The organism is Bradyrhizobium sp. NBAIM08 (assembly GCF_020193935.1).
Taxonomy (GTDB): Bacteria; Pseudomonadota; Alphaproteobacteria; order Rhizobiales; family Xanthobacteraceae; genus Bradyrhizobium; species Bradyrhizobium yuanmingense.
The window spans coordinates 1-212,467 of the sequence record NZ_JADYVR010000013.1; the positions used below are offsets into that span (position 1 = coordinate 1).

Annotated in this window: 202 protein-coding genes, 1 pseudogene and 3 riboswitches; of the genes and pseudogenes, 131 read left to right on the plus strand and 72 right to left on the minus strand. The window is 65.1% G+C overall.

Going from position 1 to position 212,467, the window contains the following annotated elements; genetic code table 11:
* The first annotated feature begins 776 nt into the window (after positions 1–776).
* From I6F37_RS31660 to I6F37_RS31670, 3 genes are all read left to right on the plus strand, one after another.
* Positions 777–1,253: a hypothetical protein gene (locus I6F37_RS31660; protein ID WP_225153694.1), complete on the plus strand. Its 477-nt coding sequence runs from the start codon at positions 777–779 to the stop codon at positions 1,251–1,253.
* Positions 1,254–1,409: 156 nt separating this feature from the next.
* Complete coding sequence (locus I6F37_RS31665; protein ID WP_225153696.1) at positions 1,410–2,372, plus strand: ABC transporter substrate-binding protein; 963 nt, start codon at positions 1,410–1,412, stop codon at positions 2,370–2,372.
* Positions 2,373–2,576: 204 nt separating this feature from the next.
* A complete protein-coding gene (locus tag I6F37_RS31670; RefSeq protein WP_036023379.1) occupies positions 2,577–3,140 on the plus strand; it encodes a group 1 truncated hemoglobin in 564 nt (187 codons plus the stop codon).
* A 432-nt stretch (positions 3,141–3,572) separates the two neighbouring features.
* On the opposite strand, the gene frc is transcribed toward I6F37_RS31670, so the two are convergent.
* The 3 genes from frc to I6F37_RS31685 form a co-directional block, all read right to left on the minus strand.
* Positions 3,573–4,850, minus strand: a complete 1,278-nt coding sequence (frc, locus tag I6F37_RS31675) for a formyl-CoA transferase (protein ID WP_036005670.1) — start codon at positions 4,848–4,850, stop codon at positions 3,573–3,575.
* Between the two features lie 62 nt (positions 4,851–4,912).
* Positions 4,913–6,646 (minus strand): oxalyl-CoA decarboxylase, encoded by a 1,734-nt coding sequence (gene oxc / locus I6F37_RS31680; RefSeq protein ID WP_225111776.1) that lies wholly within the window; start codon positions 6,644–6,646, stop codon positions 4,913–4,915.
* A 76-nt stretch (positions 6,647–6,722) separates the two neighbouring features.
* Positions 6,723–7,418 carry a GntR family transcriptional regulator gene (locus I6F37_RS31685; protein ID WP_157282741.1) on the minus strand — a complete coding sequence of 232 codons (696 nt, stop codon included), beginning with the start codon at positions 7,416–7,418 and terminating at the stop codon, positions 6,723–6,725.
* 351 nt (positions 7,419–7,769) lie between these two features.
* Between I6F37_RS31685 and I6F37_RS31690 the strand changes: the two genes are divergently transcribed.
* The 10 genes from I6F37_RS31690 to I6F37_RS31735 all read left to right on the plus strand — a co-directional run bounded on the left by I6F37_RS31690 (position 7,770) and on the right by I6F37_RS31735 (position 20,099).
* A complete protein-coding gene (locus tag I6F37_RS31690; RefSeq protein WP_036005664.1) occupies positions 7,770–9,899 on the plus strand; it encodes an acetate--CoA ligase family protein in 2,130 nt (709 codons plus the stop codon).
* 161 nt (positions 9,900–10,060) lie between these two features.
* Positions 10,061–10,903: an IclR family transcriptional regulator gene (locus I6F37_RS31695; protein ID WP_036005661.1), complete on the plus strand. Its 843-nt coding sequence runs from the start codon at positions 10,061–10,063 to the stop codon at positions 10,901–10,903.
* 103 nt (positions 10,904–11,006) lie between these two features.
* Positions 11,007–11,975 carry a tripartite tricarboxylate transporter substrate binding protein gene (locus I6F37_RS31700; RefSeq protein WP_057030060.1) on the plus strand — a complete coding sequence of 323 codons (969 nt, stop codon included), beginning with the start codon at positions 11,007–11,009 and terminating at the stop codon, positions 11,973–11,975.
* Positions 11,972–12,457 carry a tripartite tricarboxylate transporter TctB family protein gene (locus I6F37_RS31705; protein WP_225153698.1) on the plus strand — a complete coding sequence of 162 codons (486 nt, stop codon included), beginning with the start codon at positions 11,972–11,974 and terminating at the stop codon, positions 12,455–12,457. Before I6F37_RS31700 ends, I6F37_RS31705 begins: the two co-directional genes overlap by 4 nt.
* Positions 12,457–13,956, plus strand: a complete 1,500-nt coding sequence (locus I6F37_RS31710; protein ID WP_036023341.1) for a tripartite tricarboxylate transporter permease — start codon at positions 12,457–12,459, stop codon at positions 13,954–13,956. Before I6F37_RS31705 ends, I6F37_RS31710 begins: the two co-directional genes overlap by 1 nt.
* 120 nt (positions 13,957–14,076) lie before the next feature.
* The gene (locus I6F37_RS31715; RefSeq protein WP_225128837.1) at positions 14,077–15,879 is read left to right on the plus strand and encodes an adenine deaminase C-terminal domain-containing protein; all 1,803 of its coding nucleotides are present in this window, start codon (positions 14,077–14,079) and stop codon (positions 15,877–15,879) included.
* A 152-nt stretch (positions 15,880–16,031) separates the two neighbouring features.
* Entirely contained in the window at positions 16,032–17,816 is a 1,785-nt protein-coding gene (gcl, locus tag I6F37_RS31720; RefSeq protein WP_036005633.1) for a glyoxylate carboligase, read from the plus strand.
* Between the two features lie 13 nt (positions 17,817–17,829).
* On the plus strand, positions 17,830–18,615 hold the full coding sequence (gene hyi, locus I6F37_RS31725; RefSeq protein WP_036005630.1) for a hydroxypyruvate isomerase: 786 nt from the start codon (positions 17,830–17,832) through the stop codon (positions 18,613–18,615).
* A gap of 100 nt (positions 18,616–18,715) precedes the next feature.
* Positions 18,716–19,603, plus strand: a complete 888-nt coding sequence (locus tag I6F37_RS31730; protein WP_036005625.1) for a 2-hydroxy-3-oxopropionate reductase — start codon at positions 18,716–18,718, stop codon at positions 19,601–19,603.
* A gap of 112 nt (positions 19,604–19,715) precedes the next feature.
* The gene (locus I6F37_RS31735) at positions 19,716–20,099 is read left to right on the plus strand and encodes a DUF1236 domain-containing protein (protein WP_036005622.1); all 384 of its coding nucleotides are present in this window, start codon (positions 19,716–19,718) and stop codon (positions 20,097–20,099) included.
* A 40-nt stretch (positions 20,100–20,139) separates the two neighbouring features.
* Here I6F37_RS31735 and I6F37_RS31740 read toward each other — a convergent pair whose 3' ends face one another.
* The 3 genes from I6F37_RS31740 to I6F37_RS31750 form a co-directional block, all read right to left on the minus strand.
* Positions 20,140–20,511: an antibiotic resistance protein VanZ gene (locus I6F37_RS31740; RefSeq protein ID WP_036005619.1), complete on the minus strand. Its 372-nt coding sequence runs from the start codon at positions 20,509–20,511 to the stop codon at positions 20,140–20,142.
* A 77-nt stretch (positions 20,512–20,588) separates the two neighbouring features.
* Positions 20,589–21,185, minus strand: a complete 597-nt coding sequence (locus I6F37_RS31745) for a thiamine pyrophosphate-dependent enzyme (protein ID WP_225111779.1) — start codon at positions 21,183–21,185, stop codon at positions 20,589–20,591.
* An 8-nt stretch (positions 21,186–21,193) separates the two neighbouring features.
* Entirely contained in the window at positions 21,194–21,745 is a 552-nt protein-coding gene (locus I6F37_RS31750; RefSeq protein ID WP_036005614.1) for a thiamine pyrophosphate-binding protein, read from the minus strand.
* A gap of 242 nt (positions 21,746–21,987) precedes the next feature.
* On the opposite strand from I6F37_RS31750, the gene I6F37_RS31755 reads away from it, so the two are divergent.
* Both I6F37_RS31755 and I6F37_RS31760 read left to right on the plus strand, forming a co-directional pair.
* Positions 21,988–23,037 (plus strand): hydroxyacid dehydrogenase, encoded by a 1,050-nt coding sequence (locus I6F37_RS31755; RefSeq protein WP_036035094.1) that lies wholly within the window; start codon positions 21,988–21,990, stop codon positions 23,035–23,037.
* Positions 23,038–23,153: 116 nt separating this feature from the next.
* The gene (locus I6F37_RS31760) at positions 23,154–23,594 is read left to right on the plus strand and encodes a flagellar basal body rod protein FlgC (RefSeq protein WP_109144333.1); all 441 of its coding nucleotides are present in this window, start codon (positions 23,154–23,156) and stop codon (positions 23,592–23,594) included.
* A gap of 36 nt (positions 23,595–23,630) precedes the next feature.
* Here the strand turns inward: I6F37_RS31760 and I6F37_RS31765 are convergent, their stop codons facing one another.
* Positions 23,631–24,572, minus strand: coding sequence for an ornithine cyclodeaminase family protein (locus I6F37_RS31765; RefSeq protein WP_057030105.1), 942 nt, complete (start codon positions 24,570–24,572; stop codon positions 23,631–23,633).
* Between the two features lie 164 nt (positions 24,573–24,736).
* Here I6F37_RS31765 and I6F37_RS31770 point away from each other — a divergent pair, with 164 nt between their 5' ends.
* Positions 24,737–24,949, plus strand: coding sequence for a hypothetical protein (locus I6F37_RS31770; RefSeq protein ID WP_036005605.1), 213 nt, complete (start codon positions 24,737–24,739; stop codon positions 24,947–24,949).
* A gap of 3 nt (positions 24,950–24,952) precedes the next feature.
* Here I6F37_RS31770 and I6F37_RS31775 read toward each other — a convergent pair whose 3' ends face one another.
* From I6F37_RS31775 to I6F37_RS31800, 6 genes are all read right to left on the minus strand, one after another.
* A complete protein-coding gene (locus tag I6F37_RS31775; protein WP_225143995.1) occupies positions 24,953–25,528 on the minus strand; it encodes a GNAT family N-acetyltransferase in 576 nt (191 codons plus the stop codon).
* Positions 25,529–25,534: 6 nt separating this feature from the next.
* Positions 25,535–27,892, minus strand: a complete 2,358-nt coding sequence (locus I6F37_RS31780; protein WP_036023350.1) for an Orn/Lys/Arg decarboxylase N-terminal domain-containing protein — start codon at positions 27,890–27,892, stop codon at positions 25,535–25,537.
* Between the two features lie 96 nt (positions 27,893–27,988).
* Positions 27,989–30,193 (minus strand): xanthine dehydrogenase family protein molybdopterin-binding subunit, encoded by a 2,205-nt coding sequence (locus I6F37_RS31785; RefSeq protein WP_225153700.1) that lies wholly within the window; start codon positions 30,191–30,193, stop codon positions 27,989–27,991.
* A gap of 7 nt (positions 30,194–30,200) precedes the next feature.
* Positions 30,201–31,217: a xanthine dehydrogenase family protein subunit M gene (locus I6F37_RS31790; RefSeq protein WP_225153702.1), complete on the minus strand. Its 1,017-nt coding sequence runs from the start codon at positions 31,215–31,217 to the stop codon at positions 30,201–30,203.
* A complete protein-coding gene (locus tag I6F37_RS31795; protein ID WP_109144328.1) occupies positions 31,214–31,699 on the minus strand; it encodes a (2Fe-2S)-binding protein in 486 nt (161 codons plus the stop codon). Before I6F37_RS31795 ends, I6F37_RS31790 begins: the two co-directional genes overlap by 4 nt.
* Positions 31,700–31,839: 140 nt before the next feature.
* The gene (locus tag I6F37_RS31800; protein WP_025035213.1) at positions 31,840–32,319 is read right to left on the minus strand and encodes an Lrp/AsnC family transcriptional regulator; all 480 of its coding nucleotides are present in this window, start codon (positions 32,317–32,319) and stop codon (positions 31,840–31,842) included.
* A gap of 143 nt (positions 32,320–32,462) precedes the next feature.
* Between I6F37_RS31800 and ald the strand changes: the two genes are divergently transcribed.
* The 3 genes from ald (at position 32,463) to I6F37_RS31815 (ending at position 35,234) form a co-directional block, all read left to right on the plus strand.
* Positions 32,463–33,578 carry an alanine dehydrogenase gene (gene ald / locus I6F37_RS31805; protein ID WP_225153703.1) on the plus strand — a complete coding sequence of 372 codons (1,116 nt, stop codon included), beginning with the start codon at positions 32,463–32,465 and terminating at the stop codon, positions 33,576–33,578.
* Positions 33,579–33,845: 267 nt separating this feature from the next.
* Positions 33,846–34,064, plus strand: coding sequence for a hypothetical protein (locus I6F37_RS31810; protein ID WP_027546306.1), 219 nt, complete (start codon positions 33,846–33,848; stop codon positions 34,062–34,064).
* Between the two features lie 111 nt (positions 34,065–34,175).
* Positions 34,176–35,234: a YeiH family protein gene (locus I6F37_RS31815; RefSeq protein WP_036005585.1), complete on the plus strand. Its 1,059-nt coding sequence runs from the start codon at positions 34,176–34,178 to the stop codon at positions 35,232–35,234.
* A 131-nt stretch (positions 35,235–35,365) separates the two neighbouring features.
* Here I6F37_RS31815 and I6F37_RS31820 read toward each other — a convergent pair whose 3' ends face one another.
* From I6F37_RS31820 to I6F37_RS31840, 5 genes are all read right to left on the minus strand, one after another.
* A complete protein-coding gene (locus I6F37_RS31820) occupies positions 35,366–36,238 on the minus strand; it encodes an ABC transporter ATP-binding protein (RefSeq protein ID WP_036005639.1) in 873 nt (290 codons plus the stop codon).
* Positions 36,235–37,107, minus strand: a complete 873-nt coding sequence (locus tag I6F37_RS31825; RefSeq protein WP_050995895.1) for an ABC transporter permease — start codon at positions 37,105–37,107, stop codon at positions 36,235–36,237. The genes I6F37_RS31820 and I6F37_RS31825 overlap by 4 nt, the downstream gene beginning before the upstream one ends.
* 35 nt (positions 37,108–37,142) lie before the next feature.
* Positions 37,143–38,564: an ABC transporter substrate-binding protein gene (locus I6F37_RS31830; RefSeq protein WP_225145955.1), complete on the minus strand. Its 1,422-nt coding sequence runs from the start codon at positions 38,562–38,564 to the stop codon at positions 37,143–37,145.
* A gap of 182 nt (positions 38,565–38,746) precedes the next feature.
* Entirely contained in the window at positions 38,747–39,520 is a 774-nt protein-coding gene (locus I6F37_RS31835) for a Crp/Fnr family transcriptional regulator (RefSeq protein ID WP_036005576.1), read from the minus strand.
* Between the two features lie 100 nt (positions 39,521–39,620).
* Positions 39,621–39,917, minus strand: coding sequence for a gamma-butyrobetaine hydroxylase-like domain-containing protein (locus I6F37_RS31840; RefSeq protein WP_036005572.1), 297 nt, complete (start codon positions 39,915–39,917; stop codon positions 39,621–39,623).
* A 205-nt stretch (positions 39,918–40,122) separates the two neighbouring features.
* Here I6F37_RS31840 and I6F37_RS31845 point away from each other — a divergent pair, with 205 nt between their 5' ends.
* The 15 genes and pseudogenes from I6F37_RS31845 to mmsB all read left to right on the plus strand — a co-directional run bounded on the left by I6F37_RS31845 (position 40,123) and on the right by mmsB (position 53,818).
* A complete protein-coding gene (locus I6F37_RS31845; RefSeq protein ID WP_036005636.1) occupies positions 40,123–40,896 on the plus strand; it encodes a ferredoxin--NADP reductase in 774 nt (257 codons plus the stop codon).
* A gap of 101 nt (positions 40,897–40,997) precedes the next feature.
* Positions 40,998–42,740 (plus strand): fumarate reductase/succinate dehydrogenase flavoprotein subunit, encoded by a 1,743-nt coding sequence (locus tag I6F37_RS31850; protein ID WP_036005569.1) that lies wholly within the window; start codon positions 40,998–41,000, stop codon positions 42,738–42,740.
* Between the two features lie 32 nt (positions 42,741–42,772).
* On the plus strand, positions 42,773–43,006 hold the full coding sequence (locus I6F37_RS31855; RefSeq protein ID WP_007593252.1) for a ferredoxin family protein: 234 nt from the start codon (positions 42,773–42,775) through the stop codon (positions 43,004–43,006).
* 2 nt (positions 43,007–43,008) lie between these two features.
* Entirely contained in the window at positions 43,009–43,986 is a 978-nt protein-coding gene (locus tag I6F37_RS31860) for a HEAT repeat domain-containing protein (RefSeq protein ID WP_036005565.1), read from the plus strand.
* 112 nt (positions 43,987–44,098) lie between these two features.
* Entirely contained in the window at positions 44,099–45,271 is a 1,173-nt protein-coding gene (locus I6F37_RS31865; protein ID WP_109144324.1) for a fumarylacetoacetate hydrolase family protein, read from the plus strand.
* A 300-nt stretch (positions 45,272–45,571) separates the two neighbouring features.
* Positions 45,572–45,706: pseudogene (locus I6F37_RS31870) on the plus strand (sugar ABC transporter substrate-binding protein); the annotation flags it as partial.
* Between the two features lie 5 nt (positions 45,707–45,711).
* Positions 45,712–45,858, plus strand: coding sequence for a hypothetical protein (locus tag I6F37_RS31875; protein ID WP_157784002.1), 147 nt, complete (start codon positions 45,712–45,714; stop codon positions 45,856–45,858).
* Positions 45,855–46,631, plus strand: coding sequence for a FadR/GntR family transcriptional regulator (locus tag I6F37_RS31880; protein ID WP_036005559.1), 777 nt, complete (start codon positions 45,855–45,857; stop codon positions 46,629–46,631). Before I6F37_RS31875 ends, I6F37_RS31880 begins: the two co-directional genes overlap by 4 nt.
* Positions 46,628–47,554 (plus strand): Gfo/Idh/MocA family protein, encoded by a 927-nt coding sequence (locus I6F37_RS31885; protein WP_225111788.1) that lies wholly within the window; start codon positions 46,628–46,630, stop codon positions 47,552–47,554. Before I6F37_RS31880 ends, I6F37_RS31885 begins: the two co-directional genes overlap by 4 nt.
* Before the next feature lie 2 nt (positions 47,555–47,556).
* The gene (locus I6F37_RS31890; protein ID WP_225111789.1) at positions 47,557–48,633 is read left to right on the plus strand and encodes an aldose epimerase family protein; all 1,077 of its coding nucleotides are present in this window, start codon (positions 47,557–47,559) and stop codon (positions 48,631–48,633) included.
* Positions 48,633–49,511 (plus strand): SMP-30/gluconolactonase/LRE family protein, encoded by an 879-nt coding sequence (locus I6F37_RS31895; RefSeq protein WP_225111884.1) that lies wholly within the window; start codon positions 48,633–48,635, stop codon positions 49,509–49,511. The genes I6F37_RS31890 and I6F37_RS31895 overlap by 1 nt, the downstream gene beginning before the upstream one ends.
* A gap of 71 nt (positions 49,512–49,582) precedes the next feature.
* Positions 49,583–50,653 (plus strand): multiple monosaccharide ABC transporter substrate-binding protein, encoded by a 1,071-nt coding sequence (gene chvE / locus I6F37_RS31900; protein ID WP_036005529.1) that lies wholly within the window; start codon positions 49,583–49,585, stop codon positions 50,651–50,653.
* 245 nt (positions 50,654–50,898) lie between these two features.
* The gene (locus I6F37_RS31905) at positions 50,899–51,057 is read left to right on the plus strand and encodes an ATP-binding cassette domain-containing protein (RefSeq protein ID WP_225111790.1); all 159 of its coding nucleotides are present in this window, start codon (positions 50,899–50,901) and stop codon (positions 51,055–51,057) included.
* On the plus strand, positions 51,054–52,631 hold the full coding sequence (mmsA, locus tag I6F37_RS31910; RefSeq protein WP_225111791.1) for a multiple monosaccharide ABC transporter ATP-binding protein: 1,578 nt from the start codon (positions 51,054–51,056) through the stop codon (positions 52,629–52,631). Before I6F37_RS31905 ends, mmsA begins: the two co-directional genes overlap by 4 nt.
* Complete coding sequence (mmsB, locus tag I6F37_RS31915) at positions 52,628–53,818, plus strand: multiple monosaccharide ABC transporter permease (RefSeq protein WP_036005525.1); 1,191 nt, start codon at positions 52,628–52,630, stop codon at positions 53,816–53,818. Before mmsA ends, mmsB begins: the two co-directional genes overlap by 4 nt.
* A gap of 100 nt (positions 53,819–53,918) precedes the next feature.
* Here the strand turns inward: mmsB and I6F37_RS31920 are convergent, their stop codons facing one another.
* Positions 53,919–54,086, minus strand: a complete 168-nt coding sequence (locus I6F37_RS31920) for a hypothetical protein (RefSeq protein WP_085974376.1) — start codon at positions 54,084–54,086, stop codon at positions 53,919–53,921.
* Between the two features lie 170 nt (positions 54,087–54,256).
* Here I6F37_RS31920 and I6F37_RS31925 point away from each other — a divergent pair, with 170 nt between their 5' ends.
* The 15 genes from I6F37_RS31925 to I6F37_RS31995 all read left to right on the plus strand — a co-directional run bounded on the left by I6F37_RS31925 (position 54,257) and on the right by I6F37_RS31995 (position 69,286).
* On the plus strand, positions 54,257–54,832 hold the full coding sequence (locus I6F37_RS31925) for a cytochrome c oxidase subunit 3 family protein (RefSeq protein ID WP_225111792.1): 576 nt from the start codon (positions 54,257–54,259) through the stop codon (positions 54,830–54,832).
* A gap of 2 nt (positions 54,833–54,834) precedes the next feature.
* Positions 54,835–55,095: a cytochrome C oxidase subunit IV family protein gene (locus tag I6F37_RS31930; RefSeq protein ID WP_109145859.1), complete on the plus strand. Its 261-nt coding sequence runs from the start codon at positions 54,835–54,837 to the stop codon at positions 55,093–55,095.
* A 95-nt stretch (positions 55,096–55,190) separates the two neighbouring features.
* Positions 55,191–55,643: a cytochrome c gene (locus tag I6F37_RS31935; protein WP_036005521.1), complete on the plus strand. Its 453-nt coding sequence runs from the start codon at positions 55,191–55,193 to the stop codon at positions 55,641–55,643.
* 41 nt (positions 55,644–55,684) lie between these two features.
* Positions 55,685–57,031: a cbb3-type cytochrome c oxidase subunit I gene (locus tag I6F37_RS31940; protein WP_036023400.1), complete on the plus strand. Its 1,347-nt coding sequence runs from the start codon at positions 55,685–55,687 to the stop codon at positions 57,029–57,031.
* Between the two features lie 63 nt (positions 57,032–57,094).
* Positions 57,095–57,907 (plus strand): CbbQ/NirQ/NorQ/GpvN family protein, encoded by an 813-nt coding sequence (locus tag I6F37_RS31945; RefSeq protein WP_225111793.1) that lies wholly within the window; start codon positions 57,095–57,097, stop codon positions 57,905–57,907.
* 10 nt (positions 57,908–57,917) lie between these two features.
* Positions 57,918–59,834 carry a nitric oxide reductase activation protein NorD gene (locus I6F37_RS31950; RefSeq protein ID WP_225111794.1) on the plus strand — a complete coding sequence of 639 codons (1,917 nt, stop codon included), beginning with the start codon at positions 57,918–57,920 and terminating at the stop codon, positions 59,832–59,834.
* A 64-nt stretch (positions 59,835–59,898) separates the two neighbouring features.
* On the plus strand, positions 59,899–60,561 hold the full coding sequence (locus I6F37_RS31955; RefSeq protein WP_225111795.1) for an HAD family hydrolase: 663 nt from the start codon (positions 59,899–59,901) through the stop codon (positions 60,559–60,561).
* Positions 60,562–60,567: 6 nt separating this feature from the next.
* Positions 60,568–61,518 (plus strand): sugar-binding transcriptional regulator, encoded by a 951-nt coding sequence (locus I6F37_RS31960; RefSeq protein WP_225153705.1) that lies wholly within the window; start codon positions 60,568–60,570, stop codon positions 61,516–61,518.
* A gap of 216 nt (positions 61,519–61,734) precedes the next feature.
* Positions 61,735–63,048, plus strand: coding sequence for a sugar ABC transporter substrate-binding protein (locus I6F37_RS31965; RefSeq protein ID WP_225153707.1), 1,314 nt, complete (start codon positions 61,735–61,737; stop codon positions 63,046–63,048).
* Positions 63,049–63,132: 84 nt separating this feature from the next.
* Positions 63,133–64,005: a carbohydrate ABC transporter permease gene (locus I6F37_RS31970; RefSeq protein WP_225153709.1), complete on the plus strand. Its 873-nt coding sequence runs from the start codon at positions 63,133–63,135 to the stop codon at positions 64,003–64,005.
* Between the two features lies 1 nt (position 64,006).
* Positions 64,007–64,837 (plus strand): carbohydrate ABC transporter permease, encoded by an 831-nt coding sequence (locus tag I6F37_RS31975; protein WP_036005504.1) that lies wholly within the window; start codon positions 64,007–64,009, stop codon positions 64,835–64,837.
* A gap of 14 nt (positions 64,838–64,851) precedes the next feature.
* On the plus strand, positions 64,852–65,859 hold the full coding sequence (locus I6F37_RS31980) for an ABC transporter ATP-binding protein (protein ID WP_036005503.1): 1,008 nt from the start codon (positions 64,852–64,854) through the stop codon (positions 65,857–65,859).
* A 31-nt stretch (positions 65,860–65,890) separates the two neighbouring features.
* Positions 65,891–66,664: an SDR family NAD(P)-dependent oxidoreductase gene (locus I6F37_RS31985; protein ID WP_036005501.1), complete on the plus strand. Its 774-nt coding sequence runs from the start codon at positions 65,891–65,893 to the stop codon at positions 66,662–66,664.
* A 34-nt stretch (positions 66,665–66,698) separates the two neighbouring features.
* Positions 66,699–68,345: an FGGY-family carbohydrate kinase gene (locus I6F37_RS31990; RefSeq protein WP_036005499.1), complete on the plus strand. Its 1,647-nt coding sequence runs from the start codon at positions 66,699–66,701 to the stop codon at positions 68,343–68,345.
* A gap of 5 nt (positions 68,346–68,350) precedes the next feature.
* The gene (locus I6F37_RS31995) at positions 68,351–69,286 is read left to right on the plus strand and encodes a carbohydrate kinase (protein ID WP_036005496.1); all 936 of its coding nucleotides are present in this window, start codon (positions 68,351–68,353) and stop codon (positions 69,284–69,286) included.
* A 6-nt stretch (positions 69,287–69,292) separates the two neighbouring features.
* Here I6F37_RS31995 and I6F37_RS32000 read toward each other — a convergent pair whose 3' ends face one another.
* Positions 69,293–70,180, minus strand: a complete 888-nt coding sequence (locus tag I6F37_RS32000) for a LysR family transcriptional regulator (RefSeq protein ID WP_036005494.1) — start codon at positions 70,178–70,180, stop codon at positions 69,293–69,295.
* Positions 70,181–70,304: 124 nt separating this feature from the next.
* Between I6F37_RS32000 and I6F37_RS32005 the strand changes: the two genes are divergently transcribed.
* The 7 genes from I6F37_RS32005 (at position 70,305) to I6F37_RS32035 (ending at position 79,082) form a co-directional block, all read left to right on the plus strand.
* On the plus strand, positions 70,305–71,726 hold the full coding sequence (locus tag I6F37_RS32005; protein ID WP_036005491.1) for an amidase: 1,422 nt from the start codon (positions 70,305–70,307) through the stop codon (positions 71,724–71,726).
* An 84-nt stretch (positions 71,727–71,810) separates the two neighbouring features.
* Positions 71,811–72,761, plus strand: a complete 951-nt coding sequence (locus I6F37_RS32010) for an ABC transporter permease (RefSeq protein ID WP_036005490.1) — start codon at positions 71,811–71,813, stop codon at positions 72,759–72,761.
* On the plus strand, positions 72,758–73,645 hold the full coding sequence (locus tag I6F37_RS32015; RefSeq protein WP_036005488.1) for an ABC transporter permease: 888 nt from the start codon (positions 72,758–72,760) through the stop codon (positions 73,643–73,645). The genes I6F37_RS32010 and I6F37_RS32015 overlap by 4 nt, the downstream gene beginning before the upstream one ends.
* Positions 73,646–73,647: 2 nt before the next feature.
* Complete coding sequence (locus I6F37_RS32020; RefSeq protein WP_036005531.1) at positions 73,648–74,661, plus strand: ABC transporter ATP-binding protein; 1,014 nt, start codon at positions 73,648–73,650, stop codon at positions 74,659–74,661.
* A complete protein-coding gene (locus I6F37_RS32025) occupies positions 74,658–75,662 on the plus strand; it encodes an ABC transporter ATP-binding protein (RefSeq protein ID WP_036005486.1) in 1,005 nt (334 codons plus the stop codon). Before I6F37_RS32020 ends, I6F37_RS32025 begins: the two co-directional genes overlap by 4 nt.
* Before the next feature lie 56 nt (positions 75,663–75,718).
* Positions 75,719–77,215 carry an ABC transporter substrate-binding protein gene (locus I6F37_RS32030; protein ID WP_036005484.1) on the plus strand — a complete coding sequence of 499 codons (1,497 nt, stop codon included), beginning with the start codon at positions 75,719–75,721 and terminating at the stop codon, positions 77,213–77,215.
* 226 nt (positions 77,216–77,441) lie between these two features.
* Entirely contained in the window at positions 77,442–79,082 is a 1,641-nt protein-coding gene (locus I6F37_RS32035) for an amidase family protein (RefSeq protein WP_225153711.1), read from the plus strand.
* Positions 79,083–79,196: 114 nt separating this feature from the next.
* On the opposite strand, the gene I6F37_RS32040 is transcribed toward I6F37_RS32035, so the two are convergent.
* Positions 79,197–79,367 carry an RNA polymerase sigma factor region1.1 domain-containing protein gene (locus tag I6F37_RS32040; RefSeq protein ID WP_081494519.1) on the minus strand — a complete coding sequence of 57 codons (171 nt, stop codon included), beginning with the start codon at positions 79,365–79,367 and terminating at the stop codon, positions 79,197–79,199.
* A gap of 228 nt (positions 79,368–79,595) precedes the next feature.
* Here I6F37_RS32040 and I6F37_RS32045 point away from each other — a divergent pair, with 228 nt between their 5' ends.
* Together I6F37_RS32045 and I6F37_RS32050 are read left to right on the plus strand one after the other, a co-directional pair.
* Positions 79,596–80,516 (plus strand): ABC transporter substrate-binding protein, encoded by a 921-nt coding sequence (locus I6F37_RS32045; protein ID WP_157784001.1) that lies wholly within the window; start codon positions 79,596–79,598, stop codon positions 80,514–80,516.
* 427 nt (positions 80,517–80,943) lie between these two features.
* Positions 80,944–81,330 (plus strand): nuclear transport factor 2 family protein, encoded by a 387-nt coding sequence (locus tag I6F37_RS32050; RefSeq protein ID WP_036035076.1) that lies wholly within the window; start codon positions 80,944–80,946, stop codon positions 81,328–81,330.
* A gap of 137 nt (positions 81,331–81,467) precedes the next feature.
* Here the strand turns inward: I6F37_RS32050 and I6F37_RS32055 are convergent, their stop codons facing one another.
* Complete coding sequence (locus tag I6F37_RS32055; protein WP_225128883.1) at positions 81,468–81,710, minus strand: hypothetical protein; 243 nt, start codon at positions 81,708–81,710, stop codon at positions 81,468–81,470.
* 402 nt (positions 81,711–82,112) lie between these two features.
* On the minus strand, positions 82,113–83,069 hold the full coding sequence (locus tag I6F37_RS32060) for a LysR family transcriptional regulator (protein ID WP_225153712.1): 957 nt from the start codon (positions 83,067–83,069) through the stop codon (positions 82,113–82,115).
* 92 nt (positions 83,070–83,161) lie between these two features.
* On the opposite strand from I6F37_RS32060, the gene styA reads away from it, so the two are divergent.
* The 3 genes from styA (at position 83,162) to I6F37_RS32075 (ending at position 85,312) form a co-directional block, all read left to right on the plus strand.
* Entirely contained in the window at positions 83,162–84,412 is a 1,251-nt protein-coding gene (gene styA, locus I6F37_RS32065; protein WP_225153714.1) for a styrene monooxygenase subunit StyA, read from the plus strand.
* Positions 84,413–84,482: 70 nt separating this feature from the next.
* Complete coding sequence (locus I6F37_RS32070; RefSeq protein WP_057030019.1) at positions 84,483–84,785, plus strand: EthD family reductase; 303 nt, start codon at positions 84,483–84,485, stop codon at positions 84,783–84,785.
* A complete protein-coding gene (locus I6F37_RS32075; RefSeq protein WP_225149798.1) occupies positions 84,785–85,312 on the plus strand; it encodes a flavin reductase family protein in 528 nt (175 codons plus the stop codon). Before I6F37_RS32070 ends, I6F37_RS32075 begins: the two co-directional genes overlap by 1 nt.
* Positions 85,313–85,343: 31 nt before the next feature.
* Here the strand turns inward: I6F37_RS32075 and I6F37_RS32080 are convergent, their stop codons facing one another.
* Entirely contained in the window at positions 85,344–85,514 is a 171-nt protein-coding gene (locus tag I6F37_RS32080) for an RNA polymerase sigma factor region1.1 domain-containing protein (RefSeq protein WP_036005446.1), read from the minus strand.
* A gap of 232 nt (positions 85,515–85,746) precedes the next feature.
* Entirely contained in the window at positions 85,747–86,766 is a 1,020-nt protein-coding gene (locus I6F37_RS32085) for an arginase family protein (protein ID WP_225153716.1), read from the minus strand.
* An 84-nt stretch (positions 86,767–86,850) separates the two neighbouring features.
* On the opposite strand from I6F37_RS32085, the gene I6F37_RS32090 reads away from it, so the two are divergent.
* Positions 86,851–87,825: a magnesium transporter CorA family protein gene (locus I6F37_RS32090; RefSeq protein ID WP_036005440.1), complete on the plus strand. Its 975-nt coding sequence runs from the start codon at positions 86,851–86,853 to the stop codon at positions 87,823–87,825.
* Positions 87,826–87,865: 40 nt separating this feature from the next.
* On the opposite strand, the gene I6F37_RS32095 is transcribed toward I6F37_RS32090, so the two are convergent.
* Together I6F37_RS32095 and I6F37_RS32100 are read right to left on the minus strand one after the other, a co-directional pair.
* Entirely contained in the window at positions 87,866–88,492 is a 627-nt protein-coding gene (locus tag I6F37_RS32095; protein WP_036005438.1) for an alpha/beta hydrolase, read from the minus strand.
* On the minus strand, positions 88,489–89,427 hold the full coding sequence (locus I6F37_RS32100; RefSeq protein ID WP_036005435.1) for a ring-cleaving dioxygenase: 939 nt from the start codon (positions 89,425–89,427) through the stop codon (positions 88,489–88,491). Before I6F37_RS32100 ends, I6F37_RS32095 begins: the two co-directional genes overlap by 4 nt.
* Positions 89,428–89,555: 128 nt before the next feature.
* Here I6F37_RS32100 and I6F37_RS32105 point away from each other — a divergent pair, with 128 nt between their 5' ends.
* On the plus strand, positions 89,556–90,485 hold the full coding sequence (locus I6F37_RS32105) for a LysR family transcriptional regulator (protein ID WP_225111814.1): 930 nt from the start codon (positions 89,556–89,558) through the stop codon (positions 90,483–90,485).
* A 358-nt stretch (positions 90,486–90,843) separates the two neighbouring features.
* A complete protein-coding gene (locus I6F37_RS32110; protein WP_225153718.1) occupies positions 90,844–91,371 on the plus strand; it encodes a DUF3224 domain-containing protein in 528 nt (175 codons plus the stop codon).
* Positions 91,372–91,559: 188 nt separating this feature from the next.
* On the opposite strand, the gene I6F37_RS32115 is transcribed toward I6F37_RS32110, so the two are convergent.
* From I6F37_RS32115 to cobU, 5 genes are all read right to left on the minus strand, one after another.
* Positions 91,560–94,253, minus strand: a complete 2,694-nt coding sequence (locus tag I6F37_RS32115) for a hybrid sensor histidine kinase/response regulator (protein ID WP_225111816.1) — start codon at positions 94,251–94,253, stop codon at positions 91,560–91,562.
* On the minus strand, positions 94,250–95,284 hold the full coding sequence (locus tag I6F37_RS32120) for an ABC transporter substrate-binding protein (protein WP_036023477.1): 1,035 nt from the start codon (positions 95,282–95,284) through the stop codon (positions 94,250–94,252). Before I6F37_RS32120 ends, I6F37_RS32115 begins: the two co-directional genes overlap by 4 nt.
* Positions 95,285–95,412: 128 nt before the next feature.
* The gene (bluB, locus tag I6F37_RS32125; protein WP_036034966.1) at positions 95,413–96,045 is read right to left on the minus strand and encodes a 5,6-dimethylbenzimidazole synthase; all 633 of its coding nucleotides are present in this window, start codon (positions 96,043–96,045) and stop codon (positions 95,413–95,415) included.
* A gap of 4 nt (positions 96,046–96,049) precedes the next feature.
* Positions 96,050–96,832: an adenosylcobinamide-GDP ribazoletransferase gene (gene cobS, locus I6F37_RS32130; RefSeq protein WP_036023483.1), complete on the minus strand. Its 783-nt coding sequence runs from the start codon at positions 96,830–96,832 to the stop codon at positions 96,050–96,052.
* On the minus strand, positions 96,829–97,332 hold the full coding sequence (gene cobU / locus I6F37_RS32135) for a bifunctional adenosylcobinamide kinase/adenosylcobinamide-phosphate guanylyltransferase (RefSeq protein WP_036023498.1): 504 nt from the start codon (positions 97,330–97,332) through the stop codon (positions 96,829–96,831). The genes cobS and cobU overlap by 4 nt, the downstream gene beginning before the upstream one ends.
* Positions 97,333–97,452: 120 nt before the next feature.
* On the opposite strand from cobU, the gene cbiB reads away from it, so the two are divergent.
* Together cbiB and cobD are read left to right on the plus strand one after the other, a co-directional pair.
* Positions 97,453–98,394, plus strand: coding sequence for an adenosylcobinamide-phosphate synthase CbiB (gene cbiB / locus I6F37_RS32140; RefSeq protein ID WP_036023485.1), 942 nt, complete (start codon positions 97,453–97,455; stop codon positions 98,392–98,394).
* Positions 98,395–98,405: 11 nt separating this feature from the next.
* On the plus strand, positions 98,406–99,371 hold the full coding sequence (gene cobD / locus I6F37_RS32145; RefSeq protein ID WP_074448202.1) for a threonine-phosphate decarboxylase CobD: 966 nt from the start codon (positions 98,406–98,408) through the stop codon (positions 99,369–99,371).
* Here the strand turns inward: cobD and I6F37_RS32150 are convergent.
* Together I6F37_RS32150 and cobO are read right to left on the minus strand one after the other, a co-directional pair.
* Positions 99,360–100,808, minus strand: coding sequence for a cobyric acid synthase (locus I6F37_RS32150; RefSeq protein ID WP_225111817.1), 1,449 nt, complete (start codon positions 100,806–100,808; stop codon positions 99,360–99,362). The two genes, cobD and I6F37_RS32150, sit on opposite strands and share 12 nt — an antisense overlap.
* Positions 100,809–100,815: 7 nt before the next feature.
* Positions 100,816–101,451 carry a cob(I)yrinic acid a,c-diamide adenosyltransferase gene (gene cobO / locus I6F37_RS32155; protein WP_036005397.1) on the minus strand — a complete coding sequence of 212 codons (636 nt, stop codon included), beginning with the start codon at positions 101,449–101,451 and terminating at the stop codon, positions 100,816–100,818.
* A 40-nt stretch (positions 101,452–101,491) separates the two neighbouring features.
* Positions 101,492–101,714, plus strand: a riboswitch (cobalamin riboswitch).
* A 93-nt stretch (positions 101,715–101,807) separates the two neighbouring features.
* Between cobO and I6F37_RS32160 the strand changes: the two genes are divergently transcribed.
* The 7 genes from I6F37_RS32160 to cobJ are packed head-to-tail and all read left to right on the plus strand — an operon-like array spanning position 101,808 to position 109,730.
* The gene (locus I6F37_RS32160; RefSeq protein WP_036005458.1) at positions 101,808–102,182 is read left to right on the plus strand and encodes a DUF1636 domain-containing protein; all 375 of its coding nucleotides are present in this window, start codon (positions 101,808–101,810) and stop codon (positions 102,180–102,182) included.
* The gene (cobW, locus tag I6F37_RS32165) at positions 102,179–103,228 is read left to right on the plus strand and encodes a cobalamin biosynthesis protein CobW (RefSeq protein WP_225153720.1); all 1,050 of its coding nucleotides are present in this window, start codon (positions 102,179–102,181) and stop codon (positions 103,226–103,228) included. Before I6F37_RS32160 ends, cobW begins: the two co-directional genes overlap by 4 nt.
* Complete coding sequence (cobN, locus tag I6F37_RS32170; protein ID WP_225153722.1) at positions 103,228–106,476, plus strand: cobaltochelatase subunit CobN; 3,249 nt, start codon at positions 103,228–103,230, stop codon at positions 106,474–106,476. Before cobW ends, cobN begins: the two co-directional genes overlap by 1 nt.
* Entirely contained in the window at positions 106,473–107,636 is a 1,164-nt protein-coding gene (cobG, locus tag I6F37_RS32175) for a precorrin-3B synthase (RefSeq protein WP_225153725.1), read from the plus strand. The genes cobN and cobG overlap by 4 nt, the downstream gene beginning before the upstream one ends.
* Positions 107,636–108,265: a precorrin-8X methylmutase gene (locus tag I6F37_RS32180; RefSeq protein WP_036005374.1), complete on the plus strand. Its 630-nt coding sequence runs from the start codon at positions 107,636–107,638 to the stop codon at positions 108,263–108,265. Before cobG ends, I6F37_RS32180 begins: the two co-directional genes overlap by 1 nt.
* A 2-nt stretch (positions 108,266–108,267) precedes the next feature.
* Complete coding sequence (locus I6F37_RS32185; protein WP_036005372.1) at positions 108,268–108,999, plus strand: precorrin-2 C(20)-methyltransferase; 732 nt, start codon at positions 108,268–108,270, stop codon at positions 108,997–108,999.
* Positions 108,996–109,730 (plus strand): precorrin-3B C(17)-methyltransferase, encoded by a 735-nt coding sequence (gene cobJ, locus I6F37_RS32190; RefSeq protein ID WP_036005370.1) that lies wholly within the window; start codon positions 108,996–108,998, stop codon positions 109,728–109,730. The genes I6F37_RS32185 and cobJ overlap by 4 nt, the downstream gene beginning before the upstream one ends.
* On the opposite strand, the gene I6F37_RS32195 is transcribed toward cobJ, so the two are convergent.
* Complete coding sequence (locus I6F37_RS32195; RefSeq protein WP_036005357.1) at positions 109,706–110,452, minus strand: cobalt-precorrin-6A reductase; 747 nt, start codon at positions 110,450–110,452, stop codon at positions 109,706–109,708. The two genes, cobJ and I6F37_RS32195, sit on opposite strands and share 25 nt — an antisense overlap.
* Here I6F37_RS32195 and I6F37_RS32200 point away from each other — a divergent pair.
* The 8 genes from I6F37_RS32200 (at position 110,451) to cobT (ending at position 117,646) form a co-directional block, all read left to right on the plus strand.
* Entirely contained in the window at positions 110,451–111,632 is a 1,182-nt protein-coding gene (locus I6F37_RS32200; RefSeq protein ID WP_036005354.1) for a bifunctional cobalt-precorrin-7 (C(5))-methyltransferase/cobalt-precorrin-6B (C(15))-methyltransferase, read from the plus strand. The genes I6F37_RS32195 and I6F37_RS32200 overlap by 2 nt on opposite strands.
* A complete protein-coding gene (locus tag I6F37_RS32205) occupies positions 111,629–111,997 on the plus strand; it encodes a cobalamin biosynthesis protein (RefSeq protein ID WP_036005351.1) in 369 nt (122 codons plus the stop codon). The genes I6F37_RS32200 and I6F37_RS32205 overlap by 4 nt, the downstream gene beginning before the upstream one ends.
* Positions 111,994–112,776, plus strand: a complete 783-nt coding sequence (gene cobM / locus I6F37_RS32210; protein ID WP_036005348.1) for a precorrin-4 C(11)-methyltransferase — start codon at positions 111,994–111,996, stop codon at positions 112,774–112,776. Before I6F37_RS32205 ends, cobM begins: the two co-directional genes overlap by 4 nt.
* Positions 112,776–114,086, plus strand: a complete 1,311-nt coding sequence (locus I6F37_RS32215; protein WP_225153726.1) for a cobyrinate a,c-diamide synthase — start codon at positions 112,776–112,778, stop codon at positions 114,084–114,086. Before cobM ends, I6F37_RS32215 begins: the two co-directional genes overlap by 1 nt.
* Positions 114,083–114,814: a uroporphyrinogen-III C-methyltransferase gene (gene cobA, locus I6F37_RS32220; protein ID WP_036005341.1), complete on the plus strand. Its 732-nt coding sequence runs from the start codon at positions 114,083–114,085 to the stop codon at positions 114,812–114,814. Before I6F37_RS32215 ends, cobA begins: the two co-directional genes overlap by 4 nt.
* A gap of 45 nt (positions 114,815–114,859) precedes the next feature.
* Positions 114,860–115,079: riboswitch (cobalamin riboswitch) on the plus strand.
* Between the two features lie 36 nt (positions 115,080–115,115).
* The gene (locus I6F37_RS32225) at positions 115,116–115,793 is read left to right on the plus strand and encodes an energy-coupling factor ABC transporter permease (RefSeq protein ID WP_036005330.1); all 678 of its coding nucleotides are present in this window, start codon (positions 115,116–115,118) and stop codon (positions 115,791–115,793) included.
* 45 nt (positions 115,794–115,838) lie between these two features.
* Positions 115,839–116,588 carry a precorrin-6A synthase (deacetylating) gene (gene cobF / locus I6F37_RS32230; protein ID WP_036005386.1) on the plus strand — a complete coding sequence of 250 codons (750 nt, stop codon included), beginning with the start codon at positions 115,839–115,841 and terminating at the stop codon, positions 116,586–116,588.
* A gap of 5 nt (positions 116,589–116,593) precedes the next feature.
* On the plus strand, positions 116,594–117,646 hold the full coding sequence (gene cobT, locus I6F37_RS32235; protein ID WP_036005328.1) for a nicotinate-nucleotide--dimethylbenzimidazole phosphoribosyltransferase: 1,053 nt from the start codon (positions 116,594–116,596) through the stop codon (positions 117,644–117,646).
* A gap of 6 nt (positions 117,647–117,652) precedes the next feature.
* On the opposite strand, the gene I6F37_RS32240 is transcribed toward cobT, so the two are convergent.
* Positions 117,653–118,225 carry a histidine phosphatase family protein gene (locus I6F37_RS32240; protein WP_036005382.1) on the minus strand — a complete coding sequence of 191 codons (573 nt, stop codon included), beginning with the start codon at positions 118,223–118,225 and terminating at the stop codon, positions 117,653–117,655.
* Between the two features lie 72 nt (positions 118,226–118,297).
* A riboswitch (cobalamin riboswitch) is annotated at positions 118,298–118,501 on the plus strand.
* 112 nt (positions 118,502–118,613) lie between these two features.
* Here I6F37_RS32240 and I6F37_RS32245 point away from each other — a divergent pair.
* The 8 genes from I6F37_RS32245 to I6F37_RS32280 all read left to right on the plus strand — a co-directional run bounded on the left by I6F37_RS32245 (position 118,614) and on the right by I6F37_RS32280 (position 131,153).
* A complete protein-coding gene (locus I6F37_RS32245; RefSeq protein ID WP_036005326.1) occupies positions 118,614–120,971 on the plus strand; it encodes a TonB-dependent siderophore receptor in 2,358 nt (785 codons plus the stop codon).
* Between the two features lie 12 nt (positions 120,972–120,983).
* A complete protein-coding gene (locus I6F37_RS32250) occupies positions 120,984–122,420 on the plus strand; it encodes a PepSY domain-containing protein (RefSeq protein ID WP_036005324.1) in 1,437 nt (478 codons plus the stop codon).
* 463 nt (positions 122,421–122,883) lie between these two features.
* Positions 122,884–124,893, plus strand: coding sequence for a hydantoinase/oxoprolinase family protein (locus I6F37_RS32255; protein ID WP_225111833.1), 2,010 nt, complete (start codon positions 122,884–122,886; stop codon positions 124,891–124,893).
* Entirely contained in the window at positions 124,890–126,470 is a 1,581-nt protein-coding gene (locus I6F37_RS32260; protein ID WP_036005310.1) for a hydantoinase B/oxoprolinase family protein, read from the plus strand. The genes I6F37_RS32255 and I6F37_RS32260 overlap by 4 nt, the downstream gene beginning before the upstream one ends.
* A gap of 10 nt (positions 126,471–126,480) precedes the next feature.
* Positions 126,481–127,776, plus strand: a complete 1,296-nt coding sequence (locus I6F37_RS32265) for an aminotransferase class III-fold pyridoxal phosphate-dependent enzyme (protein WP_225153728.1) — start codon at positions 126,481–126,483, stop codon at positions 127,774–127,776.
* Positions 127,773–129,452 carry a long-chain-fatty-acid--CoA ligase gene (locus tag I6F37_RS32270; RefSeq protein WP_036005307.1) on the plus strand — a complete coding sequence of 560 codons (1,680 nt, stop codon included), beginning with the start codon at positions 127,773–127,775 and terminating at the stop codon, positions 129,450–129,452. Before I6F37_RS32265 ends, I6F37_RS32270 begins: the two co-directional genes overlap by 4 nt.
* 103 nt (positions 129,453–129,555) lie before the next feature.
* On the plus strand, positions 129,556–130,488 hold the full coding sequence (locus tag I6F37_RS32275) for an N-carbamoyl-D-amino-acid hydrolase (RefSeq protein WP_036005305.1): 933 nt from the start codon (positions 129,556–129,558) through the stop codon (positions 130,486–130,488).
* A gap of 5 nt (positions 130,489–130,493) precedes the next feature.
* Positions 130,494–131,153 carry a flavin reductase family protein gene (locus I6F37_RS32280; protein WP_193374959.1) on the plus strand — a complete coding sequence of 220 codons (660 nt, stop codon included), beginning with the start codon at positions 130,494–130,496 and terminating at the stop codon, positions 131,151–131,153.
* On the opposite strand, the gene I6F37_RS32285 is transcribed toward I6F37_RS32280, so the two are convergent.
* A complete protein-coding gene (locus tag I6F37_RS32285; protein WP_036005298.1) occupies positions 131,150–131,812 on the minus strand; it encodes an aspartate/glutamate racemase family protein in 663 nt (220 codons plus the stop codon). The genes I6F37_RS32280 and I6F37_RS32285 overlap by 4 nt on opposite strands.
* Positions 131,813–131,868: 56 nt before the next feature.
* Between I6F37_RS32285 and hydA the strand changes: the two genes are divergently transcribed.
* The 13 genes from hydA (at position 131,869) to I6F37_RS32350 (ending at position 147,462) form a co-directional block, all read left to right on the plus strand.
* Entirely contained in the window at positions 131,869–133,338 is a 1,470-nt protein-coding gene (gene hydA / locus I6F37_RS32290) for a dihydropyrimidinase (protein WP_225111835.1), read from the plus strand.
* Positions 133,339–133,354: 16 nt separating this feature from the next.
* A complete protein-coding gene (locus I6F37_RS32295; RefSeq protein ID WP_036005282.1) occupies positions 133,355–134,329 on the plus strand; it encodes an NAD(P)-dependent oxidoreductase in 975 nt (324 codons plus the stop codon).
* 1 nt (position 134,330) lies between these two features.
* The gene (locus I6F37_RS32300; protein ID WP_036005281.1) at positions 134,331–135,080 is read left to right on the plus strand and encodes an SDR family oxidoreductase; all 750 of its coding nucleotides are present in this window, start codon (positions 134,331–134,333) and stop codon (positions 135,078–135,080) included.
* A complete protein-coding gene (locus tag I6F37_RS32305; RefSeq protein WP_036005277.1) occupies positions 135,077–136,513 on the plus strand; it encodes an NAD(P)-binding domain-containing protein in 1,437 nt (478 codons plus the stop codon). The genes I6F37_RS32300 and I6F37_RS32305 overlap by 4 nt, the downstream gene beginning before the upstream one ends.
* A 119-nt stretch (positions 136,514–136,632) precedes the next feature.
* The gene (locus I6F37_RS32310) at positions 136,633–138,252 is read left to right on the plus strand and encodes an ABC transporter substrate-binding protein (RefSeq protein WP_036005274.1); all 1,620 of its coding nucleotides are present in this window, start codon (positions 136,633–136,635) and stop codon (positions 138,250–138,252) included.
* Positions 138,253–138,280: 28 nt separating this feature from the next.
* Positions 138,281–139,315, plus strand: a complete 1,035-nt coding sequence (locus tag I6F37_RS32315; RefSeq protein WP_036005288.1) for an ABC transporter permease — start codon at positions 138,281–138,283, stop codon at positions 139,313–139,315.
* The gene (locus tag I6F37_RS32320) at positions 139,312–140,160 is read left to right on the plus strand and encodes an ABC transporter permease (RefSeq protein WP_036005271.1); all 849 of its coding nucleotides are present in this window, start codon (positions 139,312–139,314) and stop codon (positions 140,158–140,160) included. Before I6F37_RS32315 ends, I6F37_RS32320 begins: the two co-directional genes overlap by 4 nt.
* Positions 140,157–141,827, plus strand: coding sequence for an ABC transporter ATP-binding protein (nikE, locus tag I6F37_RS32325; RefSeq protein ID WP_036005268.1), 1,671 nt, complete (start codon positions 140,157–140,159; stop codon positions 141,825–141,827). The genes I6F37_RS32320 and nikE overlap by 4 nt, the downstream gene beginning before the upstream one ends.
* Before the next feature lie 141 nt (positions 141,828–141,968).
* A complete protein-coding gene (locus I6F37_RS32330) occupies positions 141,969–143,573 on the plus strand; it encodes an ABC transporter substrate-binding protein (RefSeq protein ID WP_036005265.1) in 1,605 nt (534 codons plus the stop codon).
* A gap of 17 nt (positions 143,574–143,590) precedes the next feature.
* Positions 143,591–144,532, plus strand: a complete 942-nt coding sequence (locus I6F37_RS32335; protein ID WP_036023577.1) for an ABC transporter permease — start codon at positions 143,591–143,593, stop codon at positions 144,530–144,532.
* Entirely contained in the window at positions 144,529–145,452 is a 924-nt protein-coding gene (locus I6F37_RS32340) for an ABC transporter permease (RefSeq protein ID WP_036005259.1), read from the plus strand. The genes I6F37_RS32335 and I6F37_RS32340 overlap by 4 nt, the downstream gene beginning before the upstream one ends.
* Before the next feature lie 31 nt (positions 145,453–145,483).
* Positions 145,484–146,473, plus strand: coding sequence for an ABC transporter ATP-binding protein (locus tag I6F37_RS32345; RefSeq protein ID WP_036023586.1), 990 nt, complete (start codon positions 145,484–145,486; stop codon positions 146,471–146,473).
* Complete coding sequence (locus tag I6F37_RS32350; RefSeq protein WP_225133593.1) at positions 146,470–147,462, plus strand: ABC transporter ATP-binding protein; 993 nt, start codon at positions 146,470–146,472, stop codon at positions 147,460–147,462. The genes I6F37_RS32345 and I6F37_RS32350 overlap by 4 nt, the downstream gene beginning before the upstream one ends.
* Before the next feature lie 249 nt (positions 147,463–147,711).
* Here I6F37_RS32350 and I6F37_RS32355 read toward each other — a convergent pair whose 3' ends face one another.
* The 11 genes from I6F37_RS32355 to I6F37_RS32405 form a co-directional block, all read right to left on the minus strand.
* Positions 147,712–147,999 carry a YciI family protein gene (locus I6F37_RS32355; RefSeq protein WP_100230901.1) on the minus strand — a complete coding sequence of 96 codons (288 nt, stop codon included), beginning with the start codon at positions 147,997–147,999 and terminating at the stop codon, positions 147,712–147,714.
* Between the two features lie 76 nt (positions 148,000–148,075).
* Positions 148,076–149,050 carry a sugar ABC transporter substrate-binding protein gene (locus I6F37_RS32360; RefSeq protein ID WP_036005202.1) on the minus strand — a complete coding sequence of 325 codons (975 nt, stop codon included), beginning with the start codon at positions 149,048–149,050 and terminating at the stop codon, positions 148,076–148,078.
* Positions 149,051–149,091: 41 nt separating this feature from the next.
* Positions 149,092–150,069, minus strand: a complete 978-nt coding sequence (locus I6F37_RS32365; protein ID WP_036005199.1) for an ABC transporter permease — start codon at positions 150,067–150,069, stop codon at positions 149,092–149,094.
* Positions 150,066–151,016: an ABC transporter permease gene (locus I6F37_RS32370; RefSeq protein WP_225145904.1), complete on the minus strand. Its 951-nt coding sequence runs from the start codon at positions 151,014–151,016 to the stop codon at positions 150,066–150,068. Before I6F37_RS32370 ends, I6F37_RS32365 begins: the two co-directional genes overlap by 4 nt.
* Positions 151,009–152,532, minus strand: coding sequence for a sugar ABC transporter ATP-binding protein (locus tag I6F37_RS32375; protein ID WP_225153730.1), 1,524 nt, complete (start codon positions 152,530–152,532; stop codon positions 151,009–151,011). Before I6F37_RS32375 ends, I6F37_RS32370 begins: the two co-directional genes overlap by 8 nt.
* A gap of 10 nt (positions 152,533–152,542) precedes the next feature.
* On the minus strand, positions 152,543–153,937 hold the full coding sequence (locus I6F37_RS32380) for an FAD-linked oxidase C-terminal domain-containing protein (RefSeq protein WP_225153732.1): 1,395 nt from the start codon (positions 153,935–153,937) through the stop codon (positions 152,543–152,545).
* Positions 153,938–153,987: 50 nt separating this feature from the next.
* Positions 153,988–154,872 (minus strand): intradiol ring-cleavage dioxygenase, encoded by an 885-nt coding sequence (locus I6F37_RS32385; protein WP_225153734.1) that lies wholly within the window; start codon positions 154,870–154,872, stop codon positions 153,988–153,990.
* 14 nt (positions 154,873–154,886) lie between these two features.
* A complete protein-coding gene (locus tag I6F37_RS32390; RefSeq protein WP_225153736.1) occupies positions 154,887–155,789 on the minus strand; it encodes an NAD(P)-dependent oxidoreductase in 903 nt (300 codons plus the stop codon).
* Between the two features lie 20 nt (positions 155,790–155,809).
* Complete coding sequence (locus tag I6F37_RS32395; RefSeq protein WP_225153738.1) at positions 155,810–157,174, minus strand: amidohydrolase family protein; 1,365 nt, start codon at positions 157,172–157,174, stop codon at positions 155,810–155,812.
* Positions 157,175–157,178: 4 nt separating this feature from the next.
* Positions 157,179–158,258 carry a maleylacetate reductase gene (locus I6F37_RS32400; RefSeq protein ID WP_036005176.1) on the minus strand — a complete coding sequence of 360 codons (1,080 nt, stop codon included), beginning with the start codon at positions 158,256–158,258 and terminating at the stop codon, positions 157,179–157,181.
* On the minus strand, positions 158,255–158,578 hold the full coding sequence (locus I6F37_RS32405) for a Dabb family protein (protein WP_036005173.1): 324 nt from the start codon (positions 158,576–158,578) through the stop codon (positions 158,255–158,257). The genes I6F37_RS32400 and I6F37_RS32405 overlap by 4 nt, the downstream gene beginning before the upstream one ends.
* Before the next feature lie 107 nt (positions 158,579–158,685).
* Between I6F37_RS32405 and I6F37_RS32410 the strand changes: the two genes are divergently transcribed.
* The 7 genes from I6F37_RS32410 (at position 158,686) to I6F37_RS32440 (ending at position 167,202) form a co-directional block, all read left to right on the plus strand.
* Positions 158,686–159,609 (plus strand): LysR family transcriptional regulator, encoded by a 924-nt coding sequence (locus I6F37_RS32410; RefSeq protein WP_036005170.1) that lies wholly within the window; start codon positions 158,686–158,688, stop codon positions 159,607–159,609.
* Positions 159,610–159,620: 11 nt separating this feature from the next.
* Complete coding sequence (xylB, locus tag I6F37_RS32415; protein WP_036005167.1) at positions 159,621–161,066, plus strand: xylulokinase; 1,446 nt, start codon at positions 159,621–159,623, stop codon at positions 161,064–161,066.
* Between the two features lie 138 nt (positions 161,067–161,204).
* The gene (locus I6F37_RS32420) at positions 161,205–162,728 is read left to right on the plus strand and encodes a sugar ABC transporter ATP-binding protein (RefSeq protein ID WP_036005165.1); all 1,524 of its coding nucleotides are present in this window, start codon (positions 161,205–161,207) and stop codon (positions 162,726–162,728) included.
* On the plus strand, positions 162,721–163,761 hold the full coding sequence (locus tag I6F37_RS32425; RefSeq protein WP_036005162.1) for a ribose ABC transporter permease: 1,041 nt from the start codon (positions 162,721–162,723) through the stop codon (positions 163,759–163,761). The genes I6F37_RS32420 and I6F37_RS32425 overlap by 8 nt, the downstream gene beginning before the upstream one ends.
* 101 nt (positions 163,762–163,862) lie before the next feature.
* Complete coding sequence (locus I6F37_RS32430; RefSeq protein WP_036005159.1) at positions 163,863–164,810, plus strand: ABC transporter substrate-binding protein; 948 nt, start codon at positions 163,863–163,865, stop codon at positions 164,808–164,810.
* Between the two features lie 150 nt (positions 164,811–164,960).
* Positions 164,961–165,428 (plus strand): MarR family winged helix-turn-helix transcriptional regulator, encoded by a 468-nt coding sequence (locus I6F37_RS32435; protein WP_036005156.1) that lies wholly within the window; start codon positions 164,961–164,963, stop codon positions 165,426–165,428.
* 67 nt (positions 165,429–165,495) lie between these two features.
* Positions 165,496–167,202 carry an FAD-dependent oxidoreductase gene (locus I6F37_RS32440; protein WP_225153740.1) on the plus strand — a complete coding sequence of 569 codons (1,707 nt, stop codon included), beginning with the start codon at positions 165,496–165,498 and terminating at the stop codon, positions 167,200–167,202.
* Here I6F37_RS32440 and I6F37_RS32445 read toward each other — a convergent pair.
* The 3 genes from I6F37_RS32445 to I6F37_RS32455 form a co-directional block, all read right to left on the minus strand.
* Entirely contained in the window at positions 167,167–168,702 is a 1,536-nt protein-coding gene (locus I6F37_RS32445; protein ID WP_225153742.1) for a hypothetical protein, read from the minus strand. The genes I6F37_RS32440 and I6F37_RS32445 overlap by 36 nt on opposite strands.
* A 29-nt stretch (positions 168,703–168,731) precedes the next feature.
* Positions 168,732–169,907, minus strand: coding sequence for a glycosyltransferase family 4 protein (locus tag I6F37_RS32450; protein WP_225153744.1), 1,176 nt, complete (start codon positions 169,905–169,907; stop codon positions 168,732–168,734).
* 206 nt (positions 169,908–170,113) lie between these two features.
* Complete coding sequence (locus I6F37_RS32455; protein WP_225141429.1) at positions 170,114–171,460, minus strand: lipopolysaccharide biosynthesis protein; 1,347 nt, start codon at positions 171,458–171,460, stop codon at positions 170,114–170,116.
* Between the two features lie 409 nt (positions 171,461–171,869).
* Here I6F37_RS32455 and I6F37_RS32460 point away from each other — a divergent pair, with 409 nt between their 5' ends.
* A complete protein-coding gene (locus I6F37_RS32460; protein WP_225153746.1) occupies positions 171,870–173,087 on the plus strand; it encodes an NAD(P)/FAD-dependent oxidoreductase in 1,218 nt (405 codons plus the stop codon).
* A 20-nt stretch (positions 173,088–173,107) separates the two neighbouring features.
* Here the strand turns inward: I6F37_RS32460 and I6F37_RS32465 are convergent, their stop codons facing one another.
* Positions 173,108–174,244 carry a GNAT family N-acetyltransferase gene (locus I6F37_RS32465; protein WP_109144256.1) on the minus strand — a complete coding sequence of 379 codons (1,137 nt, stop codon included), beginning with the start codon at positions 174,242–174,244 and terminating at the stop codon, positions 173,108–173,110.
* Between the two features lie 162 nt (positions 174,245–174,406).
* Between I6F37_RS32465 and I6F37_RS32470 the strand changes: the two genes are divergently transcribed.
* Complete coding sequence (locus tag I6F37_RS32470; RefSeq protein WP_157785990.1) at positions 174,407–174,550, plus strand: hypothetical protein; 144 nt, start codon at positions 174,407–174,409, stop codon at positions 174,548–174,550.
* Between the two features lie 6 nt (positions 174,551–174,556).
* On the opposite strand, the gene I6F37_RS45610 is transcribed toward I6F37_RS32470, so the two are convergent.
* Positions 174,557–174,679, minus strand: coding sequence for a hypothetical protein (locus I6F37_RS45610; protein ID WP_260346694.1), 123 nt, complete (start codon positions 174,677–174,679; stop codon positions 174,557–174,559).
* A 236-nt stretch (positions 174,680–174,915) separates the two neighbouring features.
* Here I6F37_RS45610 and I6F37_RS32475 point away from each other — a divergent pair, with 236 nt between their 5' ends.
* Positions 174,916–175,176 (plus strand): hypothetical protein, encoded by a 261-nt coding sequence (locus I6F37_RS32475; protein ID WP_128262436.1) that lies wholly within the window; start codon positions 174,916–174,918, stop codon positions 175,174–175,176.
* 166 nt (positions 175,177–175,342) lie between these two features.
* Complete coding sequence (locus I6F37_RS32480; protein WP_306469163.1) at positions 175,343–176,554, plus strand: c-type cytochrome; 1,212 nt, start codon at positions 175,343–175,345, stop codon at positions 176,552–176,554.
* Positions 176,555–176,584: 30 nt separating this feature from the next.
* On the opposite strand, the gene I6F37_RS32485 is transcribed toward I6F37_RS32480, so the two are convergent.
* Positions 176,585–178,555 (minus strand): 4Fe-4S binding protein, encoded by a 1,971-nt coding sequence (locus tag I6F37_RS32485; RefSeq protein WP_225153750.1) that lies wholly within the window; start codon positions 178,553–178,555, stop codon positions 176,585–176,587.
* Between the two features lie 164 nt (positions 178,556–178,719).
* Between I6F37_RS32485 and I6F37_RS32490 the strand changes: the two genes are divergently transcribed.
* The 10 genes from I6F37_RS32490 to I6F37_RS32535 all read left to right on the plus strand — a co-directional run bounded on the left by I6F37_RS32490 (position 178,720) and on the right by I6F37_RS32535 (position 187,889).
* Positions 178,720–179,460: a biotin/lipoate--protein ligase family protein gene (locus tag I6F37_RS32490; protein ID WP_225153752.1), complete on the plus strand. Its 741-nt coding sequence runs from the start codon at positions 178,720–178,722 to the stop codon at positions 179,458–179,460.
* Positions 179,457–179,996 (plus strand): DUF6505 family protein, encoded by a 540-nt coding sequence (locus tag I6F37_RS32495; protein ID WP_036005125.1) that lies wholly within the window; start codon positions 179,457–179,459, stop codon positions 179,994–179,996. The genes I6F37_RS32490 and I6F37_RS32495 overlap by 4 nt, the downstream gene beginning before the upstream one ends.
* Positions 179,993–181,000: a DUF6352 family protein gene (locus I6F37_RS32500; protein ID WP_036005122.1), complete on the plus strand. Its 1,008-nt coding sequence runs from the start codon at positions 179,993–179,995 to the stop codon at positions 180,998–181,000. Before I6F37_RS32495 ends, I6F37_RS32500 begins: the two co-directional genes overlap by 4 nt.
* A complete protein-coding gene (locus I6F37_RS32505; protein ID WP_036005120.1) occupies positions 180,997–181,512 on the plus strand; it encodes a DUF3305 domain-containing protein in 516 nt (171 codons plus the stop codon). Before I6F37_RS32500 ends, I6F37_RS32505 begins: the two co-directional genes overlap by 4 nt.
* The gene (locus I6F37_RS32510; protein WP_225153754.1) at positions 181,509–182,132 is read left to right on the plus strand and encodes a DUF3306 domain-containing protein; all 624 of its coding nucleotides are present in this window, start codon (positions 181,509–181,511) and stop codon (positions 182,130–182,132) included. Before I6F37_RS32505 ends, I6F37_RS32510 begins: the two co-directional genes overlap by 4 nt.
* Positions 182,133–182,261: 129 nt before the next feature.
* Positions 182,262–183,041 carry a molecular chaperone TorD family protein gene (locus I6F37_RS32515; RefSeq protein WP_036005115.1) on the plus strand — a complete coding sequence of 260 codons (780 nt, stop codon included), beginning with the start codon at positions 182,262–182,264 and terminating at the stop codon, positions 183,039–183,041.
* A 29-nt stretch (positions 183,042–183,070) separates the two neighbouring features.
* Positions 183,071–183,280 carry a twin-arginine translocation signal domain-containing protein gene (locus I6F37_RS32520; protein ID WP_036005112.1) on the plus strand — a complete coding sequence of 70 codons (210 nt, stop codon included), beginning with the start codon at positions 183,071–183,073 and terminating at the stop codon, positions 183,278–183,280.
* 14 nt (positions 183,281–183,294) lie between these two features.
* Entirely contained in the window at positions 183,295–186,237 is a 2,943-nt protein-coding gene (locus tag I6F37_RS32525) for a formate dehydrogenase subunit alpha (protein WP_036005108.1), read from the plus strand.
* A 13-nt stretch (positions 186,238–186,250) separates the two neighbouring features.
* A complete protein-coding gene (gene fdh3B / locus I6F37_RS32530; protein WP_036005105.1) occupies positions 186,251–186,847 on the plus strand; it encodes a formate dehydrogenase FDH3 subunit beta in 597 nt (198 codons plus the stop codon).
* 40 nt (positions 186,848–186,887) lie between these two features.
* Positions 186,888–187,889: a formate dehydrogenase subunit gamma gene (locus I6F37_RS32535; protein ID WP_036005247.1), complete on the plus strand. Its 1,002-nt coding sequence runs from the start codon at positions 186,888–186,890 to the stop codon at positions 187,887–187,889.
* A 15-nt stretch (positions 187,890–187,904) separates the two neighbouring features.
* Here the strand turns inward: I6F37_RS32535 and I6F37_RS32540 are convergent, their stop codons facing one another.
* Positions 187,905–188,105, minus strand: a complete 201-nt coding sequence (locus I6F37_RS32540) for a hypothetical protein (RefSeq protein ID WP_036005102.1) — start codon at positions 188,103–188,105, stop codon at positions 187,905–187,907.
* Between the two features lie 72 nt (positions 188,106–188,177).
* On the minus strand, positions 188,178–188,330 hold the full coding sequence (locus I6F37_RS32545; protein WP_156447252.1) for a hypothetical protein: 153 nt from the start codon (positions 188,328–188,330) through the stop codon (positions 188,178–188,180).
* Positions 188,331–188,453: 123 nt separating this feature from the next.
* Between I6F37_RS32545 and I6F37_RS32550 the strand changes: the two genes are divergently transcribed.
* Both I6F37_RS32550 and I6F37_RS32555 read left to right on the plus strand, forming a co-directional pair.
* Entirely contained in the window at positions 188,454–189,518 is a 1,065-nt protein-coding gene (locus tag I6F37_RS32550) for a HoxN/HupN/NixA family nickel/cobalt transporter (protein WP_036005244.1), read from the plus strand.
* Positions 189,499–191,811, plus strand: coding sequence for a TonB-dependent receptor (locus I6F37_RS32555; RefSeq protein WP_036005099.1), 2,313 nt, complete (start codon positions 189,499–189,501; stop codon positions 191,809–191,811). Before I6F37_RS32550 ends, I6F37_RS32555 begins: the two co-directional genes overlap by 20 nt.
* Positions 191,812–191,857: 46 nt before the next feature.
* Here I6F37_RS32555 and I6F37_RS32560 read toward each other — a convergent pair whose 3' ends face one another.
* From I6F37_RS32560 to I6F37_RS32630, 15 genes are all read right to left on the minus strand, one after another.
* Positions 191,858–192,922, minus strand: a complete 1,065-nt coding sequence (locus I6F37_RS32560; RefSeq protein ID WP_225153756.1) for a UDP-glucuronic acid decarboxylase family protein — start codon at positions 192,920–192,922, stop codon at positions 191,858–191,860.
* A gap of 11 nt (positions 192,923–192,933) precedes the next feature.
* Complete coding sequence (locus tag I6F37_RS32565) at positions 192,934–194,058, minus strand: glycosyltransferase (protein WP_225153758.1); 1,125 nt, start codon at positions 194,056–194,058, stop codon at positions 192,934–192,936.
* The gene (locus tag I6F37_RS32570; RefSeq protein WP_225153760.1) at positions 194,055–195,143 is read right to left on the minus strand and encodes a glycosyltransferase; all 1,089 of its coding nucleotides are present in this window, start codon (positions 195,141–195,143) and stop codon (positions 194,055–194,057) included. Before I6F37_RS32570 ends, I6F37_RS32565 begins: the two co-directional genes overlap by 4 nt.
* Positions 195,140–196,267 (minus strand): glycosyltransferase, encoded by a 1,128-nt coding sequence (locus I6F37_RS32575; protein ID WP_225153762.1) that lies wholly within the window; start codon positions 196,265–196,267, stop codon positions 195,140–195,142. The genes I6F37_RS32570 and I6F37_RS32575 overlap by 4 nt, the downstream gene beginning before the upstream one ends.
* Positions 196,264–197,376: a glycosyltransferase family 4 protein gene (locus I6F37_RS32580; protein WP_225153764.1), complete on the minus strand. Its 1,113-nt coding sequence runs from the start codon at positions 197,374–197,376 to the stop codon at positions 196,264–196,266. Before I6F37_RS32580 ends, I6F37_RS32575 begins: the two co-directional genes overlap by 4 nt.
* Positions 197,373–198,659, minus strand: a complete 1,287-nt coding sequence (locus tag I6F37_RS32585) for a TIGR04295 family B12-binding domain-containing radical SAM protein (protein ID WP_225153766.1) — start codon at positions 198,657–198,659, stop codon at positions 197,373–197,375. The genes I6F37_RS32580 and I6F37_RS32585 overlap by 4 nt, the downstream gene beginning before the upstream one ends.
* Positions 198,656–199,717: an SDR family NAD(P)-dependent oxidoreductase gene (locus tag I6F37_RS32590; protein WP_225111869.1), complete on the minus strand. Its 1,062-nt coding sequence runs from the start codon at positions 199,715–199,717 to the stop codon at positions 198,656–198,658. Before I6F37_RS32590 ends, I6F37_RS32585 begins: the two co-directional genes overlap by 4 nt.
* Entirely contained in the window at positions 199,717–200,829 is a 1,113-nt protein-coding gene (locus tag I6F37_RS32595; RefSeq protein ID WP_036023669.1) for an NAD-dependent epimerase/dehydratase family protein, read from the minus strand. Before I6F37_RS32595 ends, I6F37_RS32590 begins: the two co-directional genes overlap by 1 nt.
* 208 nt (positions 200,830–201,037) lie before the next feature.
* Complete coding sequence (locus I6F37_RS32600; protein ID WP_225153768.1) at positions 201,038–202,243, minus strand: phosphopentomutase; 1,206 nt, start codon at positions 202,241–202,243, stop codon at positions 201,038–201,040.
* Positions 202,231–203,181, minus strand: a complete 951-nt coding sequence (locus I6F37_RS32605; RefSeq protein ID WP_036005069.1) for a beta-xylosidase — start codon at positions 203,179–203,181, stop codon at positions 202,231–202,233. Before I6F37_RS32605 ends, I6F37_RS32600 begins: the two co-directional genes overlap by 13 nt.
* Positions 203,178–203,945, minus strand: coding sequence for a TIGR04290 family methyltransferase (locus I6F37_RS32610; RefSeq protein WP_074448197.1), 768 nt, complete (start codon positions 203,943–203,945; stop codon positions 203,178–203,180). The genes I6F37_RS32605 and I6F37_RS32610 overlap by 4 nt, the downstream gene beginning before the upstream one ends.
* Positions 203,942–204,742, minus strand: coding sequence for a sugar phosphate nucleotidyltransferase (locus I6F37_RS32615; RefSeq protein WP_225153769.1), 801 nt, complete (start codon positions 204,740–204,742; stop codon positions 203,942–203,944). The genes I6F37_RS32610 and I6F37_RS32615 overlap by 4 nt, the downstream gene beginning before the upstream one ends.
* A 2-nt stretch (positions 204,743–204,744) precedes the next feature.
* Positions 204,745–205,848: a glycosyltransferase gene (locus I6F37_RS32620; protein WP_225153771.1), complete on the minus strand. Its 1,104-nt coding sequence runs from the start codon at positions 205,846–205,848 to the stop codon at positions 204,745–204,747.
* On the minus strand, positions 205,845–206,441 hold the full coding sequence (locus tag I6F37_RS32625) for a histidine phosphatase family protein (RefSeq protein WP_225153773.1): 597 nt from the start codon (positions 206,439–206,441) through the stop codon (positions 205,845–205,847). The genes I6F37_RS32620 and I6F37_RS32625 overlap by 4 nt, the downstream gene beginning before the upstream one ends.
* Positions 206,441–207,541 (minus strand): inositol-3-phosphate synthase, encoded by a 1,101-nt coding sequence (locus I6F37_RS32630; RefSeq protein ID WP_225153775.1) that lies wholly within the window; start codon positions 207,539–207,541, stop codon positions 206,441–206,443. Before I6F37_RS32630 ends, I6F37_RS32625 begins: the two co-directional genes overlap by 1 nt.
* Positions 207,542–207,881: 340 nt before the next feature.
* Between I6F37_RS32630 and I6F37_RS32635 the strand changes: the two genes are divergently transcribed.
* The 5 genes from I6F37_RS32635 (at position 207,882) to I6F37_RS32655 (ending at position 211,793) form a co-directional block, all read left to right on the plus strand.
* A complete protein-coding gene (locus tag I6F37_RS32635; RefSeq protein ID WP_057029924.1) occupies positions 207,882–208,169 on the plus strand; it encodes a hypothetical protein in 288 nt (95 codons plus the stop codon).
* A 10-nt stretch (positions 208,170–208,179) separates the two neighbouring features.
* Positions 208,180–209,097 carry a hypothetical protein gene (locus I6F37_RS32640; protein ID WP_225153777.1) on the plus strand — a complete coding sequence of 306 codons (918 nt, stop codon included), beginning with the start codon at positions 208,180–208,182 and terminating at the stop codon, positions 209,095–209,097.
* A gap of 87 nt (positions 209,098–209,184) precedes the next feature.
* Positions 209,185–210,951 (plus strand): SDR family oxidoreductase, encoded by a 1,767-nt coding sequence (locus I6F37_RS32645; RefSeq protein ID WP_109144238.1) that lies wholly within the window; start codon positions 209,185–209,187, stop codon positions 210,949–210,951.
* A 123-nt stretch (positions 210,952–211,074) separates the two neighbouring features.
* Entirely contained in the window at positions 211,075–211,293 is a 219-nt protein-coding gene (locus I6F37_RS32650) for a hypothetical protein (RefSeq protein WP_057029921.1), read from the plus strand.
* 14 nt (positions 211,294–211,307) lie between these two features.
* The gene (locus tag I6F37_RS32655) at positions 211,308–211,793 is read left to right on the plus strand and encodes a metallophosphoesterase family protein (RefSeq protein WP_109144237.1); all 486 of its coding nucleotides are present in this window, start codon (positions 211,308–211,310) and stop codon (positions 211,791–211,793) included.
* On the opposite strand, the gene I6F37_RS32660 is transcribed toward I6F37_RS32655, so the two are convergent.
* A complete protein-coding gene (locus tag I6F37_RS32660; protein WP_036005037.1) occupies positions 211,790–211,978 on the minus strand; it encodes a hypothetical protein in 189 nt (62 codons plus the stop codon). The two genes, I6F37_RS32655 and I6F37_RS32660, sit on opposite strands and share 4 nt — an antisense overlap.
* A gap of 184 nt (positions 211,979–212,162) precedes the next feature.
* On the opposite strand from I6F37_RS32660, the gene I6F37_RS32665 reads away from it, so the two are divergent.
* A complete protein-coding gene (locus I6F37_RS32665) occupies positions 212,163–212,336 on the plus strand; it encodes a hypothetical protein (RefSeq protein ID WP_192893250.1) in 174 nt (57 codons plus the stop codon).
* Positions 212,337–212,467: the final 131 nt, after the last annotated feature.

Consider the following 212,467-nt stretch of genomic DNA (forward strand, 5'->3'; position numbering starts at 1 on the left):
CACATGCCCACAACCTCAACAACAGACGCAGACAGAGGCCCTCGCGGCCTCATATCAGAAAATCGGAGCGGCGAGAGTTCCAACTAAGAAGGCGGCGTCAGTGGTCCTGCTCCCGGGGTCCACTTCATGTGTCGCTTTTTTCCGCTCTCTGAGAGTTCCTGAGGGAGTGGACGGGTTTGAGCCTGAATCGGGCTAGAGGTCTTTTGGCGCAACCCCCGATTCACTTATCTTAATGAGCTGCGCACTTCCTCTTCTCTACTCTTAGACCGTTCAAGTCTTGTGGCGAGGGCGTCGATGCAGAACCACCGCACGATTGTGTTTGTCGAACGGCTGAACGAACTCTCTTCCCAACTTGCAGAACTAGAAGAACTCCGCCTCAAGGTCGAAGAGGCGGAGCGACTCGCCTGCGCTGTGCATACGTCGCGTTCGCCCGGACCTCTGACCACCCGCTGGAAACACAAATGCGCGCCAGACGCCGCGACATAGATTGGCACTTCGCCACTGTTGTCGTGACGCTGCTCTGGCTAGCGTGCTTTCTGCGACGCTGTTCGTGGTCCTTTTGCGTGGGCACCCCTGAGAGGAGTGACAGTCAGTGAAAGTCGCGTATTGGCTTGTCGCTGACGTCCTTGCGCCTCGCGAGCCTGCGATGCCGCCGCCAAAGCTCGCGGCGATCCGGCACTGGCTGCGCAGCATGCAGAGATGATGCGGCATCATCTTTGTCGACCAGGGTGTCGGCGCATTGAGCCGGTCGAGATAGCCAACGAGCACGGACGCCGATGAACCTCATCCTGAGGAGGCGCGTGAGCGCCGTCTCGAAGGACGAGGCGTGCGCGCAGGCCGCCACCAGTCAATGCGAAGGACAGGGCCTTGATCGATCCTGCGAGGGTCGGCTTCGTCGGTTCTCGCTCGGCGGGGCGACCGGCCTCGTGCTGATGGGGATCAAGCCGGATTTCGCCAGGGTCGCCAGCCTCTGCAAGGAGACGACCGGCATGTGCGCACAGCCTCACAACGGCGAGACGCCGCCCGAGCCGATACAGGACGCGCGCATTCGCGCCGCCGTCATCGTTGATCCCGCACCGGCGACCCTGACGCGGGACACCGCGGACGGTGTAATGCTAAGGGACACGACGAGCGACCATGGTGCGAGCTACGATCTGATTGCAATTAAGCCGGACCGCGCCCCAGTTGACCTCGCCTCCGTGCTGCCGCCGGCCCGTTTATTTGTGCGTGCCACCTGGGGAATACCTGATTAGTTCGGCTGTACTTCTTCCGCTTCTGGCCCTTGGCAGACCTATTGCGGCTTCGTGTTCGACAGCAGCTTTTGACCCGAAGCAGTCATTGCACCCGGTCTCACGAAAAAAGTGCTAAGCTGATCTTCCCACAGGCGTGATCCCTAGAGGGAGCGACGCATGCGACGGCGGGAATTCATAGCCTTCAGCGGTGCCGTAGCAATCCTCCCATATACTGCGGGGGCTCAGGCCCAAGTCCGCCGCGTGGGTGCGCTCCTAGCTAGCCCTCTAAGCAGGCCGATTCTCGAAAGAGTATTGAAGGAGAAAGGATGGCTGTTGGGTCAGAACCTGCTCATAGACTATTGCATAAGCGATGGCGATACTGAGGAGAGCCGCAAGTGCGCGCGCGAATTGATCTCGTTGAAGCCTGATGTCTTGTTCGCGGTTACCAACACGTCGATGGCGTCACTGCAAGCTGAGGGGTCTAATATCCCGACCGTATTCGCGATGGTCAGCGATCCGATTGGAATGCGCTATGTCGAGACTTTCGCGCGGCCCGGTCGTAATGTTACCGGGTTCACTGCCTTTGTACCATCTCTCGGGGGTAAGTGGGTCTCCCTGCTGAAGGAAATCGCGCCGCAGATTGAGCGGATCGGCGTTGTCTACAACCCAGAACTAGGGAATAACTCTGCTGCGTTTCTCGCTTCGATAAAGGCCGTCGCACAAACCTCCGGAGTGGTTTCGGTGGAGACGCCCCACGGCGATAGCTCCAGCATCGAACGGCTAATCGTATCTCTCCAAGACACGCGGAACGCTGGTCTTGTTTTTCTACCTGACGCACTGACTGCCGCACGACGGAAGGAAATGACCGCGCTTGTTGCTAAGTGCAGGTTGCCCGCGATCTACTTCCTACGACTATTCTGCGATGTAGGGGGTCTTGTTTCGTATGGAGTAAACCTCAATAAAATATATGCAGGCGCGGCATCCTACGTTGATCGAATTTTGCGCGGCGCCAATCCGGCAGACCTGCCAGTGCAAGCTCCGACCGAATTCGAATTCATCATCAACCGCAACACCGCGAGGGTGCTCGGCTTGGAATTACCTGAAAGCCTCCTAGCCCGCGCCGATGAAGTTATCGAATAGAGAGCCGACTTCCGCTTGTGGCCCATCGCAGACGTCCCGGGCGGCCACACAAGCCAATGTGCGGTGAATCGTTCTTAGCGTGTAACCCCGACGCTTCCATCTTAATCCATCGACCTAAAATTTAATGCCGGAAGAAAGTGACGAATTCTGACCGGCTGCATGCTCCCAACGGATTATCCTGTTGCCTCACCAGAGGAGGTGACCATGGTACAATTTATTCCGACTTCCATCACACGACGAAGCATGGTCGCAGGAATGGCGCTGACCGCCGCCCCGACGACTGCATTGCAGGGAGCGAGTAAGGCATACGCGCAGGCCCAGCAAACCTCGCCTGAGAAAAGTCTGTATGAGCGGCTGGGCGGCGTTTTTGCTATTGCGGCCGTGGTGGATCACTTCAGCGACGCTGTCGTGAAGAATCCCGTCGTGGGCCAGAAGTCCAAGAATCCGCAACTACGAGAATGGCACACCAAGAACCTGACAAGGTTGCCGGGCCTCAAGTTCATGCGGACGCTGTGGGTCTGCGACGTTTCGGGCGGGCCCCTTAAGTTCGCGGCCACCAAGCCTGGCGCGACGCCGCTCGGACTTGAGGAAGCGCACCGCAATCTCAGAATATCTCCGGCAGAGTTCGATGAGGTCGCGGCGGAACTCGGGCGGAGCCTCGACTTTGCCAAGGTCCCTAAGCGCGAGAAAGCCGAGGTGCTGGCTGCGTTTGCCGCGCACAAGGACGAGGTTACCGCCGGGTCTGCGACGGTCGGCAAGCGCGGCTGAAGGGTGATCTTCCCGGTCTTCGCTAGCACCGACTGGCTCCGGCTGGGCGGGCACGTTGGATCGCGCCGCGATCCGTCCAGTTGTGGCCCATGCTGACGTCCCTCGGGCTGACGTCCGATAAGCGCCCTTGGACTCCAGATCTCTGCAGCCCCTTCCGCGAACAGCGTGTGGTCGGGATCCGCTCCGATGTGCAGCAGCCAGCGCCTGATGTGCGCTCCCGGCATGATAGCCACGATGGCATAATACCCCTGTTTTGCCCGACGGGTCAGAATTTTTTCGTCGAATCAGAAATATCGTTGTGTGCCAATGGGATGGCTACTGTGCATGGGGTTGTTTTCCAGTTTTGATTTTGAGCCTGCGATTGCACGCCTTCACAAGCAAAAGGGGCCGCCCCTTCGGACGGCCCCTTTGGTCTCGTGAAATGTGGTCCGCTTACTCCGCGGCCTGCTTCTGCGGCGGGTCGAGCGCGCCGGACTTGTGGATCTCGGCGACCTGGTGATCGCTGAAGCCGAGCACCGAGCGCAGGATCTCGTCGGTGTGCTCGCCGAGCAGCGGCGATCGCGTCACGTCTGCCGGGCTATCCGACAGCTTGATCGGGTTGCCGACCGAGACGTACTTGCCGCGGGTGGGGTGGTCGACCTCGACCACGGTGCCGGTGGCGCGCAGCGACTGGTCTTCCGCGATCTCCTTCATCGACAGGATCGGGCCGCAGGGGATGTCGTCCTTGTTGAGGATCTCCATCGCCTCGAACTTTGTCTTCGTCATCGTCCACTGCTCGATGCGGGCGAAGATCTCGTTGAGGCGCGGCAGGCGCGCCGCCGGCTTGGCGTAGTTCGGATCGGTCTTCCAGGTGGGTTCGCCGATCACATCGCAGATCTTCTCCCAGACCGGGGCCTGGGTGATGAAGTAGATGTAGGCGTTGGGATCGGTCTCCCAGCCCTTGCACTTCAGAATGCGGCCGGGCTGGCCGCCGCCGGAATCGTTGCCGGCGCGCGGCACGGCGTCGCCGAACGGCACGCCTTCGCCGAACTGGCTGTATTCCTTCAGCGGGCCGTGGGCGAGGCGCTGCTGGTCGCGCAGCTTGACGCGGCAGAGGTTGAGCACGCCGTCCTGCATCGCGGCAGTGACGCGCTGGCCCTTGCCGCTGTGGGTGCGCTGGTAGAGCGCGGTGACGATGCCGAGCGCGAGGTGCAGGCCGGTGCCGCTATCGCCGATCTGCGCGCCGGTGACGAGCGGGACGCCGTCGCGGAAGCCGGTGGTGGAGGCGGCGCCGCCGGTGCACTGGGCGACGTTCTCATAGACCTTGCAGTCTTCATACGGTCCGGGGCCAAAACCCTTGATCGAGGCGACGATCATCTTCGGGTTGATCGCCTGGATCTTCTCCCAAGGAAAGCCCATGCGGTCGAGCACGCCGGGGCCGAAATTCTCCACCAGCACGTCGCACTTCTTGATCAACTCGGTGAGGACTTCCTTGCCCTTGGGGTTTTTGGTGTCGAGCGTGATCGAGCGCTTGTTGTGGTTGAGCATGGTGAAATACAGGCTGTCCACGTTCGGGATGTCCTGCAGCTGGCCGCGGGTGATGTCACCCACGCCCGGGCGTTCCACCTTGATCACGTCGGCGCCGAACCAGGCCAGCAGCTGCGTGCAGGTCGGTCCTGACTGGACGTGGGTGAAGTCGAGAATGCGAACGCCCTCGAGCGCTTTGGTCATCGTATTGCTCCGTACTCTGTCTGCCCCTGCACCCGGCAGGGAATAAGGGTTGAGGGGTGGACTTACTTCTTCTTCTGCAGAACGCTCTGTGGATTGAGGTTGCCGATGCGGCCGCTCTCCGAGCCGGCGGCCGGATCGATCACGGCGTTGATGAGCGTCGGCTTACCGGACTTCATGGCGTCGTTGACGGCACGCTTCAGCTCGTCCGGCGAGGTCGCGTTGACGCCGACGCCGCCGAAGGCTTCCATCATCTTGTCGTAGCGCGCGCCCTTGACGAACACGGTCGTTGCCGGATCGGAGTTGGCGCCGTTGACGTCGGTGCCGCGATAGATGCCGTCATTGTTGAAGATGACGACGCAGATCGGCAAATTGTAGCGGCAGATGGTCTCGACCTCCATGCCGGAGAAGCCGAACGCCGAGTCGCCTTCCACCGCTAGCACGGGGTGGCCGGTCTCGAGCGCGGCCGCGATCGCCTGGCCCATGCCGATGCCCATCACGCCCCAGGTGCCGACGTCGAGACGCTTGCGGGGCTTGTACATGTCGATGACGCCGCGGGCGAGGTCGAGTGTGTTGGCGCCTTCGTTGACGAGGATCGCCTCGGGATAGTCCTTGATGACGTTCTTCAGCACACCGAGCGCGCCGTGATAATCCATCGGCGATTTGTTGTTCATGAGCTTCGGCGCCATCTTGGCGACGTTCTCTTCGCGCTTGGACGAGACCGCCTTGGTCCATTCGGCCGGCGGGGCGGTCCAGGATGATCCCATCGCCTGGTTGAAGGCGGAGACGACCGAGCCGATGTCGCCGACGACGGGCGCGACGATCTCGACGTTGGAATCCATCTCCTTCGGCTCGATGTCGACCTGGATGAACTTCTTCGGCGCCTCGCCCCAGCTCTTGCCCTTGCCGTGCGACAGCAGCCAGTTCAGCCGCGCGCCGATCAGCATGACGACGTCGGAGTCCTTCAGCACCGTCGAGCGGGCGGCGCCGGCGCATTGCGGATGGGTGTCGGGGAGCAGGCCCTTGGCCATGCTCATGGGCAGGAACGGAACGCCGCTCTTCTCGACGAAGCTCTTGATCTCCTCATCGGCCTGCGCGTAGGCCGCGCCCTTGCCGAGGATGATGAGGGGGCGCTTGGCGCTCTTGAGCACGTCGAGCGCGCGCTTCACGGACGCGGGCGAGGGGATCTGCGCGGGCGCCGCGTCGATCACCTTGACCAGCGACTTCTGGCCGGCCTCGGCGTTCATGACTTGGCCGAACAGTTTTGCCGGCAGGTCGAGATAGACGCCGCCCGGACGGCCTGAGACCGCAGCGCGGATGGCGCGGGCGAAGCCGATGCCGATGTCCTGGGCGTGCAGCACGCGATAGGCCGCCTTGCACAGCGGCTTTGCGATCGCAAGCTGGTCCATCTCCTCGTAGTCGCCCTGCTGGAGGTCGACGATCTCGCGCTCGGAAGAGCCGGAGACCAGGATCATCGGATAGCAATTGGTGGTGGCGTGGGCGAGGGCGGTGAGACCATTGAGGAAGCCGGGCGCCGACACCGTGAGGCAGACGCCGGGCTTCTTGGTGAGATAGCCGGCGATGCCGGCGGCGTAGCCGGCGTTCTGCTCGTGACGGAACGAGATCACGCGAATACCCGCGGCCTGCGCCATGCGGCCCAAATCCGTGATCGGGATGCCCGGCACATTATAGATGGTGTTGATGCCGTTCAGCTTGAGCGCGTCGATGACGAGATGGAAGCCATCCGTCAGTTCCTGCTCGGTGCCCGGTGCTTCGGACTTGGTCGCGGTATTCAGCATGGGCCTTGTCTCCCTGGTCTCAAGGTCGTTGGGGCGAATTGTTCGCCCTTCTGGTGAACGTTGCTTAAGTGAACAGTTACGTAAACAGTTCTTGGCCGTGCGCTTCGACGTAAGCGGCAAGGCCGAGGGTGTGATCGCGGGCGCGCTTCTCGGCAAGCTCGGTGTCGCGCGCTTCCAGCGCTTCGATGATGCCGAGATGCTCGGGCAGTGACGTCGCGGTGCGGTCCTTGCGTCCGATGGTCAGCTGGCGATAGCCGCGCACGTGCAAGAGGAGGTCGTTGGTGAGATCGACCAGCACGGGGGATTCCGACAGCGAGATCAGCGCCTGGTGGAAGGCGATGTTGGCGCGCGAATATTCCTCGACGTGATCCTCGGGCAGTCGGTCCTTGCCGAAATCCTTGAAATAGTCGCGCAGCGCCGTGATGTCCTTCTTGCGCGCGGTGGTGGTGATGAGACGCGCGGCCATGCTCTCCAGCGCCGCCCAGGCGCGGATCATGTCGACGATCTCGCTCTTGGTCCTGCGCACCACCATGATGCCGCGGCGGGGCACGGTCTTCACGAAACCGTCCTGCTCCAGCATCGCGATGGCCTCGCGGATCGGCGTGCGGCTGACGCCAAGCCTCTCAGACAATGCGCGCTCGTCGAGCATCACCGGCTCGGGCGTCGAGTAGATGTCCATCTTGAGGATGGCTTCCTTCAAGGCGTCATACGCCTTGTTCTTGAAGCTGCTCTCCGGGGCAATACGAACGATTGCGATGTCTGCCTCGGCCATGTTCGGCAATGCCTTGGTTGGTTTCCGTAGTGACACGACGAATCTCCTCCAGTGGGGAGTCGTCTTTTACAGGAATATTAACTGGAAAGTTTTTGGCATACCACATGCCAGAATGTCAAGCTGCCTATTTTTTGCGGCCTTCTAGGCCATGCACCAGCTTGACAAGTTGGCTTCTGGCATACCAAATGCCATCGCCAGCCATTTTTGATCCATGCCGGCGGAGTAGTCCTGAGGCTTATGCCACTCCGTACCGCCGCATGGAACAGAGCGCGGCGAATGGCAAGCATCATGGGCAGCCGCAAACACGCGCGCGCTTTGAAAAGAACGAACTGAGGTCAAGGGAGAAGCCACATGTCCAATTCCAAAGATGCCGTCCGCAAGGTGCTTGACCAGGTCAAGGCGGACAATCGCACCAGCCTGACGGCCCCGGAAGGCAAGCTGGTCTGCGACGCCTACGGCATTCCGGTGCCGAAGGAGGGCGTGGCCAAGTCGGCGGGCGAGGCCGGCAAGATGGCTTCGTCCATGGGCTTCCCCGTCGTGATGAAGATCGTCTCGCCGGACATTCTCCACAAAACCGAAGCCGGCGGCGTCATCGTCGGCCTCAAGACGACCGAGGAGGCCGAGAAGGCCTACGAGACCATCCTCGGCAACGCAAAGAAATATAAGTCCGATGCCAAGATCGAAGGTGTGCAGGTGCAGCAGATGTTGGCCGGCGGGACCGAGGTCATCGTCGGCTCGATCACCGACGGCTCGTTCGGCAAGCTGGTCGCCTTCGGCCTCGGCGGCGTGCTCGTCGAGGTGCTCAAGGACATCACCTTCCGCCTCGCGCCGGCGACCAAGGAAGACGCGCTCTCGATGCTCGACGGCATCCAGGCGCACGAGATCCTGAAAGGCGTGCGCGGCGGCGAGCCGGTGAACCGCAACGCGCTCGCCGACGTCATCGTCAAGGTCTCGCAGCTCGTCACCGATTTCCCTGAGATCGTCGAGCTCGACCTCAACCCGGTGTTCGCGACGCCGAAGGATGCCACGGCCGCAGACGTCCGCATCGTGGTCGACTTCGCCTACAAGCCCAAGCCGAAGCCGCGTCCGACCGATGAGATCGTCGCGGCGATGAACCGCATCATGCAGCCGAAGGCGGTCGCCGTGGTCGGCGCCTCCGCGGAGGACGGCAAGATCGGCAATTCCGTGATGAAGAACCTCATCAACGGCGGCTACAAGGGCGAGATCTATCCGATCCATCCCAAGGCCGCCGAGATCCTCGGCTACAAGGCCTACAAGAGCGTCAAGGACGTGCCTGGTGTGATCGACGTCGCGGTGTTCGCAATCCCCGCGAAATTCGTCGCTGCAGCGCTGACCGAATGCGGCGAGAAGAAGATTCCGGGCGCGGTGCTGATCCCGTCGGGCTTCGCTGAAGCCGGTGCGCCGGAGTTGCAGGCCGAGATCGTCGAGGTCGGCAAGAAGTACGACATCCGTCTGATGGGGCCGAACATCTACGGCTTCTATTATACGCCCGCCAATCTCTGCGCGACCTTCTGCACCGCCTACGACGTCAAGGGCCATGCGGCGCTGTCGTCGCAGTCGGGCGGCATCGGCATGGCCATCATCGGCTTCTCGCGCTCGGCCAAGATGGGCGTGTCCGCGATCGTCGGCCTCGGCAACAAGTCCGATATCGACGAGGACGATCTGCTCGCCTTCTTCGAGCAGGACCCGAACACCAATCTGATCGCCCAGCACTGCGAAGACCTCAAGGACGGCCGCGCCTTCGCGGAAGCCGCAAAGCGCGTGTCCAAGAAGAAGCCGGTGGTGGTGCTCAAGGCCGGCCGGACCTCGGCCGGCGCGAAGGCGGCGTCGTCCCACACCGGCGCGCTCGCCGGAAACGATCGCATCTATGAGGACGTGTTCAAGCAGTCCGGCGTGATCCGTGCCCGCTCACTTCGCCAGTTGCTCGAATTCGCCCGCGGCGTACCGGTGCTGCCGACGCCGAAGGGCGAGAACGTTCTCATCATCACCGGTGCCGGCGGCTCGGGCGTGCTGCTGTCGGACTCCTGCGTCGATAACGGCCTGTCGCTGATGTCGATGCCGCCGGATCTCGATGCGGCCTTCCGCAAGTTCATCCCGCCGTTCGGTGCTGCCGGCAATCCCGTGGATATCACCGGCGGCGAACCGCCGATCACCTATGTCAACACCGTGAAGCTCGGCCTGTCGGATGAGCGCATCCACGCGCTGATCCTCGGCTATTGGCACACCATCGTCACGCCGCCGATGGTGTTCGCCCGCAACATGGTCGAGGTGAAAAAGGAGATGGAGGCCAAGGGCTTCGTGAAGCCGATGGTCGCCTCGCTCGCTGGCGACGTCGAGGTCGAGGAGGCCGCCGAATATCTCTATCAGAACGGCATCCCGGCTTACGCCTATTCGACCGAGCTACCGGTCGAGGTGCTTGGCGCCAAGTACAAGTGGGCACGCGGGGCAGGGCTGCTCTGAGCTGCGACTTCACCTCTCCCCGCTTGCGGGGAGAGGCCGAATTGCGAAGCAATTCGGGTGAGGGGACTCTCCACGAATCCATCTCTCACCGTCTTTGCGGAGACTCCCCTCACCCCGACCCTCTCCCCGCGAGCGGGGCGAGGGAGAACGGTCAGGTCGCGATGAGCAAGAACGTGATCCGGCGCAAATCGCTCGAGCCCAAATCGGCCTCGGAGGCCGATCACGAGAGCCGCGACGGTGGCGTGCAATCGGTCGACCGCGCGCTGTCGATCATCGAGACGCTGGCCGAGGACGACGAAGGCTATCGTCTGAGCGATCTCGCGATCCGCACCGGCCTGTCGGCGTCCACCGTGCACCGGCTGCTCGCAACGCTCGAAAGCCGCCGTTTCGTGCAGTTCGACCGTGGCGAATCCAAATGGCACGTCGGCGTGCGCAGCTTCACGGTCGGCGCCAGCTTTGCGCGGCGACGCAATTTCTCCGCACAGGCAATTCCATATTTGCGTAAGCTGCGCGATCTCACCCGCGAGACGGCCAATCTCGCCGTGGTCGACGATGAATTCATCATCGTGCTGACCCGCATGGAAAGCCGCGAGATCATGCGCTCGCTGACCAAGGTCGGTGGCCGCGTCCCCATGGTGACCTCCGGCGTCGGCAAGGCGGTGCTCGCAACCTATTCAGACGAGGACGTCGGCGCCGTCATCCGCCATCACGGCATGCCCCGCCTGACCGAGAAGTCGATCGTGCGGCCGAGCGATCTGTTCAGGGAGCTCGAGAAAATCCGCAAACAGGGCTTTGCTGTTGACGATGAGGAGGCGCAGATCGGGCTACGCTGCGTCGCCGCGGTGGTATACAACTCACTGGCTGAACCGCTTGCCGCGATCTCCGTATCCGGCATGACCAGCCGCGTTACCGACGAACGGTTGCCGGAGATCGGGCAGATCGTCCGGGAAGTTGCGGCCGAATTGACGGCCGCGCTTGGCGGGGTGATCCCAGCGCCCCGCTAAAAGGACTCTTGGGGATCTCACTGGACAGCATCGGCCGTTTTGGCTGATATGCGACCAAACGACACAATGCGGCAAACGTCCGCATGAGCCTGGAGATGCCCTCATGTTCCGATTTCTCGCGCGCCTTGTTGGCGCAGCCGTCGCGTTGACCCTCGCGGCAGCCAATCCGGGTTTTGCCCAGCAGCTCGAGCTCAAGCTGATGGCGCCGGCGGCTCCGGGCGGAGGCTGGGACCAGACCGCGCGCTCGATGCAGCAGGCGCTGGTGGCTGCGGGCGTCGCCCGCAGCGTGCAGGTCACCAATGTTCCCGGTGCAGGTGGCAGCGTCGGCATCGCGCAGTTCGTCAACGGCGCCAAGGGCGACGGCAACCAGATGATGGTCAACGGCTTCGTCATGGTCGGCGCGCTCGCCATGAACAAGTCGCCGGTGACGCTGGAGCAGGTGACGCCGATCGCGCGCCTGACCGAGGAAATCCAGGTGATCGTGGTTCCCGCGAACTCACCGATCAAGACTGCGCAGGATCTGGCCGCCGCGGTGAAGGCCGATATCGCCAAGGTCACCTTTGCCGGCGGTTCGGCCGGCGGCGTCGACCATGTGATGGCGGCCTTGTTCGCCGGCGCCGTCGGTGCCGACGCCAAGAAGATCAATTACATCCCGTTCTCCGGCGGCGGCGAGTCGCTGGCGGCGATCCTCGGCGGCAAGGTCACCGCGGGCATTTCGGGGCTCAGCGAATATGAAGGGCAGATCAAGTCCGGCAAGCTGCGCGCGATCGGCGTGACCTCGGAGAAGCGCATCGCAGGCAGCGACATCCCCACGTTCAAGGAGCAGGGCATCGACCTCGTGATCGCCAATTGGCGTTCGGTGGTCGCGCCTCCCGGCATCACGCCGGAGCAGCGCAAGACCTTGAGCGATGCGGTCGAGAAGATGGTGAAGTCTGACGCCTGGAAAGAGATCCTCAAGCAGAAGGGCTGGGAGGATGCCTATCTCGGCGGCGATGCTTTTGCCGACTTCCTGAAGAAGGAAACGGCCCGTGTCACCGACGTGCTGAAATCGGTCGGCTTGGTCAAATCATGACCTCGGGCGATCCCGTCCAGCCGCCGCGGCGCGTCGACCGCGCCGGTCTCGTCATCGCGGCATCGCTTGCGGTGCTCGCGGTCGTGCTGGTCTGGGACGCGCGCGGCCTGCAATCCGCCGCGATGTATGGGATGGGGCCGAAGGCGATGCCGGTTGTGGTCGCCTGCGGCCTTGCGCTGCTTGCGATCGGCAATTTCATCGACGCACTGCGCGGCAATCTGCCGGCACGCGAAAGCGCCGATCCCGTGCCTGTGGTTCTGATCCTCGTCGGTCTGGCGCTGCTGATCGCCATCATCGGCTTTGGCGGCGGCTTCATCCTGGCGACCTCGGCCCTGTTCGTGACGACCTCGGCGGCCTTCGGGCGCCGTGCCATCCTCATCGACGCCATCATCGCTCTCGTGATGTCGACCCTCATCTATCTCGCGTTCGACCGGTTGTTGACGCTGAGCCTGCCTGCCGGCCCGCTGGAGCGACTGCTGTGATGGATACCTTTGCCGCGCTGGCTCACGGCATGGCGGTCGCCGTCCAGCCGATGAACCTGCTTTACGCGCTGATCGGCGTGTTCCTCGGCACGGCCGTGGGCGTTCTGCCCGGCATCGGCCCGGCATTGACGGTCGCGCTGCTGCTGCCAGTGACCTACAAGCTCGACCCCGGCGGTTCGCTGATCATGTTCGCCGGCATCTATTATGGCGGCATGTACGGCGGATCGACCACAGCGATCCTCATCAACACGCCGGGTGAAAGCGCCTCGATGGCGACCGCGCTCGAAGGCAACAAGATGGCCAAGGCCGGCCGCGGCGGGCCGGCGCTTGCGACCTCCGCAATCGGTTCCTTCGTCGCCGGCACCATCGCCACCATTGGCTTGGCTTTCCTTGCGCCATGGCTGGTCGATGTCGCCGTGCGCTTCGGTCCGGAGGATTATTTCGCGCTGATGTGCGTTGCCTTCGTCACGGTGTCGGCGACCTTCGGCGATTCCCCAATCCGCGGCCTGACCAGCCTGTTCATCGGTCTGACGCTCGGTCTCGTCGGCATCGACAAGTTGACCGGTCAGGCGCGGCTTGCGTTCGGCGTTCCTGAATTGCTCGACGGCGTTGAAGTCACAACGCTCGCGGTCGGCCTGTTCGCGGTGGGCGAGGCACTCTACGTCGCATCGCGCCGCCACCACACCGAGGAGAAGCTGGAGCCGGTGCGCGGCTCGCTGTGGATGACCAAGGAGGACTGGAAGCGGTCTTGGAAGCCATGGCTGCGCGGGACCATGTTCGGTTTCCCGATCGGTGCGCTCCCGGCCGGCGGCGCGGAGATCCCGACCTTCCTGTCCTATTCGACCGAGAAGCGGCTGACGAAGCATCCCGAAGAATTCGGCAAGGGCGCGATCGAAGGGGTCGCCGGCCCCGAAGCCGCCAACAACGCCTCCGCCGCCGGCACGCTGGTGCCGCTGCTGACGCTAGGCCTGCCGACCTCGGCGACCGCCGCGATGATGCTGGCGGGCTTCCAGCAATACGGCCTCAATCCGGGCCCGCTGCTGTTCGCCGAGCGGCCCGACCTCGTGTGGGGTCTGATCGCAAGTCTTTTCATCGCCAACATGATGCTGCTGGTGCTCAACCTGCCGCTGGTCGGCCTATGGGTGCGGCTGCTCGCGATCCCGCAGCCCTGGCTCTATGCCGGCATCCTCGTGTTCGCGACCATGGGCACGATCGCGGCAAAGCCGTCCGTGGTGGAATTGTCGATGCTGGCCGGCTTCGGTGTGCTCGGCTTCCTGATGCGCCGGTTCGATTTCCCGATCGCGCCGGTCGTGGTCGGCCTGATCCTGGGCCCGATTGCCGAAAGCCAGCTGCGCCGCGCGCTCGCGATCAGCCTCGGCGATCCCATGACGCTGCTGCAGAGCCCGATCTCGGCGACGCTCCTCGGCGTCGCGCTGATCGCGCTGGTCGCGCCCTTCGTCTTGAAGGGGCTCGGGCGGTTCAAGGCGAATGAGGACTAGCGGAACTCATCAACGGCCAGTTTGCCCAATGCGTAAGCAAAGGTGCCGTTTTATTTGAGTTGCCCCTGCCGCCGTCGGGGGCAACCATCGCTGGGCTGTCCAATATCCGTGAGAGCCCCGATGACCAAACTCACCCGCTTCACCGTTGCTCCCCTGCACAGCATGACGCGGCGCTTGGCCGATGTTGCGTCGGCCCGCGTCGCGCCGGATCTCGTCGTCACGGGGGCGCGGGTGCTCTCGACCTATTCGGAGCGCATTCATCAGGGGCGGGAAGTCTGGATCACAGGCGGCCGCATCGCGGCGGTGAAACCGGCAGGCACAGCCAAGAAAGCCTGGAGCGATGTTCCGCTGTATGACGCCGCCGGTGGCATCATCGCGCCCGGCCTCGTCGATCCGCACATCCACATCGAATCCTCGATGGTGACGGCCTGCGCCTATGCCGAGGCTGCGTTGCTGAACGGCACCACCACGATCTTCTGCGACAGCCACGAGATCGGCAACGTCATGGACGTCGCCGGTGTGGAGGCGATGCTGGAAGATGCGCGCGAGGCGCCGCTGTCGATCTTCTTGACCGTGCCGAGCACGGTTCCCGCGACCTCGGCTGAACTGGAGACGGCGGGCGGCGACCTCACGCCGGACAAGATCGCCGGTCTGTTCGATCGCTGGCCCGAAGCGGTGGCGCTTGGCGAGAAGATGGATTTCGTGCCTGTCACGATGGGCGACGAGCGCAGCCATGCCATCCTCTCCGCAGCCTTAAAGCGGGGGCGTCCCGTTTCCGGGCATGTCTACGGCCGCGAATTCGTTGCGGCCTATGCGGCATCCGGCGTCACCGACACCCATGAGGCGATCGACCGCGACATCGCCGATGACCTGCTCGATGCCGGCGTCTGGGTGTTTTTGCGCGGGGGACCGCCGACTACGCCCTGGCACTCGCTGCCGCAAGCGATCCGAACAATCACCGAGCTCGGGGCCTCGCACAAGCGCACCGCCGTGTGCACGGACGATCGTGACGCCGATGATCTCCTGCTGTTCGGTCTCGACTGGGTCGTGCGGGAAGCCGTGAAGGCGGGGATGTCGCCCGAGCAGGCCTGGTCAATGGGCTCTCTGCATGGCGCGACCCGCTTCGGGATGGAAGGCGATATCGGCGGGCTTGGCGGCGGCCGCCGCGCCGATCTCGTGCTGATGGACGATCAGCTCGAGCCACAATGCACCTGGTATGGTGGCGAGCTCGTGGTCGAGCACGGCAAGATCACCCCGCGTCTCGATCAGGCGCTGTCGCATCGCTACCAATATCCCAAGGGAGCCTATGCGACCGTCAAGCTGCCGCAGACCATGAAGCTGACGCCCGAATTGCCGGCCAAGGCCTGCGCCGTCAACGCCATCAAGACCGCGCTGCCTGGCATCACGCTGATCCACGAGAAGGTCGCGATCGAACCCGCAAAAGACTGGCCGTCGCTGTTCGCGCGCTATGGCCTCTGCTTCGTCGCGGTGGTCGAGCGTCATGGCCAATCCGCGGGCAACGTCGCCCATGGCCTCTTGAAGGATTTCGGCCTGAAGCGCGGCGCGGTCGCCTCCAGCGTCGGGCACGACAGCCACAATCTCATCGTCGCCGGCACCAACGAGGGCGACATGCAGGTCGCCATCGCCGCCATCAAGGAGCGGCAGGGCGGCGTCTGCGTCGTCGCCGACGGCGAGGTGAGGGCGCTGGTTCCGCTGCCGATCGCAGGACTCCTGTCCGACAAGCGTGTCACCGAAGTGGCGGAAGAGGTGAAGGTGCTGAAGAAGGAATGGGCCGAGGCCGGCTGCACCATCCCGTACATGGGCTTCAATTTGATTCCGCTATCGGTCATTCCGGAAATTCGCATCACCGATAAGGGACTCGTGCTGGTGCCGCAGATGCAGCTGGTGCCGCTGTTCGAGTGAGCTGCTTTCACGCATCTGTTGATCTAACCGATTGACACGTCCACGATTTTCTCGTGGTTGCCGCATCGTGGAAAATAAAATCGGTCTCGTTGAGATCGGCTTCTGCGTATCTGATGATCTCGCTCGCTGACGCAATTTGAGCGAGGTCCGATATGGCGAAGATGCGAGCTGTCGATGCGGCCGTGCGTATCCTGGAGAAGGAAGGTATATCGACGGCCTTCGGTGTTCCCGGCGCTGCAATCAATCCACTTTACTCGGCGCTGAAGAAGCGCGGCTCGATCCGCCACATCCTGGCGCGCCATGTCGAGGGCGCTTCGCACATGGCCGAAGGCTATACACGCGCCAAGGCCGGCAATATCGGGGTCTGTATCGGCACCTCCGGGCCGGCTGGCACCGACATGATCACCGGTCTTTACTCCGCGATCGCCGATTCCATCCCGATCCTCTGCGTCACCGGGCAGGCGCCGCGCGCGCGGCTCTACAAGGAGGATTTCCAGGCGGTCGACATCGAGTCGATTGCAAAGCCTGTCACGAAGTGGGCACTGACGGTACGTGAGCCGGCGCTGGTGCCGCGTGTGTTCAGCCAAGCCTTTCACGTGATGCGCTCAGGCAGGCCAGGGCCGGTGCTGATCGACATGCCCCTCGACGTGCAGCTGGCCGAGATCGAGTTCGACGACGAGACCTACGAGCCGCTGCCGGTCTACAAGTCCGCCGCGACGCGCAAGCAGGTCGAGAAGGCGCTGGAGATGCTCAACGCCGCCGAACGGCCGCTGATCGTCGCGGGCGGCGGCATCATCAACGCCGACGCCTCGGACCTGCTGGTCGAGTTCGCCGAAATCGCCAACATACCCGTCGTGCCGACGCTGATGGGATGGGGCGCGATCCCCGATGATCACGTGCTGATGGCCGGCATGGTGGGTCTCCAGACCAGCCACCGCTATGGTAATGCCACGCTGCTGGAGTCCGACTTCGTGCTCGGCATCGGCAATCGCTGGGCCAACCGCCACACCGGCTCGGTCGAGACCTACACCAAGGGTCGCAAATTCGTTCACGTGGACATCGAGCCGACGCAGATCGGGCGCGTGTTCAATCCCGATCTCGGCATCGTCTCGGACGCAAAGGCCGCGCTCGAACTGTTCGTCGCCGTCGCCAGGGAGTGGCGCCGGTCAGGCAGGCTCCGCGAGCGCCAGGCGTGGCCTGCGGCCTGCCGCGACCGCAAGAAGACGATGCTGCGCAAGAGCCATTTCGACAACGTCCCGATCAAGCCGCAGCGCGTCTACGAGGAAATGAACAAGGCGTTCGGCCGCGACACCACCTATGTCACCGTGATCGGCCTGTCGCAGATCGCCGGCGCGCAGTTCCTCGGCGTCTACAAGCCCCGCAACTGGATCAATGCCGGGCAGGCGGGGCCGCTCGGCTGGACGCTGCCGGCCGCGCTCGGCGTGCGCGCGGCGTGCCCGGAGCGCGAGATCGTCGCGCTCTCCGGCGACTACGATTTCCAGTTCCTGATCGAGGAGCTCGCGGTCGGCGCGCAGTTCAATCTGCCCTACATCCACGTCGTCGTGAACAATTCCTATCTCGGCCTGATCCGACAGGCCCAGCGCGGCTTCGACATGGACTATCACGTCCAGCTCTCCTTCGAGAACATCAACGCGCCCGAGATCGGCGTCTACGGCGTCGACCATGTCGCGGTCGCCGAAGGCCTCGGCTGCAAGGCCATCCGCGTCACCGACCCGAAGGACACGCAGGCAGCGTTTGCGACCGCCCGCGAATTGATGGCCAAGCACCGCGTGCCTGTGGTGGTCGAGTTCATCCTCGAACGGGTCACCAATATCGCGATGGGCACGGAGATCGACAACATCGTCGAGTTCGAGGAGGTGCTGGACCTTCCGCTCGACGAAGTCGAGACCACGCGCGTGCTGCAGCCGGCGGAATAGGGGAAGAAGCACCATGCCGAAATTTGCCGCCAATCTCACCATGCTCTTCAACGAGATGCCGTTCCTCGACCGCTTTGCGGCGGCGAAGGCGGCGGGCTTTGCCGGGGTCGAATATCTCTTCCCCTATGATTTCGACAAGGCGCAGCTGCGCGAGCAGCTCGAGGCGCATGGCTTGACGCAGGTGCTGCACAATCTCCCCGCCGGCAACTGGGCGGGGGGCGAGCGCGGCATTGCGATCCTGCCCGACCGCATCGCCGAATTCCGCGACGGCGTGTTCCGCGCGATCGATTATGCCAGGGCGCTCGATTGCGAGCAGCTCAACTGCCTCGTCGGCATCGCCCCTGTCGACGCCGATCCGCACGAGCTTCGGGAGACGCTGGTCGGGAATCTGCGTTTTGCAGCTTCGTCGCTGGCGCGAGAGAACATCAAGCTATTGGTCGAGCCCATCAACACGCTCGACATTCCCGGCTTCTTCCTCAACGGCACCGAGCAGGCGGTGCAGCTGATCTCCGAGGTGAGATCGAACAACCTCTTCATCCAGTACGACATCTACCACATGCAGATCATGGAAGGCGATCTCGCCCGCACCATGCAGGAATATCTGCCTCAGATTGCTCACGTCCAACTTGCCGACAATCCCGGCCGTCACGAGCCCGGCACCGGCGAGATCAACTATCCCTTCCTGTTCCGCCACCTCGACGCGATCGGCTATCGCGGCTGGATCGGCTGCGAATACAAGCCGCGCACCACGACGCTGGAGGGCCTGTCGTGGCATGCGGCACAGACGTTTGAGACCTGAGAATATTGCCACGTCGGCGGTGCGCTCCCTCTCCCGCTAGCGGGAGAGGTGCACCGAGTGCGCGGATGAGTTTTGCTACTCCAACTGTGAGAAATCAGACATGACCAACATCGGCTTCATCGGACTTGGCACCATGGGACGGCCGATGGCCGGCCATCTGCTGGCTGCGGGCCATCGGGTGCTTCTGCGTGACGTTGCTCCGATCGCGCCGGAGCTGATGTCCGCGGGCGGCATCGCCTGCACATCGGCCAGGGAGGTCGCGGAGCAGGCGGACGCGGTCATCATCATGGTGCCGGATACGCCGCATGTGGAGGCCGTGCTGTTCGGCAAGGAGGGTGTCGCTAGCGGCATCTCCAAGGGCAAGATCGTCGTCGACATGAGCTCGATCTCGCCGCTGGCGACGAAGGAGTTTGCAAAAAAGATCGAGGCGCTCGGCGCCGATTATCTCGATGCGCCGGTGTCGGGCGGGGAGGTCGGCGCCAAGGCGGCGAGCCTCACCATCATGGTCGGCGGGCCCGAGCGGGCTTTTGGCACCATGAAGCCAATCTTCGACAAGATGGGCAAGAACGTCACGCATGTCGGCGCCAACGGCGACGGGCAGACGACAAAGGTTGCCAACCAGATCATCGTCGCGCTCACCATCGAAGCGGTGAGCGAGGCCCTGTTGTTCGCATCCAAGGCCGGTGCGAATCCCGCGCTGGTGCGCAAGGCGCTGATGGGCGGCTTCGCGTCCTCGCGAATTCTGGAGGTGCATGGCGAGCGCATGGTGAAGCGCAATTTCGATCCTGGCTTCCGCATCGAGCTGCACCAGAAGGATCTCAATCTCGCGCTCGAAGGTGCGCGTGCACTCGGCCTGTCGCTGCCGAGCACGGCGGTGGCGCAGCAATTGTTCTCGTCCTGCACCGCACATGGCGGCAAGGCCTGGGATCACTCCGCCATGGTGCGGGCGCTGGAACTGATGGCGGGGCATGAGATCGCCAGGGCCTGAACTGTTACGCGGTAACACTGTCCAGTGATGCATCTTTCGTCGCAGGGGAACCGGAACAATGCTCCGGCCCCGCGGGTTGAAGGCGCAGGACAATCACTGGAGACAAAACACCATGAAAACCCGTCTTGCGATTACGTTGGCTGCAGCGTCGCTGCTGGCATCGAGCGCAGCCTTTGCTCAGTCGACGACCGAACAGGGCGCCAGGGACGGCGCGCGTGCAGGTGGCGACATCGGCGGCCCGATCGGTGCAATGGTTGGCGGCACCGTGGGCGCAGCCGTCGGCGCCGGTCTCGAAATTCCGAATGCGGTCCTCGGCGGAATTCCTCGCAGCGACTCCGTCGTGGTCCAGGAGCGCGTCGTGGTCGGCGAGCCGCTGCCTCCGACCGTGGTGCTGCGGCCCGTGCCGAACTACACCGAATATCGCTATGCGGTCGTGAACGATCGCCGGGTGATCGTCGAGCCGCGCACACGCCGCGTGGTCAAGATCATCGACTGATCGACGCAATTCTTTGTGCTGAGCAGGGCCCTGCGGAGCATCACTCCGCGGGGCCTTCGCTTGTCATGGCGGAGCTGGTGCGAAAGCGCGAGAGTAGCCGGTCTGCGGCGGCGGCGAGTGCAAAGCCGAGGCACGCGGTGGCAGCATCGACCAAAAAATCCACCAGCCGCGCGTGACGGCCGGGTGCCCAAAATTGCATCAGCTCGAGAACGCCGATCAGGACGACCGCGGCCGCTGCGCTCAGCAGGCGCCGGCGTGGATAGGCGAGGCCGAAGGCCAATCCCACCATGACGAAGGCAAGCGCATGTTCGCCGTCCTGACCGAGGTCGGAATGGGGGCGAAGGCCGGGAGGACCGAGGGTGGCGAACGTAACGGCAGCGGCGAGCAGCCAGGCAAAGGTACGAATGAACATCCGGGTCGCTTAGCACGAATTTGGTCGGGTTGTCGCGAGGCTCGTATCAGATCGCCGTGTAGTTAATGACAAAAATGTTAAAGCGGATCGCGCACGCCGAGGCCATGCATGAAGCGTTCCCGGATCTGCACGGGGTCGCGCCGGGTGGTGCCCACGCCGGGCTTGTCGTCGATCCTGACCGCGATCAGGCTCGGCTCGGAAGCGGCCATGGCGTCGTCGACCAACCGCTCGAAATCTTCCTCGTCCGCGGCCCAGGCGCTGCTCGCAAGACCAGAGCCAATGGCAATGGCGACGATGTCGGCAACGTTCGCTGCCGGCGTCGGCTGCGCCCCGGTGATTTGGTAGATGCCGTTGTCCATCACGATCATCGTGAGGTTCTTCGGCTTCAAGGCTGCAATCGTCGAGAGCGCACCGAGCTGCATCAGGAGCGAGCCGTCGCCTTCGAGCGCGAAGACGCGGCGGTCGGGCTGCGCCAGCGCCACGCCAAGCGCGATCGGAAAGGCGAGTCCCATGCTGCCCAGCATGTAGAAGTTCTGCGGGCGGTGGCCGGCGGCCCACAGATCGAAATTGGTGTTGCCGATGCCGCCGATCACGGCTTCCTCGTGCTTCAGCTTCGCGATCAGCCGCGAGGTGACGTCGAAGCGGTTCATCACCTTGGTGTTGCCAGTGTTCATCGTCGGCCTCACTTGTCGAAGACCTTGCCGCCCGTCAGCAGCGGGTTAAGGATCAACGCCACCGGCGCCTGCGTGGTGACGGCCTGCTTGATCGAGCGGTCGGCGATGAATTCGAGCTCGTCGAGCCGGGTGATGGTGTGATGCTCCAGCGCCAGCGAATCCAGCACCGGTCGCATGGTGCGGCAGACCAGGGACTGGCCGTAGTTGAATTCGCCGAGCGTGCCGCGCTCAGAGACGAGCATGATCAGCGGAATCTGGTAGGGCACTGCGAGCGAGGCCAGCACGTTTGCGAGCGTCGCAAAGCCGGAGGTCTGCATCAGCACCGCGCCGCGCCGACCGCCCATCCAGGCGCCGGCGACGATGCCGACGGCCTCTTCCTCACGGGCGGTCGCGAAAGTGGTGAAGAAGGGATCGGCGTGCAGGTTCTTGATCAGCGGCGTCAGCACGCGGTCCGGCACGTAAGGGATCAGGTTGATCTCGTTCCGCTTCAAGGTTTGCAGGACGATGCCGTGCCAGCTTCCGTCGCTGCTCCCCTGCGGCTGCTGTTCCGCAATCGCCATCGCGCTCTCCCTGGGGCCGCGCATGCTTCTTGGTTCTGGCCGTCGCGGCGGTCTGCCGAACTTGACGCGGGCAGCGGGATTGTCAACATGTCCGCGCCGTCACCGTGATCTGCGCCAGCAGGCCTGCCGTGGCCGGCACCGCCATGGCATAAGCGGCGACAACCAGAACACGGGAGGGGCATAGGAGGGCGCGCATCGCGCTGACCTTGCGAATCTCCCGCGAACGAGCCGGAAGGGTCCTGATGTCCGTCAACAACAAGCGCGTCGTCTACTCCAATTATTTGGCCAATCCGATCTATATCGATATCCTGAAGGCCCGGCCCGACGTCCGGCTCGATCGCATCGAAAATGGAAGCCCCGAGGATGTTTATGGTCCGCTCCTCGGCGCTGCCCACGTCTACCAGGTCGGCGCCGCCCGCGATGAGCTCGCCCCGCATTTCCATGTCGATGCCGCCTTCCTGAAGCGGACGCCGAATTTGCTGCTGGTCTCCAGCAATGGTGCCGGCTTCGATCCCGTCGACGTCGAGGCCTGCACGGAGGCAGGCGTCGTAGTCGTCAACCAGTCCGGCGGCAACGCCCATTCGGTCGCCGAGCACGCGCTGGCGATGATGCTGACGCTGTCCAAGCGCATCATCCAGTCGGATCGCCGGCTGCGCCGCGAGCGCGACGTGAACCGCAACGATCTCGTCGGCAACGAGGTCGAGGGCAAGACCGTCGGCATCATCGGCCTCGGTAATGTCGGCCGGCGCATCGCCGCCTTGTGCAAGGGCCTGCTCGGCATGACGGTGCTTGCCTACGATCCGTATTTGTCGGCCGAGGTGATGGCCGAGCGGGGCGGGGAGAAGGTCGAGCTCGACGAGCTGTTGCGCCGCGCCGATTTCGTCTCGATCTCATGCCCGCTCAACAAGGGCAGCCGCAACTTGATCAGCACACGCGAATTCGCGCTGATGCAGCCGCATGCCTATTTCATCACCACCGCACGCGGCTTCATCCACGACGAGGACGCGCTGCTGCAGGCGCTGCGCGACAAGCGCATCGCCGGTGCCGGCCTCGACGTCTGGTCCAAGGAGCCGCCGCCGCCGGAGCATCCGCTGCTCCAGTTCGACAACGTGCTGGCGAGCCCGCACACGGCAGGCGTCACCATCGAGGCGCGCCAGAACATGGGCCGGATCGCCGCCGAGCAAGTGCTGGATGTGCTCGACGGCAAGCGCCCGCCGCGCATCATCAATCCCGAAGCCTGGCCGCGCTATGCCGAGCGCTTCAAGCAGGCTTTTGGCGTGACGCCGGGGTAGGGCGCGCGAAGCCCAGTCGCGCGCCGATCCTTGGTTATCAGGATGAAAACGGAGAGCGGTGGATTTTACTGATGGCGTGAATGAACGCGTATGACCTCTCCTGTAGATCAGGGAGCATGAGCATACTTTCGATTGCGACATCCGGACTTTCTGCGGCGAGTTTGCGCGTGAACGTGGCGGCGAGCAATATCGCCAACATCAGGACGACCGGCCCACTACCCGCGTCAGGCGGGTCGAGCGCATCGGCCGGTGCGGGCATTGCTCCAACGTTTCCTGCAGCCTACGTGCCCTTGCGGGTCGATCAGGTCTCCCAGTCGAGCGGTTCGACGCCGGGCGGTACGGTTGCGACCGTATCGACGGTATCGCCGAGCTATACCGCGCAATCCGACCCGAGCGCTCCCTTCGCAAACCAGGACGGCCTGGTGGCAGCGCCGAATGTCGATCTTGCTAGCGAATTCGCTCAGCTGGTGACCGCAAAATACAGCTTCGTTGCCAATGCGAAGGTCATTCAGGCCTACGCCGAGACGCAAGACACGCTCCTCGACATCAAGGCGTGAGGGCTGACGTCGGCCGTGTCTCGCCAGCCTGGGCCACTACCCCAGCTTTGCGCCGAGCTGCTGGAACACGGCCTCGCAGGTCATGAGGTCGAGATGGCCGCCGCCCGCGTTCTTGAAGAACGTGATGTCGGACGGTGACGTTCGCCCCTGCACAAGGCCGCCGACGAGGTCGTAGAGGTCGCCGAGGACGTCTGCCTCGCTGATCGCGCCGCTCGCGATCGGCTGCAGGATGTCGCCGACGCCGTGGAAGGCGGATTCCCGCCGGTCCACGAAGACGCGGGAGCGCTTGGCCGCCTCGTCATCAGCCTCCCGGGTTTGCGGTGTGTAGCCGCCGACGAGGTCCAGATGCGTGCCCGGCCGCAGATTGCGGCCCTTGATCAGCGGCTGATGCGCGCGGGTGCAGGTGGTAATGACATCGGCCTCGCGCGTCGCGGCGTCGAGATCCGTGATTGCTTCCGCCTTGATGCCGGCCTTCGCCAAGCGCTGAGCGAGATCCACGCCCCGGTCCGGGCTGCGATTCCAGATCAGCACGCGCTCCAGTGACGGCCGCACGGTGCGATGACCCCGGATCAGCCATTCGGACATCTCGCCGGCCCCGACGCAGAGCAGCGTCTCGGGATTGGGCGGGGCGAGCAGTTTCGTGGCCAACGCGGAGTCGGCTGCGGTGCGCCAATGCGTGATCTCGGTCCCGTCCATCGCCGCCAGCGGCCGGCCGTTGGTGCCGTCGAACAGCACGCACACGGCCTGCACCGCCGGCATCCTGCCTTCGGCCAGATTGGCCGGAAAGCTGGTGAACATCTTGCTGGCCATGTATCGGCCGGAATCGACGGCGCTGCGGATGACGTATTGCCCCCTCTCGTCTCCAAGGAAGGCGTCCAGCACCTCCATCTTCGGCCGGCGATGCGCTTCTTCGAGGGCCGCGATCAGGATCGGAAAGGTCAGAGCCTTCGTGACTTCGGTATCGGAGACAAAGTGCAAGGCAAGTTCCTCATTGGCGACCGGCATTTGCCCATAAACCCGCGCGGCAGGTTCCGCAACGAATCTTCCGCCGGGACTGGACAAGCCTTGATCCGCGTCAAAATCTCCTTTCCCCGTCCGGCCTAAATGGGACTAGAGTGCCGGCGGGCAGGCAGGGAGGTCCCATGTCAACTTATGTCGTCAGGTTCATGAAGGACGTGCTCGGCGAATACGGCCGGCAATGCGAGGTCTGCCAGGGCACGCTCGAGATCGACGCCGCCGACGAGGACGAGGCCAGGGAACGGGCGAAAGCGAGGTTCTGCAAGGACCAGGCGTTGCATCACTGGTCACTGCATGCCGACCGCATCCATGTCAGACCCGCCGACTTCCCGTCGTAGCGACTAGCGCCCGGGTGCCGTGACGGGCGGGGGCGTCGTCGTCCCCGCGCCGAGCGAGCGTTGCACCATGACGGTGTCGGACCAGCGGCCGTGGCGGTAGGCAACGCCGCTGAGCAGGCCGGCGCGCGCGAAGCCGAACCGCTCGTGCAGCTTCAGCGAGGGCGCGTTATCGGCATCGATATAGCCGATCATCTGGCGGAAGCCGGCCGCCGCGCAGGCGTCGATCAATTCCTGCAGCAACAGCCGTCCGACCCCGCGGCCGAGATGGGCGTGGTGGACGTAGATCGAGTGCTTGGCGGTGTAGCGATAGGCCGGCCTTTTGCGGAACAGCACGGCATAGGCATAGCCGACGACCTCGCCGCGCCAGGTCGCAACCAGATGCGGCAGGCGGGTCTGCTTCAGGTTCTTGCGCCGGTCGCGCAGATCGTCCGGCTCCGGCGCACCGGTTCCTTCGACATCGCGCGGCACGCCGCTGCGGACGTGATGGCGGTAGATCGCCAGCATCGCCTCGATGTCGCTTTCGCGTGATGGCCGAACCAGGACGGGTTCATCGCTCGCGCGCGCAGCTGCTTCGTTCATCGGCACCTACTCGGTCACGACATAAGTGTAGAGCCCGATGCGCCCATTCGCATCGACCTCCTTGTAGACGCCCTGGATCTCGACGTCGAAGCCCGGAAATGTGTTGAAGCAGGTCTCGAACATCTTGAGATAATCGATCATGGGCTTGGCTCGTTCCGTCAGCCGCTCGCCGGGCACGATGGTGGCGATGCCGGGCGGGTAGACCACGAACGGCGTGGTCGCGATTCGGCCCGCGATCGCCTCGATCGGGAGGTAGTCGACGTCGTTCTTGAACAGATAGCGCGCGGCATCGCGGGGCGACATCGCGATCTCGGGCATATGCTCGGGCATGAACTGCCGCGCCTGGAGCGCGCTGACATCGGCGGTGCGGAAGAAACGGTGCATCTCGCCGCAGAGGTCACGCAGCCGTGCACCGGCGTAGCGCGCCTGCCGCCTCTGATAGAATTCGGGGATGACGTCGGCGAGCAGCGCATTGTCGTCGTGCAGTCGCTTGAACGCGACGAGGCCGGAGATCAGCGTGCCCGCCTTGCTCGCCTCGACGCCGGGCGTGAGCAGGAAGAGCAGGGAATTGAGGTCGTTCTTCTCGGGGACGATGCGGTTCTCGCGCAGATATTGCGCGACGACCGGCGCGGGAATGCCGTGCTCGGCATAAGCTCCCGTCGCACGATCGAACCCGGGCGTGAGCAGCGTCAGCTTGTTCGGATCGGTCATGGCAAAGCCTTCCGCGAGATCGGGAAAGCCGTGCCAGTTGGTATCCGGGGAGAGCTGCCACAGCGCGGGGTTGGTGGCGAGCTCGTCGGTCGAGAGAGTCTCCCAGGCGACGTTATGCGCCGCGCCGGGACGGCTGACATCGGCAATGGCGACGCGATCGGGAACGAAGGGCTCGAAGAACCAGCGGCGATCCGGGTTCTGCTCCTTCTCCTCGAACTCCTGGCGCATCGCGCGGATCTTCTTGCGCAGCTCGATGCCGAGCCGGATCGTGTCGTCCCACAGCACTTCGCCGGAGCGGCCCTTCATCATCTGTGCGCCGACGTCGAGCGAGGCGAACAGCGGGTAGAACGGCGAGGTCGAGGCGTGCTGCATGAAGCTCTCGTTGAAGCGGCGGTGCTCGACGCGACGCTTCTGGCCGCGGATATGGCGGTCCTTGATGTGGATCTGCGAGGCCTGCGAGAAGCTTGCCAGCTGCTTGTGGGTCGACTGCGTCGCGATGATGCCGGGGGCGTCGGGCGAGAGATTTACCAGCCCCATGGCGAAGCGGCCGGCATAAAGGGGGTGGAATTTCATGAAGCCGGCCCAAGCCTCGTCGAACAGGATGTAGTCGCAGAGATGGCCGATACGCTTGATGATCATCTCGGCGCTGTGGATCGAGCCGTCATATGTGCACTGCTCGACCACGGCGACACGGAACGGCCGCTCCTTGCGCCAAGCGTCGCGATCGTTCACCAGGGGATGGTTGCGGATCGCCTCGCGCAAGCTCTTCTCTTCGAGCCGGTCCCAGCGCATCGGGCCGATCAGTCCCCAGGCGTTGCGAACGGTCGGCACATAGACCGGGATGCCGCCATTGATCATCAGCGCGCCGTGATGGGCGGCCTTGTGGTTGTTGCGGTCGAACAGCACGAGATCGCCGTCGGTGACGAGGGCGCCCAGCGCGACCTTGTTCGAGGTCGAGGTGCCGTTGAGCACGAAATAGGTCTTTTCCGCACCGAAGATCGCCGCCGCTTCCTTCTGCGCCCTCAGCGCCGGGCCCTCATGGGTGAGGAGGTCGCCGAGGTCGAGCACGGAATTGTCAAGGTCGTCGCGGAACACGGATTCGCCGAGATGCTCGACGAACACGCGCCCGATCGGGCTGCGGTTGTAGAACACGCCGCCATTGTGGCCCGGGCAGGTCCAGAGCTGGTTGCCTTCCTCGGCATAGTCGACCAGCGCGCCGAAGAACGGCGTCTTCAGCGTCTCGGCATATTGCTTCAGACGGCTGATCAGGTTCTTGGCGATGAAGGTTGGCGTCTCCTCGGACAGGAAGACATAGCCGTCGATGAAATCGAGCACCTCGACCGGCAAATCCTCGAACCGCTTGCGACGGATCAGCAGGATGATCGGGAAATCGAGGCCTCGGCGGCGCATCAGATTGATCAGCGCCGAGGTCTTGCCTTCCAGGCCCTTCTTGCCCCAGTCAACCACCATGCAGCCGATCGCAGCATCGGTCTGCACCGCCATCTCGGCATCCTCCAGCTTGCGGGCCCGGACCACCTCGAAGCCGGAGCGCTGGATCTCCTCGATGATCTGGTTGAAGCGGACGCCTTCGAGATCGTCGGCATCGAACACAGGGGCGGCGAACAGGAAGTTGAAGCGCTTGAAATAGTCCATGGCAGGTCCCGAATGTGCAGGAAGATACAGCTCTCTGCACATTCGATGACATCTGGATGACATGCCCGAGTGCTGCGGCAAGGTTAGCCTGACGCTTCACTCCAGCAGCTTGTCCAGTGTGATCGGGAAGCGCCGGATGCGCTTGCCGGTGGCATGATAGACGGCGTTCGCAATTGCGGCCGGGACGCCGACGATGCCGATCTCGCCGAGCCCCTTGATTCCCAACCGGTTGATGCGGTCGTCGGGCTCGTCGACGAAAATGACGTCAATGTCGTGGACGTCGGCGTTCACGGGAATGTGGTATTCGGCAATGTTCGCGTTCATGATGCGGCCGAAGCGGTGATCCATCACCGTTTCCTCGTGCAGCGCCATTCCAATACCCCAGACCACCCCGCCCATGATCTGGCTGCGGCCGGTCTTGGTGTTCAGGATGCGCCCGGCCGCGACCCCATTCACGATCCGGGTGACGCGGATAATTCCCAGCTCCTCGTCGATCTTCACCTCCGCGAAGACCGCCGAATGTGTGTTGCGGGCATGCGATTTATCCTCCGCGAATTGGTTGAGCTTCTCCTTTTCGATCCGCTCGAGCTTGCTGTGGCGCATGACATCCGCAATCGAAACAGCGGCCCCGCGACCGTCGCTGCTGGCGATCATGCCGTCAGTCAGGGTGACGTCGGCGGCGTCGAGGTCAGCGAGCGGTGAGCCCGGCATGGCCTCGGCAAGACGTGCGAGTTCCCAGCGAATTTCTTCGGCCGCTCCTAAGACCGCATGCGCGCTTGATGCCGCCATCCAGGAGCCGCCCTCGACGGGGGCTTGCGGCAAGGTCGAATCGGCGAGCCGGACGCTGATATTCTCGATCGGCAGCCCGAGGGCATCGGCCGCGACCTGCGCCACGATGGTGTAGGTGCCGGTGCCGATATCGGACGCGGCGCAGGAGACCTCGGCATGGCCGTTGGCCGTCAGCACGATGCGGACGGCGACCGGCATCTGCAGCGCTTCCCACACCCCGGTCGCCATGCCCCAGCCGACGAGCTCCTTGCCGTCTCGCATGGAACGCGGCGCCGGATTACGCCGGCTCCAGCCGAACGCTTCGACGCCGCGGGCGTAGCATTCGCGCAGCTGCTTGCTGGTGTAAGGCAGGCCTTGGCTCTGGTCGCGATCCGAGTAGCACCTCAGGCGCAGCTCGACCGGATCGAGCTTCAGCGCGACGGCCAATTCGTCCATGGCGCATTCGAGCGCGCAGACGCCCGTTGCCGCACCCGGCGCGCGCATGTCGCAGGGCGTCGAAACGTCGAGTTCGACCAGCTTATGCGAAAAGTTGCTGTGGGGACTCTTGTAAAGCTGCTCGGCCCAGCCCGTATCGTTGCGCGAAAAACCCTCATAACGTGAGGTCACGGCAACGGCTTCGTGGGTGATCGCATCGAGCGTGCCGTCCGGCTTTGCACCGAGCGCAACGCGCTCGATGGTCATGGGACGATAGCCGAGGCCATACATCTGTTGCCGCGTCAGCACGACGCGGACGGACTGCTTCAGTGCGAGCGCGGCAAGGGTTGCCAGCACCACCTGGTGCTGCGGCCGCAGGCCCGAGCCGAAGGCGCCGCCGACATAGGGCGAGATCACGCGGATGTCGTCCGGTTTCTTGCCGAAAACACTGCAGAGAAACTTCTGGACGTTCTGGACGCCCTGCGTCTTGTCGTAGACCGTGAGCCCGCCACTGCCGTTCCAGACGGCTGTCGTCGCGAAGAGCTCCATGGGGTTGTGGTGCTCGGTCGGAATGACGTAATCCGCCTCGTGGCGCACGGCCGCGCGCGTCAGGGCTGCTGCGGCATCACCACGCGGCTTGTGCGGTTGATCCACCTTCTCGGCCTTGCCGCGTTCGGATTCAAGATCGGTCGAAAACGCCTCCTGCTCATATTCGACGCGAACGCGGGTTGCGGCGAACTTGGCGATCTCCCGGTCCTCCGCGACGACCAGTGCGATCGGCTGGCCGTTGAACTTGACCCTCTCATCATAGAGCGGCCGGAACGGCGAGCCCTTTTCCGGCGCCACCTCATCCTTCCAGGCTTCGTCCTTGTCGGCGAGGGGCGGCCGATGTTCATGCGTGAGCACGTCGACCACGCCCTTCACCTTCAGCGCCTCGCTGGTGTCGAGACGAGCGATGCGTCCACGCGCGATGCTGGCCTCGACGACGAAGCCGTGAAGAAGACCGTCTGCCGCGAACTCGCCGGCATATTTGGCGGCCCCGGTGACCTTGGCGCGGCCGTCGACGCGCGACGTTGATGTTCCGACATAGGCGTTCATCGGGCCCTCATGCGATCTTCTTGTGAGCTTGTGATTGCGGCGTGGCGCTTGCGGCCTGCATCAGCGCACGCACGACGGCTCGGCGCGCCAGGTCGATTTTGAACCCGTTGTGGGAGCGTGCCGTCGCTCCCTGCAGCAGCAGGTCGGCGGCGCGCCCGAAATGATCCGGTGTTGCCGCCTGACCGCGCAATGCGGCTTCGGCCTCGAGGCTTCGCCAGGGCTTGTGGGCCACGCCACCGAGCGCAAGGCGCGCTTCGCCGATCGCGTTGCCCTCCAGTTCGAGCGCGGCCGCGACCGAGACCAGAGCAAAGGCGTAGGACAGCCGGTCGCGGATCTTCAGATAGCTGTAAGTCCGGGCAAAGCCGTTCGGCGGCAGCTCGATGGCGATAATGATCTCGCCGCTGCCGAGATTGGTATCGAGATGAGGCTTGTCGTCAGGAAGCCGATGGAAATCCGTCAGCGCGATGGTGCGCTGCCCCAAGGGGCGTGCGATATGTACGAGCGCGCCGAGCGCGGCCAGCGCCACGCTCATGTCGGATGGATTGGTCGCGATGCAGGAGTTGCTGGTGCCGAGGATGGCATGGTTGCGGTTGAGGCCATCGACGGCCGAGCAGCCCGTGCCGGGGCTTCGCTTGTTGCAGGGTGTCGTGGTGTCATAGAAGTAGGGGCAGCGCGTACGTTGCATCAGATTGCCGCCGACCGAGGCCATGTTGCGCAGTTGCGCGGAGGCGCCGGCCAGTATGGCGCTGGCAAGGAGGGGATAGCGCTGCTCGATCAACGGATGGTAGGCGAGGTCCGAATTCGGCACCAAGGCGCCGATGCGCAGACCGCCGTCCGCTGTCTCCTCGACGTCGCGGAGCGGCAGGCGAGAGATGTCGATCAGCCGGGAGGGCCGTTCGACGTTCTCCTTCATCAGATCGATCAGGTTGGTGCCGCCGGCGATCAACTTCGCACCGGGATCGGCGGCGAGCAGGCGGATGGCGTCGGCAACATCGCTTGCGCGGGAATATTGGAAGTTGTTCATGACCGGCTCATTGCCTGCTCGATCGCAGCCACGATGTTGGGGTAGGCACCGCAGCGACAGAGGTTTCCGCTCATCAGCTCCCGGATCTCATCCGCATCGCGCGCACGGCCTTCGGCCAACAGGCCCGCGGCAGAGCAAATCTGCCCCGGCGTGCAATAACCGCACTGAAAGGCATCGTGGTCGATGAAGGCCTGTTGCAGAGGATGCAGCGCGCCGTCCCTGGCCAAGCCTTCGATGGTCGTGATCTCGGCGCCATCCTTCATGACGGCCAGGGTCAGGCAGGAATTGACCCGTCTTCCGTCGATCAGCACGGTACAGGCACCGCATTGGCCGTGATCGCAGCCTTTTTTGGTGCCGGTCAGTTGCAGACGGTCACGTAGCGCATCCAGAAGCGTGGTCCATGGCATGACCTCGAGCGCGCGGCTTTCGCCATTGACGACGAGGTTGATCGGAATGCGTTCGGGGATCGTAAGGTCGGCCATGGTGTATTTCCCTGCGGAAAGGCCGAGCCGGGCAAATTGTGCAAATGACGCGAGACTGCGTTGCCGCCGCTGGCCGATAGCGCCCAACGGATGACGAGTTGCTTGGTTCCCAATCGGTTCTCCCGATCGGATCGACGAGATCAGCGCTTGGTCTCGCCGAACACCACGGTCGGCACCGCGCGGTTGACGATCTCGCGCAGCGCGAAGCTCGATTGCACCCGCGCGACGCGGGGCAGGCGGGACAGCTCGGTGCGATGGATGCGCTCGAAATCCTGGATGTCGCGGGCGAGCACGATCAGGATGTAGTCGTCCGTCCCCGACATCAGGAAGCAGCGCACGACAGAGGGGCATTTCGTCACCTCTGCCTCGAACGCCTTCAGCGCCTCGTCGCTCTGGCTCTCCAGCGCGATGCGGACCAGCACCGTGGTGGTGAGGCCGAACTGGGCCAGGTCGAGCGCGGCCTGGTAGGCCTGGATGTAGCCGTCATCCTCCAGCGCCTTCTGCCGCCGCGCCAGCGCCGTGCTCGACAAGCCGATCTTGTTGGCAAGCTCGGTGTGGCTGGCTCGCGCATTGGTCGTGAGTTCCGCGAGGATGGCGAGGTCTTTCCGGTCGAGGGCCAAGGTTTCGTTTCCAGCGTCAAAGGACCATTTCGCGCCGGAAACCGGCGCGGGCGCTGCCAAGGTAGCGGATATTTGCACGAAACCAAACCGACCCTCTCGCTACGATCAACAATGGAATCAAAGCATTGGCGAGGGAGATCAAGATGCGCGTCGGAGTTCCGAAGGAGATCAAGGTGCAGGAATATCGCGTCGGGCTCACCCCAGGTGCGGTCCGCGAATACGTTGCCGCCGGGCACCAGGTGACGGTCGAGAGCGGCGCGGGCAGCGGCATCGGTGCGTCCGACGAGGTGTACCGGCGGGCAGGGGCGTCCATTGCCGAGACCGCTCGCGAGATCTTTGCAAAGTCCGACATGATCGTGAAGGTGAAGGAGCCGCAGAAGAGCGAATGGGCTCAGCTTCGCGAAGGCCAGATCCTTTTTACTTACCTTCATCTTGCGCCGGATCCCGACCAGGCCAAGGGCCTGCTTGCTTCCGGCTGCACCGCAATCGCCTATGAAACCGTCACGGACGCGAGCGGTCACCTCCCGCTGCTCGCCCCGATGAGCGAAGTCGCCGGCCGCCTCGCCATCGAGGCCGCCGGCGCCGCGCTCAGGCGTTCCAGCGGCGGCCGCGGCCTGCTGCTCGGCGGCGTGCCCGGCGTGCAGCCGGCACGCGTCGTCGTGCTCGGCGGCGGCGTGGTCGGAACGCAGGCGGCACGCATGGCCGCCGGCTTAGGTGCCGAAGTCACCGTGATCGACCGCTCGATCCCGCGCCTGCGCGAACTAGACGATCTGTTTGTTGGACGCGTACGCACCCGTTTCTCCACCATCGAGGCGGTCGAGGACGAGGTGTTCGCCGCCGACGTCGTGATCGGTGCAGTGCTGGTGCCTGGCGCCAGCGCGCCGAAGCTCGTCACCCGTGCGATGCTGAAATCGATGCGGCCGGGAGCCGTGCTGGTCGACGTCGCGATCGACCAGGGCGGCTGCTTCGAGACCTCGCACCCGACCACGCACGCGGAGCCGACCTACGAGGTCGACGGCGTCGTTCACTATTGCGTCGCCAACATGCCGGGAGCCGTGCCGGTGACCTCGAGCCAAGCCCTGAACAACGCCACGCTGCCGTTCGGCCTGATGCTCGCCAACAAGGGATTTGCGGCCATCTTGGAGAATCCGCATCTGCGCAACGGGCTCAACGTGCATCGCGGCCGGGTGACGAACAAGGCGGTGGCGGAGAGTCTGGGGCTGGAGTTTGCGCCAGTAGAGAGCGGACTGGCGGCGTAGCGAGATGGGCCATCGTCGGTGCGGCGCCATCAACCGACCGGAAGATGGCGCTGCCGCCGTGCTCCCGAGCCCTCGGGGAATCCGACGCGGTGAAGGCGTTGTGACCGGAGCGGCGGTGTCCAAATAGGCGGAAAGAAGAAAACTATTGCCGCGGTCCTGTCAGGAGGAAGGAGTTTCCCCTTCCGAGCGCAAAAACGCCAATCGCTTCCATTGCTGTTTGCAGCCGAAACGACGACATTTCCGCCAGAAATTGGTGGATCGGCAGCCATGGAACGCACTGGATTTGAGCCCTTCGGCGAGCAACTGGTGTCCGCAACGGACACACAGCCGAAGTCGCGCGCCTCGAAGCTCCTGCTGCGGGCCGGCACCACCCTGTTCTGGTCGCTGGTCGCGGGCATCGTGCTGGCCCGTGCAGCCTTCTTCGAGCCCGGCATCTATGACGGTTTCAGCCGCGTCGCCTCGCTGGCCAAGAACCTGATCTTCTGAGGCCGTTTATTCCGGTCCGAGGACAGAACTTCTCTCGGCCCTGATATGTCGAAAACATATTTCCCAATCGGGTCGTGGTGCGTATAAATCTTTCTCCTTCGGGAGAGATTTGTGTCGCAGAATCAAGCATCCAGCCCGGCCGATTCCAAGCCGGTCACCGCCGCGGGCCGTATTGCGGCGCTGATTCCGGGCATCCTCCTCTGCGTTCTCGTGGCCGGTGTGTCGGCCCTGCTCGAGCGGGCCGAACTGGGCATGTTCGAGCACCCCTATGTCGAGGCGCTGGTCATGGCGATTCTGCTCGGCATGGCGGTGCGCAGCTTCTGGAAGCCGGCCCCGCGGTGGCAGGCCGGCATCGCCTTCAGCGCCAAGCAACTGCTGGAAGTCGCGGTGATGCTGCTCGGGGCCTCCATCAGCTTTGCCGCGATCGCGGCTTCCGGCATTGCGCTGCTCGCCTCCATCGCCGCGGTCGTCGTGGTCGCGCTCTGCGTCTCCTTCGGCCTCAGCCGGCTACTCGGCCTGTCGACGCGCCTGTCGATCCTGATCGCCTGCGGCAACTCGATCTGCGGCAATTCCGCCATCGCCGCAGTGGCGCCCATCATCGGCGCCAGCAACGACGAGATTGCATCCTCGATCTCCTTTACGGCGATCCTTGGCGTGATGATGGTGCTGGGCCTGCCGCTGCTGATCCCGCTGCTGCAATTGTCCGCAACGCAGTACGGCATTCTCGCCGGGCTCACCGTTTACGCAGTGCCGCAGGTGCTCGCCGCGACGGTGCCGGCAGGTCTCGTCTCAACCCAGATCGGCACGCTGGTGAAGCTGATGCGTGTCCTGATGCTCGGCCCGGTCGTCGTCGGCCTGTCGCTGGTCGCTTCGCGCTGGCAGAGCGATGCCAAGAAAACCAGCGTCGGCTTCTTCCGCCTGGTCCCCTGGTTCATCCTCGGCTTCCTTGCGCTTGCGACCCTGCGCTCGCTGGAGATCGTGCCGGCGACGGTGGTTGGCCCCGTGACGACGATCACGAGCTTTCTCACGGTGGTCTCGATGGCCGCCCTCGGCCTTGGCGTCGACGTGCGCGTGCTCGCCAATGTCGGCGGCCGGGTGACGGCGGCCGTGACGCTGTCGCTGCTGCTGCTGCTGGGGATCAGCATCGCGCTGGTGCACTGGTTCAAGTGATCAGGGCAAAGCTGCAGTAGGGTGGGCAAAGGGGCGCAAGCGCCGTGCCGACCGTTCTTAAGAGACGGAGAACCGTGGGCACGCTTTCGCTTTGCCCACCCTACGAGACCGTCATTGCTGCGAGCGGTAAGCTAAATCACGTCCGCGAGCGAGTGGCCGTGCAGCTCGATGTTCAGCCCCTGCATGCCCAAGTCGTTGATCTCGCCGCCCATCGCCTTCAGGCTCTCTTCGCGGATCAGCGACATCAGCCCGCGGCGGAGCGCCAAGAATTCCGACGACATCATCATCGATTGCTGCCGCGGCCGCTCCAGCGGGATCGGGATCTCCGCCTTGATCGAGCCCGGCCGCGCGGTCATGCAATAGACGCGGTCGGACAGGAAGATGGCTTCGTCAATGTCGTGGGTGACAAACAGCACCGAGATCTTCAGCCGCTGCCACATATTGGTGAGGATCTGCTGCATGATGACGCGCGTCTGCGCGTCGAGCGCGCCGAAGGGCTCGTCCAGCAACAGCACTTTCGGTCCCGTCGCGAGCGCGCGGACGATGCCGACGCGCTGCTTCATGCCGCCGGAGAGCTTTTCCGGATAATGCTTTTCGAACGCTTCGAGTCCCGCAAGCCCCAACAGCGTGCGCGCGGCGCGTTCGCGCTGCGAGCGCGGCATGCCGCGCATCTTCAGGCCGAACTCGACGTTCTCGCGCACGGTTTTCCACGGAAAAAGAGAATATTGCTGAAACACCATGCCGCGTTCGGCGCTCGGACCGTTTACCCGCTCGCCGTCGACGGTAACTACACCGGTCGTCGGCTTGAGGAAGCCTGCGACCGCATTGAGCAGCGTCGACTTTCCGCAGCCGGACGGGCCGACGATCGACACGAACTCGCCGGGCCGCACATGGATCTGCGTGTCGGTGACAGCCTGCACCGCGCCCTCGATGGTCTCGTAGGCGAGGGAGAAGTTCTTGACTTCGATGTGGCCTTTTGGGCTGTTCGCTAGCACCTCGCTCATGTCGATCTCCACGGCATCACCAATTGCCCCGCGCCCCGGATCAGCAGGCTCGATCCGAGGCCGAGCACCCCGATCGCGATCATGCCGAGCGCGATGTCGGCATATTGGACCAGCGAATAAGCTTCCCAGGTGAAGTAACCGATGCCGTACTGACCGGAGATCATCTCGGCCGCGATCAGCGACACCCAGGCGACGCCCATGCCGACGGTGAGGCCGGTGAAGATGTGCGGCAGCGAGGCTGGGAAATAGACCTCCCGAAAGATCGAGCGTTCGCGCGCGCCGAGACATTGTGCGGCGCGTACCAGCACGGGGTCGACCAGCGACATGCCGTGCAGGGTGTTGACGAGAATCGGGAAGAACGAACCGAGGAAGGTGATGTAGACGATGCTCTGCTCGTTGGTCGGCCACAGCATGATCGCCATCGGCACCCAGGCGATTGCCGGGATCGGCCGCAGCACTTCGGCGACCGGGAAAATCACCTCATGCACCAGCTTGAAGCGCCCCATGATCAGGCCGAGCGGCACGCCGACGATCGCCGCGAGCGAGAATCCGATGAAGATGCGCCGGCAACTGAGCAGGATGTGCATCAGGAATTTAGGATCGTGAATCGCCTTTATGAAGCTGTCATAGACCGCGAGCGGCGAGGGCACGTTGGTGAAGCGCACGAAGAACACGACCCGATAGGTCGTGAGCAGATGCCAGACCAGCAGAAAGGCGAGCAGCGAAATCACGCCGATTGCCGCCGCGCGCAGACCTGCCCGATTGAGCCGGTACCAGCGCAACCCCAGTGTGGCGAAGGAAGGCGGCGTCGAAGGCCGGATGATGGCGGCGGGCGCGGAGCCCGCCTCAGCAAGTGCTGTTGCCGGCATGCTGTCCTCGGGCTGTCTGACGAGGGCGGGGCTGCTCACGTCTTGCCTCCGCCGACGGCGGCCTTCATCGCTTCATCGAAGCCGAGCACCTTGCCGCTGATCTTGGCAGCGTAGGCTTCGGCGTCCTTCTTCAGCAGGAACGGGGCGACCTCGCTATTGCCGACCGCGAAGAAGGCCTGATCGGCGAACAGCTTGATGCCGCGCGTGGTGTCGAAGACGTAGGCGACGTTGATCTTCTTGCCCTTGGCCTTGTAGTCGGCATAGGCGCCGAGCGTGCAGCTGGCGGACGAGAAGGGCATGATGCCGGCACCGTCGACCCAAACTTCGCCCGCCTTGCGCGGATCGGTGATGGGCTTCTTGCAGAAGCTGTCCTCGCCCGAGATCTCATAGTTGTTGGTGCTCGCGAGCTGGGCGTCGTAGTCGAGCTTCATTTCAGCATAGGCCTTGCGGATGTATTTGTCGTCGACCCATTTTTTCGGATCGAACTCCTTCATGCGGCCGAGATTCTGCAGCACCTTGACGTCGGTCGTGGCCGCATCGATCAGCGCCGGCTTGATAGTCGGATCGGTCGTCATATTGCCGCTGGGCCCTAAGAAGATGTAGACGACCTCCTTGTTGATGCCGGTCCATTCCTGGATCTTCTCGGCGGCCAGCTTGGGATCCGCGCGCAGCCACTGATTGGCGGCGATTAGCGCCTTGAAATAGGCGACGACGACCTCGGGATATTTTTCGGCGAAGTCGGTGCGAACCACGATGCCGTGGAAGGTCGGCAAGTTCGTTTCGACGCCGTCGAAGATCTTCCGCGCGAAGCCGCGGAACGGCAACAGCTCGGCGAAGGGGACGAAATCGGCGTGCCCGTCGATCTTCTTCTCCTGCAGATTGGTCGAGCCGACCTCCGGGCTCTGGCTGACGAGCTGGAAGAAATCGGACGCATAGCCGCGATCCTGCATCGCTTTCAGCACCATGCCGTGCGCGGCGGAGCCGAAAGGCACGCTGACGAGCTTACCCTTGAGATCGGCGAGGTCGTAATAGGGTGAGTCCTTGTGGACGACGAGGCCGTTGCCCGAGCCGGACAGGCTGTAGGCGGCGATGCCGACGAGGCGGCTCTTGCTCTCCGGATTGCTCTCGAAGGTGAATCCGTTCACGATGAGCGGATAGTCGCCCATCATCCCGATCTGCAGCTTGTTCGCCATCATCGCGTTGGTGACGGGCGGACCGGAGGTGAAGTTCTGCCATTCGAGCTCGAACTTGATGTTGGCGTATTTGCCGTCCTTCGGCAGGTACTTCTCAAGCAGTTGCAATTGGCGGATGACGACGCCTGCGGTGACCGTGTTGGTCGTGGTATCCTGCGTTCCGATGCCGAGCTTGACGGTTTCCGCAGAAGCCGGCTGCGCGACGAGCAGCGCCAGCGACGTCACCGACATCGCGATCGAGAGCGTGGGAAGATGGCGGGCCATTCTCATCCTCATTCGGTTGGATGTGCTGTGGGTGCCATGATTGGGGGAGGGCGCAGGCAGGGCAAATCCGGAGTGGCCGCCGCAGTCGATTAGTTGCCGGGAAAAGCTGATTGCATACTCCTTGGGCAGTCCTGCACTATAAAGCCGCTTGCCTGTGCACCGGCCATGGTCGCGGGCCCCCTTCAATCCGCCGCCTGGCCGCGCATCTCCTCCAGAATGTCGGTCCGGCAGACCACGATCTGCGACCGTTTGGTCAGCACGATTCCCTTCTCCTGCATCCGCTTCAGGCTGATCGTGACCCATTGTCTGGTGGCGCCGACCATGTGGGCGATGTCGGCGTGGGTGAAGGCCGCAGCGATCACGGTGCCGTCGGCATCCGCGACGCCGTAGAGCTCGACGAGATGCAGCAAGAGATGGGCGAGACGCTGCGTGATCGAGCGCGTCCCCAGCATCTGGGCCAGCGCCGAATAGCATTTGCCCTTGAACGTCAGGCCTTCGATCAGGCCAATCGCGAGGTTCGGGATCTCTGTAGCAAGGGACCGCAGTTCCTTTCCGGGCAGGTGCACGACGCTGCAATTACTGGAGGCAACGCCGGACCATTGATGCACGGTGCCTTCGAACACTTCGGGGCCGCCGACGAAATTGCCAACATGCCAATAGGCCAGCGTGATTTCGCGTCCGAGTGGCGAGGTGTAGAATACACGGATGCGGCCGCTCTCGATCAGCCAGATGCCGTCATGCTTGCCGCCCTGGCTGAACAGCGTTTGGCCGCGATTGAGCACCTTGCGGCGGCCCTGCTTCAGCACCAACTCCCGCTCGCGCGGTGAGAGCTTGTCCATCAACGGGGGTGGACCGCCGATCCATTGCTGGTTCTCGGTGAGCAGCAGCGAGGAACTGCTGGCAGGCCTGACTGCTGGGGGAACAGCCCCGCGAACCGCATTCGCTGCCTGCAACATCGCCTGCCTCCCGAACGTTTCAAATCGTTCTAAAGAGGAGCAATGTCCGTGCCAGATGGGGGCAGACGCCTCGCGCGGGGAAATGACACCGAATACCGGGTCACCGCCCCGCCAAGTTCAGCAGATACGGCTTCGGATAAATCCCCCGGTTGTGCCCATCCGAAAACGAAATGTTCAGCCCATAGCCGAGATCGCCGATGTCGGTAATCGCAATCCCCGGAAACGCTTTGGGGAAGCGGCCGTCGAAGCGGGCGCGGGTGCAATGGGCGCATTTGCAGGAGAGGCGGAGTGTTTCGGCAGAAACGCTGAGCGCGTCGTCCTGCGCGGTGCGGACCAGGAGCGAAGCGAGATCGGCGCTGGCTTCGTAGTCGGCCACGGTCGGTGCCACCAATGTCATTGTCATGACGAACCTCTGACTTCGTTCTACGTCGAGGCGGGAACGCACGAATAGCAACTAATTGCCGGTGCGGGTGGGATCGCGAGCCTGCTCTTCGAGCAACCCACGCGAAATGTGAAACTAATCGACCGGGAACTTCACTTCCGAATTGCCGGACTCTCCTCTCTCCGAAACCTTGCGCGTCATCGATGACCAAGGAGAGACGATGAGTGCATTTCAGAAGGAAACGGTTCTGTCGGTCAGGCACTGGACCGAGTCCCTGTTCAGCTTCACCGCGACGCGCGATCCCGGCTTCCGCTTCCAGAACGGCCAGTTCGCAATGATTGGTCTGGAGGTCGAGGGCAAGCCGTTGATGCGCGCCTACAGCATGGCCAGCGCCAATCACGAGGAGGCGCTCGAATTCTTCTCGATCAAGGTGCAGGACGGCCCGCTGACCTCGCGCCTTCAGAAGATCAGGGAAGGTGACATCATCCTGGTCGGGCGCAAGGCGACGGGCACGCTGATCACCGGCAACCTCATTCCGGGAAAACGCCTGCTGCTGCTTTCAACCGGAACGGGCCTGGCGCCCTTCGCCAGCCTGATCAAGGACCCCGACGTCTATGAGAATTACGAGACCATCGTGCTCGCCCATGGCTGCCGCCAGGTCTCGGAACTCGCCTATGGCGAGCACCTCGTCGAGGACCTGCGCAATCACGAATTCTTCGGCCCCTTGATCCGCGACAAGCTCGTCTACTACCCGACCGTCACCCGCGAGCCGTTCCGGAATCGCGGCCGCATCACCGACCTGATCGCCTCGAACCAGCTCTTCGAGGATATCGGACAAGCGAGCCTCGACATCGAAACTGACCGCATCATGCTGTGCGGCAGCCCGGCGATGCTCGAGGAACTCCACGCGATGTTCGCGGCGCGCGGCTTTGTCGAGGGCAACCATAGCCAGCCCGGCCATTTCGTCATCGAAAAAGCCTTCGTCGAGCGCTGAGCTACAAATCGCGTCCCAGCGACAACTAATTGCTATCGCGGCGACGCCCCCTGAACAAATCTGACGCAAAGGCGCCGGGATCGGCGAACCAGGAGCAAGCGATGGCACTAGATCAGATCGTCGACGGACTTTCGGAAGTTTCCTGCGATGTGCTGGTGATCGGCGGCGGCACAGCCGGCCCGATGGCGGCACTGAAGGCGAAGCTGAAGAACCCGAAGGCCAATGTCGTCCTGCTCGAGAAGGCGAACGTCAAGCGCTCCGGCGCGATCTCGATGGGTATGGATGGGCTCAACAACGCCGTCATCCCCGGTTACGCGACGCCGGAGCAGTACACCAAGGAAATCACCATCGCCAATGACGGCATCGTCGATCAGAAGGCGGTCTACAAATACGCCCAGAACTGCTACAAGATCATCGAGGAACTGGACAGCTTCGGCATTCGCTTCCTGAAGAACGAGAACGGCGACTACGCCGTCAAGAAGGTGCACCACATCGGCACCTATGTGCTGCCAATGCCGAACGGCGAGACCGTGAAGAAGGCGCTCTACCGCCAGCTCCGCCGCGCCCGCATCCTGATCTCCAACCGCTACATGGCGACGCGTCTGCTCAAGTCCTCCGACGGTCGCATCGCCGGTGCCATCAGCGTCAATACGCGCACCGCCGAGATGCTCGTGATCAAGGCCAAGGCCGTGATCCTGTGCATGGGCGCCGCCGGCCGGCTAGGTCTGCCGACCTCCGGCTACATGTTCGGCACCTATGAGAACGCCGCCAATTCCGGCGACGGCTACGCCATGGCGTATCACGCCGGCGCCGCGCTTGCGAACCTCGAATGCTTCCAGATCAACCCGCTGATCAAGGACTATAACGGCCCGGCTTGCGCCTATGTCGCCGGCCCGTTCGGCGCATATACGGCAAACAACGAAGGCTCGCGCTTCATCGAATGCGACTACTGGTCCGGCCAGATGATGCTGGAGTTCTACAACGAGCTCCTCTCCGGCAAGGGTCCGGTGTTCCTCCAGCTCAAGCATCTCCACCCCGACACCATTTCCGAGATCGAATCCACGCTGCACAAGGTCGAGCGTCCGACGCGCGGCCTGTTCCAGCAGGGGCGCGGGGTCGACTACCGCAGTGAGTCCATCGAGATGCATATCTCCGAGATCGGCTTCTGCTCCGGCCACAGCGCGTCAGGCGTGTTCGTCGACGACAATGCCCGCACCACCGTACCCGGCCTCTACGCCGCCGGCGACATGGCGAGCGTCCCGCACAATTACATGCTCGGCGCCTTCACCAACGGCTCGGTCGCAGGCATCGACGCGATGGAGTTCGCCGACAACCATGATTTCGCGGAATTCGACGCGGCCGACGTCGCCATGGAACGCGAGCGCGTGATGGCGCCGACCAAGCGCGAGGACGGCATTCCGCCGAACCAGATTGAGTACAAGACCCGCCGTCTGGTCAACGACTATCTCCAGCCGCCGAAGGTCACGCGCAAATATGAGCTCGGCGTGCGGCGGCTCGCCGAAGCGCGTGAGGATATGCAGGAGCGCATGATCGCGCGCAACGCGCACGAATTGCTGCGCGCGCTCGAAGTGCAGTCGATCATGGACTGTGCCGATATGGCCGCACACGCCTCGCTCTACCGCGAAGAGAGCCGCTGGGGTCTCTATCACTGGCGGACGGATTTCCCGGAGAAGGACAACGAGAACTGGTTCTGCCACACGCTGCTGTCCAAGCAGGACGGCAGGATGACCAGCGAGAAGCGCGCAGTCGAGCCCTATGTCGTGCCGATCGCGGACGACGAGAAGGACCTCTACGACAAGCAGCGCATTCGCGCCTCGGCCTGATCCACCAGAACATAGCCAACAGGAGACATCACATGCCTCTCGCGTCCTATCAGACATCGGTTCCGGTGGTGGTCGACGACGCCAAATGCATCGCGGACAAGGGCTGCACGGTGTGCGTCGATGTCTGCCCGCTCGACGTGCTGCGCATCAGCGACATGACCAACAAGGCCTACATGGCCTATGACGAGTGCTGGTATTGCATGCCCTGCGAAGCGGATTGTCCGACCGGCGCCGTCACCGTCAACATTCCCTATCTGTTGAGGTGATCATGTCGAGCCCGTTCGAATCCTATGACGATCTCGAGGACGCCGACGAGCGGCTGCAGGCGGCCGATCCCGCCGAACGCCGCGTCGCCATCATTGCACTCGGTCATTCCGGCGATCCCGCCGCGGTCGCACATCTTGCCAAAATGGTCACCGATCCCGATGCCGGTGTGCGCCAGCAGGTCGCGATGGCGCTCGGCGAGTTCGACGGACCGGAGGCAGCAAGCGCGCTGGTGAAGCTGCTCGTCGATCCCGAGAGGATCGTCGCGGCGGCTGCGGCCGACAGCATGGCTGAATTCAAGGATCCCGCCTGCGCCGACGCGATCCTGCCGCTGGTCAGGCATACCCACGCTTTCGTCCGCATGGGCGCTCTGCGCGCGCTGAAGGAACTGCGCCGCAGGGATACACTCAAGCCCGCGCTGGAAGCGCTCCAGGACCCTGACGCCGCCGTCCGTGTGCAGGCGATCGGCGTGATCGGCTTTCTCAAGCTGGAAGAATCCATTCCGGCGCTAACCGCGCTGATCAACGATCCCGATGCCCATGTGCGCCGCGCCGCCGTGAGCGCATTGGCCTTTTCGCAGATGAAGCCGGCGGCGGAGACCATCACCCGCGCGCTGAAGGATGCCGACTGGATGGTCCGCGAGATGGCAGCGGAGACGCTGGGCCTCAACGTGAATGGTGCAATCGCGGCTGATCAGCTCGTCGCTTGCCTCGCGGATGAGTTCTGGCAGGTGCGGCTGAAGGCGATCCGCAGCCTTGGCAAGATGAAGATCGAACGCGCGGTGCGGCCGATCGGCAATTGCGTCAATCACGACCAGGCGAATTTGCGCAAAGAGGCCGCCGCCGCGCTAGGTGAGATCGGCCACCCTGACGGCGAGGCATTCCTGGCCGTGATCGCCGACGATCCTGATCCTGATGTCCGCAAGAATGCGCGCTGGGCACTGCACCAGATTGCAGCGCGAAAGGCGCGGGCAGGGGCATAATTGCACGGCGCGTCGCCGCTCTGGACTTCCAGCGCCAGACGTTTATTGGTCTTCGCTCACGGGAACGGCCGCTGCGAATGCGGCCATTCCTTAGAACAGCGAGGACGCGGCCATGACGACATTGACTGTAAAGGACCTTCTCCCCGAGGACGGCACGAAGGGGACGCTGGTCGGCCGCGTCTGGCTGCCGCAGGTCAACGGTCCGGCCGTCGCCGCCATGCGCGGTGACGGTGTGTATGACGTCACAGCAAAATTTCCGACCATCAGTGCGCTCTGCGAGACGGACGATCCCGCCAAGGCGCTTGCCGCCACCAAGGGCGAGCGCATCGGTGATCTCGAGGCGATCGTCGCCAACACCCCGCCGGACGGGCGCGATCCCCAAAAGCCCTGGCTGCTCGCGCCCGTCGATCTCCAGACGCTGAAAGCCGCCGGGGTCACCTTTGCGATCTCGATGCTCGAACGTGTCATCGAAGAGCGCGCCAAGGGCAATCCGGCCTCGGCCGAAGCGATCCGGAAAGAAGTGACGCGCCTGATCGGCGACGATCTGTCAAAGCTCAAGCCGGGCTCGGATCAGGCGATGCACCTGAAGCAAGTGCTGATCGATCAGAATGCCTGGAGCCAATATCTTGAGGTCGGCATCGGTCCGGATGCCGAGGTTTTCACCAAGGCGCCCACCTTGTCGTCGGTCGGCACCGGCATGGATGCCGGCCTGCACCCGAAATCGACCTGGAACAATCCCGAGCCCGAGCTCGTGCTGTTCGTGTCGAGCCGCGGCAAGATCGTCGGGGGCGCGCTCGGCAACGACGTGAACCTGCGCGACTTCGAGGGCCGCTCGGCGCTGCTGTTGTCGAAGGCCAAGGACAACAACGCGTCCTGCTCGATCGGCCCGCTGCTGCGCCTGTTCGACGACACCTTCACGCTCGACGACGCGCGCAGGCTGGACATCAGCCTGAATGTCACGGGCGCGGACGGCTTCGTTCTCGACGGCCATTCCTCGATCAGCAAGATCAGCCGCGATCCGACCGATCTCGTCGCGCAGACCATCGGCAAGGTGCATCAATATCCTGACGGCTTCGTGCTGTTCCTCGGCACCATGTTCGCACCCGTGAAGGATCGCGATGCGCCGGGGCAGGGATTCACCCACAAGCGCGACGACATTGTCACTATCGCAGCGCCTCAGCTCGGCAAGCTCGTCAACCGCATGCGCACCAGCGACGAGTGCGAGCCCTGGACGTTCGGCATCGGCGCACTGATGAAGAACCTGGCGCAGCGGAAGCTGATCTAGCGCTGCTGCCCTTCGCCTCCCGCAAGCGGGGGCGCACCTTCGCCCCGCTGACAACTGAGGCTCCATCGCGCCGCCTAATTTTTTCATCCCTCCGTTGCATGAAGGGAGCAAAATCGCGCTGAACGTGTCATAACTCAGCTCGCTCCACCTCGGCTGCGTTTGCTCCAAATAGTCAAATAATATGACTAGTCGGAACTCAACTTCCGTGAAATAGTGCCCGCCGCTGGCGCGAAGGCCGGCCTGTGGGTGCCATGCTACCAATCGGCGCCCCCGGATAAAACATCTTGGGAGACGCGCCCGATGCCCCCTAAAGCTCTCTGTGCGGCCAGCGCCATGGCCGCCTTGTTGCTCGCGACGCCGGCCAGCGCCCAGCTCACGATCGGCTTCTCGCAGATTGGATCGGAATCCGGCTGGCGCGCGGCCGAAACGTCCGTCTCAGCATGAAGTCGACCTCCTGCACCGCGCCAAAGCTCTTGCTGATCCCCCGCACCTCGGGCGTGCTTCTATTCGCCTTCATCGCCCTGCTGCAGGGGCTGGTCGCGCTTGCGCGCCGGCCGGCGGCGAAGCATGCGGGAGCGGCGTCATGACCTCGCGGATCGTCGTCATCCCGACCCGGCGGGCCCATTCCAACCATGCGGAGGTGGCGCGTTCGATCGGCGTCGACATCATCGCCGGCCGCTATGCGGAAGGCACGCGCCTGCCGGGGGATGCCGAGATGATCGCAATGTTCGGCGTGTCGCGGCCGGTGCTGCGCGAGAGCGTCAAGACGCTGGTCGCCAAGGGCCTGCTCACCACCAAGGCGCGGGTCGGCACCGTCGTGCGCGAGCGAGGTGCCTGGAACATGTTCGACGCAGACGTGCTGGCCTGGCACCTCGATGCCGGCATCGACAAGCGCTTCCTTGACGACCTCGCCGAGATCCGTCTCGCCGTGGAGCCGCGCGCGGCGATGCTGGCGGCAACACAGCGATCCGAGCAAGACATCAGCGAGCTGCGCCGCAGCATGGATCGGATGCGGCATGAAGCGTCCGACTCGGTCGGTTTTGCAGATGCAGATCTCGCGCTTCATGTTGCCGTGGCGCGTGCCTCGGGCAATCTGTTCATGCGCTCGATTGGGCATGTCATTGAAGCAGCGCTGCGCGCCTCTTTCCTGCTCAGCGCTCCGGTCGAGCCGGAGGATCGCGATACCGTGCTGCTCTGGCATCAGAAGATCGTCGATGCCATCGTCGCGGGCGATGCCCATGCCGCATCCGAGGCCATGGTCTATGTCATTCACAACGGCATGCGCCGCCATGACAGTACGGCGATCGAAACCGCCCCGGCCGAGCCGCCACCGTCGGCCGACACTGGAGAACAAGCGTGACAGACCTTCGCATCGCCATCGTCGGCTTCGGCAAGATCGCGCGGGACCAGCATGTGGCGGCGATCGCCGCCACACCGGGCGCAACGCTTGCCGCCGTGGCGAGCCGCAACGCCTCGCTGCAGGGGGTGCCGCATTTTGCGACCATCGAGGAATTGCTTCAGAAGGGGCCGCCGATCGACGCGGTCTCGCTCTGCACGCCGCCGCAGGTGCGACGGGCCCAGGCCGCGGCGGCGCTCGCCGCCGGCAAGCACGTCATGCTGGAGAAGCCGCCGGGCAACGGCGTTGCCGAGCTTGATCCGTTGATCGCGATGGCGGCGGGTGCGAAGCGGACATTGTTTGCGACCTGGCATTCGCGCTATGCGCCGGCGGTGGAGCCGGCCCGGCAATGGCTCACTGATCGGCACATCAAATCCGTTCACATCAGCTGGAAGGAAGACGTGCGTGTCTGGCATCCCGGGCAGGGCTGGATCTGGGAGCCCGGCGGCCTCGGCGTGTTCGATCCGGGCATCAATGCGCTGTCGATCCTGACCAGGATTCTGCCGAAGCCCGTGTTCGTCACCGCGGCCGAGCTGGCCTTTCCAGCCAATTGCCAGGCGCCGATCGCGGCGAACGTGAACCTGACGGATATCAGCGGCCTGCCCGTGACCGCCGAGTTCGACTTCCGCCAGACCGGACCGCAGAGCTGGGATATCCTCGTCGAAACCGATCAGGGCCGGCTGACGCTGTCCAGCGGTGGCGCGCGCATGGCCGTCGACGGCAAGGTGCTTGCCGAAGGGCCCGATGAGGAATATCGCGGGCTCTACCGACGCTTCGTCGCGCTCGCAGCAACCGGCGCAAGTGACGTCGATCTGACGCCGCTCCGTCTCGTCGCCGACGCCTTCCTGCTCGGCAAGCGCACGATCGCCGAACCGTTTGTGGATTGAGCATGGCCGCATCAACAATCACAAGAGACGTGTTCGGGACGCTGCCCGACGGCCACGAGGTCGAGCGCGTCGTGCTGCGCGGGGAGGGCGGCTTCGAGGCGCGCATCATCAGCTACGGCGCGGTGCTGCAGGCGTTGATCGCGCCGGATGCCAACGGCGGATATGACGACGTCGTGCTTGGCCATGATGCCTTCGCCGGCTATCTCGCCGAACGGAAGTTTCTGGGCGCCACCGTCGGCCGCTATGCCAACCGCATCGCCAAGGGACAGTTTTCGCTTCAAGGCGAGACGGTGCAGCTAGCGGTCAACAACGGTCCGAATGCGTTGCACGGCGGGCTCGAGGGTTTTGATCGCAAGCTCTGGGAGATCGCGGAGATCGACGAAGGCGCCGAGCCCGCGGTGACGCTCACCTATGTCAGCCCGCATGGCGAGGAGAGTTATCCCGGTAGGCTCGACGTTCGCGTGACCTATCGCATCACCGGGCCGACCGAGCTGTCGCTGCTGATGGAAGCGCGGACCGACCGGCCGACCGTCGTCAATTTGACCAACCACAGCTTCTTCAATCTCGAGGGTGCGACGTCGGAGACGTCCATTCTCGACCACCGCCTGATGGTCGCCGCCGAGCAGTTCCTCGCCATCGATGCCACCGCCATTCCGCTGCCGGAGCCGCCGCGCAGCGTGGCCGGCACGCCGTTCGATTTCCGCAAACCGTGGCCGGTGGGTGAGCGCATCCGCGAAGGTGACCCGCAATTGCGCAACGGCAGGGGCTACGACCACACCTACTGCCTCGGGCGCGACGGCAAGCTTGCGCTCGCGGCGCGGCTGGAGGCGCCGCGCTCCGGGCGCATCATGGAGCTGTTCACCGATCAGCCCGGACTTCAGGTCTATTCGGGCAATTATCTCGACGGTACGATGTCGGGCAAGGGCGGCAAGCTGATCCGGCAATCGGACGCCATCTGCCTGGAGCCGCACATCTGGCCCGACGCTCCGAACCGGCCGGACTTTCCGAGCCCGCGCCTCGATTCCGGCGAGGTCTATCGCCATCACACGGTCTATCGCTTCTCAGTGAGGTCGCCATGATGGAGCAGGTGCCGACGGCTGTCCTCTCGAACCATCCTTGCCATCTCGGCGAAGGTCCGACCTATGACGTGACCACGAATACGGCCTGGTGGTTCGACATCCGCGAAGGCAAGCTGTTCGAGGCGCAACTCGGCAGCGGCTCTGTCCGCACCCACGCGCTCGGTCGGATGGCGAGCGCGCTGGGGCGCATCGACGCCGAGCGGCAGCTGATCGTCGCCGAGGACGGCCTCTATATCCGCAAGCTCGCTGATGGTGCGATGACGCTGTTCTGTCCCCTCGAAGCGGACAATCCGGCGACGCGCTCGAACGATTGCCGCGTGCATCAATCCGGTACGTTCTGGATCGGCACCATGGGCAAGAAAGCCGAGCCGAAGGCGGGCGCGATCTACGCCCTTCATCGCGGCAAGATCTCGACGCTGTTTCCCGGCATCAGCATTCCCAATTCGATCTGCTTCTCGCCCGACGGCGCCACCGGCTACTTCACCGACACGCCGCGTGCGGTGCTCTATGCCGTGCCGCTCAACCCCGCGACCGGCCTGCCGCGCGGCGAGCCGGAGGTGCTGTTGCGCCACAGCGGCATCGGCGGTCTCGACGGTTCGGTATGCGACGCCGACGGGCAGATCTGGAATGCGTGCTGGGGCGCGAGCCGGATCGACGTCTACTCGCCGCAAGGCGAGCGCCTGCGTTCGCTTAGCGTGCCGGCGAAGCAGGCGAGCTGCCCCGCCTTCGTCGGCCCCGACCTGTCGCGCCTGCTCGTCACGTCGGCCTGGCAGGATATGGACACGGCGGCACGCGCTGCCGATCCGCAAGCCGGCTGCACCTTTCTGCTCGAAGCAGCCGCGCGCGGACGCGCGGAACCCGACGTCAAGCTCGCATAGGAGGCCCAAGCCGTACACGACCGTCGTTCTCGACACCACGAAGAAAGTCTGACACCCAAAGGGAGTGAAACATGCTGAAACTGAAGACAACATTTCTCGCGCTGGCGTTGGCCAGTGCCGCCACGATGGCCACAGGCGTCGCTGCCTTCGCCCAGAAGGCGACGGTCGGCATCGCCATGCCGACGAAGTCCTCGGCGCGCTGGATCGACGACGGCAACAACATGGTCAAGGTGCTGAAGGAGCGCGGCTACAACACCGACCTGCAATATGCCGAGGACGACATCCCGAACCAGCTCTCCCAGGTCGAGAACATGGTGACCAAGGGCGCCAAGGCGCTGGTGATCGCCGCGATCGACGGTACCACCTTGTCCGACGTGCTCAAGCAGGCGAAAGCAAAAGGCATCACCGTGATCGCCTATGACCGCCTGATCCGCGGCACGCCGAACGTCGACTATTACGCGACCTTCGACAACTTCCAGGTCGGCGTGCTCCAGGCGGAGTCGATCGTGCAAGGTCTCGGCCTGAAGGACGGCAAGGGCCCCTTCAACATCGAGCTGTTCGGCGGCTCGCCCGACGACAACAATGCCTACTTCTTCTACAACGGCGCCATGAGCGTGCTGAAGCCATATATCGACAGCGGCAAGCTCGTCGTCGTGTCCGGCCAGATGGGCATGGATAAGGTCGCGACCCTGCGCTGGGACGGCGCCACTGCGCAGGCCCGCATGGACAACCTGCTCAGCGCCTACTACGGCAACAAGAAGGTCAACGCCGTGCTGTCGCCCTATGACGGCCTCTCGATCGGCATCATCTCCTCGCTGAAGGGCGTCGGCTACGGGAGTGCCGGCCAGCCGATGCCCATCATCTCGGGCCAGGATGCCGAAGTGCCCTCGATCAAGGCCATGCTGCGCGGCGACCAGTACTCGACCATCTTCAAGGACACCCGCGACCTCGCCAAGGTGACCGCTGACATGGTCGACGCCGCGCTCGCCGGCAAGCAGGTCACCGTCAACGACACCAAGACCTACGAGAACGGTGTCAAGACCGTGCCGTCCTATCTGCTGAAGCCGGTTGTGGTCTACAAGGACAATTGGGAGAAGACCCTGGTCGACAGCGGCTACTATAAGAAGTCGCAGTTCCAGTAAGACTCTCTCTTTTTCCCCTCTCCCCGCTTGCGGGGAGAGGGTTAGGGTGAGGGGCCTCTTTCCATACGGGCAGTGGTTGGTATGCACTCCGTCATTGCGAGCGCAGCGAAGCAATCCAGTCTGCCACGGCGGAAATTGTCTGGATTGCTTCGCTGCGCTCGCAATGACGATGTGGATGCAGCGATATCAGTCAACCTCTCCCCGCACGCGGGGAGAGACGAAGTAACGCAAGGGACACCAAAGCCATGACCGCCATGCTGGAGATGCGCAACGTCAGCAAGAGCTTTGCCGGCGTGCAGGCATTGCGCGACGTCAACTTCTCGGTTCGCGCCGGGCAGATCCATGCGCTCGTCGGCGAGAACGGCGCCGGCAAGTCGACAACGCAAGGGACACCAAAGCCATGACCGCCATGCTGGAGATGCGCAACGTCAGCAAGAGCTTTGCCGGCGTACAGGCATTGCGCGACGTCAACTTCTCGGTTCGCGCCGGGCAGATCCATGCGCTCGTCGGCGAGAACGGCGCCGGCAAGTCGACGCTGATGAAGGTGCTGAGCGGGGTCTATCCGCACGGCAGCTACGAGGGCACCATCGTCTTCGAGGGCGAGGAGCGCCGCTTCCGCGACATCAATGATTCCGAGGCGCTGGGCATCATCATCATCCATCAGGAGCTGGCGCTGATCCCGCTGATGTCGATTGCGGAGAACATCTTCCTGTCGCATCCGCCGTCGAAGTTGGGGGTGATCGACCGCGACGAGGTCTACCGGCGCACGCGCGAGCTGCTGGCGCAGGTCGGCCTGAAGGAATCGCCGGATACGCTGATCACCGATCTCGGCGTCGGCAAGCAGCAGCTGGTCGAGATCGCGAAGGCGCTGTCCAAGCGGGTGCGGATGCTGATCCTGGACGAGCCGACCGCGAGTCTCAACGAGGCCGACAGCGCCGCGCTGCTCGAACGGCTGATGACGTTCCGCGAGCAGGGCATCGGCTCGATCCTGATCTCGCACAAGCTGAACGAGGTTGCCAAGGTCGCCGACCACATCACCGTGCTGCGCGACGGCCGCACGGTGGACAGCATCGACTGCCACGCCGAGCAGATCCAGGAAGATCGCATCATCCGCAGCATGGTCAACCGCGACATGGCGCACCGCTTCCCGGAGCGCAACGTGAAGATCGGCGAGCCGGTGCTCGACGTCGAGAACTGGTCGGTCTATCACCCCATTCATCCCGAGCGGCAGGTGATCAAGAACGTCAGTTTCGGTGTCAAGCGCGGCGAGGTCGTGGGCATTGCCGGGCTGATGGGGGCTGGGCGCACCGAGTTCGCCATGAGCCTGTTCGGCCGCTCCTGGGGCACCAATATCAGCGGCACTATCCGGCTCGAAGGCCGGGAGATCGCGCTGCCGAGCGTCGCCGCCGCGATCGACGCCGGCCTTGCCTACGTCACCGAGGACCGCAAGCAGCTCGGCCTGATCCTCGCCGACGACGTCCGCAAGAACATCACGCTGGCGAGCCTCGACCAGGTCGCACCGGGCAGGGTGATCGACGATATCGCCGAGCTCAAGGTCGCCAGCGACTACCGCAACCGGATGCGCATCCGCTGCTCCGACGTCTACCAGGAGACCAGCCAGCTCTCCGGCGGCAACCAGCAAAAGGTCGTGCTGTCGAAATGGCTGATGACCGACCCCAAGGTCCTGATCCTGGACGAGCCGACCAGGGGTATCGACGTCGGTGCCAAATATGAGATTTACTGTATCATCAACGAGCTTGCGGAAGCCGGCCGCGGCGTCGTGGTGATCTCCTCGGAGATGCCCGAGCTGCTCGGCATCTGCGATCGCATCTGCGTCATGAACGACGGCGCCTTCGTCGGCGAGTTCAAGGGCTCAGAGGCGACACAGGAAAAGATCATGCGCGCCATCATGCGCAACGAACGAAGCATTGGGAACGCCGCGCCCGCGGCCGCGGAGATGGGAGGATTGCAGCCATGACCGACAAGACGGTTTCGCTGCCCGAGGAGCGCCGGCACGGCAGCTTCATCAAGAACAATTTGCGCAATTACGGCATGTTGATGTCGCTGGTTGCGATCATGCTGTTCTTCCAGGTCGTGACCGGCGGCACGTTGCTGCAGCCGCTCAACCTCACCAACCTGGTGCTGCAGAACAGCTACATCGTCATCATGGCGCTGGGCATGCTGCTGGTCATCGTCACTGGCCATATCGACCTTTCGGTCGGCTCGGTCGCAGGCTTCATCGGCGCCGTGGCGGCCTTGCTGATGGTGACCTACAAGGTCGATTATACGCTCGCCTTCATCGCTTGCCTCGCGCTCGGTGGCGCGATCGGTGCGGCGCAGGGCTATTGGGTGGCCTATTTCAAGATCCCCTCCTTCATCGTGACATTGGCGGGCATGCTGGTGTTCAAGGGCCTGGCGCTCGCGGTGTTGCAGGGCCAGTCGCTCGGGCCGTTCCCGGCCACCTTCCAGAAACTGTCCTCGGGTTTCATTCCGGAGCTGCTGCCTGAGGCCGGCACGCTGCATCCGACCTCGATGCTGATCGGCGCCGTTCTCGCGCTCGGGCTCGTCTATGCCAGTGCCAAGGGAAGGTCGCGCGAGCAGTCGCACGGCATCGAGGTCGAGCCCTATGCGTTCTTCCTCGGCAAAAGCATCTTGCTCGCCTGCGCCGTGCTCTATTTCACCTATCTGATCGCCTCGCATCGCGGCTTGCCGAACGTGCTGGTGATCATGACCGCGCTGATCGCGCTCTACGGCTTCGTCACCCGCCGCACCGTGATCGGCCGGCAGATCTACGCGGTCGGCGGCAACGCCAAGGCGGCGAGCCTGTCGGGCATCAAGACCGAGCGGCTGACCTTCCTCACCTTCGTCAACATGGGCGTGCTGGCCGCGCTCGCCGGCCTCGTCTTCGCCGCGCGGCTCAACACGGCGACTCCGAAGGCCGGCCTCGGCTTCGAGCTCGACGTCATTGCCGCCTGCTTCATCGGCGGCGCCTCGGCCTATGGCGGTGTCGGGCGAGTCGGCGGTGCCGTGGTCGGCGCCATGATCATGGGCGTGATGAACAACGGCATGTCCATCCTCGGCATCGGCATCGACTATCAGCAGGTCATCAAGGGCCTGGTGCTGCTGGGCGCGGTGTGCATCGACGTGTACAATCAGCGGCGGTAGCGCTTCGTAGCCCGGATGCAGCGCAGCGTAATCCGGGTCTCTGCGCTTGGTGAGATTTCCCGGATTGCGCTGCGCTGCATCCGGGCTACGGTCCTAAGCACTACGGCAGCGGTGATTGCGTCGTGAACAGCACGGTCGCGATCCCGATCGAGAGCCCCACCGCCGATACGGTTCCCACCGTCGACAGCACGCCCATGCGCCTGAGCGCGATGGCGAAGGCAATGATGATGGGTGTTGCGGTCATCAGCCCGATCTGTGCATCGCTCATGGGATCGTCCGGCGCTCCGTGAAGCTCTGAGCCGGTTCGTACCGCGAAACGGCTGGCTGAACGTTGTGTCGGCGCAAACAGGAGCCCTGCAGTCCTCCAGTTTGTCCGGCAACAAATTCGGAACCGGGTGGCCGAGCTAAGTCTGACCGGTGTCCTGATCCGGAAAGACGATGTCGACGGCCGAGTGCGAACAGCAGGAAACAGGCTGGGGAATCCTGCAGGATCTCCCCGGCGATCCCATGATCTGGGTGCTGATCTTCAGCGAACTCGTCGCCTTCGGCCTGCTCCTCGGCGCCTTCTCTGTCGCCCGCGCGATTCACCCCGCGATGTTCGCGGCCGGGCAGGCCACGCTCGATTCGCATCTCGCCGGCCTCAATACCGTCGTGCTGGTGACCAGCGGCTGGGCGGCGGCCCGGGCGACCAAGGCCGTGCGGAATGGACAACGGGCAACGACACGATACTGGCTTCTCGGCGCCATGGCGCTCGGCTGCCTTTTCATCGCGATCAAGCTCGCAGAGTACGCCGAAGAAACCGGGCGCGGGGTCGGGCTTGAGACCAATCCCTTCTTCACGCTCTACTTCCTGCTGACCGGCTTTCATCTCCTGCACGTTGGTCTCGGCATCATCATTCTCGCCGTGGTCTGCCGCCGAGCCGGGATATCAGGCGTCGAGACGGGAACGGCCTTCTGGCACATGGTCGATCTGGTCTGGATCGTGATGTTCCCGATCCTGTATCTGGTGAAATGACGATGCCAGATCGTGTCGACGTCACCTGGATCGCCTTGATCGGCCTTGCGCTTGCGACCGTCCTGCTGCCGCCGCTGATACCACGGGCGCTGCTCGGCAACGCTCTGCTGCTTGCCTTCGCCGCGCTCAAGGGGCATCGCATCGCGCTCGACTTCATGGATCTTCGCGCCGTCCCCGCACTCTGGCGCGGTCTCGTCGCGAGCTGGATCCTCATCGTGCTGCTGCTTGCCTGGCTCGCCTCCGCGCTCGTCGCCCTGATCTGACGCGCTCATTGCGCCCTGACAAAGAACGGGCCGGGCAAAGCGGCAATAAATCACACCATCGCAATTTCGCAGGAATCAACCGGAAAGGATTGGCAATGGCTGAACGCCTGACCAAGTCGGCCGCTCGAAACGTCTTCTACGGCGGCTCGGCCTTTTTCTTCGCCATCTTCATAGGGCTAACGGCGCACAGCCATTACTACATGGCCACGACATCGACCGACGCAGCCACGCTGACGTCTTCGGTTGCCCGCGGCAAGCACGTCTGGGAGAAGAATTCTTGCATCAACTGTCATACCCTGCTGGGCGAGGGCGCCTACTTTGCGCCTGAAGTCGGCAATGTCTGGGATCGCTGGGGTGGCAACGAGGATCCGGCCGCCGCGCGCGAGACATTGAAGGCCTGGATGCAGTCGCAGCCTTCGGGCGCACCGGGCCGCCGGCAGATGCCTCAATTCAACCTCACCGACCAGGAGCTCGATGATCTCGCCGACTTCCTGCAATGGACCAGCAAGATCAAGCGCCAAGAGTGGCCGCCGAACAAGGCGGGCTGAGCGCATCGCTTCCTGAAATCCCTCAAGACAGAGAGCCTGAGATGAAATATCAGACCCAGAAAGTCGCGATGCTGTATTTCTACGGCGCGCTGACCCTGTTCGTGGCGCAGGTCCTATTCGGTCTCGTCGCTGGAACGATCTACGTCCTGCCCAACACGCTGTCGACCCTGCTGCCGTTCAACGTCGTCAGGATGATCCACACCAACGCGCTGATCGTGTGGTCGTTGATCGGCTTCATGGGCGCGACCTACTTCCTGCTGCCCGAGGAAACCGAGACAGAGCTCTACAGCCCGCTGCTGGCCAAGATCCAGTTCTGGATGTTTTTCGGTGCTGCGGGTGTGGCTGTGGTCGGTTATCTCTTCCAATACCACGAGGGCCGCGAATTCCTCGAACAGCCCTTCATCATCAAGGTCGGCATCGTCGTCGTCTGCCTGATGTTCCTGTTCAACGTCACCATGACGGCGCTGAAGGGCCGTAAGACCACGATCACCAACATCCTGCTATTCGGGCTGTGGGGCGTTGCGATCTTCTTCCTGTTCGCCTTTTACAACCCGGTAAATCTCGCGGTCGACAAGATGTACTGGTGGTATGTTGTTCATCTCTGGGTCGAGGGCGTCTGGGAGCTGATCATGGCCTCCGTGCTCGCTTATCTCATGATCAAGCTCAACGGCATCGACCGCGAAGTGGTCGAGAAGTGGCTCTACGTCATCATCGGGCTGGCGCTGTTCTCCGGCATCCTCGGCACCGGCCATCATTTCTACTGGATCGGCGCGCCCGGTTACTGGCAGTGGATCGGCTCGCTGTTCTCCACGCTCGAGGTCGCGCCGTTCTTCACCATGGTGATCTTCACGGTGCAAATGACCTGGAAGGCCGGCCGCAAGCACCCGAACCGCGCTGCATTGTTGTGGTCGGTCGGCTGCTCGGTCATGGCGTTCCTCGGCGCCGGTGTCTGGGGTTTCCTGCACACCCTGTCCTCGGTCAACTACTACACCCACGGCACCCAGGTTACCGCCGCGCACGGCCATCTCGCCTTCTTCGGCGCCTATGTGATGCTGAACCTGTCCGTGATGGCCTATGCAATCCCACAGATCAGAGGGCGTGCGCCCTACAATCAATGGCTCTCCATGGCGAGCTTCTGGATCATGTGCACCGCCATGATGGTGATGACCTTCGCGCTGACCTTCGCCGGCGTGGTCCAGGTCCATCTCCAGCGCGTGCTCGGCCAGGGCTACATGGACGTGCAGGACCAGCTCGCGATGTTTTACTGGGTCCGGCTGGGGTCCGGCGTGTTCGTCGCGATCTCCGCGCTGATGTTCGTGTGGGCCGTGCTTGTGCCCGGTCGCGCCCGTCAGCCGGTCATCCCCGGCGCGTTGCAGCCGGCCGAGTGAGCGCGCAAAGGCGGCCGTGGCTCGCTGCGGCCGCCGTCACTATGTGAATTCCGGAGAAAGACCATGAATGCAGCACTTCTCGCCGTGGCGAAGCCCGAACCTCAGCCGCCCGCCTATATTGCCAGTGGCAACGAATGCGCGCTGTTCGAGCACGCTTGGCGCAATCAGCTGCCGGTGCTGCTGAAGGGGCCGACCGGCTGCGGCAAGACGCGCTTCGTCACGCATATGGCGGCGCGGCTGGGATTGCCGCTGCATACCGTCGCCTGCCACGACGATCTCACCGCGGCCGATCTCACCGGCCGCTATCTGCTCAGGGGCGGCGATACCGTGTGGAGCGACGGCCCGTTGACGCGGGCGTTGCGCGAGGGCGGCATCTGCTATCTCGACGAGGTCGTGGAGGCGCGCAAGGACGTAACGGTGGTGCTGCATCCCCTGACCGACGATCGCCGCATCCTGCCTCTGGAGCGTACCGGCGAGCAGCTTGCCGCGCCGAACAGCTTCATGCTCGTCGTCTCCTACAATCCAGGCTATCAGACGCTGCTCAAGGCGCTCAAGCCGTCGACGCGGCAGCGCTTTGTCGCGATCGAGTTCGGCTTCCTGCCGCCGGAGCAGGAGATTGCGGTGGTCGCCGCCGAGAGCGGACTATCGCCGGAGCGCGTGCGGCCGCTGGTCGGGCTGGCTGGCCGGCTGCGCGCGCTGAAGGGCCACGACCTGGAGGAGGGTGTCTCGACCCGGCTCGTCGTCTATTGCGCGACCCTGATTGCGGCCGGCATGCCGACGGCCGATGCCGTGCTCGCTGGCATGATCGAGCCGCTGACCGACGATGCCGATGTCAAGGCGGCGCTGCTGGACGTCGCGCGTGCCGTGATCGGCTGAGGCGGCTCCGATGCTCGATTTCCCCGAACTGGAAGAGACCGTCGGCCGCGCCTGGCACCGCATGGTCGGTGGCACCGCCAGCTATCCGGTTCATGACGAGCATGCGGTCTCGCTTGCGGAAATGAGAAACAGGCTCGCGGTGATGTTCCGCGCGCTGGGCGGTGAGGCGGGTGTGCAGATCGCCGGTGCCGGCGCGCGCAAGTCCGGGCATCGGCTCGGCTGGCGGCAACGCATCGGTCTCGGTGACGAGCGCCTGGAGCAGCCGGGCCGCGATGCCACCTCCATCTTCCTTCCTGAAAGCATCGCGATCTTTCCCGACAACGCGCTGAATGCAGCGCTCTATCGCTGGCTCGCGGCATGGTTCGCAGCCGCGCCGATCGAAACCATCACCGAATCCGATCCGCTGCGGCGGGATCTTCTGGTGTTGCGCCGGGCCAGCGAGACGGCGGTCTTCGTGCTCACGCAATTTCCCGGCCTCGTCGACGACTATGCGCAACTCGCCGCAGCAACTGCCGAAGCCAGGCCGCGTCGCCCCTTGCCGCGCATCGAGCAGGAGGTCGAGCAGATCGTGCTGGCGCTACTAGGAACCGGAAAGGCGCCTGCGGGCAAGCTGTGGCCGGCGATGATGGGAACGGAGCCGCTGCCGGTCAAGGCGCCGCCTGGCTATCGCTCGATGCTTCCGTGCCCGCTGTGGGGCGATTGCTGGACCCGCGAGCTGTCGCCTGCGCATGCGGGCGTGGATGAATGCGCCGATGGTGCGGAGGCCGCGAGCGAGGACAATCGCAAGCACTTTGCCGTGCGCGAGCGCGAGGACGGCGCCAATCGCCGCGATCCCTTCGTACTCAACCGCTTCGAGAAAATTCTCGCGATGGCCGAGATGGTCAATGTCGACCGCCCCACCGATGACAGTGAGGAGGAGGATGCGCAGAAGGCGGCGGACGATCTCGAGGAGATAACGCTCAGCCGCCGCAGCGGCAAGCCGGCGGGCCGGTTCAAGTTTGATCTCGACCTCCCGCCGGAGGCCCTCGATGCCTCGCGCTTGACTGCGGACCTGACCTATCCGGAATGGGATTATCGCAGCGGCTCCTATCTGCCGGCTCATTGCCGCGTACTGGCATCTGCCGCCCCCGAGAATGGGGAAAGCTGGACGCCCGACGAGACCATGCGCCGGCACATCCGCCAGGTGCGCCGCCGCTTCGAGGTCCTGCGGCCGCGCCATGAGTTGATGCGTGCCCAGGCCGACGGGCATGATCTGGATCTAGACGCGCTGGTGCGTGCGCGGTGCGATCTCCGCGCCGGCAGCAGCAGCGGTCTTGATCGCGTCCATTTGGCGATGCGCCCGCAAGGTCACGATCTCGCTGTCACGCTGCTGGTCGACGTCTCGCTCTCCACGGACGCCTGGGCCAATGGCTACCGCGTGCTCGACGTCGAGAAGGAGGCGCTGCTCGTGCTTGCCCACGGCCTATCAGCCTGCGGCGATCACCACAGCATCCTGACCTTCACCTCGCGCCGGCGCTCCTGGGTGCGGCTCGAGACGGTTAAGGCGTTCGGCGAGCCGATGAGTGACGTGGTCGAGCGCTGCATTGGCGCGCTCAAGCCCGGCTATTACACGCGGATCGGTGCGGCGGTACGGCATGCCGGCGCCGAGCTTGCACGCCAGCCGCAGCGCAAGAAGCTGCTGCTCGTCCTCACCGACGGCAAACCGAACGACGTCGACCACTATGAAGGGCGCTTTGCGGTCGAAGACACCAGAAAGTCCGTGCAGGAAGCGCGCCGGCTCGGGATCACGGTGTTCGGCGTAACGATCGACGCGGCGGCGCAATCCTATTTTCCGGCCCTGTTCGGGCGCAGCGGCTATGCGATCGTCGGCAACATCAAACGATTGCCCGCGGCACTGCCGGCGATCTACCGGCAGGTGGCACACTGATGCGGTTCATGCAACTGGGCGTTGGGCTATTGCTCAAGGCTTGGGTATATGATCGAATGGCCGGATGGAGCAGGGCCGGCCAAATCCCGATCTGATCATCTTCGACTGCGACGGCGTGCTCGTCGACAGCGAGCTCTTGAGCTGCCGCTGCCTGTCCGAGGTCCTGGCGGAATTCGGTCTCGTGCTCAGCGAGGAGCAGGCGCTCGAGCTGTTTCTCGGACGCAGCACCAAGGCCGTCGAGCAGCATTATCGCGATCTCGGGCACTCGCTGACGGACGCCTTCCCGCCCCGACTGAAGTCGCGTGTGCTGGAGAATTTTGCCGCCTCGCTCGCGCCGATTCCCGGGGTGGAGGCGGCGATCTCCGGACTGACCGTGCCATTCTGCGTTGCCTCGTCGAGCGATCTCGACCGCGTCTCGCTCTCGCTCGACGTCACCAGTCTTCGGGCATATTTCGGCGATCGGATCTACACCGCGCAGATGGTCAGGCACGGCAAGCCGGCGCCTGATCTCTTTCTTCATGCGGCCGAGAGCATGCGCACGCCGCCATCGCGCACGCTGGTGATCGAGGATAGCGTCAGCGGCGTGCAGGCGGGTAAGGCGGCCGGCATGACCGTCTGGGGATTTGTCGGCGGCGGCCATTATCGCAGCCGCGATGGCCGGGCTATATTATCGGCCGCCGGGGCCGATCGGGTCTTTACACATATGAGCGATCTCTGGGAGGTGTGAGCGCGCATGGCCGCCGAGGACGACAAGTCGAGACTCGACGACGCCGCGCGCGCCGGCTGGCTCTATTTCATTGCCGGTCACACACAGGACGAGATCGCAAAGATGCTTCAGGTGTCGCGGGCTTCGGCGCAGCGGCTGGTCTCGTTGTGCCTCGCCGAGCGGCTCATCACCTTCCGGCTCGAGCACCCCATCGCAGCCTGCATGGAGCTGGCGGCGCGCTTGAAGCAACGGTTCGACCTCGTTCATTGCGAGGTGGTGCCGGCCGATCCGGCCGCGCCGCAGGCGGTGGCTGGAATCGCCGAGCGCTGCGCCAATTTGCTCGATTCCACGCTGCGTTCGGAGACGCCCGTGATCGTCGCGCTCGGCACGGGCCGGGCGGTGCGTGCCGCCGTCGAGCGCGTCACGCCGATCGAGCGGCCCAATCACCAGATCGTCTCGCTGGTCGGCAACATCTCCGCCGACGGCTCGGCGAGCTTCTACGACACCGTCGGCCGGCTCGCCGACCGCACCGGCGCGCGGCACTATCCGATGCCGCTGCCGTTCCTGATGTCGTCGGAGGACGAGCGCAACAGGATGGTGCGCATCGAGCCGATCGCGAAGGTGAAGGCGGTCGCGGCAAGGGCTGACTTGCGCCTCGTCGGCATTGGCCAGATGGATCAGAAGGCGCAGGTGCACGTCGACGGCTTCGTCACCCGCGACGAATTGTTCGAGATGATGCGGCTGGGCGCCATCGGCGAGATCACCGGCTGGGCCTATGACGCCAAGGGCCGCCTGCTCAAGGCCGGCACCAACAAGCGCCTCACCAGCATTCCGCCGGAAGTGCCGGCGAAGACCACCACGATCGGTGCGGCGCTGGGCGCAGCCAAGGTGGCGGCGATTGCAGCCGCGCTGAGCGGCGGGCTGATCAACGGATTGATCACGGACGAGGCGACGGCAAGAGCGATTCTGGAGCGGTAAAGCGCTCACGCTTCGCGTGCCTACCACACTGGATGCTCCGCGTTCGCGGAGCACGACAGCCGTGGGTGAAGCAAAACCTCCCCATCCTTCCCGCACCGCAGCACTCACAAGTTGCTGGAATGCCCACGCGGCTGCTTGACAACGTGCCGCCCTTGCGCTGAACATACGCCCAACGCGTGGGCATATGCCCAAAACGCGAATTGAGGGGAGGTCACCGTGAAATATGTCCTGGGCGCCGTCTGCGGCGCGTCTTGCCTGCTGCTGGCCGTCCCGGCGACGGCCGAAACGACCCTGACGATCGCCACCGTCAACAATGGCGACATGATCCGCATGCAGGGGCTGACGGGTGAGTTCACCAAGAAGAACCCTGATATCTCGGTCAAATGGGTGACGCTGGAGGAGAACGTGCTGCGCCAGCGCGTCACCACCGATATCGCCACCAAGGGTGGCCAGTTCGACGTCCTCACCATCGGCACGTACGAGGTGCCGATCTGGGCCAAGAAGGGCTGGCTGGTACCGCTCGCCAACCTCGGCGCCGATTACGACGTCGCCGACCTCCTGCCCAAGATCAAGGACGCGGTCTCCGCCGACGGCAAGCTCTACGCCGCGCCGTTCTACGGCGAGAGTTCGATGGTGATGTACCGCACCGATCTGTTCGAGAAGGCCGGCCTGAAGATGCCGGAAAAGCCGAGCTGGGATTTCGTGATCGATGCGGCCAAGAAGCTGACCGACAAGAGCGCCGGCACCTACGGCATCTGCCTGCGCGGCAAGGCAGGCTGGGGCGAGAACATGGCGTTCCTCTCGGCGATGGCCAATTCCTATGGCGCGCGCTGGTTCGACGAAAAGTGGCAGCCGCAGTTCAACACGCCGGAATGGAAGACGACACTCACGACCTACGTCAACCTGATGAAGGAAGCCGGGCCTCCCGGCGCCAGCTCCAACGGCTTCAACGAGAATCTGGCGCTGTTCAACGCCGGCAAATGCGCGATGTGGATCGACGCCACGGTCGCGGCGTCCTTCGTCACCAACCCTAAGGAGTCTAAGGTCGCCGACAAGGTCGGCTTCGCGCTCGCGCCCAACACCGGGCTCGGCAAGAACGCCAACTGGCTGTGGGCCTGGAATCTCGCAATCCCTGCCGGCTCCAAGAAGACGGAAGCCGCCGAGAAGTTCATCGCCTGGGCCACCAGCAAGGACTACACCAAGCTGGTGGCCTCGAAGGAGGGCTGGGCCAACGTGCCGCCGGGCACGCGTACCTCGCTCTACCAGAACGATGAGTACCTGAAGGTCGCGCCGTTTGCGAAACTGACGCTGGCCTCGATCGACGCCGCCGATCCCAACAAGCCGACGGTGAAGCCCGTTCCCTACGTCGGCGTGCAATACGCCGCCATCCCTGAATTCCAGGGCATCGGCACGCAGGTGGGCCAGCAGTTCTCGGCGGCGCTTGCGGGATCGATGACGGTCGATGCGGCGCTCACGGCTGCGCAGTCCGCTACCGAGCGCGAGATGAAGCGCGCCGGCTACATCAAGTAAACCCGGGCTCTCCCTGAGCTCAAACTTGCGGCCATCCATCCTTGCTGGATGGCCGCCCTTCTTCCTCCGAGCGGAGCGCCAAGAATGGCAACCCGGCAGACGCAGCTTCTTGCGCGGTCGCTCCTGACCCCGGCCGTCGGACTGCTGTTCATCTGGATGATCGTCCCGCTGGCGCTGACGATCTACTTCTCGACGCTGCATTACAGCCTGCTCGATCCCGGCTCGGAATCGTTCGTCGGCCTTGAAAACTTCCGCTACTTCCTCACCGATCCTGCCTTCCTCGCCTCGCTTCAGAACACGCTGGTGCTGGTCGGCTCGGTGCTGGCGCTGACCATCCTGCTCGGCATTCCCCTGGCGCTGCTGATGGACCAACCCGCGATCGGCCGCAATATCGTGCGGTTGATGGTGATCGCCCCGTTCTTCGTGATGCCGACGGTGAGCGCGCTGGTCTGGAAGAACCTGTTGATGCATCCGGTGTCGGGATTGTTCGCCTGGCTCGCCTCGCTGTTCGGCCTGACGCCGATCGATTGGTTCAACGACGTGCCGCTGTTTGCGGTGATTTTGATCGTGACCTGGCAATGGCTGCCGTTCGCGACCCTGATCCTGCTCACCGCGCTGCAATCGCTCGACGAAGAGCAGAAGGAAGCCGCCGAGATGGACGGCGCCAGCGCCGTTTCGACCTTCATCTACATCACGCTGCCGCACCTCGCGCGTCCCATCACGGTGGTGATCCTGATCGAGACCATCTTCCTGCTCACGGTGTTCGCCGAGATCTTCGTCACCACCGGCGGCGGGCCGGGCCTGCAAACCACCAACATCGCCTTCCTGATCTATTCGCAGGCGCTGATCCAGTTCGACGTCGGCAGCGCCTCGGCGGGCGGGCTCGTCGCGGTGGTCATCGCCAACATCGTCGCCTTCTTCCTGGTCCGCATCGTCGGCCGCAACCTGGAGGCCTGACATGGCACGGATGGCGACGACGCGGCGGGTGATGATATCGACGGCGGCGGCCTGGCTGTTCGGCTTCCTGATCTTCTTTCCGATCCTGTGGATGGGGCTGGCGAGCTTCAAGACCGAGCTCGAGGCTTTCGCGATCCCGCCATCCTTCCTGTTCTTCCACTGGACCACCGAAAACTACGCGACCGTGCAGGAACGCAGCGATTATCTGCACCACGCGATGAACTCGATCATCATCGCCGGCGGCTCGACGCTCATTGCGCTGCTGATCGCCATTCCGGCGGCCTGGTCGATGGCGTTCTCGCCGACCAAGCGCACCAAGGACATCCTGCTCTGGATGCTCTCGACCAAGATGATGCCGCCGGTCGGCGTGTTGGTGCCGATCTACCTGATCTACAAGAGCCTCGGGCTGCTCGATTCCCGCATCGGCCTCGTCTTCATCCTCTGCCTCGGGAATCTGCCGATCGTCATCTGGATGCTCTTCACATATTTCAAGGAGATCCCGCGCGACATCTTAGAGGCCGCGCGCATGGACGGCGCCACGATCGGCCGCGAGCTGGTCTATGTGCTGACGCCGATGGCGATCCCGGGACTGGCGTCCACGCTGTTGCTCAATCTGATCCTGGCCTGGAACGAGGCGTTCTGGACGCTGAACCTGTCCACCTCGAGCGCTGCGCCGCTCACCACGTTCATCGCCTCCTATTCGAGCCCCGAAGGGCTGTTCTGGGCAAAACTGTCGGCGGCGTCCACGCTGGCGATCGCGCCCATTCTCGTCCTGGGTTGGTTCAGCCAGAAGCAGCTCGTGCGCGGGCTCACCTTTGGCGCGGTGAAATAGGGGGCTGCCGGATCATGGGTCAGATCACACTTCAGGGCGTGCAGAAATCCTTCGGCCCCGTGCACATCATCAAGGGCGCCGACCTCGAGATCGCCGATGGCTCCTTCGTGGTGTTCGTCGGTCCCTCCGGCTGCGGCAAGACCACGCTGTTGCGGCTGATCGCGGGGCTCGAGGACGTCAGCGGCGGCAAGATCCTGATCGACGGCAAGAACGTCGTCGATACGCCGCCTGCCAAGCGCGGGCTGTCGATGGTGTTCCAGTCCTACGCGCTCTATCCGCATATGAGCGTGCGCGGCAATATCGGCTTCGGCCTCAAGATGGCGGGACTGCCGAAGGACGAGATCAACCGCAAGGTCGAGGCGGCCGCAGCGACGCTGAATCTCACGCCCTACCTCGACCGCAAGCCGCGCGAGCTCTCCGGCGGCCAGCGCCAGCGCGTCGCGATCGGCCGCGCCATCGTCCGCGAGCCCAAGGCATTCCTGTTCGACGAGCCGCTCTCCAACCTCGACGCCGCGTTGCGCGTGCAGATGCGCATCGAGGTGACGCGACTTCAGAAGCAGCTCGGCACCACCGCGATCTACGTCACCCACGACCAGGTCGAGGCCATGACCATGGCCGACAAGATCGTCGTGCTCAACGGCGGCAAGATCGAGCAATATGGCTCGCCGCTGGAACTTTACGAGCGACCCGCCAATCTCTTCGTCGCCGGCTTCATCGGCTCGCCCAAGATGAATTTCGTCACCGGCGAGCCCGCTTTGCAGAAGGGGGCAGCGACGATCGGCGTCCGGCCGGAGCATCTGAAGATCGAGCGCGACGGCGGTGGCGGCTGGCAGGGCACCATTGCGGTGGCCGAGCATCTCGGCAGTGACACCTTCCTCTACGTCGACGCCGGTGCGCTCGGCATGCTGACGGCGCGCTACATCGGCGAATTGAGCCTGCATGCCGGCGACCGGGTGTCGCTGATGCCCGACCCTGCACGCATTCACCGCTTCGACGAGAGCGGCAACGCTCTTCGGGGCTGACAAGAAACGGCAAGAAGACGGAAAGACGACCATGTATTTGGAAAAATTCAGGCTGAGCGGCAAGACCGCGTTCATCACCGGCGGCGGCCAGGGCATCGGCCTCGCCTGCGCGGAGGCGCTGGCCGAGGCCGGCGCGAAGGTCATCATCGGCGACCGCGACGGCATGGTCGCCGACGGCGCCAAAGCCAGCCTGAGGGCGAAGGGCTACGACATCGAGACCGCAATCATGGACGTCACCAACACCACACGCGTGGCGGAGGTGGCAAATGATCTCGTCGCCCGCCATGGCAAGGTCGACATTCTCGTCAACAATGCCGGCATCGCGCGGAGCGAGACGCCGGCCGAGACCGTTACCGACGAGCACTGGCTCAACGTCATCGACGTCAATCTCAACGGCACCTTCTGGTGCTGCCGCGAGTTCGGCAAGCACATGTTGAAGGCTGGAAGCGGCGCCATCGTCAATGTCGGCTCGATGAGCGGCTTCATCGTCAACAAGCCGCAGGAGCAGTGCTTCTACAACGCCTCCAAGGCCGCCGTGCACCATCTGACCAAGTCGCTGGCCGCCGAATGGGGCGCGCGCGGCATCCGCGTCAACGCGGTGGCGCCGACCTATATCGAGACGCCGCTCAACGCCTTCGTGAAGAGCAATCCGAAAATGTATGACGCCTGGATCGGGGGAACTCCGATGGCGCGCATGGGGCAGGTCGAGGAGATCGCCTCCGTCGTGCTGTTCCTCTCGTCCGAGGCCGCGAGCCTGATGACTGGCAGCATCGTGCTGGTGGATGGCGGCTACACTTGCTGGTAGGCTCACCGTCAAAACGGACGGACCGGGAGAGACCATGCCGCGAGCGTATATCGGCGTCGACGTGGGGACCACGAGCACGCGGGCAGGGGTGTTTGACGAGGCCGGCACGCTGCTCGCGACGGCCCGGCATCCGATCAGGATCTGGCACGAGGCCGGCGACATCGTCGAGCAGTCGTCGGAGGACATCTGGCAGGCCTGCGCCAAATCGGTGCGCGCGGCGATGGCGGAAGCAGCGATTGCGCCGGGCAGCATCGGCGGCATCGGTTTCGACGCCACCTGTTCCCTCGTGGTGCTCGATCCGCAAGGCGAGCCGCTCACCGTCAGCACCTCCGGCGAGGCGCAACGCAACGTCATCGTCTGGATGGACCATCGCGCCACGGCCGAAGCGCGGCTGATCAACGAGACCGAGGATGCCGTGCTGCGTTATGTCGGCGGCTCGATCTCGCCGGAGATGGAGATGCCGAAGCTGCTCTGGCTGAAGCGGCATCTGCGCGCGAGTTTCGATGCCGCCGGTCACTTCTTCGACCTGGCCGATTATCTGACCTGGCGGGCGACCGGCGCGCTGCAGCGCTCGACCTGCACCGTCACCTGCAAGTGGAACTATCTCGCCCATGACGGCGGCGGCTGGAGCGCGCCGTTCTTCAAGCGCATCGGCCTGTCCGACTTCGTCGCCGAAAAATACGCGCGCATCGGCACCGAAATCGTTGCGCCCGGTACGCGCCTCGGCGTCGGGCTCACGCCGGCAGCAGCAGTCGAGCTCGGCCTTCCTCCCGGCACCCCGGTCGGCGCCTCCCTGATCGACGCCCATGCCGGCGGCATCGGTGCGATCGGCGGCCGTGACGGGGCAGGCGGCCCGAGCGATGTCGGCGATCGTCTCGCCTACATCATGGGAACGTCGGCCTGCATCATGGCGACGACGAAGGAGCCGTGCTTCGTGCCGGGCGTGTGGGGTCCCTATTATTCCGGCATGGTGCCGGAGTTCTGGCTCAATGAAGGCGGGCAGTCCGCCGCGGGCGCTGCGATCGATCATCTCCTCAAGTCGCATCCCGGCCATGGCGAGGCGAGCGCGGCGGCACGCAGCGAAGGCCTCGATCTCATCGATTTCCTCGAGCGCCGCATCATCGCGCGCGCCGGCGGTGCCAGCCGCGCCGCGCTGCTGGCGCGCGACGTCCACGTGCTGCCGGAATTCATTGGCAACCGCTCGCCCTATGCCGATCCCGACACGCGCGCGGTGATCGCGGGCCTTGATCTCGACACCGACATCGCCGCGATGGAACGGCTGTTCGTCGCCGGCCTCTGCGGTCTTGCCTACGGGCTTGCGGAGGTCATCGAGGCTTTTGCCGCGCATGGGGTCCGCTCCAGCATCATGATCATGGGTGGCGGTGCCAGCCGCAGTCCTTTGGTGCGGCAGATCATGGCGGATACCACCGGTCTCACGGTCGCGTTGCCGCAGACGAAGGAGCCGGTGCTGCTGGGCGCCGCGATGTTAGGGGCGGTCGCCGGTGGCGCCTATGCCTCGATCGGTGAGACCATGGCCAAGATGTCGGCGCTGGGACGCAAGAGCGAGCCGACCGCGCCTGATATGGCCGCGTTTCACGCCCGCAAGCGCGAGGTCTACAAGCTGCTGCGCGAGCTCGATCGCGGCAGCCGTGCCGCGATGCGCAGCGTCGCGAGAGGTTGAAGGACATGCTGATTGCCTGCGGCGACGCGCTGATCGATTTCGTGCCGACGCGAAACGTCGAAGGGCGCGAAGCGGTGATGCCCGCGGTCGGCGGCTCCTGCCTCAACGTCGCGATCGGCATGGCGCGGCTGGGCGCGCCGACTGGTTTCGTCGGCGGCATCTCGACCGACCTGTTCGGGCGCATGATCGCCGATCATGCCTCCGCATCGAAGGTTGCACTCGATCTCGCCACCCGCAGCGACCACCAGACCACGCTCGCCTTTGTCCGCATTGTCGAGGGCGAGTCGCACTACGCCTTCTACGATGCCGAGACCGCGACGCGGAACTGGACTTACCGGCATGGGTCCATTCCGTTCGATACTGTCGAGGCCGTCCATGTCGGCTCGACCACGCTGGTCAACGACCAGGGTGCGGCCGAGACCAAGGCGCTGATCGCAGACGCGCGGGCGTCGTCCACGATCTCCTTCGATCCGAACTGCCGACCGAACCTCGTCAAGGACAAGCCAACCTATCTCGGCCGAATGGCCGAGTTCGCCGGAAGCGCCGATCTCATCAAGATGTCGGACGTCGATTTCGCCTATCTCTTCGGCGAGGAGCCGTATCAGCAGCGCGCGAGCACATTGCTGGGGCAGGGGACGAGCCTCGTCGTCATCACCCGCGGCAACAACGGTGCCATAGCCTGGCATGCGCAAGCAGGGCAGATCGAAGTGCAAGCACCGAAGGTCGAGGTGGCGGACACTATTGGCGCCGGCGACAGCTTTCAGGCGGCGCTGCTGTTGGCACTTTACAAGCAGGATCGCATCGCCCGGCCGAGATTGAAGGACATCGGCGCGGACGAGCTCCGCCGTGCGCTTTCCTTCGCCGCCAATTGTGCCGGCCTGACCTGCACCCGTCCGGGCGCCGATCCGCCTTGGAGCCACGAGATCAATTGGGACTGGTAGCCCACGTCACATCCGCGCGACGGCCTTCTCGGCACATTTGAGGAAGGTTCCGATCAACGGACTGTGGGAGTCCCGCCGCCAACAGACTGCGATGTCGAGGGAGTCAGTGACGTCACGCAGGGGTCTGAACACGACTCCGCGTGGCGCGCCGAGCTGTGCGCAGGCCGGCAGGATGGCGAGACCTTCGCCGGCCAGGACCAGGCTCATCGCCGAATGCACCGTCTCCACCCGGCTGGCGATCGGCATCACCACCTGGTGCCGACGCAATAAAGGGACGACCGCGGAGGAGGCGGGCCCATGGTCCGGATGCGGGAGTGCGATCAGCGGGCGGCCCTGCAGCCGGGCCATCGGCACCGAGCTCAAGCGGGCGAGTGGCGAGCGGATCGGCATGGCCAGCATGAAAGGCTGTGCACCGATCTTTGCCACCTGTATCTCGGGATGATTGATTGCGGGCATACACAGCGCGACTGTGACGCTGCGGTCGAGCACGCGGGCCTCGCGCGTTGAGGCGCTCAGCTCAACGAAGCTGAGATCGACGCCGGGAACTGCGCGGCGCAGTTCGGGGATGAGTCGCGGCAACATCGCATTCGCCAGCACGAACATGTAACCGACTGACAGCCGGCCGCGCCGTCCCGAAGCAACCGCGCGTGCGGCTTCGGCGCCGTCGGCTGCCAACGCCAGCGCTTCGCTGGCGCGCGCCAGCAATGCCTGGCCGGCCTCGGTCAGATCCATGCCACGGGTGCCGCGGCGGAACAGCGGCGCGCCGATCTCGGCCTCGAGCTTGCGGATCTGGACCGAGAGCGGCGGCTGCGCCATCCGGAGCTGCTCGGCCGCCTTGCCGATGCTGCGCGCCTCGGCGACGGCGACAAAATAGCGGAGCCGGCGAAGATCCATTGGCATACCGAGAGCGTATGGGTTGGCGATAAAAATCGTATTGGACGGCGAGTTAACAAAACTGTCATTCTCGCTGTCAATGTCTTCGGGCCAATGGCGGCCCGCTTCGGAGCGTGATGTGACGATGAACGGCGATCCCTGTCTGTTGTCCGCGACCGAGCTGCGCGGTCTCGTCGCGGCAAAGCGGATTTCGCCAGTCGAGCTCACCCGCGCTGTGCTTGCCCGCGCCGAGGCCCTCCAGCCCGAATTGAACTGCTTCATCACGTTGTGCGGCGACGAGGCGATCGCAGCGGCGCGCGAAGCCGAGCGCAAGGTGATGGCGGGCGAACCGCTCGGCCTGCTGCACGGCATCCCCGTAACCGTCAAGGACATCGTCAATACCAAGGGGGTCAAGACCACCTTCGGCGCCGTTCCCTACAAGGATAATGTGCCGGCCGAGGATGCCGTCGCCGTCGCGCGGTTGCGCAGCGAAGGCGCGATCCTGATCGGCAAGACCACGACGCCGGAGTTCGGCAGCAAGTGCCTCACCGATTCACCCTTGTTCGGCCGGACCCGCAATGCGTGGGACGCCTGCCGATCCTCCGGCGGCTCGAGCGGCGGTGCGGCGGTCGCTGTGGCGAGCGGCATCGCGCCGCTCGCCATTGCGACCGACGGCGGCGGCTCGACGCGAATTCCGGCCGCCTGCAACGGCGTAGTGGGCCTGAAGCAGAGCAACGGCGTGATCCCGCACAGCCAGGCGCTCGACGTGTTCGGCAACCAGACCTATGTCACGCCGACCACCCGCACCGTCGCGGACACCGCGCTGATGATGCAGGCGATGGCGGGCGAAGATCCTATCGATCCCTGGTCGATCGCCGTGCCCGTGCCCGACTTCATCGGCACCGCCGCCCCGCATGGTGATTTGCGCGGGCTGAGGATCCTATACTGCCTGACGCCGCCGGGCCGTCCGGTATCGGCCGAAGTCGCCGCCAATTTCAAGGTGAGCCTCGACCGGCTGGCCGGGTTAGGGGCCGAGCTCGAGGAATTCTCCGCCGAGGGGTTCGACATCGAGCCGATCTGGCGCGCCATCAACCACACCGTCTGGCGCACGCGCTTTGCCAAGCTTGCGGCCGAGCATCGGGACGAACTGAGCGAGGCCTTCCTCAAGCAGCTCGCGCTCGCCAGCGAAGTCAGCGGCATCGACTATCAGGAGGCGATGTTCGCGCGCACCGCGTTGTTCCGCCGCGTGCAATCGCTGCTTGCGCGCGGTCACCTGCTGGCGATGCCGACGCTGACGCGCACCGCGCTGCCGATCAAGCAGGACCTGTTCGGCAATATCGAGATCGACGGCAGGCATTACGACAGCGTCCGGCCGCATTGGTTCCCCTGGACAATGCCGTTCAACATGACCGGTCACCCCGCGATCAGCCTTCCCTCGGGCTTTGCCCGCGACGGGCTGCCGATCGGGCTCCAACTGGTCGGCCGTTTCCGGGCCGACGCGGAATTGCTGCGCGTGAGCGCTCTGTTCGAGGCGTCAAGCGACCTTCTGTCCCGCTGGCCGTCTTGAGGAGATGGAGATGCAGCAAAGAGCTTGCTTAAGGCGTCCGGACATGTTGATCGTGGCCTGGGTGAGCCCTGAAGCCGAGCGCGCATGAGCGTCTTTGTCCTCCGACGTCTGTTGACTCTGCTGGCGACGCTGGTCGGCGCATCGCTGATCATCTTCCTGGTGCTGGACGCGCTGCCCGGCAACGCAGCGCAGATGCTAATGGGCGCCGATGCTTCGCCCGACGCGGTGCGCGCGCTCACCGTCAAGCTCGGGCTCGACCAGCCGCTGGCGGTTCGCTATTTGCAGTGGATCAAGGGCCTCCTCGTCGGCGATCTCGGCAATTCCTACGTCTACGGCACCCCGGTCGGCAGCCTGATCGCCGAGCGGCTGGTGCTGACCATTCCGCTCGCGATCATGGCCATGACGATCACGGTGACGCTGGCGCTCTCGGCCGGTATCTACACCGCCGCCAACCACAACAAGCTCGGCGATGTCGGCGTGATGTCGTTGACCCAAGTGGGCATCGCGCTGCCGAATTTCTGGTTCGCGATTCTCCTGGTGCTGCTGTTCTCGGTGCGGCTGCAATGGCTTTCGGCCGGTGGCTTTGCCGGCTGGGAGGACGGCATCTGGCCGGGGATCAGGTCGCTGCTGTTGCCCGCGATCTCGCTCGCGGTGGTGCAGGCCGCGATCCTCGCGCGCGTCACGCGTTCGGCCGTGCTCGAAGTGCTGCGCGAGGATTTCGTCCGCACCGCCCGCGCAAAGGGCCTCGGCAAGCGCGAGGTGCTGTGGAGCCACGTGCTGCGGAATGCCATGATCCCCGTGATGACCGTGATGGGCCTGCAATTCGCCAATCTGCTCGCCGGCACCATCGTGATCGAGAACGTGTTCTACCTGCCGGGCCTCGGCCGCCTGATCTTCCAGTCGATCGCCAACCGCGACCTGATCGTGGTGCGCAATTGCGTGATGTTGCTCGCCGCGATGGTGGTGATCGTCAATTTCGTGGTCGATGTGCTCTATGCCTTCATCGATCCCCGCATCAAGGTGCACGACCTGTGAGCGCGCCCATCACCATCGACGCGCCCGTCGCAACGCGTCCGCTGCCGGCGCGCACGTTCTGGCGCCGCGCGCTGCGCCACCGCAGCTTCGTCCTCGGTGGCACGCTGAGCCTTCTGGTGCTGGCTTCGGCACTGTTGTCGCTGGTATGGACGCCGTGGTCGCCTTACGAAATCGACATCGCCGCAAAGCTCCGCCCGCCCTCGGCGGCGCATTGGCTCGGCACCGATTCCTTCGGCCGCGACATCGTCTCGCTGCTGCTTGCGGGCGCCCGATCCACCATCATGGTCGGTGTCATCGCCGTCAGCATCGGTCTCACCTTCGGCGTCACTCTGGGTCTGATCGCCTCGGCCCGGCGCGGCTGGACGGAGGAGATCATCATGCGCTTTTCCGATTTCACCTTCGCCTTTCCGGCCGTGCTGTCCGCGATCATGCTCGCCGCCGTCGTGGGGCCGGGCATGGTGACCTCGATCGTCGCGATCGGCATCTTCCAGATCCCGACCTTGACCCGGCTGACGCGCGGCTCGGCCAATGCGATCTGGGCGCGTGAATTCGTGCTGGCGGCACGGGCGGCGGGCAAGGGGCGCTTCCGCATCACCATCGAGCATGTGCTGCCGAACATCCTGTCGATCCTGATCGTGCAGGTCACCATCCAGTTCGCGCTCGCCATTCTCGCCGAGGCCGCGCTGTCCTATCTCGGCCTCGGCACTCAGCCGCCGCAGCCGTCCTGGGGACGGATGCTGAACGATGCGCAGACGTTGCTGTTCCAGTCGCCGATGCTCGCGGTCTATCCGGGCGTTGCGATCGCAATCTCGGTGCTCGGCCTCAACCTGCTCGGTGACGGATTGCGCGACCTGCTCGATCCCCGGCTGGCGCGGGAGCGATGACGATGGCCGAGTGCTCCAACATGCCGCTAATCGTGGTCGACAATCTCGGCGTTCGCCTCAACACCAGCCGCGGGCCAGCGCAGGCCGTGCGCGGTGTCAGCTTTGCGCTGAAGCGCGGCGAGACGCTCGGGCTCGTGGGCGAGTCCGGCTGCGGCAAGTCGGTCACGGCGTTGTCGTTGATGGGGTTGCTGCCGGACAGTGCCGTCGTGACCGGCAGCGTCAAGCTGGACGAAGATGAACTCGTCGGACTTGCGGATTCTGACTATTGCCGCCTGCGCGGCAACCGCATCAGCATGATCTTCCAGGAGCCGATGACTGCGCTCAATCCGATGCACACGATCGGCAACCAGGTCGCCGAGCCGCTGCGCCGTCACAAGAGTTATTCGGCGGCGCAGGCACGTCGGGAAGCAATCGCTTTGCTCGACCGCGTCGGGCTGCCCGACCCCGCACGTCGTGTCGATGCCTATCCGCACCAGTTCTCCGGCGGGCAGCGTCAGCGCATCACCATCGCGATGGCGCTTGCCTGCGAGCCGGACCTGTTGATCGCGGACGAGCCGACCACCGCGCTCGACGTCACCATCCAGGGCCAGATCCTCGACCTCATCGCCGACCTCGTCGAGGAGCGCGGCATGTCGATGATCCTGATCTCGCACGATCTCGGCGTCATTGCCGAGAACGTCCAGCGCATGATGGTGATGTATGGCGGCACCGTCGTCGAGAGCGGCCCGACCGACGAGGTGTTCCGTCGCATGGGCCATCCCTACACGCAGGGCCTGTTCCGTGCACGGCCCAAGCTCGGCGCGCGCAAGGGGACGCGGCTGAGGACGATCTCCGGCACGGTGCCGGAGCTCGCCGATCTGCCGTCCGGCTGCACCTTCTCCGATCGCTGTCCACTCGTGATCGACCAGTGCCGCGCCGCGTTGCCGCCGATGGTGGATGTCGGCCCCGGCCATTTTGCGCGTTGCATAAGAACGGACGTGTCGATGGCCGAACGCGTCGGAGCGCTGACCGCATGAGCACCGCGCCGCTTCTCGACGTCAGGGATCTCGAGCAGCGCTACACGCTGCCGCGCGAGAGCCTGTTCCGTCCGCCGGGGCAGGTGCGCGCGCTCAACGGCGTCAGTGTGCAGGTCCGGGCCGGCAAGAGCCTCGGCATCGTCGGCGAGTCCGGCTCCGGCAAGTCCACCTTCGCGCGCGTCGTGATGGCGCTGGAGCGGCCGACGGCAGGTCACGTTGCGCTGCTCGGGCGCGATCTCAACCGCTTGCCGGCCGACGAGCTGCGTCGCGCCCGGCGCGATTTCCAGATGGTGTTCCAGGATCCCTATGGCTCGCTCGATCCGCGGCAGACCATCGCGCGGATCGTCGCCGAGCCGCTGACCGTGCTGGAAGGTGCCGACCGCACCACGTTCCGCGACCGCGTCGCCGCGGTGCTGCGCCAGGTCGGCTTGCGCGATGCGGACATGGAAAAATATCCGCACGAATTCTCCGGCGGCCAGCGCCAGCGCATCGCGATTGCGCGTGCGCTGATCACCCAGCCGAAGCTGATCGTTGCCGACGAGCCGGTCTCGGCGCTCGACGTCTCCGTGCAGGCCCAGGTGCTGAACCTGATGCAAGACCTCCAGGAGCAGTTCGGCCTGAGCTACATCCTGATCAGCCATGACCTCGCCGTGGTCGACTATCTCTGCGACGAGGTCGCGGTGATGTATCTCGGCCGCATCGTCGAGCAGGGGCGGCCAGAGGATTTGTTCGAGCGCTGCGCCCATCCCTATACGCGGGCGCTGCTGGAGGCGGTGCCGCGGGCTCGCGCCGGAGGTGGCCGGCGCCGCCGCGGGGCCCAGGCGATCGCCTCGCACTCGGCGGTGACGACCGGATGCCCCTATGCATCGCGCTGCCCGCTTGCCGACCAGCATTGCCGCGAGGTTCCGCCTGCGTTACGCAAGGTGGGCGAGGGGCACCTTGCCGCGTGCCACAAGGCCGAGGCCGTGATGGCGTTGCCGCAGGCGGCCGTAGAAGGTTAGTGTCCGGGGCAGGATTGGCGTTAAGCTGGAAACAGGATTGGCAGGGGAGTTTGCGCATGTTCAGGAAACTATCGATCGTCGCCTTTGCCGCTGCGCTCGTCGCGGCGCCCTTGCCGGTGCTGGCGCAGAGCAAGAAGGACAGCGTCGTCATGGCGATGGCGCTGGAGCCGCCGGGGCTCGACCCGACCAATGCGGCCGCCGCCGCGATCGCCGAGGTCACGCTCTACAACATCTATGAGACGCTGACCAAGATCAACGAGGACGGCTCGGTCTCGCCGCTGCTGGCCGAGAGCTGGACCGCTTCGCCCGATCTGAAGACCTATACGTTCAAGCTGCGCAAGGGCGTCAAATTCCACAATGGCGAAGCGTTCGATTCCGCTGCGGTGAAGTTCTCGTTCGAGCGCAACGCGGCGCCGACCAGCACCAACAAGGACAAGAGCCTGTACCAGGCCTTCGAGAAGGTCGAGACGCCCGATGCCGACACCGTCGTGATCACCGTGAAATATTCCGAGCCGAACCTGCCGTTCCTGCTCGGGCAGGCGGGCGGCTCGATCGTCGAACCGAAGAGCGCGGGCACCAATGTCACGCAGCCGGTCGGGACCGGACCGTACCAGCTTGGCGGCTGGGCTAAGGGCTCTTCGCTCACGCTGACCAAATGGGCCGACTACCGCAACGCCTCCGCGATCAAGCTGTCCAAGGTGACGATTCGCTTCATCTCGGATCCGGCGGCGCAGGTGGCGGCGCTGCTGTCGGGTGACGTCGATGCATTCCCGCGCGTCGCCGCGGCGCGCGCCTTGGCACAGTTCAAGGCGGATCCGCGCTTCACGGTGCTGGTCGGCGGCTCCCGGGCCAAGACCATCGTCGCCATCAACCACCGCAAGAAGCCGCTGGACGACGTCCGCGTCCGCCGCGCCATCCTTGCCGCGATCGACCGCAAGGCCATGATCGACGGCGCCGTCGACGGCTTCGGCACGCCGATCGGCAGCTTCTACGTGCCGGGCGCGCTCGGCTATGTCGACACCACCAGCATCAACCCCTATGACCCCGAGAAGGCCAAGAAGCTGCTCGCGGAGGCCGGCGTCACCACGCCGCTCGAATTGTCGCTCAAGCTGCCGCCGCCGTCCTATGCGCGGCAGGGCGGCGAGATCGCCGCGGCCCAGCTCGCCAAGGTCGGTATCATCGCCAAGATCGAGAACGTCGAATGGGCGCAGTGGCTGTCGCAGGTGTTCGCCGGCAATGGTCCGCACAATTTCGATCTCACCATCGTCAGCCATGTCGAGCCGTTCGACCTCGTCAAGATCACCGAGCCGGACTACTACCTCGGTTACAACAACGAGAAGTTCAACGCGCTCTACAAGCAGATCGTCTCGACGCCGGACGAAGCCGGCCGCGCCAAGCTGCTTGGCGATGCCCAGCGCATGCTGGCGACCGATGCGGTCTCCGCCTACCTGTTCCAGCCGCAGCTCATCACCATCACCAACAAGAAGCTGAAGGGCGTCTGGAAGGACGTGCCGCAATACGAGAACGACTTCTCCACGTGGTATTGGGAGTAGGCGACGTCCGTTGCTGTGTCCTCTCCACGCATTGGAGAGGACAACTCAAAACAAAAACCTGAAAACAACCCCATGCACAGTAGCGGGGGTCAATCGTTTCAATGGTTTGCACGTCGCGCCTGTACGATCGAGCCGATTCGCCTGGAAGTTGACCCGTCGGGCAAAACACTGGCATGATGGCATGCTCGCGTCTCGTGGTGGAGATGCGCCGTCGGGCGAGGCAGAAGTGCAGAAATCATCCCGCCGCGATGCCGGCATTGCCGCGGCGGCCATCAGTGCCGAGGCGCCGATCTCCTTGAAGCTCGATCATGCGTCGATGAGCGATATCACTCATGCCCTGGCCGATGGGCATGTCACTGCCACGGCGCTGGTCAAAGCCTTTCTCGCGCGCATCGAAGCCTACGACCGTAACGGACCGCAGCTCAACGCGGTCCGCGCGCTCAATCCCAACGCGCTCACGATCGCGGGCAGGCTCGACGGCGTCAAGCCGTCGGCCAAGCGGCCGCTGGCCGGCATCCCGATCCTGGTAAAGGACAACATCGCGACCGGCGACGCTCAGCCGACCACGGCGGGCTCGCTGGCTCTGGAAGGCGCGCGCGCACGGGACGATGCGACGCTCGTCAAACTGCTGCGCGAGGCCGGCGCGGTGATCCTCGGCAAGGCGAATCTGACCGAGTTCTCCAACATGCTCGCGGTCGACATGCCCTCCGGCTATTCGTCGCTGGGCGGTCAGGTCAAAAATCCCTATGCGCCGGCGCTGGCCGACGATCACGGCATGCCCGTCGTGTCCCCGGGCGGCTCAAGCGCGGGTTCGGCGGTCGCGGTGGCGGCAGGCTTGTGTGCGGCTTCGATCGGCACGGAGACTTCGGGCTCGCTGCTCTTTCCCGCTAGCCAGAATGGCCTCGTCACCGTGAAGCCGACGGTCGGGCTCATCAGCCGTGCCGGCATCGTGCCGATCTCACATAGTCAGGACACCGCGGGGCCGATGACGCGGACCGTGCGCGACGCGGCGCTGCTGCTCAACGTGCTCGCGGCCAAGGACCCGCTCGATCCGGCGACGCAAAAGCAGCGGCGGCCGGCCGATTTCACCGCCGGCCTGACGCGCGATGCGATGAAGGGGGCGCGTATCGGCGTGCCCAGCGATCCCGCCGATCCGCTGAACGATCCCTTCTTCCGCAAGCTGCCCCCCAAAGGAGCGAAGGTGGTGGCGGAAGCGATCAAGGTGCTGGAGGATCTCGGCGCCGTGATCGTGCGTGCTAGCATGCCGACAGCCGGCTGGATGAGCGGACCGGGTACGATCATGGCCGTGCTCAACCGCAATCCGCTGAGCGCCAACAGGGGCAATGCGGTCGCGCAGCGGATCGTCTTCATCTACGAGTTGAAACGAGACCTCAACCTCTACCTGAGGGATTGGGCGACCAACACCACCTTCAAGACCATGACCGACATCGTGGCCTTCAACGAGGCGAATGCGGGCAAGGCGCTCCGCTTCGGCCAGGACAACTTCCTCGCAGCCGACCTCACCCGGGGCGACCTGAGCGAACGCGAGTACAAGGCGGCACTCGCCATGGACCTGCTCAGCGCCAGGACTCGCGGCATGGATGCCTACATGAACCAGCACAAGCTCGACGCCGTGCTGTTCCCGGGCAGCGAAGGCGCCGCAATCGCCGCCAGGGCGGGCTATCCCAGTGTCCTCGTGCCGTGCGGCTTCGTCGCCGGCGTCGACGGCAAGGACACGCCCGATTATCCGTTCGGCGTTACCTTGGCAGGCCGCGCCTGGAGCGAACACAAGCTGCTGCGTCTGGCCTACGCGTATGAGCAGGCCTCCGCCAAGCGCAAGCCGCCGCCTGGCTTGCCGGCGCTTTAGAGTGCACTGTGCATGTGCCTGTTGGTGGCGGTGGCATGCGCTGACAAATCCACTGTCAGTTCCCACCGATACAGCGGACGCACCGACCTGCCCTGGGGCGGGCGTATTGCAGACCTACTCTCCTTCAATCCAAATTCCTGCTTCGCTAAGGGCGCTTAGAATGCGGTCGATGTCTTTCGGGTCCAATACTCGGCTGTCACACAGCTCATTCAACTCATCGAAGGTAATCTTACCGTCACGTTGACCGATTTCGATGGCTCGTCGACTGATTTCGGGCACGCTCATGCTCTCTCCATTTCAGCAGCCTCTACTATAATGGGAGAGAGTCGGGTTGTGGCCCATCGGCGAAGTTGCGCCTCGGCTGTCGCAAGTCCGCTCGTTGAGCCAGAGCGGACCAGATTTGCTCGATCTGAGTTCTTCGCGTTTTGACCCGGAGCTGACCTTTGCTCACCACACGCTACCGTTAGCACCTGATGCGAATCTCAGATGCGGTTTCGGGGCACGGATCGTGACATGGCAACGCAAGTAATGGGTTGTCTGCCTGACGACATCGCGACTAGAATGTTTTCCTCGGCTTGCGACTTTCGAGTCTGGAGTCACATTGTGCATTGTGGTCTGATGCTTGGCATTGCCGTACTCGCGACGCTTATCGCCGCAGGCACAAGAAATTGTGCGGACGCCAGATCACTGGCGGAGGTGCGGCAGACCGGTATCCTACGCCTCTGCGCCAACCCATCCGCACTTCCTTATTCGAACCTCACCGATAGAGGCGGTCTTGCCGGATTCGAAGTCGAACTCGCGGAAGCGTTGGCGCACGAGATGGGATTGGAGCTCGGTGTAACCTGGGTTAGAAACGCCGGTGAACTTAAGAACTCGGATTGCGATGTCTCGATGGGCGCCGTCGCCTCCGCCGTAAGCTACGATCGGGAGGGACTTACCGGACCGCTGACAACCCATCTACCTCTTCGTTTTTCGAGACCTTACGCAGACAGCGGTGTCGTCCTCGTGGTTTCATCTCGATCTTCCGTTCGTCGGCTTAACGATTTGCACGGTCAGAAGATTGGCGTCATGGTTGGCACCATTGAGCACGAGTGGCTGGCCAAACGCGACTTCCGCGTTTCGGTCTTCGCCTCTCAGGAGGACATAATTGCCGCGATCGAGGCGGGCGATATCGAAGTGGGCACTACGAACCCGGTGACTATCGGCTGGTATCGGCACGAACACCCGAGCACGGCGGTAAGAGTACCCGACGGATACGAGCCAGAACTGGCACTGCGTTGGGGTGTTTCAGTCGGGCTTCGCCGAGCGGACGATGCGCTGCTTGCAGCGGTAGATACTGCGCTGGCGCAATTGGTCGAGCAGCGGATTCCAGCGCAGATTTACGCGAAGTATGGCATTCCCTATCTACCCTCTTCCGGTCAAGGTCTCCAGTGAGGATGCGTGCGACTGAGACTACAGCCTGCTCCAGCAACTCTGGAAGGCCTTGAGAGTTCTTCGCTTATTGGCCCATCGGCGAAGTTGCGCCTCGGCGGTCGTTAGTCCGGTTGTTGAGCCAGAGCGGACCAGATTTGCTCAACCTGAGTTCTTCGCAACTGACCCGTTTGAGACATCAGCCACCTATCGCCGACGCTATCCCCGAACCCCGTTCAGTGCGATAATTTAAATTGGGACCAACGTTCTCCTGATCCGGGAGACAACCATGCGGCGGCGGCAATTTGTTAAATTCATTGGCGGCGGGCGCCGTTCAAACCGGCGCTTTGTGACCCGAAGGCGCCATCGACCAGACGTCTAATCGGCCCTTCAACTCACCTGTGTGCCCTTGTGTTATTGTATCCCTTCCGGGAACTCGATGGAGGGAAGGATGGACATTCGATCGAAATTGACGGCGCTGTGTGAAGCGTTCAACGCGCACGACTTGGATTCCATCATGGAGTTCTTTGCTGACGATTGTGTCTTGGAGATGCCGAGGGGAAGCAAGCCTTGGGGCTCCCGCTTCGAGGGCAAACGCAACGTACGAGACGGGCTCGCGACGCGCTTTGAAGGCTTACCGGATGTTCACTACGGTGACGCCGAGCATTTTGTGGATACGATGGCAAACACGGGCATTTCAAAATGGACGCTAACGGGCACGACCGGCGAAGGAAAAAAGATCGAGGTCCGAGGATGTGACTTTTACACTTTTCGCGCGGACGAGGTGATCCGCAAGGACTCGTATTGGAAGATTGTTGAAGGACCTTCGTCAGCCTAACGACGCGCATGTCCGAATGTGGCCCAGAGGTGCGGGTCCAGGCAGCGTCTCTGTTGTCGGCTCATCGGGGGAAATCGGAAGTAACCTGCGTGCCGACAATTGGCGCGCGGACGGCAAAGCGCGCAGGCAGAACGCTTTCATACATTTCCTTTCCAGATCAGCCATCGGTAGACGCCGAACACGTTGATAAGTGTCACCACCACGTTTTGCACCATCAGCGCATATTCCGCTGTTAGATAGCCGACGACGATCCAGATCACCGATGCACCGCTCAGTACGACGAAGGCCCAGCCGGTAACGAGTGGCCGCGCCCGCGCAGCTAGGATCAGCCCGGCCCCGATCGTGCCGACTGTCGCCACCCAACGCAGGATTTCATCCATGACCCGTGTGCTCCCCGAAAGCCGACGTCGGAGCGTCGCTCCGCGATTTGCCTATACGGACGCAGTCACAGGCAGGCCGCCGGAGTGGAACTTTCCGTCTCGTGCCGACCACCATGCGACCCCCGCCCGAGCGACTTGGCTCCACAGTGGCGGCGGAAGGTCAGGGCACCACTGTGGTGATCCCGTGCGGTATCAACTCCGCTGCGCCGAAATCGGAAGCTCCTTTTTTCTCATCCCCGAACCGCGTTTCCATCAACCGGCGTGCGGCACATTGCCCCGGGCTGCCGAAATGAAGTCTGAGCCAAGGACTTATCTGCGCAACGAGCTGATCGAATGAGCGCGACTTCCGCGTTTGCTCAACCTGAGTTCTTCGCGTTGTGACCCTTTACAGACGCCGAACACTCAACGGAACGAACCAGTTTCCGTGGTTGCCGAAGGGGCGAGATCGGCGTTTCGAAAGCGATCAGCGAGCGCAAAGACGTCCGCACGCTCGATGATCAGATCGCGGAACAGTCGCGCCCGGTGTGACATCCATTGCGGGTCGGGATAGACGATGTGCATGGGCAGCGGCGGCACGAGAAAGTCGGGCAACACATGGACGAGACGGCCGGCCGCGATGTGCTCGGCGGTGCACCAGTTCGGCAGCACGGCGACGCCTATCCCCTCCGATGCAGCCAGCGTCATCACGTCCGCATCGTCGCACGTCATCGCCGGCGCGATGTCGACGACGTAACGGCCGGTTTCGGATTCGAACGTCCACTGGTTCTTCTGCGACAGGCGTGAGTAGGTGACGCAGGGCATGCGGCGCAGATGATCCGGCAACGAGGGTACCTGATGACGCGCAAGCAGCGCGGGCGCCGCCACCAGCAGGCGTTTAATGGTGCCCACCCGCCGCGCCACCAGCGAGCTCGAATTGAGGCTGCCGATCCGTATCGCAAGCTCGGTCCCGGTTTCGATGAGGTCGACAAATTGTTCGGTAAAACTGACGTCCAGCCGGACATCAGGATAGCGGCGGGTGTATTCGGCGAAGATCTCACGGAAGAAGAAGCGGCCGAACGACGTCGGCACCGTCATGCGCAACGTCCCTGACGGATTGCCGATCCGGCTCTGCGTCGGCGCGCCGGCGCTCTCGAGCAGCGCGACGATGTCCTTGGCGTACTTCAAGACGCGGTCGGCTTCCGGGGTCGGCCGCAGCTTGCGCGTGGTGCGCACGAACAGCCGGCAGCGAAACTCGGCTTCCAGCAGCGCGATGCGCTTGCTGATCGCGGGCTGACCCAAACCGAGGTCGTCGGCGGCCTGGGTGAAACTCCCTGCCTCCATCACCCGGATGAAGGTCTGCAGCGCCTCGATCCGGTCCATTCATTCCTCGCCGGAATTTATATTATTCTGACCATTCCATATACGGCATGGCTGGTCCGGTCTAGCCTTCCTGCGTTCAGGGGAGGACACGAATGAGCAAATCGATCGGCATTCTCGGGGCCGGCATCGGCGGCCTGCATCTGGCGCTCTACCTGCAGAAGCAGGGCATTGCGGCAACCGTGCTGACGGACCGCGCCCCGGAGCAGTATGCGGCGACACGGCTGATGAACACCGTCGCGCATCACAGCGTCACCATCGCGCGCGAGAACGAGCTTGGCGTGAACCACTGGGATGATCCCCAAGTGGTCTATCACCACCACGATCATTCCTTCAATTTCCCCGACGGCGGGCTCCTGTTCCGCGGAGCATTTCAGCGGCCGAGCCGCGCGGTGGATTATCGGATCTACCTGCCGGCCCTGATGAAGGACTTCGAGGATCGTGGCGGCCGCATCGAATATGCCAGCATTCAGGATGACGACATCCCCGCGCTGGTCTCCCGCTTCGACCTTCTCGTCGTCTCCACGGGCAAGGGAGCCCTCAGCCGCATGTTCGCTCACCGGCCCGAACTCTCTCCGTACACGCGGCCGCAGCGCCTGCTTTGCGTCGGCCTGTATGACGGCGTCGATCACGGCAGCCCCGATGGCGACGATCCGCGCGGCGTCACCCTGTCCGTCTCGCCCGGCCATGGCGAGATGATCGTCATTCCCACGCTGAGCTTCGGCGGGATGAAAACGGCGCTGTTGATGGAAAACATTCCAGGCGGCGACATGGCCGACCTGGTCTCGCTCAGCTACGATCCCAACCCGGCAGCATTCCGCCAGACCCTTCTGGACAAGCTGGAAAAGCATCATCCGCACACCTACGACCGCATCGACACGCACCGCTTCGGGCTGGCCCAGCCGCTCGACCTGCTGCAAGGCGCGGTGGTGCCGACGGTGCGGCAATCCTGGGTAGCTTTCGACGGCGACAAGCTCGCCATTGCCTTGGGCGACGTTCACTCCGTCGTCGATCCCTTGATGGGCCAGGGCGCCAACATGGCTTCATACGCGGCCTTCGAACTCGGCAAGGCGATCGCCGACGCGGTGGCATTCGATGCGCGCTTCGTCGAGGACGTCGACCGTGCGCGCGAGAACCGCGTGCTTGCCGCTGCCCGCTGGACCAACATGATGTTGCAGCCGCCATCGGAAGCCATGGGCCGGCTGATCTTCGCCATGTCGCAGGACCGGGAGCTTTGCGACGAGTTCACCGAGAACTTCAATTATCCGGAGCGCCAGTGGGATCGTCTGGCGAGCGACAAACGCATCCACGCCTGGATCGATAGAAGCGGCAGGATCGCCGCCTGACGACGAACCGCCGTACGGACTCAGTTCCGCTCCTTGGCGGATGCTGAACCATGTCTGAGAGGGAACACCAATGCATTGCCTGACCGTTCTTTACCCGACGCCCGACGATCCATCGGCCTTCAGGGCCTACTACGTCGACAAGCATGCCCCCCTGGCAGCGACGCTCCCTGGTCTGGTGCGTCATCATTACGCTTTCCCCCAACGACTCGGACCGGGGGAGGCGCCGTTCTGCATCTTCCAGGCATTCTTCTCCGATGCGGCTGCGATGGACGCGGCGCTCGGTTCGGAGATCGGCCGGAAGGTCGCAGCCGACGTGCCAAACTATTCGCCCAAGGGGGCGACACTCTGCCATTTCAAGATCGAAGGCGCGTAATGGGCCATCATGCCGAACCGGCCGGTTTTCGGGCAGCCGCATCGCGGTTCGCGACGGGCATTACCGTCGTCGCGACCGTCGATGAGGATGGCGCGCCGCTCGGCATGACCGCCAACAGCTTCACGACCGTTTCGGCAAACCCGCCGACGGTGCTTGTCTCTCTCATGCACGGGCGGACGTGGCAGGCTGTGGCCAGGTCCGGCGTCTATTCGGTCAATGTCCTGCATGCGGAAGACGCCGCGATCTGCGCGCACTTTGCCGGAAGGCCCTTGTTGCGCGACGCTCCGCCGCTCGTCGCTCGCCAAGGATTTTTCGTGCTCCCGCAGGCGATCGCGCAGTTCGCCTGCGAGGTGGTCCAATCGATCGATATCGCCGACCACACGCTCTTCATCGGCGAGGTGCGCTGGTGCCGGCACAATGAGGGAACGCCTCTCGCATTCTACGCCAGCCGTCTTCGAAGGGGCATGGGGATAGAAATCTCTTCCGCGGATAACGTTGCCTATCCCGGTGACGGATGGTGGACTTGAGACCTCTGTTGTTGCGCCAGGAGCCAAAGCGTCAGTCTTCTTCAATCCGAATTCCAGCCTCGCTCACAGCGCTCAGAATGCGGTCGATGTCTTCGGGGCTCAGTACACGGCCTTCACAAATCTGATTCAACTGATCGAATGTGATCTTGCCGCTCCGTTCGCCAATTTCGATGGCTCGTCGTATGATGTCCGGCACTAGCATGTTCTCACCTTTTCGGTCGCCCTACTGGGTTATCGCATTTGAGGGCTTTCGCTGCGGCCATCCTTCGAGACGCCCGCTTTGGGCGGGCTCCTCAGGATGAGGATCGAATGCGTGGCGGCAGTTTCAACGGGCACTGATGCTGATGAGCCTCATCCTGAGGAGGCGCGTTAGCGCCGCCTCGAAGGACGAGGCGTGCGCACCGGTCGCCGCCACGATTCATATGCGGTAGCAGCTATACCTTCCGCCGACCAATGCAACCCAGCGCATTGCAGATGATCCGCGCGACCGCAATCGCTCCAAGATTCTGCACATCGCGCTCGGGAACGAATTCGACGATGTCCAGGCCCACTATTCTGGACTTTGCCGCGACACCCCGTATGAGGTCGATAACGTCGAAATAAGACAGGCCGCCGGGCTGTGGGACGAGCACGCCGGGGATGACCGATGGATCGAGACCGTCGCAATCGATGGTCATCAGGCACTCGCCGTCATCCTCGATCGCGTCGAGCACGCTTGCGATCCCGTGATGCTGGACATGTCTTGCCGTGAAGATCTTCGCGCCCCACGCCTTTGCATCGTCGAATTCGGCGCGACCGGAGCCGCCGATGCCGCGCAAGCCGACCTGCACGATGCGCTTGACCCAGGGCAATTCGCTGGCGCGCCGCATCGTGCTGGAGAAGGTATAGCCCGATCCGTTTCGCTGATCCCGCCAATCAAGGTGGGCGTCGATCTGCACGACTGTCAGTCCCTTGCAGTCCTGGAACGCCTCGAAGAAAGGAATGGGGACGGAATCATCACCGCCCAGGAGGATCGGAACGGCGCCGACCGAAAGGACGGCCTGCGTGGCTGCTCTGATGGCATCACGGTTGCTCTCCGGCGTCATTGGGTCGGTCGGGACGTTTCCACCGTCCAAGACCCTCATTTTGCTCGGATCGAGCAGCTCGGCGTCCTGATCGAAATCCCAGCGGGTGAGATCGCTCTCATAGTGACGCAGCGCGCGACGGATGAAGTCGGGCGCTCTTGCGGCATGGCTGGTCTGACCTGCGAGGTACGGGGTGGCATCCGACGCGCCGAACAGGATCGCGTCAGCCGCCGGCGGTGGGGCGGTCAGGTCGCAGGCCTCAACACCTAGGAATGTCGTCATGTCGGGATGCACTACGCGTATCCATGGATCACCCGCGCGTCCGTCAACGTGCATCGCTCGACCGTGTTCCGGTCGGTATCTCGATGTCCCCTGGAATGCCGCTGTCACTTGGAGGGTCTTGAACGTCTGGAACTCTCATGCGTTAGTCGGCGGCGCCATCCGGCATGACGATGCGGCCACGGAGTTCGGTTCTTGCTCAGACTTTACAGGTGGCCGTCCGACGACTGGCACGGCATCGGCGCGGAAATGCCCACGGAGGTCATCTGGGCCGATCTTCTAAACGGTACCGACGAGGAAAAGCAGTTCGTCGAGCGGCTGCTCGGCATCCGCATTCCCTCGGAAGACTCGCTCAGCGAGATCGAGGCGTCGAGCCGCCTGATCTTCGACCACGGCACGCTCTATCTCAGTTCGCCCGCGGTCCGGGTCACCGAGGCCGACGAGGCCGAGATCACGCCGGTGGGCTTCGTCATCGGTCCGCATGTGCTGGTGACGGTGCGCTTCGCAGAGCTGCCGATCTTCGACGACATCGGCAAGCGCATCGGCTCCGATGACAGCCTGGAGAACGGCATGTGCGTGTTCGTCAGCCTGCTCGAGGCCATGATCGATCGCGGCGCCGATGTCCTGGAGCATCTCGGCGGCAAGGTCGATCAGCTTTCGCGGGGTGTCTTTAGGGGCGGCCTGGTGCGCACCCAGCGCCCGGTGCGCTCCAGCCGCAGGATGCGGGAGGCCCTGGAGACTGTCGGCGAGCTGGCCGACCGGCTCGCCAAGGCGCGCGATGTCCTGCTCGGGGTGGGCCGCGTTGCCGCGTTTGCCGGCGACGTCGGCAGCGAGTGGATCACGGCATCCTCGAAGAAGCGTCTGGAAGCCGTGTCCAAGGACGTCGTCTCGCTCAGCGATTACGAGACGCGATTGTCGGACAAGATCCAGCTGCTGCTCGATGCCGTGCTCGGCTTCATCAACATCCAGCAGAACGAGCTGTTCAAGATCCTGACGATCGTCTCAGTCGTCGGCGTGCCGCCAACCATCATGGTCGGCGTCTGGGGCATGAACTTCAAGCACATGCCCGAATTGGACTGGAGCTTCGGCTATCCGCTGGCCTGGCTCGCAATCATCGCCAGCGGCCTGTTGCCGCTGATCTGGTTCAAGCGGCGCGGCTGGTTCGAGTGATGGCAGCGGCGCATCGTTCAAACGATGCGCCGCTGCTCGATCATGCGGCCTTGGCGTCCGCCTTGCTGATCCAGTCGCGGGCGAGCGTCACGTCAGCTTGCGACAATTGATGGCCTGCCGGCAGCACCTTGTGGGTGACGCTCGCACCTGCCTGCGACAGCAGTGCGGCGAGCCGTGCCGAATTGCTCGCCGGCACGATTGGATCAGCCTGCCCGGAGAGCAGCAGCACCGGCTTGCCGCCGAGCGCAGCCTTGGGCGGATCCGACAACGGCACCATCGCGCGCAGCAGGATCGCGCCGGCCAGCACGTCCGGCTGCAGCAGCAACAGCGCGGCCGCGATGTTGGCGCCGTTGGAGAATCCGACTGCGATCGGCGCGGCGAGGCCGTAGCGTTGCCGCGCCTCTGTGACGAACTCGCCCAGCTCGTGCGCGCGACGGCGCACGTCCTCCTCGTCGAACACGCCTTCGGCGAGACGGCGGAAGAAGCGCGGCATGCCGTGCTCGAGCACGCGGCCGCGCGGCGAAAGCAGGGCAGAGCCGGGCGAGATCATCTGGCCGAGGCCGAGTAGGTCGTTCTCGTCGCCGCCGGTGCCGTGCAGCAGCAGCAGAGGTGGAGAGCCCGCGTCGCCTGCGGGCTCGAAGCGATGGATGAATGCAGTCTCCGTCATGACGCGGTCTCTTCCAGATTCGGCAGAACGCCCTCGATCTGCTTGCGGTGCGGTTCGAGGAAAGCAGGCAGCTTCAGCTCGCGCCCGAGGCTCGCCACGGGCTCGTCGACCGCGAAGCCGGGGATGTCGGTCGCGATCTCGAACAGCACGCCGCCAGGCTCGCGGAAGTAGATCGAGCGGAAGTAGTTGCGGTCGCGCTGCTCGGTCGGGTGCAGGCCGTGATTGCTCACGAGCTTCGCGGCCATCTGGCCCTGTGCGGCATCGTCGGCGGCACGGAAGGCGATGTGATGCACCGAGCCGCCGCCCTGATGGCCCCGCAGGAAGCCCTTGGCCTCGTAGATGTCGACGACGCTGCCCTCGGCATCGCCGGGTGCCTTGAAGCGGATCACCGAGCCCTCGCGCCCGGTCTCCTTGAAGCCGAACACGTCGGTGAGGATGGAAGCCGTCTTCGCCGCGCTGTCGAGCAGCAGGGTCACGCCGTGGAAGCCGCGGATCGCATGCTCGGCCGGCACGTCGCCATTGCTCCAACCCGGCTCATTCTCGGCGCCGGGAATGCCGACTAGCGCGAGCGCCATGCCATCAGGATCGGTGAACGGCAGGACGGACTCGCCGAAGCGCTTCTCCAGCGCCTCGTACCGAATGCCCTTCTCGATGAAGCGCTGCGTCCAGTAGCCGAGCGAGCGCTGCGGAACGCGGAAGGCGGTCTGATGGGTCTCGCCGACGCCGCGGCGCCCGGCCGAGACGCCGGCCCACGGAAAGAAGGTCAGGATGGTGCCGGGGCGGCCGGTCTCGTCGCCGTAATAGAAGTGGTAGGTGCCGGGATCGTCGAAATTGACCGTCTTCTTGACGAAGCGCAGGCCGAGATCCCGCGTGTAGAAGCCGAAATTGCGGATGGGATCGCCGGCGATCGCGGTGACATGGTGCAGTCCAGACATTGTCGTCCTCCAGGTTCGGGGAGCGGTCTTGCTCTGGCCGGAAATATCGTTCCGCTTTAGATTGGAGACAATCCATGCAAATATGACGGCTATGTCTACGATTTGGAAACAGTCGACGGGGCGATCCCTTGGATAAGCTCGGCAGCCTCCGGGCCTTCGTGAAGGTGGTGGAAAGCGGCAGCTTTGCCGAGGCCGGCCGGCAGCTGCGGCTGTCGCGCTCGGCGATCAGCAAATACATCGCCGACCTCGAGGAGAGCCTCGGGGTCCAGCTTCTGAACCGCACCACAAGGCACGCCAGCCCGACCGAGAACGGCCAGCGCTATTTCGAGCGCGCGGTCGTGATCCTCTCGGAGATCGAGGCGGCGGACCAGGCGGTGACGCAGGCGCAATCGGCGCCGCGGGGACTGCTCCGCGTCAACGCGCCGATGTCGTTCGGCACGATGCGCCTCGGGCCCGTGCTCGCCGATTTCATGGCGCGCTTCCCGGAGCTGCAGCTCCAGATCGTGCTCAGCGACGATCTGCTCGATCCCGTGCAGGACGGCTTTGACGTGACCTTGCGGATTGCGGAGCTGGAATCGTCCAGCCTGATCGCGCGCAAGATCATGCCGGTGGCGCGCATGATCTGTGCGTCGCCGGATTATCTCGCCCGGCACGGCACGCCAAAACATCCGCAGGATTTGCGCGAGCATGCTTCGCTGACCTACGGCTTCCTGCTGACGGGCAATCAATGGAAGCTCACCGGCCGCGACGGCGATCACTGGATCCAGCCGGCATGGTCGCTCTGCGTCAACAATGCCGAGGTGCTGCGCGACGTCGCAGTCAAGGGCAGGGGGCTCGCGCTGCTGCCGGAGTTCATTGCGGCCGATGCGTTGCGGAAAGGCGAGTTGCGGACAGTGCTGGATGATTATTCCGCGCCGCCGCTAGCGCTCTATGCGGTCTATCCGCCGACGCGGCATCTGTCGGTGAAGGTGCGGCTGTTCATCGATTTTCTGGTGGAGCGGTTCGGGCGGGAGGATGAGGAAGTTGGCGGGCGCAGACGTGCGGAGGCTGGGTCGTGAAGCCACGAATCTGCCGGGGCAACGGCTCGCAGCGCCAGTCTAGGGACTCTGCCGCTGAAATTGTGAGTGGCATGGGTTCTCCCATTGTCAGCGTTGTTGACAGTGATTCCTCGGAGTTACTCTTGCGCGAATGATAAGATGAAGTCCGGCAACCAGCAGAGGCCATGATGATTGTGCCTCTGCTGAGAGTCCCGCGCAGTGGCTGGATAAGATTATATCGCAACGGAGACTTGAACTTTCTTCCCGTGGCTTGAGACTCATATTCGCGTCCCGACTTCGCCTCAGGACAGAGAGAGTTCAGCCGCTGTCGGGCGTTGCCGAGGGCTCTCTTCCGTGCCACCGCGAAGAGCCTGGCTCGATGAGTCGCCCGCACTTCTCGACTTGGTTTCAACAAGCGCAGGAGGAAGCTATGCGGAAGTCTCTCACCTTTTTCCTTTCTGGTGTGGCATTGGCCGTCGCGGCGTCAACCGCCGTAGCCGGTGAGCGGGTGCTCGAGTTCAAGCTCGTCACCAAGCCGCTCGACCTCAAGGTCATAGAGGCCGCAAACGTTGAAGGACAGACGGTCGTGTCCGGGAAATTCTTCGGAGTGGCCGTCTTCAGCGATGGCCGTATCGGCGTGAAAGAGTTCATCAATAGTTCGGACCAGCTCAAAGGGTCTGGCCCCTTCTTCGGCTATAGCACTTACACGTTCGAGGAAGGCTCGATTACGGCGCGCTACACCGGATCGGCCAAAGACGGCAAATCGACGGGCGAATACACGATTCTGTCGGGCACTGGTGCCTACGCGAATGCAACGGGTACGGGAACCATCGAAAGCGCGCCGAACCCATTCAAGGGTGTCAACCTGCTCAACATAAAGCTGGTCGTTAAAACTTCGGGCTCGTGATAGCGAATGCTAACAGGTCCCGCACGAAGGTGGTTGATCTCTTGGGGGGCGCGCTGCCCCGGCCGGAAACACAGCGCCGGCCGGGCGACCTGCTGAAGAACCGGCTGGAGTCGTGGGATTGATCTTTCCGCTTGGCCAGCCGCTGGTGCCGCAGGAGAGAACGCTTGGGAGCTCCGACCTGCGCAAATCTAGCTGACAGATTGCTGTCCGGCAGGTTCAAGCAGATCATTCAGCGCTTGCATCGACGCCTGTCGAATCTCGGCGAGTTCGCGTGCGGCACTGTCGAGTTCGGCAGGTGACATCGCGGGTGCCGCCAGCTCGACGTCGCGGCTGCGCTCGAACAGGCGGACGAGGCCGAGCGCACTTGCCGCGCTGCCAAGTTGATGCGCGGATCGTGCGAGGTGCTTGTGATCGCCCGCCGCCGCGGCGTCGGCGATGTCGTGGATCAATCGTTCTCCCGTCTGCTGGAGCAGATGGTGGAGCTTGTCGATTTGCGCGGCGCCCAGCAGCTCCCGCTGGTCGTCGAGGAAAGGCCGATCGATCAGTTCGGTCGCCGGGCGTTGCGCGGCTGCCGGCTCGGCCACCAGATCATCCTCGATCGCCTCGCGCAGCGCGTTGACCAGGATCGGCTTGCTGACGACCTTGGCGATGCCGGCGCCGGCAAGCCGATCGCGGGCGCGGCCGGAGACGTCGGCGGTCACGGCGATGAGGCGCGGCATCTTGGCAAGTCCGAGCTCGCCGATCCGGAAGGCCGCCTCCACGCCGTCCATGTCGGGCATGTGCAGATCCATCAGGATGACGTCGAAGGCCTGATCGCGGGCGAGCTCGACGGCTGCGGCGCCGTTCCTGGCGATCGTCGTGTGGTGGCCGAGCCGGTGCAGGATCGCTGCGCCGACCTCGCAATTGACGGGGTCATCGTCGACCAGAAGCACGCGGAGCTGCCGCGACGGCGGCGCAAGCGCGCCTTGCGCCACGCTGCTTCCGGCAAGCCCGAGCGGCACTTCGAGCGTGAACGTGCTGCCCGCGCCGGGCGCGCTCTCGACCTTGAGCTCGCCGCGCATCAGGCGGGTGAGACGGCGCGCGATCGCAAGGCCGAGGCCGGTGCCGCCGAAGCGACGCGCGATGCTGTCGTCGGCCTGGACGAAATCCTCGAAAATCCGCTCGTGCAGCCCGGGCGCGATGCCGATGCCGGTGTCGCGCACGATGATGCACAGCAGGAGGTGATCGCCGCGCCGCTCGGTTGCCGCGCTCACGCCGATGCCGCCGCTCGGGGTGAACTTGATCGCGTTGCCGATCAGGTTGAGCAGGATGCGGTTGAGCCTGACGGGATCGCCATGCGCGGCGGTGTCGACCGTGTCATCGCAGGCGAGATCGAAGCTCAGGCCCTTGTCGAGGGCTTGCGGACGCATCAGGTCGCCGGCGGCTTCGATCAACTGGTCGAGACGGAAGTCGCGCGTCTCCAGCATTTCCGTGCTGGCCTCGAGACGCGCATATTCCAGCACCGCATCGACCAGCGCGATCAGCGTTTCGCCCGACGCCGCCGCGGTGGCAAGATGGCGGCGCTGGGCCTCGCTGAGGCTGCCGTCGTCCAAGAGTTGCAGCACGCCCATGACGCCGTTGAGCGGCGTGCGCAACTCATGGCTGACGACGGCGAGGAAGCGCGACTTGGTCTCATTGGCCGCGACCGCCGCGCGGCGCGCGCGCTCGGCGGCGTCGTGCTCGGCGAGCGCGTGGTCGCGGGCCTTCTCCAGCTCGGAGGTGCGCTCGATCACCTTGCGCTCGAGCGTGGCGTAGGATTCGCGCAAATGCGCCGCCATGCGGTTGAACTGCTCGCCGAGCGCCTCCAGCTCGTCGCCGGTCTTGATCGCGAGCCGCGAGTTGAGGTCGCCGCTGCCGATCCGCCTGGCTCCTTGGGTCAGCAGCTGGATCGGCACGGTCATGCGCCGGCTGAGAATGAGCGAGACCAGCACCGCGCAGGCGAGCAGGATCACGAGCAGGAAGGTCGAGCGGCCGATCGAGGCATAGATCGGCGCGTAGGCTTCGGTAAGCGGCAGCTCGACGAACACCAGCCAGCCGAGCGAGGGCACGGTCGCATAGGTCGACAGCACGCGCTGGCCGGAGAGATCCTCCTTGACGAGGCCGCCCGAAGGCGGCCCGATGCCGTCGAGCGCGGCGCGGACGTCGGCATGGCCGGAGAGATCGCTGCGCTGGAGCGCCCGCCATAAATCGGGATGCGCGATCAACACGCCCATGCGGTCGACGACATAGGCCTTGCCGGTGTTGCCGACCCTGATTCCCGTGACGAGGTCCCAGATGAAGCGCAGATTGACCTCGGCGACGATCACATCGGGAGCGCGCCCGGTGCCGCGCGTGGCGAGCGTCATGAAGGGCTCGGTGTCGCCGAAGAAATAGACGGGACCGTAATAGGCCCGGCTGTCATTGGCACCGCGGAAGGCGGCTGAAGCGGAGAGATCGGCGTTGCTGCCGACCTTGTCGGCGATCCGGCGCGATACGCGCAGCTGCTCGCGGCCTTCCGAATTGAGCTGGGCGATCTCCGCGATCGCAGGCGAGAGGCGCAGGAGGCGGATGGCGTTCAGCCGCTCGTCCTCGTGGGTCGACAGCTCCGGCGGCAGGCGCGCGAGCCACCTGATCTGGTTCTCGATCTGGCCGATGAACTGGCCGATCTGAATCGCTGCGGAGGCGGCCTGTTCGCGCTGGGTCGCCGCCAGCAGCTGCTTCTGCTCGCGATAGGAGAACCAGACGTCGAAGCTGGTGTTGATGGCGAGCGCGGCGAAGGCGAGGGCGACGATCGAGTAGAGATATTTCCTGAACAGCCGGCCGGAAGGCGTGCGCGAAGGTTCCTGGTCGCCGGGATCGTTCACTCGCGGATCTCGTCGGCGCGCGCGAGCAGCGTGAACGGGATCGTCAAGCCGAACGAGCGGGCGACCGTGCGGTTGATCAACAGCTCGTATTTGCGCGGCGATTGCACTGGAAGGTCGCCGGGCTTGGTGCCGCGCAGGATCAGGTCGACGTAATCGGCCGAGCGCACCTCGAGCGTTGGGCCGTAGCTCATCAGCCCGCCGGCATCGATGAAGTAATGGAACGGATAGATCGTGGGCACGCGGTATTTGGCGGCGGCCGCGACCACCGCCTTGCGGTTGACCACGAGGAAGCTGTCGACCAGCGCCACCATCGCCGCCTTGGGCAGTTCGGAAAAGCGCTTGACGGCGTCGTCGATCTCCGCGGGCGCGTTGACGGGCGCGGGGATCACGGAGACGCCGGATGCGGCAGCCTCCTGCTCGATCGATTCGAGGAAGAAGCGTCCGCCGCGCGGGGTGGTCGCGGGGTTGAACAGGATGCCGACCCGCGCGACGTCGGGCACGGCCTCGCGGATCAGCTGGAGCCACTTGCCGCCCATCTCGGCGCTGCTGTTGGTGAAGCCGGTGGCGTTGCCGCGGGGATGCGCGAGGCTTTCGACGAAGCCGTTGCCGACCGGATCGTTCGCGGTCGCAAACACGACCGGGATGGCCTTGGTGGCGGCAAGGACGGCGGCGGTCTCGATCGTCGACCCCGTCAGGATCACGTCCGGTTGGAGGTCGAGCAATTCCTGGACGGCCATCTTCAACCTGTCCGGCGCGCCGAAGGTGGAACGGAGCTCGAGGCGGAAGTTGACGCCTTCGACCCAGCCGCGCTGCCGCAAGCCGGCGACGAGGTTGCCCAGGCGAGAGCTTGCGCTGTCGATCATGCCGCGTCTGGTCAGCTCGTCGTCGAGCGGCAATGCGGTGAGTGAGGCGACGATCCGCATGCGATTGTCGGTTGCGCCGAGCGCGATCCATCCCGCGACCGACGCAGTCGCGAGGCGAATGAAGCCGCGGCGATTGACCGCCGAGGAAACGAAAGATCGCCCCGTCATGGACTAAGTTGCACGATCGCCTTGCTTTGCTCGATGCTTAGCGCGAAAGCGGGGGGCCCACAATCGGCGAAAGGCGCATGTGAATGTTCGTTCGCAGGCTTTCGATCCGGCGCCCGGCGCCCGGCGGCCTAGCGCCGCAGCGTGAACGCGTCCGCGCTGCGCCGTTGCTCCCATTTCGCCTGCTCCAGCTCGGGCCGGTCGCACTCGATCTCGGGATAGCCGATGCAGAGATAGGCGATGAACTTCCAGCTGTCAGGCACGTCGAGAACAGCGTGCATGCGCGCAGGGTTCAGTATCGACACCCAGCCGAGGCCGATGCCCTCGGCGCGGGCGGCGAGCCACATCGCGGTGATGGCGGCGACCACGGAATATTCCGTCGTTTCAGGCATGGTCGCGCGGCCGAGGCCGTGGCCGATGTCGCTGCCCTTGTCGGCGAACACGGCAAGATGGCCGGGCGCCTGCTCGAGGCCGGACAGTTTCAAGGTGGCATAGCGTGCGGCGCGGTCGCCGGAGTAGCAGCTCAGCGCGTCGGCATTGCACGTCCTGAAATCTTCGACCACGGCGCGGCGCGTTGCAGTATCATTGACGATCACGAAGCGCCAGGGCTGGCTGAGGCCGACCGAAGGCGAGAGGCAGGCGGTCTCGATCAGGCGATCGATCGCCCCCTCCGGCAGCGGATCGCTGCGGAAGCGGCGCACGTCGCGGCGCCACACGAACAGCTCGCGTAAGTGCTGGCGGAAGCTATCGTCGAACTCGACCATGAGGTCATCGCCCCATTTGGAAGGACGCCGCCACCAGCAGGATCAGGATCTCGCCCGTCTGCTCGAACGCGCCGAGGATGTCGCCGGTCTGCCCCCCGATTTGGCGGATGGCAAGCCGCGCCAGCAGCAGGCCGGCCAGTGACAGCAGGATCAGGCCGACCAGCGCCTTGCCCGGCCCCAACGTCAGGGCAAGCGCAAGCGTTCCAAGCGCGAAGGCTATGGCCACGCTGCGCCCGGGCGGCGCCCCGGCGCCGGCAGAGAGGCCATCAGGCCGCGCCGACGGGACTAGCGACATGAAGGCCGGCAGGCCGGCACGGGCAGCAACGTGCGCCGCGCACAGCGCGAGCATGACGGCCCATGGATTTGCGATCGTCGCAAGCGCGCTCCAGCGTAGGCCGAACGATAGGATCAGGGCGCAGACGCCATAGGTCCCGATCCGGCTGTCGCGCATGATCTCGAGCTTGCGCTCGCGCGTGCGGCCGCCGCCGAGGCCGTCCGCGGTGTCGGCAAGTCCGTCCTCGTGCAGCGCGCCGGTGATGAGGGCGGTCGTGGCTAGCACGAGGAGGGCGGCAAGGCTCGGCGTCAGTCCGAAGCGAATGGCGATCTTGTAAGTGAGGGCGCCGGCGAGGCCGACCAGCAGTCCCGCGACCGGCAGCGCCCACATTGCCCGCGCAACGGCGCCGTCGCCCGCAGGCTTCGAGAATGCCACCGGCAGGATCGTCACGAACGATGTCGCCATCTTAAGATCGGCGAGGATGTCCTTGAGGTGCTCGGCGCGCGGGATCATTTCAGCTTCAACGGCAGGCCGGCGACGACGAACTCGACCTCGTCGGCGACACCGGCAATGATCTGGTTCATGATTCCGGCGGCATCGCGGAAGCTGCGCGCCAGCGCGTTGTCGGGCACTATGCCGAGGCCGACCTCGTTGGTGACGAGCACGACGGGGCTGTTGAGGCGGGGCAGCGTGTCGGCGAGCTCTCTCACCTCTCGCTCCCAATCGCGCGCCGCATGCATCAGGTTGGAGAGCCACAGCGTCAGGCAGTCCACCAGCCTCGCGCCGCCACCTTCGGTCGAGAGCAGCGCGGGCACGAGATCGAGCGGCACCTCGCGCTCGATCCAATCGGCTCCGCGCCGCGCGCGATGTCTTGCGATGCGTTCCTGCATTTCGCCGTCGAGCGCCTCGGCCGTCGCGACGTAGACGGGCTGGCCGGCAAAGCTGCGCGCGCGCGCCTCCGCCCGGGTGCTCTTGCCCGATCGCGCCCCGCCGGTGATCAAGATGATGGCCATAAAGGTCTCCTGCCGCAGCACTAATCATCAAACGCGGCCAAAGACAAAGCCGAAATCAGGCAGCGAGGGGCTTGCGCTCGGCCGCCGTCTTGCGCAACAGGGGCGGGACAGGAGCTGGATGTGGACTTTGCGGGCGCGATGGTGGTGGCGATGGCGGTGGATGCCCTTCTGGGCTGGCCGGCGTGGCTGTTCGCGCGGATCGGGCATCCCGTCACCTGGCTGGGCGGGCTGATTGCCGGCATCGACACCGCCTTGAATCGCGCGTCCGATCCGCCGGCGTTGCGCCGAGCCGCGGGCGTCGCCGGCGCGCTTGCGGTGATCGCGCTCTCCGCGGCGCTCGGCTGGGCGCTGCAATCACTGCTTCCTTCGGGCTGGATCCAGATCGTGCTGATTGGCATCCTGGCCTGGCCATTGGTCGCGCTGCGCTCGCTGCACGATCATGTCGCTGCCGTGGCCACGCCCTTGCTGGCCGGCGACGTCGCCGCCGCGCGCGAAGCGGTCTCGCGCATCGTCGGCCGCGATCCCGCAAGCCTCGATCAAGCCGGCATCGCGCGCGCGGCGATCGAGAGCCTTGCCGAAAACGCCTCCGACGGCATCGTCGCGCCGGTGTTCTGGGGCGCACTGTTGGGCTTGCCCGGCATCCTCGGCTACAAGGCGATCAACACGCTGGACTCCATGATCGGCCATCGCAGCGAACGCCACGAAGCCTTCGGCTGGGCGGCAGCGCGCATCGACGACGTCGCCAATTTCGTCCCGGCGCGGCTGACCGGATTCCTGTTCGTGCTGCTGGCACCGCAGCGGTCGGAATCATTGGCCTGCATGACGCGCGATGCGCGCCGGCATCGCTCGCCCAATGCCGGTTGGCCGGAAGCGGCCATGGCCGGCGGACTCGGTGTGCGGCTCAGCGGTCCCCGCATCTATCACGGCAGCGCGACCGAAGAGCCCTGGCTGAACGAAGGCGCGCGCGATCCGCGCGCCGCCGACATCGTCGAGGCGCTGACGGTCTATCGCCGCGCCATGCTGCTGGTCGCAGGCCTGCTTGCGATCCTGGCTTTCGCGTGAAACAACGGGGCATGCGCGAGCACGGTGGAAATCTGGACCAGGCCCAGCGGCGTTTCGGCGGACGCGCAGAGGATTGGATCGATCTGTCGACCGGGATCAACCGGCTGCCGTATCCCGTGGGCGAGGTGAGCGCGCGCGCGTGGAGCGCGCTGCCATCACGCGCCGAGATCGAGGCATTGCATCAGGCGGCGCGGCACGGCTACCGCACGAGCGCACCGATCGTTGCGATGGGCGGTGCTCAGGCCGCCATTCAATTGCTGCCGCAACTCGCGGCGCCCGGGCGCGCGCGTATCCTCGCGCCGACCTACAATGAATATGCCGGCGTCCTGTCGGCCGCCGGCCGGGACGTCCAGGAGGTTGCCGAGCTCGATGCGCTGGCGGGTGCGGACCTCGCCATCGTCGTCAATCCCAACAATCCCGACGGGCGGTGCCATTCGCGCAAGGATCTGCTCGCGCTGTTGCCGCGCGTCGGCCGTCTCGTCGTAGACGAGAGCTTTGCGGACCCGATTCCGCAATTGTCGCTTGCACCCGACGCGGATCGACCGGGACTGTTGATCCTGCGGTCGTTCGGAAAGTTTTATGGCTTGGCCGGCCTGCGGCTCGGCTTCGCCATCGGTCATGCCGCCGACATCGACAAGCTTGCCGCCGTGTCGGGTCCATGGCCTGTTTCGGGCGCGGCGATCGAAATCGGCTGTCGTGCCTTGCGCGATCAGACTTGGGCCGAGGCGACGTCGGCGCGGCTCGCGCGCGACTGTGTTCGCCTCGATGCAATGGCGCATTCGCGAAGCTGGCGGCTCATCGGCGGCACACCGCTGTTTCGCTTGTACGAAACGGCCGACGCGGTGGCTGCGCAGGAGAGGCTCGCGCGCAGCCACATCTGGTCCCGCGTGTTCGCGCAACAGCCGACATGGCTGCGCCTCGGGCTCCCCGGCAGCGAAGCCGAATGGACGCGCCTTGCCGAGGCCCTAGCGCGCTAGCGCGAGCAGGCCTTCGACGTCGAGATGCTTTTCGATGTGATCGGCCAGCGCCTCGAGCGCGCTTTCGACGCTGGCGTGATAGGGCTCGTCGCCTGCGGGAATGTCGAGTTTGGCGAGGTAGGCCTTGCGGAAATCATCCGACGTGAACAGGCCGTGCAGATAGCTGCCCTGCACACGACCATCCCTTGAGATCGCGCCTTCCGGCTCGCCGTCGAGCTTTGCGAAGGGGCGGGCGCGATCCGGGCCGTCGGTGCGGCCGATGTGGATCTCGTAAGCCTGGATCGGCTGATCCGTCGCCGCGTGCACGGCCGCAACGCGCGTGAGGGTCTTTTGCGGGCTCATCACCGTCTCGATATCGAGAAGCCCGAGGCCCGGCGTGTCGCCCGCAGGCCCCTCGATGCCTTCGGGGTCGGCGACGCTGCGTCCCAGCATCTGATAGCCGCCGCAGAGGCCGAGCACATGGCCGCCCCTGCGGTAATGCGCGAACAGGTCGACGTCCCAGCCCTGCGCGCGCAGGAAGGCGAGGTCGCCGCGGGTGGATTTTGAGCCAGGGATGATCACGAGCCTGGCATCGCCGGGAATGGCTTCGCCCGGACGCACCATCACGAGATCGACACCCGGCTCGAGCTTGAGCGGATCGAGATCGTCGAAATTGGCGATGCGCGATAGCGCCAGGCAGGCGATCTTGCATTGGCCCGGCTTGCGCGCATCGCGCAGGCCGAGCGCGTCTTCGGCCGGCAGCTCGCCGGCCCGCGGAAACCAGGGCAGCACGCCGAGGCCGCGCCATGCGGTCTTTTGCTCGATCAGCCTGTAGCCGTCGTCGAACAGCGTGGGATCGCCGCGGAACTTGTTGATGACGAAGCCAGAGATCATCGCGGCATCGTCGGGGTCGATCACCGTCCTGATGCCGACCAGCTGGGCGATGACACCGCCACGGTCGATGTCGCCGACCAGCACGACCGGCACATTCGCCTTGCGGGCAAAGCCCATATTGGCGATGTCGGACTTGCGCAAATTCACCTCGGCCGGGCTGCCGGCGCCTTCGACCAGCACCAGATCGGCGCGCTCCTTCAGCCGTTCGAAACTCTCCAGCACCGCGCCCATCAGCGACGGTTTCATCGCCGCGTAGTCGCGCGCGCGTGCGGTCGCGATGCGCTTGCCGTGGACCACGACCTGCGCCCCGACATCGGTCTCGGGCTTGAGCAGCACCGGGTTCATGTCGGTGTGCGGCTCGACGCCGGCGGCGAGCGCCTGCAGCGCCTGGGCGCGGCCGATCTCGCCGCCGTCGACCGTGACCGCGGCATTGTTCGACATGTTCTGCGGCTTGAACGGCAGCACCCGCAGACCGTGGCGCGCGAAGGCGCGCGCGAGGCCGGCGACGATGAGCGACTTGCCCACGTCCGAGCCGGCTCCCTGGATCATCAGCGCGCGTGCCATGATGACTTCAGAACTCGACGCCGGCCTGCGCCTTGATGCCGGAGCGGAACGGATGCTTCACGAGCGTCATCTCGGTGACGAGATCGGCGATCTCGACCAACTCGTCCTTGGCGTTGCGACCGGTGAGCACGACATGCGTCATCGCAGGCTTTTGCGTCGTCAGGAATTCGACGACTTCGGCGATGTCGAGATAGTCGTAGCGCAGCGCGATGTTGATCTCGTCGAGCACGACCATGCGCAGCCGCTCGTCGAGGATCAGCTCCTTGGCTTTCTCCCAGCCGGCGCGCGCGGCAGCGATGTCGCGGGTGCGGTCTTGGGTCTCCCAGGTGAAGCCTTCGCCCATCGCATGGAACTGACAGAGTTCGCCGAAATGGTCGGTGAGCAGGCGCCGTTCGCCCGTATCCCAGGCACCCTTGATGAATTGCACCACCGCACAAGGGAAGCCATGCGCGACGCAGCGGACGATCATGCCGAAAGCCGAGGAGGATTTGCCCTTGCCGGCGCCGGTATGGACGATGATCAGGCCCTTTTCGCCGCTCTTGGTCGCCATGATCTTGTCGCGAGCGGCCTTCTTCTTCGCCATTTTGGCGGCGTGGCGGGCGTCGGTTTCCTCGGTCGTGTGGGTTTCCGGTTCAGGCGTCATCGGTCCCGGTCCTTCGGCTTGACAAGTGGCGGCCACCGGCAAATGGTGGCCTGGCGTTGGTTCCTGTCCTATGACAGGCGAAGAGGGAATGCGATAGGGTCCGAATCCGCAAAGATTTGGGTCCAAACTGCAGCCGCCCCCGCGACCGTGACCGGAGAGATGCCCGAAGCCACTGATTCCTTTTGGGATCGGGAAGGCGGGGATCGAAGGGCCAAAACCCTGCTCCGCAAGCCGGGAGACCTGCCAGCGCGGACGAGTTTTGGACCGGCGGACGGGGTGTTCCGCGACGGGGAAGCGGGCCTTCAGGAGAATGGTCCGTGCGCCTCATCGCCTCCCGCTGTTATCTGGAAGAGGCGATGACCGTCACACTTCATGTCTGCATCACCTGCCGCGCCGGCCAGACGCTTGGCGAGGGCGAGACGACGCCCGGCAAGCGCCTGCATGGCGCGATTCTCGAGGCCGGCGTGCCCGAGGGCGTCAGCGTGGTTCCCGTCGAATGCCTGTCGGCGTGCAGCCAGGGCTGCTCGGTCGCGCTCAGCGCGCCCGGCCGCTGGTCCTATGTCTATGGCCGCCTGTCCGATGCGAATGCGCAGGACGTGGTCGCAGGTGCTGCGGCCTACGCGGCGGCGCCCGACGGCATCGTGCCATGGCGCAGCCGTCCCGAAATCTTCCGCAAGCAGTCGCTTGCCCGTATTCCCCCTGTTACCGTCGTGCCGGAGGCCGCTGAATGAACTCGCTCGCAAAAGTCCCGGTTACGGTGGTCACGGGTTTCCTGGGCTCCGGCAAGACGACGCTGATCCAGCATCTGCTCAGCAATGCCGGCGGCAAGAAGCTCGCGGTGCTCGTCAACGAGTTCGGCAGCGAGGGCGTCGACGGCGAGATCCTGAAGTCCTGCGCCGATGCGAATTGCCCGGAGGAGAACATCGTCGAGCTCGCCAATGGCTGCATCTGCTGCACCGTCGCCGACGATTTCATTCCGACCATGGAGCGGTTGCTGGCGCGGCCGGTGCGGCCCGATCACATCCTGATCGAGACCTCGGGCCTGGCGCTGCCGAAGCCGCTGCTGAAGGCGTTCGACTGGCCGGAGATCCGCTCGCGCATCACGGTCGACGGCGTGATCGCGCTGGCCGATGCCGAGGCTGTCGCCGCCGGCCGCTTCGCGCCGGATCCGGCTGCGGTGGAAGCGCAGCGCGCGGCGGACGACAATCTCGATCACGAAACGCCGCTGTCGGAAGTGTTCGAGGACCAGATCGCCTGCGCCGACATCGTGCTGCTGACCAAGGCCGATCTTGCGGGCGCAGCCGGAATCGAAGCCGCAAAAGCGGCGATCACCGCCGAGATGCCGCGCCGCGTGCCGATGCTGCCGGTCACCGACGGTGCGATCGATGCGCGCGTCATTCTCGGCCTCGGCGCTGCCGCCGAGAATGATCTCGCCGCGCGGCCATCGCATCATGACGGCGAGGAGGAGCACGAGCACGATGATTTTGCCTCGGTCGTGATTGACCTTCCGGAGGTCGCCGACATCGACGCGCTGGTCGCATCGGTCCAGAAACTGGCGCGCGAGCAGAACGTGCTGCGGGCGAAGGGGTACATCGCGGTCGCTGGCAAGCCGATGCGCCTGTTGTTGCAGGCGGTCGGCGAGCGGGTGCGCCATCAGTTCGACAAGCCATGGGGCGCGGGTCTCAGACAGTCGAAGCTCGTCGTGATCGGCGAGCATGGCGATATCGACGAGGCCGCCATCAAGGCAGGACTTGGTCTTTCAGGATCTGGCATCTGATGCACGTCGTCTTCCGCGAGAGCCGCGGTCTCGAGGAGACCGCGACGCCAAGAGACATCGGCCAGGACCCGGCCGATCTCGTGGTGCTCTCGTATTCGGATTCCGATTTGGCCGCGTTTGCGGCCGGCTGGCGCCGCGGTCGGGGCAGCCTGCCGTCGCTGCGGCTGGCCAATCTCGCGGAGCTGCGTCATCCGCTGTCGGTCGACACCTATATCGAACGGACGCTGTCGCAGGCGCGGGGCATATTGGTGCGCCTGATCGGCGGGGAGTCCTATTGGGCATACGGGCTCGCGGCGCTCCAGCAACTCGCGCAAGAGCGCAACATCGTGCTCGCCGTGCTGCCGGCGGACGGCCGCGACGACGCGCGGCTGGATGCGTACTCGACCCTGCCGGTCTCGACGCTGCGGCGGCTCAAGGTGCTCTGCGACTCCGGTGGCCCGGTCGCCGCGCAAGCCGCGATCGCGCAGCTCGCGCTGGCCTCGGGCCTCTATGCCGGCCCGGTCATCGGCGAGATGACCGTGCCCGAGATGGGATTCTACGATCCCGCGCGCGGCGTCATTGCCGCGCCGGCGGGCGGCGAGGGCAAGCCGCGCGCACTCGTGACGTTCTATCGCTCCTATCTCACGGCCGCCGATACCGGGCCGGTCGACGCCTTGATTGCCGCGTTGCGCGAGAAGGGATTTGACGCCTACGGTGTGTTCGTCACCTCGCTGAAGGCGCCGGGCGTTGCCGACTGGCTGCGCGCGCATCTGGCGCAACATCCTGCGGCGGCGATCGTCAATGCGACGGCGTTCTCGGCCCTTGGCGATGACGGCACGACGCCGTTCGATGCCGCGTCCTGTCCGGTGTTCCAGGTCGCGCTCTCGACGGCGCGGCGCGAGGATTGGGCGGAATCACTGCGTGGCCTGTCGCCCGGCGATCTCGCGATGCATGTCGTGCTGCCGGAGGTCGACGGCCGCCTGTTCGCAGGCGTGGTGAGTTTCAAATCGGCCGGTCAGCGCGATCCCGATCTGCAATTCGCGCATCTAGCGCACAGGCCCGACGAAGAGCGCGTCAACGCCGTTGCCACGCGCGTCGCGGCTTGGCGTCGCCTCGCGGAGAAGCCCGCCGGCGAGAAGCGGCTGGCGATCGTGCTGTCGAACTATCCGGGCCGGCCGCATCAGATCGCGCACGCCGTCGGGCTCGACGCGCTGGCGTCGGTCGAGGCGTTGATCTCCGATCTCGCGGAGGTCGGCTTCGACGTTGCGCCGGTCGATGCGCTCGGCGCAAAACTATTGAAGCAGAGCTTGACCTGGAGCGTCGCCGAATATCGCACGGGGCTGGCGCGCCTGCCGCAATCCTTGCAGGACGATCTCGTGCAGGCCTGGGGCGCACCGGAGAACGATCCGAGCTGCCGCGACGGCGCGTTCTACTTCGCTGCGATCCAATGCGGCCGGTCGATCATCGCAGTCCAGCCCGAGCGCGGCGATGCGGCCTCGCGCGATGCCGATTATCACGATCTCGCCCGCACGCCGCGCCACGCCTATGTCGCGTTCTATCTCTGGCTCCGGCAGCAAGGCTGCGATGCCGCCGTGCACATGGGCGCGCACGGCACGCTGGAATGGCTGCCCGGAAAATCCGTGGCGCTGTCGCAAGTGTGCTGGCCGGAAGCGCTGATCGGCGACCTGCCCGTCATTTATCCCTTCATCGTCAACGATCCCGGCGAGGCCGCGCAGGCCAAGCGGCGCATCGGCGCGGTCACGATCGGCCATCTGCCGCCGCCGCTTGAGACATCCGCGGTGCCGGAGGGGCTTCGTCGGCTCGAACGGCTGCTCGACGAATATTCGACCGCTGACGGTCTCGATCCCGCCCGTCGCCAGCGCCTGATCGCGTCGATCCGCGACGAGGCGCGCGCGGCGGGCTTCGAAGACGATCTCGGCCTCGATGCAATGGCCGCACCGGCCGAAGCCATCCCGCGGATCGACCGCTTCGTCTGCGACCTCAAGGAGAGCCAGTTCGGCGATGGCCTGCACGTGTTCGGCCGCGGTGCCTGCGGCGAAGCGGAACGCGATGCATTGCGTTCCGCGCTCGCTGGCAAACGCGTCGCGCCGGGGCCGTCGGGCTCCCCGTATCGCGGACGTCAGGATGTGCTGCCGACCGGGCGCAATCTCTTCGCCGTCGACCCGCGTGCGGTGCCGACACCGTCGGCGCATGCGCAGGGGATAAAACTCGCCGAAGAGCTGCTGCGCCGTCACTTGCAGGATCACGGCGACTGGCCGAAGGGCCTCGTGGTGGATCTCTGGGGCTCGGCGACGATGCGCACCGCAGGCGAAGAGTTCGCGATGGCGTTGCATCTGGCCGGCCTCGCGCCGCGCTGGGATCACGCTTCCGGCCGTGTCACCGGTTACGACATCATCGCCCCGGCCGAGCTCGGCCGTCCGCGCATCGACGTCACGCTGCGCGTATCCGGCCTGTTCCGCGATGTCTTCGCAGGGCTCGCGCAATTGTTCGAAGCCGCCGCCGAGGCGCTCGCCGCGCGCGAGGACGAGGGCGATGAGAATCCCTATCGCCAGCGTGCGTCCCGCGTGTTCGCGCCGCGGCCGGGACAATACGGCGTCGGCCTGTTGGCGATCCCGGATGCCTTCACGCCGGAGACGCGCGAGGCCGCGGGCGAAGCCTGGCTGTCGGCATCGTCGTGGGCGTTTTCGGCCGATGGCGCGATGCAGCCCGATCGCGCTGGTATCGAACAGCGTCTCGCGTCCGCCGATGCTTTTGTCCATGTCCAGGACTTGCCCGAAACCGATCTGCTGCTCGCCGCCGACTATGCCGCGCATGAGGCAGGCATCGCCGCGGCAGCCGCGCACCTCGGGGCAGGCGTGCCGTCGCTCTATCACCTCGATGCGACGCGGCCCGGCGAGCCGCATGCGCGCACGCTGACGGAAGAGATCTCGCGCGTCGTTCGTGCCCGCGCGGCCAATCCGGCCTGGATCGCCGGCATGATGCGCCACGGTTTCCGCGGCGCCGCCGAGATCACCGCGACGCTGGAGCACATGGCCGCCTTTGCGTATCTCGCCGGCGCCGTGCCGCCGCATCTGTTCGACCTCTATTACGACGCGACACTCGGCAACGACGACGTCCGCGCCTTCATGGCGCGCGAAAATCCGTCCGCACTCGCCGCAATGGAAACCTGCTTCACGCGCCTGCACGAGGGCTCGCTCTGGCGAACACGTCGCAATTCGATTGCGGCAGCGCTGCGGGAGGCCTCATGAGCGCGACCACGGTCAAGGGTTGGTGTCCCGGCGCGCTGCGCCCGATGCAATCGGGCGACGGGCTCGTGGTGCGCGTGCGTCCGTTCGGGGGACGCCTTGAAGCACCACAAATCTCCGGGCTTGCGGAACTCGCCGAGCGCTTCGGCAACAGTCTGATCGACGTCACGAGCCGGGCCAATCTGCAGATCAGGGGCGTCCAGGAGGACGGCCATCGGCCGCTGCTCGATGGTCTTGCGCAGCTCCAGCTGCTCGATCCCGACGCCGACATCGAAGCCAGGCGCAACATCCTGGTGACGCCGTTCTGGGGCAGCGGCGACGAAACGCAGTCGCTCGCCGCCGAGCTCGAGGAGGCGCTTGCCAATTCCGGCCTGGCGCTTCCCACCAAGTTCGGCTTCGCCATCGATGACGGGCGGTCGCGTGTTCTCGCTGGCGATTCCGCCGACATCCGCATCGAGCGCGACCGCTCGGGCGGTCTCCTGGTGCGGGCCGATGGCGCCAAGCTCGGTCGTTCCGTTGAACGCGGACAGGCCGTGAGCGCGGCGCTGGCGCTCGCAAGCTGGTTCATCATCTCCGGCGGTGCAAACGGCGGGCGAGGGCGCATGGCAGCCCACATCGCATCCGGCGCCGTGTTGCCTCAATCCTTGCGCGGCGAGACCGAGCCTGCGCCGGTGATGGCCGCGGTGCGTCCCGGGCACTATCCGCAAGGCGCAATGGTCGGGGTGGCGTTCGGGCAGATGCTGCACGCGACGCTGCATCAATTCTCTGCTTGCGGCCATGCGCTGCGCATGACGCCCTGGCGGATGGTGCTGAGCGAGGGCAAGCGCGAGATGCCGAGCGCGGCGGGGCTCATCACCAGGCCCCATGATCCGGCGCTGCGCGTCATCGCCTGCAGCGGCGCGCCGCGTTGCCGCGAAGGCCATGCCGATACGCGCGCGCTGGCCGCGGCGCTGGCGCCGCGCATCCCCGCCGACGCGCGACTCCACGTCTCCGGCTGCGGCAAGGGCTGCGCCCATTCCGGCGCGGCTGCGGTTACCCTGATTGCGACGCGCGCCGGGTTCGATCTCGTCCGCGACGGCTCGACCCGCGACGCGCCGGTCCTGCGCGGGCTGAACGGCGCCGACATCGTCAGCGATCCCTCCATCCTGGTCGGAGGGAACTGATGCCGCACACCTACGAGACCGACGGCGCTGTGATCTACCGGCAATCCTTTGCCACCATCCGGGCCGAGGCCGATCTCGCGCGCTTCACGTCGGACGAGGAGCAGGTGGTGGTGCGGATGATCCATGCCGCCGGGATGGTTGGCCTCGAGGCGCATATCCGCTTCACCCCTGATATGGCGATTGCCGCGCGCGCGGCCTTGCAGAAGGGGGCGCCGATCCTGTGCGACGCGCGCATGGTGTCCGAAGGCATTACGCGGGCAAGACTGCCCGCGGCCAATGCCGTGATCTGCACGCTCGGCGATCCCGCCGTGCCCGCGCTGGCGCAGTCCATGCGCAACACGCGCTCGGCCGCGGCCCTGGAGCTGTGGCGGCCGCATCTTGATGGCGCGATCATCGCGATCGGCAATGCACCGACCGCGCTGTTTCATCTGCTCAACATGCTGGAGGATCGCGACTGCCCGCGGCCGGCTGCGATCATCGGCTGTCCGGTCGGCTTCGTCGGCGCGGCCGAATCCAAGGCCGCGCTGATGGCCGATCCGCCGGCACCGGCGCTCACCGTCGAAGGCCGCCTCGGCGGCTCCGCCATCACGGTTGCTGCTGTGAACGCGCTGGCAAGCCGGAGCGAATAGCCATGGGACGCATCATCTGCTGCGGTCTCGGCCCCGGCGATCCTGATCTGATGAGCGTGCGTGCCGATCGTACGGTGCGGGGCGCCAGCCACGTCGCCTATTTTCGCAAGAAGGGCAGGCCCGGTCAGGCGCGCCGCATCGTCGAGGGCATGCTGGCTGCGGGCGTTACCGAATATCCAATGGAATATCCGGTTACGACCGAGATTGCTTTCGACAGCCCCGAATACGTGCAACTGCTCGCAGGTTTCTATGACGAATGGGCCGAGCGCCTGGCGCGGCTTTCGCGCGCCGTCGACGTCGTCGTGCTGTGCGAGGGCGATCCCTACTTTTACGGATCGTTCATGCATCTGCACACGCGCCTGCAGGGCCGCGTCGAGATCGAGGTGATCGCCGGCATTCCCGGCATGGTCGGTTGCTGGAACGGCGTCGGCCGGCCGATCGCGCTCGGCGACGACGTGACGACGGTGCTGATGGGCACGCTGCCCGAGGCCGAGCTCGAACGGCGCATGCGCGATTCCGATGCACTGGTCGTCATGAAGACCGGCCGCAATCTCGCAAAAGTGCGCCGCGCGCTCAGCTCCGCCGGGCGGCTCGCCGATGCCTGGCTGGTTGAGCGTGGCACCATGCCAGGCGAGCGCGTGGTGCGGCTCGCCGAGATCGATGCGGCCGACTGTCCCTATTTCGCGATAGTGCTCGTGCACGGCAAGGGCCGGCATCTGGATGCCGCCGAATGACAGGCACACTGACCATCGCGGGCCTCGGGCCGGGCAGCGACGCGCTGGTGACGCCGGAAGTTTCCGCCGCGCTTGCGACGGCGACCGACATTCTGGGCTATGCGCCCTATGTCGCGCGCGTGCCGCCGCGGCCTGGGCTCACTCTGCATCCATCCGACAATCGCGAAGAGCTGCAACGCGCGAGCGAAGCCCTGCGGCTTGCCGCCGAAGGCGGTCAGGTCGTCGTCGTCTCTTCCGGCGATCCCGGCGTGTTCGCGATGGCATCCGCCGTGTTCGAGGCGCTCGAGCAGGCGCCGGAATTTCGTGAGCTTTCGATCCGTGTGCTGCCCGGCGTCACCGCGATGCTGGCGGCCGCCGCGCGTGCCGGCGCGCCGCTCGGCCATGATTTCTGCGCGATCAACCTCTCCGACAATCTCAAGCCGTGGGCAGTGATCGAGAAACGCCTGCGCCTCGCGGCGGAAGCCGATTTTGCCATCGCGATGTACAACCCGCGCTCGGCCAGCCGCCCGGAAGGATTCGGCCGTGCGCTTGCGCTGCTTCGCGAAGCCGGCTGCGGCGAGCGTCTCATGATCTTCGCGCGCGCGATCAGCGCGGCTGATGAAAAGATCGAGATCGTGACGCTGAACCAGGCGACGCCCGAGATGGCCGACATGCGCACGCTTGTCATCGTCGGCAATTCGCAGACGCGCCGCATCGGCCGCTGGGTCTATGCGCCGAGGCGCGCAGAATGACCGAGCCATTGCATCACGTCAGTGACACTCTCGACCCTTTGGCGCTCGGGCAGCTCTGGTCGCGAGATCATGATTACGGGAAGGCCGAGCATGCGCGCCGCGTCGATCTTGGCGCGCGCGCCGTCGCCGCCGGAATTGCGGGCGACGATCCAGGCGATGCCGCGCGTGTGCAGCATCTCCAACTCGCCGTCGAGGGTGAAGGGGCCACGCGATACGATCACATCGGCCGCGAAGGGCAGCGATGCTTCGGGCGGATCGACGAAACGCAGCGTGTAGGCATGTTGCGGCTTGGCCGCGAACGGCGCGATGTGCTGACGGCCGATGGCGAGGAACACGTTTGTCGGCACCTCGGGCAGGGCCGCAACGGCGGCGTTGACGTCGGCGACCTCGATCCAGTTGTCGCCGGACACCCTGGTCCAGGGCGCGCGCTCCAGCGCGATCAGCGGCGCATTGGTGTCCGCGCAGGCCTCGACCGCATGACGGCTCATTTCGGCAGCGAACGGATGCGTCGCGTCGATGACATGCGTGATGCCTTCGCGGAGGATGTAGTCGGCCAGCCCGCTCACGCCGCCAAACCCGCCGATGCGCGTCGGCAGCGGCTGATCGGCGGGCGCGCGGGTGCGGCCGCCATAGGAATAGACGGCATCGATGCCGGCGCGCGCGATCTCCGCTGCGAGCAGGCTCGCATCGGCCGTTCCGCCCAGAATGAGGGCGCGAATCATGAATGAGCCCTGGCTGACCATCATCGGTATCGGCGAAGATGGCCTTGCCGGGCTGTCGGAGGCAAGCCGAAAGGCGCTTGCCAGGGCCGAAACCGTGTTCGGCGGCGAGCGTCATCTTGCGCTTGCCGACATTGGCAGCCGCGGTCGTCCATGGCCGGTGCCGTTCGATGCGAATGTTGTGCTGAGCTGCCGCGGTCGGCCGACAGTGGTGCTCGCCTCCGGCGATCCGTTCTGGCATGGCGCCGGCGCGAGCCTCGCCGAGAAGCTCGGCAGCGGTGAGTGGATCGCGCACCCCGCGCCGTCGACCTTTTCGCTCGCCGCCGCGCGGCTGGGCTGGCGTCTGGAGTCCACCATTTGCCTCGCCCTGCACGCTGCCCCGTTCGAACGTCTGGTTCCTTATCTTGCGCACGGTGCGCGCATCATTTGCCTGGTACGCGATGGCAAGGCCGGCAGCGATCTTGCGAAATGGCTGACGGAACGCGGCTGGGGCTCCTCGACATTCTGGACTCTCGCCGCGCTCGGTGGGCCGCGCGAAAGTGTCCAGGAGTATCACGCCAGGGATTGTTCTGGTGATCTCACTGGAAACCCAGTGGCAGTAGCCGTGGAGGCGAGGGGCGCACATGGCATTGCTCGCAGCTCGGGCCTGCCGGACGACGTCTTCGTTCACGACGGCCAGATCACCAAGCGGCCGGTGCGTGCGCTTGCGCTCTCGGCGCTGGCGCCGCGTGCCGGCGAGCGGCTGTGGGATATCGGCGCAGGTTCAGGCTCGATCTCCGTGGAGTGGGCGCTGTGTGGTGGGACGGCGAGTGCAGTCGAAGCGCGCGAGGATCGCGCCGCGAACATCCGCAAGAATGCAGCCGCCTTCGGTCTGGCACATCGGATCACAGTCGTCACGGGCAGGGCACCGGAAGCTCTTGCCGGGTTGGAAGCGGCGGATGCCGTCTTCATTGGCGGTGGTCTCGACGAAGTGTTATTTGATGCGATCTGGCCGCGGTTCTCGCCGGGTGCGCGGCTCGTGGCGCATGCTGTGACGCTGGAGACGGAAGCTCTGCTCGGCGAGCTGCATCGGCGTCACGGCGGCGAACTGATGCGGGCCGAAATTTCTCATGCCGCCCCGCTCGGCCGCTATCGGTCGTGGGAGGCAGCACGCCCCGTGGTGCAGTGGAGTGTGGTGCGATGAAGGTCGCCGGACTCGGCTTCAAGCGCGATGTGACGCTGGCTTCGCTGCGTGAAGCGCTGCTCGCTGCGGGCGGTGCGGAAGGGCTTGCGGCGATGGCAACCGTCAGCGATAAGGCCGATACCGAGGCGCTGAAGCAGCTCGCACGCGAATGCGGCGTGCCGATCAGGGCCGTTCCGGTCGCGACACTGGCCGGCATCGACACGCCCACGCAATCGAAGCTCGTCGCGGAGAAATTTGGCACCGGATCTGTAGCCGAGGCTGCTGCGCTCGCGGTCGCCGGTCCGCGCGCGCGGTTGATTGCAGCACGGGTTGTCTCGCAGGATCGCACCGCGACCGCGGCGATCGCCGAAGGAGACGGCACATGACGGTGCATTTCATCGGCGCAGGGCCGGGCGCACCCGATCTGCTGACGTTGCGCGGCCGCGATCTGATCGCGGCCAGTCCGGTTTGTCTCTATGCCGGCTCGCTGGTGCCGGAGGGCGTGCTGGCGCATTGCCCGCCCGGCGCACGTATCGTCAACACCGCGCCAATGTCGCTCGACCAGATCATCGCCGAGATCGCAGGCGCGCATGCGGCAGGCCTGGATGTCGCGCGGCTGCATTCCGGCGATCTCTCAATCTGGTCGGCGATGGGCGAGCAGCTCCGCCGTTTGCGGGCGCTCGGGATTCCCTACTCGGTGACACCCGGCGTTCCCTCGTTCTCGGCTGCCGCGGCCGCGCTGGAGGCTGAGCTGACGCTGCCCGGTCTTGCTCAGACGGTCGTGCTGACGCGCACGCCGGGCCGTGCCAGCGCGATGCCCGAGGGCGAGAAGCTCGCCGCGTTCGCTGCGACCGGCGCGGTGCTCGCGATCCACCTGTCGATCCATCTGCTCGACCAGGTCGTCGCCGAGCTGACGCCGCATTACGGCGCGGATTGCCCGGTCGCGATCGTCTGGCGCGCGAGCTGGCCGGAGCAGCGCATCGTGCGTGCGACGCTCGCAACGCTCGATGCGTTCGTGGGTGGCGAGATGGAGCGCACGGCGCTGATCCTGGTCGGCAAGACGCTTGGCGCTGCCGATTTTGACGAGAGCCGTCTCTATGCCGCCGATTACGACCGCCGCTACCGGCCGGTCGGTGCCGAGCCGCGCTTTCCGGAGGCGTCGTGATGCCGGCGAGCCTCGTCATCTCCGCGCCGGCCTCCGGCGTCGGCAAGACCACGCTGACGCTGGCGCTCGCCCGCGCCTGGCGCAAGCGCGGCCTGAACGTGCAGTGCTTCAAGAGCGGCCCCGACTATATCGATCCCGCCTTCCACGCCGCGGCCACGGGACGCGCCTCGGTCAACGTCGACAGCTGGGCGATGGATCGCGGCACCATCGCGCATCTCGTCAGCCGTGGCGGCAATGCAGATGTCGTTCTCGCCGAGGGATCGATGGGCCTGTTCGACGGTGTCGCCGCGCGCGGTGTCTCCGGCACCGGAGCGACCGCTGATATCGCGGAGATGCTGGGCTGGCCAGTGGTTCTGGTGATCGATCCCTCCGGCCAGGCGCAGACTGCGGCAGCGATCGCCGCCGGCCTTCGCGATTACCGCGCCGGCGTGCGCCTTGGCGGCGTCGTGCTCAATCGCGTCGCCAGCCCCCGCCATGAGGATCTGGTGCGGCGCGCGCTGAACGAGGCCGGCATCAAAGTGTTCGGCGCGCTGCCGCGCCATGCCGAGATCAGCCTGCCGAAGCGGCATCTCGGTCTCGTGCAGGCCGAGGAGCAGGCCGAGATCGGCAAGCTGATCGACGAGGCCGCGCGCTTTGTCGCCGAGCACGTCGATCTCGATGCGGTGCTCCACTCGGCAGGCCAATGGTCGCCGCAAGCTGCGGCGAACGGATTGAACGTGACGCCGCCCGGCCAGCGCATCGCGCTGGCGCGCGATGCGGCGTTCTCCTTCTTCTATCCGCATATGCTGGAAGCTTGGCGCGCCGCGGGCGCCGAGATCGTGCCGTTCTCGCCGCTGGCCAACGAAGCACCCGATGCGAGCGCCGACGTGTGCTGGCTGCCCGGCGGCTATCCCGAGCTGCATGCGGCAAAGCTCGCGGCCAATGCGCGCTTTCGCAGCGGCTTGCGCGTTTTCGCCGAGACCCGGCCGGTGCATGGTGAATGCGGAGGCTATATGGTGCTGGGCGCAGGCCTCACCGACGCCGACGGTATCAGCCATGAGATGGCGGGGCTGCTTGGCCTCGAGACCAGCTTTGCCAAGCGCCGCATGCATCTCGGCTATCGTCTTGCTGAACTGGCTGCGCCGATGCCGGGGCATCAGCCTGGCGCGCGCCTGCGCGGCCACGAGTTCCACTATTCGACGATCCTCGCCCAGCCCGATACGCCGCTCGCGGTCGTGCACGATGCCACCGGCGCGGTCATTGCCGAAACCGGCTCGCGCCGTGGCCATGCCACCGGCACGTTCTTCCATCTGATCGCGGAGGACCGGTGAGCGGTTTTGTCTCTTTCGTTTCCGCCGGTCCGGGCGATCCCGAACTCCTCACGGTGAAGGGCGCCACGCGGCTGCGCGAGGCCGACGTCGTGCTTTATGACGATCTTGCCTCCGGCGCGATCCTCGATCTCGCACGGCCCGGCGCCAATCTCGTTGCGGTGGGAAAGCGGGCCGGGCGTCCTTCGACCAAGCAGCACCACGTCAACCGTCTCCTGGTCGACTATGCCGCAACCGGCGCGCGCGTGGTGCGGCTCAAGTCCGGCGATGCCGGCATTTTCGGCCGGCTGGAGGAGGAGATCGAGACGCTGCGCGAGGCCGGCATCGGCTACGAGATCGTTCCCGGCGTCACCTCCGCCTGTGTCGCCGCCGCCCAGGCCGGCATTCCCCTGACCCGCCGGTATACCTCCCGCCGGGTGCAGTTCATCACCGGCGCTGACGTCACGGGCGAGCTGCCGCCCAATCTGAATTGGGCGGCACTGGCCGACCCCGAGGCCACGACCGTGGTCTATATGGGCCGGCGCACCTTTCCGGCGCTTGCCGCAAAATTGATCGCGCACGGCCTCGCTCCCAGCACTCCGGCGCTGTTCGCCGAATCTCTCGGGCGTCCCGACGAACGGCTGGTCCGCACCACGATTGCCGAGCTCGCCGAGCAGCTCGGGCGCGGCGGCGCCGCTTCCACTGCGGCCGTCATCCTGTTCGGCGCGCTGGCGGGAGAATATCCGGCATGACGGCTCCGGCAGCGGTTCGCCCCTTGACGCCCGCGATACGAAAGGGGCACACAAGAGCGGCATGGTGCTCGACGCGGCGCAAAGCGCCGGAGCATAATCGGGAATGGGGATGGGCGGACCCAGTTGCGGCGCCCAAAACCCCAGCCGCCCCCGCGACTGTAAGCGGTGAGGGCCTCCGAACCGCCACTGGACCGCAAGGTCCGGGAAGGCCGGAGAACCCAGTGAACCGCGAGCCAGGAGACCGGCCGTGCACGTATTGAGGCCAAGGCCGTCGGGTGTGACGGCGGAAAGGAATTGAGCCATGCATATCGAACCCGGGATCGTGACGGGCGCCAAGCTCGTGTTGAGTTACGCAACCGGCATCGCCGCAGGCGGCGTTGCCTTGAAGCTCGCGGTCGAGACCATGCGCGAGCAGGGCGCCGGCTCGTTCGCGGCGCGGACACTGGCCACCACCGCTCTCGTCTTCGTCTTCTTCGAGATCCTGCCGCACTTTCCGGTTGGGGTATCAGAGGTGCACTTCATCCTCGGCTCGACCTTGTTCCTGCTCTTTGGTGCTGCGCCCGCCGCCTTCGGCCTTGCATTTGGCCTGCTGCTTCAGGGCATGCTGCTGGAGCCAGTCGATCTGCCGCAATACGGCATGAACGTCACCACGCTTCTGGTGCCGCTGTTCGCGATCCAGGCGATCGCCAAGCGGATCATTGCCCGCAACACCGCCTATGTCGATTTGAAGTACGGTCAGGCGCTGGCGCTTTCGACGACCTACCAGGCCGGCGTGATCGCATGGGTGGCGTTCTGGGCGCTCTATGGCTCCGGCTTTGCGATGAGCAATCTCGCCAGCGTCGGGACGTTCGCTGCCGCTTATGCGCTGGTGATCGTGATCGAACCGCTCGCCGATCTCGCGGTGCTGGCGCTGGCGAAGTCGCTGCGCGGCGTCACCGCGCCCGGCCTCGTCACCCCGCGCCTGCACAACGCGGCGTAAGAGATCAGCGATGGGCGGCCGGTGTGGCCGCCCATCGCGCTCGCGATGCTAACGCTCTCTCTGATCGGCATCGGTTGCGGCGATCCCGCGCAGCTCACGCGCGCCGCCGTTGACGCCATCAACGCCGCCGATCTCATCCTGATCCCGCGCAAGGGGACTACGAAATCCGATCTCGCCGATCTCAGGCGAACGATCTGCGCCGCTGTGCTCACCAACAAAACGACGCGCATCGCCGAATTCGATCTTCCCGTGCGCGATGCGACCGAGGCGGACTACCGCAAGGGCGTCGACGATTGGCACGATGCGGTGGCCGCGATTTGGTCGCAGACGATCGCTGGGCATCTCGAAGATGAGGGCAAGGTCGCGCTGCTGATCTGGGGCGATCCTTCGCTCTATGATTCTTCGCTGCGCATTGCGCGGCGGCTCGATCCATTGCCGACAATCGAGGTCGTGCCTGGGATCACCTCGATCCAGGCGCTGTGCGCGGCGCATGCGCTGCCGCTCAACGACATCGGCGAGCCGTTTCTGGTCACGACGGGGCGGCGCTTGCGCGAAGGCGGCTGGCCGCAGGGCGTCGATACCGTCGTCGTGATGCTCGATGGCGGCACGGCGTTCCAATCGCTGGATCCAGAAGGCCTGCAGATCTGGTGGGGTGCCTATCTCGGCATGCCCGATCAGATCATCATGTCCGGCGCGCTGGCTGAACTGGGCGCGCGCATTGCCGCCGTGCGGCAGGACGCACGCGAACGGCACGGCTGGATCATGGACAGCTACATCATCAAACGCAGGCGTTGAGCAGCATGCTTCCCGAATGGGTTACCCAGAACTGCCCCGAGGTCTCCGCTGTTCATCGCGAGGCGGCCATTGCGCGGCAGGCGCAACTGACGAAGCCGACCGGCGCGCTCGGCCGGCTCGAGCAGCTCGCAATCGAGCTTGCGGGCCTGCAGGCCACCGAGCAGCCGCGCGCCGCGCGGGTGCCGATCATCATCTTCGCCGGCGACCACGGCATCGTCGCGCAGGGCGTGTCGGCCTATCCGCAAGCCGTCACCATCGCGATGATGGCGAATTTTGCTGCCGGTGGCGCCGCGATCTCGGTGCTGGCGCGCGAGCTGGGTTCGAGCCTCGAGGTGGTCGACGCCGGCACGCTGGCCGAGGCGCAGATCGCGGGAATCGTCACCGACAAGCCGCGCAGCGGCACCCGCGATTTCAGTGTCGAGGCCGCGCTCACGCCGGCGGAATTGGCCTTCGCCTTCGAGGCCGGGCAGCGCGCGGTGGTGCGCGCCGAGGCCGGCCGGCCTGATCTCTTGATCTTCGGCGAGATGGGGATCGGCAACACCACGACCTCAGCAGCGATTGCTGCGAGCCTGCTCGGTGTGAGTGCCGACGAGATCGCGGGCAGCGGCACCGGCGTCGATGCGTCGGGCCGCGCGCACAAGGTGCGGGTGATCGATGCGGCGATCGCGCATCACGGCGTTGCGGGGGCGTCACCCGAAAAAATCCTGTGCGCGGTCGGCGGCCTCGAGATCGCGGCGATCTCGGGCGCGATCATCACGGCCGCGCAACGCCGCATCCCCGTGTTGATCGACGGCTTTATCGTCTCGGTGGCGGCGCTGACGGCGGTGCGCCTCAACCCGTCCTGCCAGCCGTTCCTGTTGCCCTCGCATCAATCGGCGGAGCAGGGACATCGGCTGGTGTTGCGCGCGCTGAACGTGCAGCCGCTGATCAGCCTCGATCTCAGGCTCGGCGAGGGATCGGGCGCCGCCATCGCGCTGCCGCTGGTGCGCTCGGCGTGCGCACTTCACAACGGCATGGCGACGTTCGCGCAGGCCAACGTGCCGGATCGGCCGTCTTGATGCGGCTCAAGCCACGCGCTGGTTGACCGACACGACGCGCCAACCGCCCGCCAGCCGGTCGATCCGGGTCAGCGACAGCGGATCGACGACGAAGCGCAGCGCGGCTTCCGGTGTGAGATCGAGCGCGATGCAGAGCGCAGCGCGTATGGTGCCGGAATGGACGACCAGTGCTGCGGAGCCTGCGCCAATCTGCGACAGGCCGAGGCGGACGCGGGCGACCTGATCCGCAAAGCTTTCGCCGTTCGGCGGCCGTCCGTGCGCCGGATCGCGCCAGACCTGCGCGTAGGCCTCGCCACCGGTCGCGGCGAGCTCGTCATGCCGATGGCCGGTCCAGTCGCCGAAATCCTGCTCGCGAAACTCGCTGATCAGCTCCGGTTCGAGCCCCAGCGCGCGCGCCGTCTCGACCGTGCGCCGCGACGGGCTGGCATAGCCGGCGACATCCGCGGGCAACAGCTGCCTTAGGGCCGCCAATGCAGCGTGATCGCCGAGGTCGGCCCGCGCATCGGCCGCATGGATCGTCCCGGGCACGCCCGCGACGGCCGCATGCCTGATCAACCAGAGGAAGGTCTCGCCTTCCATGCTCATCTCCAAGGAAGTTGGTTGCTGTGGCCCCAACGCCGCAACTGGCACATTGACTCTGTCTTGGTGGTAATCCTAGATGCTCGCGACGGTTTTCCCGAGAGGGAATGAAAAGGGAATGCGGTGCGGGGAAAATTGTCCCCAATGCCGCGGCTGCCCCCGCAACTGTAAGCGGTGAATCCTTCGTCACGAGCCACTGGGTCCTCGGTCCCGGGAAGGCGACGAAGCGGTCACGACCCGCGAGCCAGGAGACCTGCCGTCAGCCGTGGTCACACGCGAAGATGTCGGTCGGGGAGTACAGACATTCGGCTTCATCGGACGGCTAAGGCCGAAGGTGAAACCTCGTTCGCTGTGACGTGCCACTGACGTCATACCGAGGTTTTCACCTGTGTCTTCCATCCGTATCGCACGACCGCGCCGCGTCCTGCTGGTTTCCGCCGCGTTCACGTCCTTCGCCGCTCTTGGTCCGCCTGCCGCTCTGGCGCAGCAGGCCCGAGAGCCGCTGCCGCCCATCGAGGTGTCGCCCGCCCAGGCCCGCAAGCCGGCCAAACCGGCAGCAGGAACGGCGCAGGGCGCGCGCCGCGCGGCAGCGCGCAGGCCGGCGGCTGTATCCGCAGCGCCAAGACCCGTCACGCCGGATTCAACGCCGCAAACGCCGCTCAACTCCAACGCCGTTGCCGAAAGCGCCTCGCGGCTCGGCCTGACGGTGCGGCAGACGCCCGCGACCGTCGAGGTTGTCTCCGCCGAAACCATGCGCGAGCAGGGCTATCGCACCGTGTCCGAGGTGGCGCAGGGCGCCGCCGGCGTCACCTCGGGCGACAACCCGGCCGAACCTTCGGCCTTCTCGATGCGCGGCTTCACCAACAGCCAGATCAACACGCTCTACAACGGCATCAAGATCGGTCCGCAGAACATGACCTCGCGGATCGTGGATACCGCCAATCTGGAGGCGGTGGAATTTCTCAAGGGCCCGGCCTCGCTGATTTCGGGCGAGGGCGCCGCGGGCGGTGCCATCAACTTCGTCACCAAGCAGCCCCACACCGGAGCTGTCCGTAACGAGGCCGATTTCTCCTGGGACTCGCTGAATTCGTTCCGTGCCCATTACGGCTCCGGCGGCAGCACCAATGTGCAAGGCCTGGACTATCGCTTCGACATCAGCCGTTCCGCCCTCAACGGCTTTGCCGATGACACCAATGTCAAGACGTTCGGCACGTCGGGCCAGCTCAACTACCGTGTTTCCGACAGCCTCAGGATCTGGGGTGCGGTCGAATATCGCGAAGACCGCTCGAAGGCCTATTGGGGCGCGCCGCTGGTGCCGGTGGCCTTCAGCGGCTCGCACGCGACGACGGGGATCGTCTCCGGCAATTACGTCTCGAATTACAACGGAACCAATCTCGGTGCCGTCACCATCGACGACCGCACCTTCAACACCAATTACAACGTTCTCGATAACCGCAACGTGGCGCAGGAAGTGTGGCTGCGTGGCGGCTTCGAGCTGAAGCTCGCGCCTGACCTCACGCTGAAAAGTCAGGCCTATGGCTATGGCGCGGAACGGACCTGGTTCAACAACGAGATCGAGGCGTTCAATTCCACCACGAACCTGGTCGATCGCGAGCGTTTCTATGTCGCCCACAGCCAGCGGCTGGTCGGCAACATCACCGACCTGATCTGGGATACAAATATTGCGGGCTTCGACAATCGGCTCGTGACGACGCTGTCGTCGAGCTATCTCGATTTCGTCAGGCCCGGTGCGGCAAACTTTCCCGGCGATTCCGTTTCGCTGGTCGACCCCAACCGCGGTTTCTACGGCCTGCTCACGACGCAGCAGCAGACCGCGCGCATCGACAACGAGGCGCTGTCATTCGAGGACAGGCTCAAGCTGACGCGCAGCTTCGCGCTGATCGGCGGTCTTCGTGTCGAGCACATCGGGCTCGACCGCAATTCGACCGACAAGAACGGGATCGTGAAGGCGGGCTTTCCATTCACGAAAGACTGGGCGCCGGTCACGGGGCGCATCGGCTACACCTGGGAGGCCGTTCCCGGCCTGACCTTCTTCAGCCAATACGCCACCGGCGCCGACGTCGCAGCCAACAACATCTTCCTGCTCTCGCCCACCCAGCCGCTCGATCTGACCACCGCGCGCACCTATGAGACCGGTGTCAAGCACGTGTTATGGGACAACCGGGCGGAATGGTCGTTCTCGGCCTACGACATCCTGCGCAAGAACGTCTATGCGGCCGCCGGCGGCATGCAGCTGAATATCGCTGGGCGGCAGGAGTCGAAGGGCGTCGAGCTTGCCGCCTCAATACGCCCGATCGAGCCGCTGCGGCTGTGGGGCAACATCGCCTATGTCGATGCGCGCTATGCCGACTACAATTTTGCCGGCGGCTCGTTCTCGGGCAACACGCCGCCAAACGTGCCGCGTATCGTCGCAAACGCCGGCGCGTCGTATCGCTTCTTCACACCGTGGCCGGTGGAGCTCGGCATCACCGGTCGTCATGTCGGCGACCGCTACAACACCGACGCCAACGTCGTGACGATGAAGGCTTACACCGTGGCCGACGTCTACGCCTTCGTCGACATCCCCAAGACGGCGTTCAATGCGGTCGACCAGGCCCGCCTGACCTTCCGTATCCGCAACATCACCGACAAGCGCTATGCGATCTGGGGCGATCCGTTCTATCCGGACCAGATCCTCCTGGGCGCGCCGCGCACCTACGAGATCTCGGCCGCGTTCAAATGGTGAGGCCCTGAGCGCATGATGGGCGCGATCGTCCTCACGCATCGCTGGCTCGGCATCGCGTTCTGCCTGCTGTTCGCGATGTGGTTCGCGACGGGAATCGTGATGCACTTCGTCCCGTTTCCGTCGCTGACGGAAGCGGAGCGATTTGCCGGACTTGTGCCGGTCGATCGCGACGGGACGAGGATCTCGGTCGCGGACGCCGTTGCGGCGAGCGGGATTGCCGATGCCACGCGTGTTCGGCTGATCCAGCGGAGCGATGGACCGGTCTACGTCGTCTCGGGCTCCGCAGGTTCGCGAGCGGTTCGCGCCTCCGATGGAGGAGACGCGTCGGTGACATCAGCCGATGTCGCGCTCACCATCGTGCAAGCTTATTCACGTCAGCGCGGGCTTGAGGCGGTGCGCGCTGCGATCGTCGCGCGGTCGGATTACGATCAATGGAGCGTGCCGAACGGTTTTGATCGCCATCGCCCCTTGTTTCGCGCCGCTCTCGGCGATGCCCCTGGAACGGAGGTCTACGTTTCGTCGCTGACCGGCGAAGTCGTCCTGGATACGACGCGCAGCGAGCGCGCGTGGAACTGGGCCGGCAGCGTGCTGCACTGGATCTATCCGACAATTCTGCGCAGCAGCTGGGCGCTGTGGGATGGCGTGGTCTGGACGCTGTCGCTGCTGGCCCTGATCGCGGCATTGCTTGGTGCGGTGCTCGGTATCGTGCGTGTGAAAATGCGGGGACGCCAGCTCTCGTCGCCCTATCGGGGCTGGCACGCCCTGCATCACATCATCGGTCTCGTCGCGACCGTGTTCGTGCTGAGCTGGATCTTCAGCGGCTGGCTGTCGATGGATCACGGCCGCCTGTTCTCGCGCGGGCAACTGACTCCGACAGAGGCCGGCGTGGTCGATGCCGCCCCGGATTGGCGAGACGCGTCGTCGCTCGATCCGCAGCCAATATCGCCGTTGGCCCGCGAGGTCGAATGGTTCGCCTTCAACGGCCATGTCTATCGGCGCGACCGGGTTGGTCTCGGCCGTCAGGCGTTGATCAGGGCAGGGGACGCGCCGCGCGATGGACCGGCGTCATACCTGGATAGGCAGGAGATCGGCGACCTGACGGCGCGCCTTGGCACCGGCTGTGCCGCACCGTTCCTGCTCGCCGGCAACGACGACTATCCGGCGCAATCCGCACTTCCGGGGGCCCTCGTCTACCGGACGACGTGCGGCGATCTCTGGTTCGATGTCGATGCCGCCGATGGCAAGGTGCTGCAAAGGCTGGACCCGTCGCGCCGCGCCTATCGCTGGCTTTACAGTGCGCTGCACACGCTTGATTTCCCGATTCTGCTGGCTCATGCGCGGCTGCGTGACGCTCTCATTGTCGGGCTCTGTACGCTCGGGCTGATGTTCTCCATCACAGGCATCGTCATCGGCTGGCGGCGCTTGCGAGCACGGCTGGCGAGCGCATAGCCAGTCGCGAAATCTCCGTACCCGGCGCGACCCGTTCGGCGCGCCGGGTTATCCACCAGCGGCCGGTGATGTCCTCGCTTACCGACCGTACAATAAAGAGAGGCTGAGCCGACCTGCGTGCATAGCTCTTGGTCAGTGCTGTCTCCCGCACCGCCGACCGATCGCCTGCAAATTAGACAAACGGCCTTGTGCGATCCGATTGCAGTGCAACGGGCGCTTCTATTTGCCTCGAAGAATCCAAGGGTGCGCTGCACATTTTGACTTCGCGGCCTTCTGCTCTCTGCGCGAGCAGCGCTGCACGGAAACGTGCAGCCGATGCTGCGCCGCGCTAGGCCGGTGGCTTGCTAGCGCTTTGGTTTGCGACAACTCTGACCCTATCCCGCGGCCATCGCTCTGTCGCACGCTCGCACGTGATGGCATGACAGGGAATGATGATGAACGTCACGCGTAGCTGATTGTGCAGATGAGCGATCCCGGCAATCATTGGGAGGTCGGCACCGATATCGGTGGCACCTTCACCGACATCATCGCGATCCGGCGCGATTCCGCGGAAGCGCGGATTGCGAAGGTGCCGTCGCGCCCCGACGCACCGGTGCAAGCGATGCTGGAGGCGATCGAGGCGGTCGGCCTGCGCAAGAGCGAGGTGAAGCGCTTCGTCCACGGCACCACGCGCGTGACCAACGCGATCGTCGAGAACCGGCTGCCGAAGGTGGCGCTGGTCGCGACCGAAGGCTTTGCCGACGTGCTCGAGATCGCGCGCTATCGCCGCCGAGACCTCTACCGGCTCGACATTCCGCCGAAATCGCCGCCTCTGGTGCCGCCTGAACGCTGCTTTGGGCTCGCCGAGCGCCTCGATCATGAGGGGCGGGTGCTGAAGGCGCTCGAGGAAGCGGAGGTCGAACGCCTGGTGGCGTGGCTGAAGGGGACCGGCGTGCAGAGCGTCGCAGTCGCGCTCCTTCACGCTTATGCCAATCCGGTGCATGAAAAGATGCTGGGCGAGCGGCTCAGGGGCGTCGTCGCCCACGTCTCGCTCTCGCACGAGGTCAATCCCGAGGCGCGCGAATATGAGCGAACCTCGGCAACCGTGTTCAACGCGGCCGCGATGCCGATCGCGGTGGAATATCTCAGCGAGCTGGAGCAGCGGCTGCCGATCGGGCCCGGCCTGCAGGTGTTTCACTCCGCCGGCGCCATGGTGCCGATTTCGGCGGTGAAGCAGCGTCCGCTGGTGATGGCGATGTCGGGCCCGGCGGCCGGCGTCTCGGCGTCGGTCAGCATTGCGCGCCAGCTCGGCTGCGCGCGGATGCTGACCTTCGACATGGGCGGCACCACGACGGATGTGTGCCTGATCGTCGACGGCCAGGCCGAGATGACCGACGGCCGCATGCTCGGCGACAAGCCGCTGCGCCAGCCGATGCTCGCGGTACATTCGATCGGCGCCGGCGGTGGATCGATCGTGCGCAACGGTCCCGGCGGGCTGACGGTCGGGCCGGAGAGCGCCGGCTCCGAGCCGGGCCCGGCCTGCTATGGCCGTGGCGGCACAGAGCCGACCATCACCGATGCCAATGCGGTGCTCGGCTATCTCAATCCTGAGACCAAGCTTGGCGACCGCATCGGCATCGACATCGCGGCCGCAAAGCGCGTCATCGCGCCGATTGCCCGCGCGCTCGGGTTGAGCCCGACGGAGACGGCGCTCGGCATCATCAAGATCGCGAACGCGACCATGGCCCGCGCGCTCCGCCGCGTCACGGTCGAGCGCGGCATCGACGGGCGCGATTGCACGCTGCTGGCCTTCGGCGGCGGCGGCCCGATGCATGCCGCGGGCCTTGCCGATCTCTACGGCATTGCGGAGGTGGTCGTGCCCAGTGCCTCGAGCGCATTCTCGGCGCTGGGCTGCCTCACCGCCGATTTCAGCTTCCTGCAGCAGCAGACCCTTCGCGCCGCCCTTGACGGCATCGATCTCGCGCGCGTCTCGGAACGGATCGAGGCCCTGATTACCGATGCCTCGGCGCCGCTTCTCGCCAACAATGTTGCGAAGGCCGAGATCCAGGTCGAGCTGGTGGCCTTGATGCGCTACGCGGCGCAGAACGACGCCATTCCCGTGCCGTTCACGCTGCCGCTCGACGTCGCCAGGCTGAAGCAGGACTTCCTGACGCGGCATCATGAGCTGTTCGGCTATGCGACCGGCGAGCCCTGCGTCATCGAATCGGTGCGGGTGCAGGCGCGTCGCCCGTCGACGACAATTGTCAGCCGGCCGGCGACTGCGGCGAGGGCAGTGTCTATGACCACGCGCAACTGCTCGTTCGATGGTTTCCCTGACATCGCAACCGCAATCGTCGATCGCGCCTCGCTCACCGAGACCATCAATGGTCCCGCCATCATCGAAGACGCCTGGTCGACCGTGGTGGTGCCGCCGGGCTGGCAGGCGAGGCCCGATACATCAGGCAATCTGTTCCTGACGCGGAGGGCGGCATGAAGCTCGATCCGTTCGTCGTCGAGGTCATCAGGCACGGGCTCTCCGCCGCGGCCGAGGAGATGAGCCTCGTCATGACGCGCTCGGCGCGCTCGCCGCTCTTGCGCGAGGCCGGCGACCTCTCCTCCGCGATCACCGACGGTCACGGCGGCCTGGTCGGGCAGGGCCGCGACATTCCGATTCATCTCGGCGCGATGGCCTACACCATCCCCGAACTGTTGAAGGTGATGCCGCGCGATGGCCTGAACGACGGCGACGTCGTGATCTACAATGTCGGCGCGCTCGGCGGCAATCATCTCAACGACGTCAAGGTCGTGCGTCCCGTCTTCTTCGACGGCGAGATCGTCGCCTTTGCAGTCAGCCTCGCGCATTGGCCCGACATCGGCGGCACCTGGCCCGGCAGCTATTTCGCCAAGGCGGTCGATACCTTCCAGGAGGCGATGCGGATTCCGCCGGTGCTGATCGCAACGGCAGCCGGCCTCAACACGCCGATCGTGCAGCTGCTCAAGGCCAATGTCCGCGATGCCGAATCCTGCGAGGGCGACCTTCTTGCCCAGATCGCGGCGACCAAGGCCGGCGAGAAGCGCATCGTCGAGCTCTGCCGCGAGCATGGCAAGGCGGTCTTCATGGCGGCGCAGTCGCGCCTGCACGACCTCTCCGAAATCGAGATGCGGGAAGCGCTGCGCGATCTGCCGGATGGCATCTATGAGGGCGAGGATTATCTCGACGACGGCAGCGCGAACAACGCGCCGGCGCGCATCCATGTCAAGATCACCATCCGCGGCGACGAAGCGACCTTCGACCTTTCCGGAAGTTGCGACCGCGTCTCCAATTTCTGCAACACGACGCCATTCATGGCGCGCTCGGCGGTCGCCTATGCCGCGCGCATCATGAGTGGGCGCGACATGCAGCAGAATGCCGGCGCGCTGCGGCCGCTGACCATCATCACGCGCCCGGGCTCGATCCTCGAGCCCGGCTGGACCGCCTCCGTTGCCGCCGGCAATCACGAGACCTCCATGCGCATCGTCGATGCGATTTTCCGTGCCATGCAGGACACCATTCCCGAGCGCCTGTCCGCGGGCGGTGCGACCACCGCGGGTGTGCTGTTCTTCGCCGAGCCGCGGCCGAACGGGTCGTGGAAGATGCTCTATGAAGTCCATGGCGGTGGCGAAGGCGCGCGGCACGATCGGGCCGGCACGTCCGCGACCCGCGTGCATCTGTCCAACACCTCGAACACGCCGGTCGAGGTGATCGAGGCGAATTACGCGATCCGGCTCGAGCAGCAGGCCATCCGCCGGAATTCCGGCGGCGCGGGCGCGCATCGCGGCGGTGACGGCTCGGTCCGCACCTACCGCATCCTCGCGCTCTCGATGCACCTGACCACCTGCGTCGAACGCATGGTGATGGCGCCGTGGGGCATGCAGGGCGGCTCTCCCGGCAAGGCCTGCCGCATCTCGCTGGTCCGGCAGGGCGCCAACGTCGCCATCGACGGCAAGTCGAACCTGGTGTTGCAGCAAGGCGATCTCGTCACGATCGAGATGTGCGGTGGCGGTGGCTACGGCGCCGTTCCGGCGGAGTGAGGCAGTGGCGATGAGCAGATTGTTGCGAACCGGGCTGAATGCGGGCGAGGCTGCGCCGATGGCCGTGGTCGGCGGCGAGGGCGTCTACTTTCACCTTGCGGACGGCCGCAAGCTGATCGACGGCAGCAACACCGGCGGCGGTCTCGGCCATCGCCATCCTGCAATGGTGGAGGCGATCCGCCGCGCGGCCGATACGCCCGTCGTCAACGAAGGCTGGACCTGGGTCGGCCGCGAGCAGGCCGCCGACGATCTGATGACCACCGCCTTCAAGGGCGAAGAGGACTGGGTCGGCGCGGTGCGCTTCTGCATCAGTGGTAGCGAGGCCAACGACATGGCGCTGTCGCTCTGCCAGGCGCTGACGCAGCGCTCGGCGCTGGCAACGCGCGAGCGCGCCTATCACGGCATCACTGGGCTGTCGCGCAGCATGACGGTGCAGCCGCAATGGCACGGTGGCCTTGCGGTGCACGCCGGCGGCTCGAAACTACCGGCACCCATGGCGCCGGTGCGGATCCTGCCGGCGCCGGATGGGGCGATCTATGGCGCGCCGGCCAACAACACCCCGCCCAGCGAATATCTCGCGGACGCCCCGGGCCTGCTCTCGGATACGGCCGCGACGATCATCGACTACACCCAAGGCGGCATCTATTACGACGGGGCCTATCAGGACGAGGTCGCGCGCTGCGCGCGGCAGGCCGGCTCTTACTGGATCGCGGACGAGGTCGTCACCGGCGCGGGCCGCGCGGGGCGCTGGTTCGTGTTCCAGGGCGCGCAGAGCCGGCCCGATATCGTGACGCTCGGAAAGTCGCTCGGCGGCGGCGCGGCGGCCGTGGCCGCTGTCGTGGTGTCCAAAGACATCGTCGAGCGGCTGAAGGGCACGAGCTGGCAGAACTACGGCACGCTGCGTGGCCATCCGATCAGCATGGCGGCCGTCAGCGCCTATCTGAAGGTCGTCAGTGAGGACAAGATTCTGGACCACGTGCAAAGTCTGGAGAAGCTGTTCACCCGCCGCCTCCTCGCAATCGCGCAAAAGCATCCGAGCGTGCAGCGCGTGGCTGGGCAGGGGCTGCACTGGACGGTGGAGCTGCACGGCCCGGACTGGCGGGCCTGGCACGCCGACACCACCGAGGTGCCGATCGCCTCGCGGGTCGCGGAGCGCGCGCTGGAAGCCGGCGCCGTGATCGGGACCAGCGGCGAGCAGACCTCGCTGTTCCTGGCACCACCGCTGGTGATTTCCGAGTGGGAGGCTAACCAGCTTCTGGACGCGCTCGACCACGGCCTCGAAATTGCCGATAAGGAGCACGGGTGATCGCGGACCACGCAGCACCTCGTCGTTCGCCGGCCTGGCCGGCGGATGGGCCGTGGCATCTCGCGATGCCGGAGGGGACGCTCTACGACGCGCTCGCGCGTGCTGCACGTGAACGACCAACGCATCCGGCGACAATGTTCTACGGGGCGAGCCTGAGCTACGCCGAGCTGCGCGACCGGGTCGATGCCATGGCCGGCTTTCTGCAAGGCGTTTGCGGAGTGAAGCGCGGCGACCGCGTCATGATCGCGCTGCAGAATTCGCCGCAATACGTCATCGCTTACTATGCTACGATGCGGGCGGATGCCGTGATCGTGCCGGTCAATCCCATGAACAAGACCGCCGAGATCGCGTATCTCGCCGCGGATAGCGGCGCCAGAGTTGCGATCATCGGCAGCGAGCTAAGCGATGTGTTTGCACCGCTGGTGGGGAAGGCGATTACGCATGCGATTGTCGCGCAGTACCGCGACGAAGTTCCAGCGACGCCCTACACGCTGCCATCATGCGTGACCGAGGCACCGTTGGAGCCGCCGTCATCGCCGGGCTGGTATTCGTGGTCGCCCGCGATAGTGCAGGGCCTGCAGCCGGGTGCGATGGAGGCGGGGCCGGACGATCTCATGATCCTGCCCTACACGTCCGGCACGACGGGTAAGCCGAAGGCGTGCATGCACACCCATCGCAGCGCGCTGTTCACCGCCGTGTTGCAAGCGCGCTGGTATGGGCTCAATGGCAGCGACGTGATGACCGGCTTCATGCCGCTGTTCCATGTCGCGGGCATGCAGGGCTCAATGAATGCCGCCATCGTCGCCGGCGCCACGCTGCTGCTGATGGCGCGTTGGGACAAGGATCTGCTGCCGGATTTGTTCGAGACCTATGGCGTCACGTTCTGGAACGCTGCGCCGACCATGATCGTGGATGTGCTCGCCAGCGCCAGCTTCCGCGACAAATGTTTTGCGAAGCTCAAGGTGCTGACCGGCGGCGGCGCGGCGATGCCGACCGCCGTCGCGGAACGGCTGAAGGGGCGGTTTGGGCTCGATTTCGTCGAGGGCTACGGCATGACCGAGACGATGTCTCCGACGCACCTCAATCCGATGGCGGCGCCGAAGCGGCAGTGCCTCGGCATCGCCGTGCACGAGACCGACGCCAGGGTGATCGATCCCGAGAGCCTGATCGAGCTCGACGACAATGTCGTCGGCGAGATCATCGTGCACGGGCCGCAGGTGCTGCAGGGTTACTGGAACAGGCCGGAGGCGGATGCCGAAGCCTTCATCGAACGCGACGGCAAGCGGTTCCTGCGCACGGGCGATCTCGGCTATCGCGATGCCGACGGCTATTTCTTCGCCGTCGACCGCCTCAAGCGCATGATCAATGTCAGCGGCTTCAAGGTGTGGCCGGCCGAGGTCGAGGCGGCGATGTACCAGAACCGCGCCATCCGGGAATGCTGCATCGTTTCAGCGCCGGACGGCTATCGCGGTGAGACCGTCAAGGCGCTAGTGGTGCTCGATGACGCCGCGCGCGCGACGACGTCGGAGGGCGACATCGTCGGCTGGGCGCGCAGCGCGATGGCGAGCTACAAGGCGCCGCGCGCCGTCGTCTTCGTCGAGTCCCTGCCGCGCACCGCCAGCAACAAGATCAACTGGCGGCTGTTGCAGGATGCCGAATGGGGGCGGACGGCATGAAAGCTGCTTGGCTGGAATATCGGCACGGAGCCGCGTTATGCTCGGCGCCGCGGAAGATCCTGCAAGCCGACGCTTCCCCCCAGACACCACCAGGAACTCGCTGATGCGCATCGTCAATGTCGCCGCCGCCCAGATGGGCCCGATTCAGAAAGCCGACAGCCGCGAGGCCGTGGTCAAGCGCATGATCGCGCTGATGGACGAAGCCAAGAGCAAGGGTGCCGACCTGATCGTCTATCCCGAGCTGGCGCTGACGACGTTCTTCCCGCGCTGGTACGTCGAGGACCGCGCCGAGTTCGACATCTGGTTCGAGCGCGAAATGCCGAACGCAGCGACCAGGCCGCTGTTCGAGCGCGCGGCGCAGCACGGAATGGCGATGAATTTCGGCTATGCCGAGCTGACGCCCGATGGCCACCACTTCAACACCGCGATCCTGACCGACAAAACCGGCAGGATCGTCGGCAAATACCGCAAGGTGCATCTGCCTGGCCATGTGGAATACGACAGCAAGCGCTCGCATCAGCACCTGGAGAAGCGTTACTTCGAGCCGGGCGATCTCGGCTTCAAGGTCTGGCGCGAACTTGGCGGCATCATCGGCATGGCGATCTGCAACGACCGCCGCTGGCCCGAGACCTATCGCGTCATGGGCCTGCAGGGCGTCGAGATGGTGCTGATCGGCTACAACACGCCGTCCGTAAATGCCGAGAAGAGTGAGGAGGGCGTCGAGAAGCGCCTGTTCCACAACCGCCTCTCGGTGCAGGCCGGCGCCTATCAGAACGCGACCTGGGTGGTCGCGGTCGCCAAGGCCGGAAATGAGGATGGCCACCCGCTGTTCGGCGGCAGCTTGATCGTCGATCCCAATGGCGAGATCGTCGCCGAGGCCAAGAGCGAGGACGACGAGGTTCTGGTCCACGCCTGCGACCTCGATGCGACGGTCTTCGGCAAGACCACCATCTTCGATTTCGCCCGGCATCGCCGCATCGAGCATTACGGCCTGATCACCAGCCAGACCGGCGCGGTGCCGCCGCCGGAGACGTGACGCCGATGGCTGACAAGGGCATATCCTTGCGTGAACTCGATCCGCGCGATCGCTACAAGCTGCTTTGCGGCGTGGTGGTGCCGCGGCCGATCGCGCTGGTGACGACGTTGGATGAGAACGGGGCGGTGAATGCCGCGCCGTTCAGCTTCTTCAACGTGTTCTCCGAAAGTCCCGCGCTGATCGTGCTCGGCCTGCAGCACAAGCCGGATCACTCGCCGAAGGACACCACCCGCAACATCCATCGCGACGGCGAGTTCGTGGTGCACATGGTGGACGAGGCGCTATCGGTCGCGATGAACGACTGCGCGGTCGATTTCCCCTCCGGAGACAGCGAGGTCGCCGCGACCGGCCTGGCGACGCTACCTTCGGTCGACGTGAAGGTGCCGCGTCTCGCCGCGGCGCCCTTCGCGCTGGAATGCCGGCGCCATGTCGTGCTGACCTTCTCGCCGGATCGCGAGCTCCTGGTCGGCGAGCTCTTGCGGGTTCACGCCCGCGAGGGGCTTGTCGACACCGCCAACATGTATGTCGATCTCGACGCCTATCGGCCGATCGGCCGCATGTTCGGCAATCTCTACACCACCCAGCGGGACACGTTTGCCCTTGTCCGCGAGAGCCATGCGCAATGGCTCGCGCGCCAGGGTGCCAAAGAGCTGAAGGACGCCTAGTGAGCCGAGAACTGCACCGTACCCAGCGCCATGGTAACGGCCGCCTGCGTCGGGTCGATGACGGGAATCCGCAGCGCGTCTTCCAGCGCGCGGCGATGGCGCGCCATGCCGGCGCAGCCCATCACGACGGCGCGGGCACCGTCCTCGTCGCGCAGCGCGCGGCCGACCTCGATCATCTTGGCGAGCGTACCTTCGCCCGAAGCGGTTTCGGCGACGCTCATGTTCAGCGGCCGCTCGCCGGAGAAGCGGTCGGTCAGGCCCATCTGCCTGAGATAGCGCATGTGACGCGGGATCGAACGCTGGGCGATCGCGATGACGCCAAAAGTCTCCGCGCGGGAAAGCGCCGTCAGCACGCCGCACTCGGCGATGCCGAACACGGGGCGGTCGGTGCCTTCCCGGCAAACTTGCAGCCCGGGATCGCTGTAGCAGGCGATGACGAAGGCGGCCGAGCTGTTGTCGCTTTCGACCAGCTTTCGCAGCGGGATCGCAACGCTGTCTGCGTCCGCCTGGCTTTCAATGCCGAACGGACCTTCGGCCAGCGTCTGGCAGACCACTTCCGGCCCGCCCTCGAAATCGAGCGGCTTCAACGCATCCTCCAGCCCCTGCGTGACCTTGTGGTTGGAGTTCGGGTTGATGACGAGAATGCGCGGCCGGGACATGATGATCTTCCTGCGAGATTTAGCGAACGTGCCTTGAGCCTATCACGGAGTGCCTCATGACTGAACCCGCTTACGACCTGATCATCCGCGGCGGCCACGTCGCCACCACCACAGACGTCTTCGAGGCCGACGTCGCCATCTCCGGCGAGACCATTGCGGCCATCGGCCGCGGGCTTCCGCCCGCAAAGCGCGAGATCGACGCGCGCGGCAAGCTGGTGCTGCCCGGCGGCGTCGACAGCCACGCGCATATCGAGCAGCTGTCGGCCGCCGGCATCATGAACGCCGATACGTTCGAGAGCGCCACCGTCTCCGCCGCCTTCGGCGGCACCACCACGGTGATTCCGTTCGCGGCTCAACATGTCGGCATGAAGCTGCCTGAGGTCGTCGAGGATTATCACGCACTGGCGAAGAAGGGTGCGGTGATCGACTACGCCTTTCACATGATCATTGCGGACGCGACCAAGGATACGGTCGAGGAACACATTCCCGCACTGGTGAAGCAGGGCCATGCCTCGATCAAGATCTTCATGACCTATGACCGCCTCAAGGTCGATGACGAGCCGCTGCTCGACATCCTGCTCGCGGCGCGCCAGTCCGGCGCGATGTTATGCGCCCATGCCGAGAACCACGGCATCATCGCCTGGATGGTGAAGCGGCTGCTGTGGCGCGGCTACACCATGCCGAAATACCACGCCGTCAGCCACGCCCGCGTGTCGGAAGCCGAGGCCTTCACCCGGCTGATCGGCATGGCGGCGTTGATCGACCAGCCGATCATGATCTTCCATGTCTCGACAGCCGAAGGCGCCAAGGTAATCCGCGACTCGCGCGGGCAGGGGCTCAAGGTCTTTGCCGAGACCTGTCCGCAATACCTGTTCCTGACCGCCGCTGATCTCGACAAGCCCGGCGCGGAAGGCGCCAAATGGATGTGCAGCCCGCCGCCGCGCTCGCATGCCGACCAGGAGGCGCTGTGGCAGGCGCTCTCGCTCGGCGATCTCCAGACCATCTCGTCGGACCACGCGCCGTATCGCTATGACGAGACCGGCAAGCTGCGCGCCGGCCCCAATCCCAACTTCAAGCAGGTCGCCAACGGCCTGCCGGGCCTGGAGCTGCGGCTGCCGCTGTTGTTCGACGCGATGGTGTCGAAGGGCCGGCTGGGCCTGGAGAAATTCGTCGAGCTGACCGCGACCGCGCCCGCAAAGATCTACAACCTGCATCCGCGCAAGGGCTCGATCGCCGTCGGCGCCGACGCCGATATCGCGATCTGGGATCCCAACCGCGAGGTCACCATCGCCGACGAGATGATGCACGACCTCGCCGGCTACACGCCGTTTGCGGGGCGCAAGCTGAAGGGCTGGCCGGTGTCGGTGCTGTCGCGCGGCCGCGTGATCATCGAGGGCGACAAGTGCCTCGCAAGCGCCGGCAGCGGAAAATTCCTGGCGCGCAGCGGCGGCGAGGCGGCCAGGCCGACCGGCCGGCTCGTCGCCGACATGGATCCCGAACGGAATTTTGGGGCAGAGCTGCTGTGATGGTGGATCGCGCGCGATGAAGATCGTCATCTTCGGCGGCACCGGCTTTGTCGGCCTCAATCTCGCCGAGGTGCTGCTCGCGCGCGGGCATGAGGTGACGCTGTATGATCGTAAGCAACTGCCGGCTGGAGCGGAGCGATCCTTTGCCGACTACCGGGAGCGGCTCACGATTATTCAGGGCGAGATCTCGGACGTCGAGAGGATCGAAACGCTTGTAAAGCAGGGCTTTGACGCGATTGTCCTTGGCGCTGCCATAACTGCCGGGGATCAGCTCGAGCGGTCCACGACCTCGAGCATTCTCGAGATCAATGTGATGGCTCAGTTCCCGATTCTGAGCGCTGCGATCCGCCGCGGTGTTCGGCGTGTGATCAATCTGTCGTCAGCATCTGCCTATGGAGCCGCGGGGCAACGCTATCCGATATTGGACGAGGAGACGCCGTGCGATCCCGTCTCCTTCTACGCCGTCAGCAAATTCACGTCAGAGAGATCCGTGGCGCGGCTTGCCGAGTTGTGGGGAGGCGATTTTCTGAGTGTGCGCTTAAGCGCAGTGTTCGGTCCGTGGGAACGCATCGGGAAGGTGCGCGATACGCCAAGCCTCCAGTTTCAGATTCTAGCCGCATTCGCTCGCAGCGAGCCGGCGCTGCTGCCGGCGCCAGGCATCAAGGATTGGACCTATGCTGTTGACGCCGCCGAGGCCGTGGCCGTGCTGATCGAAGCCGAGCGACCGCGCCACCGGCTCTACAACATCTCCAGCGGCGCGGCCTGGTCGGCGCTGCAATGGGGCGAGGCTTTTGCGGCCCTGCATCCCGGGCTGGAGTGTCGGCTGGCGGAGCCGGGCGAGAAGACCTTCATCAAGCTTCATGGGGGCGATCGCGCGCCGCTCTCAGTGAGGCGAATGGCCGACGAATTCGGCTGGCGCGCGCGGTTCGGCTGTGCGGAGTCGGCTGCCGCGATGAGCGCCTGGTGGATGCAGCACAGGGAGGGGATCTGACATGCGGCTGCAGGGGCGCACGGCCATCATCACCGGCGCAGGCTCGGGCATCGGCCGCGCCAGCGCAAAACTGTTCGCGGAGGAGGGCGCGCGCCTTGCTTTGGTCGATCGTGACGCCGCTGGCCTCGAGGACACGCTGAGGCTGGTCGGCGAAGCGACGACCCATGTCGGCGACGTCGGCGATGGCGCATTCGCCGAAACCGTCGTCGGCGACGTCGTGGCCCGGCATGGCCGGCTCGATATCCTCATGACGGCGGCTGGCTTCTCCTGTGGTGGCACGGTGCTGACGACGAGCCTGGACGACTGGGACGCGGTGTTCCGCGCCAATGTCGGCGGCACCTGGCTGTGGGCGCGGGCCGCGGTGCCGCAGATGCAGCGGCAGAACAGCGGCTCGATCATCACGCTGGCATCGCAGCTCGCCATTGCCGGCGGCAAGGGCAACAGCGCCTATATCGCGGCCAAAGGCGCGATCATCAGCCTGACGCGGACCATGGCGGTGGATTTCGCAACCGACGGCATCCGTGTCAACGCGATCGCGCCCGGCGCGATCGACACGCCGATGCTTCGCCGCAGCTTTGCCCGTCACGCCAATTCCGAGCAAGTGCGCGAGGCCTCGCGCAACCGCCACGCCATGAAGCGCTTCGGCGTGCCTGAGGAGATCGCGCAGACCGCGCTGCATCTCGCCAGCGATGCCTCGTCGTTCACGACCGGCACCGTGATGGTGGTCGACGGAGGCTGGCTCGCCGCATGAGTGAGGCGCTGATCCAGCTCGAAGCCGACATTCACGCCGATCTCGCTCGGATCGCGCATCCCGGCGCGGCGTGGCTCGAACCGAAAGCGGGGCCAGACGGCAAGCCGGCGCTGGATGTTCTCATCATCGGCGCCGGCCAGTCCGGCATAGCCATCGGCTTCGGCCTGCTGCGCTCGCGCGTCAGCAACATCCTGCTGATCGACAAGGCCGAGGAGGGCAAGGAGGGCCCGTGGCTCACCTACGCCCGCATGCCGACGCTGCGCAGCCCGAAGGACTACACCGGCCCGGATCTCGATATCCCCGGCCTGACTTACCAGTCCTGGCACGAGGCCCGCTTCGGCAAGGCGAGCTGGCAGGAGCTCGGCCTGATCGCGCGCGAGCATTGGGCGGAGTATCTGCTCTGGCTGCGGCGCACGGTCGGCTTGCCGGTGCGCAACGCTTGCGAGCTCAAGGAGATCGCGCCGGCGGCTAACGGCCTGCTCGCTGCGCGCGTGAAACGGGCAGGAGAGGTCGAAACGCTCTATGCGCGGAAGATCGTGCTTGCGACAGGGCAGGAGGGCATGGGCGGTTGGATGATTCCGGAGCAGCTGGTGCATCTGCCGGCGAGCTCTGTTGCAACCGTCGCCGACGACATCGATTTCGAAAGCCTGCGCGGCAAGCGCGTCGCCGTGATCGGTGCCGGCGCCTCCGCTTTCGACAATGCGGCGACTGCGCTGGAGGCCGGTGCCGCTGAAGTGCACCTGCTGTGCCGCCGTGCGCAGATCCAGGTGATCCAGCCCTATCGCTGGCTGACCTTTCGTGGCTTCCTGCGTCATCTCAGCGATCTCGACGATGCCTGGCGCTGGCGCTTCATGCGCAAGATCCTCGAGATGCGGGAAGGATTTCCGCAGCCGACCTATGACCGCTGTGCGCGTCACGCCAACTTCACACTGCACGAGGCCGCGCCGGTCGAAGCCGCGCGCAAGACCGATAACGGCGTTGAACTCCAGACGCCGCGCGGCGCCATCACCGCCGATTTCGTCATCTGCGGCACCGGCATCGACATGGACTTTGCCGGCCGCGGCGAGCTCGCCCAATGTGCCGCCAACATCGCGACCTGGGCCGACCGCTACCAGCCGCCGGAAGACGAACGCAACGAACGGCTCGGCCGCTTTCCCTATCTCGCCGACGACTATGCCTTCACCGAGCGCGAGCCGGGAATGACGCCGTGGATCGCCGACATCCATCTGTTCGCCATCGCCTCGACCATGAGCTTCGGTCCGTCGGGATCGTCGATCAATGCGATGACGACCGCCGTTCCAAAGCTGGTCCACGGCCTGACGCGCGGCCTGTTTCGCGCCGATGTCGAACGGCACTGGGATTCGCTCAGCGCCTATGACGTGCCGCAGGCCGTGGTGACGCGTCATGCGCGAGAAATGGGGGAATCGCTGTGATCACCCATGCGCCGTCGCGACCTCGCGTCCCTCGAAATGTCCGATCGGACTGGCGCGCAACTTGCTTCCTTCTGAACCTGCCTTGCTGGCGTTCTCGTTCGAAATTCAGGGAAAAACCAATGCGTTTTGTGTCTTTCAGACTGGCGACCTCAGTTCTCGCTACCACTGCGCTGCTGCTCATCGCCACTGCGCCGTCGCAAGCGCAAACCAGGGCAGAGACCTTGCGCTACGTCACCGGCGCCTCCGTCAACACGCTCGATCCCAACATCCCCGGCTCGACCCGCGAATCCTTCGCGTTGAGCATGAGCACCTATGACCGGCTGGTGGCATTCGGCCGCAAGCAGCTCAACGGCAAATGGGTGTTCGACCTCGACACGATCACCGGCGAGCTCGCCGAATCCTATGACGTCAGTCCTGACGGCCTTAAGATCACCTTCCGCCTGCGCAAGGATGCAAAGTTCCAGGACGGCTCGCCTGTTACGGCCGAGGATGTCAAGTGGTCGCTCGACCGCTGCGTCACGGCGCCGATCCTCGGCAAGGCGCAGTTGCTCACGGGCTCGCTGACCTCGGCCGATCAGTTCAAGGTGATCGATCCCCTCACCATCGAGGTGACGCTGCCAAAACCCGACAAGCTTGCGCTGCCTAATCTTGCCACCGTCTATCCGATGATCATCAACTCGAAAGTGGCGAAACAGCACGCCACGCCTGACGATCCCTGGGCCACGGCTTGGCTGAAGGAGAACACCGCCGGCAGCGGCGCCTATGCGGTCGAGAGCTTCAAGCCGGGCGAGCAGGTGATCATCAAGCGCAACGAGGCCTGGAACCGCGGATCGCCCGGCAAGCCGGCGTTCTTCAAGCGCGTCATCGTGCAATCGGTGCCGGAGCCGGCGACCCGCGCCAACCTCGTCGAGCGCGGCGATGCCGATCTCGTGCTCGACCTGCAGGCCAGCGACGTGCAGTCGCTGGAGGCCAAGGGCAAGCTCAAGGTAATCTCGACGCCGCAATACAACGCGGTCACCTACGTCTCGATGAACAACCAGATCCCGCCCTTCGACAACGTCAATGTCCGCCGCGCCATCGCTTCCGCGCTGCCCTATGAGGACATGTTCAAGGCGGCCCTGTTCGGCCGCGGCGCGCCGCTGTTCGGCGCGACCTGGCCGGACGGCAAGCCGGCGAACGGCATCTATCCGTTCCAGCAGCCGGTGAAGATGGATCTCGACAAGGCCAGGGAATACCTCAAGGCTGCAGGTCTGCCCGAAGGATTCTCGACCACCTTCAGCTTCAATGTCGGCCAGGCCGCGACGGCCGAGCCGATGGCCGCCCTCGTCAAGGAGTCTCTTGGCAAGATCGGCATCAAGGTCGACATCCAGAAGCTGCCGGACGCGCAGATGTCGACGCAGATCAACGAGAAGAAGCTGCCGTTCTTCACCGAAGGCATCGTCGCCTGGCTGCCGTCGACCGACTATTTCTACCGCAACTTCTACACCGGCACTCAGCGCTGGAATTACTCTTCGATCAACAATCCGGACCTTGCCGCGATTGCGCAGGAGGCCCGCTTCGAGCCGGATAAGGCCAAGTACGAGGAAGCCGGCCGCAAGCTCAACGCGATGCATGTCGACCTGATGCCGCAGATCATGCTGTGGCAGCCCAATCAGGACGCGGTGATGGCGCCGTCGATCGAAGGCTACACCTATGAGTTCCACCGCCAGGTGGATTATCGCGATGTCAGCCGCAAGTGACATCCGCGGCCAGCAGGGACGCTGAATGGTGACGACCGGTCTTGGTGCAACGATGGTGCGGGCGGGCAGGCGGCTCTTGTCGTCGCTGCCGGCACTGTTCGGTGTGCTGGTCTTCACCTTCCTGTTGATGCGCGTTCTGCCCGGCGACCCCGCGGTGTTCTTCGCCTCGGGACCCAATGCCGGCAAGGAGGAGATCGAGCAGATCCGCAAGCAGATGGGGCTCGACAAATCCGTGCCGGAGCAGCTCGTGTTCTATCTCTCCGACATCGGCCACGGCAATCTCGGCCGCTCGATGATGACGGGGCAGCCGGTGCTGAAGGACCTGCGCGAGCGATTGCCGGCCTCGCTCGAGCTCACCTTCACCGCACTGTTGATCGCGCTCATCGCGGCCGTGCCGCTTGGGGTGCTGGCGGCGCTGCGGCCGGGATCAATCATCGATCACGGCGTGCGGCTGTTCTGCGCACTCGGCGTCTGCGTGCCGACCTTCGTCTCGGGCCTGCTCTTGATCTATGTCTTCTATTATCTGTTCGGGCTGGCCCCTGATCCGACCGGGCGCATCGACGTCTTCACCTCGCTGCCGCCGCAGCGCACCGGCTTCCTCTCGATCGATTTCCTGCTCGCCGGCGACGTCGAGGGCTGGTGGGCGGCCTGCAGGCAGTTGATCCTGCCGGCGGTGAGCATGGCGCTGTTCGTGATCGCGCCGCTGGCGCGGATCACGCGGGCCTCGATGCTGGTCTCGCTCGGCAGCGATTTCGTGCGCACTGCGCGCTCGGTCGGATTGTCCTGGCGCAAGGTGGTCGTCACCTATGCGCTCCGCAATGCGATCCTGCCCGTCATCACCATCGCCGGCATCGTGTTCTCGACCATGCTGGGCGCCAACGTGCTGGTGGAGAAAGTGTTCTCCTGGCCGGGCGTGGCCTCTTATGCGCTCGACGCGTTGCTGTCCTCCGACTATGCGCCGGTGCAGGGTTTCGTGCTGCTGATGGCCAGCCTGTTCGTGCTGGTCAATCTCGTCGTGGACATCTGCTACGGCATCGCCGATCCCAGGGTGTCGATCGAATGACCAGCGCCACACTTCGCCATTCGGTCTGGATCCTGCGCGGCAATCCGCTCACGGCGGTGGCCGCGGCCGGGGTGACGCTGTTCGTCTTGGTCGCGATCTTCGGACCGTGGATCGTGCCTTACGACCCCGTGGCCTCGAACGTGTCGGAGGCGCTGCTGCCGCCGAGTGCGGCGCACATTGCCGGCACGGACCAGCTCGGCCGCGACGTGTTCAGCCGTCTCATCATCGCTGCACGGCTCGACCTTGCCATCGCAGTCTCCGCGGTCGGAATCTCGTTCGTGATCGGGGCCGTCGTCGGCGCGTTCTGCGGCTATGCCGGCGGACGGCTCGATCGCGCCGTCGGCCGCTTCGTCGACGTGATGATGGCCTTTCCGTTGTTCGTGCTGGCGATGGCGATGGTCGCCGCGCTCGGCAACCGGATCGAGAACATCGTGATCGCGACCGCGATCATCAATCTTCCGTTCTACATCCGCTTCGCACGGGCCGAGGTCAACGTCCGCCGCAATGTCGGCTGGGTCGAGGCTGCGCGCGCCTGCGGCGAGAGCCATTTCTCGGTGGTGCTGCGCTTCCTGCTGCCGAACATCCTGCCGGCGATGGCGGTGCAGATCTCGCTCAATCTCGGCTGGGCCATTCTCAATGCCGCCGGCCTGTCCTTCATCGGTCTCGGCGTCAAGCCGCCGACGCCGGAATGGGGCATCATGGTCGCGGAAGGCGCGCGCTTCATCTCCACCGGACGCTGGTGGCTGGTGGCCTTTCCCGGCCTCGCACTGATGCTGGCCGTGCTGTGCTTCAACCTCCTCGGCGACGGCATGCGGGACATTCTCGATCCCCGGATGCGCACATGAGCGAGGACCTGCTCAGGATCGACGACCTCCACGTCGCGTTCTCGACGCGGCGGGGCATGGTCGAGGCCGTGCGCGGCGTCACGCTCACCGTCAAGGCCGGCGAGATGCTCGGCCTCGTCGGCGAGAGCGGCTCGGGCAAGTCGGTCACTGGCTTTGCGACGACGCGGCTGCTCGATGCAGCCGGCCGCGTCACCGGCGGCAAGATCCTGTTCCGCGGGCAGGACGTCACCAAGCTCCGCGGCGATGATCTGCGACAGCTGCAGGGCGCGGCGATGTCGATGATCTTCCAGAATCCGCGGGCGGCGCTCAACCCGATCCGCGCGATCGGCCTGCAGATCGCGGACGCGATCCTCACCCACAAGCGTATCTCGAAAGAGGCCGCGCGTGCCGAGGCGCTGGACCTGCTGCGCGCCGTTCAGATCCGCGATCCCGAGGCGCGGATGAACGCCTATCCGCACGAGCTCTCCGGCGGCATGTGCCAGCGCGTCATGATCGCGATCGCGATCTCCTGCAATCCTGCACTGCTCATCGCGGACGAGCCGACCACCGGCCTCGACGTCACCACGCAGAAGGTGGTGATGGATCTGCTGGCAGACATTGCCGCCGCGCGAGGCATGGCCACGATCCTGATCACGCACGACCTCGGCCTTGCGGCGCGCTATTGCCGCCGCATCGCCGTGATGGAGCGCGGCCGCATCGTCGAGGAGGCGAGCCCCGGCATTCTCTTCAGTGCGCCGCAGCACGCCTATACGAGGCGCCTGGTTGCGGCGTCGCCGACGGCGACGTCACGGATCGAAGATCTCGTGACGGAGGAGGACAGAGAGCGTTACGCCAACGTCGTCACCAGGCCCAGGCAGGAGCGAGCGCACGGCACGCCGCCGCTCCTGGAAGTGCGCAAGCTCGCCAAGCGTTTCGATCAGGGCGCTGCTGCGGTTGCCGACTTCTCGATGACGATGGCGGGCGGCGAGAGTGTCGGGCTGGTCGGCGAGTCCGGCTCGGGCAAGAGCACGACCTCACGCATGATCTGCCGCCTGATCGATCCGAGCGAGGGCGACATCGTGTTCGACGGGCAGTCGATCGGGCACGTGGCGGCGCGCGATTTCCACCGCTCGCCGTTACGCAAAGACATCCAGATGGTCTTTCAGGACCCCAACGAGAGCCTCAACCCGCGCTTTACGGCGTTCGATTGCATTGCCCATCCCTTGATGCGGCTCGACGGCATGCGCGCGGGCGGAGGCTTGCGCAAACGGGTGGAAGAATGCGCCGAGCGGGTCGGACTGCCGCTCGATCTGTTGCCGCGGTTTCCGCATCAGCTCTCCGGCGGGCAGAAGGCCCGCGTCGGCATTGCCCGCGCCATCGCCTGCCGGCCGCGGCTGCTGGTGCTGGACGAGCCGACCGCCGCGCTCGACGTCTCGGTGCAGGCGGTGGTGCTGCAACTGCTCGATCGCCTCAGGCGTGAAAACGACATTGCGCTGCTGTTCGTCAGCCACGATCTCAACGTCGTGCGCATGCTGTGCGACCGCACCATCGTGCTGCGCAACGGCGGCATCGTGGAGCAGGGCGAGAGCCGTGCGCTGTTCGATAATCCGAAGTCAGACTACACGCGCAAGCTGGTCGAAGCGATTCCGCATTTCGAGGCCGGGCCGGCCCTGGCGGCCGCTCTTTGAGGCCGGGATCAGCCCAAATGGCGGTGAGATCCCGCTGGCGATGGCGCATTTAGTGGCATACCATTTGCTTGCAAATGGGCTCGGTTTCACTTGCCCTTTGCCAATGAACAGCTGGCATCACGGCATTTCTGGGAGGACTTCATGGATCGCAGGACGGTATTGAAGGGACTGGCTGGCGCGGGCAGCCTGGCGTTGACGGGTGGCCTGTCGGCCCCGGCGATCGCCCAGGGTGCCTCGGCGCGCACCCTGCGTTTCGTGCCCCAGGCCAATCTCGCCAATTTCGACCCGATCTGGGGCACGCAATATGTCGTGCGCAATGCCGCCGCGATGGTCTGGGACACGCTCTACGGCATCGATTCCTCGTTCCGGCCGCAGCGGCAGATGGTCGAGTCCGAGGAAGTGACCGACGACGGCACCACCTGGACGTTCAAGCTGCGGCCCGGCCTCAAGTTCCACGATGGCGAGCCGGTGCTCAGCAAGGACGTCGTGGCAAGCCTGACGCGCTGGTCGGCGCGCGATCCGATGGGCCTGATGATCAAGGCGCTCCAGCAGGAGCTCACGGCCGTCGACGACCGCACCTTCAAATGGGTGCTGAAGCAGCCTTTCCCGAAATTGCTCTATGCGCTCGGCAAGAACAATTCGCCTTGCAGCTTCATCATGCCGGAGCGCATCGCGCAGACCGATCCGTTCAAGCAGATTTCTGAATATATCGGCTCCGGTCCGCTGAAGTTCGCCAAGAGCGAGTGGGTCCCCGGTGCGAAGGCCGTGTTCGAGAAATTCGCCGACTATTCACCGCGGCAGGAGAAGGCGTCCTGGCTTGCTGGCGGCAAGCAGGTGATGGTCGACCGCGTCGAGTGGGTGATCATGCCGGATCCGGCAACCGCGGCGGCCGCGTTGCAGAACGGTGAGATCGACTGGTGGGAGAACCCGATCGCGGATCTCGTTCCGGTTCTGAAGAAGAACAAGAATATCAGCGTCGATATCGGCGATCCCCTCGGCAATATCGGCTCGTTCCGCATGAACTTCCTGTATCCGCCGTTCAATGACGTCAAGGCGCGGCGTGCGGTGCTGATGGCGCTCAGCCAGGAAGACTACATGCGCGCGATCGTCGGCGACGACAATTCGCTGTGGAAGCCGCTGCCCGGCTACTTCACGCCGGATACGCCGCTCTACACCGAAGTGGGCGGCGAGATCCTGAAGGGCAAGCGCGATCTGGACGCCGCCAAGAAGCTGCTCGCCGAGAGCGGCTATTCCGGCCAGCCGGTGACCTGCCTCGTCGCGCAGGACCAACCGATCACCAAGGCAATGGGCGACGTCACCGCCGACCTTCTCAAGAAGCTCGGCATGAATGTCGATTTCGTCGCAACCGATTGGGGCACCGTCGGCTCCCGCCGCGCACAGAAGACGCCTCCGGGACAGGGCGGCTGGAACATGTTCCACACCTGGCACGCAGGCGCGGATTGCGTCAATCCGGCTCCCTACACCGCCATCCGTGCCAACGGCGACAAGGCCTGGTTCGGCTGGCCCACCAGCGCGGCCACCGAAAAGGAGGTCGCCTCGTGGTTCGAGGCCAAGAACGTCGACGAGGAGAAGGCCGCCATGGGCCGCCTCAACAAGGCGGCAATCGATGACGTCGTCTACGCGCCCACGGGCTTCTTCCTAAGCTACACCGCGTGGCGCAAGAACGTCTCCGGCGTTGCCAAGGGACCGCTGCCGTTCTTTTGGGGCGTGTCGAAGTCCGCATGATCGTGCGCTGAGGCCAGATGCTCTCCTACATCCTCCGTCGCATCGTTGCGACCTTGCCAGTCATGGCGATCGTCGCGCTGTTCGTGTTCAGCCTGCTTTATATCGCGCCCGGCGATCCGGCCGTGGTGATCGCGGGCGATCAGGCAAGCCCGGAGGATGTGGAGCGCATCCGCCAGAGCCTCGGGCTGGACCGGCCCTTCCTGGTCCAGTTCGGAGGCTGGGTCTGGCGCATCCTGCACGGCGATCTCGGCACCTCGATCTTCACCAACCTGCCGGTCTCGGCGATGATCGGGCAGCGTCTCGGACCGACGCTGTCGCTGATGATCGTCACGCTGCTGCTGACGATCGTGGTGGCGGTGCCGCTCGGCGTGGTGGCGGCATGGAAGGCCGGCAGCCTGATCGATCGCGTCATCATGGGCTTTGCCGTGTTCGGATTCTCGCTGCCGGTCTTCGTGGTCGGCTACATGCTCGCCTACATCTTCGCGCTGGAGCTGGAATGGCTGCCGGTGCAGGGCTACACGCCGCTGGCCCAGGGTTTCTGGCCATGGCTGGAAAACCTGATCCTGCCGGCGATCGCGCTCGGCTGCGTCTACATCGCGCTGGTCGCCCGCATCACGCGGGCAGCCATGCTCGAAGTGCTGCAGCAGGACTATATCCGCACCGCCAAGGCCAAGGGCCTCGGGCAGGGCGGCATCCTGTTCATTCACGCCCTGAAGAACGCGGCGGTGCCGATCGTCACCGTGATCGGGATCGGCATCGCGCTCCTGATCGGCGGCGCGGTCGTGACCGAGAGCGTGTTCGCGATCCCCGGCCTCGGCCGCCTCACCATCGATGCCATCCTGCGCCGTGACTATCCGGTGATTCAGGGCATCGTGCTGCTGTTCAGCTTCGTCTACGTCCTCGTCAATCTGATGATCGACGTCGTCTACACGCTCGTTGACCCGAGGATCCGCTATTGACCGACACCACCGTCAATCCGCATTCGCTTCCGGCCGGCCTCGTCCTTGCGCCGCAACTGCCCGAGATCCTGCGGCCGGTCAGGATACGGCGCGGCTTCGTCGGCCTCCTGCGCGGCCACCCGACGGTCGCGATCGGCGGCGCGCTGCTGCTGATGCTGGTGCTGATCGCGGTCTTTGCGCCATACCTCGGCACGGTCGATCCGACCGCGCTTGCGCCCGCCAAGCGCACCCGCGCGCCGTCGGCCGATTTCTGGTTCGGCACCGACGTGCTCGGCCGCGACATCTATTCGCGCGTGCTGTTCGGCGCGCGCGTCTCGCTCACGGTCGGCTTGTCGGTCGCGATCTGCGCCTCGGCGATCGGCCTTGCCATCGGCATGGTCTCCGGCTTCATCCGCTGGGCCGACGGCATCCTGATGCGGTTCATGGACGGGCTGATGTCGATTCCGCCGATCCTGCTGGCGATCGCGCTCATGGCCCTGACGCGCGGCAGCGTCGGCAACGTCATCCTGGCGATCACCATCGCCGAGATTCCGCGCGTCTCGCGCCTCGTCCGCAGCGTCGTGCTGTCCTTGCGCGAACAGCCCTATGTGGACGCGGCCGTGGCCTGCGGCACGCGCACGCCGATGATCATCCTGCGCCACATCCTGCCCAACACGGTTGCGCCGATGCTGGTCCAGGCAACTTACATCTGCGCCAGTGCCATGATCACGGAGGCGATCCTGTCCTTCATCGGCGCCGGCACGCCGCCGACCATCCCGTCCTGGGGCAACATCATGGCCGAGGGCCGCGCGCTTTGGCAGGTGAAGCCCTACATCGTGTTCTTCCCGGCGGCGTTCCTGTCCGTCACCGTGCTCGCCGTGAATCTGCTCGGCGACGGTCTTCGCGATGCGCTGGACCCGCGCATGGCCAAAAGCCTGTGATGTTGTCTGTGATGGATCGAGGCTGATTGCGATGGCTTTGCTCGAAGTCGAGAACCTCCAGACCCATTTCCGCACGCCCGGCGGCATCAACCGCGCGGTCGACGGGGTATCCTTCCATGTCAACGAGGGTGAGACGCTCGCCATCGTCGGCGAGTCCGGTTGCGGCAAGTCGGTCACATCGATGTCCTTGATGCGGCTGATTCCGGAGCCGCCGGGCCGGATCGCAGGCAGCATCCGCTTCGCGGGCAGGGATCTGCTGAAATTGTCCGACCGCGAGATGCGCGCGATCCGCGGCAACGACATCTCGATGATCTTTCAGGAACCGATGACGAGCCTGAACCCGGTGCTCACCGTCGGCCGCCAGATCCGCGAGACCTTGATGATCCATCAGGGCCTCGACAAGCAGGCGGCGGAGGCGCATGCGGTGGAGATGCTGACACTGGTCGGCATTCCCGAGCCGAAACGGCGCGTCGGCGAATATCCGCACCAGCTGTCCGGCGGCATGCGCCAGCGCGTGATGATCGCGGTTGCGCTGGCCTGCAATCCGAAGCTTCTCATTGCAGACGAGCCGACAACCGCCCTCGACGTGACAATCCAGGCGCAGATCCTCAAGCTGATGCTGGACCTGAAGCGCCGGGTCGGTGCGGCCATCATCCTGATCACCCACGATCTCGGCGTCGTCGCCGAGATCGCCGAGCGTGTCATGGTGATGTATGCCGGCCGCAAGGTCGAGGAGGCGCCGGTGGCCGAGCTGTTCCGTTCCCCGCGCCATCCCTATACGCAGGGCCTGTTAGGCGCGGTGCCGAAGCTCGGCTCTTCGCTTGCGGGCACCGCGACGCGGCTCGCCGAGATTCCCGGGCAGGTGCCTGATCTGCGCAAGCCGATCACGGGCTGCGTCTTTGCCGGGCGCTGTGCGCTCGCGACCGATCTGTGCCGCCAGTATGCGCCGGGGCTGGAAGAGAAGGGCCCCCGCCACATCGCTGCGTGCCATTACGCCGCCAAGGGAGCGATCGCGGCATGAGTGTTCCGCTGCTCCAGGTCAACGACCTCAAGAAGCACTTTCCGATCAACAAGGGCCTCTTCGGACGGCAAACCGAATTCGTCTACGCGGTGGACGGCGTCTCCTTCGAGATCGCGCGCGGCGAGACGCTGTCCCTGGTCGGCGAGTCCGGCTGCGGAAAATCGACGGTCGGCCGCGCCATCCTGCGACTGTTCGAGATCACCTCGGGCCAGGTCATCCTCGATGGCCAGAGGATCGACGACGCAGCACCTGGCACGATGCGCCAGATGCGCCGCCGCGTGCAGGTCGTGTTCCAGGACCCGTTCTCCAGCCTCAATCCGCGCATGCGTGTGCGCGACATTCTCGCCGAGCCGATCCGCAATTTCGGCCTCGCCAAGTCCGCAGAGGATCTCGAGGTCCGTGTCACATCACTGATGGACACGGTGCGCCTGCCGCGCGAGGCGCTGAACCGCAGGCCGCACGAATTCTCCGGCGGCCAGCGTCAGCGCATTGGCATTGCGCGGGCGCTGGCTGCCGAGCCCGAGCTGATCGTCTGCGACGAGGCGGTCTCCGCGCTGGACGTTTCGGTCAAGGCGCAGATCGTCAATCTCTTGCAGGATCTCCAGCGCGAATTCGGTCTCGCGCTGCTGTTCATCAGCCACGATCTCGCCATCGTCGAGCACATGACCCATCGCGTCGCCGTGATGTATCTCGGCAAGATCGTCGAGGTGGCCCCGCGCCGCGAGATCTTTGCCGCGCCAAGGCATCCCTACACCAAGGCGCTGCTTTCGGCCGTGCCGCTGCCGGAGCCCGGAGCCCAGCGCAATCCCATCATCCTCAAGGGCGACGTGCCGAGCCCGATCAACCCGCCGAAGGGATGCCGCTTCCACACCCGCTGTCCGTTCGTGTTCGACCGCTGCCGGACCGAGGAGCCGCCGCTGCGCGCGACGGGACCCGAGCAGTGGGTGGCGTGTCACCTGGAAGAGGCTGCGCCGGCAGTCAGCGGTTAAGGACCTGACTCCAGTCCGCGTCGCACACCGCGCCGACGCTGGGCAGGTGCCTGGATGGCGGGCGCAACTGACATCGGGTGATGATGACCTTATGCCCCTGTTTTGCCCGACGAGTCAAAATCCACCGCCGATCCGGGTCGGCATTGGCCTCGGATGCGAGGTCGCGCGGTGCATCGGAAATTCGTAAGCGAAAACAAGCCCCGTTCTACTGTGCATGGGGTTGTTTTCGCACTTTGTCGTGGCGGACCCTCAACCCTGCCGGCGCAGGAAGCCGGTGATCGTGACCTTGTCCCAGATGCCGGCCGCGGCAAACGGATCTGCACGGTTGAAGGCTTCGACCTCGGCGCGGCCGGGGGCCTCGATCAGGAACAGGCTGCCGATCATGGTCTGGCCGTCGTCGGAGACGAGCGGACCGGACATCACGATCTTGACGCCGAAGCGCGAGGTGTCGCTGAGGAAAGCCTTGTGGGCATCGTAATTGGCGAGCCGGGTCGGCAACGCGCCGGTGCGGTCGAGGGCGTGAATGGCGAACAGCATGCTGTCTCCGTTTCTTGGCTTCATTCTTGGGACGGCCGCGGGCTGCGGCCGTCCGGTCTTGATGTGGGGGGATGGCCTACTTCGCGCTGAGCTTGCCGGCGTCCTCGAAGGTGGGGCAGGTCCGCTGCTCCAGCGGCACGTCGAACGGCCCGTAATTGTCCTTGGTGATCACTGTCGGCTTCAGCACGATCTCGCTGATGACAGGCTGGCCCCGCAAGGAGCGGATCGCCATCATGGTGCCGAGGCAGCCTTGCGCAAAGCCGTTGTAGTCGCCGCTCGCCAGCAGCTTGCCGGACTTGATCGCGTCGATCGCCTCCTTGGTGCCGTTGATGCCGATCACCTGCGCCTTGCGGTTGGCACCGTCGAGCGCCTCGATCGCGCCGACCGCCATGGCGTCGTTGGCGGCTAACACGCCGTCGATCTGCGAATTGGACTGCATCAAATTCTCCATGACCTGAAGCGCCTGCAGCCGCTGGTAGTTGCCGGGCTGCGAGGCCAGCAGCTTGGCGCCGGGCGCTTCCTTCAGCGCGTCGTTGAAGCCGCGGACGCGGTCGACATTGGTCAGCGAGCCCTTGACGCCTTCGATGATGACGATGTTGCCCTTGCCGCCGAGCGTCTTCAGCAGGAAGCGCGCGGTCTCCAGCCCAAGGCTGTAATCGTCGGCGCCGACGAAGGACAGGAACTTGCCGCCGGCAGAACGGTCGGTGATGTTGACGACCGGGATCTTGGCTTCGTTGATCTTCTCGACCCCGGGGACCATCGCCTTGTAATCGACCGGCGTGAACACGATCGCGCTCGGCTTCTTCACCACGACGTCCTCGATCTGGCTGAGCTGCTCGGGGATCGAGTCCGGCTTGGTCGGGATGTACTGCAGCGTCTTCGCGTTCAGCACCTTCGCCATGTTGTCGGCGCCGACCCGCACCGTCTGGAAGAACGGATTGGTCTGGTTCTTGGTGAAGACGGCGATGGTCTCGCCGTCGGCACGCGCCGCAGTGGTGAGCGCGGTCGCCATCAGCAGCGGCAGCGCCACATAGCCAATTGTCTTTCTCATATTGCCTCCATCCCTCATTTTGCTTGTTGGATTGCTGGAACTCATTGCGCGCGGCGGCGGGTCTTCATGTCGAGCCAGACCGCGAGAATGACGATGACGCCGGTGACGAGCGGCTGCCAATTGGCGCTGACCGCGAGCAGGTTCATGCCGTTCAGCACCAGGGTCAGGATCAGCGCGCCGATGAAGGTGCCGAACACGGTGCCGACGCCGCCGAACAGCGAGGTGCCCCCGATCAGAACGGCCGCGATCGCCGGCAGCGTCAGGCTCTCGCCGATATCGGCCTCGGCCGAATTGAGCCGCGACAGGAAGATGATCGAGGCAAGTCCCGCCATGGTGCCTGAGACCGCGTAGACCAGCAGCAGGCGGCGCGCGACGGGAATGCCTGATAGTCGTGCGGCGACAGGATTGGCGCCGATCGCGTAGATCTCCTGGCCCCAGACCGTGCGCTGCGCGAAGAACGTCCCGATGCCGAGGAACACCAGGAGCAGGTAGACCGGAATGGGCAGGCCGAACAGATAGCCGCTGCCGATCTGGCGGAAGCCGGCCGGGAAGCCGTGCAGGGTCTCGCCCGCCATGTACCAATAGGTGAGGCCGTTCAGCACCCAGAGCATGCCGTAGGTGGCGATGAAGGAGGGGATGCGGAGCGCCGTGACCATGACGCCGTTGATCAGGCCGACGAGCCCGCCGCAGGCAAGTCCGGTGAGGATGCCGAGCGCAGGCGAACCGGTCGTGTGGATCACGGTACCGGCGAGGCAGGCGGACAGCGCGACATTGGCGCCGACGGAGAGATCGAGGCCTGCGGTCAGCACCACCAGCGTCAGGCCGGAGGCGATGAAGAAGGTCAAGCTTGCCTGCCTCAGCACGTTGAGGATGTTGCCGAGGCTCAGGAAGGAATCGCTGAGCACGGCCAGCACCGCGCAGATCAGGAAAGCCGCGAGCAGGCGATAGAATAGCTGGACCGCGTCCTGCGACAGGAAGGAGCGGGGCGGCGCCATGGCGCCCTTGGTGATGTCGGTCATGTGCGGCTCCTGAGGCCGTCGAGGAACAGGGCAACGATGACGAGCACGCCGACGCTGGCGACCTGCACCGAGGAGGGCAGCGAGATCAGGTTCAGGCCGTTGCGCAACACGCCGACGGAAAGGACCCCGAGCAGCGTACCGAGTAGCCAGCCATTGCCCCGCTCGAACGAGGTGCCGCCGACGGCGACGGCCGCGATGGCATCGAATTCCAGGCCGAGGCCGGCGGTGGGATGGCCGGAGTTCATGCGTGCGGTCATCAACAGGCCTGCGATTCCGGCCATGGCGCCACCGATCGCGTAGACCGCGATCAGCAGCCTGTTGGGCGAGAGCCCGGCATAGCGCAGCGCCTCGCGGTTGCCGCCGAGGGCGAAGATGTAGGTGCCGAAGCGGGTGTGATAGAGCAGGCCGTGAAAGGTCGCATATGTCACCAGCGCCATCACGATCGGCACGGGAATGCCGAGCAGCGTCGCCGAATAGATGTCGCGCACGCTGTGGGGAATGCCGACCACGCTCTGGCCGTCGCTGACGATCAGCGACAGGCCCTGCGCCATGCCGAGCGTGCCGAGCGTCGCGACGAAGGGAGGTATGCCGAGAATGGCGACCAGCCAGCCGTTGGCGAGGCCAAAGGCCGTGCCGACCAGAAGGCCGGCGCCGAGGCCGAGCAGCATCGACTTGGTCGCAAGCGACACGATCGCGACGCAGAGCGAGGTCAGCGTCAGCACCGCGCCCATCGACAGGTCCAGCCCCTCCGTCATGATGATCAGCGTCATCGGCAGCGCGAGCATGGTCAGGATGGTCGACTGCACCAGCACGTTGGAGAGGTTGGCGACCGACAGGAAGCCGGGCGCGATCACGCTGAACAGCACGATCAGCAGCACCAGCACCATGGCAACGCCGGGAATGCGCTGCAGCGGATTGGGCTCTGAGACGATCGCGGCTTCACGCATGATGCATCCCCAGTCGCACGATATTCTCCTCGGTCAATTCGTTGCGTGTCAGGTGTCCGGCGATGCGTCCCTCGCGCATCACATAGGCGCGGTCGCAGACATGGCAGATCTCGACCTGTTCGGACGAGATCATCAGCGCCGCCGCGCCGTCGGCGACGAGGCGGTCGATCAGCGCGAAGATTTCCGACTTGGCGCCGATGTCGATGCCGCGCGTCGGCTCGTCGAAGATGAAGAGCTTCGAGCCGGCTGCCAGCCATTTGCCGATCACGACTTTCTGCTGGTTGCCGCCCGAGAGCAGTCCGACGGTCTGGCGTGCGCTTGGTGTCGCGATGCGGAGCTGCCGGATCAGGCCGTCAGCGGTACGCTGGGCCGAGCGTTGGTCGAACAGCCCGCTCGGAAACAGCTTTTTCAGCGCCGACACCACCAGATTGTCGCTGACGGATCGCAGCAGCGCGAGGCCTTCGCTCTTGCGGCTCTCCGGGATCAGCGCGATGCCGCGGCGGGCGGCGAGATCCGGCTCGCCGGAAATGCTCTTGCCGTCGAAGATGATCTCCCCCGATGTCACGGGATCGGCGCCGAAGATGGCGCGGGCGACCTCGCTGCGGCCGGAGCCGACCAGGCCGCATAGCCCGACGATCTCGCCCCGGCGCACCTCGATGTTGATGTCGGAGATGCCGGTCGACGCGCTCAGGCCCTTGACCTGGAGCAGCACCTCGCCGGGCTTGTCGGCGAAATGGCGCGGATAGGTCATGTCGATGTTGCGGCCGACCATCATGCGCACGAGCTGGTCCGGCGTGACGTCGGCGGGCCGGACGCCGTCGATGCGGCGGCCGTCGCGCAGCACGGTGATGCGATCGCCGAGCGCGAACACCTCGGCCATGCGGTGCGAGATATAGACGATCGAAACGCCGTCGGCCTTCAGCCGCGCGATCAGCGCGAACAAGAGCTCGGTCTCGCGGTCGGACAGCGCCGCGGTCGGCTCGTCCATGACGAGGATGCGGGCGTTCTGGCTGATCGCCTTGGCGATCTCGACCATCTGCTGCTGGGCGACGCCGAGCTTGTCGACAATGGTGGCGGGATCGATGTCGAAGCCGATCGTGTCGAGCACGCGCCTTGCGTCGGCCAATATCCTGCGGCGGTCGATGGTGCCGGGAATGCGGCCCTTCGGCTCGCGTCCCAAGAAGATGTTCTGGGCGATGTCGAGATGGGGGACCAGCGAGAATTCCTGGAAGATCACGGCGATGCCGAGCTTCTGCGCATCGGCAGTCGAGGAGATCGCGACGCGTTCGCCGTTGTAATAGAATTCGCCGGCGTCGGCGCGATAGGCGCCGCACAGCACTTTCATCAGGCTCGACTTGCCGGCGCCGTTCTCGCCCAGCAGCATATGGACTTCGCCGGGGTAGACGGCAAAGGACACGTCGTCCAGCGCCTTGACGCCCGGAAACTCCTTGCTGATGCCGCGCAGTTCCAGCAGCGGCGTGGGCGAGGTGACCTCGATCGGGAGCGCGTCGCTCATGGCTTGTTGCTCATGTTTTGGCTCTGCCAGCAAAGATCTTTCCGGGGTTCATCAATCCGTCGGGATCGAGCGCCGCCTTGATCGATCGCATCACGTCCACGGCCTCGCCGAGCTCGTCGGTCAGATAGTCGATCTTGCCGAGCCCGATGCCGTGCTCGCCGGTGCAGGTGCCGTCCATGGCGATGGCGCGCGCGACCATGCGGGCCTGCAGCGCCTTGGCGCCCTCAACCTCTTCGGGCCTGGCGGGGTCGATCAGGATCAGCATGTGGAAATTGCCGTCGCCGACATGGCCGACGATCGGCGCGGTGAAGCCGTGCTCGTCACCGTCGCGACGCGTCTCCGTCAGGCATTCCGCCAGACGCGAGATCGGCACGCAGACGTCGGTGATCACAGCGCGCGCGCCGGGCCGCAAGCCAAGGCCGGCGTACAGGGTGTTGTCGCGGGCATGCCAGAGCCGGCTGCGGTCTTCCTGCGCCTTAGCCCAGGCAAAGCCATGGCCGCCATGCTCGGCCGCGATCGCCTGCGCGGCTTCGGCCTGCTCGGCGACGGAAGTCTCTGAGCCATGGAATTCGAAGAACAGGGTGGGAGCCTCGCGATAGCCGAGCTTTGCGTAGGCATTGATGCCGCGCATCATGACATCGTCGAGCAGCTCGATGCGGGCCACTGGGATCGCGGACTGGATCACGGAGATCGCGGTGTCCACCGCATCGTGCAGGGTGTCGAAGCTGCAGACTGCCGCCGAGATCGCCTGCGGCACCGGGTGTACCTTCAGCGTGATCTCCGTGATGACGCCGAGCGTGCCTTCCGCACCGACGAACATGCGCGTCAGGTCGTAGCCGGCCGCCGATTTCCGCGCGCGCCGGGCGGTACGGATCACGCGGCCGTCGGCCAGCACGACCTCGAGCGCCATGACGTTGTCTTTCATGGTGCCGTAGCGCACCGCCATCGTGCCGGAGGCGCGCGTCGAGGTCATGCCGCCGATCGAGGCGTCGGCGCCGGGATCGATCGGGAAGAACAGGCCGGTATTGCGCAGCTCCGCATTCAGTTGCTTGCGCGTGATGCCGGGCTGCACCACGACGTCCATGTCGCTGTCGTGCACCGTGAGCACCTTGTTCATGCGCGCGAAGTCGAAGCAGACGCCGCCGGCGACCGCCGCCGCATTGCCTTCGAGCGAGGTCCCGGCGCCGAACGGGACGATCGGCATGCCCGCGCCGGCGCAGAGCTTGACGATCTCGGCGACCTCCTGCGTGGTCTCGGGGAAGACCACGATGTCGGGCGGCAGGCTCTGATAGTGCGACTCGCTCTGCCCGTGCTGATCGAGCACGCCGCGCGCGACGCTCGCGCGCGGACCGATCATGCCGGCAAGGCGCTCGGCCACAATGCCCGTGCTGACCCGCGGTCCCATCCTCAGCTCCCGTCCCTGTTTTACGGACTCTTGTTAGACCGTCGTTGAGCTTAAGCGGCTCTTGCGTTGCTTGCGACCTGCTTCAGGCCGAAATCATAGTTGAGATGAAAATAGTCGCGCTCCACCATGCGACCATCCGGCGCACGGCCGGCGGGATGACGGACGAATTCGCGGATCAGGCTGTCCTTGACGCCGAACACCACGTCGCTGTCGAGATATTGGTCGCCGGCAACGAACACGTGCGTCACCAGCTGCTCGAAACCGGGCGCTGAGATCATGAAGTGCACGTGCGCCGGGCGCCAGGGATGGCGTCCCTGCACCTCCAGCATCTCGCCGACCGGTCCATCATGCGGAATCGGGTAGGCGGCCGGCTTGATCGACCAGAAATGGAAGCGGCCGTTGGCGTCGGTATGGAAGCGGGCGCGCATCGCGAGATCGCCGATCTCATCGAGCTGCTGCACGTCGTAATAACCGTCGTCGTCGGAGTGCCAGACGTCGACGATGGCGCCGGCGAGCGGCTTTCCGTCCACGGCCGAGACCGAGCCGGTGACCAGCATCGGATCGCCATCCATCGGCCCGGAGATGTCAGCGCCGCTGTCCTTCTCCGGCGCGGCCTGGACGAAGAACGGCCCGAGCACCGTGGTCTCGGTCGCGCCTTCGGGCACCGGATGGTTGATAGCGTCGACCAGCATGGAGACGCCGAGCGTGTCCGACAGCAGGATGAACTCCTGGCGCTTGTCGTTGCACATGTGCCCGGTGCGGGTCAGGAAGTCGATGCCGTATTCCCACTCCTTCTGGGTCGGCCGCACCTCGCGGACGAAGGCGTGAAGATGCCGCACCAGCGCCTCGCTCACCTGCTTGATGCGTGGATCGGTCGCGCCCGCGATCCGCTCCAGAACGGCGTCCGAGATCGTGTTTTCGTTGAAGTTACGCATGTGTATCTCCGCGATCAGGGTTTTGGTTCGCCGAGGCCGGACAGCCGTTCGAGATGCTTGACGGTCGCGATGAAGTCGGTATCGCCGTCGCCCTGCGCGACCAGCGCGCCATAGGTCTCGCGCACTTGCGCGGCGAGCTGCAGCGGCACGCCGACGGCGTGGCCGGCGCCCAGGATCAGGTCGAGATCCTTGGCCATCTGCCTGCAGGAGAAGGTGGACTCGAAGTCGCGAGTCCGCAGCGGCGCGGTCTTGTACTTCACCATGGGAGAGGCGACCGCGCTGTCGTCGAGCACTTTTAGGATGTCCTGCCAGGCGATGCCGCCCTTGCGCGCCAGCGCCAGGCTCTCGGCCATCATCGCCGCAGACACCGCGATCATCAGGTTGACCGAGAGTTTTGCGTAGCGCGCTTCCTCGGCCGGGCCGAGATAGGTCTGGGCGCGGGTGAATGCGGTGAACAGCGGCTTTGCGCTCTCAAAGGCGTCTTTCGGCCCCGACACGAAGCAGCTCAGCGCGCCGGTGTGAACGATGCTGGCATTGCCGGAGACCGGCGAGCGCAGATAGGAAATGCCGCGTGCCAGCGCGGCGGCTGCAACCTCAGCCGAGGCTTCGACACTCACGGTGCTGGTTTCGATCAAGACGGCACCGGGCGCCATCGCGGCGATCTGGCCGGCGGAGCCGAGCAATGCGCCGCGCAAAGCAGCGTCGTCGGGCAGAGACGTGATCACTGCGGCCTTGCCGCTCACGGCCTCGGCCGGCGAGGCGGCAATCGCAATGCCCTGCGCGCGTGCCTCGTCGATGCGCGCCGCGCTCTGGTCGAACGCGGTAACGGCAAAGCCCGCCTTGGCGACGAGCACCGACATCGGCAGGCCCATCTTGCCGATCCCGATGAAACCAACTGTTTTCAGAGCGTCAGTCATTGTTCTTGTCCATTGGCGCCTCAGGCGGCGCGTCCCTGTCGTTCAATATCCTGCACCAGCCGCCGGCCGGATTGCGCCAGCAACTCCTTCTTCGTCTCCAGCCCGTCAACCAGCAGCCAGCCGTTGCGCTTCTTCCAGGCGCCGCCGATCATGACGGCCTCGATGTTGGCGAGGCTCGTCTGCATCACGACAGTTGCGATCGGGTCATGCATCGGATGAAGATTGAGATCGGAGGCGTTGATGATGACGAGGTCGGCGAGCTTGCCAGGCGTCAGCGAGCCGGTCTGGTGCCCGCGGCCGAGCATGCGGGCGCCTTCCGTCGTGACCCAGCGCAGCGCTTCGCGCACGGGAATCGTGGTCGTCGCCGGAATGGCGCCACTCGCCTTGCGCGATTCCGCATTGTCGAGCGCCCGCTGCATCGAGAGCGCAACGCGCGCGACGGAGAGGAGATCGCCGGCCAGCACGGATTCGAGATCAATCCCGACCGTCGGCCGCACGCCGCGCTTCAGGAGGCGGCCGGTGATCGGAAAGCCATGGCCCTGGATCATCTCGTTCTCGGGCGTCACCGAGAACGATACGCCGAGATCGACGAGACGATCGAGCAGATCATCGGGCAGATCGTTGCCGTGGACGATGTTGATGCCGGGGCCGACGAGGCCGGCCTCGAGCAGCTTCTCCCAGCCGTCGGGCGTCTTGGCCGGACCGCCGCCCTGATGCATCGAGGCGATCAGGTTCAGCTCCCGCGCCAGGCGGAAATCGTGCATGGCGACGTCGAGCGTCGAGTAATGCGGGCCGAGAATGGCGAGCCCGAGCGTGACGAGGCCGTCGCGGTCGGCGAGGGAGCCCGCCAGCAGCCGCTCGACCTCGCGGCGCGGATGCGGCACTTCCGAGAAATGCGGCTCGCCCGGCTTCGGCTCGGGCTTCGGCGAGCCGTGGAAGAACGCGGCGCGGACACCGCTTTCGATCAGGCCGCGCACGGCGGCGTCGGTATGATCCGGCGTCGGGTTGTTGTGGCACCAATCGACCAGCGTGGTGACGCCGTGATTGATCTGGTTCAGCGCGCCGACGAGGGTTGCGATGTAGATATCGTCGGGCCGGAACACGGTGGCGAGGCCCGCATGCATGCGGCGGAAATATTCCAGCAGCGTCCAGTTCGCGGCAAAGCCGCGCAAGCCGGTCTGCCAAGTGTGCATATGTGCGTTGATCAGGCCGGGAATGACGATGCGGCCCGTGCCGTCGACGACCGCCGTGTCGGCCGCAGCGTCGATCGACGGGCGCACCTCGGCGATCCGGCTGCCCTCGACCAGCACATCGCCGGTCGAGAGATCGCCGATCGCGTCATCCATGCTGATGACGGTGGCGGATCTGATCAGGGTGCGCCGCATCGCTTCAAGCTACCGCTTTGATGGCGCCGGGTGGCTCGCCGGTCCAGGCGCGCGCGATCAACTCGCGAATGGCGCCTCGTTCGAGCGGCCGCGGATTCCAGTAGGCATTCGTGACTGCGAGGTCAGCCGCCTTGTCGATCCCGCCCTCGGGCATGCCGACGTCGCGTAGCGCGACCTTCGCACCCAGCCGTTTCGCAAGTTCGAAAAGCCCCCGAGCTGCATCGGCTGCCCCGATCGCGCGCGCGATCCGCACCATCGCGTCGGGCACGGCCGGCGCGTTGTAGGCCAGCGCATGCGGCAGCACGATGGTGTGCGTTTCGGCGTGCGGCAGGTCGAAAGTGCCGCCGAGCGTGTGACAGAGCTTGTGATGCAACGCCATGCCGACCGTGCCGAGGCAGACACCGCACAGCCAGGCGCCATAGAGCGCCTCGGTGCGGGCCTCGCGATCGTCGCTCTTCGCGGCAATGGCGGGCAGGGCGCGCGCCAGCGCGCGGATGCCTTCTTCGGCCATCAGCGAGGTGACAGGATTGGCATCGCGCGCGTAAAGCGCCTCGACGGCATGGGCGATCGCGTTGATGCCGGAGGTTGCGGCGAGGCTCGCCGGCAGCGTCAGCGTCAGGTCGACGTCGTAGATCACGGTCTCCGGCAACACGGCTGCATCGCGCACCGTGGTCTTCAGTCCGTTCTCGGTCTGGCCGACGATCGGCGTCATCTCCGAGCCGGCATAGGTGGTGGGAATGCAGAGCTGGTTGACGCCGGTGCGCAAGGCCAAGGCCTTGCCGAGCCCGGTGGTCGAGCCGCCGCCGAGCGAAACGACGCAATCGGCTTCGCATGCCTTCATTGCCGCGAGCGCGCGTTCCGTGACCTCGACCGGCGTGTGCATGGTGGCGCCGGAAAAGATGCCGGCATAGAGCGGGCCGAGCGCGGCTCCCAAGCTCTTGCCTTGTGCCTCCTGCTGCGGCGTCGTCAGCACCAGCGCACGCTTGCCGCCGAGCCGCTCGACCTCGGCTTTGGCTGAGGCAAGCGTGCCGCTGCCGAACACGACGCGGCAGGGCAGGTTTTCGAAGGTGAACGAGCCGATCATGCGCCGGTCTCTTTGATGGGATAATCGACCTGGAAGCGCCCGATCCGCAAGTCGCCCAGCGCCTCGCGCACGCGCAGATGCTCCGGGTGGTTGGCATAGGCGGCGAGCGCCGCCTGGTCGGTGAATTCGGAGAACAGCACCACGTCGCAGGCATAATCAACCGCGCTGACGTCCATGCCGACTTCGATATGGGTGAGGCCGTCGATCCGGCCCTTGAGGCCCTCGAACAGGGTCTTGACCTTGAGCCGGGCGGCCGAGCGCTCCTCAGGGCTCTCCCCGCGCAGTCGCCACATCACGATGTGCCTGATCGGGCCCGACATTTCCTGATTTCCTCGCCTGCAATGGTGCTTTGTTGGCGCCATTTTGCCTTGCAGAAAACGGAAATAAAGGTCAAAATTTGTAAGTCTCTTTTCCTCTTTATGCAAAAATGGACCGGCTGCTTCAACTCGAGGTGTTCTCCAAAACCGCTGAGCTCGGCAGCCTTTCCAAGGCCGCCGAAATCCTGCGGATGTCGAACGCCGCTGCGAGCCGCCATCTCAGTGCGCTGGAGGAGCGGCTTGCGGTCCGGCTGATCGAGCGCAACACGCGCCGGCAATGGCTGACCGAAGCGGGACAGGAACTGCTGCAGCGGTGCAGCACGCTCTTGAACGAGCTCGCCGAGGCTGAGGACGCCGTCTCCGACCGCGCGCTGTCGCCGAAGGGCATGCTGCGCGTGACGAGCTCGCTCTCCTTTGCGATGATCTACCTCGCACCGATGCTGCCCGCCTTCCGTGCGCTCTATCCCGATCTCAGCGTGCAGATCATCAGTGCAAACCGCTATCTCGACTTCATCGAGGCCGGCATCGACGTTGCGATCCGCACCCGCGAGCACGAGCCGGATTCAAACATCGTCGTCCGCCGCATCGGTCAGATGCACCGCGTGCTCGCGGCCGCTCCCTCCTACCTCGAGAAGCACGGCCGGCCCGAGCATCCCGCCGATCTCGCCCGGCACAACATGCTGATCTACAATCTCGCCAATGATCCCTATTCGCTACGGCTGAGCCAGGGCAGCACGACGCAGACGATCCGGATCGCGCCGACGCTCGACAGCAACGACGGCCAGATCATCTGTGGTGCGGCGCGCGCGGGGCTCGGCATCCTGATCCAGCCGCTCTATATCGTGCAGGGCGATATCGCGGCTGGGCGGCTGGTGCCTGTCCTGAGCGATTGGCAGCTGCCGTTGCTCACCATGAACATCGCCTATCAGAACCGCGTCAGGCTGCCTGCCAAGATCAGGGTGTTCTCCGACTTCCTCGTCAGCTACATCCGGGAGCATTCAGAGCCGGGGATCTGGATCGACGCGGCGAAGTGAGCGGAAGCAGCATGTATCTCGGCATCGATCTCGGCACGTCGGCGGTCAAGACGGTTCTCGTCGATGATGCCCAGCGCGTGATCGCAAGCGAGAGCCGGTCGCTCGCGACCGTCTCGCCGCAACCGGGCTATTCCGAGCAGGATCCGGCGCAGTGGATCGATGCGACCTTCGCCACGCTGGATGCTCTCAAGGCGTCGCATGCCGATGCGTTAGCAGCGGTCGCAGGCATCGGGCTGTCCGGCCAGATGCATGGCGCCACGCTGCTCGATGCAAGCTTGAGGCCGCTGCGGCCCTGCATCCTCTGGAACGACGGACGCTCTGCGACTGAGTGCCGTGTCCTGGAGCAACGCTGGCCCGCCTTGCGCGAGGTGACGGGCAACAAGGCGATGCCGGGCTTCACCGCGCCAAAACTGCTCTGGATCGCCGCGCACGAGCCCGAGATCTTCGCGGCGACGAAACTCGTTCTTCTGCCAAAGGCCTATCTGCGACTGGTGCTATCGGGCGAGGCTGTCGAGGACGTCTCGGATGCCTCGGGATCCCTATGGCTCGACGTTGCGCGCCGCGATTGGTCGGACGCCGCGCTGGCAGCGAGCGGCTTGTCGCGCGAGCACATGCCGCGCCTGGTCGAGGGATGCGCGCCCGCAACCACGCTGCGCAGCGAACTCGCGCGGCGCTGGGGGATGATCAGGCAGCCGGTGATCGCGGGTGGGGCCGGCGACAATCCCGCGGGCGCCATCGGCATCGGCGCAATCCGGCCGGGAGCCGCTTTCGTGTCGCTGGGAACCTCGGGTGCGCTCATGGTCCCGACCGACCGGATCGCCGCCAATCCCGACCGTGTCGTGCACACGTTCTGCCACGCCATTCCAGGGATGTGGATTCAGGCCGGCGCGATCCTCTCGGCCGCTTCCTGCCTTGCCTGGCTCGCGCGCCTGTTCGGCGCCGCCGAGGCCGAGCTGCTGGCGCCGCTTGGAGCACGACCGCAGGCGCCGTCGCCCGTGAGCTTCCTGCCTTATCTCGCCGGTGAGCGGACGCCGCACGACGATCCCGTTGTGCGCGGCATGCTGGATGGCCTGAGCCATGGCACCGATCGCGCGGCGATCGTGCGGGCGGTGCTCGAAGGCGTTGCCTTCGCGCTTGCCGATTGCCGCGATGCGCTCGCGGATGCCGGCATCGGGATTGCGGAGGCCGACGTGATTGGCGGCGGTTCACGCTCTACCTTCTGGCTCTCGGTGCTGGCGAACGTGCTGAGCATTCCGATCCATCGCTTTGCCGGAGGTGAAACCGGCGCCGCGTTCGGTGCGGCGAGATTGGGGCGGCTTGCTGTCACGGGTGAGGCAATCGGTGACGTATGCATGCAGCCGCAGCGCATCGAAACATTCGAGCCCGACGCTGCACTGGTCGATGCCTACGCTGAACGGCTTCCCGCCTGGCGCGACCTGTATCGGCCGCGCCACTAGCTGGCCCAATCTGGTTTGCATACTTCGGTATATTCGCCTTCGGTATTGCCCTGCGTCACCCGCTTTTGTTTAATGACCAAACCGCGTTGCCGAGAAACGAGACGCGGGTGGGAAACGCATTGTGCGCCGGGAGGCACGATGAACGATCCGATCCTCGAGATGCGCGGGGTCTCGAAGACCTTCTTCGGCATCAAGGCGCTGCGGGCCGTCGATCTCACCGTCTATCCCGGCGAAATTCACGCCCTGATGGGTGAGAACGGCGCCGGCAAGTCGACGCTGATGAAGATCCTGTCCGGCGCCTACCGGCCCGACCCGGGCGGCGAGATCCGCATCGAGGGCAGGGCGGTGCGGATCGAAGGCCCGCTCGGCGGCCGCGCGGCGGGCATCTCCATCATCTACCAGGAGCTGTCGCTCGCTCCCAATCTCAGCGTTGCCGAGAACATCTATCTGGGACGGGAGATATCGCGGTCAGGCTTGCTGGCGCGCGGCACAATGCGCGAGGGCGTCGGCCCGATCCTGAAGCGCCTGGGCGCGGACTTCCTGCCCTCGACGCTGGTGGCGCATCTGTCCATGGGGCAGCGGCAGCTGGTCGAGATCGCCCGTGCGCTGCACGTCAGATCGAAAATCCTCATCATGGACGAGCCGACCACCTCGTTGTCGGCCGCCGAAAGTGAGCGGCTGTTCGCGTTGATCCGCCAGCTTCGCGCCGAGGGCCTTGCCATCATCTACATCTCGCATCGCATGGACGAGATCTATGCGCTCGGCGATCGCGTCACCGTGCTGCGCGACGGCCGCCTGGTCGGCTCGCTCGACAAGCCCGAGATCCGCGCCGACACCATCGTGCGCTTGATGGTCGGTCGCGACGTCTCCTCGTTCTACAAGAAGGACCATGATCCGGAGGCGGGGCGGGGGCATCCCGTGCTCGCGGCGATCGACATGGCCGATGGCGGGCGCGTCAAGGGCTGCTCCCTCACCGTGCATGCGGGTGAGGTGGTCGGCCTCGCCGGCCTGATCGGCGCCGGTCGCACCGAGCTTGCGCATCTCATCATCGGCGCGTCGCCAAAAACCTCCGGCCGGCTCGAGCTGGAGGGGCGTCCGGTCGAGATCCGCACGCCGGGCGAGGCGCTCGAGGCCGGCATTGCCTATCTGACCGAAGACAGGAAGGCGCTCGGCCTGTTTCTCGACATGTCGTGCCTGGACAACATCAACCTCGCCGTGCTCGGCCGCGACGCGAAGCTCGGTTGGTTTCTCGACCGCGACAAGGCACGCGAGCGCGCCGACCGCGCCTTTGCCGGCCTCAGCATCCGCGCCGCGAATGCCGGCGTTCCCGCCGGCGGCCTGTCAGGGGGCAACCAGCAGAAGGTGCTGCTGTCGCGACTGCTCGCCATCGCGCCGAAGGTCCTCATTCTCGACGAGCCGACGCGCGGCGTCGATGTCGGTGCCAAGTCGGAAATCTATTCGATCATCGACAATCTCGCCAAGGCCGGCACCGCGATCCTCGTCATCTCGTCCGATCTGCCCGAGATCATCGGCATCTGCGACCGCGTCATCGTGATGCGTGCCGGGCACATTGCCGGCGAGGTCAGCCGCGGTCCGAATTCGCCGCTGGCGCAGGAAGACATCATGGGGCTTGCCACGGGGATGGAGCATCTCGATGCCTGACAATGGTGCTGCGGAGGCAAAGCCGGCATCGACGACGACCAATGGCGCTGCCGCGGAGACAAGACGCCAGCGGATGAGGATGCTGATCAGCGCGCTCGGCATGTTGCCGGTGCTGCTGATCCTCTGCATCGGCTTCAACGTGCTGTCGGAAGGCCGCTTCTTCACCGGACAAAATCTCGGCATCGTATTGCAGCAGGCCGCGGTGAACACCGTGCTCGCCGCCGGCATGACCTTCGTCATCCTCACCGGCGGCATCGACCTGTCGGTCGGCTCGATCCTGGCGGCCTCCGCGATGGCGGGTTTGACGCTCTCCAAGATGCCGGAGCTCGGCTTGCTGTGGCTGCCGGCCGCACTGCTCACCGGCCTCGTCTTCGGCATCGTCAACGGCGCGCTGATTGCGCTGCTGCGCCTGCCGCCCTTCATCGTCACGCTCGGCTCGCTCACCGCAGTGCGCGGCCTGGCGCGGCTGCTCGGGGCTGACACCACCGTGTTCAATCCCTCCATTCCCTATGCCTTCATCGGCAACGGCTCGTTGACGCTCATTCCCGGAGTCGCGTCGATCCCATGGCTCTCGGTAATCGCCTTGCTCGTCATTCTCGTCTCCTGGCTGGTGCTGCGCCGGACCGTGCTCGGCGTGCATATCTATGCCGTGGGCGGAAACGAGAGCGCAGCGCGGCTTGCCGGCATCAAGGTCTGGGCCGTCCTGATCTTCGTCTACGGCATCTCCGGACTTTTCGCCGGGCTCGGCGGCGCCATGCAGGCGGCGCGGCTCTACGCAGCCAACGGACTCCAGCTCGGCCAGTCCTATGAGCTCGATGCAATCACCGCGGTGATCCTCGGCGGTACCTCGTTCGTCGGCGGCATCGGCTCGATCTGGGGCACGCTGGTCGGTGCGCTCATCATCGCCGTGCTCTCGAACGGGCTCATCCTGATCGGTGTCTCCGACATCTGGCAATATGTGATCAAGGGCCTGGTGATCATCGGTGCCGTGGCGCTGGACCGCTACCGGCTGCAAGGCTCCGCGAGAACGTGAAAGGTCTGGCGCGCAACGGCGTGCGCATGGCTTGAGACGAGATTCCGTTGCGGCAACTGGTCTGCCGCGCCGGGGACGAAGACAGACCAGGGAGGAAGTCCATGTTGAAGACGATCATGCTCGGCGGCGCCGCCATGGCGCTTGCCCTCACCACCGCACCATCCTTCGCCAAGGAGCTCAAGTCGATCGGCGTCTCGCTGGGATCGATGGGCAATCCGTTCTTCGTCGCGCTGTCGAAGGGCGCCGAGTTCGAGGCCAAGAAGACCAATCCCAACGTGAAGATCACGACGGTCGGCTTCGAATACGACCTCGGCAAGCAGGTCACCCAGATCGATAATTTCATCGCCGCCGGCGTCGACCTGATCCTGCTCAACCCCGGCGATCCCAAGGCGATCGGGCCGGCCATCAAGAAGGCGCAAGCCGCAGGCATCGTCGTCGTTGCGGTCGACACCGCGGCCGAGGGCGCCGATGCCACCGTGACCACGAACAACGTGCAGGCCGGCGAGATCTCCTGCCAGTACATCGTCGACAAATTGGGCGGCAAGGGTGACGTCATTATCGAGAACGGGCCGCAGGTCTCCGCCGTGATCGACCGTGTGGTCGGCTGCAAGAACGTGTTCGCGAAGAATCCCGGCATCAAGGTGTTGTCGAGCGACCAGGACGGCAAGGGCTCGCGCGAGGGCGGCCTCACCGTCGCGCAGGGCTATCTGACCCGCTTCCCCAAGATCGACGCCATCTTCGCCATCAACGATCCGCAGGCGATCGGTACCGACCTTGCGGCACGCCAGCAGAACCGAACCGGCATGATCATCACCGCCGTCGACGGCGCGCCCGATATCGAGGCCGCGCTGAAAGATCCGCAGTCGCCGCAGATTCAGGCGTCCGCGTCGCAGGATCCGTTCTTCATGGCGCGGCGGGCCGTGCAGGTCGGCGTCGGCATTCTCAACGGCCAGAAGCCGGCTTCGACCGTCGAGCTGCTGCCGTCCAAGCTGGTGACCAGGGACAACGTTGCCGCGTACAAGGGCTGGACCTCGGATCGCTCGCAGTAAGGCATCGGGGCGTTCGAAGCACGAGAGATGGCGGGTGGCGGTTCGATCGCGCCGCCCGCCGCCGATACCTCGCGTGCTCACCAGTAGCACGCAGCAATGCCTGTGCTAGCTTTCCACGATCTCGTTCGGTCGATTCGGAAAGCAGATCCGGTGAAATCCACGACGTCAGGCACCGCGTGGCGGCATGCCAATATCGGCCGCCTGCTCAATAACGCGGTGCGGCGCTTCGAAGGCCGTGTGCTCGAATTGATGACCGAGCGGGGCCACGACGAGACGCGCATCGCCCATGTCAGCCTCACGCGCAATCTGGACGTGGAGGGGACGCGGCTCACCGAGCTCGCCCGCCGCGCCTCCATGAGCAAGCAGGCGATGGGCGAGCTGGTCGACCAATGCGCCGCGCTCGGCCTCGTCGATCGCATCGCCGATCCGACCGACCGGCGCGCGCGCATCGTCGTGTTCACGCCCACGGGGCGCAAATGGCTCGATGCGTTCCGTGATGCCGTCGACATCGCCGAGCGGGAGATGCGCGTCGAGCTCGGCAAGGCCACGATGGATGCAATCCTGAAGGGGCTCGCGGTGTATGGCACGGAATTCGACACGCTCGATGACCCGGATTAGTCAGGCAGCTTGACGAAATAGTCAGGTGTCCTTACCATGCAGGTTGGCGTTGGTAGGGAGAAGCAGCTTGGAAATTCGTCTGACGGCCGCGGTGCTCATCGTTGGCGGGGGCCCTTGCGGGCTGATGCTGGCCAACGAGCTCGGCCGCCGCGGCGTGTCCGCGATCCTGGTCGACGAAAAGCCGGGCACGGCCTTCAACCCGCAAGCCAATGCGACGCAGGCGCGCTCGATGGAGCATTATCGGCGGCTGGGCTTTGCCGACGAGATCAGGCGCGAAGGTCTGCCCGCGGACTACCCGACCGATGTCGCATATTTCACGCGCTATACCGGATACGAGCTGGCGCGGTTCGCGCTGCCGTCAGCGTCGCGGGCGGGTGAGCTGATCAAGGGCATGTCAGGCTCCTGGAGCGCGGCGGAGCTGCCGCATCGGGTCTCGCAGAAATATGTCGAGGCGGTGCTGCGCCGCCACGCCGAACGGCTGCCCGGAATCCAGCTCAACTACGGTCACCGGCTGATCGGCTACACGGAAAGTGATGACGGTATCGCCGGCAATATCGAATGTCTCGACGATGGCAGCCGCTTTCGGGTCCGCGCCGACTTCCTGGTCGGGGCCGACGGGCCGCGCTCGATGGTCCGGCAATCGCTCGGGATCGTCTATGGCGGCGAGAGCGGGACGCAGCGCGACTTCATGGGCGGCCGCATGCTGGCGGTCTATCTCCGCTCGCCCGATTTCTACGCGCGCGTTCCCCACGCGAAAGCGTGGATGTACAATTGCTTCAACGGCGACCGCCGCGCCTTCATGGCCTCGGTGAACGGCCGCGATGAGTTTGCATTCCACACCCAGTTGCGACCGGGCGAGGACGAAACTGCGATCACGATCAACCAGGCCAAAGCCGCGTTCCAGCGCGCCTGCGGTGCGCCGATCGATTGCGAAGTTCTGTCCTTCCTGACCTGGACCGCCGGTCACGCATTGGTGGCAAGCGGGATGCAGCGGGGCAGGGTCTTCCTCGGCGGCGACGCGGCGCATCTGTTCACGCCGACCGGCGGGCTCGGCTACAACACCGCCATCGAGGATGCGGTCAATCTCGGCTGGAAGCTCGCAAGCGTCGTCAAGGGCGTGAGCCCGGCGGCACTGCTCAATAGTTACGAGGTCGAGCGGCGTCCGGTGGCGCTCCGCAACACCGATCATGCGCGCCGCTTCGCCGATTCGCTTGGCCTCTTCGCGCCGGCGCCGGAGATCGAGGATGCCACGGAGGCCGGCCACAAGGCGCGGCGAATCGCGGGTGCCTATCTCAATCAGCACGCCCGTGCCGAGTTCAACATCCCCGGCGTCACCTTCGGCGGACGCTACGACGGCTCCCCAATCATCGTCCCCGATGGTAGCGAGCCGCCGCCGGATGCTGCCAACGTCTACGTTCCCACCGCCTCTCCCGGTGGCCGCCCACCGCATGCGTGGCTGGAGGACGGCATGTCGCTATACGACCTGTTCGGATTCGAATGGACCTTGCTTCAGTTTGGGGACGTCATGTCGGCCCATGCGTCATTCGCTGACACCATTCGCGCGATCGGGGCCGACGTAAAGCTCGTCACGCTACCCAGATCGTTGCGCGATCTCTATGAGGCGGATCTCGCCCTGATACGTCCCGACCAGATCGTGGCTTGGCGCGGCAACGCATCGCAGGCCGGAACGATCGCACGCGTTCTTAGCCGCGTACTCGGGCGCGAAGACGCGCGGCTGCTAGCCGGCGGTGGAGGGATTGGTTCGCGCAGGTGACACGGCCGATGGAATTGCGCTCGTAAAGAGACTGGTCTTGGGCTGGACGCGCGATCCGTCGATCAGCTCGAGCCGCCCGCAGCGATTCAAGGTGTGCAGCTTCCTGCCCGGCCATGCCGGTCCGGGTTTCAGAGTGTGGCGGACGACCTGCTTGAATACCGTCGGCGACAGCTCGACCACTTCCGCCAGGGCAAGCGCTGCGCCGTATCCGTCGGTGCAATCCTGGACCGGTCGCCACAGTCTGTCATCGAGCGTGACGAAGTTTCCTGCCGGCCGCGTGCTGGCGCGGTCGATCAAGACGGGATTGCTGGCGTGGGGAAGCCAAGGCCCCAAGAGCCGATCGGCGTAATAGATCGCCAGCGAATCCGAATAGCCACCCGTTCCGTCGCGCCAGGCGCCAAACAGATAATACAGGCTGTTGTGGCGCGTGATCGTGACGTCGGCCAGCTCGAGGCCGGAAAGGAGCGTTGCGTATCGCTCCCATTTGTCCGGAAACCGAGTGCATTTGTAGAGGGCGACGTCCCCGCGGGTCGAGCTCTCCGGGATCATCCACAGCTCGCCATCGTCCTCGATCAGGAACGGATAGGAGAGGTGACAGGGCTCCTCCAGCACCGGCATCACCTCGCCGATCGGCCCCGCGTCGTTGAACGCGATCGCGGAAATGATACCTTTTCCGACACGGTGATCGAGATCCTCGAAGAAGGCGAAGGTCCGTCCCTGCCACGTGACGGGAAAGGGATCGGCGTAGAAGTGGTTTCCAGGATCTCCCAGAACGTTCCAGCTTGGACCTGACAGGTCTCCGGTCTGCCAGACGCCCGGGCCGTCGTTGAAGCGCCATCCGATATGCCAATGCGGGGCATAGCAGCAGAGGCGATAGATCTCCTTGGCGATCGATACGGCAAGGCCGCGCGCCACGTAGCCAACGGGTCCGCGGTGCGGGACAGTTGAAGCGGGGCGCGGCAGGTGCGGCACGATGCGCGGCCTTCCCGACAGGATCGCCGCCAGCATGGTGAGGGTCCGCGCCATGATCGTTTCGAGCGCACCACTGAGGCCCGCAGCAATCTCACCGGACGGATGGCCGCGGTCGAGGACCGAACCGTCGATCTCGTTGACGATCTCGATCACGGGCAGGTCGCCGGCGAGGATGGCGGCGAGCGCGGCATTTTCGCCTGCGAGGCCGTTGAACAGCGGCCGCAGATACAGCCGGGCCGGGCTCGCCGGATCGCGCGGGGCATTCGTGAAATCGACGATTACGTCGGCGGTGCCGATGCTGACCCGTGCTGGTTCGGAGCTGATCGTCAGCCTGTCGGCGGCGCTGTGCTTGCCCTTGTGCAACACCATGCGTTCGAGCTCGAACAGCGCATCGAGACCTGCCGGCCGCGGCTCCGCCGTTGCCGTCCATGCAACTTGCACCGGCATGTCCCGGCCGTCGACCGACAGCGTCCTGCGGTCCATCCAGCGCCGCGCATAGTCACGTTCACAGCGAAACTCGATGATCATGTCGAGCCAATCTGTTCCGACGTATCAGGTCAAACGACCCGGTCGAGAATCCGGACGTATTCCTCGACCATGGCATCTACCGAATAGCGCAGCCGCAGGCCTTTGGCGTTTTGTCGCAGCTCGTCACGTAATTGCTTGTCGGTTACCAGCCTGGAGACCGCCGCGGAGAGCTTCGCATGATCGGAGGCATCGACGAAGAGCGCCGTCGGTCTGCCCTCGTAGGACAATACCTCGCGCAGGACGGGAAGATCGGTGACGACGGAGGGAACACCGGCGTTGGCGGCCTCGACCGCGGCCAGACCGAAGGTCTCGGCCTGGGTCGGAAAGACGAACACGTCGAGACAAGCAAGGAAGTCCGCCATCCGGCCAGGAGGAATCTCTCCCAGCAAATGCAGACGGTCCGCGACGTTCAAGTCGTTCGCGAGCTGCCTCAGCCGGGCCTCGTCGGCTCCCTGGCCGGCCAGCGCAAGATGCCAGGACGGTTGATCCGGCAGCAGACCGATCGCCAGATCGAGCCGCTTATGCGGATGCAGCCGTGCCGCGCAACCGAGCAGGACGCGGTCCGGTGGCAGGTTGAATTGACCTCGTGCCGCCTCCTTCGACAGGGTAAGGGCCTTGTCGTCGAAGCCGTGCGGCACATGCACCATGCGCGACCGGTAGGCCGCGGGGTAGCGCGAATATTCGCGCTCCATGTCCTGCGAATTGAGCGTGATGCAGTCGAAGAAGCCGAGGCTGCCCATGGCGATGTCGGCGGTGCGGACCGGCCAGCTCATCGCCAGCGCGGATGAAACCTGATTGGCGACGACGGGTGCACGGCTGACGAGGCGCGTGACGCCGGCGCCGATGACGTTGCCGAAATGCTGGAAGGTCAGGACGGCGTCGGGCCTGGTGGTTCTGATGTGGCGGCCGAGCGTCCACAGCATCCCCAGCAGCGCCAGCGGATTGCCCGGCCGGCTCGGCGCGCAGTAGAGCGTGGCGGGCGGTTCGTCAAAGGAGTCCGATTTGCGGAAGAAGAACAGATTGGTGACCCGGTGACCGCGCGCGGTCAGCCCGGCGCCGAGCAGCCGCGAGATCTCCTGTGCACCGGCGTTCTCGGCCTGGGTTTGCGCAAGAAGCACGTGGAGTTTTCGCCCACTGCCGTTCGGCCGCGCAGGTGCCGTCGCGCTCGTCTCGTCCAGGTCCTTGTTCGGCTGATAATGGAGCACGGATCCCGACCCGCTAAAGCAACGAAATCTTCACCTTCTTAACTCCGTACCTATCATGCGGGCATCCCGCGGACACCGGCTAGCAACAAACGGAGTTAATGCGGCGCGATGGCCACGGTGTCGTTGGCGCAGCATTTCCGCTGGTTCCCGGCCGGCGCGTTAACCAATCGGTCCTGCGCGTTCACCCCGGCGGCGCGTGCTGACACCTAGTCACGCGAGTCCGCGCTGCGAACGGCATAATTGCCGCGCCTCGATGCTGGGAAGCGCAAGAGCACCAGAACGGAAGGATCCACCCCGCTGCGCCGGCGGCAGAGGACGTTCAGGGCGATGGTCGCGAGCGCGAGCGACACGGTCGTCGAAATCGCCGCGCCAAGCACGCCGAGGAAGGGGACCAGGACGAGAAATCCGACGAGCCGCAGCCCGACGTTGGCAGCGACCACCGGCACATAGATTCGTTCATGACCGGTCAGCTGCAGGATCGCAGCAGCCGGGCCGCCCGCCGCCTGAATGGCGGTTCCGATTGCAAGCACGATCAGGACCGAATGCTGCTCGGCGAAATGAGGTCCGAACAGGTTGAGGAGATAGGGGCCGCCGATCCAGATCGTGGCGAGACCGGCGACGACGCAGAGCCCAGTCACTTCCGCCATCAAGCGCGAGGTCCGCTCGAACTCCCCGTGGTTCTTGCTGAAATAGAGCGACGGGAGCCGGCGCGCACCGAACGTGTAAAGCGCCGCGGACACCATGGCGAAAATGTTGGCGAGGCGCGAGGCGGCAAAGTAGATTCCCGCGGTCGTCGGATCCAGCATCCAGTAGACCAGAATGACGTCGAGATACTGATTGGCGACTTCGAGGATCGATGCGAGCCAGAAGTGCAGGGCACTTGATCGCCAGCGTGACGTCTCCGAGCGCGCCGGCGTACTGCGCAGATCCGGCAGCACGCGCGCGACGGATACGATCTGCGCAACAAGGCCAACCGACATGGCGACCGTCATCGCCGCGAACAGCTCGGCCGGATCGAGTTGGCGATGGGCGAGCAGCATGACGAGCAGGAACACGACGACGAGGGCCCGCCAAAGGAACTCGCGGTTTCCTTCGCCCATGAGAATGCTGACCAGCGAGCGCGCGATTTGGCTGCCGAGCATCAATCCGGCATTGACGGCCGTGTAGGCCGACACCGCAAGGATCAGCAGCCACCAGTCGCCTCTCATGCTCGCGACGATCGCGATCCCGCCGATCACGATCAGCATTGCGACCGAGGCGATCTTCAAGCTCGATTGCAACACGCCTTTGGTAAGGTCCGGCCTTTCGCCGACCTGATATTCGTTCAGGAATCGCACCAGCAGGGATTCCTGGCCGACCAGTCCCACGACGGCTGCGATCTGCGCGACCGACAGCCAGGTCGCAAAGATGCCGAAGCCGTCAGGCGACATCGTCCGCGCAGCCAGCGAGAACAACGCGAACGCGAGCACGCCGCTGCCGACCTTGAGCAGGATGGTCCCGGCAACGCCGCGCGTGACGTCGCGCCGCATGAACTGGAGAATGGATGCGATCATGGAAGAGTTAAGGGAGCCGCGCTCCCCTGACGAGACATGTTCCGATACCGGCGAGAACCTAGCATGTCGAGCAATCGCGAGTGTTAATGGACGAGTTGGAGGATTTCGGCGATCGCGGTGATACGGGTTGCTTCGTTCTGGAACATCGCTGTCTCCATTGTCCAACATCTGCGAGTTCCAACTCGCGCGACGGACGGCATAACGCCGCATCGACGACTGAGAAGGCGAGATCCGGGGCTCGCGTGCAGAATGGTTTCGGGACAGCAAGACGCGTGCCGCGGCGAGTCGGCGAACTGGGCACCTGCGGTCATTAACCTCAATCTCAGGAAATGTTCGCACCCGGCCCTGCGATGCGACATCAGGCGAGAGAATTGCACTGCAGACGCTGTTAACCGTGGGAGCCGGAGCCATGACGAGAACCGTGACCGAGCCGGTCGACGGGGACGAGACCGCAACCATCGACTCGGACGTCGCCATCGTCGGTGGCGGTCTTGCGGGATCGCTTGCGGCGGCCGTGCTGGCGCGGGCAGGGCGCCGCGTCGCTCTGATCGACAAGCGGGCAGTCCATCCGGATGAGTTTCGGGTCGAGAAGATCGGCGGCCATCAGCTGGAGCTGTTCGGTAAGCTCGGCTTTCTCGATGCGCTCGAAGATGTCGCGTGCCGATATGATCAAGTGCTCAACATCCGTGAGGGCAAGGTGGTCGATGTCAGCGTCGGCAGGGCTTACGGATTTGCCTATGCCGATCTCGTCGCAATGGCGCGTCGCCAGCTTCCGGATCCTTCCAACCTGATCGTCGACGAGGTCACAGCGATTGGCAGCAGCGGCGATGTCCAGCATCTCGAGCTCGCCTCCGGACGGCGCGTGGCGGCGCGCCTCGTCGTTCTGGCCACCGGCATGGCGGGAGCCCTGGGCTACAAGCTCGGCATCAGGCGGCGCGTGCTTGCCGAGCGCCATTCGGTGTCGTTCGGTTTCACGATCGCGCGCAAGGATGGCACCCCGTTCGATTTCGAGGCGTTGACCTGTTACGGCGAACGCACCGCCGATGGCATCGACTATCTCAGCCTGTTTCCCGTCCACGCCGGAATGCGTGCCAATCTCTTCATGTTCCGCGATCCGACCGATCCTGTTATGCGCGAGTTGCGCCGCGAACCGGAGGCGACAGTTTTGCGCCTGCTGCCGGGATTGCGGAGCTACCTCGGCGATTTCCGTGTGACCGATCGCGTCCAGAACTGGGTGATGGATCTGACCGTCGTCGAGGGGCATCTCCGGCCCGGAATCGTGCTCATCGGCGATGCGTTCCAGACCAATTGTCCTGCGGCCGGAACGGGCGTCGCCCGCCTGCTCGTGGACGTCGACCGTCTCTGCACCGAATATGTGCCGCGATGGCTCATGACTGCAGGCATGGGCCTGGAGAAGATCTCGCAATTCTATGCCGATCGCGACAAGATCGCGGCGGATCAGCAATCGCTGAAGATGGCACGCTTCCGCCAGGCGCTGACCTCGCGCAACGATATCGGCTGGGACGTGCGGCGACGGTTGCACTTCCTGCGGCGCAGTCTTGCACACCGCGTCGATCAGATGCATCCGGGCTGGCTTGGCCGCGTCCGCAGCGTATTGCGCGCCTGATCTCTGCGACCCCCCGCCGGTCAGCGCGTGGGCCTCGCGGTGTGGGCGGGCTGAACCTTCAAATCGGAGAGCCGCTTGGCCGCCAGCTTGAGCCAGGGCGCCTGCTTCAGCGCGAAGAGGGCGATTGCGCCTACGGCGCTGCCGACCTGCGTGACCTCCCACATCGGTGAAGCCTGTGCGCCGAACGATTTCTTGTATGGCTCGTCGCCGATGGTGAAGTCGAGCATCTGATCTCCGCGCTCGATACAATCCCGCGCCACTTGTTCGAACATCAGCGCGCCGATGGACTGGCTCTTGTAGCCGGCGATGTCGAAGGCGCTCATGATGACGAGGAAGCTGTCGCGGTGGCACAATCCGAGCACGGCGGCGATCACTTCGCCGTCCATCTTCATGGCATAGAGGCGAACGAAGGACCCGAGGCCCCGAAGGGCGACGTCGGAATAGAAGCCGTAATATTCGGGCCGCTGCAGCAGGTCTCCGTCGCCTTGTGCGTGAAAGCGCGGGCCGCGAAACTTCCTCATCACCTCCATCGTCTCGAGTACGGCGGCGCTGTCGCTGCAGCATGAGAAGCTCAGCGCGCCCTTCTTCTGCAGCTGGCGATATTTCTTGGCGAGCTCCTTCTGGTAGGAGCGATCCATCGCACTGGCCCGCCATTGCTCGTACGGCGCGACCAGAACCGTGGCATAAGCATTGGTGTTCATCGAGACACGGCGGGACGTGGCGAGGAGGTCCTCGATCGGAAGCCGTCCGTCAGGCAGCTTGGCCATTCGCAGCAGATCGAAGGGGCGGACAAGGCGCCGAATCTGCGCGCATGCAGCCGCATCATGGAGCAATTGCGAGAACACGTCCGGGCTGCAAACCGGTGCCAGATAGTCGGAAACGCGCAAGTCGGCGAACTCGATGGTCCGAATCGGACCGCGCCGGATCCGGAGCAGCGGCAGCACCATGGCAAGGGCGCCGGTGTCGCGGTAGCGCACCACGACGACCAGAGCCGTTGCATCCGTTTCCGGCGCGAGCCTGGTGTAGAGGCTATGCAACCAGACCGGATGCTGGAAGGCAGTGGCAGCCGAACGATCGAACAGCTCTGCATATTCCGGAGACAGAAAGTCGAACGACGGCTCGATGGCGATGTCGAACGTGTTGCTGGGCTTATTCATGCGCACAAGGAAACCGGATCATCCGCGAACGTCGTTCGAACCGTAGCTGCGCTTATACCAAGGCCGTTACAGGTCAGACACTGCCGCCGCGCGATTTGCGTCAATGCGTTCAACCATGCTCGTATGGTTACCAAATTCTGAAGCCGGAGGCGGAAATGGCGCATGGAGCGCACCTTGCGCGGCGCCATCGTCTGCATGGCGCAGGCAATGATCTACGATCCTCGGCTGCAGGAAGCTATGGTTCGCAAGGTCGAGCTCGTTCCCTCCGCTCCGATCCTCGGGCCGATCGGGCTCAAGCGCGAGTGAGCCTTCTTAGAGCCGCACCCCGGTGGTGGCAAACGCGTGCGCGGCGGGCTCCTGCACGCGATCGAGGATCACCATGCCACCAACCGCGATCACCACGGCCGCGACGCAGCCAAGCAAAAAAGCCTTCATCCTCAGCCTCCCTCGATTGGACCACGCCATCTATACGACAGGGCCTGCGGCGAGCAAGCTCGTCGATCGCATCAGCCATCCGCCCGCTATGGGCTTTTGAACACGGGATCGGCGGAAAGACGCATCGCCCATCGAGCCAAGGGACCGGAGCTCGGCGCTGCTGCGCTGCACGATCCGGAACGGATGCGGGTCTTGCAAGTTTTCTGCAGGCCTGGTGAGCGCATCGGAGGCTTGGCGTGAAATTACCGAGAACGATCCTGTGCTTCGCAGCACTTTGCATTGTCGAGGGCGCCCTGGCCCAGCCGGCGCAAACCAACTCGCCGACGGGGCAAACGCCTCCCGAGGACAAGGGCCAGCTCCAGCCGCAAGGTTGGACGGGTCCGATCAATACCGGCTCGGGTGGTGCGCCGCCCGAAAGCCCCCAGGGCCAGAGTCCGCCCGGAATGCAGCCCGCGCCGGAGGGGTCGTCCAAGACCACGACGGCACCGGCCAAGTAGACTGTTTCAAGTAGACCGTTCCAGGATATTCATTTCCGTTGCCTCTTCTGGCAATCTCGAGCGGGTGAATGTCAGCAGGCGGCCAGGAATGAACAGATCGGCTCTGTGCACGAAGGTGGCCGCATTGCTGTGGACCATCTTTGCCGCATCGACGGTGCATGCCGACATGGTCGGACACGGCGGCCCGATACGGGCTCTCGCCATTTCGCCCGATGACGACAGCCTTCTCTCCGGCAGCTTCGACACCGCCGTCATCCGCTGGTCGCTCAGGACAGATACGGCAGAGCACGTGCTGCGGTATCATGCCGATGGCGTCAACGCCGTCGCCTTTCTCAAAGACGGCCGCATGATCACGGCCGGAGCCGATGCGCGCATTGCGGTGTGGACGGCGGGCCGGCCGGAGCCGGACCGGGTGCTGGAGGGACATGTCGCTCCGATCGCGGCGCTTGCTGTGTCGTCCGATGGGACGCTTCTCGCATCGGCGTCATGGGACCAGACAGTGCGGCTCTGGTCGCTATCGGACGGCACATCCCGCGTGCTCGAAGGGCATACGCAGAACGTCAATGGGGTCGCTTTCCTGCCGGACGGCAGGCTCGTCAGTGTCGGCTACGATCTTGCGCTGCGCATCTGGCGTTTGCCGGATGGCCAACCTGACATCGTGACTTTGCCGGCGCCGCTGAACGCGGTGGCTGTCGCGCCGGATGGTGAAATCGTCACGGGCGCGGTCGATGGCAGGCTGCGCATGCTGACAACGGACGGCAAGGTCAGCGGCGAGGTCGCGGCCAGTCCGACGCCGGTGGTGGCCTTGGCCATGTCGGCGGACGGTGCGCTGATCGCTGCGGCCGGGATCGGCGGCACGGTGGCGATCATCGATCGCAAGTCGCGCAACCTGCTGCGCACCCTGGTTGGGCCCGGGCTGCCGGTGTGGGCGGTCGCCTTCCTTGCCGATCGCGAGACACTGATGACGGGTGGTGCGGACGGCAGGATCAGGCGCTGGAATGCCCGCACCGGCAATCCCATCGGTTCAAGCCTGATCGGCACACCGGCCGACCCGCTTGCGGCTTATGCCGGCGATCACGGCGCCGATGTGTTTCGGGCCTGTGTTGCCTGCCACACGCTCTCGGACAAGGAGGTGCAGCGTGCGGGTCCCACACTTGCGGGACTCTACGGCCGCAAGATCGCTTCGGTGCCGGGATATCGCTTCTCTGATGCACTGAAGACGATGGACATCGTCTGGACGCCGGAAACCGTCGCACGATTGTTCGAAATCGGGCCGAATGCCTACACCCCCGGCACCAAGATGCCGGAGCAGCGCATCGGCTCGGCCGAGGACCGACGCGCGCTGACCGAATTTCTGGCCCGCGCGACGTCGAGATGATTGCCTCGCGTCGATTCGACGGCGTCCGCTTTAGTCCTTGCCATTGCGTTCGCGGAGATAATCATCCGTCGTTCGCGGCGGCGTTCGTTCCGGAACGCCCTTGAACGGATCGAATTGCTGTTCGCTCATGACCACGACGCGGCAGTCCGCGCACATCCTGAGCGCCTCGATTCGCTTGTCGCCGGCCGGATACATCCAGTGCCGGCCTTCGAGCTTGGCGGCGATGCGGTCGATCGTGCTCTTGACGCCGAAGGGCGTGCCGCAGCGGACGCAGAGCGCGGGCTCCTCTTCCTTGATGACAACGGCGGGCGCGCGCGCCGCCCGGAAATCGATCTGCGGCTTGAGGCTGATGACCTTTTCCGGACAGGTGCTCTGGCACAGGCCGCACTGCACGCAGGCATCCTCGATGAATTTCAGCACCGGCCGCTCGGGATCGTCGCGCAATGCGCCGGTCGGGCAGGCCGAGACGCAGGACAGGCACAGCGTGCAGCCATCGGCCTCGACGCTGATTGCGCCGACCGGCGCACCTTGCGGCAGCGCGATGACGTCCACCGGCCGCGGCGCCAGCCGATGCAACTCGCTGAGGGCAAACCGCAAGAGATCGCGCCGCTTGCCGACGGTCTTGAAAGTTGCCGGCGTCGGGACCGCGGCGAGCGTGCCGATATCAGTCAAATGCGCGCAGAGCGCGTCGGGATCGTCGGTTTCGATCGTAGCGAGGCGACGGCCCGCAAATCCAAGGCCGCCGAGGATCGCCTCAGCCATCGCGATCGTCTGCGTCAATCCGGTTACGTCGTGGCGCGGCTTGCCACGGAGCAGGAAGCGCACGGCAGAGACGCCATAGGCGAAGGCGCCGACGATCGCCTCCAGCCCGACCTGCGTGAGCTCGTTGACGGCAAAGGGAAGCACGTTCGCCGGCAGGCCGTCGCCATGCCGCGCGAGGGCGTCGATCAACGGCGTGCCGTGCGGGCTGTCGTGAAAGAGCAGCACCGCATTCGCGCCGCCGGCCTCGCGATAGGCGAGCAGCATGGCGCGAAGTTTATGGAGCAGCGTATCGGCGGGCGGCAGCGCGTAGGAGACCGCGCTGGTCGGGCAGGCCGCCGCGCATTGGCCGCAGCCCGCGCAGATATTCGGATCGATTGCGATATGATCGCCGACGGGCGTGATCGCCCCGGTCGGGCAAAGATCGAGACAGCGATGGCAGCCCGTACGCTTCGAGCGCGAATGGGCGCAAAGCGCCGGCGCAACCTCGACATATCTGGGCTTGTCGAAGCTGCCGACGAGATCGCGCGCGGTCAGCACCGCGCGCAGCACCGCGGCGGGATCTTTCGTGTCGGCGCGGAGATAGCCGTCGCGCAGGTCGTGGGCGGGAAACATTGGCAGACCGCCGGAAAGATCGAGCACGATATCGCAGCGCGAGGTGACCCCGCTTCGCGGCGAGTCGAGCACGAAGTGATCGCGCGAGGAGGGGCGGGGACGCGCATAATCGTCGATTACCAGCTCGAACGCGCCGAAATGTCCCTTCGCGGAGCGGATCGTGCCCTTCACGATCGGGAACACCGTGGCAACCGGCGGCACCGTGTCATCGAGCTGCTTCAGCATCACGGTGACGTCGAGGTGATCGGCAAGCAGGCGGCCGGCCTCAATCGCGGCCTCATCGCGCCCGTAGATCAGGATGACGCCCTCGCTCGACAAGGTGACGAGCGGATAGTCCGGGGCGGGGATGGAGGCGGATGCGAGCAGGGCGGCCATTTTTGCGCCGGCGTGCGCGCCGTCGCGGGACCAGCCAGCCGTCTCGCGGATATTGACGAAGCCGATCGCGTCAGGCCGCTCGCCGGCCTCGTCCGAAAACTGCGCCGCCTGCTGCGTGCAGGCGACCGTCAACACGCCTTCTGTCGCGGCCATGTTGCGGAAATGATCGAGCTCCGCCCCGCAGAGGTGGCGGAAGCTCTTGACCTCGCTGTTCGGACATCCGCGCCGGATTGCAGCCACGTCGAGGCGCATCGTGTCTTCGCACGAGCAGATCAGGATGGTCTTCGACGGCTGCTCCAGGTTAACTCCTCCGCCTTTCGGACGACGACGACGGACTCGCGCCGGCCCTTCGCCTCGTATAGACATTATCCGTCGGGAAGAAAAGGAAAGCGGAGGACGGTCTGCCGTCGATCCCAGTGAGCCATGTTTCCGCGGCGGAACCGATCCACCTGCCGCCGCCGTTCACATTGGTGCGATTGCGCGAGAGCGGCGACGCTTTTGCCCATGCATGCCGCATTGCACCGGAGAGCGGCGCCGGAACGCTCGTCTATGTCGGCCGCTTCGACCTCGCCGAGTTCGCCGTGGTGCTCGAGCCGGCCGAGCCGTTGCGCAGCGCGCGGCGTGCGTTCTACGCAGGCATGGTCGCGCTCACCGACGCGCTTCGCGCCTATGCACCGCCGAGCAAGCCGATCACGATCGGCTGGCCGGATGCGGTCAGGATCGACGGGGGGCTGGTCGGCGGCGGACGGATGGGTTGGTGTTCCGGAGCTGACGAGGACGCGCCGCCGCCCTGGCTGGTCTTCGGCGCGATGATACGGACGGTTGCCATGAATGATGACGATCCAGGCGTCCACCCGCTGGCCTCGGCGCTTGACCAGGAAGGCTTTAGCGAGGCGGGCGCGGCGCAGATCACGGAAAGCTTCGCCCGGCATCTGATGCTGGCGCTGGACGGCTGGCGGGTCGACGGCTTCGACAGCGTCGCGCGCGACTATCTCACGCGGATGCCGCGTGAAAGGCAGACGATACAGCGCATAGATGATTGCGGCGACCTCCTGACGCGCCGCATCGGGACGGAGACGATCGAACGAAGCGACCTGGTCCGGGCGCTCGCGGTGCCGTCCTGGCTCGATTCGGCCCTCGGAGGACCGCGCCTGTGAAACTCCTGCGCACGATCGCGCTCGATCCCTCGGACACTTTCGTGTTCGACGTGGCGGCAGAGCCGGGCGAATGGGCCGTTTCCGGCGCCTTCCGCTTCTGGGATTGCGATGGCGCGAAGCTCGAGGGCAAGGCCCGCGCGGCGTTTCGCGGTGGGTTCCTCGGGGTGCAATCCTGGGGCTGGTCGACGCTGGCGCAGATCGTTCCGGCGACCGCGGACGATTACCACGGCCTGGTCGATCTGCTGGCGAGGCAATTGGTCGATCGTTTCGGCGCGCCGGATATGGCGGCGGCGAAAACGGCGGCCGAAGAGGAGGTCGCTTTTGCCCAGTCGCTCTGCAGCCATCCCATCAGCTCGCTTATTGCAGTGCACCGCACCTCGAGCGACGGGGAGGTCCGCGAGTCGTTCCGCCGGCTGCAGCTTCGGGAAGGCCAGGGGCATGGCAAGGCGTTCTCGTTCATCGAGATGGAGGACGACGTCGAGCCAGACGGCGATCTCAGGCTTGCGGATCTCGGCCGGGAGCCGACCGTCCGATGAACGATTTCTGGATCTCCTGTGGTCACCACCTGCTCGATCGCGACGAGGGCGGCGGCCTGCGTGTCACGGACGAATTTCTCAAAGCCTATTTTGCCCGTCCCGAGCTGATGCCGCCGGACGACGCGTGCCCGGTCGAACGCCGGCTGCACCGCGATCTGCTCGCCGACCCGCGCCAGGCCGTCGGCGCCGGCGAGATCGCCGCGATTGCCGATGCTGATGCCAGGGAGAATTGGCAGTTCGTGCTGGCGTTCCGCGATCTTCTGCTACGGCATCCGACGCTCGAAGCGGCCTATCTTGCCTGGCTCCGCTCAGGGGCGAACGATCTGCCGCCGCTGTTCGTCAACCAGCTCGTGCACGTCATCCTGCGCAACGCGCTCGACGGCTGCGACGACCCGTTCGTGCTGCGCGCGGCCGAATTGTTCTTCCGGATCCAGCGCGTTCTCCCACATGAGCACGCTTTGTTGCTGGGAGACGAGGAGGTCGTCGGCGGCCGGAGCCCGACCCCGGTGCTCTCGCTGATGTCGATGCTCGGCGCCACCACCGATGCGGTGGTCGAGGTGTTGGGCGAGGAGAATGCCGAGGCCTATTGGCACCGGAGCGACCAGTTCGACATGGCCCTCGACCTGACCGCCGACGGCCGCGGACCTGTAGCGCTGGCGCAGGCGATGACGCGTTGGGTCTCCCATCTGCTCGGCATCGATGTCGTGATCGAGCCGCTACGGGCGCTGCACGAGGCGAAGCTGAGCTGGTATGTCGGGCTCGATGCCGATGCCACGAGGCTCGGCGACCGTCTGTGGCACGGCGAAGAGCTCGGCGAGCGCGACGCCGATCGCGTGCTGGCGCTGTTCCGGCTGACGTTTGCGGATTCCAGCCGTGCCCTCGACGATGTCGGGGATGAGCCGGTCTACCTGATCCTTTCGATGACGGCGGATCAGAAGCTGCGGATGAAGCCACAGAATCTGCTGACCGGATTGCCGGTGAAGCGGCTGGAGATGGCGACATGAGCCCCGCGGCATTGCCGTCCCTCTCGATTGCCGTCGGCGTCGTAGTCGAGCGGCGCAAGGCCGACTCGCCTTGGGTCGATTTCATCTGGCGCGGAATTGCTGTCCTGCCGGACGAGCCGTCGACCGAGCCATGGACCGTGCTTCGCGAGCAGGACGGCACGACCCTGTTCTATGCCGGAAGTGCGACCATCGATCTCTATCCGTCGGAGACGGCGCGCTATCGCGACAATCTCGCTTCCGGCGGTCCGAGCATCTGGGTCGTGTTGTCGCCTGCGGAAGGCGTCTGGCCCTATGCAGTCACCGCGGTGACCGCCGACCCCGCCGAGGGCGAAGGCTTTACCGAAGCCGCCGACAATCTCGTCGAGGCCGTGCCGATGCCGGAAGTGCTGCGCGAGGCGATTGAAAGCTTCGTGGCCGAGCACCATGTCGAGCGCGAATTCGTCAAACGCAAGCGGCGCCGTGCCGATCCGGAGGCGCTGGCGCGGCGCGAACATGAAGGCGGAAAGGAATGAGTGAGGAGGACTTCCTTGCGCGTTGGTCCCGCCGCAAACAGCAGTCGCGAGCGGAGCCGGCGAAACCTGCCCCGGCGCAGCCGACGCCGCCGTCCGAGGACAAAGAGGACGAGACGGAGTTCGATCTGTCGAGCCTGCCGTCGATCGACGAGATCAATGCTGCCACCGACATCACGGCCTTCCTCGGCAAGGGGATTCCTCGCGAGTTGAGCCTTGCGGCTCTTCGCCGCGCTTGGGCGACCGATCCCGCGATTCGCGACTTTGTCGGGCTCGCGGAGAATGCATGGGACTTCAACGACCCGACGGCGATGCCGGGATTTGGCCCGCTGCATTGTTCCTCGGAGGAGCTGGCCGCACTGGTCGATCGCATTGTCGGCGGCGTGCGCGAGGCGGCCAAGTCTGCGGCCCAGACTCTTGCTGAGGCGTCGATCGGAACGGCGGATTCTCCGGCGGAATCGCATCAAGCCGATGTGGCACTTGTTTCCAACGTCGTCGAGCCGCCCGATGAGACGCGGCACCTGGCAATCCCTGCTGCAGTGCAACCGACAGTGGGTGAAAGACCTGCGGATTCTGCAGAGCCTGTGAGGTCCCGCACGCATGGTGGTGCACTGCCGCGCTGAACCACGACCAAAGACTATAGGTACAGGCTATGGCAGGCGATTGACCGTTGCTGGAACCCGGATTACGCTACCTACTGCTTTGTAACAAAAGCGATAATCAAGCAGACGGGACTGGGATGGGAGGTCCACGTGCGCGATGACGGACTTGATCGAGCGATCGATGCCGCAGGCGGCATCGCTCAGCTTGCACGCAAAATAGGCATCAGCCAGCCCTCCGTCTCGAATTGGACCCGTGTGCCCGCACAACGGGTGGTTGCAGTCGAAACGGCGACTGGCGTCTCCCGAAACGATCTGCGGCCCGATCTTTACGGTGAGCAAGCCGGCTCCGCCGAACTCGTCGATCCCATCGATGCGGCGCGCGCGCAGGAATACGTCTTGCTCGCGGCGCTGCTGTCTGCGCCTCCGTCGAAGCGCCTGCTCGATCAGCTCGCCGCGCTCAGCGGAGACGCGACGCCGCTCGGTCGCGCGCATGCGGCGCTTGCCGAGGCCGCCTCGAGCGCCGTCCCAGCGAAGGTTGAGCGGGAGTATTTCGATTTGTTCGTCGGGCTCGGCCGCGGCGAATTGCTGCCTTATGCCTCCTATTATCTCACGGGCTTTCTCAACGAACGGCCCTTGTCGCGCCTGCGCGGCGACCTGATGACGCTCGGCATCGAGCGTATCGCCAACGATTCCGAACCCGAAGATCACGCTGCCATCCTGTGCGAGATCATGTCGGGCCTTGCCGATGGCCGCTTCGATGCCTCGCACGAGGCGCAGCGCGCCTTCTTCGAAAAGCACGTGTCGCCATGGATGGGGCGATTGTTCGCCGACATCGAGAACGCGGGGACTGCCCGTTTCTATCGCGCAGTCGGCGCGCTCGGCCGCACTTTCATCGAAATCGAGACGGAAGCATTTACATTCGCCAGCTGACCGAGGCGCTTCGGTCCGGGAGAGATGCGATGAGTGACGAGACGAAAGCAAAGGTCGGACGCCGCGATTTCCTGCGCAAGGTCGGCTTGGGTACCGCCGGTGCCGGCGCGGCGCTTGCAACACCGTTGGTCGGGTCCGCCCAGGCCGACAGTGAAACCAACGATGAGAAGCGCAAGGCGCGCTACAAGGAATCCGATCACGTGAAGACGTTCTACCGCGTCAATCGTTATCCGGCCTGAGAGGGAGGCTGCCCGTGCTTATCAAGCGAACACACCAGCGTTCCGATCGCCGCGGTTCCGTCGCCGAATCCCTTGCGGGACAGGGCGGGGGACTTGATCGCCGCACGTTCCTGCGCAAGTCCGGCCTGGCCGGCGGCGCGCTCGCCGCGCTCGGGGCCATGCCGGTCGGCAACGTGCGAAAGGCGGAGGCGGCCGCCGCCGGCCCGCTCGCGGCCGGCGCCACCGTCAAGAAGAGCATCTGCACGCATTGTGCCGTGGGCTGCACGGTGACGGCGGAAGTCCTCAACGGAGTCTGGATCGGGCAGGAACCGAGCTGGGATTCCCCGATCAACCGTGGCTCGCATTGCGCCAAGGGCGCCTCGGTGCGCGAGCTCGTGCACAGCGATCGCCGCCTGCGCTATCCGATGAAGCTGGTGAACGGGCAGTGGACGCGCGTGTCGTGGGACACGGCGGTGAACGAGATCGGCGACAAGCTGCTGCAGGTTCGCGAGAAGTCGGGCAGCGATTCGGTCTATTGGCTCGGCTCGGCCAAGATGACCAACGAAGGAGCCTACCTGTTCCGCAAGTTGGGCGCGTTCTGGGGCACCAACAACACCGATCACCAGGCGCGGATCTGCCACTCCACCACCGTCACCGGCGTCGCCAATACCTGGGGCTACGGCGCGATGACGAACAGCATCAACGACATGCGCAACTCCAAGACGATGCTGTTCATCGGCAGCAACGCGGCGGAAGCGCATCCGGTCAGCATGCAGCACCTGCTCGAATCCAAGGAGCTCAACAAGGCGAATTTCATCGTCTTCGATCCGCGCCTGACCCGCACCGCGGCACATGCCACCGAATATGTCCGCATCCGTCCCGGCACCGACATTCCCGTGCTCTACGGCATGATGTGGCACATCCTGAAGAACGGCTGGGAGGACAAGGAATTCATCGCCCAGCGCGTCTACGGCTTCGACGACCTGCGCAAGGAGGTCGAGAAATGGAATCCGCAGGAGGTCGAGCGCGTCACCGGTGTGCCCGCCGCGCAGCTCGAGCGTGTCGCCAAGACGTTCGCGACGGTCAAGCCCGCGACCATCATCTGGTGCATGGGCCAGACCCAGCACACGGTCGGCACCGCCAACGTGCGGGCGAGCTGCATCGCGCTGCTGATGACGGGCAACGTCGGCAAGGCCGGGGCCGGCGCCAACATCCTTCGCGGCCATGACAACGTGCAAGGCGCGACCGATGTCGGCCTCGATATCGTGACGTTGCCGTTCTATTACGGCCTCGCGGAGGGCGCCTGGAAGCACTGGTCCCGGGTCTGGGAGGTCGACTACGACTATCTCGTCTCGCGCTTCGACGAGAAGAAGCAGATGGAGACGCCAGGCATCCCGCTGACGCGCTGGTTCGATGCCGCGCTGTTGCCGAAGGCCGACGTCGCACAGAAGGACAACGTCAAGGCCGTGTTCGTGCAAGGCCACGCCAGCAACAGCATCACGCGCATTCCCGAATCGCTGAAGGGCCTGAAGGCGCTGGAGCTGCTGGTGATCGCCGATCCGCACCCGACCACCTGGGCGTCTCTGGCGGTCGAGGCCGGACGCAAGGACGGCGTCTATATCCTGCCCGTGGCGACGCAGTTCGAATGCGCGGGATCGCGCGTCGCCTCCAACCGCTCGATGCAATGGGGCGAGCAGATCGTCAAGCCGATCTTCGAATCCAAGGACGACCTCGAGATCATCTATCTGCTGGCGAAGAAGTTCGGCTTCGCCGACAAGATGTTCAAGAACATCAAGGTCGAGAACAACCTTCCGGTCCCCGAGGACGTGCTGCGCGAGATCAACCGTGGAAGCTGGTCGACCGGTTATTGCGGCCAGTCGCCGGAGCGCATCAAGGCGCACATGAAGAACCAGCACAAGTTCGACCTGGTGACGATGCGCGCCCCCAAGGACGATCCGGAAGTCGGCGGCGATTATTATGGCCTGCCTTGGCCGTGCTGGGGCTCGCCCGAGGTGAAGCATCCCGGCTCGCCGCTGCTCTACAACAACAATCTGCACGTCATGGACGGCGGCGGCGCATTCCGTCCGCGCTTCGGCATCGAGCGCGAGGAGAAGCTGCCCGACGGCACGACGCGGAAGGTGAGCCTGCTCGCCGACAAGTCCTTCTCCAAGGGATCGGAGATCGAGGACGGCTATCCCGAGTTCACGCTGGCGAGCCTGAAGAAGCTCGGTTGGGACACGGATCTCACCGAGGCCGAGATGGCGACCATCCAGCGGGTCAACCCGGCCAATCCGGATGCGGTGTCCTGGGCGCTCGACCTCTCCGGCGGCATCCAGCGCGTCGCGCTGAAGCATGGCTGCGTGCCCTTCGGCAACGGCAAGGCGCGCATGAATGCGTTCGGTCTACCGGATCCGATCCCGGTGCACCGCGAGCCGATCTACACGCCGCGCGTCGACCTCGTCGAGAAGTATCCGACCTTGCCCGATGCCAAGCAGTTCCGTCTGCCCAACATCGGCTTCTCGGTGCAGAAGGCGGCGGTGGAGAAGGGAATCGCCAAGCAGTTCCCGCTGATCCTCTCCTCCGGGCGTCTTGTCGAATACGAAGGCGGCGGCGAGGAAACCCGCACCAATCCGTGGCTCGCCGAATTGCAACAGGACATGTTCATAGAGATCAGCCCGGCTGATGCCGCCGATCGCGGCATCAAGGACGGCGGCTGGGTCTGGGTGAGCGGCGCTGAGAACAACTCGCGGGCCAAGATGAAGGCGATGGTGACCGAACGCGTCGGCAAGGGCGTCGCCTGGATGCCGTTCCATTTCGGCGGCTGGCTCGGCGGTAACGACCTGCGCAAGAACTATCCTGCCGGCACCGATCCGATCGTGCTGGGCGAGAGCGCCAACACGATCACGAGCTACGGCTACGATCCTGCAACCGGCATGCAGGAGCCGAAGGTCACGCTTTGTCAGATCGTCGCAGCCTGAGAGGAGCACGCACATGGCTCGGATGAAATTTCTCTGCGACGCTGATCGCTGCATCGAGTGCAACGCCTGCGTCACCGCCTGCAAGAACGAGCACGAGGTGCCCTGGGGCATCAACCGGCGGCGTGTCGTCACCATCAACGACGGCAAGCCGGGCGAGCGCTCGATCTCGATGGCCTGCATGCACTGCACGGACGCGCCCTGCGCGGCGGTCTGTCCGGTGAACTGCTTCTACACCACGGCCGATGCCGTGGTGCTGCACTCCAAGGACCTCTGCATCGGCTGCGGCTATTGCTTCTACGCCTGTCCGTTCGGCGCGCCGCAATATCCAAAGGTCGGAAACTTCGGCTCGCGGGGCAAGATGGACAAGTGCACCTATTGCGCCGGCGGCCCTGAGGCCGACGGCAGCAAGGAGGAATATGCGAAGTACGGTGCGAACCGGCTGGCCGAAGGCAAGCTGCCGCTGTGCGCTGAGATGTGCTCGACCAAGTCGTTGCTTGCGGGCGACGGCGAGATCATCGCACAGATCTACAAGGAGCGCGTCATGAAGCGCGGCTATGGCTCGGGTGCATGGGGCTGGAAGACCGCTTATCGCGAGGCGATCGAGTCCTGAGGTGGCAACAGAAGGGCGCGCAAATACCGGGGAGGACGTGATGGCGTCATTTGGAAGGTTCATTCGCCTGGCGTTCGGCGTTTGCACGCTGCTTCTCTTGGCGATGGCGGCGCCTGCGAGTGCTCAGCAGGTCAATCCGACTGCAAGCTCGGTCAAGGAGCAGCAGCTTCTGCAGGAGCTGAACCGGATTCAAGGGCGTGTCAGCATTCCGGATCAGCGGTCCGGCGTTCTCGAGCAGCCGCAGGGGCGGGAATGGCGGGAATTCCGCATGGTGACGCTGCCCTGGATCGGCGGCGTTGCCATCATCGGCATGATCGCCCTGATCATGATCTTCTATCTCACCCGCGGCATGGTTCGGCTGGAAAGCGGCCACTCGGGCCGCACCATCGTGCGCTTCAACGGTTTCGAACGTTTCGTGCACTGGATGACGGCAACCTGCTTCATCATCCTGGCGATCTCCGGCCTCAACGTCACCTTTGGCCGGCAACTGCTATTGCCGCTGATCGGTTTCGAGGCCTTTTCCGAATGGTCGCAATGGGCCAAATACGCCCACAATTATCTGAGCTTCCCGTTCACGCTGGGGGTCGTGCTGATCTTCCTGATGTGGATCGGCGGCAACATTCCCAGCAAGGTGGATATCGAATGGGCCAAGCGGGGTGGCGGCCTGATCGGGCATGACCATCCGCCGGCCAATCGCTTCAATGGCGGCCAGAAGATGATCTACTGGATCGTCGTGATCGGTGGTGGGCTCGTCGCGGCGAGCGGCTATGCGCTGATGTTCCCGTTCTACGGCACGGGTATCGAAAGCATGCAGATGGCCCAGATCGTCCACTCCATTGTGGCGGTCCTGTTCGTCGCGGCGATGATCGGGCACATCTATATCGGCACCATCGGCATGGAAGGTGCGTTCGCGGCCATGGGCTCGGGCGAAGTCGACGTCAACTGGGCGCGCGAGCACCACAGCCTCTGGCTCGACGAGCAGATGGCGCGAACGGGACCGAACGACGGGCAGCGGCAACCCGCGACCGCAGCGGCCGAATAAAGCGGACCTGCCGGCCTACCGCGGCTCTTTCGCAAACAAGACGGAGCGGTCCTGCAGCTCCTGCTCGGGAAGCTTGTCGGCTTGGCCCGTCTGCATGTCTTGAATGGACGCCATGCCGGGCTGACCGAAGTGAGGTACTGCATGCGGCCTGAACACGCTATTGGCCGCACCGGCGAGAAGCATGGCTGCGATTAGCGAGAGCATGAGGAATTTCATGCGCGTCTCCGTCTGCCATCTCCACCCGGCACGATGAATACATCGGGATCGTCGAATCGGATGTGAGCGGCTTCACAGCAACGGGTTCCAGTTGCGTGGGTCGAGCTCCCCCTGACGACCGTCAACTTCGGCGTCAAACTGGATATCTGCTTGCCAATGCGAGCGCCCATCCCGCATCGGCGCGGTGATCCCGCTGACGCGGAATTCCTCCATCAGGCCCGCCATTTGGCTCGCATTCCGTCGGCTCGTCAGGGGGCAGACCGAAACTGGTCCGGCTCTTGCTCTTGCCAGTATGAGAAATTTTGATAAACGTCATACTGTAAGGGCGAGCGAATGGAACGAGCAGCGATGCGGACTTTGCGGGCGGTCGAGCCCGGAACGGTGGCGCTGCTTGGCGGGCTCGTCGCCGCCAACATCGCCGCATGGGCCTGGGCCTTCACGCTGTTCGGCGACCGGCCGACGGTGATGGCGACGGCCTTGCTGGCCTGGGTGTTCGGCCTGCGTCATGCCGTCGATGCCGACCACATTGCCGCGATCGACAACGTCGTGCGCAAGCTGATGCAAGGCGCCGAGACGCCGCGCAGCGTCGGCCTCTATTTCGCGCTCGGCCATTCCACCGTCGTCGTGGTGGCGACCATGCTGCTGGCACTGGGCGTCGTGAGCCTCGGCGGCGACAGCCTGCTCAAGGAGATCGGCGGTCTCATCGGCACCTCAGTCTCGGCGCTGTTCCTGCTTGCGGTTGCCGCGATCAACCTCGTCATTTTCGTCGGCCTGTGGCGGACGTTTGGCGCGGCGCGGGACCAGGGCGTTCACGATGCTGCGCAGCTCGATGCGCTGCTTGCCAGCCGCGGTATTCTGGCCCGGCTGCTCGGCCCGATGTTCCGCCTGGTGACGAAGCCCTGGCACATGTACCCGCTCGGCTTCCTGTTCGGCCTCGGCTTCGACACCGCGACGGAGATCAGCCTGCTCAGCATCTCCGCCAGCGAAGCCGCGCGCGGCGCCTCGCTCGCCGATGTGCTGGTTTTCCCCGCGCTGTTCGCTGCAGGCATGGCGCTGGTCGACACTGCCGATTCCGCGCTGATGGTGAGCGCCTATCGCTGGGCTTTCGTCGATCCCTTGCGCAAGCTCTGGTACAATCTCACGATCACCGGCGCCTCCGTCGCGGTTGCACTGTTCATCGGCGGGATCGAAGCGCTCGGCCTGATCGGCGAGCGGCTCGGTCTCTCCGGCGGCGCATGGGTGCTGGTCGAGGACCTCAACGAGTCGCTTGCCAATGTCGGCTTTGTCGTGATCGCGCTGTTTGCGGTCGCATGGCTCGTCTCGGTCGTGCTCTATCGCCGCATGTTCGGGAACGAGCCTCGCCGCGCCGACACGAAAGTTTTGGAATGCACCGATGCGACCGAGGCGGCCTGAGCACGGTCGTCACGGCGGCGCTTTGACGGCACTCTCGGTCTTGGCGCTGCTCGCGGATGACGGCCGCGCCTTTGCACAGAGCAATGACGCCTCACGCGAACTGCCGCCGGTCGAGGTCAGTGGTGGCGCCGCGTCCGGGCGCAAGATGACGGCCGCATCGCGCCGTGCCGCCAGATCGCCCGCGGCCGGCCGCCGGATCTTCGTGTCTTCCGCGACGGCGCAGGCGTCGGATCCGCGCAGTGCCGGCTCGGGTGCAAGGGCCGCAGCCGGCATGGCCAGCGAGATCACTGTCTCCGGCGACGAGATCAACGCGCGCCCTTTCACACGGCCGGGCGAGGCGCTCGAAGCCGTGCCCGGTCTGATCGTGACGCAGCATTCCGGCGAGGGCAAAGCCAACCAGTATTTCCTGCGCGGGTACAATCTCGACCACGGCACCGATCTGGCGATCATCGTCGACGGCGTCCCCGTCAACATGCGCACCCACGCACATGGCCAGGGCTATGCCGATCTCAACTGGCTGATCCCGGAAACCATCGCCGCAATGGACGTGCGCAAGGGACCTTACTTCGCCGACGAAGGCGACTTCGCCTCGGTCGGAAGCGTTCACATCGGCCTGATCGACAGCACAAGGCGGCTGGCGCAGGTGAGCGCCGGCAGCTTCGGTTACCGCCGTCTGCTCGGCATGGATTCCGCGAAAGTTGGCGACGGTTCGCTGCTGGTGGCCGGCGAGATCGGTACCTACGACGGCCCGTGGGACAATCCGGACAAATTGCGAAAGCTCAACGGCCTCGTGCGCTACAGCCAGGGCACCGCGACCGACGGCATGTCGCTCACCGGCATGGCCTACGTCAACAAATGGAATGCGACCGACCAGGTGCCGCAGCGCGCCGTCACCAGCGGCCTGCTCGGCCGGTACGGTTCGGAAGATCCGAGCGACGGCGGTCATGCCAACCGCTTTGCGCTGTCCGGGCGCATCGCGCAGACCGACGACATCGGTTCATGGAAGGCCAACGCCTATCTGGTGAAGAGCCAACTCGACCTCTTCAATAATTTCACTTACTTCCTTGACGATCCCGTGCTCGGCGACCAGTTCCACCAGCACGACGACCGCTTGATGGCGGGCGCCAATGTCTCGCGCACGCTGGACGGCTCCTTGGCCGGCCTGCCGATGCAGACCACCTTCGGTCTGCAATCGCGTTATGATGCGATCGACCTCGCGCTCACCAATACGTTCCGTCGCGGCTTCATCGGCAATATCCGCAGCGACAAGGTCGGCGAGGGCAGCGTCGGGGTCTTTGCCGAAAACACGGTGCGCTGGACCGACTGGCTCAGGACGACGTTGGGCTGGCGCGGCGATTATTACGCCGCCGACGTCATCTCTCTGTTCAACGCCGCAAATTCCGGTCGCGCCGATGCCGCGCTCGGCAGCCCGAAATTCAGGATGGTGCTTGGTCCGTTCAATCATACGGAATTCTTCCTCGGCGCCGGCTACGGCATGCACTCGAACGATGCCCGCGGTGCGACCACGACGGAGGATCCCACCGATCCCGCGACAAGGCTCACGCCGTCGCCGCTCCTGGTGCGCACCAGAGGCGCGGAGGTCGGGGTTCGCAGCAGGATCGTTCCCGGCCTCGAGAGCTCTCTCAGCCTCTTCATCCTGGACCAGGATTCCGAGATCCTGTTCTCCGGCGATGCCGGCGATACCTCGGCAACCCGCGCCAGCCGCCGCTACGGCTTCGAGTGGACCAATCATTACCGGCCGCGGTCCTGGATCGACATCGATGTGGATCTTGCAATGACGCATGCGCGCTTCCGTGGCCATGACGGCGAGCAGGCCGCGGTCTATGCCTCGCTCGCCGGCTATCCCGAGGCGCAAATCGGCAATGCGCCCGGCAACTACATTCCCAACGCCCCGGCGATGGTGGCATCGGCCGGAATAACGCTTGGCGAGAAGACCGGCTGGTTCGGCAGCGCGCGCTGGCGCTACATCGGCGCGAGCCCGTTGACCGAGGACAATGCGTTCCGCTCGCGGCCGACCGGCATCGCCAACGCGCGGCTCGGCTACCGCAGCGAGAACGGCTGGCGCATCCAGTTCGACGTGCTCAACCTGTTCAACAGCAAGGCGAACCAGATCACCTATGCCTATGGCTCGCTGTTGAAGACCGATGCGCTCTACAATCTCTGCGCCGCCAATGCCGCACCGGCCGCAGTCTGCGGGAACGGCGTGATGGACTATGTGCTGCACCCGGTCGAGCCGATGGCGTTTCGGGTCACTGTGGCCGGAATGTTTTAGGCCTGTTGCGCGAGCACACTGGGCTAGCCTGTCAAAGGATTTGCCTTCACGGTTGCTCGGACATCGTCAGGCGGCCACGTGCTGGGTGGCGCGTCCTGCGCGCGGCGATGGCCGGCACGAGCGTTGGCGTTTCCCCGGCGAGGCGGAGCGCGAAATAGGCAATGGTCGCTTGAAGCCCGTCCTTCAATGCCACCTTCGGACGCCATCCCAGGATCTTCTCGGCGGCGTCGATCACGGGCTTGCGCCGCTTCGGATCGTCCTTTGGCAGGGGCTCGAAGCGCAGCGGAGAAGCCGATTCGGTGCATGCCAGCACTTCACGGGCGATCGCCTCGATCGTGACCTCGTGCGGATTGCCGAGATTGCAGGGACCTGTGACCGAGGCGGGGCTCTCCATCAGGAGCTGAAGTCCCCGCACGAGATCGTCGACGAAGCAGAAGCTGCGGGTCTGCGTGCCCTGGCCGTAGATCGTGATCGGCTCGCCGCGCAGCGCCTGCACGATGAAGTTGGAGACGACGCGGCCGTCGTTCTCGAGCATGCGCGGGCCGTAGGTGTTGAAGATGCGCGCGACCTTGATCTCCGTCCCGTGCATCCGCCGATAGTCGAACATCAGCGTCTCCGCGGCCCGCTTGCCTTCGTCGTAACAGGCCCGCGGCCCCACGGGATTGACGTTGCCGAGATAGGATTCCGGCTGCGGATGCACCTCCGGGTCGCCGTAGACCTCGCTGGTGGAGGCCTGAAGAATCCGGGAGCCCTTCTGCCGCGCCAGTTCGAGCAGGTTGATCGAGCCGAGCACGCAGGTCTTCATCGTTCCGACCGGATCGACTTGATAATGGCGGGGCGAGGCCGGGCAGGCGAGGCTGTAGATCCGGTCGATCTCGCCCTCGATCTCGATGGAATCGCGCACGTCATGCTCGATGAAGCGGAAGTTCGGATGGTTGAGCAGGGGCCGGATGTTGTCGGTGGTCCCCGTGAACAAATTGTCCAGGCAGATCACGATGCTGCCGCGTTGCAGGAGCGCGTCGCAGAGATGCGATCCGATGAAGCCGGCACCGCCGGCGACCAGGACCGTCGGCGAGCGGCGGGACGCGTGGATGCGGGTCTGGAGCGTCATGACGTGGCCTTTCAGAGTTGGGCGACCTGCATGGGGCGAACGACGGGGAGTGGCGCCGTCTTGCGGCGGCGCCGCGCGGCTGCCTCGGCGTAATAGGTCTCCAGCTGCCGCGCGCGATGGTCGGGGGTGTGGTCGGCGAGCACCCGCCGCCGCGCGTTGTGGGCGATCGTGCGCCGTTGCTCGTCCGGCATGTCGCGCAGGATCTCGACAACCTCGCGCGGGCTGGTTGCCAGCAGGATTTCCTTCGAGGGCGCGAAGATCGTCTCGATCCCGGGCCACCGGTCCGAGATCACGGGCGTGCCGCAGGCCGCCGCCTCGAACAGCCGGACGCTCGGGGAGAAGCCCAGCGCCTTCATGTCGGCGCGGGTGGCGTTCAGCGTGAAACGCTGCGCCGCGTAGAACTCCGGGTGCTGCTTCGGCGAGAGGTGCTCGATCCGCGTAACGTTGGCGGGCCAGGCGATATTGTCCGGATATTGCGCGCCGGCGACGACGAATTGATCGCTCGGCAGCGTGCGCGCCGGTGCCAGCAGCAGCTCCTCGAGAGCGGGCTGCCGGTCCTCGCTGTAGGTCCCGAGATAGCCGAGCGCCCATTTCGGCGGCGCCTGCTTCGGCGCGTAGATCTCCGCGTCTGCGCTGCAGTAAAGCGCACGCGCGAGCGGACTGCCGTAGCTCTGCTCGATCATGCCGGGCACCGGTCCGCCGGTGAACGACAGATAGAGATCGAAGCGCGGGATCATTGCCGCCGAGAGATAGTCGAGGCCTTGCTCGAGCCGCGCCAGAGTGACTGGCGTGTCGATGTCGTAGAACGCGGTGATGCCCCTCGCGTGCGTCGTGGTCCATTCGGCGAGCGCGATCCCGTCAGGAACATAAGAGCCGATGATCACCAGATCGGCATCGCGGATCAGCTTGCCGAACTGGCGCGGAACATCTTTCGAAGATTGGTACAATTCGACAGTCCAGGCAGAGGGCTTGGTCAGGTCGCGGTGATCCCGATACCAGGGCACGTCCCGCTCCAGGAACGTGACGCGGTGACCTCGTCGCGCCAGCGCTTCGATCAGGGCGCGGTAGGTCGTGGCATGACCGTTGCCCCAGGACGAAGTGACCGAAAGACCGATGACGACGATGGAGAGGTTCATTCTGCTGCCTCGATTCGGGAGCTGTGGGCGACGAAGAGATCGTTGAACTGGCGGGCGCGCTGCCGGTAAGTGTGCTGGCTGAGGATGCGTGCGCGGGCGCGGCGGGCGATAGACCGGGCCCGCTCGGGATCGAGCGCGGTGAGGTGCTCGGCCACCTCGGCTCCGTCGGCGGCCACCAGCACCTCGCGGCCGGGTTCGAGGAAATGATCGATGCCGGCCCACTCGTCGGTGATCAGGCAGGCGCCGGCGCCGATCGCTTCGAACACCCGCGTCGGCGGTGAGAAGCCATAGCGCGCCATGCTGTCGCGATTGACGTTGAGCGTGGCGAGCGCGGAGCCGAAGAACGCGTTGTGATCGGCGGTGCCGACATGGCCGACCTTGCGCAGATTGGCGGAGGCGTCCTTGTCGTCCCAGCCGGAGCCGCCGAGCACGAAGGACTTTTCGGGCAGATGGCGTGCAACGTCGAGGAAGAAATGCTCGACGCGCGTCTCGCGGTCGGGCAGGCGGTTCGCCAGCAGGCTGAGATCGCAGGCAAAGCGCGGATTGGGCGGTGACGGAAAATGCGTGGAGGGATCGAGTGCGTTGTAGATCGGCACGCAGTCCCGCGCGCCCACCGATCGATACGCGGATACGACGGGCTCGCCGCCGCCATAGGTCAGGACCATATCGTAGCACGGGATCGCGCGGCGCAGATGATGCTGCGGATCGCTTTCCATCGCCTCGAGCGTGGCGGGAGCATCGACGTCCCAATAGATCCGCGTCAGCCGTGAGGGCAGCGCGGCGACGGCGTTCTCCAGCTCGAGATCAAAGACGCCGACGCCGCTGGCCTTGACCAGCATGTCGGCCGATTGTGCGGCTGTGTCGAGCGAGCGGCGCCAGCCGTCCGCGGTCGCGGGATACACGACCACTTTGGCCCAATCCGGCTCGTCGATGTCGCGATGCGACTGGCGGTCGAACGCGTCGGGCTCGTAGAAGGTGACCTCGTGGCCGAGCGCCGCGATCTCCTTCAGCATGCCGCGATAGTAGGTGGCGGCGCCGTTCCAGTAGGACGAGACGAGGCTGGATCCGAAGAAGCAGATGTTCATGCGACGGCTCCGATGTCGTGCTGAGGCCGTGCCGAACGGCTGGAATCCCTGAGGTCGGTGACGATGTCGATGAGCTGCTCGGCGCGGTGGCGGCAGGTATGACGATCCTGGATGACCTTCAGGCCGGTCGCCACCATCGCGGCAGAGAATTCCGGATCGTCGATGACGGTGCGAAGCGCATGCTTCATCTGCGCGCCGTCGGCAACGCTGAGATAGGCGCCCTCGGGGAAGAGACCTTCCGTATCCGACCAGGGTGCCGAGACCAGGGGAATGCCGCAGGCCAGCGCCTCGAACACGCGGATGGTCGGGATGCCCGGCAGCAGGACGTAAGGCCCGCGCGGCACGTGAATGGTTGCGCGCGCGCCCGCGAAGGCGACGGGGGCCCAGTGCGCCGGCAGCCAGCCGCCATAGCGGATGCCTGCGCTCCTGATGGTGCGGAGCGCATCATCCGAATAGCGCACGCCATGGACGCTGGCGCGGAGCTTCAGCTCCGCCACGGGCTCGACCAGGAACTCGTTCAGCTCGGCGCTGCGCTCGCCGTCGCCCCAATTGCCGACCCAGACCAGATCGTCGGTCCGCTCGACCTGCGGCAGCGGATGATACAGCGCGACATCGGCGGCTTCGTGCCAGGTGAAGACCCGGTCGGCCCAGCCGAGCTTCAAATAGATCTGCCGAAGCACCTCGCCGAAGGCGAGCACGCCGTCGAATCCGTCGAGATCGAATTGCGCAAGCTCGTCGGGCGCGCTGACCGCACGGTGATGAGTATCGTGAAAGAGCAGGGTGAAGGACGCACCTTGCGCCCGCCTGCGCCCGACTTGCGCGATCAGATCGGGCGAATTCCATTCATGCACGATGACGAGATCGGCGCCATCAAGCGCCCGGTCGAGATCGAGGCCGGTATCGTAGCGGCGGATGTCGATGCCGGAGAAGAGCGCCGGGATGTCGTCCATGGCATGACTGCCGCCTTCGCGGATCGCGTTCAGCCGGCTCCAGCCGTCGATGGGTTCGAACACGACGACCTCGTGCCCGAGCGCATGGAGCTCGCGCGCATAGCCACGCAGGAAATGCGCGTTGCCGTTGTTCCAGCAGGAGGTGAAGGCATGATAGAACAGGACGCATTTCATGCGCGCACCTCGATTTGGCTGGCCGCGGCGCTCGTCCGGCGCGATGCGATCAGATCCTGGTAGAGACCGAGATAGGCGCTCGTCATGCGCGTCAGCGAATAGGTCAGGGATTGCTCATAGGCGGCCCGCTGCAGCTTTGCGCGGCCCATCTCGTCAGCGCAAAGATCTGCCAGAGCCCGGTGCAGCGCCTCGCTGTCGGCGGGATCGACGAACAAGGCGGCGCCGCGCCACAATTCCCTGAAGGTCGGGATGTCAGAGAGGACCAGCGCGCAGCCGGCGGCGGCGGCTTCCAGCACCGAGAGACCGAACGGTTCATAGAGTGCGGGGCTGACGAAGATCGCTGCATGCTGCAGGCGCGTCTCCAGCGCCGCGTGCGGCAGCTCTCCGAGCCAGGTGATACCCGCTGGCAGGCGTGCTTCGATAGGACCGGCCACCTCGACCGGCCAATCCAGCCCAGGCGCGGCGGCGGCGAGCGCTTCGATGTTCTTGGCTCGGTCCCACAGCCGTCCTGCCGCGAAAATCAGGTCCTGCTTTCGCCCAGACGGGGCGCGTGGCGAAATTCCGTTCCAGATCACCGCGCCGCGCGATTGCGGCTGGTAGATCGCCGTGATGTCGTCGTGGAAGGCCCGGCTCGGACAGACCCAGGCCTGCGCCGCGTCGAGCGCAGCGGCGACCCGCTCGCTGTAGCGGCGCCATCTGGGCTCGCCAAGCCAGGCCGTATCGCGGCAGGCCAAGGCCCAGGAGTTCACGCAGGAATGCGCCACCAGCACGGTCGGGGCCTGCCATGCAAAGGTCGCCTCGCGAAAGCTGTTCAGGTGCACGACGTCAGGCGCCAATCTGGCTTCGAGCTTCGCAAGCACGCGCCTTGCGTCGGAAACGTTCCGCCCCTCCGGGTCCTGCCATTCGAGTGCGAGGTCGGTCTCGACCAGGTGCACGCTGGTCTCGCGCAGCATCTGATGCTGATCGTCACGCGGCCGCGGGCCCAGCGTCACGAGCGTAACGTCGGCACCGGACGCAGCGAGACTCGTGGCGAGGGCGCAGGAATAGGTCCACACGCCGCCAACCGTGTCGGTCGTCATCATGATCCTGTTGTCGGCGCCACGGCTCATGAGGCCACCTGGAGTTCGAGGCTGTCGAGCGGGACCGGGCGATCGTTCTGCACGTCGCTGAACTGGTCGAACATCGCGAGATAGTGCCGGTGCGCACGCTCCCAGGCGACATCGTCGGGCTCGCCCCAGAGCTTGCGGTAGTCGGGCGAGCCGGGATAGGGATAGAGCGGCACCGGATCGTTGGCCCAGACACCGGCATCCTGCATCGTGCGGCGCCAGCGCTGCACGACGGGATCGTCGTCCTCGGGCACCTCGATCAGATTGGCCTGCACGAAGGGAACGTGGCGGCGGGCTTCGACCAGCCGGTCGGCAAGCTGATCCGTCGTCATCTTGCAGTTCTTGGCGAGGGCCGCGCGCCCTTCCACGGTAAGGCTTTCGATGCCGGCTTCGATCGAGACGCAGCCGGCGCGCCCGAGCAGGGCGAGCATGTCGGGCTTCCAGAGATCGATCCGCGTCTGCACGCCGAACTTCACCCCGCGCGTCGTCAGGCCCTCCAGCAGCTCGCGATTAGGAAGGAAGATCTCGTCGATGAAGTAAACGTACTCGATGCCATGACGGTGCAGACGATCGATCTCTCCGAGAATGACGGCGGGTGGCCGCTTGCGATAGGCGTTGCGGAAATTCTCCTTGGCGCAGAACGTGCAGTTGTAGGGGCAGCCGCGCGAGGCCTCCACCTCGGCGCCCGGTGCGGTCGGCGCGGCCTCGAAGCGGTGATGATGGTGATGGTGACGCCGGATCATATCCTCCGGCCAGTCGAGCGCGGGCTGATCGCTGAACGCGACCGCCTGGGGCCCGCCATTGACCCGGAGCGAAGCACCGTCGGCGAAACACAGGCCGGGGAAGTCCCGTTCGCCATTGGCGAGACGCAGCAGGGACGCCTCGCACTCGCCCATCACGACGATATCGACGCCGAGCTTCTTCAGCGCGGTCTTCGGCGTGGTCGAACCATGCGGGCCGACCGCGATCAGGGTCGGCGCAAGATCCCGCACCGCGATGGCGAGCTGCTGCGGTACGCGCAGCTCGGGCGGCGCGCAGCGCCAGAACAGATAGGTCGGTGCGGTGGTGAAGACGATCTGGCCGGGACGAAAGGCGCGCAGCTCGGTCTCGATGTCGCGGAGAGAGAGATCGAACATATGCGCATCGAGCAGCAACGTGTCGTGGCCGGCCGCCTTTAGATAGTGCTGGGAGATGCCGAGCTCGAGCGGCAGGTGAGGCGAGCGGCAGCCGAAATAGATGCTGCCCGAAAAATCCCAGTTCGGATTGATGAGGGCGACCCGCGTCATGCCAGGGCCTCGCTTCTATTCTGTGATCCGAAGCGGCTGTCGAGCCAGGTGTGGAGCGAGCGCAGGCCATCGGCGAGAGGCATTTGCGGCGTCCAGCCGAGCGCGGTGGCGAGCGCCCGCGTGTCGGTCACGTACCAGGGCTGATCGCCCGGTCGCCAGTCCGCAAAGCGATAGCTGACCTTGCGGCCCGTCAGCTCTGTGATGCGGTCGATCAACTCGAGCAGGCTGATCGCATTCGCAGGACCGCCGCCGAGATTGAAGACGCGCCCGCGCGCCAGCGCGATGTGGTCGAGCGCCGCGAGCCAGGCGCTCACAGCGTCCGACACGTGCAGCGCGTCGCGGACCTGCTTGCCATCGCCATAGATCGTCAGCGGATTGCCGCTTATGGCGCTGAGCAGGAAGTGTGCGATCCAGCCCTGGTCCTCGGTGCCGAACTGCCGCGGCCCGTAGATGCAGCTCATGCGCATCACCACGGTCTGCAGCCCGAACACCCGGGCATAGTCGTGGACGTATTGATCGGCGGTGCCCTTTGAGCATCCATAGGGACTGTAGAAGTCCAACGGCGCGTTCTCCGAAATGCCGCCGGCGAGCAGATCGTTGACCGGCGTGTAGCGACGGCCGGTGAGCGCGATCTCGCTGTCCTCGATCAGGCGCCCGTAGACCTTGTTGGTCGAGGCGAAGATCACTGGCGCTGAGGCGTTGTGCAGGCGGACGGCTTCGAGCACGTTCAGCGTGCCACGGGCGTTGATCTCGAAATCGGCCGAGGGATCGCTGACGCTGTCGGTCACGGCGACCTGGGCCGCGAGGTGCAGCACGGCGCGTGCCTCGCGCACGGCGTCGATCACCGGAATGGGGTCGCGGATATCGGCCACCGTGATCGCGACGCGCTCGCCATGCCGGGATTTCAGCCATTGCGCGTTCTCGCGCACGCCGGCGCGGGCGAGATTGTCCAGCACCAGCACACGGTCGCCGCGCTCGGCCAGACGGTCGGCGAGATTGCAGCCGATGAAGCCGCAGCCGCCGGTGACCAGGACAGGTCTGTTGTCTTGTTCACTCATCACGCGACCAACCCTCGTTGCAGCAGCTCACGGGTCGCCCGCTCCGCCTGATCGTCGGCGATCTGGTCGGCGAGGTACCCGGCGAGCTCTTCGAGCCCGTCCTTGAACGCGACATGCGGCTCGAAGCCGAGCAGGTCGCGTGATTTGCCGATGTCGGCGAAGCAGTGCCGGATGTCGCCAGCACGGTATTTCCGTGTGATCTCGGCAGCGATCTCACACCGTCCCATCACCTGGGCAAGATCCTCGGCTACCGACAGAATGGTGCGGCTCTGGCCCGAGCCGACGTTGAAGACGTCCTGGGCGTGGTCGGATTCGAGCGCCATGCGGCAGGCGCGGGCGACATCGTGCACGTGGACGAAGTCGCGCCGCTGCAGGCCGTCTTCGAAGACGAGCGGCGGCCGGCCATTGAGCAGCCGCGCGGCGAAGATGGCCAGCACCCCGGTATAGGGATTCGACAGCGCTTGCCGCGGACCGAACACGTTGAAGAAGCGCAAGCCGACCGTCGGAATGCCGTAGGCCTTGCCCGTGATCAGGCACATCCGCTCCTGCGCATATTTGTTCAGCGCGTAGATCGAGCTCAAAGACGGCTGCTTGGTCTCAGGCGTAGGCACGGGATCGAGCGCATGGCCTGCATGATCCCGCAGTTCCCACTCTCCTTGGCGAAGCTGCCCGATCGGTCGTTCGTCGCAAGCCACGACGTTGCCGACGGCATCACGATACAGGCCCTCGCCGTAGATGCTCATCGAGGACGCCACCACCAGCCGTGCGACCGGTCGCTTCGCCAGCGCCTGCAGCAGCACGGCGGTGCCGAGCTCGTTCGTCCTGACATAGGGCTCGATGTCGTACATGCTCTGGCCGACGCCGACGGCGGAGGCGAGATGCAGGACCATGTCGGCGCCGCGCAAGGCCTGTTCGACGGCGACGCTGTCCGTGACGTCGCCGACCACGAGCTCGGCATCGTCCGCGAGATAAGCGGGCCGCTGACGGTTGCCGCCATGGACCTGCGGAGAGAGATTGTCGAGAAGGCGGACCTCATAGCCAGCCGCAAGCAGCACGTCGGCCGTATGCGAACCGATGAATCCCGCGCCTCCGGTAATCAATACTCGCGTCATTCACCGCTCCGTGCCGCATGGGACCGATCCGTTCGGGACCAGCCGATGATGAGAGTTGAAGCGCGCCTTTGCTTGGTCGGGCGACCTGCGCGCCAGTCACGTCTGGGAGTTAGAAGCGGTGCAAGGAATGTTCGTTCCTGCGAAACCTACAAACGAAAATTTCTCTAACCTGGATCAATAACCCAAGTGAATCCCAGCTAGAATCCGGCTAGAAATGCGCGCCATGAAGTGGCGCCGGCAGGTCGAGATGTCTTGCAACCGTCGCGCCGATGTCGGCAAAGCCGGCGCGTCGGCCGATCGGAGCCGTTGACTGCGCGGTCCACGCCAGGATCGGGACCTGCTCGCGCGTATGATCGGTGCCGCTCCAGGTCGGATCGCAGCCATGATCGGCGGTGATGATGAGGAGATCGTCGCTTCGCAGCCGGCTCAGCAGCTCAGGGAGGCGGGCGTCGAAAGCTTCGAGCGCCGCTGCGTAGCCGGCGACGTCGCGGCGGTGGCCGTAGAGCGTGTCGAAATCGATGAAGTTGGCGAACAAAAACCCGCCTTCTGCAAGGCCTCCAAGCCCATCGAGCGTGGCATCGAACAGCGCTGCATTGCCGTCGCCGCGCAGGTTTCTCCCGGTGCCGCGATGAGCGAAGATGTCGTCGATCTTGCCGATCGTGACGATGTCGCGGCCGGCAGTTTCTGCAAGGTCGAGGATGGTTCGCTCGGGCGGCGGAACCGAGAAATCGCGCCGGTGCGAGCTGCGCTTGAAATTGCCTGCGTCCGTTCCGACGAACGGACGCGCGATGACGCGGCCGATGTTCAGGGGATCGACCAGCCGTCTCGCGATCGTGCAAACGTCGTAAAGCCGCTCAAGCCCGAACGTCTCCTCGTGCGCCGCGATCTGGAACACGCTGTCGGCCGAGGTGTAGCAGATCGGCTCGCCGCTACGCATGTGGCGCTCGCCGAATTCGGCGATGATGTCGGTGCCGGAGGCGTGGCAGTTGCCGAGGATGCCGGGCAGTCCGGCTTGTTCGCACAGCTTTGTTACGAGATCGCGCGGGAAGCAGGGCTGGATCTTTGGAAAATAGCCCCAGTCGAACGCGACAGGCACGCCGGCGATCTCCCAATGGCCGGATGGCGTGTCCTTGCCCCTCGATATCTCGCTGGCGCATCCATGGCGCGCACCCTGAACCCGGCCGTCGAGCCCGGGCGGGACGCGCCCCGTCGCAAGGCGGCAGGCCTCGCCGAGGCCGAGCACCACGAGATTTGGCAGGCACAGCGGCCCCTCCCGCTGCGGACTATTGGCACGCCCGGCCATGCATGCATCCGCAATGTGGCCGATGGTGTCGGCACCTTCGTCGCCGTAATTGGCGGCGTCGGGCGCGGCGCCGATTCCGACGGAATCCATCACCAGGATCAGGGCACGCATGTCGGCTCCCTGATCGGCGGGGAGACGCCACTAGAGGAGGCGAGACCGGTCTTCGTGCAATAGCGCTCGACCATCTGCGCGCAGAAATCGGCGAACTCGTTCACGTCGAGCGGCGGGCTGGTGTGATGCGGTTCGAGACCGCGGTGTTCCGGCGTGAAGCAGAACGTCACAGTGATCTCGAACTCGGCCAGCGCATCCATCTGGCGGTCGAACCAGTCCAGTGCGTTGGGGCGGAAGCTGTCGGCCCATGACAGGCCGGTCCGCAAGTGCCGCACGCCGAACCGTCGCATCCAGCGCACGGCGTCATCGAGACGATGGTCCTCGAAATGAAACCACTGGCAGAGGCCCATGTCGGCGGCGTATTGGCCGAACAGCTCCGCCGCGGCTTTCGGCGTTCCATCCTCGCGCAGCAGGCCCATGTGGAAATGCCGGTAATAGGAGGACCCCTCGGCCTCCTTGTGCCGCGTGGTCGCCTCCCAGGCCGAAGGGAGATCATAGAGGCTGTACCAGTGGATGCGGGGCGCGCGGCCGATCAGAAGGTCGGCGGTGCGCGACAGGCCCCAGGCTTGCACCTCCTCGGCGCCGAACGAGGAGACGCCGACCTCGGTCACCCAGACCGGGAGCGAGGTAACAGCCTTGATCTCCTCGATCTTGGCCGGCCATTCTCCGATCTGCCATAAATTCCAGTCGAGCGGAAAGCCGTGCACGGCGACGGCGTCGACGTGATCGAGCACGCCACGCGCCTGCATGCTGCGCATGAAGGACGGGTCGATCGGCGAAATGCCGCCGAGCACGCGCGGCAAGGTCGGATGCGCGCTGCGGATGGCCTTGCCGGCCGCGAGCGCCAGGTTGGCAAACATCGCCCAGTCCGGGTCGATCAGGAGGTCCCAATGCGACTTGTTGTTGGGCTCGTTCCAGATCTTGGCCGCCTCGATCATCGGCTCGCCTCCCGTGACGGATAAACCGGCCCGTCGACCTGCGGCCGCGTCGTGCGCTTGCACAGATAGACCTCCTCTTCCGGATGGGCCGCGATGGCAAAGCCGGCGCTGCGCAGCATGGCCTCGACGCAGGCGCGATTGGGCACCCACCAATTGGTGGGGTCGTCGGCATATTTGTGCTCGATGAAGTGCAGCTTCGGGTAGCCGGAGGAATCGAACTGATCGGTAGTCCAGAAGTCGTAATTCTTCTCGATCGCATCGACCCGGCTGTCGCCGCGCAGCATCGACTGAAACAGGAGGAGATCGCCGGCGACGTGCTCATGGATCAGGTCCAGCGCCAGCAGCGGGTGTCGCAGATGATAGAGCACGCCCATGAAGATCACGAGGTCGAACTTTTCGCGCAGCTGCCCGACATCATAGGCCGACATCTTGCGGAATTCGATCCTGAGCCCGTTCACCTCGGCCGCGAAGCGGGCCTGGGCCAGATATTCTTCGTCGGTGTCGAGGCCGAGCACGCGTTCGGCACCGCGCCGCTTCATCTCCATGGCGTAGAAGCCGGCATTGCAGCCGATATCGAGCACGGTCTTGCCTTCGAGCCGGTCCGGAATGATGCCGGAGAAGCGCTGCCACTTCACATTGGGGTAGTCGCCGAGAAAGTGCGACGGCGCTGTCGGCACGCCCTTGAGGTCGAGATTGTGAAACCATGGCCCCAGCGCATCGACGCGCTGGCGGATTTCCTCGCGGGAGAGGGCGCCTCTGGTCATGCAATCGCTCCGTTATTCATTGAGACCGGCCGGGCCCCGTCCGATGAGGCGCGGGTCCGCGACTTGGAACGGCCCTCGACGCCCTCGGCGAGCAGGGCCATTGCCGTGCGATAGCCGTCGATGGTGCCGACATCGACGTAGGATTCGCCGGCCTTGACCCCGATGCCGTTGCCGCCGGTCGAAAGGTAGGCATTGACCAGCGTCCCGAAATATTCGTCGCGGCGTTCGCGTGCGTGCCACAGCGCCTGGAGCTGGCGGAAGCCGTGGGCCGACATCTTGAAAGCACCCCAGATCCAGCGCGAGGCTGCATTCGGCTGCTTGACCTGGATCTCCGTCACCTGCTCGCCGTCCAGCACCACCGCATCGAAGAATTCGGGGTGCTCGACCGGGAACAGCAGGAACGAGAGGTCTGCCTCGGGCAGGGATTGCAGGGCCGCCTTGGGAAACCACACCGTGTCGGGCAAGCCGACCATGACGTCTTCGTGCCGCCCGACGACGGTGCTTGCCCTGAACACCGCGTCGCACAGGCCGGAGGCTTCGGGCTGCACCACATAGGCGAGCTCGGCGCTGCCGTAATGGTCGCCGAAATATTCGAGGATGTCGGACTTGCCGGGCGAGATCACGAAGCAGATCTTGTCGGCGCCGCCGAGGATGAGGCGCTCCAGCAGATATTCGGAGACGGCGCAGGGACGATCGGTACCGTCGTCGCGCCGGCTGCCGACCGGCAGCAATTCCTTCGAGAAGGCGAGCGGCTGAATACGGCTGCCGCGGCCCGCGGCCGGAACGATGCCCCACATGATCAGGCCTCCTCGATTTGTTGCCGGCTGACCCGGCTCGACGCAATCTGCTCGAGCATCGAGATCAGTTCACGCGCCCGCTTGTCGGATGTGTGCTGGTCCATGGTGCGCTCATAGGCGCGCAGGGCCATGCGCCTGAGCTCGGCATCCGGCATCGCGAGTGCGGCAAGCGCGTCGTGCTCGTCGCGTGCGATCAGGATCTCTTCTCCGGGCGCGAAGAAGTCCGCTATTCCGGGCCAGTCGTCGCTCAGCAGCGGGGCACCGCAGGCCGCGGCCTCGAACAGCCGGCCGGACGGGCACCAGCCCATCTCCGCCATGGCCCGGCGGGTGACGTTGAGGGTCAGCCGCGATGAGGCAAAGAACGGCGCGTGCTCGGACGGCGGCAGGTGCCGCACGAAATAAATGTTGGGCGACCATGGGAAATCGTCCGGATACTGCGCGCCGCCGATCAGGAAGCGGAGATCCTGGCGCGCCCGCGCGGGCGCGACGAAAAGCGCCTCGAGCGTGCGCTGGCGGTCTTCGGAGTAGGTGCCGAGATAGGACAAATCGGCGCGATAATGCGGCTGCGGCGTAACCGGATGGTGGATGTCTGTGTCGACATGCCCATAAAGCGGCCGGGTGTCGCGCGCGCCGAGCCTGTTGCGGAATTCGTCCGCAACGTGAGGCCCTCCGGTAAAGCTGAGCACCAGCGCGAAGTCCCGCAGGCCGCGCGGGCCGATATAGGGGACAGCCTCGCCGGCGATGAGCCTTGCCAGCGTAACCGGAGTATCGAGGTCGTAGAACACGGGAACGGCACGATCCTCAGCGAGAATCAGCTCGGTCGCGGCGATCGCATCGGGGCAATAGGAGGTCACGATCGCGACGTCGGCATCACGGATTTCGGCGCTTGCCGCCTGCCGCACGTCGTCCCAGTTCGCGAACAGCCGGAGCGCGCCACCCGGCAGCTCGTAGAGATCCCGGGCACCGGCATAATAGGGCACGTCGCGCTCGAAGAAGACGACGCTGTGTCCCGAACGCGCGAGATGCTTGCAGAGGCCGCGCCACAGGGTGGCGTGACCGTTGCCCCAGGAAGACGAGATTGTCAGGCCGAAGATGATGATCTTCACGCCGTCACCCGTTGGTTGATCCTGGTGATCTTCATGCCGCTTCTGTCGGCGCGGAGCGTGCTGATGCTGGCCGGATCGATCTCGATCGAAAGAAACTGGTCGAGCGGCGTGCGCGAATAGTGCAGCAGCGCGGCGCGGATCGGCTCGGCGTGGCTGACGAGGACGACCGCGTCGAGATTGCGGTCGCCGCGCAGCTGCTCCAGATGAGCGACCATGCGGTTCTGAAGCGACCGCATGCTCTCGCCGCCGGGCGGGCGGCTGGTGCCGCGCCGCCCATTCCAGCGCGACCATCGGGGATCCGGCGCCAGCTCGTCGAACGATCGCCCGGTCCATTCGCCATAATCGAGTTCGTCGAGGGCAGGAACGATCTCGACCGGCAGCCTGAAATGCGCCGCGAGGATGCATGCCGACTGCATACAGCGCCGTTGCGGGCTGGACTGAATGAGCGATGGCCGCGCCGCGATGGTGCCGGCACAGCGCGCCATTTCCTCACAGCCGAGATCGTCGAGCGCGACGCCTTTCATCCGGCCGCACAGGATGCGGCCGAGCAGGGCATGATGACCGTGGCGGACGAGATGGATGATCCCAGCCATCACGCAAACGCCTTGTCGTCGATGAAGGCGCGCGTCCGCCGTCCGGCCTCCTCGTCGGTGAACTGCTGCGGCGGCGATTTCATGAAATAGCTCGAAGGGCCGGTCAGCGCTCCGGCCTGGCCGCGGTCCATGGCGAGCTTGGCACAGCGCACCGCGTCGATCACGACGCCCGCCGAATTCGGGGAGTCCCAGACCTCGAGCTTGACCTCGGCGCTCAGGGGAACGCCGCCAAAGGTCGTTCCCTCCAGGCGGATGAAGGCGAGCTTGCGATCGGTGAGCCACGGCACGTGGTCGCTCGGTCCGACATGGATGTTGTCGGGGTCCATGGGGAGGTCGAACTGGCTGGTCACGGCCTGGGTCTTGGAGATCTTCTTCGAGGCCAGCCGCTCCCGCTCGAGCATGTTCTTGAAATCGGTGTTGCCGCCGACATTGAGCTGGTAGGTGCGGTCGAGCCGCACCCCGCGCTCGCGGAACAGGTTGGCGAGCACGCGATGCAGGATGGTGGCACCGACCTGGCTCTTGATGTCGTCGCCGACGATCGGCAGGCCGGCCTCCTCGAAGCGGCGCTGCCATTCGGGATTGGAGGCGATGAAGACCGGAATGCAATTGACGTAGCCGCAGCCGGCCTCGATGGCGCGCGCCGCATACCACTCGCTGGCACGCTGCGAGCCGACCGGAAGATAGGAGACCAGAACGTCGGTGCGGGACATCGCCAGCACTTCGGACACGTCGGCCTCCGGCACCTCCGCAATCGGAACGTCGTCGGTGAGATAATGCCCGATGCCGTCCAGGACCGGTCCGCGCTGCACGATCACGCCTGTCGGCGCGACGTCGGAGAAACGGTGCGTGTTGTTGGGCGCGGCGAAGATCGCATCGGCGACGTCGCGGCCGACCTTGTTGGCGTTGACGTCGAACGCCGAAGCGATCTGGATATCGCTGATATGGTAACCGCCGAGGTCTGCATTCATCAGTCCCGGGACCGGCTCGTTCGACTTGGCGTTCCGGTAGTAGGTGAGGCCCTGGACGAAGGAGCTCGCGCAATTGCCGACGCCGACGAGTCCGACGCGCACGCGGCGCCTGTGTTGGAGACGAGAATGCATGGAATGAAGCCCTCCGGAAGCATGCGGCGTCGGTGCAAGAGTCGGTGTAAGTACGTCGGCGAACGTGTGGAAGGTATGTTCGTTCCTGGGAAGGAGATGCGAGCGGCACGCCGTGGGCCGATTCATCGCGACAAAATGCGACGCGCTTAACATGGGATAAAGTCCCGTACCGCCAGCTCGGAACGAACGACTTTCATGATGAAGATGAAGAAGATGATGCTCGCCTCACGCGGACCGTTTCGTATCTGCCGCGAAGAACCAATCACTGCGGCCCGCGTTTGTCGGCCAATGGTTCGATGCGGTGCGGCGTTCATCGCCCGCCTAGTGAACGAGGTGTGACATGACATCCAAGGCACAGAACAGCGAAGCCCACGAGACCACCGATCACAACGTCATCCAGAAATGGGCCGAAGAACGCGGCGGGAAGCCGGCGACCGTGAAGGCGACGGAGGAGGGTGGCCACGCCGGAATCCTGCGTATTGATTTCGATCCGCCGGATGAAGCGTTGGATCGCATCAGCTGGGATGCGTTCTTCGAGAAGTTCGATGAAGCCGGCATCGCGTTCCTGCATCAGGATCGAACCAAGGACGGCAAGCTCAGTCGATTCCACAAGTTCGTGCGACACTAGCGACCGCGACATGGCGGGCGGCTGGGCGGAAGCGATCAGGGCGGGCGATTTTGGGCGCGCCTGGCGGATCAACGATCGAGATTTGCTGGAGATCGCGCATCCGCCCAAGCACACTGGCCCGCGCCATCTCCAGCGGATCTGGCGCGGCGAGGACCTGCAAGATAAGCACGTGCTGGTGCGCTGCTATCACGGACTCGGCGACACCATCCAGTTCCTGCGCTTCATGAAGCCGCTTCGCGCGATTGCGCGCAGCGTCACCCTGTGGTGTCAACCCGAGCTGCTGCCGATGGTCGAGGGCGCAGCGGGCGTCGATCGCGCCATTCCGCTGCATGATGGTGCGCCCGAGAGCGCTTTCGAGGTCGACATCGAGATCATGGAGGTGCCGCACGCTATCAGAGCGCGCCGCGATCAGGTCGAGATGCGCGTTCCCTACCTGATGCTCCCTCCTGTTGCCGTACAACCGCTTCGGCTGCAAAGTCTGGCCGTCGGCCTGGTCTGGAAAGTCGGTGAGTGGGACAAGCGGCGGGAGGTTCCGGCCGTCTTGCTGCGCAATCTCGCTGGATCCGGCGTGACGCTCCATTCGCTTCAGCGCGGGACGAGCACCGAAGAGCTCGCGACGATCGGGGCACGGGACATCAGCACGCCTGATATCGTCGCTCTCGGCCATCGCCTGCGGCAGCTCGATCTCGTCATCTGTGTCGACACCATGGTGGCACACCTTGCGGGCGCGCTGGGATGCGAGGCCTGGGTCTTGCTGCATGCCGATTGCGACTGGCGCTGGCCCCAATCCGGTGCGCGTTCGTTCTGGTACCCGAGCCTGCGGCTGTTTCATCAAACACGGCCGGGCGATTGGGTCGATGTCATCGCCGACGCCCGCAACGCGCTACGGGTGCGGCTCGAAGGAGGTCGAACGACCGCGGCGATGTGATTTCCAGACGTTCTTTCCAAGACATTGATGAGGAACGAGCGCCGCCCACGCGCTTTGGTGCAACGCCCTCGCAATGGAAAGACGCTCATGCAAAGTTCCGACGCCGGTGTGTCGACTGCCAGCCTGTCGCAGGTGACCGACGATATCTGGATCGTGAACGACAAGCCGATCAACGCCGCCGGCCTGCAACTGCCCGTGCGGATGACTGTCATCCGCCTGTCGAACGGCGACCTCGTGCTGCATTCGCCGGTGAGATATTCGCCGGCTTTGCGCCAAGAGCTGGAGCGGCTGGGCACGATCAGATACCTGCTGGCGCCGAATATTGCGCACTGGATGTTCCTGCCAGAATGGCAAAGGCAGCTGCCGCAGGCCGCGATCTTTGCTGCGCGCGGCCTTGCGGCGCGCGGGCAGGTGCGGGCGGCGGGCCTCCGCATCGATCGGGAGCTTGGAGACACGACGCCGGAGGAATGGGCCGCCGACCTCGAAACGGTGTCGGTGAATGCTCCGATGTTCTCGGAGGTCGAGCTGTTCGACAGGCGGAGCCGGACGCTGGTTCTGACCGATATCGTTCAGAACCTCGATCCCCACCACCTCAGCGCCGCGAATACAGCCGCGGCGAGCCTGCTCGGCATTGCCAAGCCGGGCGGGAAGGCCCCGATCTATCTGCGGCTGCTGCTCCGCCTTGGCGGCCGTTCGGCGCGGGCTGCGGGCGAGCGGCTCGTGAAGCTGGCTCCGGAGCGGGTGATATTTGCGCATGGCGACTGGTTCGAAACACAGGGAACGGCACGCCTGCGGCGATCCCTGCGCTGGCTGCTTCCCGCGGACGTCTCGGGACGCGAGCACGGGCAGATGGTCGGCACGCGCGTCGTCATCACCGGCGCCTCCAGTGGAATCGGCCGCGCCGCGGCGCTGGCCTTTGCCCGCGAGGGCGCAAGCGTGGTCCTCGCCGCACGCCGCGGCGAGGTCTTGATGCGGCTTGCTGCGGATTGTGAGGCGCTCGGAGGCCGGGCCCTGGCCGTGCCAACCGACGTCACTGACGCGGAGGCGGTGCAGCGTCTGGCCGGTGCGGCGGATGAGGCCTTCGGCGGCATCGACGTCTGGATCAACAACGCCGGCACGGGCGTGTTCGGGGCCTATCAGGATGCCGACATCGCGCTTCATCGCCGGACCATCGAGGTCAATCTGCTCGGCACCATGCATGGCGCGTTCGCGGTGCTTCCGATCTTCCTTCGCCAGAACCGCGGTGTCCTGATCAACAACATCTCGCTCGGCGGCTGGGCGCCGACGCCCTTTGCCGCAGCCTACACCGCCAGCAAGTTCGGCCTGCGCGGCTTCACCGCAAGCTTGCGTCAGGAGCTCCGGGCTCATCCCGGCATTCACGTCTGTGGCGTTTTTCCGTCCATGGTCGATACGCCGGGCTTCGTCCACGGCGCCAACGTCTCCGGACGAAGGCTCGATCCTGGTCCGCTGCTTTATCAATCCGAAGATGTAGCCCAGACCCTCCTGCGCCTCGTCCGCGCGCCTCGTGACGAGATGGCCGTGGGGTGGCCGGCGCGCGCCGGGCAACTGGCCTATGCGGTTGCTCCTGAGATCACCGAGAATGTCATCGGAGCCGCATTCCGCTGGCTGCTGTCGCGCGCGCGTCCAGCAGCAAGGAACGAAGGGACCTTGCTCGAAGCGGGTCCGCAGGGCACGTCCGTCGACGGCGGCTGGCTGGTGCGGAAGCAGGTTCCGCCGGCCGCTGTGCTCAGCAAGGGGCTCGTGGTGCTCGGGATCGCTGCCGGCCTGGCATTCGCGGCATCGAGGGCGGGGCGTTACAGACCCCGCGCGAGGACGCGGCGGCGCCGCGCGTGAGTCCGCGGCAATCTCGCGCCGAGGACCGACGGGGATGCCCGCCCGCCGGACCGCAGATGGCTCCGACGCCGGAACGAAGCCCCGAGACCGCGCGTTCCTGCGGGAACACCCGAGGACCAGACGTTGCCGCGCTATCATTTTGATTTGGTGGATTCTGAAACCGTAGCCGACGAGGGAGGTGCCGATTTGCCGGACGACATCAAGGCTCTGGATGTCGCCGAAGAGATTGCGCGGCGCCTGCTCGAGGAGCGTCCCGAGCTTAAGGGCCGCCACTTCTCGATCCTCGTCACGAACGAGGATGGTGAGGAAATCGGCCGGATGCCGCTGGATGTAGTGCACTGAAGCCGTGATCTGACATGACGTTCATGATTGGGGTGATCGCCGACACGCATGGACTGCTGAGGCCCGAGGCGAAGCGCTGCCTCGCCGGCGTCTCGCACATCATCCACGCCGGCGACATCGGCGCCCAGGCGGTGATGGACGGGCTTTGCCGCATCGCACCCGTCACCGCGATCAGGGGAAATGTCGACCGGGGCACGTGGGCTGAACGCTTTCCCGAAACACAAACGCTGCGCCTCGGCGGCCGCAGCTTCCACGTCCTGCACGACCTCAACGAGCTGACGATCGATCCTGCCGAGCTCGGGATCGATGTCGTGGTCTCAGGGCATTCCCACCGCGCGCGGATCGAAACCGTCAACGGCGTGCTCTATCTGAATCCAGGCAGCGCAGGGAAGCGCCGCTTCAAGCTGCCGATTACGCTGGCAACGATGGAACTGCACTCCGGCGGGCCGCTGCGGCCGGTCATTCACGATCTCGACACGCCAGCAGGCCTCCGCTGCTAGTGCGTCTTCGATTTCTGCCACCGCTCCAGATCCAGCGGCGGCCGTTCCGGATCGATCTGTTCCTTCTCGGGATTGCCTTGCCAAGGCTTATCCGTCTGCCGGTGCGTCGGCATATCGGTCTTCCGGCGCGGATCGTCGAGCGGTGTCTCTCGCGGATCGGTTTCAGGTTCAGTCGCCTTTGGCATGTGTTTCCCCGTCGAGAGTTTCCCTGTCGAGCTCGCAGGATGGGCTGCGGCAGCACCCTCTGATCAACCCGGGACGCAGCGCGGCGTTCCCTGTCTCGCGCTGCGGCGATCGGCGCAGGAACGACCCCTGCGACAACTCATTGTTCTATTTCGACATTGCGAACCATCGACACAGGAGCAGCAGATGTCAAAGATGCCTCCAGTCCCCGAAGAACAGCGGAGCAACAAGGGACCCGGTTCCGATCCGGCCGTCGAGCCGACAGAACGGGAGCCGGGCCGCGAGAATTTCGATACCCAGGGCCGCCACGGCAACATCAAGCAGAACACGACCAACCAGGGCTACCAGCAGGATCGATGATGCTCGACCTCAACAGATGCACCAAGAGACAGTCGATGAGCAGGACAGGTCTGGTGCTGCTCGCCGTGCTGGCGACCGCCTCCGCCGGAGTGGCATTCGGGCAGGGAGGTGGCGGCGGCGGGGGAGGGAGC

Excerpts from the sequence above, each read along its gene's own strand:
- nikE (WP_036005268.1), top strand. The coding sequence starts at position 140,157 with ATGAGCGAGGACCTGCTCAGGATCGACGACCTCCACGTCGCGTTCTCG.
- I6F37_RS31780 (WP_036023350.1), bottom strand. The coding sequence starts at position 27,892 with ATGGACTATTTCAAGCGCTTCAACTTCCTGTTCGCCGCCCCTGTGTTC.
- I6F37_RS32580 (WP_225153764.1), bottom strand. The coding sequence starts at position 197,376 with ATGAGCCGTGGCGCCGACAACAGGATCATGATGACGACCGACACGGTT.
- I6F37_RS32615 (WP_225153769.1), bottom strand. The coding sequence starts at position 204,742 with ATGTGGGGCATCGTTCCGGCCGCGGGCCGCGGCAGCCGTATTCAGCCG.
- I6F37_RS32370 (WP_225145904.1), bottom strand. The coding sequence starts at position 151,016 with ATGCGTGAAGCCGCGATCGTCTCAGAGCCCAATCCGCTGCAGCGCATT.
- bluB (WP_036034966.1), bottom strand. The coding sequence starts at position 96,045 with ATGGTCGAGTTCGACGATAGCTTCCGCCAGCACTTACGCGAGCTGTTC.
- cobD (WP_074448202.1), top strand. The coding sequence starts at position 98,406 with ATGCGCGAGCACGGTGGAAATCTGGACCAGGCCCAGCGGCGTTTCGGC.
- I6F37_RS31955 (WP_225111795.1), top strand. The coding sequence starts at position 59,899 with ATGGAGCAGGGCCGGCCAAATCCCGATCTGATCATCTTCGACTGCGAC.
- I6F37_RS32555 (WP_036005099.1), top strand. The coding sequence starts at position 189,499 with ATGCGACCGAGGCGGCCTGAGCACGGTCGTCACGGCGGCGCTTTGACG.
- I6F37_RS31905 (WP_225111790.1), top strand. The coding sequence starts at position 50,899 with ATGACCGCCATGCTGGAGATGCGCAACGTCAGCAAGAGCTTTGCCGGC.
- I6F37_RS31940 (WP_036023400.1), top strand. The coding sequence starts at position 55,685 with ATGAAATATCAGACCCAGAAAGTCGCGATGCTGTATTTCTACGGCGCG.
- I6F37_RS32060 (WP_225153712.1), bottom strand. The coding sequence starts at position 83,069 with ATGGACCGGATCGAGGCGCTGCAGACCTTCATCCGGGTGATGGAGGCA.
- I6F37_RS32560 (WP_225153756.1), bottom strand. The coding sequence starts at position 192,922 with ATGACGCTCCAGACCCGCATCCACGCGTCCCGCCGCTCGCCGACGGTC.
- fdh3B (WP_036005105.1), top strand. The coding sequence starts at position 186,251 with ATGGCTCGGATGAAATTTCTCTGCGACGCTGATCGCTGCATCGAGTGC.
- xylB (WP_036005167.1), top strand. The coding sequence starts at position 159,621 with ATGTATCTCGGCATCGATCTCGGCACGTCGGCGGTCAAGACGGTTCTC.
- I6F37_RS32260 (WP_036005310.1), top strand. The coding sequence starts at position 124,890 with ATGAAGCTCGATCCGTTCGTCGTCGAGGTCATCAGGCACGGGCTCTCC.
- I6F37_RS45610 (WP_260346694.1), bottom strand. The coding sequence starts at position 174,679 with ATGAAGGCTTTTTTGCTTGGCTGCGTCGCGGCCGTGGTGATCGCGGTT.
- I6F37_RS32380 (WP_225153732.1), bottom strand. The coding sequence starts at position 153,937 with ATGGGACCGCGGGTCAGCACGGGCATTGTGGCCGAGCGCCTTGCCGGC.
- I6F37_RS31835 (WP_036005576.1), bottom strand. The coding sequence starts at position 39,520 with ATGTTGCAGGCAGCGAATGCGGTTCGCGGGGCTGTTCCCCCAGCAGTC.
- I6F37_RS32375 (WP_225153730.1), bottom strand. The coding sequence starts at position 152,532 with ATGAGCGACGCGCTCCCGATCGAGGTCACCTCGCCCACGCCGCTGCTG.
- I6F37_RS31880 (WP_036005559.1), top strand. The coding sequence starts at position 45,855 with ATGACCTCGCGGATCGTCGTCATCCCGACCCGGCGGGCCCATTCCAAC.
- I6F37_RS31860 (WP_036005565.1), top strand. The coding sequence starts at position 43,009 with ATGTCGAGCCCGTTCGAATCCTATGACGATCTCGAGGACGCCGACGAG.
- cobM (WP_036005348.1), top strand. The coding sequence starts at position 111,994 with ATGACGGTGCATTTCATCGGCGCAGGGCCGGGCGCACCCGATCTGCTG.
- I6F37_RS31845 (WP_036005636.1), top strand. The coding sequence starts at position 40,123 with ATGAGTGCATTTCAGAAGGAAACGGTTCTGTCGGTCAGGCACTGGACC.
- I6F37_RS31810 (WP_027546306.1), top strand. The coding sequence starts at position 33,846 with ATGGAACGCACTGGATTTGAGCCCTTCGGCGAGCAACTGGTGTCCGCA.
- I6F37_RS31820 (WP_036005639.1), bottom strand. The coding sequence starts at position 36,238 with ATGAGCGAGGTGCTAGCGAACAGCCCAAAAGGCCACATCGAAGTCAAG.
- I6F37_RS31840 (WP_036005572.1), bottom strand. The coding sequence starts at position 39,917 with ATGACATTGGTGGCACCGACCGTGGCCGACTACGAAGCCAGCGCCGAT.
- I6F37_RS32385 (WP_225153734.1), bottom strand. The coding sequence starts at position 154,872 with ATGCGTAACTTCAACGAAAACACGATCTCGGACGCCGTTCTGGAGCGG.
- I6F37_RS31735 (WP_036005622.1), top strand. The coding sequence starts at position 19,716 with ATGAAAACCCGTCTTGCGATTACGTTGGCTGCAGCGTCGCTGCTGGCA.
- cobO (WP_036005397.1), bottom strand. The coding sequence starts at position 101,451 with ATGACGCCTGAACCGGAAACCCACACGACCGAGGAAACCGACGCCCGC.
- I6F37_RS32180 (WP_036005374.1), top strand. The coding sequence starts at position 107,636 with ATGCCGCACACCTACGAGACCGACGGCGCTGTGATCTACCGGCAATCC.
- I6F37_RS32480 (WP_306469163.1), top strand. The coding sequence starts at position 175,343 with ATGGTCGGACACGGCGGCCCGATACGGGCTCTCGCCATTTCGCCCGAT.
- I6F37_RS32350 (WP_225133593.1), top strand. The coding sequence starts at position 146,470 with ATGAGTGTTCCGCTGCTCCAGGTCAACGACCTCAAGAAGCACTTTCCG.
- I6F37_RS31755 (WP_036035094.1), top strand. The coding sequence starts at position 21,988 with ATGTCCGTCAACAACAAGCGCGTCGTCTACTCCAATTATTTGGCCAAT.
- I6F37_RS31750 (WP_036005614.1), bottom strand. The coding sequence starts at position 21,745 with ATGGCGATTGCGGAACAGCAGCCGCAGGGGAGCAGCGACGGAAGCTGG.
- I6F37_RS32585 (WP_225153766.1), bottom strand. The coding sequence starts at position 198,659 with ATGACGCGGGTCGCCCTCATCAATCCGAACTGGGATTTTTCGGGCAGC.
- I6F37_RS31975 (WP_036005504.1), top strand. The coding sequence starts at position 64,007 with ATGGCACGGATGGCGACGACGCGGCGGGTGATGATATCGACGGCGGCG.
- I6F37_RS31895 (WP_225111884.1), top strand. The coding sequence starts at position 48,633 with ATGGAGCAGGTGCCGACGGCTGTCCTCTCGAACCATCCTTGCCATCTC.
- I6F37_RS32335 (WP_036023577.1), top strand. The coding sequence starts at position 143,591 with ATGCTCTCCTACATCCTCCGTCGCATCGTTGCGACCTTGCCAGTCATG.
- I6F37_RS31785 (WP_225153700.1), bottom strand. The coding sequence starts at position 30,193 with ATGAACGCCTATGTCGGAACATCAACGTCGCGCGTCGACGGCCGCGCC.
- I6F37_RS31995 (WP_036005496.1), top strand. The coding sequence starts at position 68,351 with ATGCTGATTGCCTGCGGCGACGCGCTGATCGATTTCGTGCCGACGCGA.
- cobT (WP_036005328.1), top strand. The coding sequence starts at position 116,594 with ATGCTTCCCGAATGGGTTACCCAGAACTGCCCCGAGGTCTCCGCTGTT.
- I6F37_RS31685 (WP_157282741.1), bottom strand. The coding sequence starts at position 7,418 with ATGGCCGAGGCAGACATCGCAATCGTTCGTATTGCCCCGGAGAGCAGC.
- cobG (WP_225153725.1), top strand. The coding sequence starts at position 106,473 with ATGAGCGCGACCACGGTCAAGGGTTGGTGTCCCGGCGCGCTGCGCCCG.
- I6F37_RS32195 (WP_036005357.1), bottom strand. The coding sequence starts at position 110,452 with ATGATTCGCGCCCTCATTCTGGGCGGAACGGCCGATGCGAGCCTGCTC.
- I6F37_RS32430 (WP_036005159.1), top strand. The coding sequence starts at position 163,863 with ATGTTGAAGACGATCATGCTCGGCGGCGCCGCCATGGCGCTTGCCCTC.
- I6F37_RS32150 (WP_225111817.1), bottom strand. The coding sequence starts at position 100,808 with ATGGCACGCGCGCTGATGATCCAGGGAGCCGGCTCGGACGTGGGCAAG.
- I6F37_RS32055 (WP_225128883.1), bottom strand. The coding sequence starts at position 81,710 with ATGGATGAAATCCTGCGTTGGGTGGCGACAGTCGGCACGATCGGGGCC.
- I6F37_RS31740 (WP_036005619.1), bottom strand. The coding sequence starts at position 20,511 with ATGTTCATTCGTACCTTTGCCTGGCTGCTCGCCGCTGCCGTTACGTTC.
- I6F37_RS32050 (WP_036035076.1), top strand. The coding sequence starts at position 80,944 with ATGGACATTCGATCGAAATTGACGGCGCTGTGTGAAGCGTTCAACGCG.
- I6F37_RS31850 (WP_036005569.1), top strand. The coding sequence starts at position 40,998 with ATGGCACTAGATCAGATCGTCGACGGACTTTCGGAAGTTTCCTGCGAT.
- I6F37_RS32425 (WP_036005162.1), top strand. The coding sequence starts at position 162,721 with ATGCCTGACAATGGTGCTGCGGAGGCAAAGCCGGCATCGACGACGACC.
- I6F37_RS32250 (WP_036005324.1), top strand. The coding sequence starts at position 120,984 with ATGATGGGCGCGATCGTCCTCACGCATCGCTGGCTCGGCATCGCGTTC.
- I6F37_RS31660 (WP_225153694.1), top strand. The coding sequence starts at position 777 with ATGAACCTCATCCTGAGGAGGCGCGTGAGCGCCGTCTCGAAGGACGAG.
- I6F37_RS32345 (WP_036023586.1), top strand. The coding sequence starts at position 145,484 with ATGGCTTTGCTCGAAGTCGAGAACCTCCAGACCCATTTCCGCACGCCC.
- I6F37_RS31855 (WP_007593252.1), top strand. The coding sequence starts at position 42,773 with ATGCCTCTCGCGTCCTATCAGACATCGGTTCCGGTGGTGGTCGACGAC.
- I6F37_RS32215 (WP_225153726.1), top strand. The coding sequence starts at position 112,776 with ATGCCGGCGAGCCTCGTCATCTCCGCGCCGGCCTCCGGCGTCGGCAAG.
- I6F37_RS32020 (WP_036005531.1), top strand. The coding sequence starts at position 73,648 with ATGGCCGAGTGCTCCAACATGCCGCTAATCGTGGTCGACAATCTCGGC.
- I6F37_RS31710 (WP_036023341.1), top strand. The coding sequence starts at position 12,457 with ATGGATACCTTTGCCGCGCTGGCTCACGGCATGGCGGTCGCCGTCCAG.
- I6F37_RS31930 (WP_109145859.1), top strand. The coding sequence starts at position 54,835 with ATGCCAGATCGTGTCGACGTCACCTGGATCGCCTTGATCGGCCTTGCG.
- I6F37_RS32420 (WP_036005165.1), top strand. The coding sequence starts at position 161,205 with ATGAACGATCCGATCCTCGAGATGCGCGGGGTCTCGAAGACCTTCTTC.
- I6F37_RS32030 (WP_036005484.1), top strand. The coding sequence starts at position 75,719 with ATGTTCAGGAAACTATCGATCGTCGCCTTTGCCGCTGCGCTCGTCGCG.
- mmsB (WP_036005525.1), top strand. The coding sequence starts at position 52,628 with ATGACCGACAAGACGGTTTCGCTGCCCGAGGAGCGCCGGCACGGCAGC.
- I6F37_RS32655 (WP_109144237.1), top strand. The coding sequence starts at position 211,308 with ATGACGTTCATGATTGGGGTGATCGCCGACACGCATGGACTGCTGAGG.
- cobS (WP_036023483.1), bottom strand. The coding sequence starts at position 96,832 with ATGATCCCGCGCGCCGAGCACCTCAAGGACATCCTCGCCGATCTTAAG.
- I6F37_RS32395 (WP_225153738.1), bottom strand. The coding sequence starts at position 157,174 with ATGCGGCGCACCCTGATCAGATCCGCCACCGTCATCAGCATGGATGAC.
- chvE (WP_036005529.1), top strand. The coding sequence starts at position 49,583 with ATGCTGAAACTGAAGACAACATTTCTCGCGCTGGCGTTGGCCAGTGCC.
- I6F37_RS31875 (WP_157784002.1), top strand. The coding sequence starts at position 45,712 with ATGAAGTCGACCTCCTGCACCGCGCCAAAGCTCTTGCTGATCCCCCGC.
- I6F37_RS32445 (WP_225153742.1), bottom strand. The coding sequence starts at position 168,702 with ATGATCATCGAGTTTCGCTGTGAACGTGACTATGCGCGGCGCTGGATG.
- I6F37_RS32305 (WP_036005277.1), top strand. The coding sequence starts at position 135,077 with ATGAGTGAGGCGCTGATCCAGCTCGAAGCCGACATTCACGCCGATCTC.
- I6F37_RS32535 (WP_036005247.1), top strand. The coding sequence starts at position 186,888 with ATGGCGTCATTTGGAAGGTTCATTCGCCTGGCGTTCGGCGTTTGCACG.
- hyi (WP_036005630.1), top strand. The coding sequence starts at position 17,830 with ATGCCGAAATTTGCCGCCAATCTCACCATGCTCTTCAACGAGATGCCG.
- ald (WP_225153703.1), top strand. The coding sequence starts at position 32,463 with ATGCGCGTCGGAGTTCCGAAGGAGATCAAGGTGCAGGAATATCGCGTC.
- I6F37_RS31960 (WP_225153705.1), top strand. The coding sequence starts at position 60,568 with ATGGCCGCCGAGGACGACAAGTCGAGACTCGACGACGCCGCGCGCGCC.
- cobF (WP_036005386.1), top strand. The coding sequence starts at position 115,839 with ATGCTAACGCTCTCTCTGATCGGCATCGGTTGCGGCGATCCCGCGCAG.
- I6F37_RS32610 (WP_074448197.1), bottom strand. The coding sequence starts at position 203,945 with ATGACCAGAGGCGCCCTCTCCCGCGAGGAAATCCGCCAGCGCGTCGAT.
- I6F37_RS32240 (WP_036005382.1), bottom strand. The coding sequence starts at position 118,225 with ATGGAAGGCGAGACCTTCCTCTGGTTGATCAGGCATGCGGCCGTCGCG.
- I6F37_RS32120 (WP_036023477.1), bottom strand. The coding sequence starts at position 95,284 with ATGACGGGGCGATCTTTCGTTTCCTCGGCGGTCAATCGCCGCGGCTTC.
- cobN (WP_225153722.1), top strand. The coding sequence starts at position 103,228 with ATGCACGTCGTCTTCCGCGAGAGCCGCGGTCTCGAGGAGACCGCGACG.
- I6F37_RS31925 (WP_225111792.1), top strand. The coding sequence starts at position 54,257 with ATGTCGACGGCCGAGTGCGAACAGCAGGAAACAGGCTGGGGAATCCTG.
- I6F37_RS32600 (WP_225153768.1), bottom strand. The coding sequence starts at position 202,243 with ATGCGTGCCCTGATCCTGGTGATGGATTCCGTCGGAATCGGCGCCGCG.
- cobU (WP_036023498.1), bottom strand. The coding sequence starts at position 97,332 with ATGGCCATCATCTTGATCACCGGCGGGGCGCGATCGGGCAAGAGCACC.
- I6F37_RS32660 (WP_036005037.1), bottom strand. The coding sequence starts at position 211,978 with ATGCCAAAGGCGACTGAACCTGAAACCGATCCGCGAGAGACACCGCTC.
- I6F37_RS31830 (WP_225145955.1), bottom strand. The coding sequence starts at position 38,564 with ATGGCCCGCCATCTTCCCACGCTCTCGATCGCGATGTCGGTGACGTCG.
- I6F37_RS32390 (WP_225153736.1), bottom strand. The coding sequence starts at position 155,789 with ATGACTGACGCTCTGAAAACAGTTGGTTTCATCGGGATCGGCAAGATG.
- I6F37_RS32545 (WP_156447252.1), bottom strand. The coding sequence starts at position 188,330 with ATGGCGGGCCTGATGGAGGAATTCCGCGTCAGCGGGATCACCGCGCCG.
- I6F37_RS32010 (WP_036005490.1), top strand. The coding sequence starts at position 71,811 with ATGAGCGTCTTTGTCCTCCGACGTCTGTTGACTCTGCTGGCGACGCTG.
- oxc (WP_225111776.1), bottom strand. The coding sequence starts at position 6,646 with ATGCTGAATACCGCGACCAAGTCCGAAGCACCGGGCACCGAGCAGGAA.
- I6F37_RS31795 (WP_109144328.1), bottom strand. The coding sequence starts at position 31,699 with ATGGCCGACCTTACGATCCCCGAACGCATTCCGATCAACCTCGTCGTC.
- I6F37_RS32565 (WP_225153758.1), bottom strand. The coding sequence starts at position 194,058 with ATGAACCTCTCCATCGTCGTCATCGGTCTTTCGGTCACTTCGTCCTGG.
- I6F37_RS31760 (WP_109144333.1), top strand. The coding sequence starts at position 23,154 with ATGAGCATACTTTCGATTGCGACATCCGGACTTTCTGCGGCGAGTTTG.
- cobJ (WP_036005370.1), top strand. The coding sequence starts at position 108,996 with ATGACAGGCACACTGACCATCGCGGGCCTCGGGCCGGGCAGCGACGCG.
- I6F37_RS32605 (WP_036005069.1), bottom strand. The coding sequence starts at position 203,181 with ATGATCGAGGCGGCCAAGATCTGGAACGAGCCCAACAACAAGTCGCAT.
- I6F37_RS31970 (WP_225153709.1), top strand. The coding sequence starts at position 63,133 with ATGGCAACCCGGCAGACGCAGCTTCTTGCGCGGTCGCTCCTGACCCCG.
- I6F37_RS32640 (WP_225153777.1), top strand. The coding sequence starts at position 208,180 with ATGGCGGGCGGCTGGGCGGAAGCGATCAGGGCGGGCGATTTTGGGCGC.
- I6F37_RS32255 (WP_225111833.1), top strand. The coding sequence starts at position 122,884 with ATGAGCGATCCCGGCAATCATTGGGAGGTCGGCACCGATATCGGTGGC.
- cobW (WP_225153720.1), top strand. The coding sequence starts at position 102,179 with ATGAACTCGCTCGCAAAAGTCCCGGTTACGGTGGTCACGGGTTTCCTG.
- I6F37_RS31705 (WP_225153698.1), top strand. The coding sequence starts at position 11,972 with ATGACCTCGGGCGATCCCGTCCAGCCGCCGCGGCGCGTCGACCGCGCC.
- I6F37_RS32470 (WP_157785990.1), top strand. The coding sequence starts at position 174,407 with ATGGAGCGCACCTTGCGCGGCGCCATCGTCTGCATGGCGCAGGCAATG.
- I6F37_RS32460 (WP_225153746.1), top strand. The coding sequence starts at position 171,870 with ATGACGAGAACCGTGACCGAGCCGGTCGACGGGGACGAGACCGCAACC.
- I6F37_RS32520 (WP_036005112.1), top strand. The coding sequence starts at position 183,071 with ATGAGTGACGAGACGAAAGCAAAGGTCGGACGCCGCGATTTCCTGCGC.
- I6F37_RS32185 (WP_036005372.1), top strand. The coding sequence starts at position 108,268 with ATGGGACGCATCATCTGCTGCGGTCTCGGCCCCGGCGATCCTGATCTG.
- I6F37_RS32265 (WP_225153728.1), top strand. The coding sequence starts at position 126,481 with ATGAGCAGATTGTTGCGAACCGGGCTGAATGCGGGCGAGGCTGCGCCG.
- I6F37_RS32285 (WP_036005298.1), bottom strand. The coding sequence starts at position 131,812 with ATGTCCCGGCCGCGCATTCTCGTCATCAACCCGAACTCCAACCACAAG.
- I6F37_RS32455 (WP_225141429.1), bottom strand. The coding sequence starts at position 171,460 with ATGATCGCATCCATTCTCCAGTTCATGCGGCGCGACGTCACGCGCGGC.
- I6F37_RS32200 (WP_036005354.1), top strand. The coding sequence starts at position 110,451 with ATGAATGAGCCCTGGCTGACCATCATCGGTATCGGCGAAGATGGCCTT.
- I6F37_RS32465 (WP_109144256.1), bottom strand. The coding sequence starts at position 174,244 with ATGAATAAGCCCAGCAACACGTTCGACATCGCCATCGAGCCGTCGTTC.
- I6F37_RS31695 (WP_036005661.1), top strand. The coding sequence starts at position 10,061 with ATGAGCAAGAACGTGATCCGGCGCAAATCGCTCGAGCCCAAATCGGCC.
- I6F37_RS32485 (WP_225153750.1), bottom strand. The coding sequence starts at position 178,555 with ATGCGCCTCGACGTGGCTGCAATCCGGCGCGGATGTCCGAACAGCGAG.
- I6F37_RS32410 (WP_036005170.1), top strand. The coding sequence starts at position 158,686 with ATGGACCGGCTGCTTCAACTCGAGGTGTTCTCCAAAACCGCTGAGCTC.
- I6F37_RS32625 (WP_225153773.1), bottom strand. The coding sequence starts at position 206,441 with ATGGCTGGGATCATCCATCTCGTCCGCCACGGTCATCATGCCCTGCTC.
- I6F37_RS32320 (WP_036005271.1), top strand. The coding sequence starts at position 139,312 with ATGACCAGCGCCACACTTCGCCATTCGGTCTGGATCCTGCGCGGCAAT.
- I6F37_RS32330 (WP_036005265.1), top strand. The coding sequence starts at position 141,969 with ATGGATCGCAGGACGGTATTGAAGGGACTGGCTGGCGCGGGCAGCCTG.
- I6F37_RS32405 (WP_036005173.1), bottom strand. The coding sequence starts at position 158,578 with ATGTCGGGCCCGATCAGGCACATCGTGATGTGGCGACTGCGCGGGGAG.
- I6F37_RS32595 (WP_036023669.1), bottom strand. The coding sequence starts at position 200,829 with ATGACGCGAGTATTGATTACCGGAGGCGCGGGATTCATCGGTTCGCAT.
- gcl (WP_036005633.1), top strand. The coding sequence starts at position 16,032 with ATGGCGAAGATGCGAGCTGTCGATGCGGCCGTGCGTATCCTGGAGAAG.
- I6F37_RS31770 (WP_036005605.1), top strand. The coding sequence starts at position 24,737 with ATGTCAACTTATGTCGTCAGGTTCATGAAGGACGTGCTCGGCGAATAC.
- I6F37_RS32540 (WP_036005102.1), bottom strand. The coding sequence starts at position 188,105 with ATGAAATTCCTCATGCTCTCGCTAATCGCAGCCATGCTTCTCGCCGGT.
- I6F37_RS32400 (WP_036005176.1), bottom strand. The coding sequence starts at position 158,258 with ATGATCGGCTCGTTCACCTTCGAAAACCTGCCCTGCCGCGTCGTGTTC.
- I6F37_RS31935 (WP_036005521.1), top strand. The coding sequence starts at position 55,191 with ATGGCTGAACGCCTGACCAAGTCGGCCGCTCGAAACGTCTTCTACGGC.
- I6F37_RS31980 (WP_036005503.1), top strand. The coding sequence starts at position 64,852 with ATGGGTCAGATCACACTTCAGGGCGTGCAGAAATCCTTCGGCCCCGTG.
- I6F37_RS32505 (WP_036005120.1), top strand. The coding sequence starts at position 180,997 with ATGAGCCCCGCGGCATTGCCGTCCCTCTCGATTGCCGTCGGCGTCGTA.
- I6F37_RS31715 (WP_225128837.1), top strand. The coding sequence starts at position 14,077 with ATGACCAAACTCACCCGCTTCACCGTTGCTCCCCTGCACAGCATGACG.
- I6F37_RS32360 (WP_036005202.1), bottom strand. The coding sequence starts at position 149,050 with ATGAGAAAGACAATTGGCTATGTGGCGCTGCCGCTGCTGATGGCGACC.
- I6F37_RS32500 (WP_036005122.1), top strand. The coding sequence starts at position 179,993 with ATGAACGATTTCTGGATCTCCTGTGGTCACCACCTGCTCGATCGCGAC.
- I6F37_RS32355 (WP_100230901.1), bottom strand. The coding sequence starts at position 147,999 with ATGCTGTTCGCCATTCACGCCCTCGACCGCACCGGCGCGTTGCCGACC.
- I6F37_RS32025 (WP_036005486.1), top strand. The coding sequence starts at position 74,658 with ATGAGCACCGCGCCGCTTCTCGACGTCAGGGATCTCGAGCAGCGCTAC.
- I6F37_RS32570 (WP_225153760.1), bottom strand. The coding sequence starts at position 195,143 with ATGAACATCTGCTTCTTCGGATCCAGCCTCGTCTCGTCCTACTGGAAC.
- I6F37_RS31690 (WP_036005664.1), top strand. The coding sequence starts at position 7,770 with ATGTCCAATTCCAAAGATGCCGTCCGCAAGGTGCTTGACCAGGTCAAG.
- I6F37_RS32510 (WP_225153754.1), top strand. The coding sequence starts at position 181,509 with ATGAGTGAGGAGGACTTCCTTGCGCGTTGGTCCCGCCGCAAACAGCAG.
- I6F37_RS32075 (WP_225149798.1), top strand. The coding sequence starts at position 84,785 with ATGGGCCATCATGCCGAACCGGCCGGTTTTCGGGCAGCCGCATCGCGG.
- I6F37_RS31775 (WP_225143995.1), bottom strand. The coding sequence starts at position 25,528 with ATGAACGAAGCAGCTGCGCGCGCGAGCGATGAACCCGTCCTGGTTCGG.
- I6F37_RS32070 (WP_057030019.1), top strand. The coding sequence starts at position 84,483 with ATGCATTGCCTGACCGTTCTTTACCCGACGCCCGACGATCCATCGGCC.
- I6F37_RS32110 (WP_225153718.1), top strand. The coding sequence starts at position 90,844 with ATGAGTCGCCCGCACTTCTCGACTTGGTTTCAACAAGCGCAGGAGGAA.
- I6F37_RS32100 (WP_036005435.1), bottom strand. The coding sequence starts at position 89,427 with ATGTCTGGACTGCACCATGTCACCGCGATCGCCGGCGATCCCATCCGC.
- I6F37_RS32280 (WP_193374959.1), top strand. The coding sequence starts at position 130,494 with ATGGCTGACAAGGGCATATCCTTGCGTGAACTCGATCCGCGCGATCGC.
- I6F37_RS32645 (WP_109144238.1), top strand. The coding sequence starts at position 209,185 with ATGCAAAGTTCCGACGCCGGTGTGTCGACTGCCAGCCTGTCGCAGGTG.
- I6F37_RS32365 (WP_036005199.1), bottom strand. The coding sequence starts at position 150,069 with ATGACCGACATCACCAAGGGCGCCATGGCGCCGCCCCGCTCCTTCCTG.
- I6F37_RS31890 (WP_225111789.1), top strand. The coding sequence starts at position 47,557 with ATGGCCGCATCAACAATCACAAGAGACGTGTTCGGGACGCTGCCCGAC.
- I6F37_RS32005 (WP_036005491.1), top strand. The coding sequence starts at position 70,305 with ATGAACGGCGATCCCTGTCTGTTGTCCGCGACCGAGCTGCGCGGTCTC.
- I6F37_RS32080 (WP_036005446.1), bottom strand. The coding sequence starts at position 85,514 with ATGCTAGTGCCGGACATCATACGACGAGCCATCGAAATTGGCGAACGG.
- I6F37_RS32575 (WP_225153762.1), bottom strand. The coding sequence starts at position 196,267 with ATGAAATGCGTCCTGTTCTATCATGCCTTCACCTCCTGCTGGAACAAC.
- I6F37_RS32225 (WP_036005330.1), top strand. The coding sequence starts at position 115,116 with ATGCATATCGAACCCGGGATCGTGACGGGCGCCAAGCTCGTGTTGAGT.
- I6F37_RS32590 (WP_225111869.1), bottom strand. The coding sequence starts at position 199,717 with ATGAGTGAACAAGACAACAGACCTGTCCTGGTCACCGGCGGCTGCGGC.
- I6F37_RS32000 (WP_036005494.1), bottom strand. The coding sequence starts at position 70,180 with ATGGATCTTCGCCGGCTCCGCTATTTTGTCGCCGTCGCCGAGGCGCGC.
- I6F37_RS32310 (WP_036005274.1), top strand. The coding sequence starts at position 136,633 with ATGCGTTTTGTGTCTTTCAGACTGGCGACCTCAGTTCTCGCTACCACT.
- I6F37_RS32550 (WP_036005244.1), top strand. The coding sequence starts at position 188,454 with ATGCGGACTTTGCGGGCGGTCGAGCCCGGAACGGTGGCGCTGCTTGGC.
- I6F37_RS31985 (WP_036005501.1), top strand. The coding sequence starts at position 65,891 with ATGTATTTGGAAAAATTCAGGCTGAGCGGCAAGACCGCGTTCATCACC.
- styA (WP_225153714.1), top strand. The coding sequence starts at position 83,162 with ATGAGCAAATCGATCGGCATTCTCGGGGCCGGCATCGGCGGCCTGCAT.
- I6F37_RS32205 (WP_036005351.1), top strand. The coding sequence starts at position 111,629 with ATGAAGGTCGCCGGACTCGGCTTCAAGCGCGATGTGACGCTGGCTTCG.
- I6F37_RS31865 (WP_109144324.1), top strand. The coding sequence starts at position 44,099 with ATGACGACATTGACTGTAAAGGACCTTCTCCCCGAGGACGGCACGAAG.
- I6F37_RS32300 (WP_036005281.1), top strand. The coding sequence starts at position 134,331 with ATGCGGCTGCAGGGGCGCACGGCCATCATCACCGGCGCAGGCTCGGGC.
- I6F37_RS31920 (WP_085974376.1), bottom strand. The coding sequence starts at position 54,086 with ATGAGCGATGCACAGATCGGGCTGATGACCGCAACACCCATCATCATT.
- I6F37_RS31665 (WP_225153696.1), top strand. The coding sequence starts at position 1,410 with ATGCGACGGCGGGAATTCATAGCCTTCAGCGGTGCCGTAGCAATCCTC.
- I6F37_RS32160 (WP_036005458.1), top strand. The coding sequence starts at position 101,808 with ATGACCGTCACACTTCATGTCTGCATCACCTGCCGCGCCGGCCAGACG.
- frc (WP_036005670.1), bottom strand. The coding sequence starts at position 4,850 with ATGACCAAAGCGCTCGAGGGCGTTCGCATTCTCGACTTCACCCACGTC.
- I6F37_RS31950 (WP_225111794.1), top strand. The coding sequence starts at position 57,918 with ATGCTCGATTTCCCCGAACTGGAAGAGACCGTCGGCCGCGCCTGGCAC.
- I6F37_RS32095 (WP_036005438.1), bottom strand. The coding sequence starts at position 88,492 with ATGACGGAGACTGCATTCATCCATCGCTTCGAGCCCGCAGGCGACGCG.
- I6F37_RS31790 (WP_225153702.1), bottom strand. The coding sequence starts at position 31,217 with ATGAACAACTTCCAATATTCCCGCGCAAGCGATGTTGCCGACGCCATC.
- I6F37_RS32295 (WP_036005282.1), top strand. The coding sequence starts at position 133,355 with ATGAAGATCGTCATCTTCGGCGGCACCGGCTTTGTCGGCCTCAATCTC.
- I6F37_RS31730 (WP_036005625.1), top strand. The coding sequence starts at position 18,716 with ATGACCAACATCGGCTTCATCGGACTTGGCACCATGGGACGGCCGATG.
- I6F37_RS31700 (WP_057030060.1), top strand. The coding sequence starts at position 11,007 with ATGTTCCGATTTCTCGCGCGCCTTGTTGGCGCAGCCGTCGCGTTGACC.
- hydA (WP_225111835.1), top strand. The coding sequence starts at position 131,869 with ATGACTGAACCCGCTTACGACCTGATCATCCGCGGCGGCCACGTCGCC.
- I6F37_RS32040 (WP_081494519.1), bottom strand. The coding sequence starts at position 79,367 with ATGAGCGTGCCCGAAATCAGTCGACGAGCCATCGAAATCGGTCAACGT.
- I6F37_RS31945 (WP_225111793.1), top strand. The coding sequence starts at position 57,095 with ATGAATGCAGCACTTCTCGCCGTGGCGAAGCCCGAACCTCAGCCGCCC.
- I6F37_RS32665 (WP_192893250.1), top strand. The coding sequence starts at position 212,163 with ATGTCAAAGATGCCTCCAGTCCCCGAAGAACAGCGGAGCAACAAGGGA.
- I6F37_RS31825 (WP_050995895.1), bottom strand. The coding sequence starts at position 37,107 with ATGCCGGCAACAGCACTTGCTGAGGCGGGCTCCGCGCCCGCCGCCATC.
- I6F37_RS32275 (WP_036005305.1), top strand. The coding sequence starts at position 129,556 with ATGCGCATCGTCAATGTCGCCGCCGCCCAGATGGGCCCGATTCAGAAA.
- I6F37_RS32635 (WP_057029924.1), top strand. The coding sequence starts at position 207,882 with ATGACATCCAAGGCACAGAACAGCGAAGCCCACGAGACCACCGATCAC.
- I6F37_RS31990 (WP_036005499.1), top strand. The coding sequence starts at position 66,699 with ATGCCGCGAGCGTATATCGGCGTCGACGTGGGGACCACGAGCACGCGG.
- I6F37_RS31670 (WP_036023379.1), top strand. The coding sequence starts at position 2,577 with ATGGTACAATTTATTCCGACTTCCATCACACGACGAAGCATGGTCGCA.
- I6F37_RS32045 (WP_157784001.1), top strand. The coding sequence starts at position 79,596 with ATGGCAACGCAAGTAATGGGTTGTCTGCCTGACGACATCGCGACTAGA.
- mmsA (WP_225111791.1), top strand. The coding sequence starts at position 51,054 with ATGACCGCCATGCTGGAGATGCGCAACGTCAGCAAGAGCTTTGCCGGC.
- I6F37_RS31745 (WP_225111779.1), bottom strand. The coding sequence starts at position 21,185 with ATGAACACTGGCAACACCAAGGTGATGAACCGCTTCGACGTCACCTCG.
- I6F37_RS32630 (WP_225153775.1), bottom strand. The coding sequence starts at position 207,541 with ATGCATTCTCGTCTCCAACACAGGCGCCGCGTGCGCGTCGGACTCGTC.